Annotated in this window: 213 protein-coding genes, 13 tRNA genes, 3 rRNA genes and 1 pseudogene (1 of these 230 cut by a window edge); 78 read left to right on the top strand and 152 right to left on the bottom strand. The window is 64.6% G+C overall.

The window, feature by feature from the left end; all coding sequences use genetic code 11:
* Together QYR03_RS10595 and lepA are read right to left on the bottom strand one after the other, a co-directional pair.
* A protein-coding gene (locus QYR03_RS10595) for an ATP-binding protein (RefSeq protein WP_301712873.1) crosses the window boundary here: on the bottom strand, positions 1–194 show its 5' end (the start). 1012 nt of this gene lie to the left of the window's left edge; the window shows 194 of its 1206 coding nt (coding positions 1–194); the start codon lies at positions 192–194; its stop codon lies off the left edge, out of view.
* Between the two features lie 63 nt (positions 195–257).
* Entirely contained in the window at positions 258–2108 is a 1851-nt protein-coding gene (gene lepA, locus QYR03_RS10590; RefSeq protein WP_301712874.1) for a translation elongation factor 4, read from the bottom strand.
* 101 nt (positions 2109–2209) lie between these two features.
* On the opposite strand from lepA, the gene QYR03_RS10585 reads away from it, so the two are divergent.
* From QYR03_RS10585 to QYR03_RS10570, 4 genes are all read left to right on the top strand, one after another.
* The gene (locus QYR03_RS10585) at positions 2210–2902 is read left to right on the top strand and encodes a hypothetical protein (RefSeq protein ID WP_301712875.1); all 693 of its coding nucleotides are present in this window, start codon (positions 2210–2212) and stop codon (positions 2900–2902) included.
* Between the two features lie 9 nt (positions 2903–2911).
* Complete coding sequence (locus tag QYR03_RS10580; RefSeq protein WP_259851187.1) at positions 2912–3406, top strand: type II toxin-antitoxin system PemK/MazF family toxin; 495 nt, start codon at positions 2912–2914, stop codon at positions 3404–3406.
* 193 nt (positions 3407–3599) lie between these two features.
* Complete coding sequence (gene rpsT / locus QYR03_RS10575; RefSeq protein ID WP_259851188.1) at positions 3600–3863, top strand: 30S ribosomal protein S20; 264 nt, start codon at positions 3600–3602, stop codon at positions 3861–3863.
* A gap of 101 nt (positions 3864–3964) precedes the next feature.
* Positions 3965–4816, top strand: coding sequence for a PHB depolymerase family esterase (locus QYR03_RS10570; RefSeq protein WP_259851189.1), 852 nt, complete (start codon positions 3965–3967; stop codon positions 4814–4816).
* Here QYR03_RS10570 and QYR03_RS10565 read toward each other — a convergent pair.
* From QYR03_RS10565 to rplU, 17 genes are all read right to left on the bottom strand, one after another.
* Positions 4813–5460, bottom strand: a complete 648-nt coding sequence (locus QYR03_RS10565; RefSeq protein WP_259851190.1) for a LysE family translocator — start codon at positions 5458–5460, stop codon at positions 4813–4815. The genes QYR03_RS10570 and QYR03_RS10565 overlap by 4 nt on opposite strands.
* Positions 5457–5852, bottom strand: coding sequence for an ankyrin repeat domain-containing protein (locus QYR03_RS10560; RefSeq protein ID WP_259851191.1), 396 nt, complete (start codon positions 5850–5852; stop codon positions 5457–5459). Before QYR03_RS10560 ends, QYR03_RS10565 begins: the two co-directional genes overlap by 4 nt.
* A 2-nt stretch (positions 5853–5854) precedes the next feature.
* On the bottom strand, positions 5855–6790 hold the full coding sequence (holA, locus tag QYR03_RS10555; RefSeq protein WP_259851192.1) for a DNA polymerase III subunit delta: 936 nt from the start codon (positions 6788–6790) through the stop codon (positions 5855–5857).
* Position 6791: 1 nt separating this feature from the next.
* Entirely contained in the window at positions 6792–8354 is a 1563-nt protein-coding gene (locus QYR03_RS10550) for a ComEC/Rec2 family competence protein (protein ID WP_301712876.1), read from the bottom strand.
* On the bottom strand, positions 8354–8977 hold the full coding sequence (locus tag QYR03_RS10545; protein ID WP_301712877.1) for a helix-hairpin-helix domain-containing protein: 624 nt from the start codon (positions 8975–8977) through the stop codon (positions 8354–8356). Before QYR03_RS10545 ends, QYR03_RS10550 begins: the two co-directional genes overlap by 1 nt.
* A 95-nt stretch (positions 8978–9072) precedes the next feature.
* A complete protein-coding gene (locus tag QYR03_RS10540) occupies positions 9073–9867 on the bottom strand; it encodes a DegV family protein (RefSeq protein WP_301712878.1) in 795 nt (264 codons plus the stop codon).
* Complete coding sequence (locus QYR03_RS10535) at positions 9867–10508, bottom strand: histidine phosphatase family protein (RefSeq protein ID WP_259851197.1); 642 nt, start codon at positions 10506–10508, stop codon at positions 9867–9869. Before QYR03_RS10535 ends, QYR03_RS10540 begins: the two co-directional genes overlap by 1 nt.
* 6 nt (positions 10509–10514) lie before the next feature.
* Positions 10515–10982: a ribosome silencing factor gene (gene rsfS / locus QYR03_RS10530; RefSeq protein WP_259851199.1), complete on the bottom strand. Its 468-nt coding sequence runs from the start codon at positions 10980–10982 to the stop codon at positions 10515–10517.
* Positions 10983–11046: 64 nt separating this feature from the next.
* Positions 11047–11628, bottom strand: coding sequence for a nicotinate-nucleotide adenylyltransferase (gene nadD, locus QYR03_RS10525; protein ID WP_301979046.1), 582 nt, complete (start codon positions 11626–11628; stop codon positions 11047–11049).
* Between the two features lie 74 nt (positions 11629–11702).
* Positions 11703–12146 (bottom strand): hypothetical protein, encoded by a 444-nt coding sequence (locus QYR03_RS10520; protein ID WP_259851202.1) that lies wholly within the window; start codon positions 12144–12146, stop codon positions 11703–11705.
* Positions 12147–12244: 98 nt separating this feature from the next.
* Positions 12245–13165: a hypothetical protein gene (locus tag QYR03_RS10515; RefSeq protein WP_301712879.1), complete on the bottom strand. Its 921-nt coding sequence runs from the start codon at positions 13163–13165 to the stop codon at positions 12245–12247.
* A 56-nt stretch (positions 13166–13221) separates the two neighbouring features.
* The gene (locus QYR03_RS10510; protein ID WP_301712880.1) at positions 13222–14499 is read right to left on the bottom strand and encodes a glutamate-5-semialdehyde dehydrogenase; all 1278 of its coding nucleotides are present in this window, start codon (positions 14497–14499) and stop codon (positions 13222–13224) included.
* Between the two features lie 18 nt (positions 14500–14517).
* On the bottom strand, positions 14518–15432 hold the full coding sequence (locus QYR03_RS10505; protein WP_301712881.1) for a D-isomer specific 2-hydroxyacid dehydrogenase family protein: 915 nt from the start codon (positions 15430–15432) through the stop codon (positions 14518–14520).
* Between the two features lie 3 nt (positions 15433–15435).
* Entirely contained in the window at positions 15436–16554 is a 1119-nt protein-coding gene (gene proB / locus QYR03_RS10500) for a glutamate 5-kinase (RefSeq protein WP_259851216.1), read from the bottom strand.
* Between the two features lie 52 nt (positions 16555–16606).
* A complete protein-coding gene (obgE, locus tag QYR03_RS10495) occupies positions 16607–18130 on the bottom strand; it encodes a GTPase ObgE (protein ID WP_259851217.1) in 1524 nt (507 codons plus the stop codon).
* Positions 18131–18278: 148 nt separating this feature from the next.
* Positions 18279–18623 (bottom strand): 50S ribosomal protein L27, encoded by a 345-nt coding sequence (rpmA, locus tag QYR03_RS10490; RefSeq protein ID WP_259851219.1) that lies wholly within the window; start codon positions 18621–18623, stop codon positions 18279–18281.
* Between the two features lie 29 nt (positions 18624–18652).
* Positions 18653–18958 (bottom strand): 50S ribosomal protein L21, encoded by a 306-nt coding sequence (gene rplU / locus QYR03_RS10485; RefSeq protein ID WP_259851221.1) that lies wholly within the window; start codon positions 18956–18958, stop codon positions 18653–18655.
* A gap of 277 nt (positions 18959–19235) precedes the next feature.
* On the opposite strand from rplU, the gene QYR03_RS10480 reads away from it, so the two are divergent.
* Together QYR03_RS10480 and QYR03_RS10475 are read left to right on the top strand one after the other, a co-directional pair.
* Entirely contained in the window at positions 19236–19643 is a 408-nt protein-coding gene (locus QYR03_RS10480) for a hypothetical protein (RefSeq protein ID WP_259851223.1), read from the top strand.
* A 26-nt stretch (positions 19644–19669) separates the two neighbouring features.
* Complete coding sequence (locus QYR03_RS10475; protein WP_301978635.1) at positions 19670–20017, top strand: hypothetical protein; 348 nt, start codon at positions 19670–19672, stop codon at positions 20015–20017.
* A gap of 69 nt (positions 20018–20086) precedes the next feature.
* Here QYR03_RS10475 and QYR03_RS10470 read toward each other — a convergent pair whose 3' ends face one another.
* The 5 genes from QYR03_RS10470 to QYR03_RS10450 all read right to left on the bottom strand — a co-directional run bounded on the left by QYR03_RS10470 (position 20087) and on the right by QYR03_RS10450 (position 26522).
* Positions 20087–22834 carry a translation initiation factor IF-2 N-terminal domain-containing protein gene (locus tag QYR03_RS10470; protein ID WP_301712909.1) on the bottom strand — a complete coding sequence of 916 codons (2748 nt, stop codon included), beginning with the start codon at positions 22832–22834 and terminating at the stop codon, positions 20087–20089.
* A 386-nt stretch (positions 22835–23220) separates the two neighbouring features.
* The gene (locus QYR03_RS10465; RefSeq protein ID WP_259851225.1) at positions 23221–23757 is read right to left on the bottom strand and encodes a TetR/AcrR family transcriptional regulator; all 537 of its coding nucleotides are present in this window, start codon (positions 23755–23757) and stop codon (positions 23221–23223) included.
* 150 nt (positions 23758–23907) lie between these two features.
* Positions 23908–25605: an alkaline phosphatase gene (locus tag QYR03_RS10460; protein WP_301712883.1), complete on the bottom strand. Its 1698-nt coding sequence runs from the start codon at positions 25603–25605 to the stop codon at positions 23908–23910.
* A 168-nt stretch (positions 25606–25773) separates the two neighbouring features.
* Positions 25774–26184, bottom strand: a complete 411-nt coding sequence (gene ndk, locus QYR03_RS10455; RefSeq protein ID WP_087117669.1) for a nucleoside-diphosphate kinase — start codon at positions 26182–26184, stop codon at positions 25774–25776.
* Between the two features lie 20 nt (positions 26185–26204).
* The gene (locus QYR03_RS10450; protein WP_301712884.1) at positions 26205–26522 is read right to left on the bottom strand and encodes a hypothetical protein; all 318 of its coding nucleotides are present in this window, start codon (positions 26520–26522) and stop codon (positions 26205–26207) included.
* 183 nt (positions 26523–26705) lie between these two features.
* Here QYR03_RS10450 and QYR03_RS10445 point away from each other — a divergent pair, with 183 nt between their 5' ends.
* The 3 genes from QYR03_RS10445 to QYR03_RS10435 all read left to right on the top strand — a co-directional run bounded on the left by QYR03_RS10445 (position 26706) and on the right by QYR03_RS10435 (position 30942).
* Complete coding sequence (locus tag QYR03_RS10445; RefSeq protein WP_301712885.1) at positions 26706–28247, top strand: AMP-binding protein; 1542 nt, start codon at positions 26706–26708, stop codon at positions 28245–28247.
* Positions 28248–28422: 175 nt separating this feature from the next.
* Positions 28423–29616: an acyl-CoA dehydrogenase family protein gene (locus QYR03_RS10440; RefSeq protein ID WP_301712886.1), complete on the top strand. Its 1194-nt coding sequence runs from the start codon at positions 28423–28425 to the stop codon at positions 29614–29616.
* A gap of 117 nt (positions 29617–29733) precedes the next feature.
* Positions 29734–30942 (top strand): acyl-CoA dehydrogenase family protein, encoded by a 1209-nt coding sequence (locus tag QYR03_RS10435; protein WP_259851230.1) that lies wholly within the window; start codon positions 29734–29736, stop codon positions 30940–30942.
* 75 nt (positions 30943–31017) lie between these two features.
* On the opposite strand, the gene QYR03_RS10430 is transcribed toward QYR03_RS10435, so the two are convergent.
* From QYR03_RS10430 to QYR03_RS10400, 7 genes are all read right to left on the bottom strand, one after another.
* Positions 31018–32172, bottom strand: a complete 1155-nt coding sequence (locus QYR03_RS10430; RefSeq protein WP_301712887.1) for an HNH endonuclease signature motif containing protein — start codon at positions 32170–32172, stop codon at positions 31018–31020.
* A gap of 110 nt (positions 32173–32282) precedes the next feature.
* A complete protein-coding gene (locus QYR03_RS10425; protein WP_259851232.1) occupies positions 32283–34481 on the bottom strand; it encodes a 3-hydroxyacyl-CoA dehydrogenase/enoyl-CoA hydratase family protein in 2199 nt (732 codons plus the stop codon).
* Between the two features lie 5 nt (positions 34482–34486).
* A complete protein-coding gene (locus tag QYR03_RS10420; protein WP_259851233.1) occupies positions 34487–35638 on the bottom strand; it encodes an acetyl-CoA C-acyltransferase in 1152 nt (383 codons plus the stop codon).
* Positions 35639–35787: 149 nt separating this feature from the next.
* Positions 35788–36246, bottom strand: coding sequence for a DUF4233 domain-containing protein (locus QYR03_RS10415; RefSeq protein WP_259851234.1), 459 nt, complete (start codon positions 36244–36246; stop codon positions 35788–35790).
* Positions 36246–37715: a folylpolyglutamate synthase/dihydrofolate synthase family protein gene (locus tag QYR03_RS10410; RefSeq protein WP_301712910.1), complete on the bottom strand. Its 1470-nt coding sequence runs from the start codon at positions 37713–37715 to the stop codon at positions 36246–36248. Before QYR03_RS10410 ends, QYR03_RS10415 begins: the two co-directional genes overlap by 1 nt.
* Before the next feature lie 23 nt (positions 37716–37738).
* A complete protein-coding gene (locus QYR03_RS10405; RefSeq protein ID WP_301712888.1) occupies positions 37739–40477 on the bottom strand; it encodes a valine--tRNA ligase in 2739 nt (912 codons plus the stop codon).
* A 43-nt stretch (positions 40478–40520) separates the two neighbouring features.
* The gene (locus QYR03_RS10400) at positions 40521–41513 is read right to left on the bottom strand and encodes a malate dehydrogenase (RefSeq protein ID WP_301712889.1); all 993 of its coding nucleotides are present in this window, start codon (positions 41511–41513) and stop codon (positions 40521–40523) included.
* A 236-nt stretch (positions 41514–41749) separates the two neighbouring features.
* On the opposite strand from QYR03_RS10400, the gene QYR03_RS10395 reads away from it, so the two are divergent.
* A complete protein-coding gene (locus tag QYR03_RS10395; protein ID WP_259851237.1) occupies positions 41750–42565 on the top strand; it encodes a TetR/AcrR family transcriptional regulator in 816 nt (271 codons plus the stop codon).
* 34 nt (positions 42566–42599) lie between these two features.
* On the opposite strand, the gene clpX is transcribed toward QYR03_RS10395, so the two are convergent.
* A complete protein-coding gene (clpX, locus tag QYR03_RS10390; RefSeq protein ID WP_259851238.1) occupies positions 42600–43871 on the bottom strand; it encodes an ATP-dependent Clp protease ATP-binding subunit ClpX in 1272 nt (423 codons plus the stop codon).
* A gap of 204 nt (positions 43872–44075) precedes the next feature.
* Here clpX and QYR03_RS10385 point away from each other — a divergent pair, with 204 nt between their 5' ends.
* The 3 genes from QYR03_RS10385 to QYR03_RS10375 all read left to right on the top strand — a co-directional run bounded on the left by QYR03_RS10385 (position 44076) and on the right by QYR03_RS10375 (position 46003).
* Complete coding sequence (locus QYR03_RS10385; protein WP_301712890.1) at positions 44076–44849, top strand: alpha/beta fold hydrolase; 774 nt, start codon at positions 44076–44078, stop codon at positions 44847–44849.
* A 10-nt stretch (positions 44850–44859) separates the two neighbouring features.
* The gene (locus tag QYR03_RS10380) at positions 44860–45402 is read left to right on the top strand and encodes a hypothetical protein (RefSeq protein WP_259851240.1); all 543 of its coding nucleotides are present in this window, start codon (positions 44860–44862) and stop codon (positions 45400–45402) included.
* An 82-nt stretch (positions 45403–45484) separates the two neighbouring features.
* Positions 45485–46003, top strand: a complete 519-nt coding sequence (locus QYR03_RS10375; RefSeq protein ID WP_301712891.1) for a hypothetical protein — start codon at positions 45485–45487, stop codon at positions 46001–46003.
* 69 nt (positions 46004–46072) lie between these two features.
* Here QYR03_RS10375 and QYR03_RS10370 read toward each other — a convergent pair whose 3' ends face one another.
* The 4 genes from QYR03_RS10370 to QYR03_RS10355 form a co-directional block, all read right to left on the bottom strand.
* Positions 46073–46693: an ATP-dependent Clp protease proteolytic subunit gene (locus QYR03_RS10370; protein WP_259851242.1), complete on the bottom strand. Its 621-nt coding sequence runs from the start codon at positions 46691–46693 to the stop codon at positions 46073–46075.
* Between the two features lie 33 nt (positions 46694–46726).
* Positions 46727–47308, bottom strand: a complete 582-nt coding sequence (locus tag QYR03_RS10365) for an ATP-dependent Clp protease proteolytic subunit (protein WP_259851243.1) — start codon at positions 47306–47308, stop codon at positions 46727–46729.
* 319 nt (positions 47309–47627) lie between these two features.
* Entirely contained in the window at positions 47628–49040 is a 1413-nt protein-coding gene (gene tig / locus QYR03_RS10360; protein WP_259851244.1) for a trigger factor, read from the bottom strand.
* Between the two features lie 71 nt (positions 49041–49111).
* Positions 49112–49185, bottom strand: a tRNA-Pro gene (locus QYR03_RS10355).
* A gap of 218 nt (positions 49186–49403) precedes the next feature.
* On the opposite strand from QYR03_RS10355, the gene QYR03_RS10350 reads away from it, so the two are divergent.
* Positions 49404–49991 carry an META domain-containing protein gene (locus QYR03_RS10350; RefSeq protein WP_259851245.1) on the top strand — a complete coding sequence of 196 codons (588 nt, stop codon included), beginning with the start codon at positions 49404–49406 and terminating at the stop codon, positions 49989–49991.
* A gap of 115 nt (positions 49992–50106) precedes the next feature.
* On the opposite strand, the gene QYR03_RS10345 is transcribed toward QYR03_RS10350, so the two are convergent.
* A tRNA-Gly gene (locus tag QYR03_RS10345) sits at positions 50107–50181 on the bottom strand.
* A gap of 143 nt (positions 50182–50324) precedes the next feature.
* On the opposite strand from QYR03_RS10345, the gene QYR03_RS10340 reads away from it, so the two are divergent.
* A complete protein-coding gene (locus QYR03_RS10340; protein ID WP_259851246.1) occupies positions 50325–51161 on the top strand; it encodes a DUF1542 domain-containing protein in 837 nt (278 codons plus the stop codon).
* Here QYR03_RS10340 and QYR03_RS10335 read toward each other — a convergent pair.
* Positions 51158–52657, bottom strand: a complete 1500-nt coding sequence (locus QYR03_RS10335; protein ID WP_259851247.1) for a metallophosphoesterase — start codon at positions 52655–52657, stop codon at positions 51158–51160. The genes QYR03_RS10340 and QYR03_RS10335 overlap by 4 nt on opposite strands.
* Positions 52658–52867: 210 nt before the next feature.
* On the opposite strand from QYR03_RS10335, the gene QYR03_RS10330 reads away from it, so the two are divergent.
* The 5 genes from QYR03_RS10330 (at position 52868) to efeB (ending at position 58339) form a co-directional block, all read left to right on the top strand.
* On the top strand, positions 52868–53848 hold the full coding sequence (locus tag QYR03_RS10330; RefSeq protein ID WP_301712892.1) for a nitronate monooxygenase family protein: 981 nt from the start codon (positions 52868–52870) through the stop codon (positions 53846–53848).
* 11 nt (positions 53849–53859) lie between these two features.
* A complete protein-coding gene (locus QYR03_RS10325) occupies positions 53860–54642 on the top strand; it encodes an enoyl-CoA hydratase-related protein (protein WP_301712893.1) in 783 nt (260 codons plus the stop codon).
* A gap of 191 nt (positions 54643–54833) precedes the next feature.
* On the top strand, positions 54834–55814 hold the full coding sequence (locus tag QYR03_RS10320; RefSeq protein WP_301712894.1) for an FTR1 family protein: 981 nt from the start codon (positions 54834–54836) through the stop codon (positions 55812–55814).
* Entirely contained in the window at positions 55811–57073 is a 1263-nt protein-coding gene (gene efeO / locus QYR03_RS10315) for an iron uptake system protein EfeO (protein ID WP_301712895.1), read from the top strand. The genes QYR03_RS10320 and efeO overlap by 4 nt, the downstream gene beginning before the upstream one ends.
* Complete coding sequence (gene efeB, locus QYR03_RS10310; RefSeq protein ID WP_301712896.1) at positions 57074–58339, top strand: iron uptake transporter deferrochelatase/peroxidase subunit; 1266 nt, start codon at positions 57074–57076, stop codon at positions 58337–58339.
* A gap of 4 nt (positions 58340–58343) precedes the next feature.
* Here efeB and QYR03_RS11060 read toward each other — a convergent pair whose 3' ends face one another.
* The 3 genes from QYR03_RS11060 to QYR03_RS10290 are packed head-to-tail and all read right to left on the bottom strand — an operon-like array spanning position 58344 to position 62178.
* Entirely contained in the window at positions 58344–60170 is a 1827-nt protein-coding gene (locus QYR03_RS11060; protein WP_367620399.1) for a galactosyltransferase-related protein, read from the bottom strand.
* Positions 60167–61270, bottom strand: a complete 1104-nt coding sequence (locus tag QYR03_RS10295; protein WP_301712897.1) for a glycosyltransferase family 4 protein — start codon at positions 61268–61270, stop codon at positions 60167–60169. The genes QYR03_RS11060 and QYR03_RS10295 overlap by 4 nt, the downstream gene beginning before the upstream one ends.
* Complete coding sequence (locus tag QYR03_RS10290; protein WP_301978623.1) at positions 61267–62178, bottom strand: glycosyltransferase; 912 nt, start codon at positions 62176–62178, stop codon at positions 61267–61269. Before QYR03_RS10290 ends, QYR03_RS10295 begins: the two co-directional genes overlap by 4 nt.
* Before the next feature lie 205 nt (positions 62179–62383).
* On the opposite strand from QYR03_RS10290, the gene QYR03_RS10285 reads away from it, so the two are divergent.
* From QYR03_RS10285 to QYR03_RS10270, 4 genes are read left to right on the top strand one after another with little or no spacing between them, the layout of a single operon-like run.
* A complete protein-coding gene (locus QYR03_RS10285; protein WP_301712899.1) occupies positions 62384–63232 on the top strand; it encodes a WcbI family polysaccharide biosynthesis putative acetyltransferase in 849 nt (282 codons plus the stop codon).
* Complete coding sequence (locus QYR03_RS10280) at positions 63229–64179, top strand: glycosyltransferase family 1 protein (RefSeq protein ID WP_301712900.1); 951 nt, start codon at positions 63229–63231, stop codon at positions 64177–64179. Before QYR03_RS10285 ends, QYR03_RS10280 begins: the two co-directional genes overlap by 4 nt.
* Positions 64176–65360 carry a glycosyltransferase family 2 protein gene (locus QYR03_RS10275; RefSeq protein WP_301978620.1) on the top strand — a complete coding sequence of 395 codons (1185 nt, stop codon included), beginning with the start codon at positions 64176–64178 and terminating at the stop codon, positions 65358–65360. Before QYR03_RS10280 ends, QYR03_RS10275 begins: the two co-directional genes overlap by 4 nt.
* Positions 65361–65378: 18 nt before the next feature.
* Positions 65379–66398 (top strand): acyl-CoA thioester hydrolase/BAAT C-terminal domain-containing protein, encoded by a 1020-nt coding sequence (locus QYR03_RS10270; RefSeq protein ID WP_301712902.1) that lies wholly within the window; start codon positions 65379–65381, stop codon positions 66396–66398.
* Here QYR03_RS10270 and QYR03_RS10265 read toward each other — a convergent pair whose 3' ends face one another.
* Positions 66399–67010: a hypothetical protein gene (locus tag QYR03_RS10265; RefSeq protein WP_301712903.1), complete on the bottom strand. Its 612-nt coding sequence runs from the start codon at positions 67008–67010 to the stop codon at positions 66399–66401. It abuts the gene before it with no gap.
* Between the two features lie 146 nt (positions 67011–67156).
* Between QYR03_RS10265 and QYR03_RS10260 the strand changes: the two genes are divergently transcribed.
* Positions 67157–68385 (top strand): IS3 family transposase gene (locus tag QYR03_RS10260; RefSeq protein ID WP_301978463.1). Its coding sequence is split into 2 segments (ribosomal slippage): positions 67157–67430 and positions 67430–68385, totalling 1230 coding nucleotides; the frame shifts between segments, so codons are not numbered across the junction.
* A gap of 418 nt (positions 68386–68803) precedes the next feature.
* On the opposite strand, the gene QYR03_RS10255 is transcribed toward QYR03_RS10260, so the two are convergent.
* Together QYR03_RS10255 and QYR03_RS10250 are read right to left on the bottom strand one after the other, a co-directional pair.
* Positions 68804–69292 (bottom strand): ribose-5-phosphate isomerase, encoded by a 489-nt coding sequence (locus tag QYR03_RS10255; RefSeq protein ID WP_301713525.1) that lies wholly within the window; start codon positions 69290–69292, stop codon positions 68804–68806.
* Positions 69293–69337: 45 nt separating this feature from the next.
* A complete protein-coding gene (locus tag QYR03_RS10250) occupies positions 69338–69952 on the bottom strand; it encodes a DsbA family protein (RefSeq protein WP_301713524.1) in 615 nt (204 codons plus the stop codon).
* A 50-nt stretch (positions 69953–70002) separates the two neighbouring features.
* On the opposite strand from QYR03_RS10250, the gene pepN reads away from it, so the two are divergent.
* Positions 70003–72414 carry an aminopeptidase N gene (gene pepN, locus QYR03_RS10245; protein ID WP_301713523.1) on the top strand — a complete coding sequence of 804 codons (2412 nt, stop codon included), beginning with the start codon at positions 70003–70005 and terminating at the stop codon, positions 72412–72414.
* 9 nt (positions 72415–72423) lie between these two features.
* Here pepN and QYR03_RS10240 read toward each other — a convergent pair whose 3' ends face one another.
* Positions 72424–73620 carry a cystathionine gamma-synthase gene (locus QYR03_RS10240; protein ID WP_259851263.1) on the bottom strand — a complete coding sequence of 399 codons (1197 nt, stop codon included), beginning with the start codon at positions 73618–73620 and terminating at the stop codon, positions 72424–72426.
* 133 nt (positions 73621–73753) lie between these two features.
* Between QYR03_RS10240 and QYR03_RS10235 the strand changes: the two genes are divergently transcribed.
* The 3 genes from QYR03_RS10235 to QYR03_RS10225 all read left to right on the top strand — a co-directional run bounded on the left by QYR03_RS10235 (position 73754) and on the right by QYR03_RS10225 (position 76832).
* Positions 73754–74188, top strand: coding sequence for a globin (locus QYR03_RS10235; RefSeq protein WP_259851264.1), 435 nt, complete (start codon positions 73754–73756; stop codon positions 74186–74188).
* 95 nt (positions 74189–74283) lie between these two features.
* On the top strand, positions 74284–75489 hold the full coding sequence (locus QYR03_RS10230) for an alanine racemase (protein WP_259851265.1): 1206 nt from the start codon (positions 74284–74286) through the stop codon (positions 75487–75489).
* On the top strand, positions 75486–76832 hold the full coding sequence (locus tag QYR03_RS10225; protein ID WP_301713522.1) for a D-arabinono-1,4-lactone oxidase: 1347 nt from the start codon (positions 75486–75488) through the stop codon (positions 76830–76832). The genes QYR03_RS10230 and QYR03_RS10225 overlap by 4 nt, the downstream gene beginning before the upstream one ends.
* Here QYR03_RS10225 and QYR03_RS10220 read toward each other — a convergent pair.
* The 5 genes from QYR03_RS10220 to QYR03_RS10200 form a co-directional block, all read right to left on the bottom strand.
* Entirely contained in the window at positions 76829–77503 is a 675-nt protein-coding gene (locus tag QYR03_RS10220) for a hypothetical protein (protein ID WP_301713521.1), read from the bottom strand. The genes QYR03_RS10225 and QYR03_RS10220 overlap by 4 nt on opposite strands.
* On the bottom strand, positions 77503–77925 hold the full coding sequence (locus QYR03_RS10215; RefSeq protein WP_301713520.1) for a thioesterase family protein: 423 nt from the start codon (positions 77923–77925) through the stop codon (positions 77503–77505). Before QYR03_RS10215 ends, QYR03_RS10220 begins: the two co-directional genes overlap by 1 nt.
* Before the next feature lie 81 nt (positions 77926–78006).
* Positions 78007–79677, bottom strand: coding sequence for an energy-dependent translational throttle protein EttA (gene ettA, locus QYR03_RS10210; RefSeq protein WP_301713519.1), 1671 nt, complete (start codon positions 79675–79677; stop codon positions 78007–78009).
* A 122-nt stretch (positions 79678–79799) separates the two neighbouring features.
* Positions 79800–80408 (bottom strand): single-stranded DNA-binding protein, encoded by a 609-nt coding sequence (locus tag QYR03_RS10205; RefSeq protein WP_301713518.1) that lies wholly within the window; start codon positions 80406–80408, stop codon positions 79800–79802.
* Between the two features lie 154 nt (positions 80409–80562).
* Complete coding sequence (locus QYR03_RS10200) at positions 80563–82557, bottom strand: cytochrome c oxidase assembly protein (RefSeq protein WP_301713517.1); 1995 nt, start codon at positions 82555–82557, stop codon at positions 80563–80565.
* A 105-nt stretch (positions 82558–82662) separates the two neighbouring features.
* Between QYR03_RS10200 and QYR03_RS10195 the strand changes: the two genes are divergently transcribed.
* Positions 82663–82736 (top strand) — tRNA-Arg (locus tag QYR03_RS10195).
* Positions 82737–82835: 99 nt separating this feature from the next.
* On the opposite strand, the gene QYR03_RS10190 is transcribed toward QYR03_RS10195, so the two are convergent.
* The gene (locus QYR03_RS10190; protein ID WP_301713561.1) at positions 82836–84023 is read right to left on the bottom strand and encodes an IS481 family transposase; all 1188 of its coding nucleotides are present in this window, start codon (positions 84021–84023) and stop codon (positions 82836–82838) included.
* Positions 84024–84322: 299 nt separating this feature from the next.
* On the opposite strand from QYR03_RS10190, the gene QYR03_RS10185 reads away from it, so the two are divergent.
* From QYR03_RS10185 to QYR03_RS10150, 8 genes are all read left to right on the top strand, one after another.
* Entirely contained in the window at positions 84323–84958 is a 636-nt protein-coding gene (locus tag QYR03_RS10185; RefSeq protein WP_259851823.1) for an SMI1/KNR4 family protein, read from the top strand.
* Between the two features lie 33 nt (positions 84959–84991).
* Complete coding sequence (gene panD, locus QYR03_RS10180; protein ID WP_259851824.1) at positions 84992–85411, top strand: aspartate 1-decarboxylase; 420 nt, start codon at positions 84992–84994, stop codon at positions 85409–85411.
* Between the two features lie 157 nt (positions 85412–85568).
* The gene (locus QYR03_RS10175) at positions 85569–86165 is read left to right on the top strand and encodes a DUF2975 domain-containing protein (protein ID WP_301713554.1); all 597 of its coding nucleotides are present in this window, start codon (positions 85569–85571) and stop codon (positions 86163–86165) included.
* Positions 86166–86208: 43 nt separating this feature from the next.
* Entirely contained in the window at positions 86209–86394 is a 186-nt protein-coding gene (locus QYR03_RS10170) for a helix-turn-helix transcriptional regulator (RefSeq protein WP_301979043.1), read from the top strand.
* A gap of 23 nt (positions 86395–86417) precedes the next feature.
* Positions 86418–87218, top strand: coding sequence for a mycolate reductase (gene cmrA / locus QYR03_RS10165; protein ID WP_301713553.1), 801 nt, complete (start codon positions 86418–86420; stop codon positions 87216–87218).
* A gap of 10 nt (positions 87219–87228) precedes the next feature.
* The gene (orn, locus tag QYR03_RS10160; protein WP_301713552.1) at positions 87229–87861 is read left to right on the top strand and encodes an oligoribonuclease; all 633 of its coding nucleotides are present in this window, start codon (positions 87229–87231) and stop codon (positions 87859–87861) included.
* A 49-nt stretch (positions 87862–87910) separates the two neighbouring features.
* A tRNA-His gene (locus QYR03_RS10155) sits at positions 87911–87983 on the top strand.
* A gap of 148 nt (positions 87984–88131) precedes the next feature.
* On the top strand, positions 88132–89229 hold the full coding sequence (locus tag QYR03_RS10150) for an alkene reductase (protein ID WP_301713551.1): 1098 nt from the start codon (positions 88132–88134) through the stop codon (positions 89227–89229).
* Positions 89230–89401: 172 nt separating this feature from the next.
* Here QYR03_RS10150 and QYR03_RS10145 read toward each other — a convergent pair.
* The 3 genes and pseudogenes from QYR03_RS10145 to QYR03_RS10135 all read right to left on the bottom strand — a co-directional run.
* Positions 89402–89863: pseudogene (locus QYR03_RS10145) on the bottom strand (L,D-transpeptidase); the annotation flags it as partial.
* Positions 89864–90016: 153 nt separating this feature from the next.
* A complete protein-coding gene (locus QYR03_RS10140) occupies positions 90017–90328 on the bottom strand; it encodes a metal-sensitive transcriptional regulator (protein WP_259851829.1) in 312 nt (103 codons plus the stop codon).
* 47 nt (positions 90329–90375) lie between these two features.
* Complete coding sequence (locus tag QYR03_RS10135; RefSeq protein ID WP_311197634.1) at positions 90376–92415, bottom strand: heavy metal translocating P-type ATPase; 2040 nt, start codon at positions 92413–92415, stop codon at positions 90376–90378.
* On the opposite strand from QYR03_RS10135, the gene QYR03_RS11055 reads away from it, so the two are divergent.
* Positions 92359–92685, top strand: a complete 327-nt coding sequence (locus QYR03_RS11055) for a hypothetical protein (protein WP_311197636.1) — start codon at positions 92359–92361, stop codon at positions 92683–92685. The genes QYR03_RS10135 and QYR03_RS11055 overlap by 57 nt on opposite strands.
* 190 nt (positions 92686–92875) lie before the next feature.
* A complete protein-coding gene (locus tag QYR03_RS10130) occupies positions 92876–93472 on the top strand; it encodes a YdhK family protein (protein WP_259851830.1) in 597 nt (198 codons plus the stop codon).
* An 84-nt stretch (positions 93473–93556) separates the two neighbouring features.
* Here QYR03_RS10130 and QYR03_RS10125 read toward each other — a convergent pair whose 3' ends face one another.
* Positions 93557–94741, bottom strand: a complete 1185-nt coding sequence (locus QYR03_RS10125) for an Ig-like domain-containing protein (protein WP_259851831.1) — start codon at positions 94739–94741, stop codon at positions 93557–93559.
* Positions 94742–95017: 276 nt separating this feature from the next.
* On the opposite strand from QYR03_RS10125, the gene QYR03_RS10120 reads away from it, so the two are divergent.
* From QYR03_RS10120 to QYR03_RS10110, 3 genes are all read left to right on the top strand, one after another.
* Positions 95018–95090 (top strand) — tRNA-Lys (locus QYR03_RS10120).
* Positions 95091–95187: 97 nt separating this feature from the next.
* A complete protein-coding gene (locus QYR03_RS10115) occupies positions 95188–95760 on the top strand; it encodes a TIGR00730 family Rossman fold protein (protein ID WP_259851832.1) in 573 nt (190 codons plus the stop codon).
* 22 nt (positions 95761–95782) lie between these two features.
* On the top strand, positions 95783–96394 hold the full coding sequence (locus tag QYR03_RS10110; protein WP_259851833.1) for an isochorismatase family protein: 612 nt from the start codon (positions 95783–95785) through the stop codon (positions 96392–96394).
* A 54-nt stretch (positions 96395–96448) separates the two neighbouring features.
* Here QYR03_RS10110 and QYR03_RS10105 read toward each other — a convergent pair whose 3' ends face one another.
* A complete protein-coding gene (locus QYR03_RS10105; RefSeq protein ID WP_259851834.1) occupies positions 96449–96724 on the bottom strand; it encodes a DUF3618 domain-containing protein in 276 nt (91 codons plus the stop codon).
* A gap of 85 nt (positions 96725–96809) precedes the next feature.
* On the opposite strand from QYR03_RS10105, the gene bcp reads away from it, so the two are divergent.
* The 4 genes from bcp (at position 96810) to QYR03_RS10085 (ending at position 98384) form a co-directional block, all read left to right on the top strand.
* Positions 96810–97283, top strand: coding sequence for a thioredoxin-dependent thiol peroxidase (gene bcp / locus QYR03_RS10100; RefSeq protein WP_259851835.1), 474 nt, complete (start codon positions 96810–96812; stop codon positions 97281–97283).
* An 83-nt stretch (positions 97284–97366) separates the two neighbouring features.
* Positions 97367–97448: transfer RNA gene (locus QYR03_RS10095), tRNA-Leu, on the top strand.
* A 47-nt stretch (positions 97449–97495) separates the two neighbouring features.
* Positions 97496–97984, top strand: coding sequence for a hypothetical protein (locus QYR03_RS10090; protein ID WP_311197633.1), 489 nt, complete (start codon positions 97496–97498; stop codon positions 97982–97984).
* A 10-nt stretch (positions 97985–97994) separates the two neighbouring features.
* A complete protein-coding gene (locus tag QYR03_RS10085) occupies positions 97995–98384 on the top strand; it encodes a DUF3817 domain-containing protein (RefSeq protein ID WP_259851836.1) in 390 nt (129 codons plus the stop codon).
* Positions 98385–98539: 155 nt separating this feature from the next.
* On the opposite strand, the gene QYR03_RS10080 is transcribed toward QYR03_RS10085, so the two are convergent.
* The 10 genes from QYR03_RS10080 to clpS all read right to left on the bottom strand — a co-directional run bounded on the left by QYR03_RS10080 (position 98540) and on the right by clpS (position 105530).
* Entirely contained in the window at positions 98540–98902 is a 363-nt protein-coding gene (locus QYR03_RS10080) for a hypothetical protein (RefSeq protein WP_259851837.1), read from the bottom strand.
* Between the two features lie 100 nt (positions 98903–99002).
* Positions 99003–99617: an RdgB/HAM1 family non-canonical purine NTP pyrophosphatase gene (gene rdgB, locus QYR03_RS10075; protein ID WP_259851867.1), complete on the bottom strand. Its 615-nt coding sequence runs from the start codon at positions 99615–99617 to the stop codon at positions 99003–99005.
* Positions 99618–99631: 14 nt separating this feature from the next.
* Positions 99632–100378, bottom strand: a complete 747-nt coding sequence (gene rph / locus QYR03_RS10070; RefSeq protein WP_259851838.1) for a ribonuclease PH — start codon at positions 100376–100378, stop codon at positions 99632–99634.
* A 26-nt stretch (positions 100379–100404) separates the two neighbouring features.
* The gene (locus QYR03_RS10065; RefSeq protein ID WP_259851839.1) at positions 100405–101178 is read right to left on the bottom strand and encodes an MBL fold metallo-hydrolase; all 774 of its coding nucleotides are present in this window, start codon (positions 101176–101178) and stop codon (positions 100405–100407) included.
* An 84-nt stretch (positions 101179–101262) separates the two neighbouring features.
* Positions 101263–102078, bottom strand: coding sequence for a glutamate racemase (murI, locus tag QYR03_RS10060; RefSeq protein ID WP_259851840.1), 816 nt, complete (start codon positions 102076–102078; stop codon positions 101263–101265).
* A 39-nt stretch (positions 102079–102117) separates the two neighbouring features.
* Entirely contained in the window at positions 102118–102624 is a 507-nt protein-coding gene (locus QYR03_RS10055; protein WP_259851841.1) for a MarR family winged helix-turn-helix transcriptional regulator, read from the bottom strand.
* 171 nt (positions 102625–102795) lie between these two features.
* Positions 102796–103437 (bottom strand): rhomboid family intramembrane serine protease, encoded by a 642-nt coding sequence (locus QYR03_RS10050; protein ID WP_259851868.1) that lies wholly within the window; start codon positions 103435–103437, stop codon positions 102796–102798.
* 136 nt (positions 103438–103573) lie between these two features.
* Entirely contained in the window at positions 103574–104623 is a 1050-nt protein-coding gene (locus QYR03_RS10045) for a P1 family peptidase (protein ID WP_259851842.1), read from the bottom strand.
* Positions 104624–104625: 2 nt separating this feature from the next.
* Positions 104626–105165 (bottom strand): DUF2017 domain-containing protein, encoded by a 540-nt coding sequence (locus QYR03_RS10040; protein ID WP_259851843.1) that lies wholly within the window; start codon positions 105163–105165, stop codon positions 104626–104628.
* Positions 105166–105203: 38 nt separating this feature from the next.
* Positions 105204–105530 (bottom strand): ATP-dependent Clp protease adapter ClpS, encoded by a 327-nt coding sequence (clpS, locus tag QYR03_RS10035; RefSeq protein ID WP_259851844.1) that lies wholly within the window; start codon positions 105528–105530, stop codon positions 105204–105206.
* Positions 105531–105637: 107 nt separating this feature from the next.
* Here clpS and QYR03_RS10030 point away from each other — a divergent pair, with 107 nt between their 5' ends.
* Together QYR03_RS10030 and QYR03_RS10025 are read left to right on the top strand one after the other, a co-directional pair.
* Entirely contained in the window at positions 105638–106984 is a 1347-nt protein-coding gene (locus QYR03_RS10030; RefSeq protein ID WP_259851845.1) for a nicotinate phosphoribosyltransferase, read from the top strand.
* Positions 106981–108978 (top strand): ATP-dependent DNA helicase, encoded by a 1998-nt coding sequence (locus tag QYR03_RS10025; RefSeq protein WP_301713436.1) that lies wholly within the window; start codon positions 106981–106983, stop codon positions 108976–108978. Before QYR03_RS10030 ends, QYR03_RS10025 begins: the two co-directional genes overlap by 4 nt.
* Positions 108979–108999: 21 nt before the next feature.
* Here QYR03_RS10025 and QYR03_RS10020 read toward each other — a convergent pair whose 3' ends face one another.
* From QYR03_RS10020 to ykgO, 9 genes are all read right to left on the bottom strand, one after another.
* Positions 109000–109728: an aminoacyl-tRNA hydrolase gene (locus QYR03_RS10020; protein WP_301713435.1), complete on the bottom strand. Its 729-nt coding sequence runs from the start codon at positions 109726–109728 to the stop codon at positions 109000–109002.
* Entirely contained in the window at positions 109728–110978 is a 1251-nt protein-coding gene (serB, locus tag QYR03_RS10015) for a phosphoserine phosphatase SerB (RefSeq protein WP_301713434.1), read from the bottom strand. The genes QYR03_RS10020 and serB overlap by 1 nt, the downstream gene beginning before the upstream one ends.
* Before the next feature lie 104 nt (positions 110979–111082).
* Positions 111083–112882 (bottom strand): cytochrome c oxidase subunit I, encoded by a 1800-nt coding sequence (ctaD, locus tag QYR03_RS10010; RefSeq protein WP_301713433.1) that lies wholly within the window; start codon positions 112880–112882, stop codon positions 111083–111085.
* A 268-nt stretch (positions 112883–113150) separates the two neighbouring features.
* The gene (nrdF, locus tag QYR03_RS10005) at positions 113151–114155 is read right to left on the bottom strand and encodes a class 1b ribonucleoside-diphosphate reductase subunit beta (protein WP_301713432.1); all 1005 of its coding nucleotides are present in this window, start codon (positions 114153–114155) and stop codon (positions 113151–113153) included.
* 64 nt (positions 114156–114219) lie between these two features.
* Positions 114220–116382, bottom strand: a complete 2163-nt coding sequence (gene nrdE / locus QYR03_RS10000) for a class 1b ribonucleoside-diphosphate reductase subunit alpha (protein WP_301713431.1) — start codon at positions 116380–116382, stop codon at positions 114220–114222.
* 85 nt (positions 116383–116467) lie between these two features.
* Complete coding sequence (gene nrdI / locus QYR03_RS09995; protein ID WP_301713430.1) at positions 116468–116992, bottom strand: class Ib ribonucleoside-diphosphate reductase assembly flavoprotein NrdI; 525 nt, start codon at positions 116990–116992, stop codon at positions 116468–116470.
* A 118-nt stretch (positions 116993–117110) separates the two neighbouring features.
* A complete protein-coding gene (gene nrdH / locus QYR03_RS09990; protein ID WP_259851853.1) occupies positions 117111–117344 on the bottom strand; it encodes a glutaredoxin-like protein NrdH in 234 nt (77 codons plus the stop codon).
* 439 nt (positions 117345–117783) lie between these two features.
* Positions 117784–119850: a VWA domain-containing protein gene (locus QYR03_RS09985; protein ID WP_301713429.1), complete on the bottom strand. Its 2067-nt coding sequence runs from the start codon at positions 119848–119850 to the stop codon at positions 117784–117786.
* 122 nt (positions 119851–119972) lie between these two features.
* A complete protein-coding gene (gene ykgO, locus QYR03_RS09980) occupies positions 119973–120095 on the bottom strand; it encodes a type B 50S ribosomal protein L36 (protein WP_003852698.1) in 123 nt (40 codons plus the stop codon).
* A 205-nt stretch (positions 120096–120300) separates the two neighbouring features.
* Here ykgO and nadE point away from each other — a divergent pair, with 205 nt between their 5' ends.
* Positions 120301–121185 (top strand): ammonia-dependent NAD(+) synthetase, encoded by an 885-nt coding sequence (gene nadE, locus QYR03_RS09975; RefSeq protein WP_259851855.1) that lies wholly within the window; start codon positions 120301–120303, stop codon positions 121183–121185.
* A gap of 36 nt (positions 121186–121221) precedes the next feature.
* Here nadE and QYR03_RS09970 read toward each other — a convergent pair whose 3' ends face one another.
* From QYR03_RS09970 to pgm, 6 genes are all read right to left on the bottom strand, one after another.
* Positions 121222–121989 (bottom strand): fructosamine kinase family protein, encoded by a 768-nt coding sequence (locus QYR03_RS09970; RefSeq protein ID WP_301713422.1) that lies wholly within the window; start codon positions 121987–121989, stop codon positions 121222–121224.
* Positions 121982–122461: a methylated-DNA--[protein]-cysteine S-methyltransferase gene (locus QYR03_RS09965; protein WP_301713421.1), complete on the bottom strand. Its 480-nt coding sequence runs from the start codon at positions 122459–122461 to the stop codon at positions 121982–121984. The genes QYR03_RS09970 and QYR03_RS09965 overlap by 8 nt, the downstream gene beginning before the upstream one ends.
* Positions 122462–122563: 102 nt before the next feature.
* A tRNA-Ala gene (locus QYR03_RS09960) sits at positions 122564–122639 on the bottom strand.
* A 108-nt stretch (positions 122640–122747) separates the two neighbouring features.
* Complete coding sequence (locus QYR03_RS09955) at positions 122748–123515, bottom strand: thioredoxin domain-containing protein (protein ID WP_301713420.1); 768 nt, start codon at positions 123513–123515, stop codon at positions 122748–122750.
* Positions 123516–123563: 48 nt separating this feature from the next.
* Entirely contained in the window at positions 123564–124031 is a 468-nt protein-coding gene (locus tag QYR03_RS09950) for a MauE/DoxX family redox-associated membrane protein (RefSeq protein ID WP_301713437.1), read from the bottom strand.
* Positions 124032–124163: 132 nt separating this feature from the next.
* Positions 124164–125822, bottom strand: coding sequence for a phosphoglucomutase (alpha-D-glucose-1,6-bisphosphate-dependent) (gene pgm / locus QYR03_RS09945; protein WP_301713419.1), 1659 nt, complete (start codon positions 125820–125822; stop codon positions 124164–124166).
* Between the two features lie 154 nt (positions 125823–125976).
* Here pgm and QYR03_RS09940 point away from each other — a divergent pair, with 154 nt between their 5' ends.
* Complete coding sequence (locus QYR03_RS09940) at positions 125977–126333, top strand: CrcB family protein (RefSeq protein WP_259851860.1); 357 nt, start codon at positions 125977–125979, stop codon at positions 126331–126333.
* Positions 126330–126782: a CrcB family protein gene (locus QYR03_RS09935; protein WP_259851861.1), complete on the top strand. Its 453-nt coding sequence runs from the start codon at positions 126330–126332 to the stop codon at positions 126780–126782. Before QYR03_RS09940 ends, QYR03_RS09935 begins: the two co-directional genes overlap by 4 nt.
* 53 nt (positions 126783–126835) lie before the next feature.
* Here the strand turns inward: QYR03_RS09935 and QYR03_RS09930 are convergent, their stop codons facing one another.
* From QYR03_RS09930 to ramA, 7 genes are all read right to left on the bottom strand, one after another.
* On the bottom strand, positions 126836–129382 hold the full coding sequence (locus QYR03_RS09930) for an ABC transporter permease (protein ID WP_301713418.1): 2547 nt from the start codon (positions 129380–129382) through the stop codon (positions 126836–126838).
* Between the two features lie 11 nt (positions 129383–129393).
* Complete coding sequence (locus tag QYR03_RS09925; protein WP_301713417.1) at positions 129394–130158, bottom strand: ABC transporter ATP-binding protein; 765 nt, start codon at positions 130156–130158, stop codon at positions 129394–129396.
* Between the two features lie 132 nt (positions 130159–130290).
* Positions 130291–130408, bottom strand: a 5S ribosomal RNA gene (gene rrf / locus QYR03_RS09920).
* Between the two features lie 184 nt (positions 130409–130592).
* Positions 130593–133668, bottom strand: a 23S ribosomal RNA gene (locus tag QYR03_RS09915).
* Between the two features lie 408 nt (positions 133669–134076).
* Positions 134077–135592 (bottom strand): 16S ribosomal RNA (locus QYR03_RS09910).
* The 16S, 23S and 5S rRNA genes sit together here, the layout of an rRNA operon.
* Before the next feature lie 645 nt (positions 135593–136237).
* Positions 136238–137494: a UDP-N-acetylglucosamine 1-carboxyvinyltransferase gene (gene murA, locus QYR03_RS09905; RefSeq protein ID WP_301713209.1), complete on the bottom strand. Its 1257-nt coding sequence runs from the start codon at positions 137492–137494 to the stop codon at positions 136238–136240.
* Positions 137495–137525: 31 nt separating this feature from the next.
* The gene (ramA, locus tag QYR03_RS09900; protein ID WP_301713208.1) at positions 137526–138365 is read right to left on the bottom strand and encodes an acetate metabolism transcriptional regulator RamA; all 840 of its coding nucleotides are present in this window, start codon (positions 138363–138365) and stop codon (positions 137526–137528) included.
* Positions 138366–138741: 376 nt separating this feature from the next.
* Between ramA and cysK the strand changes: the two genes are divergently transcribed.
* The gene (cysK, locus tag QYR03_RS09895; RefSeq protein WP_301713207.1) at positions 138742–139686 is read left to right on the top strand and encodes a cysteine synthase A; all 945 of its coding nucleotides are present in this window, start codon (positions 138742–138744) and stop codon (positions 139684–139686) included.
* A 90-nt stretch (positions 139687–139776) separates the two neighbouring features.
* Entirely contained in the window at positions 139777–140367 is a 591-nt protein-coding gene (gene epsC / locus QYR03_RS09890) for a serine O-acetyltransferase EpsC (protein WP_301713206.1), read from the top strand.
* A gap of 8 nt (positions 140368–140375) precedes the next feature.
* On the opposite strand, the gene QYR03_RS09885 is transcribed toward epsC, so the two are convergent.
* From QYR03_RS09885 to zupT, 8 genes are all read right to left on the bottom strand, one after another.
* Positions 140376–140666 carry a GNAT family N-acetyltransferase gene (locus QYR03_RS09885; protein ID WP_301713205.1) on the bottom strand — a complete coding sequence of 97 codons (291 nt, stop codon included), beginning with the start codon at positions 140664–140666 and terminating at the stop codon, positions 140376–140378.
* Positions 140667–140766: 100 nt separating this feature from the next.
* Positions 140767–140842 (bottom strand) — tRNA-Phe (locus QYR03_RS09880).
* Between the two features lie 42 nt (positions 140843–140884).
* Positions 140885–140958, bottom strand: a tRNA-Asp gene (locus QYR03_RS09875).
* Positions 140959–141238: 280 nt separating this feature from the next.
* Positions 141239–142309 carry an HNH endonuclease signature motif containing protein gene (locus QYR03_RS09870; RefSeq protein ID WP_301713204.1) on the bottom strand — a complete coding sequence of 357 codons (1071 nt, stop codon included), beginning with the start codon at positions 142307–142309 and terminating at the stop codon, positions 141239–141241.
* A gap of 364 nt (positions 142310–142673) precedes the next feature.
* Positions 142674–142750: transfer RNA gene (locus QYR03_RS09865), tRNA-Asp, on the bottom strand.
* 1 nt (position 142751) lies between these two features.
* A tRNA-Glu gene (locus QYR03_RS09860) sits at positions 142752–142827 on the bottom strand.
* 104 nt (positions 142828–142931) lie between these two features.
* Entirely contained in the window at positions 142932–143348 is a 417-nt protein-coding gene (locus QYR03_RS09855; protein WP_301713203.1) for a YccF domain-containing protein, read from the bottom strand.
* A gap of 40 nt (positions 143349–143388) precedes the next feature.
* Complete coding sequence (gene zupT / locus QYR03_RS09850; protein ID WP_301713202.1) at positions 143389–144156, bottom strand: zinc transporter ZupT; 768 nt, start codon at positions 144154–144156, stop codon at positions 143389–143391.
* Positions 144157–144179: 23 nt separating this feature from the next.
* On the opposite strand from zupT, the gene QYR03_RS09845 reads away from it, so the two are divergent.
* Positions 144180–144761, top strand: coding sequence for a hypothetical protein (locus QYR03_RS09845; RefSeq protein WP_301713201.1), 582 nt, complete (start codon positions 144180–144182; stop codon positions 144759–144761).
* On the opposite strand, the gene QYR03_RS09840 is transcribed toward QYR03_RS09845, so the two are convergent.
* The gene (locus QYR03_RS09840) at positions 144762–146501 is read right to left on the bottom strand and encodes a long-chain-fatty-acid--CoA ligase (protein ID WP_301713200.1); all 1740 of its coding nucleotides are present in this window, start codon (positions 146499–146501) and stop codon (positions 144762–144764) included.
* Between the two features lie 82 nt (positions 146502–146583).
* A tRNA-Lys gene (locus QYR03_RS09835) sits at positions 146584–146656 on the bottom strand.
* Between the two features lie 102 nt (positions 146657–146758).
* Here QYR03_RS09835 and dusB point away from each other — a divergent pair.
* Both dusB and QYR03_RS09825 read left to right on the top strand, forming a co-directional pair.
* The gene (gene dusB, locus QYR03_RS09830) at positions 146759–147928 is read left to right on the top strand and encodes a tRNA dihydrouridine synthase DusB (RefSeq protein WP_301713199.1); all 1170 of its coding nucleotides are present in this window, start codon (positions 146759–146761) and stop codon (positions 147926–147928) included.
* 11 nt (positions 147929–147939) lie between these two features.
* Positions 147940–148683 (top strand): phosphate uptake regulator PhoU, encoded by a 744-nt coding sequence (locus QYR03_RS09825; RefSeq protein WP_259850418.1) that lies wholly within the window; start codon positions 147940–147942, stop codon positions 148681–148683.
* 85 nt (positions 148684–148768) lie between these two features.
* Here QYR03_RS09825 and pstB read toward each other — a convergent pair whose 3' ends face one another.
* The 5 genes from pstB to mshD all read right to left on the bottom strand — a co-directional run bounded on the left by pstB (position 148769) and on the right by mshD (position 154244).
* Positions 148769–149545, bottom strand: coding sequence for a phosphate ABC transporter ATP-binding protein PstB (gene pstB, locus QYR03_RS09820; protein WP_259850417.1), 777 nt, complete (start codon positions 149543–149545; stop codon positions 148769–148771).
* Between the two features lie 37 nt (positions 149546–149582).
* Entirely contained in the window at positions 149583–150422 is an 840-nt protein-coding gene (gene pstA / locus QYR03_RS09815; RefSeq protein WP_301713213.1) for a phosphate ABC transporter permease PstA, read from the bottom strand.
* A 189-nt stretch (positions 150423–150611) separates the two neighbouring features.
* A complete protein-coding gene (pstC, locus tag QYR03_RS09810; protein ID WP_301713198.1) occupies positions 150612–151688 on the bottom strand; it encodes a phosphate ABC transporter permease subunit PstC in 1077 nt (358 codons plus the stop codon).
* Positions 151689–151888: 200 nt separating this feature from the next.
* Positions 151889–153025 (bottom strand): phosphate ABC transporter substrate-binding protein PstS, encoded by a 1137-nt coding sequence (gene pstS / locus QYR03_RS09805; protein ID WP_301713212.1) that lies wholly within the window; start codon positions 153023–153025, stop codon positions 151889–151891.
* 241 nt (positions 153026–153266) lie between these two features.
* Positions 153267–154244, bottom strand: a complete 978-nt coding sequence (gene mshD, locus QYR03_RS09800; protein WP_301713197.1) for a mycothiol synthase — start codon at positions 154242–154244, stop codon at positions 153267–153269.
* 22 nt (positions 154245–154266) lie between these two features.
* Here mshD and QYR03_RS09795 point away from each other — a divergent pair, with 22 nt between their 5' ends.
* Both QYR03_RS09795 and QYR03_RS09790 read left to right on the top strand, forming a co-directional pair.
* On the top strand, positions 154267–155016 hold the full coding sequence (locus tag QYR03_RS09795) for a DUF2993 domain-containing protein (RefSeq protein ID WP_259850410.1): 750 nt from the start codon (positions 154267–154269) through the stop codon (positions 155014–155016).
* A 15-nt stretch (positions 155017–155031) separates the two neighbouring features.
* Positions 155032–155706 (top strand): FABP family protein, encoded by a 675-nt coding sequence (locus QYR03_RS09790; RefSeq protein WP_259850408.1) that lies wholly within the window; start codon positions 155032–155034, stop codon positions 155704–155706.
* Here QYR03_RS09790 and QYR03_RS09785 read toward each other — a convergent pair.
* Positions 155703–156614: an aminodeoxychorismate lyase gene (locus QYR03_RS09785; RefSeq protein WP_259850406.1), complete on the bottom strand. Its 912-nt coding sequence runs from the start codon at positions 156612–156614 to the stop codon at positions 155703–155705. The genes QYR03_RS09790 and QYR03_RS09785 overlap by 4 nt on opposite strands.
* Before the next feature lie 33 nt (positions 156615–156647).
* Here QYR03_RS09785 and QYR03_RS09780 point away from each other — a divergent pair, with 33 nt between their 5' ends.
* Complete coding sequence (locus QYR03_RS09780; RefSeq protein ID WP_301713196.1) at positions 156648–157787, top strand: folate-binding protein YgfZ; 1140 nt, start codon at positions 156648–156650, stop codon at positions 157785–157787.
* Between the two features lie 28 nt (positions 157788–157815).
* On the opposite strand, the gene QYR03_RS09775 is transcribed toward QYR03_RS09780, so the two are convergent.
* The 4 genes from QYR03_RS09775 to QYR03_RS09760 form a co-directional block, all read right to left on the bottom strand.
* Entirely contained in the window at positions 157816–158034 is a 219-nt protein-coding gene (locus tag QYR03_RS09775) for a DUF3073 domain-containing protein (protein ID WP_259850404.1), read from the bottom strand.
* A gap of 149 nt (positions 158035–158183) precedes the next feature.
* Complete coding sequence (gene purM / locus QYR03_RS09770) at positions 158184–159290, bottom strand: phosphoribosylformylglycinamidine cyclo-ligase (protein WP_301713195.1); 1107 nt, start codon at positions 159288–159290, stop codon at positions 158184–158186.
* 5 nt (positions 159291–159295) lie between these two features.
* The gene (gene purF / locus QYR03_RS09765) at positions 159296–160762 is read right to left on the bottom strand and encodes an amidophosphoribosyltransferase (RefSeq protein ID WP_301713211.1); all 1467 of its coding nucleotides are present in this window, start codon (positions 160760–160762) and stop codon (positions 159296–159298) included.
* An 84-nt stretch (positions 160763–160846) separates the two neighbouring features.
* Positions 160847–161230, bottom strand: coding sequence for a sterol carrier family protein (locus tag QYR03_RS09760; RefSeq protein WP_301713193.1), 384 nt, complete (start codon positions 161228–161230; stop codon positions 160847–160849).
* A 30-nt stretch (positions 161231–161260) separates the two neighbouring features.
* On the opposite strand from QYR03_RS09760, the gene QYR03_RS09755 reads away from it, so the two are divergent.
* Positions 161261–162268 carry an acyl-CoA thioesterase gene (locus QYR03_RS09755; protein WP_301713192.1) on the top strand — a complete coding sequence of 336 codons (1008 nt, stop codon included), beginning with the start codon at positions 161261–161263 and terminating at the stop codon, positions 162266–162268.
* 103 nt (positions 162269–162371) lie between these two features.
* On the opposite strand, the gene purL is transcribed toward QYR03_RS09755, so the two are convergent.
* Genes purL through purS form a run of 3 tightly spaced genes read right to left on the bottom strand, consistent with a single transcriptional unit; the run spans position 162372 to position 165636 of the window.
* Positions 162372–164711 carry a phosphoribosylformylglycinamidine synthase subunit PurL gene (gene purL / locus QYR03_RS09750; protein ID WP_301713191.1) on the bottom strand — a complete coding sequence of 780 codons (2340 nt, stop codon included), beginning with the start codon at positions 164709–164711 and terminating at the stop codon, positions 162372–162374.
* 5 nt (positions 164712–164716) lie between these two features.
* Positions 164717–165397 (bottom strand): phosphoribosylformylglycinamidine synthase subunit PurQ, encoded by a 681-nt coding sequence (purQ, locus tag QYR03_RS09745; protein ID WP_259850396.1) that lies wholly within the window; start codon positions 165395–165397, stop codon positions 164717–164719.
* Positions 165394–165636, bottom strand: a complete 243-nt coding sequence (purS, locus tag QYR03_RS09740) for a phosphoribosylformylglycinamidine synthase subunit PurS (RefSeq protein ID WP_259850395.1) — start codon at positions 165634–165636, stop codon at positions 165394–165396. Before purS ends, purQ begins: the two co-directional genes overlap by 4 nt.
* Positions 165637–165765: 129 nt before the next feature.
* Here purS and QYR03_RS09735 point away from each other — a divergent pair, with 129 nt between their 5' ends.
* The 3 genes from QYR03_RS09735 to QYR03_RS09725 all read left to right on the top strand — a co-directional run bounded on the left by QYR03_RS09735 (position 165766) and on the right by QYR03_RS09725 (position 168466).
* A complete protein-coding gene (locus QYR03_RS09735) occupies positions 165766–166836 on the top strand; it encodes a zinc ABC transporter substrate-binding protein (protein ID WP_301713190.1) in 1071 nt (356 codons plus the stop codon).
* Between the two features lie 98 nt (positions 166837–166934).
* A complete protein-coding gene (locus QYR03_RS09730) occupies positions 166935–167621 on the top strand; it encodes a metal ABC transporter ATP-binding protein (RefSeq protein WP_259850486.1) in 687 nt (228 codons plus the stop codon).
* Between the two features lie 5 nt (positions 167622–167626).
* Complete coding sequence (locus QYR03_RS09725; protein ID WP_301713210.1) at positions 167627–168466, top strand: metal ABC transporter permease; 840 nt, start codon at positions 167627–167629, stop codon at positions 168464–168466.
* On the opposite strand, the gene QYR03_RS09720 is transcribed toward QYR03_RS09725, so the two are convergent.
* The 6 genes from QYR03_RS09720 to purD form a co-directional block, all read right to left on the bottom strand.
* Positions 168467–169141: a DUF2334 domain-containing protein gene (locus QYR03_RS09720; RefSeq protein WP_301713189.1), complete on the bottom strand. Its 675-nt coding sequence runs from the start codon at positions 169139–169141 to the stop codon at positions 168467–168469.
* 83 nt (positions 169142–169224) lie between these two features.
* On the bottom strand, positions 169225–170673 hold the full coding sequence (locus tag QYR03_RS09715; protein ID WP_301713188.1) for a cation:dicarboxylase symporter family transporter: 1449 nt from the start codon (positions 170671–170673) through the stop codon (positions 169225–169227).
* Between the two features lie 86 nt (positions 170674–170759).
* Positions 170760–172889, bottom strand: a complete 2130-nt coding sequence (locus tag QYR03_RS09710; RefSeq protein WP_301713187.1) for a S9 family peptidase — start codon at positions 172887–172889, stop codon at positions 170760–170762.
* 26 nt (positions 172890–172915) lie between these two features.
* Positions 172916–173791 carry a phosphoribosylaminoimidazolesuccinocarboxamide synthase gene (locus QYR03_RS09705; RefSeq protein WP_259850388.1) on the bottom strand — a complete coding sequence of 292 codons (876 nt, stop codon included), beginning with the start codon at positions 173789–173791 and terminating at the stop codon, positions 172916–172918.
* 22 nt (positions 173792–173813) lie between these two features.
* Complete coding sequence (gene purB / locus QYR03_RS09700; RefSeq protein WP_301979038.1) at positions 173814–175187, bottom strand: adenylosuccinate lyase; 1374 nt, start codon at positions 175185–175187, stop codon at positions 173814–173816.
* A 96-nt stretch (positions 175188–175283) separates the two neighbouring features.
* Positions 175284–176552 (bottom strand): phosphoribosylamine--glycine ligase, encoded by a 1269-nt coding sequence (gene purD, locus QYR03_RS09695; protein WP_301713186.1) that lies wholly within the window; start codon positions 176550–176552, stop codon positions 175284–175286.
* A gap of 31 nt (positions 176553–176583) precedes the next feature.
* On the opposite strand from purD, the gene QYR03_RS09690 reads away from it, so the two are divergent.
* A complete protein-coding gene (locus tag QYR03_RS09690) occupies positions 176584–177006 on the top strand; it encodes an HIT family protein (protein ID WP_301713185.1) in 423 nt (140 codons plus the stop codon).
* A 158-nt stretch (positions 177007–177164) separates the two neighbouring features.
* Here QYR03_RS09690 and QYR03_RS09685 read toward each other — a convergent pair whose 3' ends face one another.
* The 3 genes from QYR03_RS09685 to QYR03_RS09675 all read right to left on the bottom strand — a co-directional run bounded on the left by QYR03_RS09685 (position 177165) and on the right by QYR03_RS09675 (position 179715).
* On the bottom strand, positions 177165–178652 hold the full coding sequence (locus QYR03_RS09685) for a cell wall metabolism sensor histidine kinase WalK (RefSeq protein ID WP_259850380.1): 1488 nt from the start codon (positions 178650–178652) through the stop codon (positions 177165–177167).
* On the bottom strand, positions 178652–179365 hold the full coding sequence (locus QYR03_RS09680) for a response regulator transcription factor (protein ID WP_259850379.1): 714 nt from the start codon (positions 179363–179365) through the stop codon (positions 178652–178654). Before QYR03_RS09680 ends, QYR03_RS09685 begins: the two co-directional genes overlap by 1 nt.
* Before the next feature lie 274 nt (positions 179366–179639).
* A tRNA-Thr gene (locus QYR03_RS09675) sits at positions 179640–179715 on the bottom strand.
* 121 nt (positions 179716–179836) lie between these two features.
* Here QYR03_RS09675 and QYR03_RS09670 point away from each other — a divergent pair.
* Genes QYR03_RS09670 through QYR03_RS09650 form a run of 5 tightly spaced genes read left to right on the top strand, consistent with a single transcriptional unit; the run spans position 179837 to position 184482 of the window.
* A complete protein-coding gene (locus tag QYR03_RS09670) occupies positions 179837–181450 on the top strand; it encodes a threonine/serine exporter ThrE family protein (protein ID WP_259850483.1) in 1614 nt (537 codons plus the stop codon).
* Positions 181451–181498: 48 nt separating this feature from the next.
* Positions 181499–181924 carry a histone gene (locus QYR03_RS09665; protein ID WP_301713183.1) on the top strand — a complete coding sequence of 142 codons (426 nt, stop codon included), beginning with the start codon at positions 181499–181501 and terminating at the stop codon, positions 181922–181924.
* Entirely contained in the window at positions 181914–183224 is a 1311-nt protein-coding gene (locus tag QYR03_RS09660) for a trehalose-6-phosphate synthase (RefSeq protein WP_259850372.1), read from the top strand. Before QYR03_RS09665 ends, QYR03_RS09660 begins: the two co-directional genes overlap by 11 nt.
* Positions 183221–183658 (top strand): hypothetical protein, encoded by a 438-nt coding sequence (locus QYR03_RS09655; RefSeq protein WP_259850371.1) that lies wholly within the window; start codon positions 183221–183223, stop codon positions 183656–183658. The genes QYR03_RS09660 and QYR03_RS09655 overlap by 4 nt, the downstream gene beginning before the upstream one ends.
* Positions 183655–184482, top strand: a complete 828-nt coding sequence (locus tag QYR03_RS09650) for a trehalose-phosphatase (RefSeq protein ID WP_259850369.1) — start codon at positions 183655–183657, stop codon at positions 184480–184482. The genes QYR03_RS09655 and QYR03_RS09650 overlap by 4 nt, the downstream gene beginning before the upstream one ends.
* Here the strand turns inward: QYR03_RS09650 and QYR03_RS09645 are convergent.
* Complete coding sequence (locus QYR03_RS09645; RefSeq protein WP_259850368.1) at positions 184442–185554, bottom strand: LacI family DNA-binding transcriptional regulator; 1113 nt, start codon at positions 185552–185554, stop codon at positions 184442–184444. The genes QYR03_RS09650 and QYR03_RS09645 overlap by 41 nt on opposite strands.
* 18 nt (positions 185555–185572) lie before the next feature.
* Between QYR03_RS09645 and QYR03_RS09640 the strand changes: the two genes are divergently transcribed.
* Entirely contained in the window at positions 185573–186466 is an 894-nt protein-coding gene (locus QYR03_RS09640) for a PHB depolymerase family esterase (RefSeq protein ID WP_301713182.1), read from the top strand.
* A gap of 257 nt (positions 186467–186723) precedes the next feature.
* Here QYR03_RS09640 and rlmB read toward each other — a convergent pair whose 3' ends face one another.
* The 8 genes from rlmB to QYR03_RS09600 form a co-directional block, all read right to left on the bottom strand.
* Positions 186724–187683 (bottom strand): 23S rRNA (guanosine(2251)-2'-O)-methyltransferase RlmB, encoded by a 960-nt coding sequence (rlmB, locus tag QYR03_RS09635; RefSeq protein WP_259850364.1) that lies wholly within the window; start codon positions 187681–187683, stop codon positions 186724–186726.
* Positions 187684–187686: 3 nt separating this feature from the next.
* The gene (cysS, locus tag QYR03_RS09630; protein ID WP_301713181.1) at positions 187687–189141 is read right to left on the bottom strand and encodes a cysteine--tRNA ligase; all 1455 of its coding nucleotides are present in this window, start codon (positions 189139–189141) and stop codon (positions 187687–187689) included.
* A gap of 9 nt (positions 189142–189150) precedes the next feature.
* On the bottom strand, positions 189151–189717 hold the full coding sequence (locus QYR03_RS09625) for a hypothetical protein (RefSeq protein WP_259850361.1): 567 nt from the start codon (positions 189715–189717) through the stop codon (positions 189151–189153).
* The gene (locus QYR03_RS09620) at positions 189718–190275 is read right to left on the bottom strand and encodes a hypothetical protein (protein WP_259850360.1); all 558 of its coding nucleotides are present in this window, start codon (positions 190273–190275) and stop codon (positions 189718–189720) included.
* A 48-nt stretch (positions 190276–190323) separates the two neighbouring features.
* A complete protein-coding gene (locus QYR03_RS09615; protein WP_301713180.1) occupies positions 190324–191595 on the bottom strand; it encodes a hypothetical protein in 1272 nt (423 codons plus the stop codon).
* A 65-nt stretch (positions 191596–191660) separates the two neighbouring features.
* Positions 191661–192143, bottom strand: coding sequence for a 2-C-methyl-D-erythritol 2,4-cyclodiphosphate synthase (gene ispF / locus QYR03_RS09610; protein WP_259850356.1), 483 nt, complete (start codon positions 192141–192143; stop codon positions 191661–191663).
* Positions 192144–192153: 10 nt separating this feature from the next.
* The gene (gene ispD, locus QYR03_RS09605; protein WP_259850354.1) at positions 192154–192912 is read right to left on the bottom strand and encodes a 2-C-methyl-D-erythritol 4-phosphate cytidylyltransferase; all 759 of its coding nucleotides are present in this window, start codon (positions 192910–192912) and stop codon (positions 192154–192156) included.
* Positions 192896–193489 carry a CarD family transcriptional regulator gene (locus tag QYR03_RS09600; RefSeq protein WP_259850352.1) on the bottom strand — a complete coding sequence of 198 codons (594 nt, stop codon included), beginning with the start codon at positions 193487–193489 and terminating at the stop codon, positions 192896–192898. Before QYR03_RS09600 ends, ispD begins: the two co-directional genes overlap by 17 nt.
* 195 nt (positions 193490–193684) lie before the next feature.
* On the opposite strand from QYR03_RS09600, the gene QYR03_RS09595 reads away from it, so the two are divergent.
* From QYR03_RS09595 to disA, 3 genes are read left to right on the top strand one after another with little or no spacing between them, the layout of a single operon-like run.
* Entirely contained in the window at positions 193685–194275 is a 591-nt protein-coding gene (locus QYR03_RS09595; protein WP_259850481.1) for a hypothetical protein, read from the top strand.
* A gap of 18 nt (positions 194276–194293) precedes the next feature.
* Positions 194294–195739: a DNA repair protein RadA gene (gene radA / locus QYR03_RS09590; protein ID WP_259850350.1), complete on the top strand. Its 1446-nt coding sequence runs from the start codon at positions 194294–194296 to the stop codon at positions 195737–195739.
* A gap of 12 nt (positions 195740–195751) precedes the next feature.
* Positions 195752–196792, top strand: a complete 1041-nt coding sequence (gene disA, locus QYR03_RS09585) for a DNA integrity scanning diadenylate cyclase DisA (protein ID WP_259850348.1) — start codon at positions 195752–195754, stop codon at positions 196790–196792.
* A 40-nt stretch (positions 196793–196832) separates the two neighbouring features.
* Here disA and QYR03_RS09580 read toward each other — a convergent pair whose 3' ends face one another.
* Both QYR03_RS09580 and QYR03_RS09575 read right to left on the bottom strand, forming a co-directional pair.
* Positions 196833–197651 (bottom strand): hypothetical protein, encoded by an 819-nt coding sequence (locus QYR03_RS09580; RefSeq protein WP_259850346.1) that lies wholly within the window; start codon positions 197649–197651, stop codon positions 196833–196835.
* Positions 197652–197711: 60 nt separating this feature from the next.
* A complete protein-coding gene (locus QYR03_RS09575; RefSeq protein WP_259850344.1) occupies positions 197712–198326 on the bottom strand; it encodes a carbonic anhydrase in 615 nt (204 codons plus the stop codon).
* A 22-nt stretch (positions 198327–198348) separates the two neighbouring features.
* On the opposite strand from QYR03_RS09575, the gene QYR03_RS09570 reads away from it, so the two are divergent.
* Positions 198349–199254: an A/G-specific adenine glycosylase gene (locus tag QYR03_RS09570; RefSeq protein ID WP_301713179.1), complete on the top strand. Its 906-nt coding sequence runs from the start codon at positions 198349–198351 to the stop codon at positions 199252–199254.
* A gap of 62 nt (positions 199255–199316) precedes the next feature.
* On the opposite strand, the gene QYR03_RS09565 is transcribed toward QYR03_RS09570, so the two are convergent.
* The gene (locus tag QYR03_RS09565) at positions 199317–199487 is read right to left on the bottom strand and encodes a DUF4236 domain-containing protein (protein WP_259850342.1); all 171 of its coding nucleotides are present in this window, start codon (positions 199485–199487) and stop codon (positions 199317–199319) included.
* Positions 199488–199591: 104 nt separating this feature from the next.
* Between QYR03_RS09565 and QYR03_RS09560 the strand changes: the two genes are divergently transcribed.
* Positions 199592–201028, top strand: a complete 1437-nt coding sequence (locus tag QYR03_RS09560; RefSeq protein WP_301713178.1) for a lipase family protein — start codon at positions 199592–199594, stop codon at positions 201026–201028.
* Positions 201029–201127: 99 nt separating this feature from the next.
* Here QYR03_RS09560 and QYR03_RS09555 read toward each other — a convergent pair whose 3' ends face one another.
* On the bottom strand, positions 201128–203977 hold the full coding sequence (locus QYR03_RS09555) for an ATP-dependent Clp protease ATP-binding subunit (protein ID WP_301713177.1): 2850 nt from the start codon (positions 203975–203977) through the stop codon (positions 201128–201130).
* A gap of 231 nt (positions 203978–204208) precedes the next feature.
* On the opposite strand from QYR03_RS09555, the gene argF reads away from it, so the two are divergent.
* On the top strand, positions 204209–205198 hold the full coding sequence (gene argF / locus QYR03_RS09550; protein WP_301713176.1) for an ornithine carbamoyltransferase: 990 nt from the start codon (positions 204209–204211) through the stop codon (positions 205196–205198).
* A gap of 232 nt (positions 205199–205430) precedes the next feature.
* Here argF and ptsP read toward each other — a convergent pair whose 3' ends face one another.
* From ptsP to hpt, 16 genes are all read right to left on the bottom strand, one after another.
* Positions 205431–207119: a phosphoenolpyruvate--protein phosphotransferase gene (ptsP, locus tag QYR03_RS09545; RefSeq protein WP_301713175.1), complete on the bottom strand. Its 1689-nt coding sequence runs from the start codon at positions 207117–207119 to the stop codon at positions 205431–205433.
* Positions 207120–207260: 141 nt separating this feature from the next.
* The gene (locus QYR03_RS09540) at positions 207261–207731 is read right to left on the bottom strand and encodes a TM2 domain-containing protein (RefSeq protein ID WP_301713174.1); all 471 of its coding nucleotides are present in this window, start codon (positions 207729–207731) and stop codon (positions 207261–207263) included.
* 140 nt (positions 207732–207871) lie between these two features.
* Positions 207872–208810 (bottom strand): hypothetical protein, encoded by a 939-nt coding sequence (locus QYR03_RS09535; protein WP_301713173.1) that lies wholly within the window; start codon positions 208808–208810, stop codon positions 207872–207874.
* Positions 208811–208911: 101 nt separating this feature from the next.
* Positions 208912–210465, bottom strand: coding sequence for a lysine--tRNA ligase (gene lysS / locus QYR03_RS09530; RefSeq protein ID WP_301713172.1), 1554 nt, complete (start codon positions 210463–210465; stop codon positions 208912–208914).
* Between the two features lie 68 nt (positions 210466–210533).
* Entirely contained in the window at positions 210534–210692 is a 159-nt protein-coding gene (locus QYR03_RS09525) for a hypothetical protein (protein ID WP_259850326.1), read from the bottom strand.
* On the bottom strand, positions 210685–211854 hold the full coding sequence (locus QYR03_RS09520) for a hypothetical protein (RefSeq protein WP_301713171.1): 1170 nt from the start codon (positions 211852–211854) through the stop codon (positions 210685–210687). The genes QYR03_RS09525 and QYR03_RS09520 overlap by 8 nt, the downstream gene beginning before the upstream one ends.
* A gap of 89 nt (positions 211855–211943) precedes the next feature.
* Positions 211944–212747 carry a pantoate--beta-alanine ligase gene (locus QYR03_RS09515; RefSeq protein WP_301713170.1) on the bottom strand — a complete coding sequence of 268 codons (804 nt, stop codon included), beginning with the start codon at positions 212745–212747 and terminating at the stop codon, positions 211944–211946.
* Positions 212748–212773: 26 nt separating this feature from the next.
* The gene (locus QYR03_RS09510) at positions 212774–213430 is read right to left on the bottom strand and encodes a hypothetical protein (protein WP_301713169.1); all 657 of its coding nucleotides are present in this window, start codon (positions 213428–213430) and stop codon (positions 212774–212776) included.
* The gene (locus tag QYR03_RS09505; RefSeq protein ID WP_301713168.1) at positions 213430–214731 is read right to left on the bottom strand and encodes a DUF6779 domain-containing protein; all 1302 of its coding nucleotides are present in this window, start codon (positions 214729–214731) and stop codon (positions 213430–213432) included. Before QYR03_RS09505 ends, QYR03_RS09510 begins: the two co-directional genes overlap by 1 nt.
* A gap of 10 nt (positions 214732–214741) precedes the next feature.
* Positions 214742–215209, bottom strand: a complete 468-nt coding sequence (locus tag QYR03_RS09500) for a DUF3180 domain-containing protein (RefSeq protein WP_259850317.1) — start codon at positions 215207–215209, stop codon at positions 214742–214744.
* On the bottom strand, positions 215206–215679 hold the full coding sequence (folK, locus tag QYR03_RS09495; protein ID WP_259850316.1) for a 2-amino-4-hydroxy-6-hydroxymethyldihydropteridine diphosphokinase: 474 nt from the start codon (positions 215677–215679) through the stop codon (positions 215206–215208). The genes QYR03_RS09500 and folK overlap by 4 nt, the downstream gene beginning before the upstream one ends.
* A 9-nt stretch (positions 215680–215688) precedes the next feature.
* Positions 215689–216084: a dihydroneopterin aldolase gene (gene folB / locus QYR03_RS09490; RefSeq protein ID WP_259850314.1), complete on the bottom strand. Its 396-nt coding sequence runs from the start codon at positions 216082–216084 to the stop codon at positions 215689–215691.
* Entirely contained in the window at positions 216085–216954 is an 870-nt protein-coding gene (folP, locus tag QYR03_RS09485; protein ID WP_259850312.1) for a dihydropteroate synthase, read from the bottom strand.
* Positions 216955–216956: 2 nt separating this feature from the next.
* Positions 216957–217529 carry a GTP cyclohydrolase I FolE gene (folE, locus tag QYR03_RS09480; protein ID WP_259850478.1) on the bottom strand — a complete coding sequence of 191 codons (573 nt, stop codon included), beginning with the start codon at positions 217527–217529 and terminating at the stop codon, positions 216957–216959.
* A 73-nt stretch (positions 217530–217602) separates the two neighbouring features.
* A complete protein-coding gene (ftsH, locus tag QYR03_RS09475; RefSeq protein ID WP_301713167.1) occupies positions 217603–220179 on the bottom strand; it encodes an ATP-dependent zinc metalloprotease FtsH in 2577 nt (858 codons plus the stop codon).
* A 102-nt stretch (positions 220180–220281) separates the two neighbouring features.
* Positions 220282–220938, bottom strand: coding sequence for a hypoxanthine phosphoribosyltransferase (gene hpt, locus QYR03_RS09470; protein ID WP_301713166.1), 657 nt, complete (start codon positions 220936–220938; stop codon positions 220282–220284).
* A 139-nt stretch (positions 220939–221077) separates the two neighbouring features.
* On the opposite strand from hpt, the gene QYR03_RS09465 reads away from it, so the two are divergent.
* A complete protein-coding gene (locus QYR03_RS09465; protein ID WP_301713165.1) occupies positions 221078–221902 on the top strand; it encodes a CAP domain-containing protein in 825 nt (274 codons plus the stop codon).
* Positions 221903–222062: 160 nt separating this feature from the next.
* Here the strand turns inward: QYR03_RS09465 and tilS are convergent, their stop codons facing one another.
* From tilS to QYR03_RS09450, 3 genes are all read right to left on the bottom strand, one after another.
* Positions 222063–223043 (bottom strand): tRNA lysidine(34) synthetase TilS, encoded by a 981-nt coding sequence (tilS, locus tag QYR03_RS09460; protein ID WP_301713164.1) that lies wholly within the window; start codon positions 223041–223043, stop codon positions 222063–222065.
* Positions 223044–223056: 13 nt separating this feature from the next.
* Positions 223057–224313 carry a D-alanyl-D-alanine carboxypeptidase/D-alanyl-D-alanine-endopeptidase gene (gene dacB, locus QYR03_RS09455; RefSeq protein ID WP_301713163.1) on the bottom strand — a complete coding sequence of 419 codons (1257 nt, stop codon included), beginning with the start codon at positions 224311–224313 and terminating at the stop codon, positions 223057–223059.
* A gap of 107 nt (positions 224314–224420) precedes the next feature.
* Positions 224421–225649, bottom strand: a protein-coding gene (locus QYR03_RS09450) for an IS3 family transposase (protein WP_301978463.1) whose coding sequence is annotated in 2 segments (ribosomal slippage) — positions 224421–225376 and positions 225376–225649 — 1230 coding nt in all. Because the reading frame shifts where the segments join, the coding sequence is not laid out codon by codon here.
* Positions 225650–225748 lie beyond the last annotated feature (99 nt).

Genomic DNA, 225748 nt, shown 5'->3' with positions numbered 1-225748 from the left:
TCGTTGGCGGCATCCTCGAAGTTGATGGTCAGGATCGACCGCGGGTCCGCTCCTGAGGCCACGAGTTCTTCCCGGTACAGCTCAAGTAGCGTGCTCTTGCCGCAGCGGCGCACACCGGTGATGATTCGCACCAAGTCTCGTTCGTGAACGCGGCGGAGAAAATCTAGGTAGTCGTCTCGCGGAAAAGCCCTCATGTTTTTCAGGTATACCTGAAAAACTCGCAGACCTGGAATAGTTTTTCAGGTATACCTGAAAAACTATTCCTCGTCGGTGGACAGGGCCTCGACGAATGCTTCCTGGGGCACCGTGACGGAACCAATCGACTTCATGCGCTTCTTACCGGCCTTCTGCTTTTCCAGCAGCTTACGCTTACGGGAAATATCGCCGCCGTAGCACTTGGACAAGACGTCCTTGCGCAGCGCGCGGATATTCTCGCGGGCGATGATCTTGGAGCCGATGGCCGCCTGCACAGGAACCTCGAACTGCTGGCGGGGAATCAATTCCTTCAGCTTCTTGGTCATCTTGTTGCCGTACCACTGGGCGGAATCGCGGTGGACGATGGCGGAGAAGGCATCGACCGGGTCGCCCTGCAGAAGGATATCCACCTTGACAAGGTCGGCGGGCTGCTCACCGGCTTCCTCGTAGTTAAGGGAGGCGTAGCCCTTCGTGCGGGATTTGAGCATGTCGAAGAAGTCGAAGATGATCTCGCCGAGCGGCATGATGTAGCGCAGCTCGACGCGCTCCTCAGAGAGGTACTCCATATTCTTCATCTGGCCGCGCTTGGACTGGCACAGCTCCATGGTGGCGCCCACGAATTCCTGCGGGACGATGAGCGTCATATTCACGACCGGCTCGTAGATTTCCTGCAGTTTCCCGCCCGGCCAGTCGGAAGGGTTGTGCACCAAGGACTCGGAGCCATCCTCCGCAATGACGCGGTACGTGACGGACGGCGCGGTGGAGATCAGGTCGAGATCGAACTCGCGCTCAAGGCGGTCGCGGGTGATCTCCATGTGCAGCAGGCCAAGGAAGCCGCAGCGGAAACCGAAGCCGAGGGCGACGGAAGTCTCCGGCTCCCAGGTGAGGGAGGCGTCGTTAAGCTGAAGCTTCTCCAAGCTCTCGCGCAACGTCGGGAAGTCCTCCTGGGACACCGGGAACAGGCCCGAATACACCATCGGCTTCACGTCCTCGAAGCCGGCGAGGGGTTCGGAGGCACCCTTGGAAGCCCAGGTGACGGTGTCGCCGACACGGGTCTCGCGGACATCCTTCACGCCGGTGATGAGGTAGCCGACCTCGCCGGGCCCGAGCCCCTTCGTCTTCTGCATCGTCGGGGAGACAATGCCGATCTCGAGGATGTCGTGGGTGACACCAGTGTTCATCATGGTCACCTTCTGGCCTGACTCGAGCTTGCCGTCGATCATGCGGATGTAGGTGACCACGCCGCGGAACGTGTCGTAGACGGAGTCGAAGACGAGCGCGCGGGCCGGCGCGTCGGCCCCCTCTTCGGCAAGAGACGTCGGCGGCGGAATCAGCTCGACGACCTTGTCCAGGAGCTCCGCCACGCCTTCGCCGGTTTTACCGGATACGCGCAGGACTTCCTCCGGCTCACAGCCGATGATGTGGGCGATCTCTCCCGCGTACTTCTCTGGGTCGGCGGCGGGCAGGTCAATCTTGTTCAGCACCGGGATGATCTCGAGGTCGTTCTCCATCGCCATGTACAGGTTGGCGAGGGTCTGGGCCTCGATGCCCTGGGCTGCGTCGACAAGCAGAATGGCGCCTTCGCACGCGTCGAGCGAACGCGACACCTCGTACGAGAAATCCACGTGGCCCGGGGTGTCGATCATCTGCAGAATCGTCTGCTGGCCGTCCTTCGTGGTCCACGGCAGGCGAACGTTCTGGGCCTTGATCGTGATGCCGCGCTCGCGCTCGATATCCATGTTGTCGAGGTACTGGTCGCGCATGTCGCGCGCCTCGACCACGTTGGACAACTGGAGGATCCGGTCCGCGAGGGTGGATTTGCCGTGGTCGATATGCGCGATGATGCAGAAATTCCGGATCTGCGCCGGATCCGTGAACGTCGTCAACGCGAAATTGGTGCTCGTCTTCGCCATCGCCATCCCTCCTGAAAAACTAAGGTCACCATACCGTGAGCGCACTGCCGGAGGGCAATCGCCGTCACGCGCTAAAGTATGCAGCAGAAAGGGAGGCTGCAATGAACGACAACAGTCCGTGGCTCGGTGCGCAACCGGTGCGCCGCGACTGGCAGGCGTCGACCGAACTGTTCCCGAAAGACTTCAGCCGCTTCGTGCTGCCCCAGAACCTCGACCAGCTCATGGACGGCACCAACGCGCACACCTTCCGCACCTACGACGAGTTCATCCGCTTCATCGAGCCCGTCGCACCCGCGCCGCCCGCCCGGAAGACCTCGGGCATGGCCACGTCGTGTTCAGTCTTGGCGGCGACCTGCGCCGTCATCTCCGTGATCGCTATCGCGGCCGGTGCGGTGATCCCCAACCTCGATGCCGTCCTGGCCGGCATCGGTGCCGCTTTCGCCGCCTTTGTTTTCGGTCTCGTCGCCATGGGCCAACAGATGATCTTTAGCTCCGCCCAGAAACGGCAACTTCCGCCGCAGCAACGGTTGATCCAGAAATTCGGCGGCGAACCGGCAGCGGCCCTTCCCGTGTTCATCGTGGACCGGCTGACCATGACAGCCGAGGAAAACGACGTTCTCGATCAATGCTTGGGCATGTACAACTACTGCCAGGCCAATCGGCTCCCCCTCAGCGCCGACCACTGGCGCGCGCTCACCCAGCAGGCCCTGGCCCAAACCCGCTTCGCGCGCCACAACGGCGAGCCAGAGGCGCTGGCCGATCTGCGCGCGAATATTGAGCGCCTGGAACTCTAGGACTACACAATGAAATTCTTACGGCGGTTTGCCGATAGGACGACGGCGCTCGACCAGGGGCTGGAGATCCTCAACGACCGCATGGGCAACTCCCCCACCAGCCAACGCCGCCGTGCCGCCCGGGCGCGCGTCGTGCCCACCGGGGAGATCTCACGCAACATCTTCTACGCCCCTGACATGGACGGGCAAGCCGAACCCGGCGAAGTGGTATGGTTCAACATTCCGACTGTTCCGCTGCGTGAAAGGGCTCTGCTCGTCGTGGGGCGCGACCACCACGATGTCCTGGGGCTGCTGATCTCCGCCAACGAAGACCACGCCGACGAGGCGAATTGGCTTCCCATCGGATGCGGCGAGTGGAACCCTTCCGGTGAGCCGTGCTGGGTGCGGCTGGACAAGACCCTCTACGTTCCCGAGACCGACCTGCGCCGGCGCGGAGCGCTGTTTCCCGCCCGCCTCTTCGAGCACATCGCCGAGCACCTGCGCAAGCGCTTCGACTGGGCCTAGGACGATTTTGGACGACGACGTTCCGGCTGCTAGGGTATGACAGGTTATTCGCACTGATTGTTCGGGTGCGCCGCGCGCCGCGGGCAGGACCTTGGGTCCGCGGCTCCCCTCCACAAGACGTGGCGCAGTAGTCCCAGAACCAGTCAGGTAGTCGAATGCACGAGATCATCCGACAAGATTCAAGAGGTACCTCATGGCTAACATCAAGCAGCAGCAGAAGCGCGTCCTGACCAACGAGAAGCGCCGCGTCCGCAACAAGAGCATCCGTTCCGCAGTCCGCACCGAGATCCGCAAGTTCAACGAGATCGTTGCCGGCGGCGACAAGACCGCGGCTGAGGAGCAGCTCCGCATCGCGTCCCGCAAGCTGGACAAGGCAGTGACCAAGGGCGTCTTCCACCGCAACAACGCGGCCAACAAGAAGTCCAACATGGCCCGCGCCCTGAACAAGCTCGGCTAATTATCTGCCGGCTTCCATCCCGTCCGCCTTCACGGCGGGCGGGATTTTTCCTTTGAGCCCCCAAAGTGACACCGCGGTCCCGGAGCCGTAATATCCCCCTCATGAAAAAATTTCGCCGAGTTTCGTGCGCAGCATTCACCGCCGCAATGATCGCGCTTTCGGTCCCGCCCGCTGAGGCCTCCGCGCAGCTTTCCTCCACCGGTTCCAGCCAGGCTGCCGGCGTGGCCAAGTCACTCTCCGAATCGGGGCTGGACTTCCGCGTCGTCACCGTCGACGGCATGGTCCGCCCGTACACGCTGGTGCTGCCGCGCAACTACAACCCGCTGCGGGCGTACCCGGTGATCATCGGTTTCGGCGGCTGGCAGCACAGCGCTGGCGGGACCCGGTCGTACCAGCAGCTGGAGCGCGCGGCAGGCGACCGTGCAATCGTCGTCTACCCGCAGGGCTTGGACAACGCGTGGGGCGGCGCCCCGTACGCCCGCACGTCTATGAGCGGCGATATCCGTTTCGTCCGCGCCGTGGTGAATAATGTCGCCTCGATGCACAAGGTGGACCGCAAACGCATTTACGCGGCTGGCCTGTCCAACGGCGGCGGCATGGCGGCGGCGCTGGCCTGCCACGCACCAGATCTCGTCGCCGGTGTGGCGAGCGTCGCCGGGGCGTACTACAACCCGACGGTGAGCAACTGCGCCCCGGGCAAAGTGCCCGCATTGATCATGCACGCGGATAACGACGACACCATGCATTTCGACGGCGGCTCCCGCCATGGCGCACCGTACCGCTCCGTGCCGAGTGTTTTCGCCGACTTCGGCCGCCGCAACGGCTGCGAAACGCAGAAAGACGGCACGCTCACTGGCTGCGACGCCCGCACCGAGCTGCACAAGATCCACGGCGGCGGCCACATCTGGTTCCCCGGCGCCACCGACCGTGTGGTGCGCTTCTTCCTGGGTTAGGAGCCCAAACCGACGATTCCGCGCACGACCAGGAAGGTACCGGCGGCGATGAAGAAACCGCCGGCACCCATGTCGATATAGGGCCCGGCGCTGAACAGGCGGCGGCGCACACGGTTGGTGGACACGACCAAGCTGAAGCTGATAAACAGCAGGAATGCCGTGAACCACAGCGCGAAAATCACGACGGCGGCGGTGCCAATGCTGGGACTCGGCGGCAGCAGCGGCGCGACCAGCGCCGCAAGGAACAGCACGATCTTCGGGTTCGACAGGTTCGTGGTCAACCCCTTGATGAAGCTGTCGCGCGTCGTGCCCAACCGGTCCTCCGCGTCATCGAGGTCCAGCGGCGGGTTTTCGCGGTCCCTCCACCCCTGGCGCGCGGTGGTGTAGCCCATGAACATGATCCAGGAGCCGCCGGCAACTTGGATCAGCTCCAGCAACCACGGGAACGCGGTCAGAACAGCCGCGGCACCGAGAACCGTCAGGGTGATCCAGAAGAACGCCCCGACGTAGATCCCCAGCGTCGCCGCGATGGCATGCCGGCGTGAACGTGTTGCCAGGCGCGTGAGCAGGACAATATCTGGCCCAGGGGTGGCTGCACCGGCCAGGTTGAGGAGAACGATCGCCGCGAGGTCCGCGGGATTCACTTGCTCATCTTCTCCACGAGGTCGTCGCGCTCGAACATCTTCGCCGTGGCGATCGCGTCGGGGGTTCCGGCGGTGGGGTCGGCACCGGCGTCAAGGAGGACGTCGATAAGCGCGTCCTCCTTCTTGAACACAACGCCCGCGAGCGGCGCCTGGCCGCGGTCGTTGAGCTTGTTCACGTCCGCGCCACGCTCGATGAGGCCTTTGACCAGCTCAACATGGCCGGAGTAGGACGCGAGCATGAGGAACGTGTTGCCGTCCTGGTTGGTCATGTCCACGGCGACGCCCTGGTCGACGTAATCCAACAAGGTCGTGTCGCCGGAGCGCGCCATGTTGAACAGGCGGGTGGCGAATTCTTGCACGTCTGCGGGAATCTCAGTCACGCTGACGCACATTATCACGCGAGTTGGGCAATGCGCCGGACAGCATCCTCAACTGCGAATTCGGGGTCGCCGCCCTGACCTTTGACCACGGCGTCGAGTTCGGCGACGATGATCACCGCCTCGCTGACGGCGTGGCCGGACCAGTTGCGGGCCACCTGCATTGTTTTCTTCGCGACGAACGGGTGCATCCCCACCGTCCGCGCAATCTGGTCGGGATTGCCGCGGGTCTGGTACAGCTTCGCGATGTCGCCGACTTTGTTGGCCAACGCCGCCGTGATGGCGACCGGACTGATCCCGAGTTGGAGGGCGCGGCGGGTACTGGCCAACGCGCGGTCGGTGCGACCCGCGACCGCCTGGTCCGCGATGTCGAAGCCGGAGACCTCCGCCACGCCTGTGTAGTAGGCGCGCACGGCCGAAACGGTGATTTCCCCTTCGGTGTCCTCGACGAGCTGCTCGATCGCGGATGCAAGTTCACGGAGGTCCGATCCGACCGATTCCAGCAGTGCCCCGATCACGTCCGGGGTGGGGCGCACCCCGCGGCGGCGGAATTCTGACGTGACCCAGCTTTGCCTTTCCCTCTGGTTGAGTGTTTTCGCTTCGTGCACTTCGGCAGCTTTGCTGAATTTCGGCACGTACGACTTGTTGCGGCCTTTGCCGCTGTGCACGATCACGAGGGTCATGCCCGGCGCGGGGTCGACGGCGGCCTGCAGGAGCAGCTCCGTCGGTTCTTTTCCGGCAAGTTCGGTGTTGGTGACCACCACAACGCGCTCTTCAGCGAACAGCGACGGGCTCGTTGCCTGCGCAAGCTCGGAGGCGGTCACTTCCCCGGCGCGCAGTTTGGTCACTTCCGCGGCGGGGCCAGCTTCGTCGATGATGCTCTGCATGGCGCGCTCGGCGAGAAACTCATCTTCGCCGACGACGAAGTGGACCGGACTCATCATGCCGGTCATTCTACGGATAGATCACGGGGATGCCGTCCTGCGTGACGGTAGGCCGGTCCCGATGCCCGTCGCGCACCACCACGACGGTGGTTCCGGGCGGGATGGGCTCGATCTCGGCTTCGGAATCGACGACGTGCGGATGCCGCTTATCGACGTCCACACGTTCCACCTCCCCCACCATCGCAATCCCCACGACGAGCGCTGCCGCGGCCACCGTGGCCCGCGGGCGCGACGCGATGAAGCCTGCGATGACCCAGCCGTAGAACACCGCCACCACTGCCGGACGTGCCTGGACCGTAGTGGCGGGAAGGTGGTCGGCCGAATCCGCGACGGTGCGGATCCACCCGGCGAGCGGCTGGATGATCCACAGCAACGGCGCGGCCAGAAGGTGGTGGAACTGCGCCAGAATCGCAGCGGCCATGCCCAGCACTGTGACGGCCCCGACGACGGGAGCCACGAGCACGTTGGCGATGACGGCGACCAGCGAGACCCTGCCCGCCATGCCCGCGATGATCGGCGCTGTGGCCACATCCGCGGCAACCGCCACCGCGACCGCTTTGCCCACGATGTCGGGCCAACCGAGCGGCGCCAACGCACGGTAGATCAGCGGTGAAATGGCCACGATGCCCGCAGTCGCCGCGGTGGAGAGGGCGAATGCGTAGTTGACCGCGAGGTCGGAGTCCACGAGGATCAGGCCAATCACCGCTAGGCACAGCACATGGATGGGTTCGGCGCGGGCCGAGCAGATGACCGCCGTGAAGCCGACGAGCCCTGAAACTGTCGCCCGCAGCACGCTGGGTTCCGGGCCGACGAGGCCCGCATAGACCAGCAGGGCGGTTCCCGCCGCGAGAAGCTGCCCACGCAGTCCGAGCCGGCATGCCCGCGCGATGAGCAGCGCCGCGGTGGCGACGTACATGCAGTTCGCGCCGCTCACCGCACTCAGGTGGCTCAGGCCGGTGTCGATGTAGGACTGCTGCTCCTCCGCCGACTGCATCGACACATCTCCCAGCACCATTCCCGGAATGAGACCTTGGGCATGCTCGCCCACCGACGCTTCCACCGCTCCGGCGAAACGTTCCCGCACAGCCGCCGCGAAAGCCGCGAAGCCTTCTGGGGGCGCCACCGTTTCCACATCCCCGTTGAAGGTCACGGTCCCGAGGCCGGGGCGTGTCGATTCGGAGGCGGTGCCGTCCACTGTCACGGTGGTGCCGGCGACAATGCCGTCTGGGATATCCTCCGCGAAGACGGGCACGGGGACCGGGTAGCCCTCCACGTTGACGTTGACGATCCAGTTACCGGCCGTGTCGAGCTGCTTCGGGGCACCGCTGACTGTGCCTGTGATGGCGCCGCCGAATTCAGCTGTTTCGGCGAGCGTGCGGCGGGCCCATGCCACGGCGGCGGAGCACGCGCCGATGCCGCCGGAGAGAATCGCCTGGCCGTATTCGCGCAGCAGGGCGCACGCGGCGGCGAACGCCGCTATGGTTCCCACCGCCCACAGCGGGCCGGCGAGAATGACGGCCAAGGCGGCAGCCCACACCGCCGCCGCGGCAGGCACCAGGCGGAGCTCCCCCATCAGAGACTGACCAGATCTTTGATGGCGTCGAATTTGGCGGGGCCGATGCCCTTGACGTCGAGAAGCTGCTCGATGCTGCTGAAGGTGCCGATGGATTCGCGGTGCGCCACGATCGCCGCCGCCGTCGCCTCCCCCACACCCGGAAGTTCAGTGAGTTCCTGCGCGGACGCCGAGTTGAGAGAGATTCCGCTGCTGCCGCCGTCGCTGCTCCCCGCGGGCGCCTCTCCTTGTTTCTGGACGACGATCTGCTGGCCGTCGGCAAGCACTTGAGCAAGGTTGAGGCTGATCAAGTCCGCCTCCGGGAGCGGCTGGGCGTGGTCGAGGGCATCGGCGATGCGCGCACCGTCGTCGAGGGTGACCAGTCCCGGCGCGGCCACGGCACCGACGACTGAGACGACGATTTCGGCGGTCGGGGCTTGGGCTTGGGTGTGCTCCCACTCGGGCTCCGGCGCGGTGTCCCCGCGTATGAGGAACCATCCGGCGACGAGCACGAGTACGGCGCCGACGGCCGCGGCGGCATGTTTCGGCGGGACAGAAATTCGGGGTTCGGGGTAGTCCACCGCCATCAGGTCTTCTTCCCCAGTCGGGCGGGTGAGTTCGGCGAGACGCTGCGATACGTTCATGGCGCTCACGCTACGGCGCGCGGAGCGAGCCCCAAAGAGCTTTGTCCTGGACCTGTGGATAACCGCGTTGACGCGTCACCGAACTGTGGACAGAGCTAGTCCTTCGCCGGCGTGGTGTAGAACACCGATAGCCCGATTGCGCCTTCACCGGTGTGGGCGGCCACTGCGTCGGTGAGCGGGGTGAGGTGGACGGACGAACCGCTGACGAGTGCTTCTTCCAGCAATTCTTTCAGCGTTGCCGCGTTGTCCGCGTCGCCGCTGTACTGCACGGCGGCGGCGACAGGCATGCCGTCGGCGCGGTCGACGACATGGGAGACGAGCTTCGAGAACGCCTTCGACTGCGTGCGGGTCTTGATCGCCAGTTCGAGCTTGCCGTCGTTGACCCGCAGGATGGGCTTCGTGGCCAGCAGCGCGGCGGACAGCATAGCGGTCGTCGCGGAGAGGCGGCCGGACTTGCGCATGTCGTCGAGCTGCCGCAGGTACAGCCAGGTCTCCGACATGGCGAGGGCGGCTTCCGCGGCTGCGGCGCACCCGTCGAGGTCGGCCCCGGCGCGCGCGAAGGACGCCGCGGCAATCGCCGCCGCCCCCACCGCCATGCCTGCGGAGTCGGTGTCAACGACGCGAACAGCATCGTCGAACACGGCCGACGCACTCACCGCCGCAGACCAGGTCGAGGAGAGGCGCTTCGACAGGTGGAGGGCCACGATCCCGTCGTCGCCACCGCGCTCCAACTGTCGGGCGTAGGCAGCAGCGAGCTCGAGCGCCGAGAGCCCGGAGGTGGATGCTTCCTCGTCCTCGAGCACATGCAGGTCGAGGACGGTGATATCCAGTTCTTCTGCCAGTTTCGCCGGAATACCCGACGATGAATCAGTGACGACGCGGACTGCCATCAGCGCGCGGCCCCCTGGTTCCACGCCTCGAGGTACCACTGCGGGTCGTCCCACGAGCCGTCACCGCCGAGACGCGGGCGCGCAGACAGCTGCGAGGTGTTCGTGTTCCCCAGCCCTTTGAGCAGGGGGTATTGCGAGTGCGCAAGCCCCAGCAGGTTCGACGTCAGCGCCGAGATGGTACCGCCGTGCGCGACGAGGAGGATAGTGGCACCGTCCCAGGCGTCGTCAAGCATGAGCTTATCGACGACCGGACGCGCTCTTTCCGCCACATCCAGCCGCGACTCCCCCTCCGGCGGCGCCCACGCCGGATTATGGCGCCAGGCCGCGCGGGCTCCGCTGAACGCGCCGTCTACCTCGTCGTGCGTCATTCCCTGCCACGTGCCCAAGTGGGTTTCACGCAGGCGCGGCTCAAGTTCCACCTCGAGATCCAGCTTCTTTCCGATAATCTCGGCTGTGGTGCGGGCGCGGCTCAGATCGGACGACACGATTTTGGTGATTCCCATGCCCGCGACCCATTCGGCGGCGGCGTGGGCTTGAGTCAGACCGACATCGGAAAGCGGCGTGTCCAACTGTCCCTGCATGCGGCGACCAGCGTTGTACGTGGTCTCGCCGTGCCGCATCATGATCAAACGTCGGCTCATGACTGCCTACAGGTCGTCGTTCGCGGGGCCCTCGCCGGCGAGCGGCAAGTCGTCGATGTCCTCGAGCCCGCGCACATTCGCGCCGTCGGCGAATTGGCCGGGGCGCGCCGGCGGCTCGATTCCCTCGACCTCGATGAGGGGGCAGTCCGCGTAGAGACGGTCCAGTCCGTAGAATTCGCGCTCGGCGTCGCGCTGCACGTGCACGACGAACATGCCGTAATCCAGCAACACCCAGCGGAATTCACGGTTGCCCTCGCGGCGTTTCGGCTCCGCGCCCGCCTTGGTCAACTCGTCCTCGACTTCCTCGACGATGGCAGCCACCTGGCGCTCGTTGTCGGCGGAAACGACGACAAAAATATCAGTGATGGCCATAACGTCTGTGACGTCGATAACGGCAATGTCGCGGCCGAGCTTCTCGTCGGCAGCTTTCGCGGCGACGACGGCCAATTCCCGGGCGGTGTCCGAAGCAGTCAAACGTGCAATCCTTACTCGAGCTGGGTCAGAGCGATCTCAACCTACGCATTGTTCCACGTCGGCGTCAGTCTGGCCAATTGGCGTACATCTCGTTCTTGGCGATGTACTGCACCACCCCGTCTGGCACCAAGTACCACACGGGGCGCCCCTGGGACGCGCGCTCGCGGCAGTCGGTCGAAGAGATCGCCATGGCCGGAATCTTGATCAGGTGGGTGCGTCCGCGCTGCACTTCCGGCAGCATGTCCTCCGCCAGCTCGTACCCCGGCCGCGTGACACCGACGAATTCGGCGAGGTCGAACATCTTCTCCCAGTCGTGCCACGACATGATGGAGGCCAACGCGTCGGCGCCGGTGATGAAGAACAAGTCGTCGTCCGGGTACAGCTCGGCAATGTCCGTGAGGGTGTCCACGGTGTAGGTCGGGCCGCCGCGGTCGATATCGACGCGGGAGACATGGAAGCGCGGGTTGGAGGCGGTGGCGATCACCGTCATCAGGTAACGGTCCTCGGCGTCCGACACACGCCGGTCCGCTTTCTGCCACGGCTCCCCCGTAGGCACGAACACGACCTCTTCGAGGCCGAAGACATCCGCGACTTCGCTCGCGGCGACAAGGTGGCCGTTATGGATCGGGTCGAAGGTGCCACCCATGATCCCGATACGGCGCGGGGACGCGCCCGCGGGCTTGCCCTCGGTAGGGAACGCAGCCGGTGTGTTCGCGCCCGTCATAGCGTGATGGGTGTGCCCGGCTGGTAGTACATGATCAACCGGCCCGAGGGGTAAAGCTTGTGGAACAGCGCCGCCAACCCCGCTATGACCCCGCCTGTGACCAGCAACGGCACGAGCCAATCGACGACAGTCGGTTTCGGCTTGTTCCCGTCTTCTTTCGGCTTGGCCGGTTCTTTCTCTTCCACTTTCCCGTTCGGGTCCGGGTACGGCAGGCCTCGGTCGGGCACGTTCGGATCCACGGGTAGCTCGCTGTCAACCTTGCGGTAGGTGCCGTCGACGAGAACGTAGACCGCATCACCGATAATCACTGCCGGCGGCGCGGACTTAGGAACCTCGACCGGGGTGTCCACTACCTCAATTTGGGCGTGGGCGGCAGGTGTGGCGCAGACGCTACTTGCCACTGCGACTGTTGCAGCCACAACCAATGAAGCGAAACGCATCCCGATCTTCTTTCTCCTAAAAATCACCCTTTTGCTGGGCTTTTGCGGTTTCCGCAGCGCGCGTTTTACGGAAACACACAGACCCCGTTAACCAGCTTCTACCGGTATCGTACCCCATCGACCCATTTACCGAAACGATCGGCGACGACGTTGTCCCACCGCGACGGCCAGACGAAATAGCGTCCGTGGTTACCGCCAGTCGCCTCGGACGCACGGAGGGTGGCCAGCGAGAAGTCGCACACGCCGTCGAGCGGCAGGCAGTAGTTGGCGCGGTTGCGGGTCGCGGCAGCAGTCTTAGAATTCAGCGGCGACCAGCCGACCAGACCGCCCGCACCGCCGCCGGCCACACCGACGGTGGCAGGATCGCCCGGCGCGGTCATCGGGTTGCCCAGGTAGACGGCACCGGCGAGCTGTCCGCGGCGCGCGAGTTCACGCTCAGCGTCCTGCAGGATCATCGCTCCCTGCGAGAATCCGACGACGACGTACTGGGGGCGGCATCCGGTGGCGCGCTGGTAGTCGTCGATCTGGCGGATCACTCCGACGCGGCCAGTGCCCACTGAACCGACGAAGTCGCGGGCCGCCTGTGCTCCCATCTGGAACAGCGGGAGCGCGTAAACGCCCACGAGGTTCAACGTCTGCGCGAGGGTGCGCGGCAGCGCCGGGACGGTGCCGTGATACTCGGGCATGAACGCCGGGTAGTACTCGGGGCCGAGCCCCAGGACCTCGACGTTATTCATCAGGGACTTGCCACTGTGGGTGGCGCGGTAGCGGCTTTCCGAGGTACGCAGGAAGGCGCGGATATGCTCGCCCTCCCAGCCGTTGGACACCCAGGGGCTACTCGCGTAGCTAGTGCGGCCGATGTTGGGCTGCCCGGAGCCGCGGGCGGCGACGACGGCGACAGCCGGGCACGCGCGGGCTTCAGCGCGCTTGGGTGCGGCGGGAACGACGGTGCAGGTGACAGCGAGGACGAAGGCGAGGACGACTGCGAGCGCGCGACGGCGCGAGACAAGGTGGGACACGGCGGGGATGTTCCTCTGTGTGAAGTTTTCAATGACGGGAACATCCTAAACCGAAACTAGTCGCGCGTCTGTCCAGTACCCTCCAAAATCCACTTCGTGCTAGTCAACTCCGGTAGCGCCATGGGGCCGCGGGCGTGGAACTTCTGGGTGGAAATGCCGATCTCGGCTCCCATTCCGTACTGCTCGCCGTCAGTGAAGGCGGTCGAAGCGTTGATCATGACGGCGGCGGCGTCGACCTCCGCGGCGAATTTCTGGCAGGTGTACGCGTTGAGCGACGCAATCGCCTCAGTGTGTCCCGACGTGTACTGCGCGATGTGGGCAATTGCCCCGTCCACCCCGTCGACGATCTGCACGGCGATGTCCATCGAGAGATATTCGTCGGTCCAATCTTCCTCCGTCGCGGCGACCACGTTCTCCGCGCCGAGAGCAGAGAGCTTATCGACGTCCCCGTGCACCGTCACCCCCGCCTCCTGCAGCTCAGTGATGACGCGGAGCTGGTCGCGGGGGTCGAGGGCGCCGTCGATAAGCACTGTTTCGGTCGCGTTGCACACGGAGCAACGGCGCGTCTTTCCGTTGATCGCCATGGCGATTGCTTGGTCGAGGTCCGCATCGGCGTCAATGTAGAAGTGGCAGTTGCCCGTGCCGGTCTCGATAGCGGGCACGGTCGCTCCTGTGACCACCGCCTCGATGAGGCGGGCCGAGCCGCGCGGAATGACAACGTCGACGAGTCCGCGCGCGGTGATGAGGTCCTGGACCGAATCGTGGGACTCGCACGGGAGGAGCTGCACGATCTCGCGCGGCAGGCCATACTTCTCCGCGACGTCCTGGAGGATTTCCACGAGCGCCTCATTCGAGTTCCGCGCCGACTTCGACCCGCGCAGAAGCGCCACGTTGCCCGACTTCAACGCAAGACCGAAGGCGTCGACCGTCACATTCGGACGGGCTTCGTAGACCATGCCCATGACGCCGAGGGGCACGCGGACCTGCTTCATTTGGATGCCGTTGTACATGACTCGGCCGCGCAGGACCTCCCCCACCGGATCCTGCAGCGAGGCGACCTGGCGCAGCCCGCCGGCGATCCCCTCGATCCGGTCGGCATCGAGTGCCAGCCTGTCGATGAGGGAGCCGCTCAACCCGACTGCTTTTCCTTCCTCGATATCGCGCTGGTTCGCGGCGAGAATCTCCTCGGTGCGCGCGACGAGTTCCTCCGCCGCCGCGTGCAACACCGCATCCTTTTCGGCGGTGGGCAACGTCGCCAACCTCGGGGCGACGGCTTTAGCCGCCTGTGCTTTGGCCATTACCTCTTCGCGTTCCAAGTCTCTCGTATCACTCATGATGGCCGATCCTACCGATTAATACCCCTGCTCCACGTCGACTTCGGTGAGCATTTGCTCGCCGCGATTGAACGCATCCCAGTTCTGCAGGGCGAGTCCTCCAATACGCTCCTTACCGAATCGCGGGGTGCTTCCGGTGTGCGGAGTGATCAGGCAGCGATCTGATTCCCACAACGGATGATCGGCGGGCAACGGTTCCGGGTCGGTGACATCCAGAGCTGCCCCCGCGATCGTGCCGTCGTTAAGCGCCGCTACGAGATCATCGGTGACCACCAGCGGACCTCGTCCAACATTGATTAGGACCGAATTCTTCTTCATCTTCGCTAGCACTGACGCATCGACCATGCCGCGCGTCTGCTGCGTCAACGGCGCAATGAGGACAACGACATCCGCACGGCCCCACACCCCGTCCGCGTCATTGATCGGAATGGTCTCATCCGCACCGTCGACGGGGTTGCCGGACCGGTTCACCGCGAGAATCTCTGGTTTGAACGGGGCCAAGAAATCTATCAGTTTCTTGCCGATACCTCCCGCACCGATAATGGCCACCGTCATGTCCTCCACGAGGTAGCGGGATTCTTCCTCGATGACTTTCTTCGCCGTACCATCCGGGGTGACCCGCTCGAACTGGTGCAGCGCCCCAAGGATGAGCGCGAGAGCGGATTCGGCCACTGCATCGTCGTACAGCCCCGCCGCATTCGCCCACCGCACACCTGAGCGCTTGAGAGTCCCCGCCCCGTCGAGAGCGTCGATGCCCGCCCACGCGAACTGGACGAGTTGGACACTGTCCGGCAGGGCTTCCGGGAATTCCTCCGCGCCACCGTGATAAATCAGCACGTCGGGGTTGTCTTCGATGTCCACATGATGGTGGCCGTGGCCTTCCAGCTCGTCGACGGTTAAGGACCACGGCGAGGGCAAGATCGCGAACTTCATGCCTTAAAGCCTAGATGCGTAATTGGACAGGTAGTCCGCGTGCACCACGGAGCGGCGCTGATGCTCGGGCAGCTCGTCGGTGCGCTTGCCCAGCATGCCGGTGAGCTCGGCGGCGTCATAGCCGACCACGCCGCGCCCGATAGCTTGGCCGTCGGGGCCGAGGATCTCCACGATGTCGCCGGCGTGGAAGTCGCCGTCCACGCCAGTGATTCCGACTGCGAGCAGGGAGGTTCCGCCCCGGGTGACAGCATCGACGGCGCCTTGGTCGAGTCTGAGCACGCCCTCGGCATCGGCGGCGTAGAGGACCCAGAATTTCCAGGCGGACAGCTGCGATTCGGGGCGGGTGTGGAAGACGGTGCCCACGCTGGCGTCGCCGAGCGCCTGCTCGATGTTCTCCGAAGAGGTGAGCAGCACGGGCACTCCCCCGCGCGTGGCCAGGCGTGCCGCGGAGACTTTCGAGGCCATGCCGCCGGTGCCGTAGACGCCGCCGTCGCCGGCGACAATTCCTTCGAGGTCCTTGCCGGAGCGCACCTCCCGCACGAAGGTGGCGCCCGGTTCTTTCGGGTTGCGGTCGTACAGGCCGTCCACGTCCGACAGGAGAATGAGGGCATCGGCGGCGGTGAGCGTTGCGACGATCGCCGACAACCGGTCGTTGTCACCGAACCGCATTTCCGACGTGGCCACTGTGTCGTTCTCATTCACGATCGGGACGGCCGCCATCTGGCGCAGCCGGTCGATGGTGCGCTGCGCATTCCGGGCGCGCTCGCGGACACCGGCGTCGGACTGGGTCAACAGGACCTGCCCGATGGTGCGGCCGTAGCGGGCGAAGGACTCGCCCCAGGCCTGGGCCAAGTGAATTTGCCCGACCGACGCGGACGCCTGCTTGGTGGCCAGGTCTTTGGGGCGCACCGTCAGGCCGAGAGGGAGCATGCCAGCCGCGACGGCGCCGGAGGACACGACGATAACGTCGCCCCCGCGGTCAGTGCGGGCCTCAATGGCGTCGACAATGCGGTCGATCTTCTCGCGGGAGACGGCGGAGGAACTGTCGACAAGGGAGCTTGTGCCCAGCTTGACCACAATCTTTTTCGCGCCGGCTATCTCGTTTCTCAGCTCTTCACTCATGCTTATCTATTGTAACGAGCCGATACGATAAATCTATGAAACGAGAGGGCGATTATCCCTGCCAGCGCTCGCGGTCGGCTTCCTGGCGGTCCAGGAGGTCATCGCCGAAGTCGTATTCGTCGATGAGCCCGCGACGCGCCTGGGAAGCGCGCTTGCGCTCCGCCGCCGACATGCGGTTCGTGCCGCCCAGACGGGCATCCTGGCCACGGCCCGCGGCTGTCGGATCGCCGCCGATGGACGGCTCCCAGTCGAAGGAGATCTCACCGATGGTGACCGTGTCGCCCTCCTGCGCTCCAATCTTGCGCAGCTGGTCCTCTACCCCGGCCTTGTTCAGGCGGTCGGACAGGTAGCCCACCGCTTCGTCGTTCTCGAAGTCGGTCTGGCGGATCCACCGTTCGGCCTTCTCACCGGTGACCAGCCAGCCTTCGGGGTACAGCGGATCTCTGACGACCATGATGTCGTCGTTGTGGTCGACTGCCTTCGGCCGGATGACCTGCCCTTTGGCCGCCTCGTGCTTGACCTTCGGCTGGGACTTGCGGGCGGTCTGCACGATCTCCCACAAAGCCCACTTCAGCTCGTCGAGGCCCTCTCGGGTTGCGGTGGAAATCATGTAGATCGGCCACCCGAAGGCCTCGGCGAGGTCGTCATGCAAGAACTCGGCGAGCTCCTTCGCCTCCGGGATATCGAGCTTGTTCAGCACGATGATGCGTGGACGCTGTCGCAGATCACCCAGACCGGAATCGCCGTCTTCGGCCTCGATCAGATCGGCATAGGAATCGAGCTCGGCTTCCAGCGCCTCAATATCGGACTGCGGGTCGCGGCCCGGCTCGAGCGAGGCGGTGTCCACGACGTGGGCGAGGACAGCCGTGCGCTCAATGTGGCGCAGAAAATCCAAGCCGAGACCCTTGCCCTGGCTCGCCCCAGGGATGAGGCCGGGAACGTCGGCGATCGTGAAAGTATCGTGGCCGACCGACACCACACCGAGATTCGGCTGCAGTGTCGTGAACGGGTAGTCCGCGATCTTCGGCTTCGCCGCCGACAGCACGGAGATCAGGGAGGACTTCCCCGCCGAGGGAAAGCCCACCAGGCCGACATCAGCCATGGATTTCAGCTCGAGAATCAGGTCGTGGGCCTCCCCGGGCTCGCCCTTGAGGGCGAAACCGGGGGCCTTCCGCTTCGCGGTCGCCAGCGCCGCGTTGCCGAGACCGCCGTAGCCGCCCTCCGCCGCGATGAACCGGGTCCCCGGCACCACCAGGTCGGCGAGCATGTTGCCGTCCTCGTCGCGGACCACCGTGCCCACCGGCACCGGCAGCACGAGATCCTCCCCGCGCGCACCGTTGCGGTGGTCGCCCTCGCCATTGCCACCGCGCTTCGCCTTGACGTGCGGACGGTACTGGAAATCGAGGAGGGTGTGCACCTGCGTCGACACCTCGAGAATGATGTCTCCGCCGTGCCCGCCATTGCCGCCGTCGGGGCCGCCCAAGGGCTTGAATTTCTCACGGTGCACAGACACACACCCGTGGCCGCCGTCGCCGGCTTGGAGATGGAGCACTGCACGGTCAACAAACTGCGCCACGCGGATGCCTGCCTTTCAGTGTCGGGGAGGTGGTGATCCCTGTGCCAGCGAGTCTACGAGCTGGGACAGGGAGCCGTCGATAAGCGAAAGCGCCGTAAGACCCGGCAAACGGGTCCACGGCGCCTTCAAAGAATGTCGCGTAAACGGCTTACGCGGTGGCGGACTTCTCCTCGACGACAGCGTCGTCGACCAGGCCAGCCTCGTTGGCGGCCTCGAGAACCTCAGAGGAAACGCCCTCTGCGTCAGCCGGGATGATGTTGACGATGCGGCGCTTCTTCTTGATGCCGAACTGGACAGAGCCCGCAGCCAGAGCGAACAGGGTGTCGTCGCCGCCGCGGCCGACGTTGTCGCCCGGGTGGAACTTCGTGCCGCGCTGACGGACGAGGATCTCGCCCGCCTTGACCTGCTGGCCGCCGAAGCGCTTCACGCCGAGGCGCTTGGACTCGGAGTCGCGGCCGTTCGAGGAGCTCGATGCACCTTTCTTGTGTGCCATTGTGGTTGCCTCCTAAGTGGCGTCTCGGTTTACTTGATGCCGGTGATCTTCAGCGTCGTGTTCGGCTGACGGTGGCCCTGGCGGACCTTGTAACCGGTCTTGTTCTTGTACTTCAGGATGTCGATCTTCTTGCCCTTGCCGTGCTCAACGATCTCAGCGGAAACGTTGACCTTGGCGAGGTCCTCGGACTTGGAGGTGACGTTTGCGCCGTCGACGAGGAGAACCGGGGTGAGCGCCACAGAATCGCCAGCTTCACCCTCGATCTTCTCGACCCGGACGAGGTCGCCTTCGGCAACCTTGTACTGCTTGCCGCCGGTCTTGACGATCGCGTACATAGCGGGTTACCCCTTTCTTCAACTCGGACGGCGCCGGCATGCATCGGCACCGAATACCATCTAATACTTCAAGCGTTCCGGGGGTTTACGTGGATATACGTCGCAACCTCGCTCGCATGCGTGTTCAGCGCAAGGGCGCGCCCCAAAACAGCGACTGTCAAAGACTACACCGCGCGCACGGTAAAGACCAAACTGCTCGAACGGGAACATTTTGCGGATCCGCCTCATTACACTGGCGGAAGACATAAGGTTTCACTCGGCGAAAGGAGGTCCAACGATGAACGAGTTCAACGAACCCACGGTTCTTCCACCGTTCGGCGAACTTTTCGCCGACTCCGCCCCCACCGACGATGCCCTGCAGCGTATGCTCGACATTGCGGTCGACCCGTCGATGCCGGATCTCAGCGATTCCCTCGTCCCGGATTCGCAGGATGTCGCGCTCGACGATTTCGACGAGCACGTTTCGCTTGACGACGGCGAGGTGCCCGACCACGGCGATTACGACAACTCCGACAACTCCAACAACAACGACCCGCTTCTCGACGAATCGGAAGACCCCTTCGCCAGCTCCCCCGTGCCCGACACCCCGGTTGACTACGGAGACGATTACTCCGACCAGTTCCCGCAGGACCCGGCCGGCGGTGCGGGGGAGGAGCTGCCCGACGACCCCTTGGCGGATTTCTAGGTGCTTAGTGCCTAGGACATAGGTGAGTGAGGATTGACGTGGACCGCGAACGCGAACTGGAGTTGGTGGCCAAAGCCCAGGCGGGCGACGAGAAGGGCCGGGCGGCGTCCACTGAGAGCGGCGACGGCGGCATCCTCGTCGACCTGGACGGCGACGGTTACGCGGACATGGCGGCCTACGACAACAACGCCGACGGCATCGTCGACCACCTCGAGGTCGACGCCGGCGGCGACGGGTACTACGACCAGGAGCAGGAGATCACAACCGAGAACATCGCACCGGACATGCCGACGACTGACCAGCTCGGCTACGGCGGCGCAAACGCCGGCTACGAGGACAGCTACGGCGACGACGCCCCGACCGACATCGCATAACCACCTACACGGGTGGCCCCGCTCCTGCCGGATCACCGGCGGGAGCGGGGCCGTTTCACGTTGCCGCCGTTAGCGCGACTTCCGCGTTGCGCGACGGCGTCCGCCGGGGCTCTTGCTTATCGACGCCGCCCCCTGCTTCCGCTCCTGCTGCCCCTTCCCGGGCTTGCCAGGCTTGCCGGAATTCCCGGAATTCTGGTCCTGCTTCGGCGCTGCGGAGGTAACGGACTTCCGCGTCGCGCGGCGGCGACGGCGCGTGCCACGCGAAGGCTGGGACGCACGCGAGGATTCTTTCGTTTCCGTCGGTGCGGCGGATTCCGCCTGGGCCAATGCCGCGGCGGCCTCGTTGATCACGTCCCCGGTGGAGACATCCTCGTAGTCCTTCGGGTCCGGACGGTAGTCCGATATGGAGTTGCCGCGGGTCTTGCGCTTGCGGCGCGGCGAACGCTCGAATTCCGCGACCGCCTCCTCATACGTGTCAGTCTGCTCAGACTCGGGTGCTTGACGGGACTCGTTCTGCTGCTCCTGCTGGCGCCCCCGGCCGCGGCCCGAACCGCGCCGGCCACGACGGCGGGAGCTGCGCCTGTTCTGTCCACCGGAACTGTCAGAACTGTGGTCAGAACTGTCATCGGAGGGGGAGTCGGACTCTTCGGACTCTTCGGGGGCGGCGATGACGGCGTCGACAAGCTCCTCTGCGCTCTTCCCGCGCTTGTCCTTCGACTTCGCCGCCGTGCTGTTGCCCTGGTCCTGGGGCGGCTTGCGGGAGCTGGAGTGGGTGTGGGAGTCGGGGTCCACGGGGTCCTCGGTGAGCAAGATGCCCCGGCCGCCGCAGTGTTCGCACGTGGTGGAGAAGGTTTCCACCAGCCCGGTGCCCAGGCGCTTTCGGGTGAGCTGGACCAAGCCGAGCGACGTGACCTCGGAAACCTGGTGGCGGGTGCGGTCGCGGCCGAGGGCCTCCTTGAGACGGCGCAGGACCAGATCCTGGTTCTCGGGGAGGATCATGTCGATGAAGTCGATGATGATCATCCCGCCGATGTCGCGCAGACGCAGCTGGCGGACGATCTCCTCGGCGGCCTCCAGGTTGTTGCTGGTCACCGTCTCCTCGAGGGAACCGCCGGAACCTGTGAACTTGCCGGTATTGACGTCGATGACCGTCATCGCCTCCGTACGGTCGATGACGAGCGTGCCGCCGGACGGCAGCCACACCGTGCGCGACAGGGCTTTCTGGATCTGCTCGTCGACGCGGTACACGTCGAACGCGTCGCGGCCGTCGTGGTCGCGGCGGTCGAATTTCTCCAGGCGGTCCATGAGGTCGGGTGCGACCGACTGGACGTAGTTGTGCACTACATTCCACGATTTCTTGCCGCCGACGACGAGTTTGTCGAAGTCCTCGTTGAAGAGGTCGCGCACGACTTTCACCAGCAGTCGCGGCTCCTCGTAGAGGGTGACGGGCTTGGCGCCCTTGGAGGACTTCTCCTTCTCCGCCTCTTCCTTAATGCTCTCCCACTGGGTGTGCAGGCGGTTGACGTCGGCGGCGATGGCCTCCTCCGGGGCGCCCTCGGCAGCGGTGCGGATGATCGTTCCGCCCTTGCCCGGAACGACGCGGACAAGGATGTCCTTTAGGCGCTTGCGCTCAGGCGCGGGAAGTTTACGGGAAATACCGGCGCTGCGGCCGCCCGGGACGTACACGAGGAATCGGCCCGCCAGGGAAATCTGGGTGGTCAGACGCGCTCCTTTGTGGCCCACCGGATCCTTGGTCACCTGGACGAGCACTTGGTCACCGGACTTCAGCGCCTGCTCGATGCGGCGGGAGCGGCCGCCCAGCCCGGCGGCCTTCCAGTCCACCTCGCCGGCGTAGAGCACACCGTTGCGGCCTTGCCCGATGTCGATGAAGGCGGCCTCCATGCTGGGCAGCACATTCTGCACACGGCCGAGGTAGATGTTGCCGATCATGGACGTGTTGTCGTCCGCGTCGACGAAGTGCTCGACCAGCAGGCCATCCTCGAGAACGCCGACCTGGGTGATGGTGCCGGGGCCGTCGTGACGCTTGCGTTCGCGCACGACCATGGTGCGCTCGACGGACTCGCGGCGGGCGAGGAATTCCGCCTGCGACACGACGCGGGAACGTTTGCGCTCCTCCTCACGGCGCTCGCTGCGGCGGCGACGTTGCGCCTCAAGGCGCGAGGAACCCTTGATCGCCTTCGGCTCCTGAATCGGCTCGTCGACGGTCTCCGCCTCAGCGGAGTCGCTGGATGTCTTCTGTTCGGGAGCCTCGCTTGACGACGCATCCCCCGCCCTCCGCGCCCTCCTCCGCGAGTTCCGGGGAGCCGCCTTGAACACCGGGGTGTAGAGGCCAGCGGCCTCCTCGACCTCTTCAGGCACCGGAGTGATCTCCGGCTCGATATCGGTAAGCAGGTCCGCTTCGACCTTCTCCTCGATCTGATGGATCTCGTTCTCGACGTCCTTGCGGACGCGGTGGCGGATCTTCTCCTCAGCCTCGTCCTGGGACGGGGCTTGGGTTTGGGTCTGTGTTTGGATTTGGTTTGAGGCCGTGCCGGGCTCGTCGGTATCGGACGGCTCAGCTCCGTCAACCGCCCCGTCCGGTTCCTCGCCCGCTCCTTCCGCGGCAGGTTGAGGTTCCGCCTCAAGCGCATCGAGAACCTGCTCGGTCTCCGCCTTGCTCAACGACGACTGCGCAACCTTGACCAGGCCGAGCTCGTTAAGCTTGAGCACCAGCTCTTTCGAGGTCATGCCGAGCGCCTTCGCCAGCGTGAACACACGGACTTTCTCCCCCAGCTGGGAACGGTCAAACTGCGCCATCCCAGTGTTCTTCACGGCTTCCGCCGTCTTTTTGCTTGTTGCCTTGCTGGTCTTCCTCGCGGTCTTCCTGGCGGTCTTGTTGGCGGTTTTCTTAGTTGTCTTCTTCGTCGTCTTCTTGGCGGTCGAACGTGCCCGGCGCTTGCGCGGGGTGGTTGTCTCGTCGCTGTCAGCCACGGAAATCTCCTATTGAATTGCCGCGCACGATGGCGCTCACCGGGCGCTGGTGGAACGTGGGTTCACCGCCGCCGCACAGTGGCGCGCCGCTTCGCAGAAAGCGCGGGAAATATGAAAGCTTCTAAGCCTCCGCACCCACCGTAGAGGGAGGGCCGAATGCTACGGCCCCATTGTTGCACAGCTCGTGCCCGAGGTGGGCGCGGCCCGTGGGCTTAGTTGCCGCGGAGGATCTCTTCGGCGAGAGCCACGATGGACTGGGAGGTGTCCTCGTCGAGCATGGCGCATACGGTGACACCGACGAGCGAACGCACCACCTGGCGGCCCGTCAAGGCGGTGTACTGGGCGGCATCGAGCACAGCCTGAACGGACGCGATCACGCCACGCCAGTGGGCGGTGAGCTCAGAGATGAGTTCGGGACTCTCGTGCTGGACGTCGACGGTCGCAGTGACGAGGCCGGCAACATGCGGGATCTCGCCGCCCGCGACGACGCGGACAACGAGTTCCGCCAGCGCAGTCGGGTCCGCGGGCACGTCGCCGGCAGCGAGTTCGCGGTCCACCAGCTCACGGCGGGCCTGCGCGATACTGTCGAAGCACGTGGCCAGCAACCGCTCGCGGTTGGAGTAGTAGTACCCGATCGACCCAACGGGGACGCCCGCGTGCGCGGCGACGTTCCTGTGGGTCACCCCGCGCAGTCCCTCGCTGTAGAGCAGCTCCGTGGCGGCCTCCAAGATCGCACGGCGCTTCGCCACAGCACGGGACTGTTCAGCGCGTTGAGGCACCGGTGCCACCCCTCTCGACCGCTCTAATTCGCAGAAACTTATGTGTCGAGACAGAATGTATACGCAAGGCTAGGGAAACTCGAACTGGTACAGCTGCTCAAACCCGGAGCGGGGGTAGACCTATTTCTGGAAACCCTTCCCAGCCACCCACGTGCGGGAAACCGCCAGACCCGCAGACGCGCCCGGATCCTCCACGTCAGAAACGCGGTAGAAGTCCATGACCACCTTGTCCTTGGACACACGCGCGATGCCATAGCCGTGGGAATCGAAGTCCACGTGGTTCACCCACGGGTTCGCCGAGTACATCACCCCCTCGACGAGGTGGGTGATGCGGTTGTCCTCCGGGGCGTATGTCTTCGTGTATTTGGTGACGATCTCATCCACGTTCGGTGCCGTGATCGACGCGCAGACCATCTCGCAGCCGATCTCCTGGCCCTTGTGCTGCACCGAGTGGGCCCACTCCGAGTGGATATCGCCGGTGAGAAAGAGGGTGTGGGGTGCGGTGTTGGAGAGGACGTCGAAAAGCCGTGCCCGCTCGGCGCGATAACCGTCCCACTGGTCAGTGTTGACTGCAATGCCCGCGGACTTCGTGAACTCGTTCAGCACATCGTTAGCCGTGCGGTTATCGGAGCTCGTCGGCGGCAAGTGGCCGATCTCCATCGGCGAGACCATTACGGAATTGCCGAGCACGTTCCACGCCGTGGTGGCAGTTTCCACCTCGCCCTTGACCCAGTTGAACTGCTCGGAGCCGAGCATCGTGCGGTCCGTCGCATCCTTGTCGCGGCTAAGTGCCTTGACCTGCTTGTCACGGTAGGAACGCAGGTCCATCATCGTGAGCTTGATCAAGTCGCCGAACTGGTAGCTGCGGTAGATGTGCCCGCCTTCCGAAGGACGCACCGCGCGCACCGGCAACCACTCGAAATACGCCTGCTGCGCCCAGGACTCGCGCTGCTTCCACTCGCCTTCCGCCCCTTCGGTGTGGTTCTCGGCGCCGCCGGCCCACGAGTCGTTGGCGGTCTCGTGGTCGTCCCACACGACCACCCACGGCGCGGCCGCGTGCGCCGCCTGCAGGTGCTTATCCGTGCGGTAACGGCCGTAACGGATGCGGTAATCCTGCAGGGACACGATCTCGTGCGCCGGGTGGTGCGGGCGGGACACACCGCTCTTACCGGCGTACTCCCCGGTCGGGTACTCGTAGATGTAGTCGCCGAGAAAGACCACGAGGTCGATCTCGCCGGCTGCGGCGCGCTCCGCCATGTCACGGTACGCGGTGAAATAGCCGCACTCGTAGTTGGCGCAGGAGGCGACGACGAGCTTGTATTCATCCACCTTCGCCGTGTACGCCGGAGCCGTGTGGGTGGCGCCCACCGGGGAGACCTGGCCGTTCCAGCGGAAACGGTAGAAATAGTCCGTCGCCGGCTTCAGGCCGCGCGGGTCGACTTTCACCGTGTGGTCGCTCGCCGCGCTGGCGCGGTGGGTGCCCTTGCGCACCACAGACGCAAAGTCGCGGTCGGTGGCGATCTCCCACTCGACAGTCGCGTCCGCACCGGCCCCGGAGCCGGGCATAGCTTCCGGGGACACCGTCACGCGGGTCCAGATAATCACGGAGTCCGGCGTCGGATCACCTGAGGCGACACCGTGCATGAAGGCTGCGTATTCAGGGGGCTTCGGAGCCTCCGGCAGGCGTGCCGACGACAACGCCCGCGACGAGGACAGCTGCGCATTCGCCTGGGCGTTACCGGCCACAGCGACACCAGCGGCGGCTGCGGCGGAGCCAGCGAGGAAGCGGCGACGGGGAAGGTTCTTATTTTCAGTCATGCGATAACTCTCGAATGCCCCACTGGGGTGCGCAACCGGAATGTCTCCCCGCCCACAAGTGTTCCGCACGAATTCACGGTGGGTTCACTTTGATGGGGTGGGGTGGAGGCGTCGGCAAGCATGCGAAAAGCCCGCGCAGGCGGCGCGGGCTTAAAGCGGTGAAACGGCTTAGAGGTTCGGGAACCAGATAGCGATCTCGCGCTCAGCGGACTCCGGGGAATCGGAGCCGTGGACGACATTCTCGCCGACAGTCAGAGCGAAGTCGCCGCGGATCGTGCCCGGGGTAGCCTTCTCAACCGGATGAGTGCCGCCGGCCAGCTGACGCCATGCGGCGATCGCGGACTCGCCCTCCACGATGCCCGCGACCAGCGGTGCAGAGGTGATGAAGTCGACCAGCTCACCGAAGAACGGCTTGTCCTTGTGCTCGGCGTAGTGCTTCTCGGCGGTCTCACGGTCTGCGGTGCGCAGATCCATCTCGACGAGCTTCAGGCCCTTGCGCTCGATGCGGGAGATGATCTCTCCCACGTGGCCGTTTGCGACACCGTCAGGCTTAATCAGAATCAGAGTGCGTTCAGTCATGGCCCCAACACTACCGCCTGCTAAACGACGCCGCGCACAACAGCCGACGCAGTCTCGTAGTCCGTGTTACGGAACCACAACTGCACTTGGCGGATCGCCGAATCCTCGCGCCCCTCCCCCTTCAGGCGCCGCACCGTCTCCCGCTGCTCATCATCGAGCTCAATCGGCGCATCCCCCGCCGCGCTGAGGGCGTTGTACTTCTCCCGCAGACCGAGAAAGAGGAACACCGCGGCCGCCGCAAGCAATGCGATAGCCACCCACTTGGGCACGTTCATGAACGCGAGGACGATCGCGATCAGCGAGAACATGGCGGCGAGAGCGAGTGAGAAAGCTTGCATGGCATTCAGCGTACCTGCAGCGTACATGAGGTGAATCTGCGGCGTACCTGGCTGCGCGCGTGAAAATTGATCTGCTTTTCCGTGCAAAATGATGAGATCCGAGCCGCAATAGCAGCATAGTTTTGCTCCGGTAACTTCCTGGGCGAAACGTGACAGCCTTCGATCCAGAAAGGACGGTGCAGCATGACTGCGACCCTGACTTCGACGCCTTCCACCATTTACTCCAGCCCGTATCCGGACCTGGAGCTCTTCCCCGGGGCCGTCTACGAGCAGATCTTCGAGGGCCTCACCGCTGAGGAAGCCGGACTCACCGCAGTCACCGAACTGACCACGGGCGCGACCATTACCTACGGCGAACTGCAGCGGCGCGCCGACGCGGTCGCCGGCTACCTGGCAGAGCGCGGGATCGGGCCCGGCAGCGTCGTCTCGCTGCAGATCCCCAACTCGATCAATTTCGCCGTCGCCCTGTTCGGCATTTTCCGCGCCGGCGCCACCGTCAACCCGATCGGTGTTCTCATGAACACCGACGACGTGGAGAAAATCTCCGGCATGGCCGGGGCGGACCTCTTCATCGGTCTCACGGACACCGGGAATGTGGACCATGTGGGGGAAAGTGAGCTGGAAGGGATCGTCGATAAGCGGTTGCCCGCTCCCGACGTCGATGTCGACGGAACCACGCTCGCCTCGGTCCCCTTTTCCTCGGGCACGACCGGCATGCCGAAAGGCGTGATGCTCACGCACAGCAACCTCACCTCGAACGTGCTGCAGGCGCGGTACATGCTTGAAAGGAACGGAATGGCGCAGAACTCCGCGACGCTGTCTCCCCTGCCGTTTTCCCACATCTACGGCATGACGGCACTGCTGCTCACCCCGCTGCTGCTCCGCTCCAACGTGCACACCATGCCGAAATTCGACCTCGAGACCTTCCTGCGGGCGCACGGCGAGCACCGCATCGAACTGACCTTCATCGCCCCGCCCATGGCCGTCGCGCTGGCAAAGCACCCGGCCGTCGACCCCGCCGCCTTCGCAGCGAACAAACTCATGTTCTCCGGTGCCGCGCCGCTCGACGAGGAGATCGCGCGTGCCGTCGAGCGGCGTCTCGGCACCGACTGCATCCAGGGCTACGGCATGACGGAAACATCCCCGGCGGTCAACATCGGAATCAAGGGCGACACCAACCCGGGCTCCATCGGTTTCCCCGTCCCCAACACGGAATGCCGCGTGGTGGATATCGAGACGCTCCAGGACGTCCCGCAAGGCGAGACCGGCGAACTCCTCGTCCGCGGACCGCAAGTCATGCAGGGCTACCTCAACAACCAGGAGGCCACCGACGAGACCTTCGTCGACGGCTGGCTGCGCACCGGCGACGTCGCGCGTGTCGACGAAGGCGGCCACTTCTACATCGTCGACCGCGCCAAAGAGGTGATCAAATACAAGGGCTACCAGGTCGCGCCCGCCGAACTCGAGGCCCTGCTGCTCACTCACGACGCAATTGCCGACGCCGGCGTGGTCGGCGTCGAACGCGACGGCCTCGAGATTCCGCGCGCTTTCGTCGTGCTCCAGCAAGGGGCGGAGCTCACCGCCGACGAGCTCATGGCCTGGGTCGCCGAACGCGTCACCCCCTATAAGAAGGTGCGCGCGGTGACATTCCTCAACGAGATCCCGAAGAACCCCACCGGCAAGATTCTGCGCAAGGACCTGCGCCTCATTCCGCTGGAGGCGTAGCCGGACTCCTCTTTTCCGCCGAGCACCCCATCCGTCGCGGGGCGTGCGACGAACGCCGCAAAAATCTGCGCGAATTCGTTTGTAAAGCACTGCGACATAAGTCACAATTAAGGGTGTTATGGTTTTGCTCCACATTTCCAAGGGGCGGACCCCGGACCCAAGAAAAGAGGGAATCATGGCTGACAACCCAGTCCACGAGCTGCTGGACCCGAAGACCGACTACTACCAGGTATTCGCCGACATCGAAGGCGAGGACCTGGAGTGGTGGAAGAAGGCCCGCGACTTCGGTGAATTCGCCCGCCCCCACATCAACGAGGGTTGGGAGAAGGCCGAGTACCAAATCCCCGTCGTCGCCGAGGCCGGCAAGCGCGGCCTGTTCCGCGACGCCATCGAAATCGAGGGCGAGCCGCACATGTCCGTGCGCGCTTCCCGCCTGATGGCATTCGAGTTCGCACGCACCGATGCCTCCCTGGGCACCGCGTTCGGCGTGCAGGCCGGCCTGGCGATGCAGTCCATCGCGATGTGCGGCTCCGAAGAGCAGAAGGCCAAGTACCTGAGGCCGATGTGCCACCTGGAGATCCGCGGCGCCTTCGCGCTGACCGAGCCGGACCACGGCTCCGACTCCATCGCCCTGGAGACCACCGCCGAGAAGGACGGCGACGAGTGGGTCATCAACGGCGAGAAGAAGTGGATCGGCCACGGCTCGGTCGGCCACATCACCATCGTGTGGGCGCGCGACACCGCAGACGGCCAGGTCAAGGGCTTCATCGTCGACCAGGACCAGGAGGGCTACGAGGCGGAGACGATCGTCGGCAAGGCATCACTGCGCGGCATCCCGCAGGCGCACATCAAGCTGAACAACGTCCGCGTCTCCGACGACCGCCGACTGCCCGGCGCGAATTCCTTCCGCGACTGCGCGAAGGTGCTTGCCGGCACCCGCGTCTCCGTCGCATGGGCTTCGCTGGGCCTTGCCACCGACTGCTATGAGAAGGCGCTCGACTACGCGCAGCGCCGCGTCCAGTTCGGCCGCCCGCTGGTCAAGAATCAGATCATCCAGCTGCGCCTCGCCGACATGCTGCAGGACCTCACCTCGATGTTCCTGTACTGCCGCCGCCTGCTGGAGCTCGAGGAGTCAGGCACGCTGACCGAGCAGCAGGCCGCGCTGGCAAAGGTCCACTGCACCCGCGCCGCACGCAAGATCTCCGCTGACGCCCGCGACATGTTCGGCGGCGTGGGCATCCTGCTCGAGAACGATGTCGCGCGCCACCACGCCGACATCGAGGCGCTGCACACCTACGAGGGCACCGACACCATGCAGTCCCTCATCGTGGGCAAGTCCATCACCGGCGTCGGCGCATTCGCCGGCTAGTCCCCTCCCCTCTGGCTATGAGCTGCACCGTTAGTGGGCCCGAGCCCGCGGTGCAGCTTTTGCCGACTTCACAACTGACGGTTTTCAAGGACGTTCAAGGACGCTTAAGGAAAAGACATGACTCAGACTGACGAGAACCTGACCGGGGTCGCCTCCCTCCTCGACCCGAAGACGGACTACTACCAGGTCTTCGCCGACGTGGACGGCGAAGATTTGGAATGGTGGAAGAAAGCCCGCGAGTTCATGGAATTCGCCCGCCCGTCGATCAACGAGGCGTGGGAAAAAGCCGAGTACAACATCCCGGGTGTCGAGGAAGCAGCGCGCCGCGGCCTGGTCACCGACGGCATCTCCATCGACGGTAAGCCCGGAATCTCGATCCGCGCCAACCGACTGATCCAGATGGAACTCGCCCGCACGGACGCCTCCACCGCGACCGCGCACATCGTGCAGTCCGGCCTGGCCATGCGCTCGATTTCTGAGTGCGGCTCCGAGGAGCAGAAGGCGAAGTACTTGGGCCCGATGTCGCGGATGGAGATTCGCGGTGCGTTCGCCCTGACCGAACCGGACCACGGTTCGGACTCGATCGGCCTGGAGACCTCCGCGCGCCGCGAAGGTGACGAGTGGGTCATCAACGGCGAGAAGAAGTGGATCGGCCACGGCTCGGTCGGCCACATCTCGATCATCTGGGCCCGCGACGAGGAAGACGGCGAGGTCAAGGGCTTCATCGTCGACCAGGACCAAGAGGGCTACGAGGCAGAGACGATCGTCGGCAAGGCGTCGCTGCGCGGCATTCCGCAGGCGCACATCAAGCTTAACGACGTCCGCGTCTCCGACGACCGCCGCCTGCCCAACTCCCACACGTTCCGCGACACCGCGAAGGTGCTCACCGGCACCCGCATCGCTGTTGCCTGGGTCGCGCTCGGCATGGCGATCGACTGCTACGAGAAGGCCCTCGACTACGCGCAGCGCCGCGTCCAGTTCGGCCGCCCGCTGGTGAAAAACCAGATCATCCAGCTGCGTCTCGCCGACATGCTGCAGGAAGTGACTTCCATGGCGCTGTATTGCCGCCGACTGCTGGAGCTCGAGGAGTCCGGCACGCTGACGGAGAAGCAGGCAGCGCTGGCCAAGGTCCACAACACCCGCGGCGCCCGCAAGATCGCTGCCGACGCGCGCGACATGTTCGGCGGCGTCGGGATCCTCCTCGAAAACGACGTGGCACGCCACCACGCCGACATCGAATCCCTGCACACATACGAGGGCACCGACACCATCCAGTCCCTCATCGTGGGCAAGTCCATCACCGGTGTTTCCGCCTACCGCTCCTAAAAGCGCTCCGGGCACGCCGGAAGGCCGCTTTAGCTCCGCTTTGCTGGGCTAAGGCGGCTTCCGCTTTTCCAGGGGCTATCTCGTTGGCGGGTCGGGGCCGAACAGCGTCCTCATCGCGCCGAACGGATGCCAGGTCTGCGGGACAGGGGTGCCGCGAGGCGAGATCCAGACGGGCGTCCCGCCGCGGAGCTCAATGCGCCCACGCTTCTGCCGCGACGGATCATCGTCGTTGATGCGGTTGTGGTAGCGACACAGGGGCGCGAGATTCTCCACATTGGTCTCACCTCCCCGCGACCAAGGGGTGACGTGGTGGATTTCGCAGGCATCCGCACCGTGCCGGCAGAACGGCTGGGAGCACGTCGGCATCGCCGCCCGCGCCAGATCGCGCTGCTTCTGGTTGGCAAAGCGGCTCAGGCGGTACAGATTCACCGCGCCCTCCGCCGGGTGGAACACCGCCGCTTCCAGCTCATTGCTGGCAGTAGCGATGAACCGGTTCAGGAACTCGGCGCCGGTCATGGTCGTGCCGTCGGTGAGTCCAAGGACGACCTCGTCGCCGTCGCCGCGGACAATATCCACGAAGTCCGGCAGACCAACAAGAACGAGTGGCCGCGGTTGCGAGTGTGGGACGCCCGCGGCGGAGGCACGGGCAGATGCGGGCTCGTCGTCGGTTTTGCCGTCGGGGGTGCCGTCGAGGTTGCCGCGCAACAGGTCCTCGAATCTGGACACCATCTGGGGCATGGCGGGCTTTGAGGAATCGATGCCGTCGCGGAGGAAATGCTCGGTATCTGCGAGCAGGCGCTCGTTGGCGGTCACCGTCATGGACCGCTTCCCCATCCGCGAGCGGCCGAATTTCACGGCGTTTTTGGGCGGAGCCGGTTCAGGATCCGGCCCCAGCTTCTTCGCGCGGCGTTTCAAAGCGTCGAAACTGCCGCGGAAATTCAGGAGGGAAAGGCGGGTGTGCCAGGAGGTGGAGGGGTCGCTGATAAGCAAAAGGCGTGATTCAATGAATGCGAGCTGGTCGATAGAAAGCTCACTGGTCCGTGCTTTATCGAGGGCCTTTCGCTGCCATTTCGTCCACTTCGTGCGGCCGAAATACGTGCGGTGCACTGCTTCCCACTCGCGGACGCGCCGCGGATCGAGCCCGGCGGCGAGCGCGGCCTCCCGATCGAAGTCGGCGAGCGAATCCACGACACTGTCGGCCAGTGCCTGGAGCAGTCCGGAGAAGTTCATGGTTCGCACGCTACTGCCCCGCAGCCCGAACCGAAAGCGTTGTTTGCGCACTATAATGCGCAAAACCGGCACCCCGCGCGATGCGGGATGCCGGTTCCGTGCCGCACTGACTAGTTATTCAGCGGCTTGCGCGTGGTCGCCATGGCGACGGCGCGATCGTGGTTCTCCTGGCGCTGCAGCACCTCGGTCGCGGCGTCGACCTGGCGCTGGGCCAGTTCGTCCTCGGTCGCGGTGCCCTCGCCGGTGAAGACCTTGGCCAGGGCTTCGCCGATGGCCTTGTCCGTCTCGGAACCGTCGGTGTAGGCGAGGGTGTCGCCGGTGAGCGGGAGCTCGGCGTCAGCGGGTGCGGAGTAACCCTCGGCAAGCTTCTTCACCAGCTCAAGGGCGCCCTCGACGACGTGGTCCGGGGACTGGATGACCTCGTCGTGCTCGCGCCAGAAGTCGACGTTGACCGCCGGGACAGGCTTGACGTTGAGCAGGACGCCGAACGCCGTCGCGTGCGGGTTCGGTGCGCCGATCTCGACCAGGCGCTCCAGGAGTCGAACCGGGCCGGACCAGGCCGGGAACAAACCGACGTTGCGCTCCGGGAAGCCCACGCGGGACTCGGCGTGGATCACGGACGCATCGGTGTGCAGCAGCAGCTCCATGCCGCCGCCGAGCGCCACACCGCGGACAGCACCGACGACCGGGTACGGGGCGACACGGGCGCCGTGCAGACCGTCGATGCCCTGCTTGATGGTGCGGGCGAGCTCCTCACGGTCGCCCTCCGGGCCGGACAGCTTTGCCAGGGTGCCCAGATCGGCGCCGGCGGAGAAGGCGCGCTCCTCGTCGTTAGCGATGACCAGGCCCTTGAGGTCCCATTCCGGCGCGTGGGTCCACAGCTCGGTGACGGCATTAGAGTTGGAGTTCATCGGGGTCTTGTAGACGAAGACACCGAAACCGGCGTAGTCGCCCTCGGTCAGCTTGTACACCGTGGCGTCGCCGTTGCCGGCGATCTCTTCTGCACCAGCGACCAAGTCAGCCACGCGGATGACGCCCTCGCGGTTCGGCAGGTCAGTCAGGTTTCCGTCAGTGCCAAGAACCTTGCCGTCGGCATAGAAGCCGCCGGCCTGCTGGGCAGACTTGAGGAGGGCCGGGGTGTCGTCGATAAGCGATGCGACGAAGTCGATACCCAGCGAATCCGCGAGCGCGAACGGGCCCTTCTTCCAGCCGTAACCGAGCTGCATCGCGATGTCGATCTGGTCGACCGTGTCGGCGATCTCCGGGGCGGTATCGCAGCAGTACTTGATGAAGGTCGCGAAAACCTCCTTCGCGTAATCGCCCTCCGGCGTGCCCGATTCGATGAGCTCCTTCGGGTCCTTGCCGACCTCGAACTTCTCCTTCGGACGGTAGTCCCCCGCCGCGAAGTCGTAGACCTCGTCGCGGCCTCGGTAGAAACCGGACTCGGCGGTGCGGCCGGTGAAGCCCTTGTCCAGGAGAGTCTTAAACTCGTCGCGCTCGACAATGTTGTAGTCGTGGTACGCGTCGGACTCCGGCAGGGCCTTCAGCAGCGAACCCCAAATGCCCGGGACGAGCTGGATGCCGACGTAATCGAACAGGCCGAAGATGCCGGTGCGCGGCACGCCGAACGGGCGGCCAAACGCGACGTCAGCCTGCTCTGGCTTGATGCCGGTGTCGAACGCGGTCTTCGCGCCGACAGCCATCCAGAAATTGCCGATGCGGTTGGCGATGAAGCCCGGGGTGTCGCGGCAATCCACGACGACCTTGCCCATCTGGCGCTCCAGGACGTGGTGCATCTGCTCCTTGACCTCGGCGGAGGTGTCCGGCCCCTCGACGTACTCCACCAGGCGCATCACGCGCGGCGGGTTGAAGAAGTGGGTGATGGAGAAGTCGCGCTTGAACTCGTCGGATGCCTCACCCAGGAGGACCTCCAGCGGGATGGTGGAGGTGTTGGAGGACACCGGAGTGCCCGGTGCGCGGTGCGCGTCGACCTTGGCGAAAGTGTCGCGCTTGACGTCGATGTCCTCGAAGACGGCCTCGACAATCCAGTCGACCTCGCCGAGACGGTCCAGGTGGTCCTCCGTGTTGCCCGGAGTGACTAGCTCCGCGTTCTCCGGGCGCTGGAAGCCGTGGCGCTTCAGCTGGGTGTCGATGCCCTTCTGGGCGCGGCCGTCGCGGTTGTCGCCCTCCTCGAGCGGCAGGTCCAGGAGGTGGACCTTGATGCCCGCGTTGGCCATGTGCGCGGCGATGCCGGCACCCATGGAGCCGGCGCCGAGGACTGCTGCTGTCGTGATGTCTTTAGCTGCCATGTGTTTTAAACCTCCAGAATGAGTGCGATGCCCTGGCCGCCGCCGATGCAGGCGGTGACGAGGCCGTATCCGCCACCGGCGTTCTTCAGCTGGTGGATGAGCTTGGTGGTCAGAATGACGCCGGTAGCGCCGATCGGGTGGCCGAGCGCGATAGCGCCGCCCTGGATATTGGTCTTGTCATTGTCGAAGCCGAGTTGGTCCGCGACAGCGATGCACTGGGCGGCGAACGCCTCGTTGGACTCGATGAGTTTGATGTCCTCGATCTTCAGGCCGGCCTTGTCCAGCGCCTTCGGCACAGCGGCGACGGGGCCCAGGCCCATGGTGGCCGGGTCACAGCCAGCGACACCCCAGGAGACGATCTTGGCCAGCGGTTCCAGGCCGAATTCCTTCAGGCCGGACTCGGTGGTCATGACGGTGGCGGCAGCGGCATCGTTGATGCCGGAGGAGTTTCCGGCGGTGACGGTGCCATCCTTCTTGAAGGTCGGGCGCAGGCCGCCGAGCTTCTCCAGGGTGGTCTGGCGCGGGTGCTCGTCGGTGGTGAAGTCGCCGACCGGGACGATCTGCTCGTCGAATTCGCCGTTCGCGATCGCGGCGGCCGCACGCTCCTGAGACTGCAGAGCGTACTCGTCCTGGCGCTCGCGGGAGATGTCGTACTTCGCGGCGATGTTCTCGGCGGTGACGCCCATGCCGCCGTTGCCCATCGGGTCGGTCAGCGCGCCGGTGAGCCAGTCGATGAGGCGGCCGTCGCCCATCTTGCGGCCCTGGCGCATGCCCTCGACGGAGTACGGTGCCTGGGACATGACCTCAACGCCGCCGGCGAGGGACAGCTTGGCATCGCCGGTGATCAGCTGCTGCGCCGCGGAAACAATGGCCTGGACGCCGGAGCCGCAGAGGCGGTTCACACCGTAAGCGTGGGAGCTCTTCGGCAACCCAGCCTCGAGGGCGACTGCGCGGGAGGTGTAGTTGTCGCGCGGGATCGTGGTGACCACGTTGGCCCACACGGAGGAGTCGAATTTCTCGGCGGGGACGCCGGAGGCTTCGATCACGGCCTTAGCAACGTGAGTGCCGAGGTCGATGGTGGCCATACGCGACAGCGAACCGCCGAACGTGCCGACGGGCGAGCGCTTGGCCTGGGTGATGTAAATAGGCTCAGACATGGATCTCCTTCAAAGATTGTGCTGGATTACACATCTCCACAATTATAGGAAAGATCACACTCGAGTTTCGAGCCCCGATCACTTTTTTCGTTCGGGGTAGCCCCGCTCACATGTTCGCGGAGCTTATCGACGGTCGCCCCTCGAGCCCGCTACCCCTCGTCGGCGGTGCCGAGGTGCTGCGTGGTGAGCAGGCCGCGGCGCTGGCGCTCCAAGATGTCGGCCCGCATTTTCACGATGAGGAACCAGACGATTCCGAACATGATTCCCACGGCGCCGACGGACCAGTGGATGAAGAAACCGATGACGATCAGGGGGACCTGCAGCGCCACGTCAATCCACAGCGCGCCGGGGCGGCGCTGCAGGAAAGCGGCGATGAAGTGCGCGAAACCCATGACGGTGATGAAGACCCAGTTGAAGGTGGTCCACATTTCGCCTTCGTTGATCTTGAGGATCACGGTCAGGCACAGCCAGATAGTGATCGCTTCCATCACCAGCGTTCCGGACAGCACGCCACTCAGCCCCTTGATTGGGTCTTTGACGGGCGCGGAGCCGGGGCCGAGCGGGCCGTATTCGACTTCCTGGTGCGAGCGCGGGGTGCGGCGGGACATTATTCGGGGTCCTTTCCAAACAAGGCGCGGGCCTCGCCGGCGGTGACGACGGAGCCGGTGATGAGCACACCGGATCCGGACTGCATTCCGACGGCCTCGAGGGCCTCTTCGGCGAGTTCGACAGCCAGCGAGTAGGCCGACGGGAGGTGCTCTTCGACGTGGACGCGCTCTTCGCCGAAGATGTCGCGGGCGGTCTCGGCGAGCTCGTACGCGTCGGCGGCGCGCGGCGAGGAGTTTTGCGTGACGACGACCTCGCTCAGTACCGGCTCCAGCGCCTCGAAGACGCCGGCGGCGTCCTTGTCGTCGAGAATGCCCACCACGCCGATGAGGCGGGCGAAGTTGAAGTCGCGCTCGATAGCGGCTGCGAGCGCACGCGCGCCGTGGGGGTTGTGGGTGGCGTCGACGAACGTGGTCGGCGTGGAGCGGACACGCTCGAGGCGGCCCGGGGAGACAGCGGCGGCGAACCCGGCGCGGACAGTGTCGGCGTCGAGAGGTTTCTCCGCCCCCGCCCCGAAGAATGCTTCCACAGCGGCAAGCGCGACGGAGGCGTTGCGGGCCTGGTGCGGACCGGAAAGCGGCAGGAAGATGTTGTCGTAGGTGCCGGAGAGCCCGCGCAGGGTCAGGGTCTGCCCGCCGACGGCGACGCCGGCTTCCTCGACACCGAATTCGCTGTCCAGGCGAGCGACTGCGGTGCCGACAGACACTGTGCGTTCGAGAATGACGCGCATCGCCTCAGGCTCTTGGTCGGCGACGACGGTGACCGACTCCGGGCGGCGGATGATGCCGGCCTTCTCCCCCGCGATCTCCGCGATGGTTTCGCCGAGGTAGTCGGTGTGATCGAGGCCGACGGGCATGACGACGTCGACGTCGGATTCGACGACATTCGTCGCGTCCCACGTGCCGCCCATGCCCACTTCCACGACCGCGATGTCGACGGGTGCGTCGGCGAAGGCGGCGAGAGCGATGGCCACGGTGACCTCGAAGTAGGACATCGGGTGGCTGCTTTTCGCGTCGACAAGCTCGATGAAGGGCTTGATCTCTTCGTAGACGCGCACGAAATCCGCGGGGTGGATCGGCTCGCCGTCGATGCCGACGCGCTCGGTGATCGACTGCAGGTGCGGGCTCGTCGCGCGCCCGACGCGCGCGCCGAAGGAGCGCAGCAGCGACTCGATCATGCGCACGGTGGAGGTCTTGCCGTTCGTGCCGGCGACGTGGATCACCTTGTAGGCGCGTTCCGGGTGGCCGAGGAAATCCATGAGCATCTCGATGCGTTCGAGGCTCGGGTCGATTGTCGTCTCGGGCCAGCGGGCGAGCAGTTCGGCCTCCACGCGGGCGAGGTCGGCGAGGTCGGACTCGCTCACGGGGCGCGGAACAGGGACCGCCGCTGCGCCGTCGCCGGACTCGTCGGATTCAGCGGACTCGGCGACGCTCTCGTCTCCCAGGTTGAGCACGAGCCCGTCCTCGTCCATCCGGATCTCGTATCCGTCCGCCACTACTTCGCCTCCGGCAGCGCCTCGAGGCGGGCGGTGACGCGCTCGACCTCTTCCTGCGCGATCTTCTGGCGCTCGCGGATCTTCTCCACGACCTCGGCCGGGGCCTTGGACAGGAAGGACTCATTGCCGAGCTTCTTGCCCGTGGTGTCCAGCTCCTTCTGCGCGGCGGCGAGCTCCTTTTCCAGGCGCTTGCGCTCGGCCGCGACGTCGACGGTGCCCGAGGTGTCCAGGGCCGCGTCGAGGGTGGTTTCGCTCAGGCGCACCTCAACGCTTGCCGAGGCCTCGAAATCCTCGCCCGGCACCTCCACCCTGGCGATGGAGCGGATCATCTCTTCCTGTCCCGCGAGGTCCGCGGCGGCGAAATCGAGGCGCGCCGGCACCTTCTGCGACGGCTTGACGCCCTGGTCGGAGCGGAAACGGCGCAGTTCGGTGATAAGCGCAATGGCATCCTCGATGCGTCGCTGGGCGGTTGCGTCGACCTCGGCGCCGCCGTTGGTGTCGTCGGCGGTCGGCCACGGGGCGAGGCAGAGGGATTCTTCCCCGGTGAGCGCTTTCCAGAGGACCTCGGTGACGAACGGCATCGTCGGGTGCAGGAGGCGCAAAACCACGTCGATGACTCGGCCGAGCACGATCTGGGTGGTGCGGCCGCGCGCCGTCTCGCCGTCGCGCGGGATCTGGGTCTTGGCGATCTCGAGGTACCAGTCGCACAGCTCATCCCACGCGAAGTGGTAGAGCTCCTCGTTGGCTTTAGAGAACTGGTAGTCATCGAGAAGCGTATCGACGTGTCCGCGCACTGTTTCGAGCCTGTCCAAAATCCAGCGGTCTGCGTCGGTGAGTTCCTCGCGCGCTGGCAGCTGACCGACGGCCGCGCCGTTCATCAGGGCGAATTTGGTGGCGTTGTAGAGCTTGGTGGCGAAATTGCGGGCGGCCGCCGCGTTGTCGTCGCCGATCGGCAGGTCGATGCCCGGGTTCGAGCCGCGGGCCAGGGCGAAGCGGAGGGCGTCCGCACCGTAGTCGCGCACCCAGTCCATCGGGTCGATGCCGTTGCCCAGCGACTTAGACATCTTCCGCCCCTTCTCGTCGCGGACGAGGCCGTGGAGGAAGATGTTATCGAACGGAATCTGGGGGCGCCCGTCGGTCCCGGCCCCGAGGATCTCCGGGGTCTGGGTGCCGGCGAAGGTGCCGAACATCATCATGCGGGCAACCCAGAAGAACAGAATGTCGTAGGCAGTGACCAGCACCGACGTCGGGTAGAACTTCTCCAGCTCCGGAGTGCTGTCCGGCCAGCCCATAGTGGAGAACGGCCACAGGGCAGACGAGAACCAGGTGTCCAGGACATCCGGGTCCTGCTCGTAGCCCTCCGGCGCTTCCTCGTCGGGGCCGAGGCAGATGATGTCGCGGTTACCGTCGGCATCCTCCGGGCCGTACCAGATCGGGATGCGGTGCCCCCACCACAGCTGGCGCGAGATCGTCCAGTCGTGCATGTTGTCCACCCAGTCGAAGTAGCGCTTCTCCAGGGATTCCGGGTGAATGACGGTGTCGCCCTCGCGGACAGCCTCACCTGACATGCGCGCGAGCTCGGAGACCTTCACAAACCACTGCAGCGACAGGCGCGGCTCGATCGGCTCGCCGGTGCGCTCGGAGTGGCCGACGGAGTGGACGTATGGCCGGACTTCCTTGACGATGCGGCCCTGCTCCGCCAACGCCTCGCGCACCTTCACGCGGGCTTCCTCGCGAGTCAAGCCGTCGAATTCGGTACCGGTATCGGCGATCCGGCCTGTTTTGTCCATGATGATCGGCATGTCCAGGTTGTGGCGCAGGCCCATCTCGTAGTCGTTCGGGTCATGGGCCGGGGTGATCTTCACCGCGCCGGTGCCCAGCTCCCGGTCAACGTAGTCGTCGGCGATGACCTTCAGCTTCAGGTCGTCACGGAACGGGTGGTCGAATTCGGCGCCGATCAGGTGCTGGTAGCGCTCGTCGTCGGGGTGGACGGCGATGGCCACATCGCCGAGCATCGTTTCCACGCGGGTGGTGGCGACGACCAGGTGGGGTTCATCGTCGTTGAGCGAGCCGTAGCGGATGGAGACGAACTCTCCCTCGACGTCCTTGTACACGACCTCGATATCGGACACGGCGGTCTCGAGCACCGGCGACCAGTTGACCAGGCGGTAATCCTGGTAGATCATGCCAGCGTCGAAAAGCTGCTTGAAAATGGTCACGACGGCGCGGTTCAGCCCCTCGTCGAGCGTGAAGCGCTCGCGGGACCAGTCAACGGAATCGCCGATCGCGCGCATCTGCGACGTGATCGTGCCGCCGTACTTCTCTTTCCACTCCCACACGCGGGAGATGAACTCCTCGCGGCCGTAGTCGTAGCGGTCCTTGCCCTCGGTCTCCTTCAGCATCGCCTCGACCTTCGTCTGGGTGGCGATGCCGGCGTGGTCCATGCCCGGCAACCAGAGCGCCTCGTAGCCCTGCATGCGCTTGCGGCGGACCAGCGAATCCATCAGCGTGTGGTCGAGCGCGTGCCCCATGTGCAGCTGGCCGGTCACGTTCGGCGGCGGCAACACGATCGAATAGGCGGGCTTGCCCGATGACGGGTCGGCCGTGAAATACCCCTTGGCCACCCAATCTTCGTAGATGCCCTGCTCGTGGTCCTGAGGCTCCCAGCTCTTCGGCAAGGCATCCGCCCGGCTAACACCGATGAGCTGCTCGTTGTACTTCCCGCTAGATTCAGTCACGGTAAGACAGTGTAGCTGCCGCTTCCCCGCGGGCTCCGAGGTGCTAGAAGAGTTTGTCGGCGATCTCCGCCTCGGAGCGCAGCGCCTCGATATTCGCGTCGATGCGGGCACGTTGGGCGTCGGAAAGCTCGAGGCCCTCGACGGTGCCCCAGCGGCCGTTGATGCCGATGACTGGGAAGCCGAACACGAGGCCCTCGTCGACTCCGTAGCTGCCCTGCGAAACGACCGCGGAGGTAACCCACTTGCCTTCCGTGCCGTTCACCCAGTCGCGCATGTGGTCCACCGCCGCCGACGCCGCCGACGCCGCCGACGAGCGGCCGCGCACCTTGATGATCTCGCCGCCGCGCTTAGCCACGCGCGGAATGAACTCGTTTTCGTACCACTCGCGCTCCACGCGGTCCGCGACAGCCTCGCCGCCGACGGTGGCATACGCGATGTCCGGGAACTGCGTATCGGAGTGGTTGCCCCACACGACAATGTTCTCGAAGGCGCTCGCGTGCTCCCCCAGCTTCTCCGACAGCATGGAGATCGCGCGGTTGTGGTCGAGCCGCATCAACGCGTTGAAGTGCTCTGGGGCTACATCCGGTGCCGCCTTGTTCGCGATGTAGGCGTTCGTGTTCGCCGGATTGCCCACGACGAGTACCCGCACATCCTCAGCCGCGTGGTCGTTGATCGCGCGGCCCTGCTCAACGAAGATCTTGCCGTTGGCGGCCAGCATGTCGGCGCGGGACTCGCCCTCTCCGCGCGGCTTCGCGCCCACGAGGAACGCCGCGTTCGCACCGTCGAAGGCCTTCGCCGGCTCGTCGGTGACCGTGATCGAGCGGACATTCACCAGCGCCGAATCGTTGAGCTCCATGGCCACGCCCTCGGCCGTACCCACGGCATCCGGGATGTCCAGCAGCGTCAGGTCCACCAGGGTGTCCGCGCCGAAGACCTCGCCGGAACCGATCCGCCACAGCAGCGAATAGGCGATATTTCCTGCGGCACCCGTGACGGCGACCTTGACGGACTTAGTGAGTTCGTGCGGATGGGTCATGAAATCTCCTTCGCTTCTGGGCCCTCCGGGGCGGTGACGGGACCCCCCGAATAGGCGTGCGCGGTCTGTGACACCGTCCATGCTACCCCCGTTGCACTAGGCAATTTCCACATCTTGCGCCCACTTTCTTCCGTTCATTCGGCGCGAGCTACCCCGTTTGGGCACGATGATAGGGAGAGGGCGGGGCGTCCGCGCCCCTCCCTGAACTCTTTTTGCGAGCTTTCAAAGGAGACGCTGTGACGGAGTCCCCGCAACCCGGCCCCCTGTCCGGCGGCGAGCCGGCCGACAAGGCCGATTCCGCCACCCTGGACCGCGCCGTGGACATTGCGCTGACCCATTTCGCGCGCGAGGGTTACGCCGCGACCAAGCTCGAGACGATTGCCCGCGAGGCGGGCATGTCCAAGCGCATGCTGCATTACCACTTCGGCGACAAACGCGGTCTGTACCACCGGGCGCTCACCCGCGCGGCGTGGAGTTTCTCTCCGCTCCAGGAATTCCTGGACCGGTCCTACGCCGTTCCCGTCGAGGGCATCCGCCGCTTTGTGGACGTGCTGTACAACCGCATGATCCAGCACCCGGATTCCATCCGCCTGTTACTTCGAGAGAACCTCGATCCGGTGCTCACACCGGAGGAGATCAACGCGGCGCGCAACGATTCGGAGGTGCTCCTGCAGATCGAGCGTCTCCTGCTCATGGGGCAGGACGCCGGCGCGTTCCGCCCGGGTGTTTCCGCGACCGATGTGGTCGTCCTCATCGCGTCGCTGACGTTCTTCCGCGTGGGCAACCACGCGGCAGTGGAAGAATTCGGCTCGATCAACCTGCTCAGCCCCGCGAACACTGAGGGCATGCGTCGCCTCACCATCGACGCGGTGCTGACGTTCCTGACGTCGAATATCCCGAACTCGGGCTACGAGTCCTACCTGTCTTACCCCACGCCTCAGATAACCGAACAGCAAGACGAGGAGGAGTCCAGCGAGGGCGACTACATCGCCGACACGCTTATCGACGACATCTACGACCCCAACTACACCGCCACACCTTCAGGGGAATAAGCGGGGACGGTCTGCGCCCCGGTTTTTCAGCCGGCTACGCGGACTTCTTGGTCTTGCGCAGGACGTACTCCGGTTCGCCCGCGCCGTTGATGACATCGGCGTCGACGACGACTTCCTCCACATCCTCGCGGTCGGGCAGGTCGTACATGATGGGGACGAGGGTGTCCTCCATGATCGCGCGCAGGCCACGGGCACCGGTGCCACGGTCGGCGGCCTTCTTGGCCACGGCGGAGAGGGCACCATCGGTGAAGCGCAGCTCCGCACCGTCCATGGAGAACAGACGCTGGTACTGCTTCACCAGCGAGTTCTTCGGCTCGGTGAGCACCCGCACGAGGGATTTTTCGTCGAGGTTCTCCACCGCGGCCACGATGGGAAGGCGGCCGATGAACTCGGGAATGAGGCCGAATTTGACCAAGTCCTCCGGCTGCACCTGGGCGAGCATATTCTGTTCCTCGCGTTCGGCGGCGCTGTCGATCTCCGCGCCGAAGCCGATGCCCTTCTTACCCACGCGCTCCGCGATGACCTTGTCCAGCCCTGCGAACGCACCCGCGACCACGAACAGGATGTTGGTGGTGTCCACCTGGATGAATTCCTGGTTCGGGTGCTTGCGGCCGCCCTGCGGCGGGACAGAGGCCACCGTGCCCTCGAGAATTTTCAGCAGCGCCTGCTGCACGCCTTCACCGGAGACATCGCGGGTGATCGACGGATTCTCCGACTTCCGGGAGATCTTGTCCACCTCGTCGACGTAAATGATGCCGTGCTGCGCCCGGTCCACATCGAAATCCGCGGCCTGGAGCAGCTTGAGCAGAATGTTCTCCACATCCTCGCCCACGTAGCCGGCTTCAGTCAGGCTCGTGGCATCCGCGATGGCGAACGGCACGTTGAGCATCCGAGCCAACGTCTGCGCCAAGTAGGTCTTGCCGGAGCCGGTGGGGCCGAGCAGCAGGATGTTGGACTTGGCGATCTCGACGTCCTCGTCTTTCTTCCGCAGCCCGTCCTTTTCGGTGCGCACGCGCTTGTAGTGGTTGTAGACCGCCACGGCCAAAGTGCGCTTAGCCTGATCCTGGCCGATCACGTACTGGTCGAGGAAAGCCGTGATCTCCGACGGGCGCGGCAGCTTGCCGTCGTCCCCGTTGTCCTGGGACTGGGAACCCGCCAGCTCTTCCTCGATGATCTCGTTGCACAGCTCGATACACTCGTCGCAGATGTACACACCGCCGCCGGCGATGAGCTTGCGCACTTGCTTCTGGCTCTTGCCGCAAAAAGAGCACTTCAACAGGTCCGAGCTGTCTTGTGTCACTGCCATGTGGTGTTCTACTTCTCGCTTTAACTCGTCTAATTCGTCCGTGTTAGACCCCAACGCTACCCCGTGGGGTGAACATTCCGGATACTGCCGGTACAGCGGCCACTGCCCTGATTATTCCCCCACTATCTCAGATGGCTGCGCCCGACCGCGGGAAGCATCGCCGGGTGCCTGCACACCGTCGAATTTTTGGGGACAATGAGAGGCATGACCACACTGCATTCCATCGTATCCGGCAACGAAACCAGTGAGAAAACTGTGGTGCTCCTCCCGTCGATAGGCACCACGCACGAGGCGTGGGAGCCGCAGCTTCCCGCACTGGAAGCTGATTACCGCGTCGTGCGCATCGACCACCGCGGCCACGGCGATTCCCCCACCCCTGCCGTGGATGCGGGGACAACGAGTGTCGACGACCTCGCCAAGGATGTCCTGGAGACCCTTTCCTCCCTGGGTATCGAGCGCTGCACCATCGTCGGGCTCTCGATGGGCGGGGCGATCGCCCAGTATCTGGCGGCCACCTCCGACCGAATCGAACGGGCCGTGTTCGCGTCCACCGCGACCTTCCTCGGCGGCGCCGGCAAATGGCATCAGCGCTCCGCCACAGCGCGCAACGAGGGTATGTCCCCCATCGTCGACCCCACCGTGGACAACTGGTTCACGGAGGGATTCAAGGAAAGCTCGCCAGAGGTCGTCGACAAGTTCAAGGCGATGGTCGGCTCCGTCGATCCCGAGGCCTACGCGCAGTGCGGCGATGCCCTGGCGAAATGGGGCTTCGACGACCGCCTGCAGGAGATCACCGTGCCAGTGCTCACGATCGCCGGCGCCGAAGACCCCTCAACGGGCCCGAAGCAGCTCCAGGAAATCGCCGCGGGCGTGACGGGCGAGGCACAGTGCGTCACCATCGAATCCGCTTCCCACCAAGTCGCCACAGAGCAAGCCGGCAAATTCAGCGAGGCGCTACTGGCGTTTTTGGAAAAGTAGTTTGCAGCCTATGACGTTCCGCCGCTTCGCCGCTGCCGGCTGTGCCCTCACTCTCTCGCTCACCGCGACCGGGTGCTCCGGAAGCCAAGAATTCGCCGAGCCGAAATTGACCGTCTCATCCTCGAGCGAGACGTCCAGCGAGCCCGCCGAACCCGAATACTCCCTCGTCTCTTCCACTCCGTTTTTGGATGAGCGGGGCGAGACTGCCGTCATCGAAATGGACAAGGCGGGCACGAACTATTTCTGCGTCCTGGGCGCGGCATCTGTCGCGTGTTCGGCGAACCCCGACAATTCGGTACCGAACCTCGAGGACATGCCTGGGCAACCGTGGGCTCCGTTCACCGGGCGCCCAGGGGCCGTCTTCGCCAGCGACGACGGCGTTTCGTGGGGCGTTTTAGAAGGCATTCCTTCCGGCGACGGGCAGCTCGCCCCAGGTGAGCGCCTCGAGCATCTCAACGGGTGGTGCCAAGCCCCCGATGAGGAAAGCCTCGAATGCGGCTATAACGACGCGTCGTTCACCGTGACGGGACCCGACCGCACTGTGGTCCATTAGCCAGCGCTGGTCCGTCGGGTGGTTCAGGTGAAACGTTAAGGTATCCGTGAACGAAATTCGACGCACAAAGGAAGCTCACACCATGACCATTCGCCGCCTCACCGCCGCATTCTTCGCACTCACCCTGCCGCTGGCTGCCGCCGCCTGCGGTACCGACGATGAAAACCTCGCGGAACCGGACCTGACCTCCGCGCCGGAGACCTCTTCCACCGCGGAAGGAAGCGAGAAGGAGACGTCCAGCGAGCGCCCATCAACCACCGTGTCCACGGTCTACGAGTCCGCCGACGATGACGCGGACGACGCTGAAGACGAGAAGAAGAAGGAAGAAGAGCAGGGCTCCGAGAAGGGCCCGTGCCACTGGACACCCATGGAGGAGGGCACGCCGGGCGAAGAAGTCTCGGTCTACTGCGACGGCCGCTTCGCAAAGGTGGGTTCGTACGCCACTGATGCCACCAGCTACATGCGGTGGGACGGCAAGGAGTGGGCCGGCATCGAGTCCGCCGGCACCAGCTACACCGGCTTCAAGTGCTACGACGAGGCGCAGATCGACGAACTCGGTGTCCCGGCCGAACTCAAAGAACAGATGATCCTCTGCGACTAGCCGGGGCCCGCAACACCGAAACCCGCCGCTCCACTCGTGGGAAGCGGCGGGCTTCTTGCGTCGATAAGCTTATGCGTTGAGCTTGCGGTAGTCGAAGACCTGGTCGATGATGCCGTACTCGACAGCCTCTTCGGCGGTGAGGATCTTGTCGCGGTCCGTGTCGATGCGGACCTGCTCCGACGTGCGGCCCGAATGGCGGGCAAGCGTGTCCTCCATGAGGCGACGCATACGCTCAATCTCCTGCGCCTGGATCTCCAAGTCGGACACCTGTCCGCGCGCACCCTCAGTGGCCGGCTGGTGGATGAGCACACGGGAATTCGGCAACGCGGCGCGCTTGCCCGGCGCACCGGCCGCGAGAATCACGGCGGCGGCGGACGCGGCCTGGCCCAGGCACACCGTCTGGACATCCGGGCGGACGTACTGCATCGTGTCGTAGATCGCCATCAGCGACGTGAACGAGCCGCCCGGGGAATTGATGTACATCGTGATGTCGCGGTCCGGGTCCTGCGACTCCAGAACGAGAAGCTGCGCCATGATGTCGTTCGCGGACGTGTCGTCGACCTGGGTGCCCAGGAAGATGATGCGCTCCTCGAACAGCTTCGAGTACGGGTTCGTCTCCTTCGTGCCGAACGAGGACTGCTCGATGAAGCTCGGCAGGACGTAACGGGAGTTGGGCATCTGGAAAGACATAGTGATTTTCTCCTCTGTGTGTAGCTCTGCCGGTTAGTTGCTGATCGTGCCCTGGGCGCTGGAGATCACGTGGTCCACGAGACCGTATTCCTTCGCCTCCTGGGCGTTGAACCAACGGTCGCGGTCCGAGTCCTTCGTGATCTGCTCGAAGGTCTGGCCGGTGTGCTCCGCGATGAGCTCCGCCATCTCGCGCTTCGTCTGGGCGAACTGCTCAGCCTGGATGGCGATGTCCGCGGCGGTGCCGCCGACACCTGCGGACGGCTGGTGCATCATGATGCGCGCGTGCGGCAGCGCGAAACGCTTACCCTTCGTGCCGCCGGACAGCAGGAACTGGCCCATCGACGCCGCCAGGCCCATGCCGTAGGTGGCGATGTCGCACGGGGAGTACTTCATCGTGTCGTAAATAGCCATACCGGCCGTCACCGAGCCGCCCGGCGAGTTGATGTACAGCGAGATGTCGCGGTTCGGGTCCTCCGCGGACAGCAGCAGGATCTGCGCGCACAGTTTGTTGGCGATCTCGTCGTTCACCTCCTGCCCTAGGAAGATGATGCGCTCGCGCAGGAGGCGCTCGTACACCGAGTCACCCAAGTTCATGCCGGTTGCCGGAGAAGTCATCGATGTGCTCCTTTAATCAATATCAATCGTTTCTCGCCTACGATAACGCCCCACCCTAGTTGCGGATTCCGCGGGCGGGGCTGTGTTCGCTGACAGCGTAGAGGTGCCGGCGCCGCGGGTCCGCGCCGGAATGCAAGGATGCCGGGATGCCGCGGAAGAGGCTGGGCCGGGATCGCCGCGCAGAACTCCCCCACAAAGTCCAAATACCTATTCCTCGATGCCTATTGTCAAGGTCGGCTCACTCGGCAGGAGCACGATCACCCAGTGAATAGGTATCGCGGAATAGGTATTTGGGGTGCGACGGGGTCAGCCCCGGGGCCTACTTGTCGGCTTCGTCGGCCTTCTGCTCCGTCTCAGCCTGTTCAGCGACTTCCTTGTCGGCGGCCTCCGCCTCAGCGATCTCTTCGTCGTCGATCTCGCCGAAGTAGTCGTCCGGGTCGATGGTGTTGCCCTCGTCGTCCTTGACGGAGGTGCGGGAGATCGCGGCGGCCAGAGCCTTGCCACGACGGACGTCAGCGAAAAGGTTGGCGACCTGGCCGGACTGCTGCAGCTGCATGATGAACTGGTTCGGGTCCATGCCGTAGGACTGCGCGGTGAACAGGATGTGGTCGGTCAGCTCCTGCTGGGAGACTTCCGGCTCTTCCTGGTCGGCGACTGCGTCGAGGAACAGCTGGGTGCGGACGGACTCTTCCGCCTGCTCGCGGGACTCCTTGTCGAACTCCTCGCGGGTCGTGCCCTGCGCCTCGAGCATCTGGGCGAAAGCGGCCTCGTCGTGAGCCATCTGGCCGAGGATCTGGTGCAGCTGGTTGTGGACCTGCTCGTCGACGACTGCGGCGGGCAGCTCGAACTCGGTCTGCTCGAGAGCGGCCTTCAGCACCTCGTCGCGGATGTCGGCGGCCTGCTGCGCCTTCTTGTTCTCCTCGAGCTGGGAGCGGGTGGACTCGCGCAGCTCCTCGACGGTGTCGAACTCGGATGCCATCTGGACGAACTCCTCGTCCAGCTCCGGCAGCTTGCGCTCCTTGGTCTGCACGACGGTGGCCTTGATGGTGGCCTCTTCACCCTTGTGCTCGCCAAACTGAATCTCGGAGGTGAACTCGGCTTCCTCGCCGGTCTTCAGGCCCTTGATGGCCTTGTCCAGACCCTCGATGAGGTCGTCGCGGCCGATCTCGTAGGAGATGCCCTCGGTGGAGGCTTCCTCGATCTTCTCGCCGTCGATGGATGCCTCGATGTCGATGACAGCGAAGTCGCCCTTCTTCATCTTGCGGCGGGTGTCCTTCAGCTCGCCGAAACGGGCGCGGAGGTTGTCTAGCTCCTCGTCGACAGCCTCGTCGTCGATCTTCAGGGCCGGGACCTCGACGGAGATCTTGGAGAAGTCCGGAACCGTGATCTCCGGGCGGACGTCCACCTCAGCGGTGAACTCGACAACGTCGTTGTCCTCGATCTTGGTGATGTCGATCTCCGGCTGGCCGATGACCTTCAGGTCGTTCTCCGTCACAGCGGCCTCGTAGCGGGTCGGAAGCATGTCGTTGACGACCTGCTCGAGGATGGGGCCGCGGCCGAAGCGGGCATCGATAAGCTGGCGGGGTGCCTTGCCGCGACGGAAACCCGGGATGTTGACCTGCTGGGCGATGGCCTTATACGCCTGGTCGATTTCCGGGCCGAGCTCGTCGAACGGAACGGTCACGGTCAGCTTCGCGCGAGTGTCGCTGAGCTTGTCCACGGAAGTCTTCACGGAAATTCTCTCCTGGCTAGATCTAGATTGCGGAATCGTTCAAAGTATTTCGGGGAGACTTCGTCTCCTTGTCGGGGCGACAGGATTTGAACCTGCGACCCCCTGCTCCCAAAGCAGGTGCGCTACCAAACTGCGCCACGCCCCGTTGGTCGGTGAAAACCGCCGGCTTGGCACCGGGCTGGCTCACGGGAGACGATTCTAGCGTGCTCCGGAAAACCCCCGAATCATAGGGGGCGGGAAGAGGGCCGTGAGCCTGGACTTCGACGCACGCGAACCTGGCGGGACGGTGGCCGGCACGTCATAACCTCATTGGTGTTGCTTCAAGTCCTTGATTCTGCGCGCAGCGCCCATACCGTTGAAAACATGACTTCCAAGACACGCGCAACCGTGAAGAACGTGAAGAAACTGACAGTCGCAACCGCCGCCGTCGCCCTCGCTGGTGGCGCACTCGGCACCGGCACCGCTGGCGCGCAGGAGCTCTCCTCAGCCTCCGGCATTCAAGGCCGCATCGCCCAGATGAGCTCCGCGATCCACGGCCCCGGGAAGGCTCAGGACTCCCAGCTGACCGTCGATCTGCCGCAGGGTGCCAATCACCTGGACCCAGTGAAGGCGACGGCCGCGCTCAACACCCCGCTGCAGGCGAAGAACAACAAGGACATCACCCTTGAGTTCAAGCCGGCCGGAAACGCCGACGGGACCCTGGCCTACAACGACGGCTGCAACGCCGGCAACGCCACGTACCACTTCGATTCCGCCGGCAACCTGCGCGTCGGGGACCTCGCCGAGACGCTGGCGCTTTGCGACGACGCCGCAACAGCCGACGCTGATGCACTGAAAACGATCCTTCAGGCCAACCCGGCGGTCTACCAGCTCGACGAAAACACTGTCGCTCTGGCCAGCCAGGGCAAGGCCATCGAATTCGTCAAGACGGAAGCCCCGAAAGAGAACTAAGCCGCGCCTCCGCGCCCCCGTACATCCCCGCCCCGGTTTCACCACCGGGGCATTTGCTGTGCACGTCCTTTGCATGAAAAAACCGGCTCCGCATGGACACGGAAACCGGCTCGAGTGGAGGGAATGACGGGAATCGAACCCGCGTCTTCAGCTTGGAAGGCTGAGGTATTAGCCACTATACGACATTCCCACGTGCGTAAACGTGTGTGAATACGCGCAGACAAGTGTATCCCACAGCACGGTCCACTCCAAAAAGACACCACGGAAGAATCTCGGAAGGAATGTTTGAGGCTCAGCTACCGTTGGGGAAAACAGTTACGGAAAGGATCGGACATGGGACTTCTCAGCTTGCTCGTCATCGCGGCGGTGGTCGGCGGTGCCGTGATCGCGGCGGTGGTCGGCGGTGCCGTGACGCTCATCGGCCGCACGCAAAACAACAGCCAGCGCGCGCAGGTCGAGGGAGCCAATTTCGAGGACGCGCTTGCCGACGCCCGACGGTGGGTCGACCGCCTCGGCCACCAAGTGCTCACCATTTCCGGCACCGACACCGCCTCCGAGCAAGCGATGGCCGACGCTTCCGAGCGCTACAACGCCGCCAATTCCGCCCTGACCCAGGCGCGGACGGTCCGCCAAGCGCAGCTGGCCCGCGAATCCGCCCTCGAGGGGATGTACTACGTCAACGCTGCCCGCGAGATCCTCGGTTTGGCGCCCGGCCCGCAACTGCCAGAGCTGGAAGCGCAGCGCCAGGCCGGCCGCGTGAGCGAACCCCGCAGCGCCGAATTCGACGGCGAGACTGTGCAGGCCTCCCCTTACGCCAGCTCGGCCACGCCGCACTACTACCCCGGCGGCGCTGTAGCCGGCCGCCCCGTCCCGGCCGGCTGGTACTCCACCGCTTGGTGGGCACCCGCCGCTATGACCGGCATGTGGGCGGCTAGCTCCATGATGTTCTACTCCACAATGTTCGCGGGCATGGCCACCGCAGCCAGCGCGGACAGCTTCGAGGCCGGCGGGTTCGACGGAACAGGTGCCGACGGAGCTGACGGTGCTGACTCTGGCGACATGGGCGACGCTGGCATGGACGCCGGAGAGATGGGAGGCACCGACGACGGCGGCGGCTTCTTCGATGGATTCGGAGACTTCGGCGGCGGCGGCTTCGACTTCGATTTTTAGTAGCCGATCACCAGCGCTCGGGAATCAAGCGGGCCGAGCATCGTCTCCGGGCTGAGCCCGAAAACAGTCCAGCGGGTACGCGCAGCCCAGCGCAGGGCTTCCTCCGAGGAATTCTGGCGGAAATTCACCGCCATGCCGTCTGCGAAGAAGCGGATCTGGGTCGCGCCGGTCGGCCAGTTCTTCGCGGCCGGGGTTTCGAGAAAGACAGTATTCTTCGCCGCGTCCGGGCGGTTCTTCCGACCGCGGTGAGTGTGACCGGTGAGGACGAGCTTGATGTTGTCCTGGGCGGCGATCATGCGCTGCAGCCTCATGATGTCGCGGTCGCGGAGGACGAAGGCGGGGCCGGCCGGATTCGACCACGCCGCCTGCCGCGTGGCGGGATGATGCAGCATGACGACGGTCGGTGTCACCCTGTCTTCGTCGAAAATGCCCTGAATCTGCTCGAATTGCTCCGGAGAGATCATCCCGCCGCTGGTGTCCAGCTTCGTCGAGTCAATCCCGACTACCCGGGCGATCAGACCGCCGTTCGCGCCGCGTACATCTTCAACCCAAGCGGTTTGGCGCGGCTCGAAGACGGCACCCCACCCGTCGGTGTGGGACTCGTCGTATGCGGGGGCATCGGCGTATTCGGGGCCGTCGGAAAGCTTGTGCGGGCGGTCGTGGTTACCGCGGGTGCAACGGACTTTCCCGTTGAAGCGGCCGAGCAGCTCCTTCGCGCGCTCAATCTCCCGCGGACGCGCCTCCGAGGTGACATCACCGTTGACGAACAGGTGGCTGGCCCCGACTTCATGGGCGGTGTCGATCACCGCGTCGAGGGAAACTTCCGGGTACGGGCGCTCCCCCGGCAGCGATCGAGCCGGGGGCGGGAAGTTGTTCTTCCAGATGCCGTCGCCGTTCTCCCCGATGTGTGTGTCGTTGGCAACGACGATGGTCCCCAGCAGCGGCCCGGTGAGCCGTGGAAGCGTGGTGAACAACCGCGTCTCTTCCTGTGCGCGGTTGTGGGTGGCAGCGGCTTCTGTGCCGTGGGATGTGGCCAGGTAGGCGTATGTCGTGTCCGGCTTGAGCCCCGTTGCGGTGAGCTGGTGGAAGTAACGGTCCGAGGGACTGGAGACAACGGTAGTGTCCGACGGATTGTCCACCGGCCATACGCGCAGCTCCCCCGCAGTAGGAAATCCTTGAGGTGCTTTGGCGGTGTCCGTTTGTGCATCCCACGTCAGCCAAGAGATCGTCACCGAGTCCTCAGTCACAGTGACCACCTGGACGTCGCCGACGAGAAAGCGCCCGCGCGAGTTGAAGCCGACATTGCCAGCGACGAGACCGGATTCCGAGGAGCCCACGGCACGACCGCCTGCTGGACCGAAGAGCTGGAGGGCAGACGAGCCCGACGAGCTGAGTCCTGGTCCCGTTTGCGCGAGCGCGTGAACGGGCGCGACCAGAGTGGCCCCCGCACCGAGGGCGAGAGCTTTGAGAACCGTGCGGCGGGACGTGGAAGACATACTGTGAAAAATATTCGAGGGAGCTGACAGGGAAGTTAATTCCACGTGGCCTTTCAGGGAATCCCCCGCCGGATTCATTCAGCGCACTGAACAACATCGCGTTACCTACGCAACATTTCCACCCAATGTGTAATGTGGCTCTCATTAGGCAGTCCGAACAATCACGTTGAAATCGACGTGGAGACAACGAGACCAAAAGGAGAGCCGACAATGGCAACGACGATTCAGACCCGTGTCAACGAGATGCTCGGTATCGAGCACCCGATCATCCAGGGCGGCATGCAGTGGGTCGGCACCGCCGATCTGGCATCCGCTGTCTCCAATGCGGGCGGCCTGGGTATCCTTACGGCGCTGACACAGCCGTCCCCGGAAGACCTGGGCAAGGAAATCGACCGGATGCGGGAGATGACGGACAAGCCGTTCGGCGTGAACCTGACCATCCTGCCGACGATCACGCCGCCGCCGTACGAGGAGTACCTGCGTGTGGCCGTCGAGAAGGGCGTCAAGATCGTCGAGACGGCGGGCGCGAACCCGGCACAGCTCGTGCCGATGCTGAAGGACGCGGGCGTGACCGTGATCCACAAGTGCACTTCCGTGCGCCACGCGCTGAGCGCGCAGCAGAAGGACGTGGACATCGTCAGCGTCGACGGCTTCGAATGCGCCGGCCACCCGGGCGAGGACGACATCCCGGGTCTCGTCCTCCTCCCGGCGGCGGCCGACAAGCTTGACATCCCGATCGTGGCGTCGGGCGGTTTCGCCGACGGCCGCGGCATGGCGGCGGCTCTCGCGCTCGGTGCCGAGGGCATCAACATGGGCACCCGCTTCCTGTGCACCGAGGAAGCGCCGGTCCACCACAATGTGAAGGAAGCGATCGTCTCCCGCTCCGAGCTGGACACCGAGCTCATCTTCCGCACCCTGGGCAACACCGCACGCGTGGCTTCGAACGAGGTCAGCCGCGAGGTGGTGGAGAAGCTCAACGCCGGCGCCGAGTTCCCCGAGGTGCGCGACCTGGTTTCCGGCCAGCGCGGGCGCACGGTCTACGAGAACGGCGACATCGACGCGGGCATCTGGTCCTGCGGCATCGTCCAGGGCATCATCAACGACATCCCGACCTGCGACGAGGTGGTCACCCGCATCGCGAATGAAGCGGCGGACATCATCACGGGCCGCCTCGCGGGCTTCGTCAAGTAAAGGCCGCTGCAATGTCGCGCGAGCTCAAGGGGAACATCACCTCGCTTATCGACGGCACCCTCGCCCTCGTCCGCATCTCCAACCCCGCCAAGCGCAACGCGCTGGAGCCGGACTCTTATTGGGCGATCGGCGATGCCGTTCAGGCGGCGAACGCCGATCCGGCGGTGCGCTGCATCATCGTCACCGGCGACGAGAAGTCTTTCTGCTCCGGCATGGACATCGAGGCGTTCACCGCCGAGAGCTCCACGGAAGCCGCCGCGCACTCACTGGGCGGCATCGAGCACATGATCGGCTCGATCACCCGCGCAGATGTGCCGGTGATCGCCGCCGCTGAGGGTGCCGTCGCCGGGGTTGGTGCATCGCTGGCCTGCGCGTGCGACCTCATCGTCGCGGCTGAATCGTCCTTCATCACCCTCCCCTTCGGGCGCATTGGACTCATGCCGGACGGCGGCGCGGTGGCCACCCTCGCCGCTTCAATCGGCCGCCACCGCACGATGCAGCTGGTCCTCTTGCAGGAGCGCATTCCGGCTGCCGACGCCGTGAATTTCGGCTTGTTCGCCGATGTCACCGACGACGGTGTCGCCCTCGACCACGCGAAGCAGTGGGCTGAGAGCTTCTCCACCTCACCGCGGGGCGCCATCGCCCAGACCAAGCGCGCTGTGAACCGGGTCGCGTTGCCCCAGTTGCCGGGCAGCCTGATCAACGAGGCGAGGTTCCAAACCGAACTGCTCCAAAGCCCCGGCCACGCCGAGGGCGTCGCCGCCTTCTTGGAGCGCCGCGCCCCGAAGTTCTGACCGGGGTTCTTTCCGGAGTTTCATCGGCACGCCCACCTCGCTTTTCCGCCCTTCCCGCACTGAAGCGGGGAGGGCGTTTTTCATCCGCAATGAGCGTTAGGTAAGGTTAACCTTGGCTAGTCAAGGTGACCCTAAGTTTCGCTGGTCACCGCATTCGGACAAGCCGTGTCACGCACAAGAAAGTTCCAGCCATGTTCATTGCAGCATTCCTGGTCGGCCTGCGCGAAGGCCTGGAAGCATCACTCATTGTCGGTATGCTGTTCGCTGCCATCGCACGTCGCGGAAACGACGGCGGGGCCGCAAAAGCGGGCCGCACCGTGTGGGTCGGTGTCGTCTCCGCCGCGGTGATCTGCACCGCGCTCGGCGCCCTGTTCACCTTCGGGCGTTACGGCCTGTCGTTCCGGGCGCAGGAAGCGATCGGCGGCATCATGTCGCTCATCGCCGTGGCCATGATCACCGGCATGATCGTCTCTTTGAGCAACGAGAACGGCAAGCTCCGCACCATGCTCGACGACAAGACCGGGGCAGCGCTCGCCAAAGGAACGCAAGCGCTGTTCTGGCTCGCGTTCGTGGCCGTCGCCAGGGAAGGAATCGAACTGACGCTGCTGCTTTGGGGGTGGACCACCACTCCGAGCGCGGTCGGGGGCGCTTTCCTCGGCATCGGCATCGCCGTCGTCATGGGCTGGCTGATCTACCGCGGCGCACTGAAGCTCGACCTGGGCACCTTCTTCACCTGGTCCAGTGCGCTGCTCATTGTCGTCGCGGCGGGCATTCTCGCCTACGCCGTCCACGACCTCCAAGAGGCGCAGTTCCTCCCCGGCCCGTTCTCCGGCGCCCCCATTGCCCCGACGCACCCGCGCACCGGCGAAGTGCTCACCGGATTCGATTCCTACCCGTTCTGGATGGCATCCTTCCCGTTCGGGTGGGCGTTCAATCTCGAGGACGTTGTCGATCCGGCCGGCATCACCGCCACGCTGCTCCAGGCGTTCACCGGATTCATGCCTCAAATGTCCTGGCTGCAGGTCATCGCCTGGTTCATCTACATCGCCGTCATCGTCCCCATCTTCATCAAGCACGTGAGGGCGGCGAAGCAGGGGCGCGTCGATAAGCGTGAAAGCGCAACGGACGCTGTCTCCGCACACGAAGAAAACGCACGAAAGGTCTCACTATGAAACGCTCCCCCGCCCTACTCGCCGCTGCCGCACTCACTCTGCCGCTCGCCGGGTGCGTGGAAAATAGCTCGGGCGACGCCCTCGACGTCCAGGCGAACGAGGATTCCTGCAAGGTGGCCACGGATTCCGTGGAGTCCGGAACCAACACATTCTCCATCACGAACGCCGGTGAACGCGTCACCGAATTCTATGTGCTCGCCGACGACGGGCTGCGCGTGATCGCCGAGCGCGAGAACATCGCACCAGGCTCCACCGCGGACCTCACCGTGCAGCTCGAGCCCGGCAGCTACTACACGGCCTGCAAGCCGGGTCTGCGCGGAGCGAACGTCGGCCAGAGCGAATTCACGGTGACGGGCGAGCCGATCCAGCACCCCGAGTCCGACGAGAAGCGCTTCAACGAGGCACGCGACAACTACGTCGCCTTTGTCCAGAATGAAGTCGAGGAGATGCTGCCCAAGGTCGAGGAATTCGCGGAAGCCTACGCAGCCGGCGACGACGAGAAAGCGAAAGAGCTCTATGCCACCACCCGCGTGCACTACGAGCGCATCGAGCCCGTCGCGGAGGCGCTCGGAGTGCTCGACCCGCGCATCGACTACCGCGAGGTGGACTACATCGCCGAGGCCGACGAGCTGGAAAAGGACGACCCGACGTTCACCGAGTGGCTCGGCTTCCACCGCATTGAGAAGGACCTGTGGCCGCCGGCTGAGGACGACAAGAACGCCGACGGCTCGCCCGCCCGCGAGGACTGGGAGCCGTCCGACCCCGCGAAGCGCCGCGAGATCGCGGACACGCTCATCGCCGACGTCGAGCAGCTGAACACCACCGTCAACGCCCCGAATTTCATCGAGGACCAGGACATCACCGTCGACTTCGTCTCCAACGGCGCGATGGAGCTGCTCGAGGAGGTGGCCACCACCAAGGTCACCGGCGAGGAGAACTGGTGGTCGCACAAGGACCTGTACGACTTCCAGGCCAACATCCAGGGCTCGCGCATCGCTTTCGACATGGTCAAGGGCATCGCCACCGAGCGCGGGGAGGAAGGCCAGAAGCTTGTCGACGAAATCGAGACCCGATTCAACGACATCCAGGAACTGCTCGACCAGTACGGCAGCCTCGAATCCGGTTTCGTCGACTACGACGAGGTCGATTCCGGCGAGCAGGCGGAGCTGACGCGTTCGCTCGACGCGCTGCGTGAACCGTTGTCCAACCTGACGGGCACCGTCCTCGGGCTCAACGTGGACGCGGAGGTGGAATCCTAAATGGGCAAGCTCAACCGGCGCAAATTCCTGGCCCTCGGCGGTGTCGGCGCCGCCGGTGCGGCTGCCGCCGCCTGCTCCAAGGACGGCTCTTCCGCCGGCGGCTCCGGCAGTTCTGGCGGCGACATCGACGGTGCCGCCCACGAGGAGATGATCATCGACTTCGCGGGCGACCACCAGGCCGGGATCATCAGTCCGATGCAGAACAACCTGCACTTCGCGGCCTTCGACATGGACGAAAAGGCGGACCGGGACGACCTGATCGACCTGCTCACCCGCTGGACCGAGGCGGCACGCCGACTCACTCTCGGCGGTGAAGTGAGCTCCAAGGGCGCGTTCGGCGGCGACGAGAACTTCCCGCAGGATGATTCCGGGGAGGCGTTCGACCTCGGCCCGTCCGCGCTGACCCTCACGTTCGGGTTCGGGCGCAGCCTGTTCCGCGACCAGTTCGGTCTGGCGGGCAAGCTGCCGGACGAGTTCACGGACATGCCCCCGATGACCAACGACTTCCTCAACCGCGAGCGGTCCGACGGCGACCTATGCATCCAGGCATGCGCCAACGACCCGCAGGTGGCCACCCACGCCATCCGCAACCTGACGCGGCTGGCGGTGCCGGATGCGGTGCTGCGCTGGTCCCAGATCGGCTTTGGCAAAGCAGCCGTGACCACCCGCGAAGCGACCACCCCGCGCAACCTCTTCGGCCAGAAGGACGGCACGGCGAATATCCGCGCTGAAGACACCGATGCACTCGACGAGCACGTGTGGATCCCGGCGGATTCCTCGCAGCCGTGGGCGGCGGGCGGGTCGTATATGACGGTCCGGCGCATCGCCATGAACATCGAGGTCTGGGACACCCTGCAGCTCCAAGAGCAGGAACGCGTCACCGGCCGCGACAAGGTCGAGGGTGCACCGCTGACCGGCACCGACGAATTCGACGAGCCAGATTTCACCGCCACGGATGAGCGCGGCCGGCCCGTCATCGACCACACCTCGCACCTCTTCAACGTCCACCCCGACCAGAACGGCGGCATCCGTATGCTGCGCCGCTCGTTCAATTTCGTCGACGGTTCCAATGACCAGGGGCGGCTGGACGCGGGTTTGTTCTTCATCGCCCACACGCGCACCGTCGACCGGTTCGCCACCGTGCATCAGTCGTTGTCGCGCGACGATATGTTCCTCGAATACCTGAAGACGACGAATACGGGCACGTATCTCATCCCGCCCGGCGTGGGCGAGACCGGCTTCGTCGGCGAGAAGATGTTCGCTTGAGGGCTTAGGGGGTGCGCTTAAAGGAGCCGTCGCTAAGCGCGATTGCTCCTGCCTCCTCGAAGGCGCGCAGCCACCCCTGCATGGGCCACGTGCCCCATTTGCCGTGGAAGACGGAGGCGTTGCGCAGGATGTCGTCGAGGTGCTCCCACGGCGGTGAAGAGACGGGGTGCCACTGGTGGTAGGCGTGCGCGCCACCGACCCACAACAGGTCGATGCCGTGTTCGCGCAGGTTCCAGGCGAAGTCCGTGTCTTCCCCGCCGTACCCCGTGAAGGCTTCGTCGAAACCGCCGAAGCTATCGACGATCGTCTGCCACGTCGCGGCCGTGCACGCGAACGATAAGGACCAGAAGAGGTTGTAATCCCCCGCGCGTTCGACCTCTCCCGCCGGGGGATTCGGGCGCGCTGGATGGGGGTCGGGACGCACCGTGCGCAGCTCCGACTCCCCCATGTACGTCACCGGCCCGGCGACCACCGCATTCGGGTGCTGCGCGAGCGCCTTCATGTACAGCGGGACAAGATCGCCGCCGGCGACGCAGTCGGCATCGAGGAAGACGATGACATCATTTCCGCGCGCGATCGCCTCGGCTGCCCCGCGGTTGCGTGCCCGGGCGAGGTTCGGGTGGCTGCTGCCGGCATTGGTGCTGGCACCGTCCTCCTCGCCGTCGACGGACACGACGTGGCTCTTCGGCACTGCTTTCACCAGGACGTCACGGTCGGCGAGCGCGACTGTGATGTGGTCAGTGCCCTCGGGCGCGAGATTGACCTGGTGGGTGAGGTGGCTGACGCGGTCAGCGTTGGCAAGCGTCACTATGGCTGCTTTTGCGTCCGAGGGGTCGTCTGCGACCGCGGCGACGACCTCGGCAGCCCGGCGCGCGGACCCTTCGGTCTCCCACCGCGACCAGTCCGTATCCAAGGCGCGGGCGGCGGCGAGCACCTCCGGCCATTCTTCCGGTGCCGGGAAGCGCTCGGGTACGACCGCCAAGCCTTCGCGTGCCAGCAGCTGGGCCGACGCCTTCTGCTCGATGAACGGCCGGGGCTGCGGCAGAATCACGGCCGGGGCGCCCAAGTGGGCGATATCCGCGATGGAGTTCTGGCCGCCCGCGGCGACCACGACGCCCGCGGAGGCGATCAGCTCCGTCGGGTCCTCCACGCGGTTCTCCCCGGTGAGGAACGTGAAGCGGTAATCGGGGCAGGCCTGCTCCACCGCCGCCCAGTCCCCCGGCTCCCACGTCGACCCTCCTTGGCCGGCCATGACAACGACGTGGTGCGGGTCGCGCTCTACATTGCTTTCCGCTCCGCTCACTGCGGCGGGCCGCTCGAGTCTGGTGATGCCGCCGACCAGGTGGAGGCGGTCCGAGTGCATGCGCATGTGTTCAGGCACCGGCACCCACGACGGCCACGCCGCGATGATGGCATCGGACTGGCGGTAGGCGAGCTGGTGGGGCATGTCATCGCGCAGCCCCGGCATCGCGAGCGTGATCACCGGAACACCCATGAGGCGCAGGAACATGCACATCTCCGCGGAGACGTCCACATAGAATGCTGCCGGGTCATTCTCCGCCACCCAGGACGCGACGGCGGCGAAACGCTCCCGCAACCCGCGGTTACCGTACGGGGCGTAGTGGAGTGTCCCGCCGGCGGTCATGGCGCGGCCGGAATGGCCGTGTCCAGCATCATCCGCGATGACGACGTCAGCGCCCGGCACAGTGGACAAGATGACCGCGTCCCATCCCATCTGACGCAGTTCGTGCTGGATTTTCCGGCAGCGCTGAATGTGCCCGCTGCCGTGATGGTGCGAGTAGATACCGATCACGTTCGTTCCCGTGCTCACCGCACGACCACCTCCCGGTAGAGATCAACGTAGCGCCTCGCAGTCTGAGTCAGGCTGTGGTTCTCCACCACCCACCTGCGAGCTGCGGCGCGGTCCGTGTGGAGCGCGCGGTGGATCGCGCCAGCGAGTGCCACGACGTCGTCGGGTTCGACGAGGACAGCCGGGGCATCCGCAAGCAGCTCACCCATGCCGCCGCGGTCAAAAGCCGCGACGGGCGTACCGCAGGACATCGCCTCGAAAGCGACCAGACCAAAGGGCTCTTCCCACCGGGGAGTGACCACGCAGACGGCGTGACGTCCGACGAGACGGCGGAGCTCCGCATGGGAGAGCTCGCCCACCCAGCGGATGAGTTGACCGTCCAACCGCGGGGCGATCTCCTCCTGGAAATACGCGTGGTCGCCTTTCCGGCCTGCAATGGTCAGCGGCAGGCCGAGCAGCCGGCAGGCATCCATGGCCAGGTGCAGCCCCTTCTCCGGGACAATCCGACCGAACCAGACGGCGCCGTCGCCACCCGGCCCCGCTGCCCAGCGCCTGACGTTGACGCCGTTGGGGATGACCTCGACCGGGGAGGGCATGTCCCAGCTGCGCGCGGTCGTGGTGCTCACCGCCACGAACCGCCCCGCCAGGTGACCAGCGGCGTCCACGACCTCCTGGATCTCCGGCAACTGCGGGGTGTGCAGCGTGGTCAGCATCGGCAACGGCTCGGGCGACGCCGCCGAGGGGAACATCGCCGGGCTGAGGCTGTTGTTGTGCACCACGTCGTACTGCTGCTCCACCAGGTGCTCACGCAGACGCAGAAACGCCTGTTCCTCGCGCTCTTTCTCCCCGGCCGGGTACCCGGTGTCGGTGGCGCGCTCGGGGCTGGACCCCCAGTCCACCCCGGGTAGCTCGAAGCCCTTCACGTTGCCGTCCGAACCTTTGGCCGCGAAGAAATCCACCTCGTGGCCCTCCTCGCGCAGGGCTTTGACCATTGTGTGGCAGAACGCCTCCAGGCCGCCGGCGTACGGCTCGCGGATGGGGTAGCGCGCGGGCGCGACAAAAGCGATCCGCAATTGAGGGGTGCTCTGCAGGTCGTCAGCGGCGGTCAGTGTGATCGTCATCGCGCGGCCCCCGCATCGAGAGCGGCCGCGTAGATTCCGGCGTGGATCTGCTTGATGTCCTGGAGTTGCGCCTCGCGGTCGCCGCGGTACGGCACCGGGCCGGCAGCGAGGAGCTCGGCCGTGGCCCGTCCCGCATCGGCGCCTTCGCCCGTGCGGTACACCGACACAGCCTCGGGCGTGTCCGCTTGGTCCGCGTAGCAGCCGCAATCAGGCACTGCGACGCTCACACCCAGGTCGCGGCACATTTCCAGCCAGCCAGAGTGCGTCCCCCGCACGTACGGCAGAATGCACACTCGGTGGGAGGCGACAGCGGAGTGCAGTTCATGGTCGTTCATGGGGGTGTGACGGACGGGGGTGATGCCGTCGATAAGCGAAAGCTCTTTGTGGAGCTGAAGGGTCGCATCGACATCGTGCATGTACACGGTGAGCGGAACACGCGCGGCGATTGCGCGGTAGAAGTCCGCGTCCGCGACGGCGTTGGCTCGCAGCGATTTAAGGAATATCGCGGCATCCGCTTCCGCTTCCACATCGGGCGGTTGCTTGACCACGGCCGGGTGCCCCACCACCGCCACATCCTCCCGCCCGTAGCGTTGCGCGATGGTGGCCGCCGCGGACTCGGTGAGCGTGACCACCTGCTTGGCCGCGCGGACGAGCACCCCCACATTCGAGCGGTGGCGTTCCTGGTCAGTCGGATCCGACAAGTGCGGGTTGTCCAGATCGTGCACTGTGACGACAAGCGGCACCGGCAGCGCATCCACCAGCTCTTGGAGCTGCTCCGGGGTGCGGTGCTCGTACCCGAAGTGGATGTGCACCAGGTCCACATCGCGCGGCGTGTCCCACCACTCGGCTTCTAGCGCAGGGTGCGGCCACCAGTTGCCGTCGATGTCGGGGTCGGGGTGAAAGCTCACTCCTTCAGGCTGAATCGCCTGCGGGTAGACATGTTCCGCAGGGATCGAGAGAACTTTCATTCCACCGCCCTTCACGTCCTGCTCGCAATAATTGGGACCGGCCCAGGTGGGTCGGCCCGTTTTACGTTCCTAATATAAACGCTCGCGCACCTATCGGCACAGTGCCCGAGATTCTCTGCTGTTTGCGCAGCTATATTGGGGGACCATGCCGTTTCTCACTGTCGTCGGTAATTGCCAGGCCGAGTCCCTGCGCCGTCTCATCTCATCCGCCGGGGACGTCGAGTCCACCCGCATCGCCCCTGTTCACGAGCTCGAACCGGAGGACATGGAATGGTTCGCCGACATGCTCGCACGCACCGACATCCTGGTCACCCAGCCGATCCGCGACGACTACCGCGGTCTGCCCGTGGGCACCTCGCAGACGCTGGCGCAGCTGCCCCGCAGCGCGCGCCACGTGATCGTGCCTGTCCTGCGTTACGACGGCCTCATGCCCTACCAGGCCATCATCCGCGACCCGGCGGACTCCTCTCAGGACCCGCCGGTGATCCCGTACCACGACCTACGCATCCTGGCCGCCGCCGCACGCGGGTTGGATGAGCCTGTCTCCCACCGCCCCGCCGCCGAAGCGTACCGTCGCGCGGCGGACATGTCCGTGGAGCAGCTCCGCTCCCGCGAGCAGCGCCACGGCTCAGTGCTGATCTCCGACTACCTGGAGACCGCCCCTGTCTGGCACACCGTGAACCACCCCGATAACGCGACACTCGCGGTCGTGGCTTCCCGCGCCCGTGAAGCTCTCGGCTTGGGCGGTGACATCGAGCTGCCGGACTACGAGATGCTCGGCGAGCTCGACGCACCTATCGACGCCCACGCAGCCTCCGCCCTCGGCACCTCCGTTCCTGACCGCGACACCTGGACCCGCCGCGGCGGCGGGGAGATCCCCTGGGACGAGATTGTCGCCGCCCAGCTGGAGCACTACCGCGCACGGCCCGAACTGGTCGCCCACGGTCTCGAGCGCCACGCCGAGCGCATCGCCGCACTGGAGCTTCTTTCATGAGCCAGCCCACCCACCTCGTTGTCGGGCCCGACGGGCACGGGGTAACGGAGTACGCACTCGCCCTCGCTGCGGTGGCGGATGCCCCCGTAATCCGGGACGAAGAGTTCAGCAGTGCGCCGCTTCCGGCCGGCTGCATCCACACCACGTTCACCGACCACCTCTTCGGCCCCAGCCCCGACGAGGCGGTGGGCTCCCTCCTCACCCGTGTGGGTGGGCGCGCTTTAAGCGTCAGCTTCCACGACATTCCCCAACCGGAGGAGGGCGAGGAGCGTTTCGCCCGGCGCGCACCTGCTTACCTGCGCCTGGCGCAGGCGTGCCTCGACTCCGGCGGTGTAGCCGTGACCAACTCGGACCACGAGGCCCACTTCTTCCGCTCCCGCGGTGTGGACGTCTCCGTAGTGCGCCTGCCCATTCCCCGCATCGACTCCTCGTTCGCGCCCGAGCCGGGCACCGTAGGTGTGCTCGGCTTCCTCTACCCCGGTAAGGGCTACGAGACCCTCATCGACGACCTCGCAGGCACCGATTACCGCCTGCGGTTCTTGGGCTCCGTGTCATCAGGCCACGAGAACTGGGCCGAAGGCCTTCTCCGGCGCGCCGCCGATGCGGGACTCGACGCGGAGATCACCGGCTGGCTGACCGACGATGAACTCGCCGCCGAAATGGGCTGCATCGCGGTGCCAGTGTGCGCCCACAAGCACTTCTCGGCCTCCGGCTCGTTGATGACGTGGCTGGGGGCCGGCCGGCACGTGCTGGCCACCGATTCGGACTACACCCGTGAAATCGACGCGTGGCTGCCAGGGCGCATCACCCTCGTCGACCCGGCCGCGACCGGTGGGTGGCGGGCAGCCGTCGACGCTTTCTCGGAACCCGGCCCCGCCGATCCTCCGTCGTGGACGTGGGACGACGTCGCCGCGCAGTGGCAGACGCTTTGGAAGAGCCGCGCATGATCAGCGTCGTCATCCCGCACTACAACGCCCCCGAGTCCCTCGACCGGGTCGTGGAGGCCGTCCGCGCGCAGGACGTGACCGAGGAGGTGGAAATCATCGTCGCCGACGACGGGTCCGACCACGTCCCCCACGTGCCCGGCGCGACGGTGGTCACCCAAGACGACCTTGGCTTCCGCGCCGCGGCCGCGCGCAACCTCGGCGCGTCCCACGCCCGCGGCGAGATTCTCGCCTTCCTCGACGGCGACACCGTCCCCGAACCCGGGTACCTCGCCGCCGCCGCGCGCCACGTTGCGGCCGACCCGCGCGCCGTGGTCGTGGGCACCCGGCTGACAGGACCGTCACGCACCGAGCCCCAATGGCTTATCGATGCCTGGTCCACCACCCACCACCTCTCCGCCCCCGACGACACCTCCTGGCGCTTCATCATCTCCTCCGTGCTCACCTGCTCGAGGGACTTCTTTGAGCGCATCGGCGGTTTCGACGGCACGTTTGTCGGCTACGGCGGCGAGGACTGGGAATTCGGGTTCCGCGCCTGGAATCACGGCGCGACGTTCATCCACGAGCCACACGCTATTGCCGTCCACGACGAGGACGACTTCGGGGAGCGCTTCCCCGATGCCGCGGACGAAGCCCGGGTAAAGAATGTCGAAACCACCGCCCTCGCCCACCGCATCACGCATCCCATCGCCCGCCCGTCCGGCGTCCGCTTTGGCACCACGGATCTCAGCGTGTACCTCGCCCACCACCCCGAATTCGACAGCCCCGGTGTCCTCGAGCTGGTGGTCAGCTCCTGGCTCGCCCTCGACGCCACCATTTATCTCAACTCCGCCCTGGACATCCCCGATCTCTTCCGGGCAGATCCCCGCGTGCGCCTCTATCCCGCCACCGGCTACAGCTCCATCTCAGACCACCGCATCTCGGTCGATGTCGACGGCGCCTTCGTCCTCGACAGCGCCGAGCGGTTCCACCGCTTGCTCCGCGAGACGAAAGACGGTTTATTCGTCCAGCTCTCCCCCTCACATTCCTCGACTTCCCCGACGCTGACTATCCGCTCGCACCGCTCCCGTGTTCTGCGGACGCGCCCGAGCGAGCTGAACACATCCGGTGACGCTCTCGCCGAGTTCGGCCTTTCGCTCGTTGACGGACCGCTCCGCCTCGAACGCCACTTCGCCGGCTGGTGAAAGTGCGATAGTGAAAGTATGAAAGCACTACGCGCCATCGGGAAAGTTATGCTCGGGCTACTAGCTGCCATTCTCGTACTGGTGCTCGTGGTTGTCGGGCTGCGCGCTTATAACGGGCAGAAATACCCGATCACGGACGCGTCGAAAAGCGGAATGAGCTCGGACAAAACCTCCTACCCCACCTCCGAACTCGTCACCGCCATCGAGGGAGAGTACCTGAACGGCTTCCACTTCCGCCCGGAGAAAAAGAAGCACCGCGGAGTTGTCGTGGTCTACGGCGGATCGGAAGGATCGCCGGACTACGAGCGCGCATCGTCGCTTGCCGACGACGGCTACGAAGTCCTGAGCCTGTTTTTCTTCGGCCAACCCAAACAGGCCCCGGCTCTCGCCAATGTTCCGCTGGACCAATTCGACGAAGTCATTGACTACATCAATGACAATGCCGACGGCGACGGCCCCGTCACAGTGATCGGCACCTCCAAAGGCGCGGAATTCGCGGAATTGCTCGCAGCACACGGCTACCCGGTGGACAACATCGTCGCCTTCGCCCCTGCGGATCATTCCTACAGCGGCCTGGACTTCTCCACCGGCACCGACCAGCCGTCCTTCACCGACCGTGGTGAAGAGGTTGGGTATGCGTCGTTCAGGGAGGCGTCGATAAGCGCTGGCGCGAAACTCGCATGGGATATGGCGACGGGCTACCCGGTCTCCTACCGCGCGACGTACGAATCAACCGCGGCGAATGCCGGCGATGATGCGCGCATCGATCTAAGCTACTTCGGTGGAAACGTGCTGCTCTTCGGCGGCGAGGACGACCAGATGTGGCAGTCCGCCGATGCCGCGCATGCGCTGGCGGAGCAGGGCGGGAATATTGAGGCGCACGTGTACCCGGACGCGGGGCACGCGTTCTTCCCTAATGCCGATGATGTCCCGAACGGATGGCAGATCATGTTCGGCGGAACCGCCGACGGCAACCGCGCCGCCCACGACGACGCGGAACAGATCCTGCGCGAGCGGCTCGCGCAGTGGCATTCCTGATCACGCGGCTTTGGGGTGGGCGCGGAGAAGGCGACGGATATCGCTGACAAGCTTGCCCGCCATCACATCGCGCCAACCTGCCCGAATGACGGTGAGCCCCAGACTTTGAAGCTGCTTCTGGCGCTCCAACTCGGCGAGCATCACATCGGTAGGCGCTCCATACGTCCCGTCGTACTTCAGGCGGCCGTCGAACTCCACGACGAGCCACCCGTTGATGAGCGCGTCCACCACTGCTGCGCGGTACTCGCCGAACGCTCCGGCGTATTCGAACCGAACCTGGAACTGAATGGAATGCACCTCTGGAATTTCCGCCTGTAGCACCGCGTCGCGGCCAATCGTCTCCAGGGGGCTTTGCGACGTCCCCGCACTCCACCCCACCAATTCCTCAAACCCCCGAATCCCGTTCGCCCTGGGCAACATGCTTTGGACCGCATCCAGCAACGCTTCCTGGGAAATGCGCTGGTGGAAACGCACATGCTCCAAGGGCACCAGCGCTTCGAGTCTGCCGTAGTAGCGGTAGATGTCGAACAGCACTTGAATCGGATGGACAGTTGCAACGCCATTGCGCTCCTGGACGAGGTCAGACCTCAACTGCCCACTGCGATAGATCACCCGCGGGTCCTTCGGTTGCTTCCCCGACTTGGCCCCCGACAAATACCTCAGATCCACCGCCTCCACCCACCCCAGGGTGGGAAGCCCCAGTGCCACTGAAGTGTCCTGGGTTTAGTTCCGATCATTTCTAGAGAAGGATTGGAATCATGCCAAGGAAGTACAGTGACGAGTTCAAGGCCAAGGCAGTGCGTTTGGCTGAGGACCTCGTTGAGCTCGAAGGGTGTTCGAAATGGGGTGCAGCCGTAGAGATCGGTGAAAAGCTCGGCATTCCAGCGCACACGCTCAACGATTGGCTGAAGCCGAATATGGTCTCATCCGATGTTGAGATTGGCGCCGGCGAGTCAACGGCTGACGAACTGAAGCGGCTGCGGAAAGAGATTAAGGAGCTACGCAGGGCTAATGAGATCTTGAAAACCGCGTCAGCTTTTTTCGCGGCGGAACTCGACCGTCCCACCAGAAGATGATCGAATACATCGATGCGTATCGCGATCGCTTCGGGGTCGAGGCTATCTGTCGCACATTGAAAGAGACAGAATGTGGGTTCATCACCTCTCGCGGTTACCGAGCAGCGAAAACACGAGCACCGTCGGCGAGAAGTTTGTCAGATGCGCTGCTTATTCCTGAATTGGTGAGGGTCTACGAGGACAACTTCAGCGTCTACGGGATCCGCAAGATGTGGAAGGCCATGCAGCGCGCCGGCTGGAACATCGGTCGTGATCAGACCGCGCGTTTGATGAAGCAAGCTGGCATTTACGGCCGCAGGCGTGGCCGCACACCGATGACAACGCTTCGGGCCAACGTGCCAGATTGCCGCCCTGACCTGGTCAACCGTGATTTCACTGCCCCCGCACCGCACCGGTTGTGGGTCGCTGACATTACCTATGTACGCACCTTGTCTGGTTTTGCCTACACCGCGTTTATCACCGATGTGTACTCCAGAAAGATCGTCGGTGTCGCGACCCGGGCGAGCATGCGTACCGATGAACTGCCGCTGGAGGCCTTTGAGCACGCCCTGTATCACGCTGGTGATCTTCGCTCAGAAGGGCTTGTCCACCACAGTGACCGCGGCTCGCAGTATGTGTCGATCCGTTACGGTGAAGCGCTCGCCCAGGCCGGTATCGATCCGTCTGTCGGCACCGTTGGCGACTCCTATGACAACGCGTTGGCTGAAACGGTCAACGGGCTCTACAAAACAGAGCTGATTTATCCCCACCGGCCGTGGGCATCGGTCGGTGAAGTCGAGATTGCCACCCTTCGCTGGGTGCACTGGTGGAACAACCAGCGACTTCATCAATCCCTAGGATATATCACTCCACAGGAGATGGAGGACGCTTACTATCAACGATCAGGCGCTCAAACGTTGGGCGTTAAATAAGCGGAACGAAAACCAGGACGCTTCACACCGCGGCGGCAGGCCCCGTGACTGCCGCTCGAGGAAAAGCAGCTGCGATCTCCCGGATCTCCTGCAGGCTCAGCCCCTGCTGTTTGCTGTGTTTCCCCCTCACGCGTGCCAATGATTCCTCTACGGGGGAGGTTGTGTGAGGAAACAGTGTCCACTTGAGTGAACATTTCCGTCTCCCCATTGGTGCAGTTAGTCCCGTTGCAGTGTGACGCCACATCAGTCACAGCCGACCTGGCCTTTTGTGGAGGCTATTTCGGACGGGACTAACCGCGCTGAGCACAACGGGACTAACTCAAACTCAGCGCCCACTGAAAACCCCTGAAAACCCCTGAAAACCCCTGAAAACCCCGAAACCCGCTCCGAAGAGCGGGTCAGGCTAAGAATCAGGGAACTACAGCGTCTTCGGTGCCGGGATCGCCTCGGTCTCGCCGGTCTCCTCGTAGCGGGCGAGGATGTCGATGCGGCGCTGGTGGCGCTCCTCCACCTGGTGGTCCGGAGTGATGCCGACGAAAGCGTCGACGATAGCCAGGGCCTCCTCGAGCGAGTGCATGCGACCACCGATGCCAATGAGCTGGGCGTTATTGTGCTCGCGCGCCAGCTGCGCGGTCTCCACCGACCACGCGAGAGCGCAGCGGGCACCCTTCACCTTGTTCGCGGCGATCTGCTCGCCGTTGCCGGAGCCGCCCAGGACGATGCCCAGCGAGGACGGGTCGGCGACGGTCTTCTCGGCGGCGGCGATGCAGAACGCCGGGTAATCGTCCGCGGCGTCGTACTCGTGCGCGCCGCAGTCGATCACCTCGTGGCCGGCGGCCTTCAGGTGCTCGGCGATCTCATTCTTCCGCTCGAATCCGGCGTGGTCAGCTCCAAGGTAAATACGCATGCCCCGATCCTACGAGAAGATCGGGGCTCGGGTAGCTGCAGGTGTTTAGACCTGCGGTGCCTCGGTGCGGGAGCGCTTGAGCTCGAAGAAGTACGGGAAGTCCGCCAGGCCCACAGCGTGGTCGAAGAGCTTGCCGGCCTCCTCGCCTTCCGGCACGCGGGTGATCACGGGGCCGAAGAAGGCGGTGTCGCCCAGCTTGATCACAGGTGTGCCCACTTCATCGCCGACGGCATCCATAGCGCCCTGGTGGTAGCCGCGCAGCTTCTCGTCGTACTCCTCGGTGTTGGCCACGTCGGCGAAGGAGGCGTCGAGCCCGACCTCGTCGAGAGCCTTCGCGATGATCTCGTCGTACGCGCCGTAGCCCTTCTTGCCGCCTTCGCCGCCGGGGTGCACGAGGGTGCCCATGGCGGTGTACAGCTCGTCGACCTTCTCCGGCGCCTCAGCTTTGACCTTCGCGAACACGCGCGCCGGCCCCCAGTTCGCCTCCATCGCCTTTGCGTAATCGGCCGGGATGTCCGCACCGTCGTTGAGCACGGACAACGACATGGGGATCCACTCGATGTTCACGTCGCGGACTTTCTCCACTTCCTTCATCCAACGGGACGTCTGCCAGCAGAACGGGCATGCCACGTCGAACCAGAAAGTCACTTGCTCAGTCATAATCCACTCCTCTAAAAATCGGTGATGCCCACAACGGTACGTTGGTTTGCATGAAGACGAATTTGCTGCGATCCGATGCCCAACGTCGCGCCGAGTTGATCAGCGGGGTGCACTACAGCATCGCGCTGGACATCACCGGCACGGACACCTTCACCGCCCGCACGACGGTGACATTTGAATCAAAAGAGGGAGAGACGTTTTTCGATCTCGTCGCGGACAACTTCGAGGCAACGCTCGACGGCACGCTTATCGACGGCCGCTCCCTCCCCCTCTCCCCCGGCCCCCACGAGCTGGTGGTCGACTCCACCCACTCGTATTCCCGCACAGGCGAGGGCCTGCACAAATTCACCGATCCAGCTGACGGCAAGGATTACCTGTACACGCAGTTCGAGCCGGCGATGGCGATGCGCACGTTCGCGTGCTTCGACCAGCCCGACCTCAAAGCGACGTACGAGATTTCGGTGACCGCGCCGGAGCGCTATGTCGTGGTGCTCAACGAGGCTGTGGAACGCACCGGCAACGGCGACGGCACTGCCACCACCAGCACGACGATCGATTATCCGCTGTCGACGTATCTCATTTGCGTGTGCGCCGGCGAATTTGAGCGCGTCACCGACACGTACACGTGCACTGACAACGGCGAGGAGCGGACGATCGAGCTGGGTCTGTACGCCCGCGCGAGCCTTATTCCGCACATGGACTCGGAGCGCCTGTTCGAGCAGACGAAGAACGGCTTCGACTTTTACCACGAGAAATTCGGCCGCACCTACCCGTTCGGCGACAAATACGACCAGATCTTCTGCCCCGAATACAACATGGGCGCGATGGAGCACGTCGGTGCGGTGACCTACCGCGACGAGTACGTGTTCACGTCCGAGCCGACCCCCTACCGCCTCGAACGCCGCAACGACACCATCCTCCACGAGATGGCCCACATGTGGTTCGGCGACTTGGTCACCATGAAGTGGTGGGACGATCTGTGGCTCAACGAGTCGTTCGCCACCTGGTCCGCGGCCACAGCCCAGGTCGGCATCGGTGAGTACCCGGAGGCGTGGACCACCTTCGCCTCGGTGGAGAAGGCGTGGGCATATAACCAGGACCAGCTCCCGTCGACGCACCCGATCGCCGCCGACGCACCGGACATCGAAACTGCCGAGCAGAACTTCGACGGCATCACCTACGCCAAGGGCGCCAGCGTGCTCAAGCAGCTCCAGGCGTACGTCGGCTACGAGGAATTCTTCGCCGGGGTGCGCACGCACTTTGACAACCACGCCTACTCCAATGCCGAGTTCGCCGATTTGCTCGCAGCACTCGAGGAGGCGTCGGGGCGCGATTTGTCGGATTGGGCGCAGCAGTGGCTGCGCACTACGGGTGTGTCCCGCCTGCGCCCGGATATCTCCGCGGATAGCTTCGCTGTTGTCCAGGAGTCGGGTGTCTTGCGCACGCACCGCGTCCGTATCGGGCTGTACTCGCTTATCGACGGCTCCGTCACCCGCGTCAAGCAGGTCGAACTGGATATCTCAGGGGAGCGCACCGAAATTCCGGAGCTGGCGGGCGTGGAGCACGACCTCGCCCTGGTCAACGACGACGACCTCACCTACTGCCTCATGGGCTTGTCGGAGGAGCACCAGCAGTTCGCGCTGGAGCACCTCGGCGACATCGAGGACTCCCTCGCCCGCACGCTCGTGTGGTCGTCGCTGTGGGAGTCGGTGCGCGACGGTTTCCTGCCCGCGCGCCAATTCGTGCGTCTAGTGGCCCGCTTCGCCGGCCAGGAGACCCACCCGAGTGTGCAGGAACGCCTCCTCGCTCAAGCCACGCAGGCAGTCAAGCAATATGTCGCCGACGACTGGCGTGCGGAAGGCATGCAGCTGCTCAACTCCGCATTCCGCGGGGCCGAACCGGCGGTCGTCTTCGACCGCGCCCTGGCCCGCCTCACGCCGGAGAAGGAGACGGTGGACCACTTCACCACGCTGCTCGAGTCCTCCGATAACCAGGAAACGCGCTGGTTGGCGTTGACCTCGCTCATCGCCGCCGGAGAGCTGCCGGTTTCGGCCGCCGATGACGAGAAGGATCCTTCCTCCGAGGGGGCGGTGTCGCGGTTGAGGGCGCGGGCGAGCGTCGATAAGCGGTGGGCGTGGGACAAGCTGGTCAGCGAGGATCTCACGAATCTCGAGTCCCGCTACCTGATGGACGGGCTGACCTTCACCCGTGAGGGGCTCGAAGGCCTGACCGACGAGTATTTCCGCGTCGCACCTCAGCTGTGGGACCGTCTGACCAACGAGATGGCGCAGCGGACGCTCGAGGGGATGTACCCGCTGTGGGATGTGTCCGAAACCGCGATCGCGAAGGCGGACGAATTCTGCGCTGGCGACATGCCGGCCGGGCTGCGCCGCATCATCTCCGAGGGGCAGGACCGCACGGCCCGCGCGCTGCGCAACCGCACGGTGGATGCGCAGAGCTAGAACCGGGGCTTAAAGCTTCGCGAGCGCCTGGTCGAGGTCGGCGATGAGGTCGGCTTCGTCCTCGATGCCGACGGAGATGCGCACGAGCGTCGGCGGCACCTCGAGAGCGGAACCGGCGACGGAGACGTGCGTCATGGTGGCCGGGTGCTCGAGGAGGCTCTCCACGCCGCCGAGGGACTCGGCCAGGCAGAACAGCTTGGTGGAGCGGCAGAACGTGATCGCCTGCTCTGCGGTGTTGAAGGCCACAGAGACCATGCCGCCGAAGCGGCGCATCTGGCGGGCGGCGGTCTCGTGGCCCGGGTGGTCTTTAAGGCCCGGGTAGTACACGCAGTCGACCTTGTCGGAGGCGGCCAGGTGCTTGGCCACGGCTTCTGCATTGTCGCAGTGCCTGTCCATGCGCACGCCCAGCGTCTTCAGGCCGCGTGCGGTGAGGTAGGTGTCGAAGGGCGACGGGATCGCGCCGACCCAGCCGAAGAAGAAGCGCAGCTGGTCCTCGAAATCGTTCAGCGCGTCGAAGCTGGCGGCGGTCACACCGGTCACGCCCTTGGATTCGGTGTCCGCCGGGCGGCGGGCGCACACGACACCGCCGACGACGTCCGAGTGGCCGCCGATGTACTTGGTGGTCGAGTGCAGGACCACGTCGGCGCCGAGCTCGAGCGGCTGCTGCAGGTACGGGGAGGCGAAAGTGTTGTCCACGACGAGGGTGGCGTCACCTTTGACTGCGGACAGGGCGCCGATGTCGGCGATGGACAGCAGCGGGTTCGTCGGGGTCTCCACCCAGACGACCTTGGTATTGGGCTGGATCGCGGCGGCGACCTCGTCGACGTCGGTGATGTCCACTGGGGTGTTCTCGATGCCCCAATGGCTGAAAATCTGCTGGATGAGGCGGTAGGTTCCGCCGTAGGCGTCGTTTCCGATGACGATGTGGTCGCCCGGCTTGAGCAGGATGCGCAGCACCGAGTCCACGGCGGCCATGCCGGAGGAGTAGGCGACACAGTAGTCGGCCTTCTCGAGCGCGGCGACGGCCTTCTCCAGCGCAGTGATCGTGGGGTTGCCCACGCGGGTGTATTCGTAACCGTTGCGGGTCACGGCCAGGTCGTCCTGCGCGAAGGTGGTCGACGCGTAGATCGGGGTGTTGATCGATCCGTAGAGGGAATCGGGCTCGTACCCAGCGTGAATGGAATCGGTGTTGAATCCGGCAGACATCACAATCCTTTCTGATCCTCATAGGCACAATAGACCAAGCGGTCCATTTCTTTCAGACGGTCACGGTTTTACATTCACGGTGGCGGACACTGGGGTCCGGCCGCGTGCGGCCGGGGGCGTACGATGGGGCCCGATGGATAACGACGCGCAGACCATGTACGAGGCACTCGGCGAGGACTTCTTCCGCCGGCTCGTGCACGGCTTCTACGAACAAGTGCGCGGGGACGACCTGATCGGCCCCATGTACCCCGAAGACGACCTCGCCGGCGCCGAGGACCGCCTCCGCTGGTTCCTCGTGCAGTACTGGGGCGGCCCGCAGACCTTCAGCGAACGGCGCGGTGCGCCGATGCTGCGGCGGCGCCACTTCCCCTACTCCATCGGCAGGGAGGAAGCGGAGCGCTGGTTGAAGCTAATGGAGACGTCCCTCGACCAGTTCACCAGCGAAGAACTCCTGCCCGCCCAGCGGGATGCACTGTGGAACCACATGCAGCGGGTCGCGTACATGATGATCAACAAGCCCGAGGAGCACCCCGGCATGGCCTCGCCAGGCCGCAACCTCATGCCGTAGACGCGGCCCCGCCAAAACGGGGCGGTCTGGGTCGCGCACCAAATCAAAGCGCGAAAACCGCCCCATGATTAGTTTTGCAAAACTACGATGGCGTCATGCCGTCCACTCTCACCACCCCTTCACAAACATTGCTCGCGGTCGTGCCGCCGCTCGTGGAGAGCGGGCAGATCGCGGCCCCGTACGCCGTCGTCGACATCGCCGCCTTCGACCACAATGCCGAGGAGATGGCCGGCCGCGCAGGCGGGCTGCCGATCCGCGTGGCATCGAAATCGTTGCGCAGCGTCACTGCACTGCGCAGGGCGCTCGACCATGACGGCTTCACCGGGATCCTCTCCTACAGCGTCCCGGAGGCCATCCGCCTGGCACCCGAAGGCTTCGACGACATTGTCGTCGCCTACCCCTGCGTGAATTCATCCGCGCTGCGGGAACTCGCGGCAGACAAGCAGCTGCGGGATGTCATCACCGTCATGGTCGACTGCGAAGAACACCTCGAGCTGATCGAAGCGGCGGCACAAGGTTCGGGACCCGTTAAGGTCGCCATCGACCTGGACTGCACGCTGCACCTGCCCGGCGCGGTCATCGGGCCGCGGCGCTCCCCGGTGCGGACACCGGAGCAGGTGGACGGGCTGGCACGACGGATCGTCGATAAGCGTTGCCTCCGCCTCGTCGGGGTCATGGCCTACGAGGGTCAGGTCGCGTCCGTCACTGATGCGGAGGCCGGCGTGGCCGGGTCTGTGAAGCGGTGGCTGCGGCGCACCTCGATGGAGCAGCTGGGGCCACGGCGCAAGGCGTGCATCGATGCGGCGCGGGCTCACGCGGACCTGGAATTCGTCAACGGCGGCGGCACCGGCTCGCTCGACGTCAGCGCCGCCGAAGGCACGTTGACGGAGCTCGCGGCCGGCTCCGGGTTCTACACCCCGGTCATCTTCGACCACTTCGCCACGGTGAACCACCGCGCCGCCGCGTTCTTCATCTGCCAAGTCTCGCGGATCCCGGCGCGGGGGTGGGCCACCGTCAACTCGGGCGGTTGGATCGCCTCTGGCCCGCCCGCCGCCGACCGCGTCCCTGTCGCCGTGCACCCCGGCGGACTGCGCTATTCCGCGACAGAAGGCGCGGGCGAGGTGCAGACCCCGCTGCACGGACCGGCAGCGGACAGTGTGGCCGTCGGGGACCTGGTGTGGTTCCGCCACGCGAAGGCCGGCGAGATGACGGAGCACGTCGACGGGATCGTCGCCGTCCACCCGGACGGCACGGCAGAAACTTGGGACACATACAGAGGAAATGGGTGGACACTGCGATGACCTTCACAATCAGCAAACCTGAAATGCGTACGGGCGTGAACTTCCGCAACTGGTCCGGGTCGGTGAACACGAACCCGACCGCGTTCTACTACCCCGCCACAGTCGAGGAAGTGCAGCACATCGTGCGCACCCTGCCCGCCGGGGAGACGGTGCGCACCGTCGGCGGCGGACACTCGTTCACGCCAGTGGCGGCGGGCACGCAATCGATGATCAGCCTGGACAAGCTGGCCGGCATCGTGCGCATCGACCCGGAGACGAAACGCGTCCGCTTCCTCGCCGGCACCCGCCTGCACCGCATCCCCGAGTACTTGCAGCCGTTCGGACTCGCACTGGCTAACCAAGGCGATATCGACGTCCAGTCCGTCGCCGGCGCCATCTCCACCTCCACACACGGCACGGGCATCGAATGGACTGGCTTCGCGGGCACGATCACGGGTCTTTCGCTTATCGACGCCGACGGCAACCGTCGCGAGTACTCCATCGACACCGAGCCCGACGCTCTGCGCCTGGTGACTGTCTCGCTGGGCGCCCTGGGTGTCATCGTGGAAGTGGAGATGCAGTGCGTCGACGCCTTCGACCTGCTCGCGGAGGAGGGAGCCGATAGCCTCGATGCAGTGTTGGATTCCTGGGAGGCCAACTCCCGCGCCGTCGACCACTACGAGGCGTTCTGGTTCCCTCACACGGACCGGGCGATGGTGAAGTCGAATACCCGTCTGGCACCCGGGGCTCCCGCCCCCGGCGGAGACCCGAAAGTGCGCGGCCGGATCACGCGGTTCATCGAAGACGACCTCATTGGCAACGGCGCATTCGCCGCCGCGCTCGCCGTGGCCCGGGCCGTTCCTAAAGCAACCCCGATGCTCAATAGCGTGGCGGCGGGCGCGATGGCCGCGAACCGCTACCGTTCCCGCGCCCACGACGTCTTCGCCACTCCGCGCCGGGTGCGCTTCCACGAGACCGAATTCGCCGTGCCGCTGGAAAACGGCCCGGAGGCAGTCCGCGAGATCCGCCGCGAGTTGGACCGCCGCAACTGGCTCATCCCTTTCCCGCTCGAGCTGCGCACCACCGCCGCCGACGACGTGGCTCTGTCCACCTCCACCGGCCGCGAATCGATGTACATCGCCTTCCACGTGCCGCGGGCGATGAACTCCCACGAGTATTTCCCCGCTGTCCAAGACATCCTCAAAGCCGCCGGCGGGCGACCCCACTGGGGAAAGATGCACACGCTCGGCCGGGAGGATTTCTCGGAGATGTACCCGCGTTTCGACGAATTCTGCGCGCTGCGCGAGCACATGGATCCCGCCCGTAAATTCGGGTCGGAGCACCTCACACGGCTGTTCGGCTAGCCGAACAGGTTGATGCCCCCGGAGGAGTGGTAGACGCTACCGAAGGGGGCGTCGATCCTGATCCACCGGCCGGCGGTGGAAACGCGCAGATGCCGCGGGATCTCCACCCGCGCGCTCGGCCCCGGAATGAGCCCGAGGGACGTGCAGGTGAAGATCATGCGCATCGGCACATCCACCGGTGTCCCCGACGTCTGCTCCGTGTCAGCGGTGAGCACGATCTGCTCGAGCAGGGACCGCGGCGGCCCCATCGGTCCCGAGAACTGCCGCGCCAGGCGCCGGCCCTGGTCAGCCAGATCGCGCACGACACTCACCGGTACGACATCACGTTCGGTGTAGCCCGACTTCGGCGGCAATGCGCCCAACCAGTTCGCGTCGCGCGGCGGGCCGGCATCGAATACGCCACTGTCCCCTCCCCCAGCGGCGAGGGCATCGCGCAGCGCCTGAAGGGACACCACTGCCCCGTCGCGGGAGGCCTCGCCCGCCACCCGGCGTGCCGCAGTGCATCCGAACGGGGTGGTGACAAAGACGTCGACGGCGGGGGTGCCGGGTGCGCCGGGCGCACCCAGCGTCGAAAAGCGTGCTGAACCACCCGCATCGAGGTGGAGCGCCCGCTCGACGAGCGCCTTGAGCCCGGCGGCCCCGGCCGTGACAGTGAGTGTCTCGGTAGCCACTACTCCCCCGCCGGAGCAGAGCCCGCGGTGAGAATGCCGCGCTCCTCGTGCGTGATCTCGCGCGGGGAGGCCGTGGACAGGTCGACGGCGACCAGCACCGTGTTGACCACGCCGCACACGCGGCCCTGGCGGTCCTTCAGATCCTGCCGTGTCTTGAAGGACGTGTTGCCGATCTCCGTGACAGTGGTCTCCACCTCGACCGACGTGGTGTCGGCCATGACCGGACGCAGGTAGTCGATCTCAACATGGCGGACGAACACACCGAATTCCTGCTCGCGGTCGCTGAAATTCTCGCGCATGAAGGCGATGCGCGCCTCCTGCGAGATATCCAGGAACTTGCAGTTGTTCAGGTGGTCGTAACGGTCGAAATCATTCCAGCGCAACGTGATGTGCTGGATATTGTTCGGGGCGTTCTCGGCCATGCGTCCGTCTGTCCTTTCTGTTGGGTGTCTCCCTCCCCACATGCAGCCAAAAGCGCACGCGGGAGGGCTGAGAGAGGTGGACTAGCGCGTCAGTTTGCGGTGCGTGACGCGGGACGGCTTGGCAGCTTCTTCGCCGAGCCTGTCCACCTTGTTGGCCTCGTAGTCGCCGAAGTTGCCTTCGAACCAGAACCACTTGCCTTCCTCAATATTGCCCTCCCAGGCGAGGATGTGGGTGCAGGTTCGGTCGAGGAACCAGCGATCGTGCGAAATGACCACAGCGCAGCCCGGGAATTTCTGCAGCGCGTTCTCCAGGGAGCCCAAGGTCTCCACGTCGAGATCGTTGGTCGGCTCGTCGAGGAGGATCAGGTTTCCGCCCTGCTTGAGCGTCAGCGCCAGGTTCAGGCGGTTGCGCTCACCGCCGGAGAGCACCTTGGACGGCTTCTGCTGGTCCGGGCCCTTGAAACCGAACGCGGACAGGTAAGCGCGGGACGGCATTTCGTTCTGGCCAACGTGAATGTAATCCAGGCCGTCGGAGACGACCTCCCACACCGTCTGCTCCGGGTCGATGTTCTCGCGGTTCTGGTCGACGTAGGAGATCTTCACGGTCTCGCCGACTTCGACAGAACCGGAATCCGGCTCCTCGAAGCCCACGATCGTCTTGAACAGCGTCGACTTACCCACACCGTTCGGGCCGATGACACCCACGATGCCGTTGCGCGGCAAGGTGAACGACAAGTCCTTGATCAGGGTGCGGCCGTCGAAGCCCTTGTTCAGGTCCTTGACCTCGACAACCTTGTTGCCCAGACGCGGCGGAGTCGGGATCTGGATTTCCTCGAAGTCGAGCTTGCGGTACTGCTCCGCCTCGGCCGCCATCTCCTCGTAGCGCTCCAGACGCGCCTTGTTCTTCGCCTGGCGCGCCTTCGGCGAGGAGCGGACCCACTCCAGCTCGCCCTTCAGGCGCTTCTGCAGCTTCTGGTCCTTCTTGCCGGCGACCTCGAGACGCTCAGCCTTCTTCTCCAGGTAGGTGGAGTAATTGCCCTCGTACGGGTAGAGCTTTCCGCGGTCGACCTCGCAGATCCACTCCGCGACATGGTCGAGGAAGTAACGGTCGTGAGTCACGGCGAGGACGGCACCCGGGTAATCCTGCAGGTGCTTCTCCAGCCACAGGACGGACTCGGCGTCGAGGTGGTTCGTCGGCTCGTCGAGAAGCAGCAGGTCGGGCTGTGTGAGGAGCAGCTTGGCCAGTGCGACGCGGCGGCGCTCACCACCGGAAAGGTTGGTCACCGGCGAATCGGACGGCGGGCAGCGCAGAGCCTCCATCGCCTGCTCGATCTTGGAGTCGACCTCCCACGCGTCAGCCGCGTCGAGCTCCTCCTGCAGCTTGCCCATTTCTTCCATGAGCTCGTCGGAGTAGTTCGTGGCCATCTCGGCGGCGATCTCCTCGAAACGCTGCTTCTTGTCGAAGATGTCGCCCAGGCCCTCCTCGACGTTCTGGCGGACCGTCTTCTCCTCGTTCAGCGGCGGCTCCTGCAGCAGGATGCCGACTGTTGCACCCGGGTCGAGGAAAGCCTCGCCGTTATTCGGCTGGTCGATGCCCGCCATGATCTTCAGCAGCGAGGACTTGCCTGCGCCGTTGGGGCCCACGACGCCGATCTTGGCGCCGGGATAAAAGGCCATCGTGACATTGTCCAAAATGACTTTGTCACCGACGGCCCTGCGAACATTCTTCATCGTGTAGATGAACTCGGCCACTGAAAGTCCCCTTTACAAGCGTGTAGGCGGATGAACGTAAATCACCACAAAGGGTACATCACCCGCCCCACGCGGGAACCGTACCGTGAGCCCGAAATCAGGCGCCGTCGAAGCTGCAGGAGCTAGCCGACGGGCACCGGTGCCCCCTGCTCCGCTTCAACCTTCTCGCGTTCGCGGTCGGCGAAGCTCAAATCCTCGGCCGTTCCGGAGCGCTCCACCACGCCGGATTCCCCGCCTGAGTTGGCAGGGCTTGTGGAGCTGCTGGAGGTGGTGGCGATTTCGCCGGTCTCTTCGACAATGTCGTCGCGGGTGGTTTCCTCGACCTCGTTCATCCCCTTGACGGTGTGCTTCTGCACGCTGGTCGAGCGGGAGGACGCCTGGAAGCGGGTCAGCTCCAGCGCGATCTGGTTCGCCTTGATGATGTGCTTGTAGCGGGTCTTGCCCTCGGCATCGGTCCACTTGTCGGAGACGAGGCGCCCGACGACCACGACGGGCATGCCCTTCACAAGGGAGACGTGGGTGTTGACGGCCAGCTGGCCCCAGCACTCCACATCGATGTAGAGCAGGTCCGTGTCCGCCCACTGGGCGTTGCCGTTCTCGTCCTCGTTATCGGTGCGCACACGGCGGCTGGTGGCCACGCGCATCCGGGTCAGGGTGCTGCCGGTGTCGAAATTCTTGATCACCGGGTCGTCGGTGAGGTTGCCGGAAAGAGTGATGGGAAGTTGGGACATGGTCAGTAGAACCTTTCATTGCGGTTGAGTTTCTTGTTCACCACCTGCCCCGATAAGGAGGTGGCGCTTCTAGCTTTTCCCACAATCCGGGTTGCGCGCGAGCGCCCCAACGCGAATCTGTGGATAAGTCCCAGTTATCCACAGCGGGACCGTTCTACTGGCGCGGATTTTGTCCGTTCTTGGTGCGCGCGGAGTACTGCGCGAGCATCTCGTTGTACGCCCGCCACTCCTCGTCGCCGGAATCTGCTTCCCGGCGGTCGATGGCTCTCGCGTCGGCGCGGTCGTCGCGAAGCCAGCCCAGCAGAAGAATGACGAAGACAAGCGCCATGGGGAAACCGCCGGCCGCCCAACCGATGCCGCCTCCCACCTTCTGGTCGCGCAGCAGATCCGGGTTCCACGGCAGCTCGAGGTTCGTGTAGAAGTTCTCCGCCAGGATGAAATTGAGCTGCATCAGGTACACGCCCATGAACAGGTGGATGGGCATGGAGAAGACGAACCACGCGAAGCGGATCACCGTAGAGCGGCGGTTCGGCACCTCGTCGGGCCCGATCAGGTCCCAGAAGTAGAAGTAGCCCGAGAGCAGGAAGACGGCGTTCATGATCAGGTGGCCGGCGTGCTCGGAGACCGCGAACTCGTAGAACGACGGGAAGACGTAAAGCACGTAGAAGACCACGAGGAACTGCACGGTGGACACCGGCGGGTAGGTGACCACCTTCAGGAAGGTGGATTCCTGGAACGCTTCCACCCATGCGCGCGGGTTGAACTCCCCTTCCGGGTACGCCTCCTTGACCAGGGTCAGCGGGGCACCGAGCACGAGGAAGACCGGGACCACCATCGACAGCACCATGTGCACCACCATGTGGATGGAGAAGCTCGCGGGCATGTACATGCCGATTCCGGATGACATCGTCAGCACCGTTGTCGCGCAGCCGGCCAACCACCACGCGGTGCGCGAATGGTCCCAGCCGTCGACGCGGCGGACCAGGTGCAGGTAGTACACAGCTAGCAGCACGGCGATAACGCTGAAGAACATCTCGAAGCGCCAGATGCCGAAGACATTGGTCACCGTCGGGGCGGCCTCGAGGTTGTAGCCCATCTGGATCTGCATCGCGGTCAGGTCGGGTTCCAGGGGAGCAGGCGGCGGGGTGCGCCCCATGGACACAGCCACGCCTGTCACCGCCGCCATCACGAGCGTTTCGACGACCGCGAGGCGCACGAACAGTCCCGGCTTGGCCTCCAGCTGCGGGATGGTGAGCTGGCGGTGCGCGAAGCCGAGCAGCCCAAGCACGGCGAGGCCGATCACCTTGAGCAGCACCGTCCACCCGTAAGCGGTGGAGGTGAGATCGGAGAACTGCACGCGGATCAGGGCGTTGACCACGCCGGAGATCATCATCGTGAAGAAGGCGAACAGCGCCACCATCGAGTACCGGCGCACAGCCTGCGGCATGTGCGGGCCCAAGCGCCGCCCGTGGGCGATGAGCGCCAGCAGGCCGCCGACCCACACCATCATGAACACCAGGTGCCACAGGTAGGAGTTCGTGCCGTAATCGTGGTTGCCGCCTGACGCCGAGTGGCCCGACAGCCCCAATGGCACGACCGTGATCACCGCACCGATGAACAGCGGCACCTGGGAAGCCCACGAACCGCAGGCCAACCCCGCCGCGGCGACAACCGCGGCGATCAGCCCCACGATCAGCCAGATCTTCGCCTCCGCCACACGGTCCAGCGCAGTGGCCCACATCTCCGACGAGAAGATGACCTCGACCAACGGCGTGCCGGAGACGTCCGACAGCACAAGCGGAATCATCAGCGCAGAAATGAGCGCCAACCCCGCGCTGGACCAGGATGCCGTCCGGGCGGCGAGGTGCCCGTCGACGGTGAGCGGGGCGTCGATAAGCTTCGTGCCCTTCGGCGGAATCATGAACGCCGAGAACATGAACGACCCAGTGGACAGCGCCGCCAGCAACCACGCGACGCCGCGCAACGCCGGCAACCCCGCGGTGGTCAGCGGACCCGGGTCCGGAATTCCCAGCGCGGCCAGCGAGCCCCCCACGAAACTGAACGACAACGCCCCGGCCACCACGGCACCGGCGACCAGCACCGCGAGATAGACCGGCCAGGCCGACTGCACTGCTTGCTTACGCGACATGGCAATCACCCTACTTTCGATGGACTGCAATATGGAAAGCCGCCCGCCGTGCGTTACGATGAGGTCCGCCCAAACGCGCACGCCGCACGTGCGACAGAAGGGCAAGCCCCCATAGCTCAGTGGATTAGAGCATCCGGTTTCTACCCGGCTGGTCGCGGGTTCGAATCCTGCTGGGGGCGCAGCTGTCCTCAGTCGCGACATCGTTGACAGATCAGTCGCGACATGGTGGACAAACCGGTGTCTTGGTTTTTATTTTTCCAAGGCGCCGGTTTTGGTTTTCAGGTCAGTGGGGGTTGGCCTTTTCGCCAGTAGGCTTTTTGGTAATTGCGGGATGTGTCGATGTAGTGCTCGGCGATGGGTTCGCCGGTTTCTTTTAGTGATGTTGTGATGTGGTTGTCGGTGATGACCATCAGGACTTCTTCGCCGTAGTAGGCGCGTCCGATTCCTAGGCTGTAGAGCCTGCCGGCGTAGCGGATGGTGACTTTGCCGCTGGGGGCGACGACATCGTTGCGGACGCGCCATTCTTCTTCGGGGGTGTGGTTGGGTTCGGCCTTGGGTCCTGTTGTGTATGCCTGTTGTGGGGTGCGCCGCCCAAGTGATCTGTGGGGGCGTTCGGTGTTGTAGTAGGCGGCGAATTCGTTGAGTTGTCGTTGAAGGTGGGGGATGGTTTCGGCGGGTGGTTGGGCGTTGATCCAGCGTTTGAGTGTTTGGTGGAAGCGTTCGATTTTGCCTTGAGTTTGTGGGTGTCCTGGCCGGCCGTTTTTCTGTTGGATGCAGTTGTCGGTGAGGACTTTCTCAAAAGCGTTGCGGCCGCCTTTTCGTCCGGCTAACCGGGCGGTGAACACCAGCCCGTTGTCAGTGAGCGTGGATGCCGGTGGGCCGTAGGTGTCGATGAGGCGTTGGAGTTCTGCTGCGACTGCTGGGCCTGTAAATGCTGGCCGGGCGGTGATTGATAGCAGGTAGCGGGAGTGGTCGTCGATGAAGTCGAGGACTTCTACGCGTCTGCCGTCGATGAGGAAGAGGTAGGTGATGTCGGCTTGCCAGCATTCGTTGGGCATGGCGGCTTCAAACCTGATGTAGGAGCTGCGTGGTTTCTTTTGTGGTTGCGGGTCGACGAGTCCGGCGTCAGTGATGATGCGGCGGATCGTTGATGTTGACGGGGTGCGAAGCCCCTGCCTGTCTAGGTGGAAGGCGATGGTGTCTGGGCCTGCGTCGAGTCCTGCTTTGGTGAGTTCTTTGCGCATGTCGATGATGTAGTTGCGCAAGCTGTCCGGCACGGCATTTGGGTGGGTGTGCGGTGCGCGGGATTTCGGGGCGATGGCCTCTGCGCCGCCGGCGTCGAACTCGGCAAGAATCTTGTAGACGCGCTGGCGGGAGATGCCGAAGCGTTTGGCGACTTTGATGACTGGTTCACCTTGATCACGGACGGCTTTGACGATGGCAAGGTTGCGGTTCGGGCTGTTCATTTGTCAACGATGTCCCGACTGATCCCCGCATCGGCACCAGACGCGCGGGGGTAGCGGAAGGTGCCAACGATGTCGCGACTGAGGTGTCAACCATCACCCCAGAATGTTTCCGCCCCCTAAGTGTCAACCATGTCGCGACTGACCTGTCAACCATCAGGAATGATGTCCCAGGCACGCCGTGTCAACTATGTCATGACTTCAGACACTGCTGGGGGCGCAGCTTCCATTGCGCACTGAAATATACATTCTACGTGCGACAACGCGCGACAAGTGCGCCGCGTGAAATTACGATGAGGGCCATGAAGAGCACGTTCACGATCACAGCGACTCTCAACGAACTCGAATTTCTCATGGGCACCGTTTACCCGCCGGCGTTCATGGCTTTAGGCGACGGGATGGCGCTCGCCGACATCCAGCGGACGGTGAACGCGTATTCGCCGCTGCTGGAAAAAGCCGGCGTCGATTTCCCCTCCGAGCTGGTCGAGCTGTACCACTGGCACAACGGCTCGAACCGCACGGACATCATCGGCCCAGTCCAGCTACTCAGCCTCGAGGAGGCATTAGAGACATGGCGCGCGCTTATCGACGCTAAAGACACCGAATTCCCCTCCGATGCCTGGTACTACCCGAGCTGGATTCCCTTCGCTAAATCCTGGTCCGACTGTTATCTGTGCATTGACGCCAAGGGAGTTGCCGGCGGCAACCGCGGCCAGATCGTGGAATTCGAACGTGACCACCCGATGCGGACTATTCAGGCGCTCTACATGCGGGATTGGTTCCAATGCGTGGTGGATGATTACTCGCTGGAGGAATACACCCGAACCCATGGAATCCCCGCCGGCGAGGAGGGCGAGGACGGTCTCTACGACTACGACCCAGAGGAGCCGCCGGAGGGGCCGAGCTGCTACATCAACCACTTCAAGGCGGGAGCATAGCCTCAAACTACAGGTGGAGTAACCTTTCTAACCGTGTTCCGCACCATGTTGAAGTCCAAGATTCACCGCGCCACGGTCACTCAAGCAGATCTGCACTACGTAGGGTCCTGCACGATCGACGCTGACCTGATGAAGGCAGCCGATCTGCTCGAAGGCGAGCAGATTGACATCGTCGACATTGACAACGGCAACCGCCTCACCACTTACGCCATCACAGGTGAGGCCGGCTCGGGCGTGATCGGCATCAACGGCGCCGCCGCGCGCATGATCAACCCCGGCGACCTAGTGATCATCATCGGTTACGCCCAGTATTCCGAGGAGGAACTGGAACACTACAGCCCGCGCATCGTTTTTGTCGACGAGAACAACGCACAGATCGAATACGGCCACGACCCGGCCCACGCCCCGGACGGTTCGGGCCTGAGAGATCCCCGGCACCCCGAGGACAACTAATTTCGCCGATTTTTCACCCCAGCTTTCACCAGCACAAACACTGCCGTCCATAGCTTCTGCGGGGCGGCATTTTTCGTGTGCAGCCTTGACGGCTTATCGAATAGCGATATTATCGAATTGCGACAACATCGAAAGTCGATAAGAAAGGATCGAAGCCATGGGCACGCAAGAAACGAACCCGACCAACTCCCCCACTCCGGCACCACAACCGCGCCCGCCGAAGAAGGACAAGAGCACGAATATTTCGTGGGCCGATGTGCTCACCGTCGCCATCGCATTGGCATGGATCCTCCCAGAGATCGTTGCGCTGGCATCGCACGGCATCATCTCCACCCGCCTCTCCCCCGCAGTCGCGGGCGGACTGCACTTCGCCGATCTCGATTCGGGTCCGCAGACCCTCTACACCGTCGCGCTCGCACTGAAGTTCATTGGCATACTCGCCGCAGTGTTCCTGGTCACCAACACGTTCAGCGACATGTCGAAAGGAGAGTTCTTCACAGAGAAGAATTCGCGTCGCCTCACAGCCGCATGGATCAGCATCTTCGTTTTCTTCATTGCACGCCTCGGCCTGGAGGGCATGGCCAATAACTGGGCAGCAACGCAGCTGGGAATCGACTGGTGGCAGGATCCGGGCACCACGACCCCGCTCTCCGACTTGGCCCCGGCACTGGTTCTCGCCTGCGTCCTCGCCGCACTGGCAACCGCCCTGCGCCGCGGTGCCAAGCTCGAAGAGGACGTGGACGGCCTTGTCTAAACCGAATCCCGAACCCACGGTGGTCTGCCACCTCGACGAACTAATGGCCGAACGCGGAATCACCGGCGCGGCTCTCGCCGAACAAGTGGGCATCACCCCCGTCAACCTCTCCGTTCTGAAAAATAACCGAGCGAAAGCCGTCCGCTTCACCACCCTCGCGGCGATCTGCCAGGCGCTCGACTGCCAGCCCGGCGACGTCTTCTCCGTCGGCATCCCCGAATCCGAGTAGCTGGCACCTGTAGGCTCGCAGGCATGAGTTTCCCCTCCCCCGCACGCGATTCCTACGCCTTGGTCACCGGCGCGAGCCAAGGCATCGGCGAGGCCATGGCACGTGATTTCGCCGCCGAAGGCCACAACCTCATCATCGTCGCACGCCGCGAAGACGTCCTGACACAGCTCGCCCACGAACTCTCCGCCGCACACAACGTCGACGTCATCGTCGCCGCACACGATCTATCAGTGAGCGATAACGTCGATAAGCTTCTTTCGCTTATCGACGAAAAACGCATCTCCATCTGCGTCAACTCCGCCGGCATCGCCTCCTTCGGCCCGTTCATGGACCAGGACTGGACCTACGAGACGAACCAGTTCAACCTGAACGCGACGGCGGTCTTCCGCATCACCAAAGCCGTCCTCGACCAAATGGTGCCCCGGGGCGAAGGCGCCCTCTGCAATGTCGGCTCCGCCGCCGGCAATGTGCCGATCCCGAACAACGCCACCTATGTGCTCACCAAAGCCGGCGTGAACGCGTTCACCGAAGCCCTCCACTACGAACTGAAGAAGACCGGGGTGCACTGCACCCTTCTGGCTCCCGGTCCAGTCCGCGATGCAGTGATCCCCGAAGAAGAAAAGTCCATCGTGGACAAAGTCGTGCCCGATTTCCTCTGGACCACCTACGAGTCCTGCTCCCGCGAGACCATCGACGCAATGAAGAAGAACCGCCGCCGCATCACGCCCGGCCCACTGTCGAAGGCCATGGACTTCGTCTCCTCGTATGCTCCACGCGGTGCGCTCGCACCGGTGATGGGCTGGTTCTACGCCAAGATGGGCTAGCGTGGGCCACATGAGTGAAGCACTGGCCGCAAAAGACGACCGCATTGTCTGGGTCGATTTGGAAATGACGGGACTGGACCCCGACCGCCACGTCATCGTGGAGGTCGCCGCCCTGGTCACCGACGCCGAGCTGAATATCCTCGACGACGGCATCGACCTCGTCGTCCACGCCACCGACGACCAGTTGGCGGAAATGGACGACTACGTCACCGAAATGCACGGCTCCTCCGGGCTGACCGAGCAGATCAAGGCCTCCAGCGTCTCCATCGAGGAGGCGGAGGAAGCGGTGCTGGGGCTCGTCGAAAAGCACTGCGGCAACCACCGCCCGCCCCTGGCCGGCAATTCGATCGCCACGGACCGCTCCTTCATCCGCGCCCAGATGCCACGCCTGGATGCGGCGCTGCACTACCGGATGATCGATGTGTCCACCATCAAGGAGCTCACCCGCCGCTGGTTCCCCAAGGCCTACTACAACCAGCCGGACAAGGGCATGGCGCACCGCGCCCTGGCCGATATTGTCGAGTCCATCCGCGAGCTCGACTACTATCGACGCTCCGTGTTCGTTCCCGCGCCGGGGCCGTCCTCGTCCGAAGCGAACGAGAGCACCAAAGCAGCCACCGACGCCTACCAGCAGTTTTTGTAAAAACGGGCGCGTGAACTAATGTAGAAACCCGCTGCAATTAGCAGCGATGGTGGCTGTAGTTCAGCTGGTAGAGCACCAGGTTGTGATCCTGGGTGTCGCGGGTTCGAGCCCCGTCAGCCACCCCGAAAGATGCCCCGTGATCTGCAGAAACAGGTTGCGGGGTATATTGCTTTTCGGCGTCCGGCCGCCACCCCCTCCCGTGATCCTGGCTGACAGCGCCAAGCAGAGCGAGTGCGGAATAATTGTCGGCGCCGCCGCATTGAAGGAAGCATGTCCTCACTTTTTGATTCCCTCGAACTAGGTCGCCTGACCCTCCCGAACCGCATCATCATGGCTCCCCTGACGCGCTCGCGCGCGGGCCGCGACGGTGTGCCGACCTCCTTGCACGAGACCTACTACACGCAGCGCTCCTCGATGGGCCTCATCGTCACCGAGGGAGTCTTCACGGCAATAAGCCGCCGTTCTTTCCCCGGCCAGACGGGAATCGACACCCCAGAGCGAATTGCCGGATGGCGTCGCGTCGCCGATTCCGTTCACGATGCCGGCGGACACGTTTTCATGCAGGTGATGAACGGTGGGCGCCTGTCCCACGCCAGCCTGCAGGAAGGCGCGGAGCCGGTCGCACCGTCCACAGTGGCTTCGGGCACTGCGGTCCGGGACTTCGAGTCGCGCAAGGACTGCCCGGTCCCCCGCGCCCTGGACACCTCTGAGATACCAGTCATCATCGATGAGTTCCGCAAAGCCGCCCGGAACGCCATCGACGCCGGGATGGATGGCGTGGAATTGCACGGCGCGAACGGCTACCTCCTGCACCAGTTCCTGTCGCCGAGCTCGAATCTGCGGGAGGATGCCTACGGCGGCTCCCCGGAGAACCGGTTCCGGCTCATCGAGGAGATTATGCGCGCGGTAGCAGATGAAATCGGGGCGGATCGCGTGGGCATCCGCCTGTCCCCGCAGAACAACATCCAAGGCATCGAGGAAACGGATTCGGCCGACGTGCTCGCCACCTACGGAGGACTTCTCGACGCCACTGCGGACCTCGGGCTCGCCTACGTTTCTTTCATCCACGCGGATCCCGCAGGCGGGCTGATGACCGAGCTGATAGCCCGTGCCCGCGCTAACGGCCGCACGCGCATCATCCTCAATTCTGGAGGTGCCGAGGGAACCCAGCGTGACCGTGCCGAGTGGTTGATACAGCAGGGAGATGCTGTTTCGGTGGGCCGGATGGCAATCTCCAACCCAGACTTGGTGCGCCGCTGGAAAGAGGATCTCCCGGTGAACGCCCCCGACGTGTCCACGTTCTACACAGGCGGGGAGCGGGGCTACACCGACTATCCCTTTTACCCCGACAGTGACAGGGAGCGTTAGCACCCCGTTCGCGCACCGCCGTGGGTCCGCTGTGGGCCGGCGACGCACGGCTCGGTGAACGGGACCGACCCCCGTCGGCCTCCCCGCCCCCAAAATCTGTAAAACACCCTGCGCAGTTCCTCCTCCTTGGAGGTACCGTGCAGGGTGTACTCGTTGCTGTGGCCACTCGGACTTACCCGTCGACGTTGCCGGCCTTGAGGGTCTCCCAGTCGAGGTTCCAGTAGCCGAGGCCGTCCAAGCCCGACAGGGTTTCGCCAGAGGTGTTGACCACCTCGACCGGGTCGCCCTGCTTGACGTAGTTCATGAACCACTGCGCGTCATCCGGCGTGGCGTTAATGCAGCCGTGGGACTGGTTGTAGCTGCCCAGGGCGCCGATCGCCCACGGCGCAGAGTGGACGTAAATGCCCGACCAAGACATCTGGGTCGCGTAGTTGACCTGGGTGCGGTAGCCTCCGGCATCCAGCGACAAGCCGAACGTGGTGGAGTCCATCGTCATGGACTCGTTCTTCTCGCCGACGACATACATGCCGTTCGGCGTGGCGAACTGGCCGTCACGGCCGAGGGAGACCGGGAAGGACTTCACCTCTTCGCCATTGTGGTAGACCGTCAGCGTCTTCGTGTTGTCGTCCACGAGCGTTAACCCGCTGCAATTCGCAGCGATGGTGGCTGTAGTTCAGCTGGTTGAAGTGTCCTGGGTTTAGTTCCGATCATTTCTAGAGAGGCCTACCGCCCTCTGCCCCCCATTTGAGCAATGGGCGCAGGAGGTTGGACGTCTGGCCCTGAGGATTTAGGAGCGGACGAGGCGGGCGATGGCGTCGGCGGCTTCGGCGAGTTTTTCTTCAGCTTCCGGCCCGTCGGCTTGAGCTGCACGGACTACGCAGTGGCGCATATGGTCATCGAGAAGGCTCAGCGCGACGTTGTTCAGAGCTGAGGTGATGGAACTGATTTGGGTGAGGATATCTATGCAGTATTTCTCTTCATCGATCATGCGATGAATCCCGCGGGCTTGGCCTTCAATGCGCTTCAATCGGGCCAAATATCGGTCTTTGTCACCGATATATCCGTGGTCAGCGGGTTCAGCATGTGGGGTGGCGGTCATGGGCCTACTTTCTTCGTGCGCCAACGTTGTCACAGCAGTGTCTCATGTTAGGCGTCCATGGTCTCGGGTTTCCGGTCCAGGGACCTAGCAACACTGGCAGCTGGGGTCAGATCCAAGCGGCGCAGCAGCTGGGCATTGAGGGCGACTACCACGGTTGAGGCCGACATCAGGATTGCACCCACGCTCATCGGCAGCATAAACCCGATCGGAGCCAGCACTCCAGCGGCCAGGGGGACGGCTGCGATATTGTAGCCAGCAGCCCACCACAGGTTCTGTTTCATTTTCCGGTAACTGGCCTCGGAGAGCTCAATTACGGATAAGACCGAGCGGGGATCCGAGGAAGCCAGGATAACCCCGGCCGAGCCGATGGCCACATCGGTGCCGGCACCAATGGCGATGCCCACATCGGCCTGAGCCAAAGCTGGCGCGTCATTGACCCCGTCACCGACCATGGCCACTCTGCGGCCCTCAGCTTGAAGTTCTGCGACCTTGGCGGCCTTATCTTCGGGCCGGACCCCAGCAAAGACTCGGTCAATACCCAGCTCTTTGGCCACGGTCTCAGCAACGGCTTGGGCATCGCCGGTGATCATCACGACCTGGACCCCATGGGCATGCAGGGCGTCAACGGTGTCACGGGATTCGGGTCGGATTTCATCGGCTAGACGCAACGCGCCAATAACTTGGCCATCTTCCAGCACGTGAAGAATGATCGCCCCCTCGTCGCGCCACCGCTCGGCAATCGCTAACTCATCTAGGGAATGGTGGTCTAGCAGGTAGGGGCCACCGACTTCAACCTCTGTGCCATTGACCGTTGCTTTGACGCCCACAGCTGGGGAAGAGGAAAAATCACTGGTGCCAGGTACGTCGAGATTGCGGGCCCGGGCCGCGCCGACAATGGCCTGCGCTAGGGGGTGCTCGCTGTCGGTTTCAGCAGCGGCGGCCAACGCTAACACCTCATCTTTGGTTCTATCACCCACAGGGTGGATCCCGGTGACGGTGGGCTCACCTTTGGTCAGGGTGCCGGTCTTATCGAACAGTACCGAATCCACGGAGCGCATCGATTCCAGTGCCAAGCGATCTTTGATCAACACCCCGCCACGAGCCGCGCGCTCGGTGGCAATCGATACCACCAACGGAATTGCGAGGCCCAAGGCGTGAGGGCAGGCAATGACCAGCACCGTAATGGTGCGTACTACGGCGGCGTCGGGCATACCCAGTATGGACCACACCAGCGCAGTAATTACCGCAGCCCCGAAGGCGAACCAGAACAACCAACCGGCGGCGGTGTCGGCAATGCGTTGGGCTTTGGAGGAGGAGGATTGGGCGTCGACGACCAGTTTCTGGATCCCCGCCAGCGCGGTGTCATCTCCAATGGCGGTGACTTTGACCCGCAGCCCGGAATCCGTGGCCACAGTGCCGGCCACGACGTGGTCGTCCGGGCCGCGTCGGACGGTTTTGGATTCTCCGGTGACCATGGATTCATCCATGGAGGCACTGCCGTCGACGATCTGGCCATCGGCCGGGACCGCAGATCCAGGCCTGACAATGACGACATCTCCAACGACCAGCTCCGCCGGAGCGACGGTGACAACGTCATCGCCGTCGACCTTCTCGGCTTCATCCGGCAGCAAGGCGGCCAGGGAGTCTAAGGCGGAAGTGGTTTGGGCCAAGGACCGCATTTCAATCCAGTGGCCTAACAACATAATGACCACCAGTAGCGCCAGTTCCCACCAGAAGTTCAGCTCGTAATCCAAGATGCCCAGGGTCGCACCCCAGGAGGCAATGAAGGCCACCGTGATTGCTAACCCGATAAGCAGCATCATGCCGGGTTGTCGTGACCGGATCTCGGAGACCGCCCCCGTCAGGAAAGGCTGGCCACCCCAGAAATAGATGATTGTGCCCAGGATCGGCGACACCCACCGCACCCAGGCCGTGTCAGGTAATTGATAGCTCAACAGATCGGCGAACATCGGGTTGAACGCGACCACTGGAATTGCCAGCACCAACATGATCCAAAATAACCGCCGGAATTGTCCGACATGATCCCCATGGTCCCCGTGGCCATGTCCGGCATGGCCGCCGTGCATCTCGTGGCCGGAATGGTGTTGGCCCTCCTGGCCGTGCCCGCCCGCGCCGTGTTCGTGATGCTCATGCCCGTCGTGCCCCATGGCGCCAGCTTGGCTGGCTTGATGATCCGCCTGGTGGACTTCGGTTTCAGTAGTGCGAGCCTGTTGATGCGCAATGTGGTGTTGGGGGTGATGGTGGTCGCGTTCAACCATGTCAGAAGCCTTTCCATGGAAGTGATTGTGAAATATTTCCGCGTCCGAAGAGCTGGGCGATATCCATCGAGCGTGTAGCGCCTCGCGAGAACTTGCGGGCTCATGCACTCGTCGGACTGGGGGGGCGGTTTCGCACTAGACACGCGACGCACGTTAACCCGCCGCCTCGACAGCCCATCTTAGTCCGCTTGCTATATACCCTATACCCCTATAGGGTTCAGTTTCAATGGATGGCATCCCCGTCCACCCCGGAATGACAGGAGCACTGATGAACAAACTGACCCAGATAACTCGACTTACTCTCGTAGCTGCAATAGGTACCTTGGCTCTGACTAGCTGTGCCGGAACCGGTGACGACGAGGTCGCCACCGACCCCGCAACCACCAAGGAGCAAGCGCAGACCGATGCCGCTAGCCCCCACACGCAAGCCCACGATCATGACGCAGATGGCGGCCTACCACCATCGGGAATCGAGGAAGCCACCGATCCCACATATGCCGTCGGCGACTCTGTGATCCTCGACGCCGACCATATGCCAGGTATGGATAATGCTGAAGCCACCATCTCTGGCGCATTTGATACGACCACTTATTCTGTGAGCTACACGCCCACTGATGGTGGCACCCGTGTGACGGACCACAAGTGGGTCGTCCACGAAGAACTCGAAGGCCACGGCGAAGCGCCGCTTGAAGCAGGCAGTCAAGTCATTTTGAACGCCGATCACATGCCTGGAATGAAGGGAGCAGAAGCCACCATAGATAGCTCCACCGACGAAACCGTCTACATGGTCGATTTCGAGATGGACGGCATGGAGATGACCAATCACAAATGGGTAGTGGAAAGCGAAATCCAACCCCGCAACTAAGGCACCGATATAAAAGCACCCTGCGCAGTTCCTCCTCCTTGGAGGTACCGTGCAGGGTGTACTCGTTGCTGTGGCCACTCGGACTTACCCGTCGACGTTGCCGGCCTTGAGGGTCTCCCAGTCGAGGTTCCAGTAGCCGAGGCCGTCCAAGCCCGACAGGGTTTCGCCAGAGGTGTTGACCACCTCGACCGGGTCGCCCTGCTTGACGTAGTTCATGAACCACTGCGCGTCATCCGGCGTGGCGTTAATGCAGCCGTGGGACTGGTTGTAGCTGCCCAGGGCGCCGATCGCCCACGGCGCAGAGTGGACGTAAATGCCCGACCAAGACATCTGGGTCGCGTAGTTGACCTGGGTGCGGTAGCCTCCGGCATCCAGCGACAAGCCGAACGTGGTGGAGTCCATCGTCATGGACTCGTTCTTGTCGCCGACGACATACATGCCGTTCGGCGTGGCGAACTGGCCGTCGCGGCCGAGGGAGACCGGGAAGGACTTGACTTCTTCGTCGTTGCGGTAGACGGTCAGCGTCTTCGTGTTGTCGTCCACCACAGTCTTGACGTAGTCGCCGATAGTGAAGGTGGAGGACGAGTCCTCCGCGCCATACACTCCGTCCCCGAGATCCTTGCCGTAAATATCCGCGGTGACCTTCACCTCGGTGCCCGGCTCCCAGAATTCCTTCGGGCGCCACACCAGGTGGTTCGGGTCGATCCAATAGAAGGCGCCCTCAGTCTCGTTGGACGTTTCGATGGTGATCGCGTCCTGCGCGGCCTGGCGGTCGGGCGGAGTGCCGTCGAAGTAGAAGTTCACCGCGTTGGCAACACCGACCTCGGAGCCGTCCAGCGGGCCGATGTAGGCGCTGATCTGGCTGTTCGGGGTGACAGTGGTGAATACGGACTTAGATGTCTCGCCGTGCACTGTGGCAGCCTCAACGGTGTACTCGCGGCCGTAGCCGAGCGGCTCGACCGTGGTCCACTCAGTCTTCTCCGCGTTGAACTCGGCCTTGACTTCCTTGCCTTCCTCGTTCGTCATGGTGACCGACTCGAGGCCGTCCGGGGAGCTCACCTTCACAGTCTCGCCCGGCTCAACGTCCTCCGCACCGTCCTCGACGGAGATCACGGCAGGATCATGCACCTCCGGCTCGGCAGTCTCCGACGACTCCGCAGCCGTGCCTTCGCGGTCGATGGTGCACGCCGCCAAGGCACCACCCGCCAGCATCACGACCGTTCCCGCCGCAATGATCCGGCGCACCCACGACACCGATTTATCAGTCATCCGCAACCACGCAACCCTTTTGAGAATCCGCTAAAGAAAGAACTGTACGTCCCCAACGCAATGTGTACTCACCATATAGGTCGCAGCCACCCATAATCCAGTTACACGCGCGAAGACTCGGCGACGAAACTCGCCCCCGGAACTACCCCTGCAACGCTGACGCCGCACGAGCTATTCCATTACGTTACAACCTACCCCGAACCATGCCTGTGACCAGCCGATTTCACCCATTAGAAACAAGCTGCTATATTTTCTTCTCGTTGCCATCACGGGCAAGCGCCATTAGCTCAATTGGCAGAGCAACTGACTCTTAATCAGTGGGTTCGGGGTTCGATTCCCTGATGGCGCACAAGACAACCAAACAATCGGGCCGAAGATAGTTCAAGGATTATCTTTGGCCCGGTTTTTTCTTGCTCGCACCACCTCAACGGCTACATTAGGTGGACGTGAATACCGAGATCGCTGCAGTCACCGTGTTCGCCGGCGCGCGCGAAGGAGTCGACGAGGCCATGACCACGGCCGCATATAATTTCGGTTCCTCCCTGGCGCGCCATGGTATCGCGCTTGTTTACGGTGGTGGCCGGCTGGGCATGATGGGCGCTGTCGCCCAGGGCGCCATCGATGGCGGAGGCGAGACGATCGGCATCATGCCGGAGCACCTCTCGCAGCACGAGATCGCGCACACAGGGCTCACCGAGCTAGTCATCGTGGACACTCTCGCCGAGCGCAAGCGCATCATGAGCCAAAAATGCGGAGCGTTCGTCGCGCTTCCCGGAGGTGCGGGCACGCTCGACGAACTTTTCGACGAATGGACCAACCAGCAACTCGGCCTCCACACCAAACCGATCGGGCTGCTGGGCGCGAATTTCTGGGAACCGCTGACGGCGATGATCGACCACATGGTCGCCGCCGGCTTCATCCGCCAGGCCGACAGGGACAGTCTCATCGTCGCCGACGACCCGGACGAGCTCATCGACGCTCTTACGAAGTGGACTCCGCAACCGCCCCGCTGGGGATAGAAAACGCTGTACGCTGGGACTTATGGATACTGCAACCCCAGCTGACACCGCTGACACCACCAACGAGAACAGAGCTCTCGTCGTCGTCGACGTGCAAAACGATTTCTGCCCCGGCGGCGCGCTCGGCACCGCACGCGGCGATGAAGTCGCCTCCAAGATCGAGGCGCTCATCGCCGAGGGCGACAACCGCGGCTACGACTACAGTCACATCGTGGCTACGCAGGACTGGCACATCGACCCGGGCGCGCATTTCTCCGACGACCCCGATTTCGTGGACTCATGGCCAGTCCACTGCGTCGCGGAGTCTGAAGGAGCGGCGCTACGCGGCCCGATCGCGGATTTCCCTTTCGACGAGTTCTTCCGCAAGGGCGAATACGAGGCGGCGTACAGCGGGTTCGAGGGGGCGTCGATAAGCGAAAAAGCTCTTCTCGCGGATTGGCTGCGTGCGCAAGACATCAGCGCCATCGATGTCGTCGGAATCGCAACCGACCACTGCGTGCGCGCGACTGTGCTCGACGCGCTGAAGGAAGGCTTGAGCGTGCGCGTGCTGCGCGGTATGTGCTCGCCTGTCGACGACGCGCGTGGCGATGCCGCCCTCGAAGAAATGCGCGGCGCCGGCGCCGAACTCGCATAGAAAAACGCGCCGCGGCCCCGGTGTACGGAACGCGGCGCGTTCGATCGCAGCCCCTTAGCGCTGCGACAGCAGCCGCTGCAGCTCCTTGAGATCCTTCTTCTTCTTGCGCTTGTTGGCGAAGCTGATCGCAATCAGCGCGGCGATAGCGACACCGACGCCCGCGAGCACCTTCTGCACGGAGTCATCCTGCAGCTTCGAGGTGACCTGCTTCTTCGCGTCATTCGCCAAATTCTCCGGGCGGGTGCGGTCCGCGAGCTCGTCGATGGTGGCGGCGAGGTTGCCGCGGGTACGCTCGATGTCGCGCTGGATGTCGTGAATGTCTCGTGCCACTTTTTACTCCCAGATTAAACGTGAATGTAGCCTATAAAGCTTTTGTCTCGTTCCCACAGTACTTGATGTCGCTACAGTGGCGTGCATGACTGAAGCAACACGTTTGACCGAAGGCGACAAAGCCCCCGCATTCTCCCTGCCCAACGACAAAGGTGACACGGTCTCCCTGAATGACTACGCCGGCAAGCGCGTCATCGTGTACTTCTACCCCAGGGCCAACACCCCGGGGTGCACCACCGAGGCATGCGATTTCACCGAGAATCTTTCCGAATTCGAAGACGCCTCCGTCGCCGTGGTGGGCATCAGCCCCGACTCGCCGGAAAAGCTGGCCAAGTTCCGCGCCGACCACGACCTGACCATCGAGCTGCTCAGCGACGAGTCCAAAGAGGTCATGACCTCCTACGGCGCCTTCGGCGAGAAGAAGAACTACGGCAAGATCGTCCAGGGCGTCATCCGCTCCACCTTCCTCGTCGGCGCGGACGGCACCATCGAATCCGCGCAATACAACGTCAAGGCCACCGGCCACGTCGGTCGCCTGCTGCGCGACCTGGATCTCTAGCCCCCTCCCAACCGGTGGCCAAGGCCCCGGCAAGGGCTGTTTCTCTGCCCGGTGCGCAGGCTGTACACTGTGAAACGCTTCGAGCGCCCGTGGCGGAATTGGCAGACGCGCTGGATTTAGGTTCCAGTGCCGTAAGGCGTGTGAGTTCAAGTCTCACCGGGCGCACCGATCAAACTTTTGGCGGACAGAAGCTGCTTGATAGAATGCCCAGCGTGAGCAACCAAGCGGCAGACCCCGGACACGGGGACGCGCCCGGCACGACCGGCGTGGACGACACAGCCCCCAAGCGGGAGCGTATCAAGGTCCGCGCGTGGCATGTCGTGCTGCTCGTTGCAGTGGTGATCACTACCCTGCTGCTCGCCCGCTGGCAATGGATGCGCTTCCAATCCGGCACCGGCTCTCTCCAGAACCTGGGCTACGCCATGCAGTGGCCATTCTTCGGCGCTTTCGCCGTGTTCATCTACCGCGCCGGCATGCGCATGGAGAACGAGAAGATCGACGCGGAGAACTCCGGCGACAAAATGCAGGCCCTCTACGAGTCCGACAAGGCTGCGTTCGGTGATCCAGGCGCTATCACGGAGATCGACGAGGACTTCCTGCCCAGCCGCCCCACCATGGACGTCGACGAGTTCAATGCCCGGTTCGCCCCGCGGCGTGCCGGCGGCAGCTCCGAATCAGGCACCACCGACCACGAAAGATAGGTAGGACACCATGACTGAACAGCCCGCAAACACCGCTTCCGCGGCTTCCGCCGCCGACGCCTCCCCGCGTGTCCACCCGGAACGTCAGCGCCGCGTACGCACTGCCCTGCGCCTGTTCTCCGTTGCCGCGTGGGTCACCGGCATCATGCTGCTCCTGCTGTGCACCCGCATGATCATGGAGTACGGCTTCGACATGAACGTCGGAGCACTGAGCTGGGTCGGCACCATCCACGGCTGGATGTACGCCCTGTTCCTCCTGGCTACCCTAAACCTGGGCATGAAGGCGCGGTGGTCCACGAGCCAGTGGATCATCACCGCCATCGCCGGTGTCGTGCCGTTCCTCTCCTTCTTCGTCGAGGCGTGGCGCCGCAAGGAAGTCACCGAGGAATTCGATCTCTAAGGGGGGTGCGGCGAACCAGCCCCCCTATGCCGAGTCCCCTATGCGATGTTGATAGTCGGTTGACTGCGACCTGGGTTTATCTACATCGCATAGGGGACATCGCATAGTGCGCTCAGCCGATAACACCGGCTACCGCTACGAGCGGCCCAGCTGAGCTACTTGGAGGAGCGGGTGAGGACGAGAATGTCCTTGGCGTCGCCGCCCTTCGGGGTCAGGGTGAGGGACTCGTCGGTCTGCTCCATGTCGTATTTGAGGTCGCGGCCGGTGTCGACATCGGCAAGCTTGATGCTGTCGCCGCTTTCCTCGCAACGTGCGGTCTTGGTCTCGTTGGTCGCCTCGTCGGTGACGGACCACTTGCAGTCGCCGCCGTCGATCTCCAGGGTCACCTTGCCGGCGGCCGCGCCCGTGCTGGCGTCCTGGCCGGTGCCTTCCCAGGTGCCGTCGAGGGAGTTGCCGCAGGCGGTGAGCAGTCCCGCAGACATGACGACGGCGCTGGCGAGGACGAGTTTCTTCTGCATTATGGGGCTCCTTGAATGATTTATTCGCTTTTATATTTCGCCCCACCGACCCTACCTGTCCGCCGGTCGGCACGGCTGAGTGGCGGAGGACAGGCGGAGCCTACCGGGGTGTAGTGGTGAGTTCCGCGATGCGCGGGGCGAGCGCGCGGAGAGCCTTGCCGCGGTGGGAACGGGAGTTCTTCTCCTCCGGAGTGAGCTCCGCGGCGGAGCGGCCCGGCGCATCGGCGGGCGCGAAGAGCGGGTCGTAGCCGAAACCACCCTCCCCGCGGGGCTCGCGTAGGAGCGCGCCTTCCCAGCGCCCCTCGGCGGTGAATTCCCGGCCGTCCGGGGTGACCAGTGCGCAGCAGGAGACGAAGGCGGCGCCGCGGTGCTCCTCGTCGATATCGTTGGTCTGCGCCAGCAGCAGGTCATTGTTGGCCTGGTCGTCGCCGTGGCGGCCGCTCCACCTCGCGGAGAGGATGCCGGGCATGCCGTTGAGGGCATCCACGGCCAGCCCCGAGTCGTCGGCCACGCACGGCAGCCCCGTCCGCTTCGCCCCCTCGCGGGCCTTGATCAGGGCGTTCTCTGCGAACGTCAGTCCGTTTTCCACTGGTTCCTCGTAGGCCGGCACATCCTTGAGGGAAACGAGCTCGACACCGTCGACACCGAGCTCGGTGAGAACCGTCTCGAGCTCTTTCAGCTTCTTCGCGTTGCCGGAGGCGACGAGAACCTTCACGGGTGTGCCAGGCACTACCATCCCAGCACCGCCTTCTGCGCGGCGATGAGCTCGGAGCAGCCCTTCTCTGCGGAATCCAGCATCGCGTCGAGCTGCTCGCGGCCGAAAAGGCCGTGCTCGCCGGTGCCCTGCACCTCAACGAAGTTGCCGGATTCGTTCATGACCACATTCAGGTCGACCTCGGCACGCGAGTCTTCCTCGTAGGGCAGGTCAAGGCAGACGCGGCCGTCGACAATGCCGACGGAGACTGCGGCGACAGGCGGCAGCAGCGGCTCGCCGGGGACCAGGCCGCGCTCCTTCAGGTGCGCGATCGCATCAGCGAGCGCGACGTAGGCGCCGGTGATCGACGCAGTGCGGGTGCCGCCGTCGGCCTGCAGCACATCGCAGTCGAGCTGAATGGTGTTCTCCCCCAGCTGCGAGAGATCCACCGCGGCGCGCAGTGAACGGCCCACCAGGCGGGAAATCTCGTGGGTGCGGCCCTTGACCTTGCCCTTCATCGACTCGCGCGGCATGCGCTCGTGCGTCGCGGACGGAAGCATCGCGTACTCGGCGGTGAGCCAGCCTTCGCCCGAATCCTTCTTGAAACGGGGCACACCCTCCTCCGCGCTGGCGGTGCACATGACGCGGGTGTTGCCGAATTCGACGAGCACGCTGCCCGCCGGGTTGGATGTGAATCCGCGGGTGATGCGCACGGGGCGCATTTCGTCGAGGGCGCGGCCGTCCGCGCGAGCAAAATCTTCAGGGGTATTCGCTTCAGTCATGGGACCGAGCCTACAGACCCCGGCCCCTAGACCTCGTAGACGTCCTTCGCGTTGCCGACGATGATCTCGCCGTCGAATTCCTCCGCGGCGGCGCGGCGGGTGGCTTCCTTGTCGGTCCACGGCTGAATATGAACCAGCACCAGCTTCTTCACCCCGGCCTCACGGGCGATGCGGCCCGCATCCCGGCCCGACATGTGCATTCCCTCCGGGGTGTCTTCACGGGCGTCCGGGCCCCACGCCGCCTCGCAGAGGAAGAGGTCGGCGTTACGCGCGGCGTCGATAAGCGTGGGCGTGTACGCGGAATCGCCGGAGAAAGCGATGACCTTGCCCGATGCTGTGTGCTCGATGCGCAGCGCTTTCGACTCGACCGCCGGGTGCACGACCGGGAAGGAGGTGACCGTCACCGGACCGATCTCCATCGGCTGGTCGTTCCACGCGCGGACGTCGAACGTGTCCGAAATATCGTCGATATCGTCCGGGCCGTCCGAGCCCAAGCGGCCGAGGTGCTCCGGCGCATAAGAGGGACCGGCCAGAATGTGGCGGCGGCGCGCCGGCTGCGTCGGGTGGAAACGGCGCCAGATGATCAACGACGCCGTGTCAGAACAGTGGTCGGCGTGCAGGTGACTGAACACCAGATGCGCATCTGACGGGTCCGCAACCTCCTGCAGAGCGGCCAAGGCGCCCGGGCCGAAGTCCATCAGAATGCCGGGCTGCCCTTCTTCGGCGTTGACCAGATAGGACGTGCCGGGATTGCCGGGGGCCGACAGGGACCCCGTGCAGCCGAGAACTGTCAGTTTCATGGCCTTACTGTGCCACGAACCATGGTGAAAATCTAAGCAAAAGTGAGGATTTCTATGGCGTGTCGTGCGGGTGCCGTGCGCCACTCAATCCGTCTCGTGCGCGACGGCGGACACCTGGGGCCCCAAGAAACGCGCGGCGAGACGCTCGAATGTCTCCGGGTCGCCGGTGGTCTCGAATGTGCGCGTCGGCGTATGGTCCGGGTCGGCGAACATGTCATTTTCCGTGAGCACGCGCAGCACATCCTTCGCGGTCTCCTCCGCGGACGACACGAGCGTGACGTCATCGCCTATCGCCAGCTGGATCACGCCGGACAACAGCGGGTAGTGGGTACAGCCGAGCACGAGCGTATCGACGCCCGCAGCCTGCAGCGGCTCCAGATAGCCCTGCGCCACCCCGAGGATCTGGCGCCCCGAGGTAATTCCCCTTTCGACGAACTCGACGAACGCCGGGCAGGCCGCCGCCGTGACCTCGATGCCCGGCGCGATGGAGAACAGGTCCTGGTACGCGTGCGAGCGGATTGTGGCCTGGGTGCCGATCACACCGACGCGGCCGTTGCGGGTCGTCGCGATCGCGCGGCGCACAGCCGGCTGGATCACCTCGATAACCGGGACATCATAGCGTTCGCGTGCGTCGTGCAGGAATGCGGCCGAGGCGGTGTTGCAGGCGATGACGATCATCTTGCAGCCGCGCTCAACCAGTTCATCCGCGATCGCTGTGGCATGCTCGCGGACTTGGGTGATCGGCTTCGGGCCGTACGGGCCGTTGGCGCTATCGCCGATATACAGAATGGACTCGTTGCCCAGCTGGTCCATCACCGCACGCGCCACCGTGAGGCCGCCGAAGCCCGAATCGAAGATGCCGATAGGCGCGTTGTTGTACTCGCTGCTGAACTCAACCACGGTGACGGATTCTACCGGGCGGGCCGGCCACGCCCCGGCTTAGGCGGCGCCCGTCGACGTCAGACCGGCGGTTTCGCGCGGCGCGGCAGGCTCACCCGACAGCGCAGAATTGATGCGCGCCAACGCGGCCGAAAAGACCTCCAGCTCACTGTCAGTGAGGTTGTCGAAGAAGATCCGCCGGAGCTCGGAGATGTAGCCCGGACGGCCCGCGGACACGGCGCGCTGCCCCGCCGGGGTGAGTGCCGCGAAAGTGGCACGGCCGTCGTTCGGGTCCGGGATACGGGCAACGAAGCCTTTCTTCTCCAGACGCGTGATCACCCGGGACAGGTGCGACAGCGACATCGACGTCGCCTCGGACAGGTCCGTCATCCGGCGGGAGGCATTCGGGTTCTCGCTGATCTTCAGCATCGCCTGAAACTCGAAGTACGTGACGTTGGCGTCCCGCTTCAGGCGGGCGTCGAGGTTGCTCGGCAGCTGCATGTGGCACGCCCACATGCGCGCCCAGGCGTCCGCTTCGTGGACGGAGAGGGAGTCCATGTTTTCCATGGAACTTATCTTAATCTAAGGTTTAAGAATTCACTAACACTACACGTGAAGGAATTTAGAAATACCTGGTCAGGGTCAACTACGCCCATTCGGTTTGCATGGCTGCAATTAAGGAACGGCTTAGGTTTCCCGTCAAGTGATAAAGCCGGCGCTATATGAACGCTCCCGGGGTCAATGCGGGAAGCCCCGCGTCCCGGGGCCGGCCTGCGGCGCTTGGGCGGCTTGAGTTTTCTGCGCGCGCTTCGCCTGCTTGCGCGCGCGGAGCGCCGGCGGATCGTCGGAAGTAATCACGGTGCCGGCCGCAACGCCGCCGATCGCGCCGAAGAGGTGCGCCTGCCAACTGATGCCTTCGTCCAGGGGAAGCACTCCCCAGACCAGACCGGAGTAGATCACGCCCAGCACCACACCGATCGCGATCTGCGCGGCGGAGCGGTTGAAGATGCCGCGGACGAGCAGGTACGCCAACCAGCCGTACACCAGCATCGACGCGCCCACGTGGTTCGTTCCCGGCCCACCGAGCAACCACGTGCCCAGCCCACCGATGCACACCACGAACGCGGTGACCTCCCAGAACACCCTGTGCCCGGAACAGCCGATCAGGAACGCGAAGACTGCGCCCGGCACGGTGTTGGAGATCAAGTGCTCGAAATTCTCGTGCAGGATCGGCGACGTAAAGATGTACGGCAGCGACGAAGGCTCCAACGGGTGGATGCCGTAGTAGACGAGGTTGCCGCCGAAAAGGATGAGACTGATCAGGTGCACGGCCCAGATAACCACCACATAGCCGATGGCGTAGGTAAGGCCGAGTTTCATCTGCAGCCGTCGTGAAGCCGGCGGACCGGACCTCGGCCTAAGCGCCGGGCCGGGCTGGCCGTAGGCACCCGCACCGGGGTTCGGGCTGGCGTACGGATTCGGGGAATAAGGATTGTGGCTCATGGTGCGCTTCAGCTTAATGCGCTGCTGCGGCGATGTCGCTCCACGCCGCCACCCCATGACCGGGGGAAGCCGCGGCAACGGCCTCCACGACTGCGGCTTCGACGCAGCGCGCGGCGGCGTCGCACAGCGCGTAGTAGAGATCCGGATCCCCATCGGCGGGACTGGCGGCACCGTACTCGTCCGCGGCCGCGGTGGAGACGGCGAAGAGGGTGTCGCCGTCCAACGGCGAATGCGCTGGGTGCACGGCGCGCGCGATACCGTCATGGCCGGTCATGGCGAGCCGCTCGAGCTGCGCTTGCGGCAGCGGGCAGTCGGTGGCGATCACGCCGATCGTCGTGTTGAGCTTCGGCTTCGGGCGTTCGAGGGAAGCGAATTCCTGCAGATCCACCGGCGGGCGCGACGGGTCGCCGAAGAAACGGCCCGTCCCGGGGTCGATGACGCTGCCGATGGGGTTCGCCACCACGAGCGCGGCGACGGTGTACTCCGCCCCCGTCCCATGCGTCGACTCGGAGCTGCCTTGCCCGGCCACCGCCATTTGCGCGGTGCCCACTCCCCCACGCAGCACGCCCGCTGTCGCGCCACAGCCGGCCCCGACGCTGCCTGTCTCTGCTTGGGAGCTGTCGCCATCCAGCGCGACCGCGACCGCGGCGGCACCGTCGCCGGCACTCGGCCGGTGATCCGGGTCGCCGATGATCAGGTCGAAAATGACCGCGGCGGGAACGATGGGCACGCGCGGACCAGGAACATCGTCGCCGAAGACTGCGAAACCCAGGCCCCGCGACTCGAGCTCGCGCATGGCTCCGTCCGCCGCAGCCAAGCCGAAAGCGGAGCCGCCGGATAGCACCACTGCGTTGACGCGTTGGACTGTGTTGTGCGGGTCCAGGAGATCGGTCTCCCTGGTTCCGGGACCGCCGCCGCGCACATCAACCGCGCCAACCATGCCGGCAGGATCAGTGGACACCAGCGCCGTGACACCCGTGTCACCCAGCGAGACGTGGCCCACACGCAGACCGGGAATGTCGAAGACCGCCGGTACCGGACGCGGCGCTGCACTGTCTGCCACAGCTACTCCCCCGTCATGGCCTGCAGCAGCGAATCCTGGCAAAATGCCAGCCACTCGACGAGGTTGTCACGGTCCTGCTCCGCAGCCTCGCTGTTTGTTTCAGCTGACGCAACGTAGAGGCGCATGTCGTTGAGGGCGGCGACGACGCGGGGAGCGTCCTCTTCATCGATGGTGACTGCGACACCGCCGGTCGGGCCGAGAGCCTCGTTAATGACCTGCAGGTTCGTCAACTTAGCCTTGATGATGTCGTTCTCGTGCAGGCTGCGCAGCAGCGAGTTGTCGCCGTCGAACTCCTCGTCGCCTTCGCGCTCAAAATCGGGCAGGAGGCGAGCCAAGGAGGGATCTTGCGGTGCGTCGGTGTGGCCCGACGGCATGTCCATCATCGCGGCGAGCTCGTCCTTCGGGGCTGACTGGGCGCGCTTGATCAGAGCCTCGGACACAGTGGCGGTGAGGTCACCGATGACTTCGCGCTCCATCGGGTCGAACACTGTGCTGAATCGCGGGACCCGCATGAGCCCCTTCTTCCGCCGCCACGGCTGCATCTACTCGCCTCTTCTTCGCTGTAGGAACTTAAGAACTTCTAGCCGGCCTGCTGCATCGTGGCCCACAGGCCAGCGGTGTGCAGCTTCTTCACGTCGCCTTCAACCTTGTCCTTCTCGCCGGAGGAGACGACGGCCTTGCCCTCGGTGTGGACCTGCATCATGAGCTCCTGCGCGCGTTTACGCCCGTAGCCCAGCACGGTCTGGAAGACGTAGGTGACGTAGCTCTGCAGGTTCACCGGGTCATCCCACACAATGCACATCCAGGGCAGGTTCTCGGCGACATCGACATTGACGTCGATTTCCTCGTCGAGCTCGGGCGTAGCCATCGGGGAGCCCATCCGAATCTCGTGTGTGACACCAGTCATAGGCCCAAGGGTACTAGACTTCCGCGCCCCGGCGAGCGGGCGCCTCCCGCACCACCGCGTCGTTCTTGTGCGGGAACCTGATCCCTGCACCGACTAATGTTGTCCCTATGACTACGCCCGAGTCGGACACCAAGTCCAATGACCTTCAGTCTTCCACCGCGTTCTTGACTGACATGTACGAGCTGACAATGCTCGACGCGTCGATGAAGGACGGCACGTATTCCCGCGACTGCGTCTTCGAGGTCTTCGGCCGAAAGCTGCCGAACGAACGCCGTTACGGTGTCGTCGCCGGGACCGGCCGGCTGATTGAGGCCGTGCGCAAATTCCGCTTCACGGAGGAGCAGATCGCCACGGCGGACTTCCTCAGCGAGGAGACGAAGGATTTCCTGCGCAATTACCGCTTCAGCGGGCAGATCGACGGCTACCGGGAAGGCGAGCTCTACTTCCCCTACTCCCCGATCTTGACGGTGCGCGGAACATTCGCGGAGTGCTGCATTCTCGAGACGGTGATCCTGTCCATCCTGAATTCGGACTCGGCGATCGCCACGGCGGCGTCCCGCATGGTGACTGCCGCTGACGGCCGCCCGATCATGGAGATGGGGTCGCGCCGCACCAACGAGCAGTCGGCTGTGACGTCTGCGCGCGCCGCGTACATCGCGGGCTTCGACTCCACCTCCAACATGGAGGCCAGCCTGCGCTACGGCATTCCGGCGGCGGGCACTGCGGCTCACGCGTGGACTCTGCTGCACACCAACCCGGACGGCACGCCGAACGAGAAGGCAGCGTTCAAGGCGCAGATCGACTCGCTGGGGGTGGGCACCACTTTGCTGGTGGACACCTACGACATCACCCAGGGCGTGGCCAACGCCGTTGAGGTCGCGGGTCCGGAGCTCGGCGGCGTGCGTCTGGATTCGGGCGATCTGGGCATCATGTCCCGGCGCGTGCGCGCCCAGCTGGACAGTTTGGGTGCCTACAACACGAAGATCATCGTCTCCAGCGACCTCGATGAATTCGCCATCGCAGGGCTGCGCGGCGACCCTGTCGACGGCTTCGGCGTGGGCACCTCTGTGGTCACCGGTTCGGGCGCCCCGACGGCGGGCTTGGTGTACAAGCTCGTCGAGGTCGACGGCGTTCCCGTGGCCAAGCGTTCCTCCGGCAAGCGGATGAAGGGTGGCGCGAAGAGCGCGGTGCGCACCTACCGCAGCACCGGTGTCGCGGTGGACGAGATTGTTTACCCGCGGGCCAACCCGCCGGAGAATCCGACGTCGCTGGATTACCGCGAGCTGGTCATTCCGCTCATTCGCGACGGCGAGATCGTCGACGGCCTCGACGACCTGGAAGCCTCCCGCGAGCACCTGGCCAAGCAACGCGAGACCTTGCCGTGGGAGGGACTGTCGCTGTCACGCGATGAACCGGCCGTGCGCACCCGCCTCATCGGTTTCCCCGAAGAGTGACGGGCGCGGAAGACACGGACCGCCCGCTGTCCCTGACCACGGGGGAGCTTCTCGACGCCGCCGTGGATGCCCTCGGCGGTGCCCGCCGCCCCGGACAGGTGGCGATGGCGGAGGCGGTCACGCATTCGTTGGAGTCAGAGCGGCACCTCGCCGTCCAAGCCGGAACGGGCACCGGAAAATCCCTGGCCTACCTGGTCCCGGCAATCCGCCACGCGCAGGCGACGGACACAACAGTGATTGTCTCCACCGCAACGCTGGCACTGCAGCGCCAGCTCGTCGAGCGTGATCTGCCCCGGCTCGTGGAGGCGCTCGAGCCGAAGCTGCCGCGCACCCCGACCTTCGCGATCCAGAAGGGCCGTTCGAACTACCTCTGCCTGAACAAGCTCACCGTCGACCAGGACGCCCCGGAGGCCCTCATGGACACCGAGGAGATCTCCTGGCTCGGCCGCCACATCAAGCGCGTCCACGAGTGGTCCGCCGAGACAGAGACGGGCGACCGCGACGAGTTGGAGCCCGGCGTGCCCGACGCCGCCTGGCGCCAAGTCTCCGTCACCGCGAACGAGTGTCTCGGCGCCACACGCTGCCCGCACGGCGAGGAATGTTTCGCCGAGGCCGCGCGCCGCCGCACGCAGGACGTCGATGTCGTGGTCACCAACCACGCCCTGCTCGCCATCGACGCCATGTCGGACGCAAATATCCTCCCCGAGCACGACGTGGTCATCATCGACGAGGCCCACGAGCTCGACGGCCGCGTCACATCCGTGGCCACCAACGAGCTCTCCGCGCGCGCCCTCACGCTCGCCGCGCGTCGCGCCGGGAAGCTCAAGGCGAAGACCGAGCAGCAGAAGCTGGAGGAGCTTATCGACGACTTCTCCGCCGTCCTCGACCTGGAGGAGCCTGGGCGCTGGGAGACGATCTCGGAGCCCGCCCGCGGTTCGTTCGCGGCGGTGCGCGATGCGTTGTGGCGGACCCGGGAGGCCATCGCACGCGCCCCCGAGGGCGAAGCGGCGAATGATCCGGAGACCTTCGCAGAACGGGAGAACCTGAAGAACCACCTGACGGAGCTGCACGATTCACTGGTGCGCATTCTCGAGGTCTTCGACGAGGAAGACCCGGCGAAGCACATCGACGTCGTCTGGTTGACCCGCTCGGAACGCTACGGCGACTCCGTCGCTGTCGCTCCCCTGTCCGTCTCCGCGCTGCTGCGCGAACGGCTCTTCACCGAGCAGACCGTCGTGCTGGCATCGGCCACCCTGGCGGTAGGCGGCAATTTCCGCGCCATGGCCGCCAACTGGGGCCTGCCCGACTCGTCGTGGGACTCCCTCGATGCCGGCACTACTTTCGACCCACGGAAAAGCGGCATCCTCTACACCGCCAAGCACCTGCCCCCGCCCGGCCGCGACGGCCTGCACGAGGCCACCATCAACGAGATGGCCGAACTCATCACCGCCGCCGGCGGGAGGACACTGGGGCTGTTCTCGTCGAAACGCGCCGCCGTTGAAGCCGCGGACGCGCTGCGTTCACGCCTCCCCTTCGACATTCTCGTGCAAGGCGACGACTCCATCGGGGCGCTGGTCAAGGAATTCACCAACAACGAGAATTCCTGCCTCTTCGGCACCCTGACCTTGTGGCAGGGCGTGGATGTGCCGGGCAGTTCGCTGTCGCAGGTGATCATCGACCGCATCCCGTTCCCCCGCCCCGACGATCCCCTACTGCAGGCGCGCAGCAAAGCCGCGGACGCCGCGGGGCGCTCAGGGTTCATGGAGGTGTCCGCGACGCACGCCGCACTCCTGCTCGCGCAGGGCACGGGCCGGCTGCTGCGCAGCACCACGGACCGCGGCGTCGTCTCCGTGCTGGACAGCCGATTGGTGACGAAGCGCTACGGGCAATTCCTCCGCGCCTCCCTCCCCGATTTCTGGGAGACCACCGACCCGGAGGTCGTCCGCGGGGCGCTGCGCCGGCTGACGTCGCCGCAGCAGAAACAGAAAAAGTAGCTAGACGTGTAGTTAGACGTACTATCCCGGCAGCGCCACCACCGTGGTGGAACCGGGCGCGACTTCGGTAAAGCCGCTATCCCGCACGGCGACGGCCGCGGGGTCGCGGCTCAGCCGCTCGAAGTCTCCCCGCGGGACTTCCCGCACCTGGAGCGGGAAGCCGTCGGCGGCCCACGCCTGCACCTGCTCGGGTCCCATCGCCGCCGCGAGCAGCATCGACGCGTGCCCCGCCTGCGCCGCGGCCTTGCCCGCCGTCATCCCCAACGAGGCGTCGACCGCGATGAGCGGAACACCTGGATCACGATCACCGGGCGCATCTGCGGGCAGCTCTGTGCCGCGGATCTGGAGTTTCGCAATCGGGTGGGGCACCTCGGAGACCGCCGAAGGAATGAACGCGCGTGCGGCCGCCGTCCCGGAAACCGCGGTGCATCCGGGCAGGGCCTGCACCTTCTCCCAGCCTGCACCCCGCGCCCGGCGGGCAATCTTACGGATCCGGTGGCCGTACCACTGCGCCAGCGCATCCTGCCACGCGCCGGGCTGCGCCGCGCGCGGATCGAGGCACACCGCGACGACGGCCTTGGCGGCCGCGGCGAGCACGTCGGACCGCTCAGGCAGCTCGGCCTTCGGGATATGGAGCGCGATCTGCATCGCTTGAACCGTCTGCGGGTCGTCTGGGTCCTCGGTTCCTCTCCCGTCGCCGGAGAGGGAATGGGTGAGGAACGAGTGGGCGTCGATAAGCTCGCTATCCATTAATCGAGCGCGACCTTGCCCTCGATGCCGGTTTCCTCGTTGAGCAGATCGATTTCATGCCGCGGCACGCCCATGATGTAGAGCACCGAATCAAGGAACGGGTACGTGACCGCGGTATCCGCGACCTCGCGCAGAGCCGGTTTCGCGTTGAAGGCGATGCCCAGGCCCGCCTCGGTGATCATGTCGATGTCGTTCGCGCCGTCCCCCACCGCGACCGTCTGCGACATGCGCAGACCGGAATCGACTGCGAATTCCGCGAGGAAATCCGCCTTCGCGCGCCTGTCGACGACCTTCCCAATCACGTTGCCCGTCAACTTCCCGTCGGCGATCTCAAGCGTGTTCGCCCGCACGTAGTCGAGCTCGAGGTCCTCCGCCATCGGCTCCAGCACCTGGATGAAGCCTCCTGAAACCACCGCGGTGCGGTAGCCCATCTGCTTGAGCGTGCGGATCGTCGTCCGCGCTCCCGGCGTCAGCTCGATGGCGCGGGCCACCTCGTCGATCACCGAGGCATCCAGACCCGCGAGCGCCTTCACACGCTCACGCAGGGACTCCTCGAAATCGAGCTCTCCGCGCATCGCCCGCTCCGTGACTGCCGCGACCTCCTCTTCACGCCCCGCATGCGCCGCGAGCATCTCGATGACCTCGCCCGTGATCAACGTCGAATCGCAGTCGAAGCACACCAGGCGCTTAGAACGACGGGCCAACCCGGCCCGCTCGATCGCGATGTCCACTCCCAGCCCAGACGACAGGACTGCCAGCGCCTTACGCACCGTGTGGCTCACCTCGTCGCCCTGCCCCGGAATCGTGATGGACAGCTCGAGGCCCGTCACCGGATAATCGGAAATACCGCGGATACGGTCGATATTCGCCCCGAAATCCGCCAACGTGCGGCCGATCTCTGAAACAGCCTCCGCCGTAACCGGGTCGCCCAGCACCACCAACGCGTGGGTGGAGCGCTTGCGTTGCGGTGCCAGCGACTTTTCATCCGTCTCAATCAGAACGGCGTGGCCAGACAGTTCCGGCGCCGCCTCCAGATCCCTGCGGAGCGCCTCGACGGCAGACGGCTTCACTCCCGCGAACGCCGCCAAAGCGAGCCGCCCGCGAAAATTAGCCTGCTCCGCATCGAGCAGTTGCACCCCGTGCTGGGACAGAACAGCGAAGAACGCCGCTGTCACACCCGGACGGTCCGCACCCGTCAATGTGATCACGGCGTAGTGGAGACCAGGTTGCAAACGCACGGCATAACTCATGGCTTAGAAACTACAGCAAGAAGCCCCACTCCACGATTCGCGGAGTGGGGCCTTCAATCAGGAGCGGCCGGGGTTGCGGCCGCCGGGCCCTGTACGGGCTAGTGCTAGTCGGTCACCTTGGTGGAACCGGTGCCAGCAGCCGCACGGGTTGCACGGCCGTCGGTCTCGCCCGGAGTGGTCAACTCGGAGCGAGTGTCGTGGTGGCCGGTGTGAGCCTCACGGCGCATGGTCTCAACCATGTGCGGGTAGTGCAGCTCGAAGGCCGGACGCTCCGAACGGATGCGCGGCAGGGACTCGAAGTTGTGTCCCGGAGGCGGGCAGGAGGTAGCCCACTCGAGGGAGTTACCGTAGCCCCACGGATCGTCGACGGTGACGACCTCGCCGTAGCGCCAGGACTTGTACACGTTCCAGATGAACGGCAGGAACGCGATGCCCAGAATCAGGGAGCCAACCGTGGAAATCTGGTTGAACAGCGTGAAGCCGTCGGTGTCCAGGTAGTCGGCGTAACGGCGCGGCATGCCCATGTTGCCCAGCCAGTGCTGGATCAGGAAGGTCATGTTGAAGCCGATGAAGGTCAGCCAGAAGTGCCACTTACCCAGAGTCTCGTCGAGCATGCGGCCCGTCATCTTCGGGAACCAGAAGTACACGCCGGCGCACGATGCGAACACCACGGTACCGAAGAGGGTGTAGTGGAAGTGCGCAACCAAGAAGTAGGTGTCAGCCAGCTGGAAGTCCAGCGGCGGGGAGGCCAGCATGATGCCGGTCAGACCACCAAACAGGAACGTAGCCAAAAAGCCCATCGCCCAGACCATCGGGGTCTCGAACGTCAGGTGGCCGTTCCACATCGTGCCGACCCAGTTGAAGAACTTCACACCGGTCGGAACAGCAATGAGGAAGGTCATGAACGAGAAGAACGGCAGCAGGATCGCACCGGTGACGAACATGTGGTGCGCCCACACAGCCATGGACAGGCCGCCGATCGCCAGCGTTGCGAAGATAAGGCCAATGTAGCCGAAAACCGGCTTACGGGAGAAGACCGGGACGACCTCGGAGATGATGCCGAAGAACGGCAGCGCGAGGACGTAGACCTCCGGGTGGCCGAAGAACCAGAACAGGTGCTGCCACAGGATGCCGCCACCGTTGGCCGGATCAAAGATATGTCCGCCGAGCTTACGGTCGTACAGGACACCGAGAGCAGCCGCGGTCAGCAGCGGGAAGATCATCAGCGCGATGATGGACGCGACGAAGATGGTCCACGTGAACACCGGCAGACGGAACATGGTCATGCCCGGCGCACGCAGGGTGAGCACGGTGGACACCATGTTGATGGCGGAAGCCAGGGTGCCGACACCGGTAGCGCCCACGCCCAGGATCCACAGGTCAGCGCCCACACCCGGGGTGTGGATTGCGTCCGCCAGCGGCAGGTACATGGTCCAGCCGAAGTCGGCTGCGCCGCCCGGGGTCAAAAAGCCCGACAGCATCGCGAGAATGCCCGCCTGGGTGACCCAGAAGCCGAAGGAGTTCAAGCGCGGGAAAGCCACATCCGGTGCGCCGATCTGCAGCGGCAGCACGAAGTTGGCGAAGCCCCAGACGATCGGAGTACCGAACGCCAGCAGCATCACCGTGCCGTGAAGGGTGAACAGCTGGTTGAACTGTTCGTTGGACAGGAACTGCAGACCCGGGGAGAAGAGCTCCGCGCGGATGAGCAGGGCCATAAGGCCACCAACAAAGAACCACACGAAGGACATGATGATGTAGAACACGCCCAGCTGTTTGTGGTCTGTGGTGGTCAACAGGTCGTAGAGGCGGGTGCCCTTACGTGCCTTTCCGGTCGGCTCCGGCCGGACCGGGGCGACAACGTCGGACCCAGCCGTGTTGTCAAGCCGTGGTGCCACAGCAGTCATTCGATTCCTCCTGATTGAGACTCAGCCGCACCACGTCCCCGGAACCGAACCTCGGCCCGGGCACACCCATGCAGGCGCATGGATAGGCGCAACTAGTACCGCTTCATCTTAACGGCCGCCCCAGCCAAAATCCAGACATCACAGGCCACACCCATAATGGGCGCGGCACCTGCCTGATTGGGCCACCCTGATTGACCCCGGATTGGGGAGAGCGGCCGCCCCAACTGAGGCGGCGGTTGAATTGAGAGAGAGTGAGCCGGATGCGGCTCTAGAAATCCCAGTCGTCGTCCTGGGTGTCCTCGGCCTTGCCGATGACGTAAGACGAACCGGAACCGGAGAAGAAGTCGTGGTTCTCATCCGCGTTCGGCGACAGGGACGCCAGGATCGCCGGAGAGACCCGGGTCTCGTCGACCGGGAACAGCCCCTCGTAGCCCAGGTTGTTCAGCGCCTTATTGGCGTTGTAGCGCAGGAAGCGCTTGACGTCCTCGGTCCAACCCAGCGGGTCGTAGATGTCCTCGGTGTACTGGCATTCGTTGTCGTAGAGGTCGTAGAGCAGGTCGAAGGTGTACTCCTTCAGCTCCTCCTTGCGCTCCTCGGTCTCTTCCGCCAACGCGCGCTGGTACTTGTAGCCGATGTAGTAGCCGTGCACCGCCTCGTCGCGGATGATGAGGCGGATGATGTCCGCGGTGTTGGTCAGCTTGGAGTGCACCGACCAGTTCAGCGGCAGGTAGAAACCGGAGTAGAAGAGGAAGGACTCCAGCATCACGGAGGCGATCTTGCGCTTCTGCGGGTCTCCGCCCTCGTAGTAGTTCAGGATGATCTTGGCCTTGCGCTGGAGGTTCTCGTTCTCCTCCGACCAGCGGAACGCGTCGTTGATCATGGGGGTCGATGCCAGGGTCATGAAGATGTTCGAGTAGCTCTTCGCGTGGACGGACTCCATGAACGCGAGGTTGGTGTAGACCGCTTCCTCGTGCGGGGTCTTCGAGTCCGGCAGCATCGAGACAGCGCCGACGGTGCCCTGGATAGTGTCCAGCAGAGTCAGACCCGTGAAGACGCGCATCGTCGCCTGCTTCTCGTCCTCGGTGAGCGTCTTCCAGCTCGGGATGTCGTTGGACACCGGGATCTTCTCCGGCAACCAGAAGTTGCCCGTGAGGCGGTCCCAGACTTCCAGGTCCTTGTCGTCGGGAATCGAATTCCAGTTGATCGCCTTCACCGGCTTGTCGTGGGAGGCCAGGTACGAGTCGTATTCATGCGCGTCAGTCACGCAGATCATCCTATCTGTTTGCTGGGAAAACGTGGGGTGAGGCGGTAGAGCCGCCCCGTCGGGAAGCGAAGGCCTACAGCATGCAGGACACGCAGCCCTCAATCTCGGTGCCTTCGAGCGCCATCTGGCGCAGACGGATGTAGTACAGCGTCTTGATGCCCTTGCGCCACGCGTAGATCTGCGCGCGGTTCAGGTCGCGGGTAGTCACCGTGTCTTTGAAGAACAACGTCAGAGACAGGCCCTGGTCGACATACTTGGTGGCCACCGCGTAGGTGTCGATGATCTTCTCGTAGCCGATCTCGTAGGCGTCCTTGAAGTAGTCGATGTTCTCGTTGTCCATGTGCGGCGCCGGGTAGTAGACGCGGCCGATCTTGCCTTCCTTGCGGATCTCGATCTTGGAGGCGATCGGGTGGATCGACGAGGTCGAGTTGTTGATGTAAGAGATCGAGCCGGTCGGCGGCACCGCTTGCAGATAACGGTTGTAGATGCCGTCGCGGGCCACGTCCGCCTTAAGCTGGGCCCACTGCTCGGCACTCGGCGGCTGGGCGGAAGACTTCTCGAAGATTGCCTTGACCTTCTCCGTCTTCGGCTGGAACTCCTCCGGGTTGTAGCGGTCGAAGAACTCTCCCGTGGCGTACTCAGAGCGTTCGAAGCCTTCGAAGGCCTCGCCCTTTTCCACCGCGATTGTGTGGGAGGCCTTGAGGCATTCGTAGAGGACAGCGGCGAAGTACGCGTTAGTGAAGTCCAGACCTTCCTCGGAGCCGTACTCGACGCGTTCGCGGCCCAAGTAGCCGTGCAGGTTCATCTGGCCGAGACCGATGGCGTGGGAGGCATCATTGCCTTCGCGCACGGACGGCACCGAATCGATGGAGGTCTTGTCCGCCACGGCGGTCAGGCCGCGGATGGCCGTCTCCACAGTCTTGGAGAAGTCGTCCGAATCCATCGACATCGCGATATTCAGCGAACCGAGGTTGCAGGAGATGTCGTTGCCCAGCTCCTTGTAGGTCAAGTCGTCGTTGAGCACGGACGGAGTGTTGACCTGCAGGATCTCGGAGCACAGGTTGGACATGTTCACGCGGCCGATCTTCACCGGGTTCGCCTTGTTCGCCGTGTCCTCGAACATGATGTACGGGTAGCCGGACTCGAACTGGATCTCCGCGATCGTCTGGAAGAACTGGCGGGCGTTGATCTTGGACTTGCGGATACGCGGGTCCTCGACCATCTCCTCGTACTTCTCGGTCACCGAGATATCGGCGAACGGGACACCGTAGACGCGCTCGACGTCGTACGGGGAGAACAGGTACATGTCGTCGTTGCGCTTGGCCAGTTCGAAGGTGATGTCCGGAATGACCACGCCGAGGGAGAGGGTCTTGATGCGGATCTTCTCGTCTGCGTTCTCGCGCTTGGTGTCCAGGAAGCTCAGGATGTCCGGGTGGTGCGCGTTCAGGTACACCGCGCCCGCCCCCTGGCGCGCGCCGAGCTGGTTGGCGTAGGAGAAGGAGTCCTCCAGCAGCTTCATCACCGGGATGACGCCGGACGACTGGTTCTCGATGTGCTTGATCGGCGCACCCGACTCGCGGATATTGGACAGCAGCAGTGCCACTCCCCCGCCTCGCTTGGACAGCTGCAGCGACGAGTTGATCGCACGTCCGATGGACTCCATGTTGTCCTCGATGCGCAGGAGGAAGCAGGACACGAGCTCGCCGCGCTGCGCCTTGCCGGCGTTGAGGAAGGTCGGGGTGGCGGGCTGGAAACGGCCGGTCATGATTTCGTCGACAAGCGCGGAAGCGAGCTCCTCGTTGCCGTCGGCGAGGAACAGCGCCGTCATCGACACGCGGTCCTCGAAACGCTCCAGGTAACGGCGCCCGTCGAACGTCTTCAGCGTGTACGACGTGTAGTACTTGTACGCGCCCAGGAACGACTTGAAGCGGAATTTGTAAGAGTACGCCCGCTTGAACGTGGACTTCACAAAGTCCCACTCGTACTTCTCGATCGTCTCCGGCTCGTAGTACTTGTTCTCCATCAGATAGTTCATCTTCTCTTCCAAGTCGTGGAAGTAGACGGTGTTCTGGTTGACGTGCTGCAGGAAGAACTGGTTCGCCGCCTCACGGTCTTTGTCGAACTGGATCTTGCCGTTCTCGTCGTACAGGTTCAGCAGCGCGTTCAGCGCGTGGTAATCGAGCTGTTCGGACTGGTTAACCGGCTCAGCAACGGTCTTACCCACGGTGTCGGTCACGGTTCTTCGGGCCTTTCTCAAGCAGTGATCAAGTTGAATTGTGAAGTTGAAAAGCTAAAAGGTGCAGTTACACAGCTATGCAGCTCTATACGGCTTGGTAGCGCTCCCGCAGCCGCGCGAGGCGCCGCGCACTATCCATCTTCTGCGCACGATGCTCCTCAAGCACCTCGCGCTCGTGCGCGGTGAGCGGTTCGAGGCCGAGCTTATCGACGTTCGCCACCAAGTTCTCGCGCACCGTCTCCACATCCAGCTCCGAGCCCATAAGCTCGAAACGATACATGTGCGGCACACCCGTCTTGGCTGCGATGACATCCCCCGCTTTGCAGAAGTCCGGGCCGAAATTCGAGTTGCCCGACGAGATCACGCCGCGCAGCAGCTTCCGGTTCGACTCGTCATTCAAGAATCGGATCACCTGCACCGGGACTGGCCGGGAGTTCTCGTGGTTGAGCGACGCCCCTCCCCCGTAGGTCGGGCACACGAGCACGAACGGCTTCTCCACCTTCAGCGGCGCCTCCGTGCGCCGCAGCGGAATCCGTGCGCTCGGAAGCCCGAGCTTCTCCACAAAGCGGTGGGTATTGCCCGTCGCGGAAGAGAAATAGACGACCAACATGAAGGACTGCCGACCTTAAATATGAGCGGGATGTGAGGATGGGATGACTGAACGGGAACTATCGGCGCAAAACGTCGAGCCGCCAACAACGTGACGGCTCTAGTTTCTTGCGGGGCGGCTAGGCGACGCCCTCTGCGAGGGTGCGGATACGGTCCGGGCGGAAGCCCGACCAGTGCTCCCCGTCGGCCTCCACGACCGGCGCCTGCAGGTAGCCCAAAGCCATGACGTAGTCACGTGCGGAATCATCCATGGAGATATCCACGGTGGTGTACTCCAGGCCAGCGCGGTCCAGCGCCTTCTTCGTCGCGTTGCACTGCATGCAAGCCGGCTTGGTGTAAAGGGTGATCGACATAATTCTCAGGCTCTTTTCTTCTCAGAGGATGTTCGGGGGCTAGTGAGACTTACCTGGCGGCCCCAGGGGTGCCGCTAGCGCTCGAATCAACATAAGAGTGGTGCGGCATCGAGCGATGCGCCGCGCCCGCTCCCCGTCGGGGGGCGAACACCAAGAAACACTATACGTTGTGCCTCATTCTAGCAACTGGTACTACATGTAGTAGTTACACGTGTGGTATTCGCAGGATAGCCAAGGGAAATAACCTACATGTAGTTCTGTCACATACGTTCACACGCGGAAAACGGCTTACACGGGTGGAATTTCACACGAAATATTTTCACGCCCTCCCGAAATCACGGTGATCACAGCGCGGAAAGGCCCTTCCTGATCCCTGATTCACACCGAACCGGGGATCCTGGGAGGGCCTCAGCGCCCCATATTGGCGGGGCCACCACTACTACCTGCGGCGCAACACCACGATCGCCGCCACCAACGCCGCCAGCACCGCCAGAATGCCCGCACTGATCAACGCAATCAGAATGCCGCGGGCACCGGAGCCCTTCCCACCATCATCTTCCTGAGCCTGCGTCTGCTCCGACCCATCGGACTCCCCGCCGTCCTTCTTTCCGCCTGTATCCGGCGGAGTATCACTCGGCTCCGGACCATTTTCCTCCGACGGACGCCAATCCGGACCATCAGTCTCCGCCCCAACCGCGTCGAACGCGATCTCAAACGGCTGCTCGACACCCATGACCTTGTCCGCGTCGCCCTGCGGCATGCCGAGACCCACGTAGTAGTAGCCCGCGTTCGCCTGCTGCGCACCCGTACTGCCAGCTTCCCTGTTACGGAAGCTGATCACGTTTCCAGCCAGGGTGGCTTCAGGGCGGTTCGATTCATACTTGATGTTTTGGCGGAACGGCGAATACAACATCGGGGACAGATTTCCAAGACCGCCATCCTGCGGCTCGAGGGACCGGTAACTGAACACTGGCCGCTGCCCGTACTCCACCGGGATCTTGTAGAAGCGGTACTCACCCGGAACAATCGCGTCCTTATACGCACCCGGCTTCACTTCCACCGCCTCAGAGAAACTCGAGCCGCCCTTGATGTCTTGGGGCCCATCGAAGCTGAGCTGGGGACCGTCATCATTGGTGTCCACCGCATCGGGGTACTCGGCGACCTCGGAATCATCGGGAATCGGCTCGAAGTTGATTTCAACCTCAACGTCGACTTTTTCCTCACCACGGCCAGATGCAGCGCTGGCGTTCTCATACGCGATTTGGTCAGGAATAGTCCATTGTTGCCCGCACCCTCGTTCTTCCTCGACCGGCTGAATCCGCCGGATCAGAGGTTCCGGCATCCAGGCAGCGCTGCCGCTCGTCTTGCCGTCGATTTCTGTGTAAGCACCGCCGTAGCTGCCTTCGCACTTTTCGACTCCGTTTATGGGGTCAGCACGTCGTACGGTGAACCTGGCATCAGTAGCTCGCCCCGAAGTCGACCGCTTTGGAAGGACAGTCGTTGAAATGACCGCATTGTGGCCCTCCGGAATCGCGACCTTGTAGTAGCCTGTCTCGACTTTATCGCCGGGATTCTTCTGGAGTTTCGCGTTCACGGTGGTGTGATAGCGGCCTTCGCCCAGCCACTTGGCGTCTTCCGGGGTATCGGAATACTCAAACTCAGTACCAGCCGTCTGGTAGGTCTCGGCGTCACGCTGGGCCAGGAACTTCAACGACTCCGCCAACGAACCAGCATCATCAGCTTCCATGAACTCACCGCCACCAGCCTCGGCGACACACTCCAGCTCCTTACGGGCCTCCTCATCAGTCTTGAACCCGACCGTGTGAATCGTCAGATCAAAACCATCACCCGCCAACTCCTTAGCCACCTCACACACCGGCGGCGGCGCACACGTATCAATACCATCAGAAACCAAAATGATCGTCCGCTCACCCGAATCACCAAGCTCCTTAGCGGCAGCCTTCAACGAATTACCCACCGGGGTATACCCCTTCGGCGACATCTCATCGATCTTCGAATTCAACGTGTCCTTATCCAACTTGCCCACCGGAACCAACGTCTCAATATCCTGACACCCCCTCTCACGATTATCCGGCGCATTCGACTCACGCATCCCATACGCCAACAAACCCAAATTCGCCTGCTCCGGCAACGAATTCACCAAATCATGCGACGCCTTCTTCGCCGCATCCATACGACTGCCACCACCAACGTCAGCCTCACTCATCGAAAACGACGCATCCAACACCAACGCCGTTTTACTATCAACCGTCGCCTCACCCGACCCCACCGACGAAGTCGACGACGCTGCGCTCGCCGAAGACGACTCACCACCACCGCCCTGCGCCACGGCATCTCCAGGAGCAACAAACCCCCACACACCAAGCAGCGCAGCAACAAACAACACCGAAACAAAACTCAAAGGAAACGTGCGCGTCGTACTCATGATCCTGAAAAAGTCGGAGACAACAAACAGCAAGTACACGAGAAAATAATTTCCCCGCATGAACCTACGGTTAACACTGCGCACAGATCGTGTCACAAATCACAACAATGACTCGGAAAAAGAAAACGCCCCCTGCCGTGAGCACGGAGCTCATTGCGGCGGGGGCGTTAAGAAATCAGCGACTAGCCCTGACGAGCCTTGAAGCGCGGATCCTTCTTGTTGATCACGTACACTTTGCCGCGACGACGGACAACCTGAGCGCCCGGCTTGTTCTTCAGCGACCGAAGGGACTTACGGACCTTCATCGGGCGCTCCTTTCTACTCGTTTGTTTTCCCGAGTGCCCGCCGCGGAAACACGGTGATCCGTGCAGGTGGCGGCGTTCAATCGTTTCTTTGGTCGGCGCGCCACAGGATGGCGCTGCCGTGCAACGGGAGTCAATGCTACCTGACCGGCCCCGAAGCACCAAAACGGCCGGAGCCGGGGAATGCTTCCGCGCTACGATAGCGGACATGTCTCACGAGTCCGGCACCACTTCCGACAACTTGCCCGAACACCCCTCCCATGACGCTATCGGCGCAACGCAGCAGGAAATCATCGCGGCGCTCGACGTGAAACCGTTCATCGCGCCCGCCGGCGAGATCGCCCGGCGCGTGGACTTCCTCGTCGACTACCTGGAAAAGACCGGCGCGAAGGGCTTCGTCCTCGGCATCTCGGGCGGCCAGGACTCGACACTAGCGGGCAAATTGGCGCAGATGGCTGTGGAGAAGACCCGCGAGCAGGGCCGGGAGGCCACGTTCGTCGCAGTGCGTCTCCCCCACGGTGTGCAGGCGGATGAGGATGACGCGCAGCTCGCCCTCGACTTCATCCAGCCCGACAAACGCGTCACGGTGAATATCGAGCCGGCGACGACCGCGCTCGCCAGCCAGGTGGCCGACAGCCTCGACCGCGGCAAGCTCGGCGACTTCAACAAGGGCAACGTCAAAGCCCGCATGCGTATGACCGCCCAGTACGCGATCGCGGGCGAGCTTGGACTCCTCGTTATCGGCACTGACCACGCGGCGGAGAACCTCACCGGGTTCTTCACTAAGTTCGGCGACGGCGCGGCCGATCTCATCCCCCTCGCGGGATTGAACAAACGCCAGGGCGCGCAGCTCCTCGCCCACCTCGAGGCGGATAAGCGCCTCTACGAGAAGGTCCCCACCGCCGACCTCGAAGAAGACCGGCCCGCGCTTCCCGACGAAGAGGCGCTAGGCGTCACCTACGCCCAGATCGACGACTACCTCGAGGGCGCGCTTATCGACGCCACCGCCGCCGCCCGCCTCGAGCATCTCTGGGCCGTCGGCCAGCACAAGCGCCATCTGCCGCCCGGCCCGGCCGAAACGTGGTGGCTCTAGGGGCCTCCGCACCCCCGCCAGCCAAAGCCGCGTGGCCTAACCGATGGTGCGCAACGTCTCCTCCGCAGCGCGGACCAGGGCGGATCCGTAACTCGGGTCGTGCGTGTAGGCATGGACTGCGAGCGGGTGGAGCTGGTGGATGGGAATGCGGGTGTCCCAGCCCCTGCCGAGGGTGGCTCCGGTGGCGAGGTAGCCGTCGATAAGCGCGCTTAGGTGCGGTGCGCCGAAGAGCTCGAGCATCGCGATGTCGGTGAGCGGGTGGCCGCCGTGCGCCGCCGGGTCGATGAACCGCGGGCCGGTGGTGGAGAACAGCAGGTTGCCGGCCCAGAGGTCGCCGTGAATGCGCGCGAGAGGCGCGTCTTCGTCCTCGGCGACGAGCGCTTCGCACGCCCGCTTGACCGTGTCCAACCCTTCCGCACCGAGATTCCCGCTGCGGTGGGCCTTCTCCGCGAACGGCATGACCCGCTGCGCGGTGTAGAACTCCGCCCACCGCGCCGTCGGCGTGCATTCCTGCTCGGCACGGCCGATGAAATTCGGGCCCTCCCAGCCGTCCGCCGGCGCCCCGAACGCGTCCGCGCCCATCGCGTGAATCGCGGCGAGCTCGCGGCCTGCTTCCGCTGCGGCAGCGGCGGTGGGCCGGGCGCTGGCGACGCGCTCGATCGTGACCGTGTTCGCCTCCTCGTCGAGGTCGAGGACCTCCACAACCGCGCGGGAGCCTTCCCGCAGCCAGCGCAGATAGGCTGCTTCGGCCGCCGCGGCCCCCGGAGCGCTTCCGTGCTTCACGAACACGTCTGCATTAGACATCGGCACCCTCCAATTCGAGCAGGAACCGTTTCGTCTCGGAGCCGCCCCGGTAGCCGCCTAAGCCCCCATCCGCACGCAGCACCCGGTGGCACGGCACGAGCAGCGGCAGCGGATTATTCGCGCACGCTCCCCCGACCGCGCGCACAGCCTTCGGGTTCCCTACCTTCGCCGCCAGCTCTTTGTACGTGGTGGTGTGCCCGTACGGGACGCGGGCCAATTCGCGGAGCACGTCAGAGCGGAAACCGGTGGCGAAGCGGTAGTCGAGCGGCACCGTGAACTCACGCCGCTGCCCCGCGAAGTACTCGGCCAGCTGGTGCGCCGCCAGCGGGACTACGGCCTCTGCCCCGATGCGCTCACGCTCAGCATCGATGCCGTCGGACTCGAACAGCACCTTCGCCACCCCCGCCGAAGACACCACCAACCCGATTCGCCCGAGCGGAGAATCAATTTCGTGGAACTGCAGTTCGTCCATGGCCCCCACGGTACTGGGCCGAGCCGGTTCCCGTCGCGGCGAAGACAGCAGAACCGGATGACAGGAATGCGAAAACCCAGCCTTCCGGCTGGGTTTCCATCTTGGTGGAGCTAACGGGATTCGAACCCGTGACCCCCACACTGCCAGTGTGGTGCGCTACCAACTGCGCCATAGCCCCGTAGCTTCCGGCGGACGCTGACTCTTTCGGGCTGTGCGGTCCGCCGAGCGACTTTGCTAAATATACACCGGCGGGCAGGCGAGACCAAAATCGCCCGCTGCCAGGGTTTTAGCTAGCGAGAAGGTCGTCGATCCACTTTTCGAGGGGGTTGGATTCGACATCCTTGCCGTCGACAAGCACGTGCGGGGAGGAAAGCTCACCGGTCTTGTCGACGAGGTCCTTCTCATTAGCTTCGCCGAGCTCCTTCGCCTTGTCCTCGTACTCGCCGTCACGGATCGCCTGGACGGCGTCCTTGGAGGCACCGAAGTCCTTCGCCGTGTCAGCCAGGGAGTTGTTGTCGGAGCTCGAATACAGGCTCTGCTGCTCTTCGAGGAGGACCTTGCGCATGTTCCAGTACGCCGCGACATCGCCCTTGTCGGCCAGCGCGAGGGTCGCCGCCAAGGCCTGCGTGGAGTAGCCCTTGTTGTACTTCTGGCCAGTCCCGTCGAGGAAGACCATCGGGTGGATGTGCACCTTCAGCTCACCGGACTTGATCTTCTCGAGCATCTCGGCGTCCGACTTCGTGGCCAGGTCCGCGCAGTAGTGGCAGGCGAAGTCCTCGTAAAGGCTCGCTTCCTTGGCCCCGTCGGCGTTCTCGCCCGCGAGGGTGATGGTGTTATCGGAGAACTCCATGGTGACTCCGTCGACATTCTCCATATTCTCCGCGAGGCGGTCGGCGCGCGCACCGCGACCGTTGTAGACGATCAAACCGATCACCAGGGCGCCGATGAGAATCAGTGCGCCGAGGGCCCACCAGAAGCCCTTGCCGCCGGAGGAATTGGGGTTAGCGACCTTCGTCGAGCCCTTCGTGGTCGTGGGCTTGGAAGAGGAACTCACAGTGAATCACCTTATGTTCTCGGGGGCGAGCTGTTTCACCCGGAAAGTCTACGGGTACAGCGCGAATTTCTTAAACGGACGGTAGATCATGAACAACGTCACGGCGATCAGGCCTACATCGCGGGCGATCGCCCACAGCAGGTCGCCGCCGGCACTGTCCGGATCGGGTCCGAAACAGCCGCAGTCGATCTGCAGGCCGCGGCTGTACGAGGACGAAAGCCCGATGACGAACAGCACGAGCACGCCGAACGACACCCAGCCCGCAGGACGGATCTTGATGCCCAGCAGCAGGATGAGCCCGCCGGCGAGCTCAGCGGGACCGATGATGCTGGCGAGCAGGCTCGACCAGTACGGAGTGAAGATCTCGTAGGCTTCGATGCTCTGCGTCACGGTCATGTGGTTGCCGAGCTTCGTCGCGCCCGCGAAAATCCACACGGCCGCCAGCCCGAAGCGCGCCAGCGCGGAGAACACGTCGAGTACGCGCCCGCTTGTCGACGTCTCCCCCGCCCCGTCCAGAGCTTCTTCCTCCGTCAGCGCTGCCTCGTCAACCTTGGTGTCATGCTTTGTTGTCACCTCAATGACTGTAGCCCACCCGGTTGGCCGTGAGTAAGACAAAAGCTGTGAGGTCTCGGTCACCCCGCCCGGAGGCTAGTTGCCGAGCACTCCGCTAACGACGTCCTGGGCTTCCTTCTGCACCTGCTCGAGGTGCTCCCTGCCCTTGAAGGATTCGGCGTAGATCTTGTACTTGTCCTCCGTGCCGGATGGGCGGGCAGCGAACCAGGCATTATCGGTGGTGACCTTTAGCCCACCGATGGCGGCGCCGTTGCCGGGGGCCTCGGTGAGCTTGGCTGTGATCTCGTCGCCGGCCAGCGTGGTCGCGGTGACCTGGTCCGGGGAAAGCTTCTTCAAGATGGCCTTCTGCTCACGGTTCGCCTCAGCGTCGGTACGGGCGTAGACGGGAGCGCCGAATTCCTGCTCCAGCTCGGCGTAGCGCTGCGAGGGCGTCTTCCCTGTCACGGCGGTGATTTCCGCGGCGAGCAGATCCATGATCAGGCCGTCCTTGTCGGTCGACCACACGGTACCGTCTTTGCGCAGGAAGGAGGCGCCGGCGGACTCTTCGCCGCCGAAGCCGATGGAGCCGTCGATCAAACCGGGCACAAACCACTTGAAGCCGACTGGCACTTCCACCAGCGTCCGGCCGAGGGAGGCCACGACGCGGTCGATCATCGACGAAGACACCAGGGTCTTGCCCACTTCAGTGCCGCTGCCCCAGCCGTCGCGGTGGCTGAACAGGTACTCGATGGCCACAGCGAGGTAGTGGTTCGGGTTCATCAGACCGGCGTCCGGGGTGACGATGCCGTGGCGGTCCGCGTCCGCGTCGTTGCCGGTGGCGATGTCGTACTTGTCGCGGCCTGCCACCAGGCTCGCCATGGAATTCGGCGAGGAGCAGTCCATGCGGATCTTGCCGTCGGTGTCCAGCGTCATGAACCGCCACGTCGCGTCCACCTCAGGGTTCACCACCGTCAGGTCGAGCTTGTGGGCGTCGGCGATCGCACCCCAGTAGTCGACGCTAGCCCCGCCCATCGGGTCGGCACCGATGCGCAGGCCGGCAGAGCGGACCGCGTCGAGATCCAGAACATTCGGCAGATCCGCGATGTAGTTGTCCATGAACGGGTGCTTGCCAGCCCGGTCGTCAAGCACGCCGCTGACCGGGGTGCGGTTGATGCCTTCGAGGCCGCCAGCCAGGTAGGCGTTCGCGCGTTTGGCAATCCAGTCCGTCGCGTCGGTGTCGGCCGGACCGCCCGACGGTGGGTTGTATTTGAAGCCGCCGTCGCGCGGCGGATTGTGCGACGGTGTGATCACAATGCCGTCGGCGCGCTTCGGGTCCGTGCCGGTCACGCCACCGGACAACTTCGCGTTGTGCGCCAGGATGGCGTGGGAGACGGCGGGGGTCGGCGTGTAGCGCCCGGCGGCGTCGACAAGCACTGCGATATCGTTGGCGATGAGGACCTCGAGAGCGGAGACCATCGCCGGCTCCGAAAGCGCGTGCGTGTCGCGGCCGATGTAGACCGGCCCGCCGATCGAAATCTCGCGGCGGTAGTCCACAATCGCCTGCGTCGTCGCCCAGATATGCTGCTGGTTGAACGCGTTGTCCAGGCTGGACCCGCGGTGCCCCGACGTGCCGAAGGACACCTGCTGGTCCGGATCGGCGGCGTCGATATCGCGCGTGTAGTAGGCGGTGACCACCTCCGCGATATCGATCAAGTCCTGGGGAAGTGCTGGTTGGCCAGCCCTCGTGTGCGCCATGGGGGTACTCCTTAATCCTCTGTGGTTAATCCTCTGCGGTCCGTCGCAGTCAGTCGGTCGGGGTGTCTCCGCTTCCCATCTTCCCCCGTCTTCCGGGCTCCCGCCACGGCAACCGCATTCGCGGGGTGCGCGGAGGGTGAGCTACCGTGACCATGTGGTTGGTTCAGCACTCAAGGACGGTCTCGCGATCGGGTTCGGCGCTTCATTCGGCGCGCTCGCCCGTTTCGCGTTCACGCCGCTGATGGCACCGGAACCGCCGTCGGAGATCATCGTCGTCTTCGTGATCAACTTCATCGGCTGCTTCCTCATGGGCCGCTTCGACCCGGGCCCGTTCTGGGGCCGCGGCATGATCGGCGGCTTCACCACTTTCTCCGCCGTGTCGTTCCTGGCGATGCAGTCCAGCGCCTACGTGGCGCTCATCTACATGGCCGGCACCATGCTCGTCGCGGTCGCGGCGTGGGAGCTCGGGGACGCTTTTCGACGCCGCCGCTCACCCGAGGTAGCCCCATGACCCACCCGACTCCCCGCACTCCCCAATTCCAAGGCCCGGACGGTGTCGTCGGATCCCACCTGCTGGAGGCGTTGAGCACCGGCGACGGGGCGCTCACTATTTTCATGCTGTTCGTGCTCGTCGGCTTCGGTGCCTTCCTCGGCGGCCTCACCCGCTGGGCGCTCAGCGAGGCCCTGCCCGGAACAGTGGGCACATTCGCCGCGAATGTCGTCGGCTCCGCTGTCCTGGGTTTCTCTGCCGCCATGCCGGTGATGTGGCCGGCGTTCCTCGGCGCCGGCTTCGGTGGGGCCGTGTCCACCCTGTCCACGATGGCCAAGGAAATGGGCGGGATGATCAGCAAGAAGCAGTGGTGGCCGCTCACGCGCTACGTACTGATCACCTGCGCCGTCGGCATCGCCGCCGCCTGGTTCGGTCTCAAGTACGGCCTGCGGGTGATTCCGGCGTTCTGATTCGGCTGATCCGGCGGATCGCGCTGGTCCGGCTGATCCGGCTGGTCCAGGTCCTATTCCGCGATGGCGTCCAGCGGCGGAGTCTTCGCCGCGCGCCGGGCAGGCAGGAGCGCCGCTACAATACCGACGACGACGGAGGCGGCGAGCATGCCGGCGATCATCGACCACGGGTAGGCCATACTCTCCAGCCCCTTGTCTGCCAAGACAGTCAGGAAGGACCAGCCCAGCAGCAGGCCAGCCCCGACACCCAAAAGCGCGCCGAAGACCGCGATCTGCACCGACTCCAGAATGATCATGGTGCGCACCTGGCCGCGCTGGGTGCCCACCGCGCGCAGCATGCCGATCTCCTGGCGGCGCTCAATCACCGACAACGTCAGCGTGTTGATGATGCCCAGCACCGCGATCACCACCGCCAAGGACAGCAACGCGTAGAGGATGTAGAGCATCTGGTTGATCATCTGCTGGGCTTCCCCGCCGAGATCCTCCGGGGAGCGGACCTGCACCACAATGTCGTCGTGCACCGCATCCTCGAGGCGGGAGCGCAGCTCGTCCTCCGTGACTGTCCCGTCACCGTTCACGCCGACCATGAGCACCTTGAAGCTCTCCGGCGACTTGATCTGCTCCAGCGACTTCCGCGACACGACCCACGACGAGAAAATATTCGAGTCCTCGAATAATCCCTTCACCGTCGCCTGGGTCTCCGGGGCGCCTGCCCACCCCGGCATCGCGAGGGTCACGGAGTCGCCGACGGAGACATTCTTCTCGGCGGCGAGGGAGGCGGGGAGGAGAACGCCGCCGTCGATAAGCGAAGACGTGCCTTCCGTCATGCTGAGCTTGACCAGCTTGCCGGGGTCCCCCTCGACGACATCTGTAGCACCGACCGGGCCGAACTGGTTGCCGAACTCCCCGTTCACCGTCACCCGCGACTGCGTGTAGGTGACAGTTTCACCCACGCCCTCGACGCCTGGAATCCTGTCCGGCAAGTCGTTCGGGATCGGGAACGCGCCCAACTGCGGGCCGTAGAGGACCATCTCCGCGTCGACCTCGTTTTCCAACACGTCGTCGACTGAGCGTTCCATCGTCGCTCCGAGCATGCCGATCGCCGTGACCAGCGCGACACCGAGCATCAACGCGAATGCCGTCGCTGAGGCGCGTCGCGGATTGCGCTTCGAGTTCGTCGCGGCCAGAGAACCGACCGCCCCGAACGGAGCCCCCGCAATGCGCCCGAGCACCGGGACGACCGGCAGCGAGAGCGCCGGACCAGCGAGGAACAGCCCCACGATCACGAGCACCGCGGCCGCGCCGACCAGCGCGGCTCGACGGCCCGTCGAGCCGTCCTCCCACATCACGCCCCACGCAAGCAGACCGCCGCCGGCCGCGAGCAGCATCACCCCCACGACGGTGCGCGCCACGAGCGGTTGCGGCGCGGCCGACTCGCCCGAGCGCATCGCTTCCACCGGTTGGACCCGGCCGGCACGCCTCGCCGGCGCCCATGCGGACAGAACCGTCACAACGGCGCCGACAACAACCGGCACTACAACAGCCCCCGCGGACAGACCCCAACCGGCACCCGGCAAGCCCATCCCGCGGGAATCCATCACCGCCCGGATAACGGCGACGAGACCAGCGCCAGCGACAACGCCCAACGCCGACCCCAGCACCCCGACAATCAACGCTTCCGCCACGACCGAACGAGTGATCTGGCCCTTCGACGCCCCCAGCGCACGCAGCAGCGCGAACTCCTTCGTGCGCTGCGCAACGATCATGGAGAACGTATTCGCGATCAGGAACGTTCCCACCAACAGGCCGACAAGACCGAAGGCGGTGAGGAAATACCCGATGAAGCTGAGAGCATCGCGGACTTGCTTGGACAGCTCGTCGGCAAGCACGGAGCCTTCCTTGACGGTGAGGTCGCTGTGCTGCGCGGACACGTGCTCGGCGAGCTGCTGCCCCGTCGTTGGGTCCGCTGCAGTGAGCGTGAGACCAGGCACGTACTTGCCGTCGGTGTAGTACTCCACAAACGCGCTTTCCGGCACTTTGAGCATGAGCGACATGCCCTGGTCGAGCTCATCCGTGTACAGGCCAGTGACCCTCATCGTGTTGCGGCCCTCCGCGTCCGCGACGATCACTTCGTCGCCGACAGCGATGCCGTAGTGCTCCGCCCCCGCGGCGTTCAGCAGCGCCTCCCCCACTTTCGACGGGGCCGCGCCGTCCGTGATCTGGAACGGCTGGCCCACAATCTGGTCGTCGGGGTAGTAGAGCCCCACGCGGGACTCGCCGCCGCCCGTCTGGATCGCGTTAGCGCCGGCATCCGCCACGACCACCAACTCGGAACCGTCGATATTGACGCGGTCCACCTGCGGATCAGCCGCGAACTCGTTACGTACCTCGACCGGCAGCACCTGTTTGCCCTCAGCGGGCTTGACCGCCACATCGACGGCGTCGTACTCGCTTGCTACCGCTGAATCGAAAGTTCGCTCGAGCATGTTCGTGAACATCAACGAGCCCGAAATGAACGCGGTGCCGAGCACCACAGCCAGCACCGTGAGAGCGAGGCGAAGCCTGTGCGCGCGAAGATTGCGCACAGACACCTTGGTCATTGCGCCCGCCATCAGCCCTCGATGCCGTTCATCGTTGCGAGGATCTCCTCCATCGTAGGGTTCCGCAGCTCATTGACGATATTGCCGTCCGCGAGGAAGACAACACGGTCGGCGTAGGACGCCGCGCGAGCATCGTGCGTGACAATCACGACGGTCTGCCCGTCGCGATCCACAGCCGTGCGCAGAATGTCCAGCACTTCGCGCGAGGAATTAGAATCAAGGTTGCCCGTCGGCTCGTCGCCAAAAATGATCTCCGGGCGCGACACCAAGGCACGCGCGCACGCCACACGCTGCTGCTGGCCACCGGAGAGCTCGCTGGGACGGTGCCCGAGACGGTGCGACAATCCGAGGCGCTGCGTGATCTCCTCGAACCACTCGCGGTCGACCCGGCCACCTGCGATATCCGTCGGCAAGGTGATGTTCTCCTCCGCCGTGAGCGTGGGCACGAGGTTGAAAGACTGGAAAATGAAGCCGAGCCGATCGCGGCGCAGCGCCGTCAACTGCTTCTCGTTCAGGGCCGCCAGATCCGTCTCACCGATCTCCACCGAGCCGGAATCGAAGGAGTCCAAGCCAGCCATCGTGTGCATCAACGTCGATTTGCCCGAACCGCTCGGCCCCATAATCGCGGTGAACTCCTTGCGCGCAAATTCCACGCTCACACCATCCAGAGCCGTGACCTTTGTGTCGCCGGAGCCGTAGGTTTTCACCAAAGTCACTGCGCGAGCCGCGGGAGCATTCCGCTTATCGACGCTCCCCTCAACCGAATGCCTACCCACGAAACCCGCTCCCTATCTCCGGCCTCTAACCAACTTCGCCCATTCTACGAAACGTATTTTTGGCATGCGAAAACCCCCGGGGGGTTGGTTCGTTTGTTGAACTGGTCCTCGGGGGTTTGTTGTGTAGTTTTTGGTCGGCGGTAACTTACTCTCCCACACCCTCCCGGGTGCAGTACCATCAGCGCGGGTGGGCTTAGCTTCCGGGTTCGGAATGGGACCGGGCGTTTCCCCACCGCTATCAACCACCGACACACCTGTAGGGGTTTGTCATGGTCGCAACATGGTGGTGTTGCGGGTATTGAGTTATCTGTTGTTGGCCACACACACGCAGGTGGTGTGTGGTGCGTCAGATACTGCATAGTGGACGCGGCATTTGTTGTTGTTGTTTGTTGTTGTGTTCCCGACGATTATTTGTCGTGGTGGGTTCAACTAGTGGTGTTTGTTGGTTGGTGTATTAGTACCAGTCACCTTCGCACATTGCGGTGCGTCCAGATCTGGCCTATCAACCCCATCGTCTATAGGGAACCTATGAAACCTCATCTTGAAACAGGCTTCCCGCTTAGATGCTTTCAGCGGTTATCCCTTCCGTACGTAGCCAACCAGCGGTGCTCCTGGCGGAACAACTGGCACACCAGAGGTACGTCCGTCCCGGTCCTCTCGTACTGGGGACAGCCTTTCTCAAGTTTCTGCGCGCGCGGCGGATAGAGACCGAACTGTCTCACGACGTTCTGAACCCAGCTCGCGTGCCGCTTTAATGGGCGAACAGCCCAACCCTTGGGACCTACTCCAGCCCCAGGATGCGACGAGCCGACATCGAGGTGCCAAACCATCCCGTCGATATGGACTCTTGGGGAAGATCAGCCTGTTATCCCCGGGGTACCTTTTATCCGTTGAGCGACACCACATCCACAAGTAGGTGCCGGATCACTAGTCCCGACTTTCGTCCCTGCTCGACTAGTAAGTCTCGCAGTCAAGCTCCCTTGTGCACTTACACTCTAAACACCTGATTGCCAACCAGGCTGAGGGAACCTTTGGGCGCCTCCGTTACTCTTTGGGAGGCAACCGCCCCAGTTAAACTACCCACCAGGCACTGTCCCCAACCCAGATCATGGGCCAAGGTTAAGACATCCACTACGGTCAGAGTGGTATTTCACGTGCCGACTCCACACCCACTAGCGTGAGCGCTTCACAGTCTCCCACCTATGCTACACAAACCGCAGTAAACACCAATACCAAGCTATAGTGAAGGTCCCGGGGTCTTTTCGTCCTGCCGCGCGAAACGAGCATCTTTACTCGTAGTGCAATTTCACCGGGCCTGTGGTTGAGACAGCAGGGAAGTCGTTACGCCATTCGTGCAGGTCGGAACTTACCCGACAAGGAATTTCGCTACCTTAGGATGGTTATAGTTACCACCGCCGTTTACTGGGGCTTAAATTCTCCGCTTCGAACACAAAGTCCTAACAGGTCCTCTTAACCTTCCAGCACCGGGCAGGCGTCAGTCCGTATACATCAACTTAACCGTCTTCGCACGGACCTGTGTTTTTGATAAACAGTCGCTTCCCTCTCTTTTCTGCGACCCCAACCAGCTCACCAACGCATGGGTGGATCACCGGTTGTGGCCCCCCTTCTCCCGAAGTTACGGGGGCAATTTGCCGAGTTCCTTAACCACAGTTCACCCGACCGCCTGAGTATGTTCTACTTGACTACCTGTGTCGGTTTCGGGTACGGGCCGTACACATACATCGCTAGAGGCTTTTCTCGACAGCATAGGATCACTACCATCACCCCATTCGGGTTACGCATCACGCCTCGCACACTTGGCACCCGCATTTAACTAGGTGCCGTGCCGCACGCTTGCACCACAATCCACTAAGTGGCGTAGCTACCAATCTGTGTCACCCCATCACTTGACTACTACAGATCAGGCCCCACGCATCACACCCACCTGATGATCAAAGATCACCTTGGCAGATGGTCAGGGTGGTTAGTATCACCGGTTCATCATTGGGCGCATGTATACGGGTACGGGAATATCAACCCGTTGACCATCGACTACGCCTGTCGGCCTCGCCTTAGGACCCGACTCACCCTGGGAAGACGAACTTGACCCAGGAACCCTTAGTCATTCGGCGGATACGATTCTCACGTATCATTCGTTACTCATGCCTGCATTCTCACTCGCATGCAGTCCACACGCCCTTACGATCGTGCTTCACCCCACATACGACGCTCCCCTACCCAGTACAAAAATACTGCCGCGGCTTCGGCGGTGTACTTGAGCCCCACTGAATTGTCGGCGCGCAACCACTCGACCAGTGAGCTATTACGCACTCTTTCAAGGGTGGCTGCTTCTAAGCCAACCTCCTGGCTGTCTTCGCGATTACACATCCTTTTCCACTTAGTACACCCTTAGGGGCCTTAACCGGCGATCTGGGCTGTTTCCCTCTCGACTATGAAGCTTATCCCCCACAGTCTCACTGCCGCGCACACATGTAACCGGCATTCGGAGTTTGGCTGACATTGCTAAGATGATAGTCCCGCTCAACCAACCAGTAGCTCTACCTCCGGCACACCTACGCGACGCTGCACCTAAATGCATTTCGGGGAGAACCAGCTATCACGGAGTTTGATTGGCCTTTCACCCCTACCCACAGCTCATCCCCGCAGTTTTCAACCTACGTGGGTTCGCGCCTCCACAACCTCTTACAGCTGCTTCACACTGGCCATGGGTAGATCACCCCGCTTCGGGTCCAGGACATGCCACTAAAAACACACAATTAGCATTCGCTTTCGCTACGACTACCCCACACGGGTTAACCTCGCGACATGCCGCTGACTCGCAGGCTCATTCTTCAAAAGGCACGCCATCACACACTTTGAGGTGCTCTGACGGATTGTAGGCACACAGTTTCAGGAACTATTTCACTCCCCTCCCGGGGTACTTTTCACCATTCCCTCACGGTACTAAATCCACTATCGGTCACACTGAGTATTTAGGCTTACCGGGTGGTCCCGGCTGATTCACAGCAGATTCCACGAGCCCGCTGCTACTCGGGGCAAACATAGCCACCACAGGCACATGCACATTCACGTACAGGACTCTCACCTACTCCGGTGGGCCATCCCAGACCACTTCCGCTTACACACACACCACGCAGACGTATCTGGCAGAACACGACCAGCTACACCCCACAACACCGCACACGCAACCCCTGCCAGGTATCACACGCACACGGTTTAGCCTCATCCACGTTCGCTCGCCGCTACTAGCAGAATCATTATTATTTTCCTCTCCTGCCGGTACTGAGATGTTTCACTTCCCGGCGTCACCCCCTGCCAGCTATGCATTCACTAACAGGTAACCGCACATAACCACGGCCAGGTTTCCCCATTCGGACACCCTCGGATCAACGCTTTGTTGACAACTCCCCGAGGCTTAACGCAGTCTCACACGTCCTTCATCGGCTCAGCATGCCAAGGCATCCACCATGCGCCCTTGAACAACAAACACACACACGAATAACCCAACACACAAACAATCAAAAAACACACACAAACAAAAAAACAAGATGCTCGCGTCCACTATACAGTTCTCACACACCACACCCACCACCACCAACCAGCCACAACGACCAGCCAGCAACCAGTGAGCCAACCAGGAACAACCACCCACACCACACACAAACGCATACAGTGCGGGCACCATGTGCTGCCCCAGACACCCAACAGTGCACCAACAATCACCATTTTTTGCTCAGCCACAACAGGTTCATGCAACCAACACACCCCACACACGCATCCACGCGCGCGGTGTGCATCCACCTGGATTTATCAAAAAAACGTCAGCAGCACCACACACGGGCACTCAACCAACAAAAAATGGGCCTACAACTGTAAACCACACAAAAAGCTCCTTAGAAAGGAGGTGATCCAGCCGCACCTTCCGGTACGGCTACCTTGTTACGACTTCGTCCCAATCGCCAATCCCACCTTCGACAGCTCCCTAACACGTTTGGGCCACTGGCTTCGGGTGTTACCAACTTTCATGACGTGACGGGCGGTGTGTACAAGGCCCGGGAACGTATTCACCGCAGCGTTGCTGATCTGCGATTACTAGCGACTCCGACTTCATGGGGTCGAGTTGCAGACCCCAATCCGAACTAAGACCGGCTTTCAGCGATTAGCTCCACCTCACAGTGTCGCTGCGCGTTGTACCGACCATTGTAGCATGTGTGAAGCCCTGGACATAAGGGGCATGATGATTTGACGTCATCCCCACCTTCCTCCGAGTTAACCCCGGCAGTCTCTCATGAGTCCCCAACCAAATGCTGGCAACATAAGACAAGGGTTGCGCTCGTTGCGGGACTTAACCCAACATCTCACGACACGAGCTGACGACAACCATGCACCACCTGTACACCAGCCACAAGGGAAACTACATCTCTGCAGCGATCCGGTGTATGTCAAGCCCAGGTAAGGTTCTTCGCGTTGCATCGAATTAATCCACATGCTCCGCCGCTTGTGCGGGCCCCCGTCAATTCCTTTGAGTTTTAGCCTTGCGGCCGTACTCCCCAGGCGGGGCGCTTAATGCGTTAGCTACGGCACGAACCCCGTGGAAGGGACTCACACCTAGCGCCCACCGTTTACGGCATGGACTACCAGGGTATCTAATCCTGTTCGCTACCCATGCTTTCGCTCCTCAGCGTCAGTTACTGCCCAGAGACCTGCCTTCGCCATCGGTGTTCCTCCTGATATCTGCGCATTCCACCGCTACACCAGGAATTCCAGTCTCCCCTACAGCACTCAAGTTATGCCCGTATCGCCTGCAACCCCGCAGTTAAGCTGCGGTATTCCACAAACGACGCGACAAACCACCTACGAGCTCTTTACGCCCAGTAATTCCGGACAACGCTCGCACCCTACGTATTACCGCGGCTGCTGGCACGTAGTTAGCCGGTGCTTCTTATCCAGGTACCGTCACTTTCGCTTCGTCCCTGACGAAAGGAGTTTACAACCCGAAGGCCGTCATCCCCCACGCGGCGTCGCTGCATCAGGCTTGCGCCCATTGTGCAATATTCCCCACTGCTGCCTCCCGTAGGAGTCTGGGCCGTATCTCAGTCCCAATGTGGCCGTACACCCTCTCAGGCCGGCTACCCGTCGACGCCTTGGTAGGCCATTACCCCACCAACAAGCTGATAGGCCGCGAGCTCATCCCGCACCGAAAAACTTTCCACCACCGACACTAAACGATGGTCCTATCCGGTATTAGACCCAGTTTCCCAGGCTTATCCCGAAGTGCAGGGCAGATCACCCACGTGTTACTCACCCGTTCGCCACTCGAGTACCCCTGCAAGCAGGAGCCTTTCCGTTCGACTTGCATGTGTTAAGCACGCCGCCAGCGTTCATCCTGAGCCAGGATCAAACTCTCCACAAAAAACACCCACCACAAAGGCGAGCATCAATCAGTAAAAGATTACTGAGCCGTGAAAAGCCCAAAACCCAACCAAAACAAACCACACCACACAAAACATGTGGCCTGGCAATCCAAAAATTACAAAAACAAACCCAAAAATAGGTTCATCACACGTTGCTGCCCCTCCGACGAGGAGAAAAGACAACAACAAAAATCCAATCAGTCATGCAACCAACCAGACGAACAACACCCCATCAATGGTTCAAGCATCATCCGACCAGCACACACCACAAAAAGGCATGAAACAGTCACACAAACCAACCAAACAAAAAACATTGGCACACTATCGAGTTCTCACACAACACACGCACACCCAAACACACCCCACAACAGGGCCTGCTCAAAGCGGCTTAACCGACCCTACACACACCCACACAACAAACAAAACCGCCTGCCATGCAAAGCAAATGAAAGAATCCACCAGCGCTCGTTTTCCTACCGCCATCTCACCAGAACCACTGTCCGGCGGGGCGTTGTCGGTCACGCTGACTCACATAAAGCTACACACACCCAACCAACAACACAAATCACCAGCGCAGAGGGTATTTTGGGGGCTTTTAAGGGCTTCGTCGATAAGCGAATGCCCGTACACGCGTCTGACCTGCGTTAAGACACGCGCTCCACATTCGCCCCGAGCGCGTTCAAGTGCTCCACAAAGTGGGGATAACCTCGGTCGATGTGCTCCACGTCGTGCACGACTGTCTCACCGTCGGCGACGAGCCCCGCCAACACGAGGCCGGCACCCGCACGAATGTCGGACGACCAGACATCCGTCGACGAGAGCTTTTCCACGCCGCGCAGCACAACATGGTGCCCGTCCACCGTCGCGTCCGCCCCCAGGCGGAGCATCTCGTCGACGAACCTGAACCGCGATTCGAAGACGTTCTCCGTGATCACCGACGTGCCCTCCGCAATCGCGGCGAGCCCGATCGCCATCGGCTGCAAGTCCGTCGGGAAGCCGGGGAACGGCAAGGTCTGGTAGTCCACCGCTTGTGGGCGGCGGCCGTCCATGCGCACCCGGAAGCCCTGCTCATAGGTCTCAACCGTCGCGCCGGCGTTCTTCAGCTTCGCCAGTGCGAGATGCAGGTGGCGCGGCGCGATGCCGCCCACCGTCACGTCGCCGCCCGTCATCGCCGCGGCATACGCCCACGTACCCGCAACAATTCGATCGCCGACCACTGTGTGTTCCGTGGGCTTGAGCTTATCGACGCCATCAATCGTCACCGTCGACGTTCCCGCCCCCTGAATCTGCGCCCCCATGGAGTTGAGCATGTTGCACAAGTCCACGATCTCCGGCTCGCGGGCGGCGTTGTCGAGAATCGTGCGGCCGTCGGCAAGCACCGCAGCGGTGAGAATATTCTCCGTCGCGCCGACCGACGGGAAGTCCAGGCTGATCTTCGCGCCGCTCAGCTGAGCCGCGCGGGCCACGACCGCACCGTGCTCGATATGGGTGCTCGCCCCCAACTTCTCCAGCCCCGATTGGTGCATATCCAGCGGCCGCGATCCAATTGCGTCGCCGCCAGGCAACGCGACAACCGCCTCACCGCAACGCGCCGTCAACGGTCCCAGGACCGCCACCGACGCGCGGAACTGCCGCACCGCGTCGAAATCCGCGCGCGGCGACACATTGGCCGGCGTATGAATCCGCACAACAGTGCCGTCGATCTCCACTTCGCACCCCAGGCCCTCCAGGACCTTCTGCATCAACGGGACATCGAGGATCTCCGGGCAGTTGTTCAGCGTCGTCGTGCCCTCCGCGAGCAGCGCCGCCGCCATCAGCTTGAGCACACTGTTCTTCGCGCCCGCCACCCGGACCGAACCCTGCAAACGTGCTCCACCTTGAACCAGAAAACGCTCTTTCACGCCCCCCAGGGTAATGAAAAATGTCCCGCGATTACGGCAGGGCGCCGATGCGGCGGGCCGCGTTCACCGCTTCATAGCGCGTGTGCGCCCCCAGCTTGCGCATCACGCTGCGCAAGTACGACTTCACCGTCTCGGCGCCGATCCCCATTTCCTCGGCCGCCTCGACGTTCGTGTGGCCGAGCGCGACACACGACAGCACATCGATCTCGCGCGCCGACAGTTTCGTCGACTGCTTCACGCGCACCGGCGTCACCATCTGATCGCACAGCTGCTCCAGCTCCTTGCGCAGCTCCTCTTCCTCGACCCGGTTCGCCAGCATGCGGAGCTTCGAGTGGGTCGCGCGGATCTGCTCCCACTCCGCGCCGTTCATCACACGGCCGGCCTTCGCGGTGCCCTTACCGCCTTCGACGCGCCGCAACGCGGAATTCACGGCCAGGTCCTGCTCCAGAGTGCGCGACGTCATCGTAACCTCCTCGATCACTTTGTCGCCCAAACGCACCGGCGAATGCACACCGACGTACAGCACACCGCGGATCTCCCGCTGCACAATCACTGGGACCGCCACCACCGAGTGCAGCCCCTCGTCCTGAATCACGGCATCATGCTCGTGAGAGATCACGTTCGCCCGCGTGTAATCGGACACGCCGACAGCGCGGCGCGTGCCCACCACACGCCCTCCGACACCGTGGTTCGGCTCAATCACAAGGTTCTGCAGCGCCGGCGTGCGCAGGCCGATCCACTGGGTGATCTGGAGGCGGTTGTCGGCCAGCAAAGTGCCGTACATCGCCACAGGGATTCCCGTCGCGGTCTTCAGCGACGTGAGCGAAGCGCGGATAGCGTCGTCATCGTCCTTGACCCGTTGCGAATCCATTCCAACTCCTTCACGGAAAGCCCCCCATTAGAGTGTCCCCACCGGTGGGCGTAAATCGGCGTCTGCGGTACAGGTAGGACCATACTAACCCGACTACGGGGGTAGCAAAATCATTGGCCGGGCCACAGATGCCCACACGTATGAGTCCGAATCAACATCTTGCGCCCGGCGCCAGCTACCCCCGACTCACAGGATCACGAGCATCCGCACGTCACCACGCCAAACCATGCGGTTCATCTGAATTGGACTGATCGGTCTAGTTTTTTAGTGGATCTCGTGTACCATGTGACATGTCCGCGGAAAACGACCACTTTCCGCTGCGAACAGCCCCGTGGCCACGTCCGGCCTCAACGGGGCACAACGAAAAGGAGTGAAAATGAGCAACGTTTACAGCAACATCCTCGACACCATCGGCGGCACCCCGCTCGTCGAACTGAAGGGCATCACCGAAGGCACCGACGCAGCCAACGCGCGCGTGTTGGGCAAGCTCGAGTTCTACAACCCGGCCAACTCCGTCAAGGACCGCATCGGCCGCGCAATTATCGACGCAGCCGAGGCCTCCGGCGAGCTCAAGCCCGGCGGCACCATCGTTGAGGCCACCTCCGGCAACACCGGCATCGCCCTTGCGCTCGTCGGCGCAGCCCGAGGCTACAAGGTCATCCTGACCATGCCCGAGACCATGTCGGTGGAGCGCCGCGTCATCCTCCGCGCATACGGCGCACAGATCGAGCTCACCCCGGGCGCAGCCGGCATGAAGGGCGCAGTGGAAAAGGCCGACGAGATCGTCGAGCAGACCGACAACGCCATCCTCGCCCGCCAGTTCGAGAACGAGGCCAACCCGAAGGTCCATTACGAGACCACCGGCCCCGAGCTGTGGAACGACACCGACGGCAAGATCGACATCCTCATCGCAGGTGTCGGCACCGGTGGCACCATCTCCGGCGCAGGCAAGTACCTGAAGGAGCAGAACCCGGACATCAAGCTCATCGCTGTCGAGCCGGCCGCTTCCCCGCTGCTGTCTGAGGGCCAGGCTGGCCCGCACAAGATCCAGGGCCTGGGCGCCAACTTCGTTCCGGGCACCCTGAACCGCGAGATCATCGACGAGGTCATCACCGTCTCCAACGAGGACGCTGTGGCCACCTCCCGCGAGCTCGCCCGCAAGGACGCTGTCCTCGGCGGCATCTCCTCCGGCGCCAACGTCAAGGCTGCCCTCGAGGTCGCTTCCCGCCCGGAGAACGCGGGCAAGACGATCGCCACCGTGATCTGCGACTTCGGCGAGCGCTACATCTCCACCATCCTCTACGAGGACATCCGCGACTAAGCATTTTCCGCTTATCGACGCCGCCCCCTCCCTGAATCAAAACCTTCAGGCCGAGGGGGCGTTGCTGTTCGCGCTGTTAGACTACGCTCCATGCTGAAGGTGATCAGGACCATCCGTGAGGATCTAGCGAACGCCCGCGAGCACGACCCCGCGGCTCGGGGCGACGTCGAGAATGCTCTCGTGTACTCCGGCCTGCACGCCATCTGGATGCACCGCGTAAGCCACGCCCTGTGGATCCGCGACATCAAGGGACCTGCGCGCATACTCGCGCAGGTCACCCGTTTCCTCACCGGTGTGGAAATCCACCCCGGTGCCACCATTGGCCGCCATTTTTTCATCGACCACGGCATGGGCATCGTCATCGGCGAAACCGCCGAGATCGGCGACGGTGTCATGCTCTACCACGGTGTCACCTTGGGTGGCCAGGTGCTCACCCAGACGAAGCGCCACCCCACCATCGAGGACAACGTCACTATCGGTGCCGGCGCAAAAGTGCTGGGCCCCATCACCATCGGCGAGGGATCCGCTGTCGGTGCCAACGCCGTCGTGACGAAGGATGTCCCCGCGAATTGCATCGCTATCGGCATCCCGGCCAAGTGCCGTCCCCGCGCAAAGGACGAGCGAAAGCACCTCGTTGACCCCGACTCCTACGTTGCCGAGGACAACAACTACGTCATTTAGTTCGGCGCTTACGCGACCAGATCCTTGTAGTCAGCGTTCTTCTCCACGAAGTGCTCCACAGCGGAGCATGTCGGGATGATCTTCTTGCCAGCGGTGCGGGTGTCGTCGAGAGCTGCTTTCACGAGCTTCCCGGACAGGCCCTGGCCCCGAAATTTCGGGTCGATGACCGTGTGGTTGAAATCGCGCGTGGTTTCGTCGGCGTCGCGGTAATCCGCGAAGCCGGCCCGCTCACCGTCGACGTTGATGACATACTGCTTATCCGCTTCACGGTGCTCGACGTCAAAATTCTGCTCAGCCATATCCAACTCCTTCGTAGTTCCGGGAACTCACCCGGCATGAAATTCGGAGCCTCCCATCATAGGAAAAAAGTCCTCCTGCGATTGCGGGAGGACTTCGTAGTGGTGGCCAGAGCCAGGATCGAACTGGCGACCCCACACTTTTCAGGCGTGTGCTCTACCAACTGAGCTATCTGGCCGGAACCGTACGCCGCGTGAACGAACACGCAACAACAGTTCAGCGACCCTGACGGGACTTGAACCCGCGACCTCCGCCGTGACAGGGCGGCGCGCTAACCAACTGCGCCACAGGGCCTTATTCTCTTATTTCGCACTTCCGCGGCTCTTCAATTTCCGCGTCTTGCACGAATTGATACTCTACACAGGGCTCGCGAAGCATTACAAACCTGCATTACATAGCCTATTTCAAGCACCCCGAAAAGAGTCTTGAACCTCTCGAGTACGGCCGCGATCTCATGCGCTAGTTTTCAGGAGCGCGGAAGTGGCCGGTGGGCGTGCGTGATCGCAATGTCGGTGTGGTGTTGGCGCCCGGAAGTGGCCGTTGAGCATGCTTCGCCCCGGTGTGTGCCCTTCGGCTATGTCCCGAACAGGAGGTGCATTGCACCAAACTGGTGTGTGGTGTTCGGTACCGGTGTTCCGCGCGGTGAGACCCACACTGGGGTCCCGCCGCGCATCCGTATTCGACCCCTGTGGTTCCGGTTAGGGTCATCGTCGTTGGTGCGGTTGTGATACCTGCACAACACCGACAAGTTATTCATATTCGTCGGCCCACCGCGGGCCCACGGGGTGATGTGGTGGACCTCGCAATTATCGGCAGCGTGCCGGCAATCCGGCACCGGGCACGTCGTCAACGTCGCACGCGCCAGATCCCGCTGCTTGGTGTTGGCGAAGCGTTTGGTGCTGTACAAGTTCACCGCACCGGCCTGCGGGTGGAACAACGCCACCTCCAGATCCTTCGAGTGGTGGTGCATCAAATACTCCGCACCCATCATCGTCGTGCCATCCGATAGGCCCAGGATGGTCTCATCGCCTTGACCGGCGAGGATCTTCACATAGTCCGGAAGCGGGATCTGCACCAACGGACGCGGCACCGCGGCAGCGACAGCCCCCTCATTGTGGAGCAGGTCGTGGAACGCCTCATACATCTGCGGCCCCTCAGGACGATCCGCATCCAGGTTTTTCCGCAGGGCGTGCTCAAGGGCGGCGATATCGCGGTCGTCACCGGTGGCGCTAAACGTCCGCTTGCCTTTGCGCGATCGGCCGAAACGCACCGACGACTCCGGAGCGGGCTTATCAGGCTCAGGAACAATCTCTTCGGCGCGGCGCTTCAACGTCTCATAATTACCCCGCACGGACATCAGGGAAAGGCGGAGTTTCCATTTTTCGCCGTCAGACCCGGCGGCTTTAACCTGCTGCTCGATGAACAGAATCTGATCCAACGACTTGCCCGTCTGACGCGCAATACGCACCGCCTGCGCCTGCTGCCGCTTAAACCGCGTCGCACCGAAATACACCTCGTGAGCCTTCTCCCACTCCACATACGTGGCAGGCTTGACGCCGGCAGCACAAGCAGCCTGACGGTCGAAACCAGCCAGGATCTCCATCGGACTGCCAAGAGAACCAAGAAGCGCGTCAAAATCGCTCATGACACACACGCTAAACGCAGTCAAGAACAAACGACATAGACGGCGAAAAACCCTGTGGATAACTCGAGTTATCCACAATTCAGCACAGAGCTAACACGCAAAAAGACGGCGCGAACTGCGGTTCCATAACCCCGAAAATTTTTTGGCAACAACCAGCCGATCAACGACGGTGTTCGAACACCTGCAAAGACCTGCCGAACTCGGATAACCCGGCGAATACGGTGAGGCGCCGTTGCGGGCTCTCGACCGAGATATTCCGGAGGTTATTCTCGTTGGCGCCCACGTCGGCTGCAGCGGTGGGGGGCGATTAGGGGGAGTGTGATCGTCGATAAGCAAAATGCCCCGAGGAAAACCTCGGGGCACATGGCGACCCTGACGGGACTTGAACCCGCGACCTCCGCCGTGACAGGGCGGCGCGCTAACCAACTGCGCCACAGGGCCGTGGTACCCCCAACGGGATTCGAACCCGTGTTGCCGCCGTGAAAGGGCGGAGTCCTAGGCCTCTAGACGATGGGGGCACACGCTGTTAGACAGCTCGACTATCGTAAGCCTGCGTCCGACTTACCTCCAAATGAGCTGGTTACCCGGCCGAAACTGAGCCCCTAGGACCCCCGCGGGGTGCTTAGCGGGCGACGGGAATCATCCGGGCGCGGTCGTCGCGCGAGCTGACCACGGTCTTACCGAACGGGAAGCACGTGACCGGAATCAGCTTGAGGTTGGCCCAGGCCAGCGGCAGACCGATAATGGTCACGGCCTGCGCTGCCGCGGTGACGACGTGCCCGATAGCGAGCCAGAGGCCAGCAACAATGAACCAGATGACGTTGCCGATCAGACCCAGTCCCCCGCTGTTTCCGGTGTCGACGACTTCACGGCCGAACGGCCAGAGGACAAAGCCTGCGATGCGGAACGACGCCAGGCCGAACGGGATGGTCACGATGAGCAGGCAGGCGATGATGCCCGCCAAGACGTAGCCCAGAAACAGCCAGACGCCGGCGGTGAGAAACCAGATGATGTTGAGAATCAGTCGAATAAGTCCCATACCGAAAGCATAGATGGGCCCTTACAGGGCGGAAAGCAGCTTAGGCGAGCAATATAAGGCTTACGGCCATAACGGCCATTCCGGCAACGACGCCGTAGATCGCGCTGTGGTGGCGGCCCGTCGCAATCGCGGTGGGTAGGAGATTGTCCAGGCTGACGAAAACCATGATTCCTGCGATCGCGGCGAAGGTGACGCCGATCGCGGCAGGCCCGAGGAAGGGCTGCAAGAAGAGGTACCCGATGATCGCGCCGAGGGGTTCGGCAAGGCCGGACAGCGCGGCCCACCCGGCGGCGCGCCACTTCTTGCCGGTGGCTTCGCGCAGGGGCACCGCGACGGCGACGCCTTCGGGGATGTTGTGGATCGCGATCGCGACGGCGATCGGTGCGGCGAGCACCGGGTCCTGCAGCGCGACGAAGAAGGTGGCGAATCCTTCGGGGAAATTGTGGATTGCGATCGCCAGCGCCGTCATGACGCCGACTTTGCGCATGCGCGCACTAGCGGCGGCGGGGCTGGGCTCCTCGTGGGGGTTGATCTCATCAGGCACGAAACGGTCGATCACCGCAATGAGCAGCACGCCGCCGAAAAACGCGGCTGGTCCCCACACACCGGCTGACGCGACACCGGCTTCCTCGAGCCCGCTGACACCTTCAGGGAGCAGCTCGACGAGCGAGATGTAGAGCATCACGCCCGCAGAGAAGCCGAGGGACGCCGCCAGGAAACGTTCGCTTGGGGCCCGTTGGAGGGCGACGAAGAGGCCGCCAAGGGCCGTCGATAAGCCTGCGAACAAGCAAATTGCGAACGCCGTCATGTGCGCAGCCTACAGTGGGACACATGGTTACCGCGAAAATTTACGATGCTGAACTGGACCCCACCAAAGACGATATCGCCGCGCGTTTCTCGTCGATCGCGCAACTTGAAGGCTCCTACCGCGCCGTCGACCGCGACGACAAGGTCGGTATCGAGGTGCTCGTCGGCCGCGACGAAGAGGGCAACCTCACGCAGTGCGGCGTCAGCTACCGCGAGGAAAAAGACGCGCTTGACGACGCTTTATGCCCCCTTTCCCACTCCATCCTCGGCCCCCGTTCCGTCGCGCAGTTGACCGCGGACCCTGTGGCCGTCCGGGAGTTCGTCCAGCTGATTCTGCGCGGCGAAAATGGCGCGGATTTCTCCACAGGTGAGCCGATTTTCGGCGTGCACGGCACCGGCGGCGGGCAGGTGCACGTCGACGACGTGGTGGTCGAGGAGCACGACAAGCTCAACTCTGTGGGCACCCTCACCGTCGACGGCGAAGAAAAGCGCTACCAGCTGCGGTTGCAGCGCATTATTTCCGCTCTGCCGGCGGCCGAGGACGGCGATCTCGCGCTCGTCCGCGACGACGGCGCGATCCTGATGAACCTCGGCCTGTGGGACTAACTACTCGCTGTCGCGCTCGAGACGCGCGATGAGTTCGTCGCGCACCTCGCGGCGACGAACCTTGCCCATCTGGTCTTTCGGCAGGTCCTCGAAGTGGTAGAAGCTGCGCGGCACCTTGTAGCGGGTGAGATTCTCGCGGGCGAATTCTTTGAGGCTCTCCGGGTTCATCTCCGCGCCGCGGTCCAAGACGACGCATGCGACGACGTCCTCTGAGCCGTCACTGCGTGGCCGCCCCACGACCGCGACGTCGACGACATCTCGGTGGCCCCGCAGGGTCTCCTCCACCTCCGCTGGGTACACGTTGAAGCCGCCGGTGATGATGAGCTCCTTGATGCGCGAGACGAGCTTGATGAAGCCGTCTTCTTCCATCACGCCCATGTCACCGGTGCGGAACCAGCCGTCGTGGAAGACCTTCTCGGTCGCTTCGGGGTTATTGAGGTAGCCGCCGAAGACCTGTGGCCCCTTGACGAGGATTTCGCCGGGCTCGCCGTACGGCATCTCTTCGTCGAGGTCGTCCGGGTTGGCAATGCGCACATCTGTGTCGGGGAACGGGATCCCGATGTAGCCGGGGCGGCGGTCGGCGCTTTCCGGGTTGCCGATCACGATCGGGGACGTCTCGGTCAAGCCGTAGCCCTCCACGAGGCGGCCGCCGGTGACCTCCTCCCACTCCTCGATGACGCTGCCCGGCAGCGACGAAGCACCGGAGAACCCGATCTGGACCTGAGAGAGGTCGACATTCTTCTCGCGCGCGGTCTGGATGATGCGCTCGAAGACGGTGGGCACGCCGGGAACGAAAGTCGGCGGGGTCTTCTTCACCGCGCGCATAATCAGATCCATTGATGGGGCGGGCAAAAGGACGAGCTCGCTGCCGATAAAGAAGGTCAGCGTCAGAGAGAACGTCAGGCCGTAGGCGTGGAAGAACGGCAAGGTGCCGAGCATGCGCTGCCCGGGTTCCTGCAGTTCTTTCACCCACGCGCGGCCCTGCACCGGATTGGCCATCAGGTTGCGGTGCGTCAGCGCCGCCCCCTTCGGCGCGCCGGTAGTGCCGGAGGTGTACAGGACCAGGGCGGGGTCGTCCAGCTCGATATTGTCCGGGGTGCGCACGCGCGGCGGAATCACCTTCCGGGTGCTCAGGATCTTCTCCCAAGGCAGCGTCCCCTCCGCAGGTGCGGTGAGCTCCTCCCTCGCCTTTTTCAGCTTGCCGACGGGCACCTTCAGCGCCGCCCTCTGCAGCAGCGGCATCGCCTTCGTCATGTCGACGCTGACGACAATCGCCAGCTCCGTGCTGTCGTCGTCCTTGATTTTCGTGGCAGTCTCCGCCACCTTGTCCCACACGATGGCGATGCGCGCGCCGTGGTCGGCGAACTGCGGGCGCAGCTCATGCGCGGTGTAGAGCGGGTTATGCTCCACGACGATCGCACCGAGCTTCTGCACCGCGAAAAACGCCACCACGTGCTGTGGGCAGTTCGGCAGCATGATGGCAACGCGGTCGCCCTGCTGGATACCTAGGCGCTTCAGACCGTCGGCGGCGCGGCGGACTTCCACGTCGAGCTCGCCGTAGGTCATGGTGCGCCCGAAGAAATTCGTGGCGGTTTTGGAGAAGTTGGCGGAAAGATTGTCGTCGTAAAGCTCGACGAGCGTTTTCTCCGGGTACTCCAGCGTATGGTCCGTCCATTCCGGGTAGTACTTCAGCCAGGGCTTGCCGCCACGGTTGTCAGCGGGCTCATTCACGTCGGACATGCCGTCTACCCTACGCCCGGAGGGCGGGCCAGGGTGCGGAAAAGTCCCCGCAATCGAAATCGACCGCGGGGACCGGATGCAGTGGGCCCTGTGGGGATCGAACCCACGACCTGCGGATTAAAAGTCCGTAGCTCTACCAACTGAGCTAAAGGCCCGTGCGCATACATGGTAGCGGGGAAGGGGAGGTAGGGAGAAATCGGGGCGTCGATAAGCGAATGCGCACGTCAGTTTGTGCGACCGCGACGTGGGAAGGAACAATGGGCCACGTGACTTCTACTCTTCCGCAGCTGCGCATAGGCGGCATGAACCTTGCCTCGCCGGTCATCCTCGCGCCGATGGCCGGCGTGACAAACATGCCGTTCCGCGTCCTGTGCCGCGAGATCGAGGAAGAACTGACGGGCACCTCGTCTGGGCTGTACGTCTGTGAGATGATCACGGCCCGCGCGCTCGTCGAGGGCAACGAGAAAACCCTCCACATGACCACGTTCGCGCCGCAGGAATCGCCGCGGTCGATGCAGCTCTACACCGTCGATCCCGAGTACACGTACCGGGCGGTGCGCACCATCGTCGACCACGACATGGCAGACCACTTAGACATGAACTTCGGCTGCCCCGTGCCGAAAGTGACGCGCCGCGGCGGCGGCTCCGCACTCCCCTACAAGCGCAAGCTGTACGGCCAGATCGTCGACGCGGCCGTGCGCGCCACGGAAGGGACCGGCATCCCGGTGACCGTGAAATTCCGCATCGGCATCGACGACGAGCACCACACGCATCTCGACGCCGGGCGCATCGCCGCGGATGCCGGAGCCGCCGCCATCACCCTTCACGGGCGCACCGCCGCGCAGCGCTACTCCGGTGACGCGGACTGGGGCGAGATCGCACGGCTCGTCGAGCACATGGACGGCACCGGAGTCCCTGTCCTCGGAAACGGAGATATATTCGCGCCCGCCGACGCACAGGCCATGATGGACCAAACGGGCTGCGCCGGCGTCGTCGTCGGCCGTGGCTGCCTCGGGCGCCCGTGGCTGTTCGCCCAGCTCGGGGCACAGCTCCGCGGCGAAGAAGTGCCGGAGGAACCCACTCTCGGCGAGGTCGCCCGCATCATCGCCCGCCACGCCGAACTCCTGGCGCAGCACGAAGGCGAGGACAGGGGATGCCGGGACATGCGCAAACACGTAGGCTGGTACCTCAAAGGATTTCCAGTCGGCGGTGAATTCCGCGGTCAGCTAGCGCGCGTGTCCACGCTCGCCGAGTTGAACGACCAACTTTCCACCATCGCCGACTCCACCCAGCGCGCTGAAGCGGCGGATTCCGCTCGCGGGCGCCAGGGTTCCGCAGCCAAGGTGGCACTCCCCGACGGCTGGTTGGACGACCCGGAAGACGATACTGTGCCGGTCGGAGCCGAAATCGACTCCAGCGGCGGATAGCGAGGACCACCATGCGCACCATCTACCGAGAGCATCTCAACGCTTTCTCGCAGGACCTGCAAAGCATGAGCGACACGGTGCGCAGCGTCATGCGTTACGCGTCCAAATCGCTTATCGACGGCACCCTCGAAGACGCCGAAACCGCCCTCACCGAAGCCGACACGATCAAAGAAATCCGTGTCCGCTGCGAAGAGCGCAGCATGGCCCTCCTGGCTCTTGAAAGCCCCGTCGCCTCCGACCTCCGCCAGGTCTTCACTTCGATCTACATCGTGGAGGACTTCAACCGCATGGGCACCCTGGGGCGTCACATCGCCAGCACCGCGCGGCTGCGCCACCCCGAGTTCGTCTACGACGACACCATGCGCCCCACCGTCGTCGAACTCGCCCGCCTTGTGGACACCATGGGCGACCTCATCCACGACCAGTTGATCAGCCCCGACGTCGAGGGCGCATTGGCCATGAGTCAATTCGACGACGAGCTCGACGCCTTGAACCAGCACCTGCTCAACAGCGTCACCGCCCGCGACTGGGAAGGAACCAGCCGCACCGCCGTCGACCTCGCCCTACTGGGGCGCTACTACGAACGCTACGCCGACCACTGCGTGAACGTCGCCGCCCGCATCGTCTACCTCGTCACCGGCCTGACCCCTGAACGCTACGAGCGCAAGAAAGACGCCGACGGCAAGGAGCTCGAGTTAGACGAGCGCTTCCTCGAACTCGAGCAGTACTTCGGGCATCGGCAGGCCAAGAAGTAGCGCGGGAGAGCGTCGACAAGCAATAGCGAAGCCCCCGCCAAGAAATTCTCGGCGGAGGCTCGAAATGCGTCGCTAGTGCGGCGGTTTAGCCGAAGCGGCCGGCGATGTAATCCTCAGTCTCCTTGCGCTGAGGATTCTCGAAGATCGTGTTGGTGTCGTTGAACTCGACGAGGTGGCCCGGCTTACCGGTCGCCTCGAGGGAGAAGAACGCGGTCTTGTCGGACACACGCGCAGCCTGCTGCATGTTGTGCGTCACGATGACGATGGTGTACTCGTCCTTCAGCTCGTGGATCAGGTCCTCCACAGCGAGGGTCGAGATCGGGTCAAGTGCGGAGCACGGCTCATCCATGAGCAGGACTTCCGGCTGGACTGCGATCGCGCGGGCGATGCACAGACGCTGCTGCTGACCACCGGAGAGGCCTCCGCCCGGCTTGTCCAGGCGGTCCTTGACCTCGTCCCACAGGTTCGCGCCGCGCAGGGAGCGCTCAGCGACCTCCTTGAGCTTCTTCTTGTTCTTCTCGCCGGACAGCTTCAGGCCCGCGACGACGTTGTCCTCGATGGACATGGTCGGGAACGGGTTCGCCTTCTGGAACACCATGCCGATGGTGTTGCGGACAGCCACCGGGTCGACGTTCTTGGCGTAGATGTCGTGGCCGTCGAGAAGCACTTCGCCGTCGACGTACGCGTTCGGGATGACCTCGTGCATGCGGTTCAGGGTGCGCAGCACCGTGGACTTACCGCAACCGGACGGGCCGATGAACGCGGTCACGGCCTGGGCCGGGATATCCATGTTGACGCTCTGCACGGCGTGGAAGTCGCCGTAGTAAATGTCGAGGTCGTTCAGCTGGAGCTTGATAGACATTGATTTCTCCTAGATGGGAATGAAAGGGCGGGGCGACTTACTTCTTGACCGAGAACTTCGCGGCGATCGTGCGTGCGAGCAAGTTCAGGACAACGACGAGGATGACCAGCGTGAGGGCGGCACCCCACAGACGGTCCATGACCGGCTCCGCGGAACCGGACTTCCACATGTCGAGCATGAACAGCGGCAGCGAAGACTGCGGCTGGCCGAACAGGTGGGTCCAGTTCAGCTGCGGCGTGGAGCCGACGAGGATCAGCACCGGAGCGGACTCACCCATGACACGGGCGATGGCCAGCATGATGCCGGTGACGATGCCGGACAGAGCCGTCGGCAGCACGATGCGCGCGATGGTCTTCCACTTCGGGACGCCGAGCGCGTAGGACGCCTCGCGCAGATCCATCGGGACGACGCGGAGCATCTCCTCAGTGTTGCGCACCACCACAGGGACCATCAGCAGGATCAGCGAGAGCGACACGGCGAAGCCGGAACGCTGCTGGCCCAGGATGGTGATCCACAGGGCGTAGATGAACAGAGCGGAAACGATCGACGGGACACCGGACAGGATGTCCACCATGAAGGTGGTCAGCTTGCCCAGCTTGCTGCCGTTGGAGTACTCCACCAGGTAGATCGCAGTGAAGATGCCGATCGGGATGGAGAACAGCGAGGCGACCAGCGTCTGCATGAGGGTACCCGCGATGGCGTGCAGCGCGCCGCCGCCCTCGCGGCGGGTGCGGACGCCGACCATGTCTTGGGTCCACCAGTCCGGGTTCAAGATGGCCTCGTAGCCGCGGGACACCAAGGTGAACAGCAGCCAGAGCAGCGGGATGAGGGCGAGGATCATCGCCGCCCACATCAGGCCGCCCATGAAGGAGTTCATGGTCTTGCGGGAAGACGAGATGTGGGTAAACGGGCTACCCTCCGTCGGGGTCGCCTTGTCACGGGCAGCGGTCGCGGTGGCTGCGGTGGTGCCAGCCGCGGTGTCAGCCGGGGCGGTCTCTGTCACATTGGTGATCTTCTTGGACTCGCCAGAATTCTTACCGGGGTATGCAGTGCTCATGTCATACACCTACTTCTTGTTGACGATCGCACGGGCGACCGAGTTGACGATGAAGGTCAGCAGGAACAGCACCAGACCCGCGGAGATGTACGCACCAGCGGAGGTCGGGTTGTTGAACTCTGCAGAGGCACTCGCGATGGCGGTTGCGAAAGTCGAGCCGCCGTCGAAAAGCGAACCGCGGAATTCCGGACCGGTCGGGATGACCATGTAGAGCGCCATGGTCTCGCCCAGCGCGCGACCGAGGCCGAGCATGGAGCCGGCAATGTAGCCGGACATACCGAACGGAAGAACAGTCATGCGGATGACTTCCCAGCGCGTCGCGCCGAGGGCCAGCGCGGACTCGATCTGCCCCGGAGGGGTCTGCACGAAGATCTCGCGGGCAGTCGCCGCGATGATAGGCAGAATCATGATCGCCAGGACGATGCCACCGGTGAGCATGTTTCGACCAGTGTCAAACGCCGGAGAGTTTTGGTACTGCTTGAACAGCACGAAGTCGCCTGCCCAGGAGTGCAGCCACTCGTAGAAGCCGGACAGCTTCGGGCCGAGCACCTGCGCGCCCCACAGACCGTAGACGATCGACGGGACAGCGGCCAGCATGTCGACGAATGTCGCCAGCGGGCGCACCAGCTGCTTCGGCGCGTAGTTGGACAGGAAGATCGCGATGCCGAGAGCGATCGGCATGGCGAGGATCAAAGCGATGATCGAGACGGTGATCGTAGTGAAGAAGAGGTTCGGAATGCCGAACTTCATCTCCTCCAGGTTCGCGGTCTGCCAATCGCCGCCGTAGGTGAAGAAGTTCTCCTGGTTCAGGCGCAGCGGATCGAAGGCCTGGAGCAAAAGGAACAGACCAATCGCGATGATGATCACGGTGATCAGGGCAGCGGAGACGGTGGACAGGGCCTCGAAGACACGGTCGCCCGGGCGCTTCACACCAGCACCACCGCCTGCGGTGCGCAGAGCGGCAGAGTCATCCCGATCCGCTTCTACAGGCGTCGCCTGCGACGAGCCACCGATGGGGTCGGCGCTGGTCACGGAGCCGGCACGACGGTCGTCGCGACCATTATCCGGCAGTTCGTTGTCAGCCATAGTGACGATTCCTTTGAATAGTGAAAGTCAGTGCGCGAAGGAGCGTGGACGCTCCCCCGCCTTTTGTCGGGGCATACGGCCGACACCGTTGGAGGTTCCCTGACCGCGCCCACCACGTGAACATGCCCCCAGCTCACAGAGGTAGCGGGGGCATGTTGTCGACCCAGACTGTGAGACTGGGTACGCGTGACGCTTAGGTCTTAGGAGATAGCGCCGACGGAAGCCTTCAGCTTGTCAGCGAACTCGCCCTTGACCGGGATGAAGCCGGCGTCAGCGAGGTCCTCGTCCTGGGATTCGAGGACGACGGTGAGGAAGTCCTTGACCATGTTCTTGGTCTCCTCGTCGTAGCCTTTGGAGCAGACGATCTCGTAGGTGGTCAGGACCAGCGGGTAAGCACCCTCGTCGTTGGAAGCGAACAGAGCATCGGAGTCGACGACCATGTCGTTGCCCTCGGACTTGAACTGGACGTTGTCCAGCGCCTTGTTGACGGTCTCGTCGGTCAGCTCGACAGCGCCGCCGCCGAAGTCAATGTTGGCGACACCGAGGTCGTGATCGCGTGCGAATCCAGCCTCGACGTAGGTAATGGCGCCATTAATGCCCTCTACCGCCTGTGCAACACCGTTAGAGCCGTCCTCGCCAGTACCGACGCCCCCCGGGAAGCTCTTGCCCTCGCCGGTCCACTTGCCGTCGGAAGCGGCAGCCAGGAACTTCTGGAAGTTTTCCGTGGTGCCAGACTCGCCGGAGCGGTAGATCACGGAGATGTTCTGGTCCGGGAGCTTCGCGTCCTTGTTGTTCTCGGCAATCTTCGGGTCGTTCCAGTTCTTGATGGTGCCGTTGAAGATCTCGACAACGTTGTCGATGGTGAGGTTGAGCTCGTCGACGCCCTCGAGGTTGTAGGCGATAGCGACCGGGCCGATGACCATCGGCAGGTGCCATGCGTCGTTGCCGCCGCAGCGCTTCTTGGCGTCCTCGACCTCGCCCTTGTCCTCCTTCAACGGGGAATCGGAGCCAGCGAAGACAACCTGGTTGCCGATGAAGTTCTTGATACCGTTGCCGGAACCGGTCGGATTGTACGCAAGGTTCGCACCGGAGACAGCCTCTGCGTAGCGGACTCCGAAGTAGTCCATTGCGTTCTGCTGGGAGGTAGCACCCTCGGCAACGAGCTGGCCGGTCTGGCCGGACAGACCCTCGATCTTGCCGCCGTCCTGGGACTCGGAAGCGTTGGTGTCGTTGCCCTGGTCGTTAGCGTTGTCGTTGGAGTCACCGCATGCAACGAGGGTGACGGAGGTCAGTGCAGCAATGCCTGCGACAGCTGCAGTGCGCTTGATGTTACGGATCACGGGGATACCTTTCCGGTGCGAATTCAGATTCTTCTGAGCATCGGTCTCAGGCCCACCAGGAGCGCCGGATGGCGCAAGAGTGTCCGTGCCTGAGTGCTCACAACTGGCAAGCTACGGGCCCCGCGTTAACCCTGCGACCCCTAAATGGTGAACAATGAGTTAACTTTAGGAACTCCTGTGAATTACTGATGCGTCCTGTGCCACAACTGAGCTTTCAATGAGACCCAGGCCCACAATTTCAGGCCTCATGTGCCTCGGACGCCTTGTATACGACGTGCCGTTCGGCAACAGTGAAGCCGAGCTCCCCATAACGGCGCACCGCCGGACCATTATCTGCCTCGACGTAGAGGATGACCCGGCGCGAGCCGCCGGCGGCGAGGTGCTCCAGACCGGCGCGCATGAGCGGATCCCCCAATCCGCGGCCGCGGTATTGCGAGGACAGACCCACGACGTAGACCTCCCCCAGCTTGGCCGAGTGGCGTTTCGTCCAATGGAAGCCGGCAAGCTCAGCCTCTCTAGCCCCAGTCGCAGACTCAGCCCCAGACCCAGCGCTGTGCGTATCCCACAGCATCCTCACGCCTTCAGGATCGAACCAGGGCGTGTCCATGGCGTCGTGTAGCCCGGCGAGGTCCCAGCCGCCTTGCTCTGGGTGCCAGGAAAAGGCATCGTTGTTGACATCCAGCCAGGTGTGTTCGACCGCATCGCGCCCCCACCGGTTCACGGATTCGGGGTAGCTCAGTTCCTCGAAACCGCCGGGAAGGGCGGAGCCTGTCCCGCCGGAGCCGCCAGCGGCTTCAAGTGCATCGCCGTCGAGTGACATGACGAGCAGCTCGCGGGTTGGACGCAACGACAGCTTCGACGCGAGGGCCCGGGCGGCGGGGAGGTCGCCGTGGGCCCACAGTCCGGCGTCGGGGCGCTCGGCGAGAACAGCCCCAGCGAGGGCCGCGCCGTGCCCGTTGCGGCGGGCGGAGGGGTCGACGGCCAGCTCGGCGGAACCGTCGGGGGCGCAGGCGGCGAGGGAGGTGAGGGCGCCGTCGTCAAGCGATGCCCAGTAGGTGTGCCCGGAGGTGCGGCCGAGCTCTTTGGTGAAGCCTTCGGAAAAAGCCTCGACGCCGTCAGCGGCGCGCACACGGCTGAGGAGCTCGTTGGCAGCGTTGACCAGCTCAGAGTCGTTGGAGAGGTCGATGCGCTGCACGGCAGAAGAACGCTGTGTCATGCCCCCAGGCTACGGTAAAGGCATGAAGGCGAAGGGTTTGGTCACCGCGGGTGTCGTCGCGGGTGCGGTGGCGCTCGCATTCGGGGTAGACGCGGGGTACGCGGCGCACGTGGAGCGCGAACTGGCCGCCCACGCCCGCGATGCCGACGGCCTCCCAGGGGATCCCGACACGTATGTGGGCGGCTTCCCGTTCGCCCAGGTCGCAGTCACGGGCAAGGTGCCGCGCGTGAGTTTCCAGGCCCTCGACGTCGATGTTGAGGGGGTGGGCACCGCGAATTCGCGCACCGATATCTACGACGTCACCATCGACCCCGCCCGCGCATTCGCCGCGGATTTCGCGGGAGCCAAGGCCAAGCGCATCGAGCACACTCTCTCGCTCGACGGCGTCGCTTTCGGGCAGCTGCTCGGCATGACCGACTTGGATATCGCCAACCCGTACGACATTTCGCCTGCCGGCGGCACTGCGAGCGAAGCACAGCTCACCGGCACAGTCCCGGGCACCGACGAAAAGACGTCCGCGGTGGTCACCCTCCGTATCGACGGCACGCAGTTCCACATGGAGCCGAAACAGCTTATCGACGTCCCGCCGAACCTCGCCGCCGCCGTCACCGACGCCTACACGCTCGAATTGGACACCCGCGAGCTCCCCATCGGCGCCCAGGCCGACTTGGTCGAGGTGGCGGGCGGGTCGATCCGTTTCTCCGCACAGCAGTACGCGGTGACGCTCACTCCGGAGCTGCTCTCCCCCATCGCCCCGTCCGCCGGCGGGTGACTACGCTTGGCTTCCATGAGCGACAACGAGAACTCGAAGCTGAACGCCAACGATGCCGTGAACCTTGCCGCGGAGCAGTCAAAGGGCACCGCGCACCGCAATATTCCGGCATTGGGCCTGGATGAGATTCCCCTGCCCGACGACACAGCTAACCTGCGCCAGGGGCCGAACCTGCACGACGGGTTGCTCGGCCTTCTGCCGCTGGTCGGCGTGTGGCAGGGCACGGGCCAGGCAGTGGAACTGCCGGATAACCCCGAGGATGAGCCGAAGGAGTACAGCTTTGGCCAGCAGCTGGTTATCTCGCACGACGGCGAGAACTACCTGCGTTTCGATTCGCGCATCTGGCGCCTCGATTCCGACGGCAACGCCACCGGAGCCGACCAGCGCGAAACCGGTTTCTGGCGGATCTCCCTGAAGGACGAGATCGAGGTGACGCTGACGAACTCCCGCGGCCTCGTGGAGATCCTTTACGGCTCCCCTGTCAACGAGCGCGCATGGCAGCTGACCTCCGCGTCGACCATCGCGACGGAGCAGGGACCGGCCAAGCACGGCCCCGGCAAGCGCATGTACGGCCTAATGCCGAACAACAATTTGGGCTGGGTCGACGAGCGCGTCGCCGGCGGTACCGCCGAGGATGAGCTGGTGTTCATCCCCTATATGTCGGCGGAGCTTCAGCGGATCGCGGGCTAGGGCCGAGGAGCGGGGCGGAGAGCGGCGTCGATGAGTGCGCGCACCTTCGCCTCGTCTTTCTTGCTGGGCGCGGGAAGTTTGGTGCCGTCGATCGCGGTGACGCGCACCCCGCCGCGCACGGAACTGACCAGCCAGACTTGGTCTGAGCTGAGCAGGTAGTCGACGTCGATGTCTTTTTCCTTGCAGCGCCACCCCTCTTTCTCGGCGCGTTTGAAGATCGCCGCCTGGGTGGTACCGGGAAGCACATCGCCCCCGGTGGTGGGGGTGCGCAGTTTGTCGCCGCGCACCGCGATGACCGACGACGTCGCGCCTTCCAGCACACGCCCGGTCGCGGGGTCGATGTAGACGACGTCGTCGAAACCGCGGCTTTTCGCCCAGCGCACAGCCGACATTGCGGCGGCGTAGTTGAGCGTTTTCGCGCCGACGGTGAGCCACGGTGTCTCCTCGGTGGCGGCGAGAGTGTAGCCGCGGGGCGCAGTCATGATCTTGGCGCCACGCTCACGGAGTTCAATCTGCTCACGCGGAATCGGGCGCACCGTCACCCACGCGCTGGGCACACCGGTGGATTCGCGGCCGCGGGTGTAGGTCCACTGGCATTTGGCCTCCACGTCTCCGGGCTCGAGACCGGATTCGCGCACGAAGTCGGCGACTGCCTGATACGTGGCCGCGCGCCACGCCTCAGCCGGCGGTGCCGGGAGGTCGAGCAGCCGCGCGGAATTGGTGAAGCGCTTCAGGTGCGCCTCCAGATTGGTCGGTTCGCCGCCGGCGACCAGGATTGTCTCGAAGCAGCCGTCTCCGCGCGTGACCGCCGCGTCGTCCCAGTACACGTGCGGCAACTTGGCGTTCTGCCGCCGCATTGAGCCGCCGAACGGCTCGACGAGATAAATGACAGCGTGATTGGGGCCCATAGGGTCCCATTATGCCCGCGTAGAATCGGGACCGTGAATAACTACCGTTCGCCCCTATTGAGTTTCACTGGAGCGGCCGAGCTGCCCGACGCGACGAGCACGCTTATCGACGCCGCCGGAGTCCCCTCCCACTACGGCGACCCCCTGCGCGAGCAGCGCTCCGTCGAACGCGGTGGAGTAGCCGTCGACCGCAGCCACAGGCGGGTGATCCGTGTGGCGGGGCCCGACGCGCCCGAATTCCTGAACAATCTGCTTTCGCAGAAGCTCGATGACGCCCCCGACGGTTTCAGCGCCGCGGTGTGCGATCTGGACATGCAGGGCCGCATTCTCCACCACGCCGACATCACCCGCACAGAGGACGCGTTCTACCTGGATACCCCGTCCTATTCCGGTGAATCCCTGCTCGACTACCTGACGAAGATGATCTTCTGGTCCGACGTGACCGTCGAGGAGGTCGACTTGGGCATCATCACTCTGCTGGGCGCCCCGTCGTCTTTCGCTGTGCCTTCGTCGATCGGCGCCGCCTACTCCCGTGAAGTGGATTGGGCGGGTCCGCGGCGGATCGATATCGCTGTTCCCCGCGAGCGGCTCGCCGATGCCTACCGCGCGCTCACCGCCCCGGACGCGGGCCTCGAGAGAGCGGGTCTCATGGCCTTTTCCGCCGAGCGCGTGAAAGCTCTCGAACCTGAACTCCGCGCAGATTTGGACGCCAAGTCCATCCCCCACGAGGCCCCCACGCTCATCGCGCGCGGCGGGCACGCGGGCGCCGTCCACTTGAACAAGGGCTGCTACCGCGGTCAGGAGACTGTCGCACGCGTGGAGAATCTCGGCCGCTCACCGCGCCTGCTGGTGCTCGTGCACCTGGACGGTTCCGCACCTGCCGAGCCGAAAGCGGGCGCACCCGTGACTGTCGGCGGACGCACCGTTGGCAGGCTCGGCACCGTGGCGCACGACTGCGACTACGGCCCCGTCGCCCTGGCACTGGTGAAGCGCTCCGCGCTGAATGCCCCGGAGCCAACTGCCGCGCCAATCACACTGGAGATCGAAGCAGGCGACGAAGAAAACGGCACGATGACCGTCACCGCGGCCGTAGACATCGATTCCTTGCCCGCGGATGAAGGGGAAAGGGCAGGCAGGCGCGCCGTCGATAAGCTGCGCGGCCGCGCCCGCTAGCTGCGGGGAGGCCGCTACACGCAGCTAATTAGCGCTGGTCGGCCTCATCTTCGTCTGCGTCCCAGTCGGCGTACTCGGCGTACTGGGGGTCGACGTCGTAGTCATCGTCGTCGGAGTCGTCCCACTGGTTCGAAGGGGCCTTGCCCGCGAGCTCCCGCTGGAGCGAATCAAGATCCATGTCGGGCGTGTTGTACTTCAACTGGCGTGCGACCTTGGTCTGCTTTGCTTTGGCGCGTCCGCGACCCATGGCGTGACCCCCTTGAGGTGTCTAAAGGGCGGCCCGAAAAGTCGGCGGCCCTTTTGAAAACGTCTGAAAATTTGTCCTGCATGCCATAATAGCGTGCGAGTCAAATTATGTCGCTTACCCCGATCACCTGCGCGAACGCGCGGGATGGGTTAGTGCACGTGCGTGCCGACGAGCGCCGCACGGCGTCCGCCGTCCTCCTCCGTCGCGTTGCGCACTACACCGAGCTCCCAGCAGTCCACGTGGCGCGCGGTGAGCATCGCCAGCGCACGGTCCCGGTCCTCGGGAGCGACGACCGCGACCATGCCGACACCCATGTTGAAGGTCTTCTCCATCTCCTCCTCGGGCACGCGGCCCACGGTGCGGATGGTGCGGAAGATCTGCGGGGGCTCCCACGACGCACGGTGCATCTCGGCGGCCTTGCCCTCCGGAATGACGCGCTCCATGTTGCCCGCCAAGCCTCCGCCGGTGACGTGGCAGAACGTGCGCACCTCGCACTCGTGGGCTAGGGCGAGGCAGTCGAGGGAGTAGATGCGGGTGGGCTCGAGAAGCTCCTCGCCGAGCGTGCGGCCGAGTTCCTCGATGTGGCCGTCGAGCGGCAGGCCCGCCTTCTCCAGGAGCACGTGGCGGGCCAGGGAGTAACCGTTGGAGTGCAGGCCGGACGACGCCATGCCGATGATCACGTCGCCGTCGCGCACACGGTCCGGGCCGAGCAGCTCGTCCGCCTCGACGACACCGACGGCGGTGGCGGACACGTCGTACTCGTCCTCCCCCATCACACCCGGGTGCTCCGCAGTCTCGCCGCCGAGCAGGGCGCAGCCGGCCTGGACGCATCCTTCAGCAATGCCCGAGACGATCGTCGCGACCTTCTCCGGCACGACCTTCCCGATCGCGATGTAGTCCTGCAGGAAGAGCGGCTCCGCGCCGCACACCACGAGGTCGTCGACGCACATGGCCACCAAGTCGATGCCGATGGTGTCGTGCTTGTCCATCGCCTGGGCGACTGCGAGTTTGGTGCCCACGCCGTCCGAGCCGGCGGCCAGCAGCGGCTCCTTGTACTTGCCCAGGGCGAACAGGCCCGCGAAACCGCCGAGGCTGCCGCGCACCTCCGGGCGGGTCGCGCGCTTGGCGTGGGGCGCGAAGAGCTCGACAGCCTTGTCGCCCGCCTCAATGTCCACGCCGGCCGCGGCGTAGGAGACGGAAGCGTCGGCACTCTGGGTGCCCGGGTTTCCCGGCTGCTGGTTCTCGGGGGTGGTCATGGTGCTTACATCCCTTCCTGAATGCGCCGCACGGCGTCAGCGTTGGCGTTGTGCTCGGGCAGGCCGAGCGGGTAGTGACCGTCGAAGCAGGCGGCGCACAAATTCTTTTCGGGCTTGCCTGTCGATGCAATCATGTCCTCGATACTCACGAACGCGAGTGAATCCGCGCCGATGACACGGCAGATATTCTCCGCCACGGCCGCGTCGTCGCCACCGGCGTTGTTGGCGATGAGCTCGCCCGGGCTTGCGAAGTCGATGCCGTAGAAGCACGGCCACTTCACCGGCGGCGAGGCGATGCGCACATGCACCTCGGCGGCGCCCGCCTCACGCAGCATGCGGATCAGTTTGCGCTGCGTGTTACCGCGCACGATGGAGTCGTCGACGACGACGAGCGACTTGCCCTCGATGATCTCGCGCACCGGGTTGAGCTTCAAACGCAGACCCAGCTGGCGCAAGGTGTCGGACGGCTGGATGAAGGTGCGGCCGACGTATGCGTTCTTCATCAGCCCCTGCGCGAACGGGATGCCGGACTCCTCGGCGTAGCCGATCGCCGCAGGGGTGCCGGATTCGGGCACGGGCATGACGATGTCGCCGTCCACCGGCGACACATGCGACAACCTCCGGCCGATCTCCAGGCGGGCGGCGTTGACCGTGGTGCCCTCCACCACGGAATCGGGGCGCGCGATGTAGACGTACTCGAAGACGCACGTCTTCGGGGTGGCGTCGGCGAAACGCTCGGCATGAATGCCGGAAGAATCGATGGCGACCAGCTCACCCGGCTCGATATCGCGCACGAAGGAAGCGCCCGTGATGTCAAGAGCGGCTGTTTCACTGGCCACGACCCAGCCCTGCTCGAGCCGGCCGAGCGACAGCGGACGCACGCCGTGCGGGTCACGTGCCGCATACAGCGTCTCGCCGTCGGTGAAGACGAGGCAGAAAGCACCTTTCAAGGTGGGCAGCAAGTCGCGGGCGGAGTCGAGGAGGGAACGGTCGTCGCGGACGCCGTCGGCGAGCAGGGCGGAGACCACCGCTGTATCCGACGACGAGCCCTGCCCCTCAACGCCCTCCTTCGGCACCAGCTTGCGGCGGATCGCCTCGTCCTGCAGCGTCTTGTAGTTCACCAGGTTGCCGTTGTGCGCCAACGACACATCCGTCCCGTTCGGGGAGGTGCGGAACATCGGCTGGACATTCTCCCAGTTCTGGGCGCCCGCCGTGGAATACCGCGTGTGGCCGATCGCCACATCACCCTGCAAGGCGTCCAAGATCGCTTCGTCGAAGACCTGCGAGACCAGCCCGCTGTCCTTGAACACCACGATCCGACCGTCATCCCCCACCGCGATACCGGCCCCCTCCTGTCCGCGGTGCTGCAGGGCGAAAAGGCCGAAATACGTCAGCTTGGAGACATCCTCACCCGGCGCCCATACACCGAAGACACCGCACTCCTCGCGCGGCTCGGTCTCCTCGGCCTCCATGTCCCGGACGGGACGCGGTGCGTGAGCATCGACAGCATCGACATTTAGGCTTTGCACGTGCACAACCCTAGTGGATTCACCCACCTAGAGGGCAATCACAGGCAAGCCGGCCGCGACCTCCCCCGCACGCGAACCCGACGCCTCCACCCGGCCGTCGGCCACGGCATCGCCGTAATCCAGGCTGCCCGTGGCCAACTGCAGCCACACTTCCGGCCGCATCTCCACCACGTTCGGCGGGGTACCGCGCGTGTGGCGGGGCCCCTCCACACACTGGACAGCCACGAATGGGGGCACCCGCAGCTCCACAGTGTGGCCGGGGAGCTCGGCGGCAAGGGCGCGCACAGTACGTCGGCAAGCGTCTGCGATCAGTCCGCGCGCCGGAACAGGCGCGCCTTCCGGGTCCTCGATCCACCCCCTGATCGCCTCCACCGCCGCGCGGGTGGCCTGAGGGTCGTTCTTAGGAGTCATGATCGCAGTCTACGTATTAAACTCACAGGAATGACCGAGACAGTGGAAACTGCGAACAAGCCCTCATCCATCACCCTCCGCTTCATGGCGGCCCCCACCGACGTCATTCACGCAGGTGCGCAAGGCGTCTCGGGCGGCCGAGTACTCGAGTGGATCGACAAAGCCGCGTACGCCTGCGCCGTCCAGTGGTCCTCGACCTACTGCGTCACCGCTTACGTGGGCCACATCCACTTCACCCGCCCCATCCCCTCGGGCCACATCGTCGAGGTGCGTTCCCGCCTCGCCATGACCGGGCGGAGCTCCATGCACATCGTCAACGAAGTGCTCTCCGCCGACCCGCGCGAAGGCGTGTTCACCCGCGCATGCGACTGCCTGGTCATCTTCGTGGCCAAGGACCCCGAGACAGGCAAGGGCATGGAAGTGCCCAAATACGTGCCGCAGACCGACGAGGAAAAGCGCGTCGAGCAAGCCGCCAAGTCCCGCCTGGACCTGCGCAAGAACATCGAAGAGCAGATGGCCCTGCAGACCTACGATGGCGAATCCCACGCCCCGCGCGTCATCCACCGCTTCATGGCCAAGCCCACCGACATCAACTGGGGCGGCAAGGTCCACGGCGGCACCGCCATGGAATGGATCGATTCTGCCGGCACCTCCTGCACCATGGAGTGGTCCGGCGAGCAGACCGTGGCTGTCTACGCCGGCGGCATCCGCTTCTACCGTCCGATCTCCATCGGCGACCTCATCGAGGTCGACGCACGCCTGACCCGCACCGGAGAGCGCTCCATGAGCGTGGACACCCACGTCCGATCCGGTGACCCCCGCGGCGGCCGCGAGAACCTCCAGACCGCGATCCACGCCACCTTCACCTACGTCGCCACCGACGTTGACGGTGACCCGCTGAAGGCGCGCCAGTTCGTCCCCAAAACCGACGAGGACAAGGCACTATGGCAGCACGCCGAGGTGCTCAAGGAGCTGCGCGAAGAGTACCGCCCGATGCCGCTGGTCTCGCCGAACCCGTCGACCCAGCGCACCGACTAGCCGCTCGAGGCACAGCACAGCGCGAAAAGCCCCCGCTGGATCTGGTTTGTTTTCCGGATCGCGGGGGCTTTTGCGCGCTCTGCCCCCTGCCCTGCGCGGCTGCTTAGACTGCGGCGTTCGGCGCGTCAGCGTGGGCGAACAGACCCGGCAGGGTGCCGGCCCACGCGGTGCGCAGAGCCTCCATGCCGACAGAATGGCCGGCGGCGGGCGTGCCCTCAGCGAAGGTGACCTCGCCGCTCAGGTTCGTCGACCCGATGACGGCGGCCGGGATGCCCAGCTCCACCGCTTCGGCGACGGCGCGGTCGACGCGGTCCGGGCTGCACGCCACGAGCACTCGGGAAGCCGACTCGGAGAACAGCGCCGTGAACGCGTCCTCGTGCACTGCGGACAGGTCGAGTTCCGCACCCTTGTCGGTGTCCTTGAGCATCTCGAACACTGCCTGGCCCAGACCGCCCTCGGACAGGTCGTGGGCTGCGGTGAGGCCGGCCGAGGCACCGGAGGAGTCCGCCGGGCCGCAGAAGTAGTCGGCCAGCTTCGCCTCGTTCGCTAGGTCGACCTGCGGCGGCAGGCCAGCCAGGCCGGCGCCGGAGACTTCCTGCCACACGGAGCCGCCGAATTCGTCCTTGGTTTCGCCGAGCAGGACGAGAATGTCGGAGTCCTGGTTGTTCACCACGCGGTGGCTGACTGAGTCCGCGACATCGCCGATGACGCCGAGCACGCCCACCACCGGGGTCGGCAGGATCGGGGTCTCGCCCGTCTGGTTGTAGAAGGACACGTTGCCGCCGGAAACCGGGATTCCCAGCTCGACAGCACCGTCAGCCAGGCCGTGCACGGCTTCGCGGAACTGCCACATCACGTCGGGGTTCTCCGGGGAACCGAAGTTGAGGCAGTTGGTCACTGCGACGGGGCGGGCCCCGGTGACTGCAACGTTGCGGTAGGACTCCGCCAAGGCGAGCCGGGCACCCATGTTCGGGTCCAGGTAGGCGTAACGGCCGGACGCGTCAGCGGAGACGGCGACGCCGCGGCCGGAGGTTTCGTCGATACGCAGCACGCCCGAATCCGCGTGGCGCGCCTGGACGGTGTTGCCGCGCACGTAGCGGTCGTACTGCTCGGTGATCCAGTCGCGCGAACACAGCGCAGGGGCCGCGACGAGCTTCAACCACGCATCAGCGACATCTGCGGGCTTATCGACGTCCACCTGCTCCTGTACCCCGTCCTGCCACTCCGGGCGGGCCCAGGGGCGCTGGTCGACCGGTGCTTCGTCCGCAATCGTCGACGGCGGTGCGTCGAGGACGATCTCGCCGTTGTGCTCGATGACCAGGCGGTCGGCTTCGCCGGTGACTTCGCCGATCTCCGCGCAGTTGACGTCCCACTTGGCGCAGATGGCTTTGAATTTCTCCACATTTTCCGGCGCCACGACGGCGCACATGCGCTCCTGGGACTCGGAGGCGAGGATCTCCGCGGCGGACATATTCTCCGCGCGCAGCGGGACTGCGTCGAGGTTGACGCGCATGCCGCCGTCACCGGCCGCGGCGAGCTCGGAAGTCGCGCAGGCGAGACCCGCGCCGCCGAGGTCCTGGATGCCGACGACGACGTTCGCGCCGTAGAGCTCCAGGCAGCACTCGATGAGGACCTTCTCCGCGAACGGGTCGCCGACCTGCACAGCTGGCAGCTTGCGCTCCGCGCCTTCCTCGAAGCTCTCGGAGGCCAGCACCGACACACCGCCGATGCCGTCGAGGCCCGTGCGGGAGCCGAAGAGCATCACCTTGTTGCCCTGACCGGACGCGAAGGCCAGCTTCAGGTCTTCGACCTTCAGGGTGCCCACACACAGCGCGTTGACCAGCGGGTTGCCGGCATAGGTAGCGTCGAAGGAGGTCTCGCCGCCGATAGTCGGCAGACCAAGGGAATTGCCGTAGCCGCCGATGCCGGCGACGACACCGGGCAGGACACGCTTGGTGTCGTCCGCGTCTGCCGGGCCGAAACGCAGCTGATCCATCACGGCGATCGGGCGCGCGCCCATGGCCATGATGTCGCGGACGATGCCGCCGACACCCGTGGCCGCGCCCTGGTAGGGCTCGACATAGGACGGGTGGTTGTGGGACTCGACGCGGAAGGTCACTGCGTTGCCGTCCCCGATATCCACCACGCCGGCGTTCTCGCCGATACCGGCGAGCAGCTTCGCGCCCATCTCCTCAGTCATGGTCTCGCCGAAGTAGCGCAGGTGAACCTTCGACGACTTGTAGGAGCAGTGCTCGGACCACATGACCGAGTAGACGGTCAGCTCGGCGTCCGTGGGGCGGCGGCCGAGGATCTCCCGGATGCGGGCGTACTCGTCGTCCTTCAGGCCGAGCGCGGCGTACGGCTGCTCCTGCTCCGGCGTCGCCTTCGCGGCCTCAACAGTGTCGTTGCGCACGAGCGGGTTCTTTCCTTCTTGAGCGTTCACGCGGATCAGGCTCCGATCTTCGAGATTTCGGCGATGGCGGACTGGATCAGACCCAGCCCGTCGGTGGACGGCCCGGTCAGCAGGTCGATGGCATGCTCCGGGTGCGGCATGAGCCCGACAACACGGCGGTTCTCACTGGTCACACCAGCGATTCCGTTAATCGAGCCGTTGAAGTTGTCGGTGTAGCGGAAGACCACCCGGCCCTCCGCCTCCAGCGCCTCGATAGTCTCCGGGGCCGCCTGAAAGCGCCCCTCGCCGTGCTTCGCCGGGATGAGAATCTTCTGGCCCGCCTCGAACTCGCTGGTCCACGCTGTCTCGGCGTTGGCCACCTCGAGGTAGGTGTCGGTGCAGTGGAAGTGCAGGCCCTTGTTGCGGGTCAGGGCTCCCGGCAGCAAGCCGGACTCGGTGAGGATCTGGAACCCGTTGCAGATGCCCAGTACCGGCATGCCTTTTCCTGCGGCCTCGACGACAGCCTTCATCATCGGGGCCATCGCGGCGATCGCGCCGGAGCGCAGGTAGTCACCGTAGGAGAAGCCACCGGGGACGATGACGGCGTCGACGCCGGTCAAATCTTCGTCGGCATGCCAGAGCGCCTTCGGCTCCGCCCCGGCGAGGCGGACGGCGCGCAACGCATCAACATCGTCAAGCGTGCCTGGGAAGGTGATTACGCCGATGGTCGCGCTCACTGGGCGTCCTCCCGCACGATGGAGAAGTCCTCGATCACGGTGTTGGCGAGCAGCGTCTCAGCGACGCGCTGCAGCTCCTCGTCCGTGACAGAGTCAGCCACCTCGAGCTCGAAGCGCTTACCTTGGCGAACATCCGTCACCCCGTTCACCCCGATGCGCCCCAGCGCACGGTGCACGGCCTGTCCTTGCGGATCCAGAATTTCGGCCTTGGGCATGACATTGACAACGACTCGTGCCATGAGATTCCTTCACAGTCTGGGAGGTCTGAAGACGCCGTCAGTATATCGGACGACCCGGCCACCACCCCTCCCCGACGACCACACGAAAACGAGTTGAAAACAGTTTTCATTACTGGTTAGATATTCCCCATGCAGAAACGCAATCTTCACCGATCCCTCCCCGCCGTAGCCGCCGCACTCCTCGCCGGCGCAGGCCTCACCGCCTGCTCCTCCGACAGCGCGGACACCTCCGCGTCCGGCGCCGACAGCACCAACAGCGCGGCAGCGGATTCCTCCGGCATCCTCGCCACCACCCCGGTGTGGGCAGACGTCGCCTCCGCCGTCACCGGCAACGAAGTCGAAGCCGTGATCAACAGCGCCGACATCGACCCGCACCACTTCGAGCCCTCCGCCAAGGACCTCGCCCGCGTCCGCGAAGCCGGCACCCTCGTCGCCAACGGCGGGCCCTACGACGCGAGTCTCTACACCGTCGCCGAGCAGGACCGCATCGTCCACGCCATCCCCCTCGTAAGCAAGGAAGAGGCCGAGGCCCACAAGCACGAGCACGACCACGGCGAGTCCGAGGGCAGCGACACCCACGACCACGCCGAGGAGCAGAGCCACGAGGGCCACGATCACGGCCATGACGGCCACGACCATGCCATCCCGGGAGACCCGAGCGAGCTCGAGCACGCGTGGTTCTCGCCGGACCGGGTCAAGAAAGTCGCGGCTGAGGTGAAGGAGAAGGCCGGCGGGTCGACGGAGGACGTCGACAAGCGCATGGACACGGTCGAGGAGAAGCTCGCCGCGCTGCCGCACACGCACATCGCGATGACCGAGCCGATCGCCGCCCCGTTGGTGTGGGACACCGAGATCCACGACATCACCCCGGAGGGCTACATGAAGGCCACCATCAACGAGGCCGAGCCGTCCGTGCGGGACGTCGCCGCGTTCCTCGACGAGATCAAGGCCGGGCACGTCGAGGTGCTCATCGTGAACCCGCAGAGCACCAACAGCGCCACGGAGCAGCTGGCTAACGCAGCGCGGGAGAACAACGTGCCGATCGTCGAGATCCGCGAGACCCCGCCGGAGGGCACGAATTTCCTCGACTACTTCGATCAAGTTGTCGATGAGCTCGCCAACACGGTCAACGCGCTTCCGCACGACGAGGAGGGCGAGGGCGACCACAGCGGGCACGACCACGACGAGCACGCCGCTTAACGACGCCTGCCCTTGCGCAGGCCCCCACGATTGAAATCGATTTTCAGCAGTGGTTTGATCAGACAGTGACTTCTTCCGCCTCCCCTGCCGCGAACCCCGTGGTGCTCGAATTCACCGGTGCCGCCGTGGACCCGCTATGGTCCGGCCTCGATCTCGAGGTGCGGCGCGGTGAATTTATCGCTGTTCTCGGCCCCAACGGCGTGGGCAAATCGACGCTGCTGCGCACAATCCTGGGCACGCGCAAGCTCACCGCCGGCACCGTGCGGACGGCCGGACGCGTGGGGTTCATCCCGCAGCAGCACATGTTCCCCGCCGACCTGCCCGTCCGCGGCCGCGACCTCGTCTCGCTGGCGTGCGCGCACGGCATTACTCACCGGCGGCCGCCGGCAGGCAAGGTCGACGAACTCCTGGAACGCGTGGGTGCCTCCCATTTCGCGGATCAGCGCGTGGGCCTTTTGTCGGGCGGCCAGCAGCAGCTCATCCGCCAAGCCCAGGCACTGGCCAGCGAGCCGGAGCTCATGCTTGCCGACGAACCCCTCCTCTCCCTCGACCTCGCTCGCGAAAGGGAGACCGTGTCCCGGCTCGATTCCCTCGGTGCCGCGGTGCTGTGCGTGACGCACTCGATCAACCCGTTCCTGGCGGTCGTCGACAGGGTGCTCTACCTCGGTCCGGAAGGCCACGTCGTGGGCACTGTCGATGAGGTCATGCGCTCCGACGTGCTGAGCGAGCTCTACGGAACGCACGTGGATGTCGTCGAGGCCAACGGAAGGATGGTGGTCCTGTGAACGCCCTGGACACGACCCTGGACACGACGCAGTACCTGCTCGGCCTCGACTTCGTTCAGGTCACCCTCATCGCCTGCGCACTGCTCGGCTTGCTCTCGGGTGTGATGGCCCCGCTGATCGTGGTCCGGCAAATGTCGTTCTCCGTCCACGCAACCTCGGAGCTGGCCCTGATGGGTGCTTCGGCGGCGCTGCTCTTCGGGGCGAATGTCGGGTTCGGCGCTGTGGCTGGAGCGGTCGTCGCCGCGGTGGTGCTGGCGGCGCTCGGCTTCCGTGGTCAGCAGGACTCCGCAGTCGGCGTCGTGATGAGCTTCGGCATGGGCCTATCCGTGCTGTTCATCCACCTCTACCCCGGCAACTCCAACCAGGCGCTGGCGCTGTTGACAGGCCAGATCGTCGGCATCTCGGGGCAGAATCTGTGGCTGCTCGTCGGCACCACAGTGCTCGTTGTGGCGGCGGTGGCGGTCCTGTGGCGTCCCCTGCTGTTCGCCTCCGCCGACCCCGTCATGGCCGCGGCGGCCGGGGTCAATGTGCGGGCCATGTCGGTGCTGTTCGCCATCCTGGTGGGCATCGCCTCTGCCCAGTCCGTGCAGATCGTGGGTGCGCTGCTCGTGATGTCCCTGCTCATCACCCCCGGCGCCGCCGCCACCCAAATCACCGGCAGTCCGGTGCGCGCCATCGTCTGGTCGGTCGTGATCGCCGAGGTCTCCGCCGTCGGCGGGATGGTGCTCTCCCTGGCACCGGGCCTGCCGGTGAGCGTGTTCGTGGCCTTCATCTCTTTCGGCATTTACCTGCTGTGCCGGCTGATCGGCGGGTTGCAGAGGCGCCGCATCGGGGGAAAGCGCTAGCTACAGGTCCCGGTAATTCACCGGCTCTAGGCCCTCCCCCGCGGCCGCGACTGCGGCGGCGACGAAGTCGTCGCGGACCTTCTTCTTCGACAGGTTCCTGCCCGAAACGGAGAGGCGCACTGTGTTGCCGCGTTTGGCGCTGCGTACCGCGGCATCGATGATGTTGCGGCGCCACCAGCCGGCGGCGCCGAAGCCCTCGCCGACCGACAGGTTGCGGGAGTAGACCACGTCCCCGGTGCGGAGGAAGTGGATGCCCTGGGTGGACGCGGCGAGGCGGAAATCGAATTTCTGCAGAGCCTCGAGAGTGCCATCCGACATGCGCCAGCGCGGCGGGGCGAAGGTGTCCAGCTCGAAGCCGAGCTTCTCCATCTGCCGCGTCGCCCCCTTAAGGCGCAGTTTGGCCTCGTGGACTTCGAGGTTGGCGAATTCGGCGCGGCGGCCCTGGACTGGCTGGTCGAAACCGTTGAGAATGAGGCCGCGCCCGGCATCCATCTGTTCCTTGAGCCAACCCCTGGTTTTGTCGTCCTTGGCCAGGTGCCACTTCTTATCGATGTGCGGCGCCACCAGCAACGACACCGGGATCCCCTCCCGCTCGAGGTCGCCGACAAGCTTCTGCACGTCTTTCCTGGTTTCGTCGAAGATCGAGGAAACGGAGACGAGCAGGTGGCGGGACATGGGCTTCATTCTACGTCCACAGCACCGCCCCCGCTCGGCGAGCGAGCGGGGGCGTCAGGCAGCGTCGGGCGCAGAGGCCGCGGTTACTGGGGCGGCTTGTTGTACTGCGTCAGGTCCACCTGCGGGGTGGGCTGCAGGTGCGCGGTAGCCGGGTTCTCCACGGTCGGGTTCGACAGGTCGACGTGGCTGTCGTCGTCAACTGCGACGTAGGGGATCTCGCCGGAGAGCACCTTCTTGACACGGTCATGGTCGACGGTCTTCGTCCAGGTGCCCACGACGAGGGTGGCAATGGAGTTGCCGGCGAAGTTGGTCAGGGCGCGGGCCTCGGACATGAAGCGGTCGATGCCGACGATGATGCCCACACCGGAAAGCAGGTCGGGCCGGAAGGCCTGCAGGCCGGCGGCCAGGGTGGCCAGACCGGCTCCGGTGACGCCCGCCGCACCCTTGGAGGCGATGATCATGAAGACCAGCAGGGAGATCTGCTCGGTCATGTTCATCGGCATGTTCATGGCATCGGCGATGAAGATGGACGCCATGGTCAAGTAGATAGCCGTGCCGTCGAGGTTGAAGGAGTAGCCGGTGGGCACGACGATGCCCACGGTGGACTTGTCCACACCGAGGTGGTCCATCTTGCGCATGAGGTTCGGCAGGGCCGACTCGGACGACGAAGTCGCCAGGATGAGCAGGAACTCACGCCCGAGGTACTTGAACAGTGCGAACGGTGAAACGCGGGTGACCACCCACAGCACCGTGCCCAGCACGCCGAAGACGAAGATGAAGCAGGTGATGTAGAAGGCGAGCATGAGCACGAACATCTGCACGACCGCCTGGAAGCCGGTCTTGCCCACGACGGCGGCCATGGCACCGAAGGCACCGATCGGCGCGAGCCACAGGATCCAGCCGAGGATCTTGAAGATCAGCTTCTGCAGGTGGGCGACGAAGCCGAGGATCGGCTCGCCCTGCTTGCCCAGCGACTGCACCGCGAAGCCCACGAGCAGGCCGATGAACAGGACCTGGAGGATGGATCCGGAGACGAACGCGCTGAAGAAGGTGTCCGGGACAATACTCTGGACGAACTCGGTCAGGCCGCCGGATTCGCTCGCTTTTTCGGCGTATTTCGCGCCAGCGGACGGATCCGCGTGGAGGCCGAGGCCTTCGCCCGGCTTGATCAGGTTGCCCACGCCCAGGCCGACAGCCAAAGCGATGGTGGACATGACGACGAAGTACATCAGGGCCAGGCCACCGGTCTTGCCCACTGTCGCGGCGGAGCGGACAGAACCGATGCCGAGGACGATGGTGCAGAAGATGATCGGGCCGACAATCATACTGATCAGCGAGACGAATGTGTCGCCGATCGGCTTGAGCTTCACTGCGAAGTCAGGGGCAATGAGACCGAGGGCGATGCCTCCGATCACGGCGATGATGACGCCAATGTAGAGCCAGTGGGTGTTGTCTTTGCGCTTCTTAGGCTCAGCAATTTGGGGGCCGGGTGAAGCGCCTGCGGCCGGGGAGCCGGGGTGCACGGATGACATCGTGCCTCCTCTCAAAAGTGGAAGTATTAAGAACGTTATTACTCCCCTTCAAGGAGATTCCCACCATCGGGATGGCCTACTGTGATTTATTTCACGGCACCTGCTGTGGTCAGGGTCCACGCGTACTCGAACGCGGTCTGTTTCCACTTGGCGTAACGCCCGGAGACACCGCCGTGACCAGCAGCCATCTCAGTTTTGAGCAGGAACTGCCCACCGGTGGCCGTGGCCCGCAGTTTCGCGATCCACTTCGCGGGCTCGACGTAGAGCACACGGGTGTCGTTGAGGCTGGTCACCGCGAGAATATCAGGGTAATCCTTCGCTTCCACGTTCTCGTACGGCGCGTAGGCCGCCATGTAGTCGTAGACCTCCGGGTCGTGGTACGGGTCGCCCCATTCCTCCCACTCGCCGACGGTCAGCGGCAGCTCCGGCTTCAAAATCGAGGTCAGCGGATCGACGAACGGCACGATGGCCTGAATGCCGGCGAATTTCTCCGGCGCGAGGTTCGCGACAGCGCCCGTGAGCAGACCGCCGGCGGAGCCGCCTTCGGCGACGAGGAGGGACGGGGTGGTGAGGCCTTCGTCGATAAGCGCGTCGGCGCAGGCCACGAAGTCTCTGAACGAGTTCTTCTTCTTCAGCATCTTGCCGTTGTCGTACCACAGGCGGCCCATCTCCCCGCCGCCGCGCACGTGCGCGCACACCCACACCATGCCACGGTCGAGCAGGCTCAGCCGCGCGACGGAGAACCCGGGATCCGTCGAGGCCTCATAGGACCCGTAACCGTACAGCAAGCAGGGAGCAGGCTTATCGACGTCCGCATCCGCCCTCCGCACCACCGACATCGGCACCTTCGTGCCGTCCTCGGCCGTGGCCCACATGCGCTCGGCGACGTAGTCGGCCGGGTTGTATCCGCCGCGGACCTCCTGCTCCTTCAGCAGGGTGAGCTCGCCGGTGGCGACCCGGTAGTCGAGCACCTGGGCGGGCTGGGTGAATGAGGTGTAGCTGATGCGCACCACCGGCGCGTCCCATTCCGGGTTGCCGACCAGACCTGCGGTGTAGAGCTCCTCGTCGAATTCGAGTTCCCGGAACTCACCGATGCCGCCGGCGAGGTCCGCCACCGCGAGACGCCCGATCCCGCCCCGGCGGTAGGCGACGAAGAGGAAGTCGCGGTAGGAGTCGGTGCCCTCGATGCGCACCTCCTCGTCGTGCGGCAGGAGCTCGGCCAGCTCACGCAGCGGCGGCAAATCCTGGCCCTCCGCCGGCACCGGGCACACTGCCACCGACGAGTTGGGGCCGTGCGCGTTGTGCGTGACCACCCAATTCGCCTGGCCGTCGACCACGGCGTAATCAACGGTGTACTCCACTCCCGCCTCACGCGGCCAGAGCACCTCGAAGTCCCCCTCAGGGGTGTCCACCGGCAGCACCCGGCACTCCGTGGTCAAAGAGGACCCCGAGACGATCATCAGGTAGCTCTCGGAGCGGTCCGCCCCCACGCCGATGCCGAATTTCTCGTCCGGCTCCTCGTAGACGAGCACATCGTCGCTGGCCGGGGAACCCAGGGTGTGGCGCCACACCTGGTAGGGGCGCCATGCCTCATCGACACGGACGTAGAACAGGTGGTCCTCACCGGCCCAGGTGGCGCCGTAGAAAACGCCGGGGATGGCATCTTCAAGCAGCTGCCCCGTCTCGAGATCCTTGACCTTGAGGTCGAAGCGCTCGTCGCCCGTGGTGTCCGTCGAGAACGCCAGGTAGCGGCCCGATATGCTGACACTCGAGGCGCCAACCGAAAAGAACTCGTGGCCGCCGGCGAGAGCGTTGAAATCGAGCAGGACCTGCTCCCCCGGAAGCCCCGAACCGTCATCCGGAAGTGTCGGTGGCGCCCACGGGTCACTGCCGTCCGCGACAGGCACGCGGCAGCTGATGCCGTAATTCTTGCCCTCCTCCGTGCGGCCGTAGTACCACCAGCCGCCCTGGCGCTGCGGGACGGACATGTCCGTCTCCTTCACGCGGGACTTGATCTCGTTGTAGATCGTCTCCGTCAAGCCATCGAGATGCGCCGTCTGCTTCTTCGTGTAGGCGTTCTCCGCCTCCAAATAAGCGAGCGTTTCCGGCGACTCCTTGTCACGCAACCACTCGTAATCGTCGGTGAACTCGCGACCGTGGAAGGTGCGGGTCACCGGGTGCTTCGCTGCTACAGGTGCTGTGGGCGTTTCACTCATGCCCACCGATCGTAGCGCCCCGTCCTTTAAGCGAACTTGCGGCCCGACAGGCGCTCGTACGCCTCGATGTAGCGGTCGCGGGTGGCCTCCACGACAGAGCCCGGCAGCTCCGGCGGCGGGGTTCCCTCGTTCGGGTCCCAACCCGACTTCGGGCCCGTCAGCCAGTTGCGCACGTACTGCTTGTCGAAGCTCGGCTGGCTCTCGCCCTCCTCGTACGAGTCCGCGGGCCAGTAGCGGGAGGAATCGGGGGTGAGGACTTCGTCGGCGAGCACGAGCGTGCCGTCGGCATCGAGTCCGAACTCGAGCTTCGTGTCCGCCAGAATGATCCCGCGCGTCTCCGCGTACTCCGCGGCACGCGAGTAGATGTCCAGCGTCGTCGCGCGCAGCTTCTCAGCCAGCTCCTCACCGACATGCTTGACGACGTACTCGAAGCGCACATTCTCGTCGTGCTCCCCCTGCTCCGCCTTCGTGGCAGGAGTGAAGATTGGCTCCGGCAGCTTCGAGGCTTCCTTCAGGCCCTCCGGCAGGGCGACGCCGCAGACAGCGCCGCTTGCGTCGTATTCCTTCTTGCCCGACCCAGTCAGGTAGCCGCGGGCGACGCACTCGAAGGGGATCATCTCCAGCTTCTTCACCACGAAAGCGCTGCCGAGGACTTCTTCCGGGATGCGCTCGTCGTCGAGCGGGCCCGCGAGGTGGTTGGGCACCCCGTCGAGCAGATCGAAGAAGAACTCGCTGGTGTAGGTGAGGATCTTGCCCTTGTCCGGGATTTCCGGCTCAAGTGCGTAGTCGAACGCGGAAATACGGTCGGTGGCGACCATCAGCAAGGTGTCGTCGTCGACCTCGTAGATCTCGCGGACCTTGCCGGCGGAGAGATGATTGTAGTCAGAAAGCTCTGGACGCATGCGTGCGATGTTACGCCCCCGGCTACAGGATCTCTCCCGGAGTGTATCCAGCGGCCTCCGGGTACTTGTTCGCCCAGGTCTGGATGCGGGCGAGAACATTGTCCACCTGCGATTCCGCCGCGCCGATGAACGCGTGGCGGTCCTTAAGCGCTTCCTCCAGCTGCTGCTGGTCGAGCGGCAGACGGTCGTCGCCCGCGAGGCGCTCGACTAGGTTCTGCTCCGCACCGTTTTCGCGCATGTCCAGCGCCATCGCCACGGCGTGCTCCTTGATCACCTCGTGCGCGGTTTCGCGGCCCACGCCTGCGCGCACCGACGCCATCAGGATGCGCGTGGTAGCCAAAAACGGCAGGTAGCGGTCAAGTTCGCGCGTGATCATCGCCGGGAAGGCACCGAATTCCGCCAAGACGGTGAGGAAGGTCTCCATCATGCCGTCGATAGCGAAGAACGCGTCCGGCAGCGCCACGCGGCGCACGACCGAGCAGAACACGTCGCCCTCGTTCCACTGCTGGCCAGCGAGGTCGCCCACCATGGTGAGGTAGCCGCGCAGAATCACCTGGAAGCCGCCGACGCGCTCGCAGGAGCGGGCGTTCATCTTGTGCGGCATCGCCGACGAACCGACCTGCCCCTCTTTGAAGCCCTCGGTTACGGTCTCGTTGCCGGCCATGAGGCGGATGGTGGTGGCCAAGCTCGATGGGCCCGCACCCAGCTGCACCAGCGCGGAGACCGCGTCGAAATCAAGGGAACGCGGGTAGATCTGCCCCACCGAGTCGAAGATGCGCTCGAAGCCCAAGTGCTTCGCGATGGCCTGCTCCAACTGGTTCAGCTTCGCCTCGTCCCCGCCGACCAGGTCGAGCATGTCCTGCGCGGTGCCCATCGGGCCCTTGATGCCGCGCAGCGGGTAGCGGCCCAACAGGTCTTCGACACGGTCCAGAGCCACCAGCATTTCATCGGCTGCCGACGCGAACCTCTTCCCCAACGTCGTCGCCTGCGCCGCCACGTTGTGGGAACGGCCCGCCATCACCATGGAGCGGTACTCGCCCGCCCGGTTGCCGATCGCGTTGAGCACCGCCACCGCACGACCCCGCACCAGCTCGAGCGAACGGTAAATCTGCAGCTGCTCGACATTCTCCGTCAGGTCGCGGCTGGTCATTCCCTTGTGGATGTGCTCGTGGCCCGCCAGCGCGTTGAACTCCTCGATGCGCGCCTTCACGTCGTGGCGGGTGACCCGCTCGCGCTCGGCGATGGAGTCTAGGTCGACCTGATCCACCACCTTCTCGTAGGCCGCGATCGCGTCTGCCGGGATGTCGATGCCCAGGTCGCGCTGCGCGCGCATCACCGCGATCCACAGCTGGCGTTCCAGGATGATCTTGTGCTCCGCGCTCCACAGCGTCGCCATTTCGGCCGACGCGTAGCGGTTGGACAGGACATTCGCATTACGGGGTTTCGAGTCAGTCACGCGCCCCATTATCGCACGCGCCCCGCACCGGGGCAGCTAGACCGTGATCGTGCCCTCGATCGCGGGCCGGGCGATGTCGCGGCGGTAGAACGAGCCGGCCAGATCGATCTTCCCGATGGTGGCGTACGCCTCTTCCACCGCCTCTTCCAACGTGGCCCCGGTGCCGAGGATGTTCAGCACACGGCCGCCGGCGGACACATAGGCGTCGCCGTCGCGGGAGGTGCCGGCGTGGAGGACGTGGGAGGCGTCGTCGATAAGCGTGCCTGCGGCGGTAATCACGTCGCCCTTGCGCGGGTTGGCCGGGTACCCCTCGGCGGCGAGCACGACGGTCACCGCGAACCCGTCCCGCCAATCCAGCGGCCCGATGGTGTGCAGCGTGCCGGTCGCGGTGGCATGGAGGACCTCCGCGAAAGGGGTCTCCAACAGGGCGAGCACGGCCTGCGTCTCTGGGTCGCCGAAACGGGCGTTGAACTCGACGACGGCCGGGCCTTCGGCACCCCACGCCAAACCGGCGTAGAGGAGGCCCGAATACGGCGTGCCGCGGCGGACCATCTCGGCGGCGACGGGCGCAACCACTTCGTCGACAATGCGCTGCACGCCGTCCGCCGGCAACCACGGCAACGGCGTGTAGGCGCCCATGCCGCCGGTGTTCGGTCCCTCGTCGTTGTCGTAGGCGCGCTTGTGATCCTGCGCGGGCAGCAGCGGCACGACGGTCTCGCCGTCCACGAGGCAGAACAGGGAGACCTCGGGGCCTTCGAGGAAAGACTCGAACAGCACCGGGTTGCCGGCGGCCAGCACCGCCTCGGCGTGAGCCTGGGCCGCGGCGCGGTCCGGGGTGACCACGACGCCCTTGCCGCCGGCCAGGCCATCGTCCTTGACCACGTAATTGGGTCCGAACGCGTCGAGCGCGGCCGGGACATCCGCGACATCCGTCACCTGGCGCGCATCGGCGGTGCGCACACCGGCGGAGGCCATGACATCCTTCGCGAACGCCTTCGAGCCCTCCAGCGCCGCGGCGGCCTTAGACGGCCCGAAGACCGCGAAGCCGGCCTCCCGGAGAGCGTCGGTCACTCCCGCGACGAGGGGCTGTTCCGGGCCCACGACCACCAGGTCCGCCCCGATGGACTGCGCCAGCTCCACAGTCGCGCCGGCATTAGTCACGTCGAGGCTGTGCAGCTCCGCCAGGCGCGCCATACCGGCGTTGCCCGGCGCGGCGTGAAGCTCGTGCGGGTCAGTTTCAGTTCCTGCCAGTGCATGGAGAAGGGCGTGTTCACGGCCGCCCGAACCGATCACAAGGATGCGCATGCGGCCCATAGTATCGCTACCCTTGGCGGGCATGAGCACAGTCTTCACCAAGATCATCAACGGGGAGATCCCCGGCCGTTTCGTGTACCGCGACGAGACCGTCGCCGCGTTTTTGACCATCGAGCCGATCGCGTACGGCCACACGCTCGTGGTGCCGGTCGCCGAGGTGGACAAGTGGACCGACCTGGACCCTGCGGTCTGGCTGCACGCCAACGAGATCGCCCAGGAGATCGGCAACGCCGTGATCAAGGCGTTCGATTCCGAGCGCGCTGGCTACCTCATCGCCGGTTTCGAGGTTCCGCACGCGCACATCCACGTGTTCCCCGCCAACGACATGTCGGGCTACAGCCTGCAGAACATCATGCGCGCCGACGACACCGACGCCGCGGAAATGGACGCCGCCGCCGCGAAACTGCGTGCGGAGTTGGGCACCGGCGAGGACGGCCGCCGCTAGGCACCAGACACGGGCCGGGGCTCCGTGGATCTAGATTCACTTTTTGTTAGAGCAACTAAAACTGGCCTGGGCTTTCAAGCTGCGGGACTCGGGCGAATGGAATCTAGATCCACCGGCCCCAAAAATGGCCCCCCAAACGAGCCCAACCTAGGCCGCTCTTAAGCCTTATCCGGCTGACCCGCAGAACCACCCGCACCGTCTGCACCGCCGACTCCACCGACACGCATCCGGGGCAGGCTCACCGTGAACTTGGAGCCCTTGCCCGGCGCGGACATCACGGTGACTGCGCCGCCGTGCTGCTCGACGATGGACTTCGTGATCGCGAGCCCCAGCCCCGAGCCGCCGGCGCTCTTGGAGCGGTTGCGGGAAGAGTCGGCGCGGTAGAAACGCTCGAAAATGTGGTCCGCGTCCTCCGGGGCCATGCCGCAGCCGTTATCGATGACGTCGATGTACACGTTGTCCAGGTACCCGCGCAGCTTGATGGTCACCTCGGCATCGTCGCCGGCGTGCTTGAACGCGTTGCTGACCAGGTTCAGCAGCACCTGGTGGAGACGGTCGGGGTCGCCGGAGACGAGTGGAATGTCCTCGGCGTCGTTCTCGACGGCCAGCACACGCCCGGGGAAAGCGGCGCGCGCGGAGCTGCTCACCGACAGCACCAGTTCGAGCACATCCACCTCGCGCAGGTTCAAGCGCGTTCCCTCCGCGCGGGTGAGCGCCAGGAGATCCTCGACCAGCAGCTTCATGCGGGCGGACTCCTCGTCGATCTTGCTGAGCACCATGTCCGCATCGTCGGTCGCGCCCGCACGATACAGCTCGGTGTAGCCGCGCACGCTCGTCAGCGGGGTGCGCAGCTCGTGCGACGCGTCGCCGACGAAACGCCGCATCTGCTCTTCTTTCGCCCGCGACTCGTCGAGAGTCTCCTGCAGCTGGCTGACCATCGTGTTCATCGCGTAGGACAAGCGCCCGAACTCGGTGTCGCGTGGCCACGCGGGCGCACGGCAGTCAATGTTGCCGTCGGCGATCGCCAGCGCGGTATTCTCCAGATCCTTCAGCGGCAGCAGCGCGCGCCGCACGAAGAACGTTCCGGCCGCGCCCATCATGCCCAGCACAAGCACGCTTATCGACGCCAACACCGCCGCCAACGCATCCAGCATCTCGTTTTCTTGGTCGAGCGACTTAGCCACCACCGTCGACGTGCCGTCCGGCGCCTGCACAGCGATCACGCGGAAACGCAGGTCCTCCTTCTGGTCGAAAAGGCAGTCAGCGCCGACAGTGCGGGGACGCCGGTCGAACACCAACTCCGACAACCTCGGGTAGCAGCCGCCGATATTGTCGATGCGCGGCGGTTGCCCCGGCACCGCCGTCATGAGGATGTACTGGCTGGGCAGATACGTGTCCGGGGAGGAACTGCGGATGTCGGGGCTGAGAGCCCACGTCGTCAAGCCTCTGCGCAGGTCCTTATCCACCTGCTCGTACATCTGGTCCCGCGTCAGCCCCCACACAGCGAAGGACATTCCCATCAAGCCCAAGCCGGAAATGACCATGAGGATAACGAGCAGCCGGGTGCGCAGCCGGAACCTGGGCACCCGAGTCGGGGCCAAGCGGGAAACCTTCGCCGGGGCGACCTCTGGTCTCGGCGAAGCCATTACTGGCGCGGTGTGCGCAGCACGTAACCCACGCCGCGGACCGTGTGGATCAACGGCGTGTCACCGGTGTCCACCTTGCGACGCAAGTACGAGATGTAGGACTCCACCACGTTGCCGTCGCCGCCGAAATCGTAGTGCCACACGTTGTCCAAGATCTTCGCCTTCGACAGCACCACCTCGGCGTTCAGCATCAGGTAGCGGAGAAGGTTGAACTCCGTCGGGGACAGCTCGACGATCTGGCCGGCCTTGGTGACCTCGTGCGTGTCGTCGTTGAGCGTCAAATCTGCGTAGCGGATCGTGGAATCCTCCGACTCCCCGTCGGTCACGTTGCCGCGGCGCAGGATCACGCGCAGACGGGTGATGACTTCTTCGAGGGAGAACGGCTTCGTCACATAGTCGTCCGCGCCGATGGTCAGGCCGTGGATGCGGTCCTCCACGCCATCCTTCGCCGTCAGGAACAGGACCGGCGCGTCCAGGCCCTCGCTGCGCAGCTTCGCCAGAAGCTCGAAACCGTCCATCCCCGGCATCATCACGTCGAGGATGTACGCCTCGGGCTTCAGCTCGCGCGCCATCTTCAGCGCTTCCTGCCCCGACTCTGCCGACTCGACCTCGAAACCCTGGAATTTCAGGGACACGGTGAGCAGCTCGACAATATTCGGCTCATCGTCGACGACGAGAACCCTGACATTTTGGGGAGTGGGCGTATCAGCCATGACAGTCACTTTCTTCCTTGCACAACTTGGACATGGTGACGTCTACGGCAACCGAGGCCCCGTCGGCCTTCGAGCGGACGTCACGCAGGAACAGACCTATTTAACAAGCGGGGGCTGAACGTTTCCTGTACGTCCACTGTACCCCTGTATTGGCTTGCGGGGGAGTTCGTCGGGACCCCTCCACCGCCGCCCGGAAAACGCGGCCGCTGCGGTCCACGGTTCCGCCTGAAAAACGTCAACCCCAGCCAACGTGCACGTTGAACTGGGGTGTCCGTGGAGCTGGAGACGAGACTTGAACTCGCAACCTACGGTTTACAAGACCGTTGCGCTACCGATTGCGCCACTCCAGCACTGCGCGAGATTCTACAAGCAGAACAGCCCGGTCCACAAAAGGGGTCTCTCCTCGCGTGGAGCAGCGGGGACAGATAGTGTGACGGTGTGGCAACGGTGTTCAAGAATATGCGTGAGACGATGCGCACCAATACCCCGGTGGCGACCATCGACCAAGCGCGCACGTCCCCGCCGCCGTCGGTTCTGGCTCCTGTCGACCTGACAGACCCCGCCCAGGTCGCGGCCGTGATGACGATCGGCGCGCGCGTCGGCGAAATCCTTATCTCCAACGGCACGACCAGTTCGGACGCGAAGGCCCAGATTCACGCCGTGACGTCTTCGTACGGTCTGCACTACTGCCATGTGGACATCACGATGAACACCATCACGATCAATTCCGTGATCGGCACCGTGCGCAAACAGCCGGTGAACGTCTTCCGCGTGGTCACGGACATGTCGGAGAATTTCTCCAAACTCCAGGAGGTCGACCGCCTGATCCGCTCGATCCGTGCGGGCGCCACCCCGCCGGAGACCGCGGAGAAGATTCTCGACGAACTCGACGCCGCGCCGCCCCCGTACTCCAAGTGGGTGTCCATCGCGGGTTGGGCGCTCATGGGTGCCGCGATTGCGATCCTGCTCGGCGGCGACCTGCTTATGTCCGCACTGGGGGCCGTCACCGCTTCCCTCATCACAGTGATCAACGCGTGGATGGGCAAAAAGCAGCTGCCGTACTTCTACCACTGCGTCGTGGGCGGCTTCGTGGCCACCGTGCCGGCGGCGGTCTTCTATACACTGGCGACGCGCGCCGGCACCACGATCGTGCCCAGCCAAGTCATCGCGACGGGCATCGTCGTCCTGCTGGCTGGCCTGACACTGGTCCAGTCGCTGCAGGACGGGGTCACAGGTTCGCCTGTCACCGCCAGCGGCCGCTTCTTCCAGGCCATCTTGTTCACCGGCGCGATCATCGCCGGTGTGGCTGGCGGCATCCAGGTGGCGGACATGTTCGGCGCAGGTCTGCCACCGATCGAGACGCAGCCGCCTACCCCGACGTACCAGTCCGCGATTGTGCGCAGTTTGGGCGGGGTCTTCGCCGCCGCCGGCTTCGCCCTCGCCGTGTACGCGGAGGTACCGGCGATCATCGCCACCGCAGCCACCGCTTTCTTCGGCGGTTTCACCTACTACGCCTTCCTCATCCCGTTCGGTTCTGGGCGCCTTTTCGCCACTGCGGTGTGCGCGGTCATGGTCGGTCTCGCCGGTGGTCTGATCGCCCGCCGCTACCTGATCGCCCCGTTGATCACGGAGGTCGCCGGCGTCACGCCGTTCCTGCCGGGTTCCGGTGTCTACCGCGGCATGTACGCCCTGCTCAACGACCAGACTGTGCTCGGGTTGAACAACATCTTCCTGGCTGTGAGCACCTGCATGGCCCTCTCCGGCGGCGTGGTTCTCGGCGAGTGGATCGCCCGCCGCATCCGCCGCCCGCAGACCTTCAACCCCTACCGCGCCTTCCGCGCCGCGGGCCGCATCACGTTCCAGCAGATCCGCCGCGCCGAGCAGGCCGCCGCGAAGCTGCGCGCGGAGCAGGTCGCCCGGAACCAAGCCAAGAAAGAGATGGCCAAGCAGCAGCCGGCGAAGAAACAGGCAGCCAACAAGAAGCACCCGAACCTCAAGAACCCGCTGGCGCGGAAGCACCCCAAGCAGCCGGGCAAGCAGAGTCCAGGGACGCTGCCCAGCGCAGGCGGCGATGGCGTAGAATAGACGGGTCATTACTGTTCACCGCCAGGCAAGACCCTCAGGAGGTTTTTCGTGCCCCCAAAGATCACCGACAGCCGCCCCAACCCGGATGCAGCCGTCCACACGGTCGAGGAGCAGACGGCCTCCGGCGCGCGCCGGATCGTGTCCACGTACGCGGAAGATCTTGTCGACGGTGTGACGCTCATGTGCATGCTCGGCATCGAGCCCCTGGGCTTGGTGTACAAGCAGTTCGCAGAGGACTTCGAGGCCGAGATCGCCGAGGCTGAGGAGGAAGGCTCCTCCGCGAAGAAAGCCACTAAGAAGGCTGCGAAGAAGAAGTCCACGAAGAAGGCAGCCAAGAAAAAGGCGACGAAGAAGACCGCCAAGAAGGCTTCGAAGAAGAAGTCCACTAAAAAGACCACGAAGAAGACGGCGAAAAAAGCCGCTAAGAAGACCACGAAGAAGGCAGCCAAGAAGTCGTCCAGCGATGAGGGATAGCCAGTTCGTCGTCGTCGCCAACCGCTTGCCGGTCGACCATGTCGGCGGGAAGTGGGTGGCGTCGCCGGGCGGACTCGTGGCGGCTTTGTCGCCCGTACTCAAGGCGAATCAGGGCTGCTGGGTTGGCTGGCCCGGGGAGCCGGGAGCGAGCTTCGAGCCGTTCGACAACGACGGCGTCACTCTCCGCCCCGTGCAGCTTGACGACGATGACTACCACCTCTTCTACGAGGGCTTCTCCAATTCCACGCTCTGGCCGCTGTACCACGACCTGATCGTCACCCCGATCTACCACCGCTCCTGGTGGCAGCAGTACCGCTCGGTCAACGAGAAATTCGCGCGCGCGGCGGCCGATGTCGCGGCGGAAGGCGCCACCGTCTGGGTGCAGGATTACCAGCTCCAGCTCGTCCCGGGCATACTGCGCGAGCTCCGCCCGGACGTGACCATCGGGTTCTTCTTGCACATCCCCTTCCCTGCTCCGGACTTGTTCCGGCAGTTGCCGTGGCGCGACGAGGTCCTCCGCGGCCTGGAAGGCGCCGACCTGATCGGTTTCCAGCGCACGCGCGACGAAGCCAACTTCCGGGAACTCGCCACCGCGGCGCCGCGTACAGGCACGTTCCCCATCTCAATCGACACGTCGGGCTTCGCGCGTGCCGGCGACAACGCAATCGCCGAGGTCCGCGGCTCCGTCGCCAACCCCCGCACCTTGATGCTGGGCGTGGACCGGCTCGATTACACCAAGGGCATCCTGCAGCGCCTCACCGCGGTCGAAGAGCTTCTCGACGAAGGCCGCCTCGAGTCCGTCGCCATGATCCAGGTAGCCACACCATCGCGTGAGCGCATCGCCAGCTACAAGAAAACCCGCGCGGGCGTAGAAGAGGCGGTCGGGCGCATCAACGGCCGGTACGGGAAGCTCGGCAACCCGGTCGTGCACTATGAGCACCACTCGGTGCCCAAGTCCCAGCTGCGGGACTACTACTCCGCCGCCGACATCATGCTGGTCACCCCGTTCAAGGACGGAATGAATCTCGTGGCCAAGGAGTACGTCGCCTGTCACCCGGACGGCAGCGGCGCACTCGTGCTGTCCGAGTTCGCCGGCGCGGCAGTGGAGCTGGACCGGGCGCACCTGTGCAACCCGTTCGACATTGAGTCGGTGAAAGGGGCGATTATGGGGGCCGTCGACAAGCAAAATAGCCCTGAGGCGCGAGATGCCATGCTGGCCATGAATGCGCAGGTCCTCGAGCACGATGTCGCGCACTGGGCCGATTCATTCCTCGGCGCGCTGCGGGAGGTGGAGCGATGAAACGCGTCCTCCCGGTAGCCGCCTGCCTGTTGCTCGCCGGCTGCTCCCCCGCCCCCGACCACGTCCTGGGTGGACGCACGTGGGAAGTCACGGCCGTCTACACCGACCCCGACACCCCCGGTGCTGTGCCCGCCGACGCAGCGGGCCGCGCACTCGTCGTCTTCGGTGCAGAGTCGCTCACCGCGCGCACCGCCTGCGCGCCCCTGCAGGCCGGAGCGGACATCAGCGACGGCGAGGTGCGTCTCAAGGGGGTGCGCGTCGGGGACGTGCGCGAGGACTGCATCGGCGGTTCCCGCCGCGTCCACGACCAGCTCACCGGGCTGCTCACCGAGGGCGCGGAATTCGACATCGCGCATCTCACCGACGACGTGATCACCCTCAAGCTGCGTTCCGACGCCCTCGACCGCCCCACCATCAAGTTGGTCGCCCAATGACGCTGCCCGACCCGCGCACCGCCCTCGACCGCCTCGCCGGCGCTGAAACGTTGCTGGTCTGCATGGATTTCGACGGCACCATCTGTCCCCTGGGCACCGACGCGTACGCCGTCACCCCCGACCCGCGCGCGCTTGCCGCGCTGGAGACCCTCGCCGGGCTGCCGGGCACGGGCGTCGCCATTCTCTCGGGCCGCCACCTCGACGGACTGCGCCGGGTCTGCCCGCTCGGCCCGCCCGTCACCCTCGTCGGTTCGCACGGCGCCGAACCGGCCTCAGGCGGGCCCACACTCAGCGACGACGACCGCGCGTACCTCGCGCGGATCCAGGACGAACTCGCCCCGCTTATCGACGCCCACCCCTCCGCCTTCATCGAAATCAAGCCCTACCAGCGCGTCCTGCACGTGGCGAAACTCGCCGCCGCCGACCCCGACACCGCCGCCTCGCTCCTCGCGCGGGCCAGGGAGATCCCCACGGACGGCCGACCCGTCACGCCCGGACACAACGTTCTGGAGTTCTCCGCCGTCGACATCACGAAGGGCACCTGGCTCGCCGCCGAGAAGACCCGGTACGCAGCGACCTTGTTCGCCGGCGACGACGTAACCGACGAGACCGCGCTCGAAGTCCTCGACACGGGTGCGGGCGCGGGCGCGAGTGCGGGACCAGATGTCGGCGTCAAGGTCCGGCCCGCCAAGGCTTCCGGCGCCGCTGCTCCTGCCGCATGCTCAACCACTGCCACTGCCGCGAGCCACCAGCTCGGCTCCGTCGCCGAGGTCGCGGATTTCCTCACCGAGCTCGCGGCGGCGCGACAGTCTGCCCGCGGCTGAATTCCGTCGGCAGAAGAATGCGCGGCGGCGTTGCTTCTGCTTCCCCCGCGGCTTCGGTCAGCTCGGTCAGCTCGGTCAGCTCGGTCAGCTCGGTGAGCACCTTCCCCACGGTCTCCCCTTTGAGCTTGTTGGGCTGCACGACTGTCGTGAGTCCCCGGGCGAGCGCTTGTTCAACGCCGTCGAAACCCGTGACGGACACATCGCCGGGCACGTGGAGGCCCGCCCGGGCGCAGTAGTCCAGCACCCCCAACGCCATTGAGTCGGTGGTGCAGAGGACGGCGGTGAGGTGGGGGGAGGCATCGAAAAGCGCGCGTGCGGCATCGACTGCTGAGGCGTGGTCGTTGAAGTGCCGCGTCACGATGGGCACCTCTGAGATGCCCGCCTCCGCGAACACCTCCAGCGCCCCCTGGATGCGGCCGCGCTGGACGTGCATGTCGGCAGACGCGACCTCCGCCGGGGTGACGGCACCCTCGCGGGACTCGTCGCTGAACAGCCGCTTGCCGACGATCCCGATCCGCTCATGCCCCGCCTCCACCAGCGCCCGCGCCGCCGGCTTGACCGCCTCCGCGTCGTCGATACCCACATACGCGCCGCCGCCGGACGGGTACGGCTGATCGCACACCACCACCGGCACCCCGCGGGCGCGCACTGCCGCGAGATGGGGCTCGGACTGGGGGACGGAGTAGACGACGAAGGCGTCGACAAGCGCGCCCGCAATGAGCGGGCTGATTCCCGTGCCCTGGTTCGGGCCGAGCGGAATGAGCGTCAGGGCCGTGCCCGCCCCCGCAGAGCTCTCCGACAGCCCAGCCAGGAAATCAATCGACGCCTGGTCCTCAAACGCGTAGCCCAAATGCTCCGTCAAGATCACCCCGACGGCCCCCGCCTGGCGCGTCCGCAGGCTCCGCGCCGTCGGGTCCGGCCCCGTGTAGCCCCGCGCCCGCGCCACCGCCAGGATCCGCTCCCGCAGCTCCGGCGACAACTGATCCGGGTGGTTGTACGCATTCGACACCGTCGTGCGGGACACCCCCACCTCCGCCGCGATCGATGCCAGCGTGCCCCGTCTTTGCGCCATGCAGCTACTCTATACAGCGTGATTGTGAACCGTCGCACCCTCGAGCACGGCGGCGTACAGCGCCGCTTCACCGAAGTGCTCCCCGACAACCCCCGACCCGGCGCCCCCGTGGTCCTTTTCCTGCACGGTTCGCTCCAGTCAGGCAGCGTCGCCCGCCGGTTCACGGGCAACACATTCGACGCGCTCGCGGACCGCGGGTGCACGGTAATCTACCCGGATGGGGTCGACAGGCATTTCAACGACCACCGCGTCGGCTTCCAGGAAAAAGCACGCCAACTGCGTATCGACGACTCCTCCTTCCTCTCCGCCCTCCTCCCCCACTCCGACGGACCCGTGATCGGGTGCGGGTTCTCCAACGGCGGCGCCATGATCCAGCGCTTCGCACTCGAGCGCCCCGGAGTGCTGTCCGGCATCGCCTGCTTCGGTGCCGCCTGGCCCACCGACGACAACCTGCTGCCCGAAATGGCCGCCCTAACCCCAGGTTGGGTCCCCACACCGGTGCTGTGCGTGCAAGGCACCGCCGACCCGCTCGTGCCCTACGAAGGCGGCCAGTCCGGCATCGGCGACGCCAACCGCGGCACTGCCCGGTCCGCGATCGACTCCGCCCGCTTTTTCGCCGAGCTCAACGGCTTGAACCCCGGCCACTGCACCTCGGCTTCACGTGACGGCGTGCGCATCGACCGCTTCGGCCCCGGCGTGCCCGGCTCCCCCGCCCGCGCCGATTCCGCCCGCGTCAATTCCGCCCGCGTCGAATCTGCCGGCTCCCCTCAGCAGGCCGCGCCTGTCGAGTTGTGGTCCATCGAAGGCATGGGCCACCTCGTGCCCAGCCCAAAGCAGCTGGACGAGAAAATCGGGCCGGGGACGGACAAGGTGGTGGGAGCGGAGCTCGTCACCCGCTTCTTCGGGCTGTAGGAGTTGGTCCTACATGCTTCCTCGGCATGATTCGATTGCCGAGAAACAATCGGCATGAATCGGTCTGCATGAACTAGTCTGCATGAACCGACAACAGTCCTAGGCGGGGCTGTGCAGTGACCACCCGCTACTCGATTCATGCAAAACAGTTCATGCCGACGAGATCATCGCAAGCAGTTCATGACAAACGACCTCACTCTTTCCCGGCCCTCTCCCCGCCTGGGGAGGCCGCGCCTGCCGGACTCAGAAGGCGATGTCTAGTCGCTGCCCGGGGTCCCGTTGGAAACCCGCCGCTGGCGCGCGAACTCGCTGAGCACGACACCCGCCGCGACGGACGCGTTGAGGGACTCCACCCAATCTTCGGTGGGAATGGACATGATGACGTCGCAATTCTCGCGCACCAGACGGGAGATACCCTTGCCCTCGGAACCGACGACGATGACCACCGGATCCGTCGCCGCGTGGAAAGTGTCCAGAGTGTGCTCGCCGCCTGCGTCGAGGCCCACGACCATGTAGCCGTTGTCCTTGAACTGCTTGATCGTGCGCGTGATATTCGTCGCGCGGGCGACAGGCAGGCGCGCAGCCGTACCGGCGGAGGTGCGCCATGCGACACCCGTGACCTGCGCCGAACGACGCTCCGGAATGATCACGCCGTGGCCGCCGAACGCCGCCGTCGAACGGATCACCGCACCAAGGTTGCGCGGGTCCGTGATGTTGTCCAGCACGACGAACATTCCGGTCTGGTTGCGTTCCTTCACCGAGGCGATCAGGTCGAAGACATCGGCGTACTTGTACGGCTGGATCTTCAGGCCGATGCCCTGGTGCAGGCCATTGCCCGTCATCGCGTCCAGATCCCGGCGCGGCACCTCGTGGACGGGGATCTGGCGGGTGTTGGCGATGAGGACAGCCTCGCTCAGACGGTCGTCGTGGCCGGTACCCTGCGCAACAATGAGGGCCTCTGCCGGCACCTTCGCCTGCAGGCACTCGATCACCGGGTTGCGGCCCACCACCAGATCGGACTGCTCGCGCTCGTGGCGGCCCGAATCCCGGCGCTGCCGCTCCAGCTTCTTCTTGTGCGCGGAGTGGTAGATGCGGTCCTCGGCCTTCGGGGTCGGGCCCTTGCCGGCCAGTCCGCGACGGCGCTGGCCACCGGAACCCTTGGTGGCGCCCTTCTTGTTGCTCTTCTGCTTGTCTGGGCGTTCGTACGGCTTAGCCATGCTCTAGTTTCCCTTCAGCTCCCACGTCGCACCATCAGCGGTGTCCGTCACTTCAATGCCCGCGGCAGTGAGGCGGTCGCGCACCTCGTCGGCGGTGGCCCAGTCTTTCTCGGCGCGGGCCTGCGCGCGGCGCTCCAGCTCCGCAGTGACCAGCACATCGAGGGCAGCCGCGGCACCCGCCGAATCACCGGCGGCGGCGCCACCAGCCGCGCCCGCACCACCAGCGCCCGCGGCGCCTGCAGTGCCTGCCCTGTCAGCCCACTCCACCGGGTCGACACCGAGCACAGCCGTCATCGCGCGCACCGAGCCGGCGAGTTCACGAGCGGTTCCGGCATCTCCGTCGGCGAGCGCCTTGTTGGCCGCGCGCACGGTGTTGTGAATCTCGGCCAGGGCTTTAGGCACAGCGAAATCCTCGTTCATCGCGGCGGCGAAACCGTCGGTCCAGGTCCCGCGTTCGACGAGCCCGGAGCGGGAGGTGCGGGAGATGAGGTCCTCGATTCGTCGATAAGCGACTGCCGCTTCCTGCAGCGCCGCCGGCGAGTACTCGAGCACGCTGCGGTAGTGCGCTGAACCGAGGTAATAGCGCAACTCCACCGGGCGCACGTCCTCGAGCATGTTGTCGATGGACAGCACGTTGCCCAGCGACTTCGACATCTTCTCGCCAGCCATGGTCACCCAGTGGTTGTGCATCCAGTAGTGCGCGAAACCGTCGCCCGCGGCGTGCGACTGCGCCTGCTCGTTCTCGTGGTGCGGGAACTGCAGGTCGAGCCCGCCGCCGTGGATGTCGAACTCCGCGCCGAGATACCACGTGGACATCGCCGAGCACTCCAGGTGCCAGCCCGGGCGGCCGTCGCCCCACGGAGTCGGCCAACTCGGCTCCCCCGGCTTCGCCGCCTTCCACAGGGCGAAGTCGTGTGCACCGCGCTTCCCGCGTACATCGGACTCGCCCTGCTCCATCTCCTCGACGCGGTTGCCCGACAGCGAGCCGTAATCCGACCCGTCCGCCGCGACCCACGCCGCGACATCGAAGTACACCGACCCGTCCGCCGCGTAGGCGAAACCGTTGTCAATGAGACGCTGCATGTACTCGACCATCTGCGTCACGAACCCCGTCGCACGCGGCTCCACGCTTGGCGGCAGCACATTCAGCGTGTTGTAGGCGCGCGTGAACTCGCGCTCGTGCGTGGACACCCACTCCCACCACGGGCGGCCGTTGTCGGCGGCTTTGGTGAGAATCTTGTCGTCGATATCCGTCACGTTGCGGACGAACGCCACGTCGTTGCCGTTCGCGGCGAACCAGCGGCGCACAATGTCGAACGCCACCCCCGAGCGCAGATGCCCGATGTGCGGCGAAGATTGCGGCGTCGCCCCGCACACGTACATCGAGACATGCCCGGCGCGGACAGGTTCGAAGTCACGGAGTGTGCGGGTCGCGGTATCGAAAATGCGTTGAGTCACAACCGCAGTCTACAGTTCCGAAGATTCGACCTTCAGCTCCGCATACCGCGCTTCAGGAAGGGTGAAAGCATATTGCTTGCCGACGGCACCCCACACCTGATCCTCCCCGCACCGCACATCCTGGGCGTCACCGTCGAGCATGGTAAAGCCCCAGACGAGGCGCCCCTGGGTATTCGGGGCGAGTGTGTACGGACCGACCTTCTGGTTTAGCGTCCACGTCACCTGGTGCACGTACTTCCAGCCGTAGGCGCGGGAGACATTCTTCACCAGGTCGCCCTTCGGAGTGAAGGTGCCCGACACCTCGAGCGTTTCCACCCGCTTTTCCTTCACGTTCTGGGATACCGGGACGGCTTCCTCCGTGAAGTTCGCGACACTGGCTGCGTCGGTCTGCTTGAACCAGCGCCTCTTCGCGGTCACGTACGTGTCCGTCTGCCCCGGGGTTGCGCAGTGGGATCCCGGAGCCAGGTCGTCGTTCCAGCGCTGCGGAAGCTCGAATTCCGGTGCCGCCGCCTGCGCCGGCGCCGCGAGACCGGCAACGACAGCAGCCGACAACAGCGCCGCGGTGAATTTCCTCATTTAGGCGCCCCAGTCCATGTTGTCGCGGGTGCTGACGCGGACGTGGCGCTCCTTCGGCATCGTCGCGGTGAACGTGTTGCCGGCGGCCTGCCAGGTGTTGTCGCTGCCGCACACTGTCTCCTGGCCCTTGAAGTCAGAGACGATCCAGCCAGCCTGCATCACGGCGGTCTTGCCCGGGGCGACGTTGTAAGGGCCGACCTGCTCGCCGACCTCGTAGGATTGCTCGGTGGTGTAGCTGGTGGAGAAGGTGAACTGAATCAGCTTGGCAACATCGAAGCTTAGACCTGCGCTGACGTTCCACGTCTTGGTCTTCGTTTCCTTGATGGTGCGGATCAGCGGCAGCGGTTCGTCGTTGTAGTTGGACACCGTCCAGGTGCCGGCGGAGCCATCGAAGTAGCTGCGGACGATCTCGACCGTCTGGCCGCGGTCGCCCGGGTTGGCACAGCGCTCGCCGATAGTCGTCGGGTTGGTCGCGTCGAAGTTGCGCTGCGGGAGTGCGTTGGCAGCAGGGGCGAAAGCGAGGGTCACAGCGGTGGCTGCGGCGATGATGCGTTTCATGGTCGAATCCTTTTCTGGTTCTGGGCTTGAGCCTGGTTCTAGTTCTTATTAGAGGTAGGACTGGGTGGGGACAGGGAGATTCCGGTACTCGTCCGGGGTGACGTCGAGTGTCCGTGTGGTGCCGTCCGGGGCCTTCACCGTGGCCTCCGCCCAGAAACCGGTCGGGGCGCTGGACTGCGGGTGGGCCGTGATCCGGGAGTAGTTGCCGTCTCGGCCGGCGGAGATCTCCCGGTAGTTGATCCGGGTCATCGTGGTCCCGTATTCGACGCGCACGCGCTCGCCGGGCTTCAAGTCGATCGGTTTCAGCTCGGTGCCCACCGGCATGTACGCCCGCTTGACGGCTCCGACAGACGTGAGCCAGCCGGCCGGGAGGCGGCCGTTGTCGCCCATCCAGTTGACGTACTGGTTGTTCTCGGCGCCGACGACGTAATCGGTCACGGGCCGGAAGGTGTAGTCGCCCTTCGACCAGTTCAGGAAGTCCTGGGAATAGCCGGGCTTGCGGAACGTCGGCGTGACCGCCTCAATGTCGTACGGGTAGTACGACATGTCGCCCTTGCGCGCTGGCTGCCCCTCCGTCGGCCAGTCGGCGTCGCGACGGAAGCTGGCGTCGGGCTTGACGGCCATGTCGCGTTCACTGGCGATCTTCTCCAGGCTCGGCCCCGACGTCGCCGTGTACGTCTGGCCCGCCGGCTTCGAGTTGGCGCCCTCGGCGCGCGCCGGAATTTCCATCGCCAAGTTGGACATGGATCCGTCCGCCTTGATGATGTAGGCGAACGCGTAGCGCTCCGCCGGACCGGTGCCGCGGATGACGTTCGCACCCGGAGCGTTTTGGAGCACACCATCGTCACAAGTGATGAACATGGAGATGAAGTCCTTCTCAAGCACTCCGTAATCCACGCGGAAGGACTCCCCCGGGCCGAGCTTGATGGGGCCGAAGGTCTCGCCCTCGATCCAGCCGTTGGACTCCTTCAGGCCGATGTCCGTCTTCGCCGTGGTGTCCCAGCCGTTCGGGAGGGCCGCCTTCGAATTGGCTTCGATCTTGTGGTTGGTTCCCGTCTCCACTGTCGCGGTGTAGGGAACGGTCTGGTCGGTGCGGTTGGTGAACTGGACGGTGCCGTCCGCGAGGTAGCGGCGCGCCGTCTCCGCGTACCGCCACTCCGGAGTCACACCGTCCCCGCACTTCGTGCCGAAGTTCTCAATCGGGTAGCCCTGCGGCATTGCCGGCACAGCGGCGCCGGCAGTGGCTGCGGCGGGCGCGTGCACGACAGCCAGTGCCACGACAACAGCCAGGGCCCGAGTCCGAGTCTTTATTTTTCGCATGACCTCAACGTAACCGTGCCATGCGCTGAATGGAACCTGAAAATGCAGGTAAGGGACTTAAGTTCTTAGGGTTGGCACTTTCGTTCCACGAGCGCGGCGGCCGTCGCCGCCCGTCCCTCACCGGAGCCGGTGAAGCCCATGTGGTCCGTTGTCGTCGCGCTCACCGACACCGGCGCTCCGAGCGCCTCCGACAGAACCCGCTGCGCCTCCCCGCGAACCGACCCCAGCTTCGGGGTCTGGGCGATCAACTGCGCCGAAACATTCACCACGCGGAATCCCTCCGCGTCGAGTTGCTCCTGCAACTCGGTGAGCAGTTGCGCCCCCGTCACACCCGCGTACTCTGGGCGGCCGACGCCGACGAAGCTCCCCAGATCCCCCAGACCCGCCGCCGAGAGCACCGCGTCCACGATCGCGTGGGAGACCACATCCCCGTCCGAGTGCCCTTCGCACCCGGGAACGTCCTCGAACAGAAGGCCCGCGAGCCAGCACGGCTTGCCCTCCTGAATCTGGTGGGCATCAAACGCAGTTCCGACGCGCAAATCAGTCATGCCCCCGAGACTAGCTGCCCGGGGGCATCGAAGCCGGGACATCGAAGACAGTCGGTTCCGCCTCGTCGGTGATCCTTTCCGCGAGCACCAGGTCGATCGGGGTGGTGATCTTGAACGCCATCGGGTCGCCCTGCACCGCCGTCACAGGGGCACCGAACCATTCCATCAAGCTGGCGTCATCGGTGGCGGTGAAGCCGGAAGCGGCGGCACCACCCTGCGCAAAGTATTTCTCGTTCGCGGCGCGCAGGGTCGCCAAGTCGAAGCCCTGAGGTGTCTGCACGGCACGCAAAGTGGCGCGATCGGGGGTGTCCACGACAGCCGCGCCGTCCGCGGTGACGCGCTTGATCGTGTCAGCGACAGGCACAACAGGCACGACAGCCGAGGCCCCGTCGAGCACGGCGCGCGCCACGCGGGCGATCATGCCTGGAGGGGTGAGGGCGCGGGCGGCGTCGTGGATGAGGACGGTGGCGTCGTTAAGCGAAAGTGCCTTCAGGCCCTCCCACACGGACTCCGCGCGCTCGCCCGCACCGTGAATGAACTGGATGTCGTGGCCGCGCAGCAACCGCCGCGCAAGAGGCTCCATGTCAGGGCTGACGATCACGCCGATCCTGTCGACGATCTCGGACGTCTCCATCGCCGTGACCGACCGCTCCAACAGTGACCGGCCGCGCAGCTGCACGTACGCCTTCGGAATCTCGGCGCCGAGCCGCGTCCCACGCCCGGCGGCGGCAACAAGCGCGACGACGGGGGAGCTAGTCCTCGCTGTCATCGTCGTCGAAGCTGAGGTCGTCGAGATCGACATCGTCCTCAGGATCGAAATCTTCGCGCGGCTTTTCGACGAGCCCCTGCTCCACATGCCGCGCGATCACCGCCTGGATCTCCTTCTCCATGCCGTCGGCCTTCTTCTCGTCCACCGGCTCCGCGAGCGCGAGCTCGCCGACGAGGATCTGGCGGGCCTTGCCCAGCATGCGCTTCTCACCCGCAGACAGCCCGCGGCCCTGGTCGCGGCGCCACAGATCGCGCACAACCTCAGCGACCTTGTTGATGTCGCCGGACGCCAAACGCTCCTGGTTGGCCTTGTAGCGGCGGGACCAGTTGCCGGCCTCCTCGACGTCCGTTTCGCGCAGGACCGAGAAGACCTTGCGCAGGCCCTCCTCCCCCACGACATCGCGGACGCCGACCAACTCGGCGTTCTTCACGGGCACGCGCACCGAAAGATCGGACTGCAGGATATTCAGGACCAGGAAGTCGAGCTCCTCCCCGCCCATCTCACGCTTTTCAATGTCGGCGATACGGGCCGCACCGTGGTGCGGGTAGACGACCACTTCTCCGACTGTGAAATCCATGAAATCTCCTCTTTCGGGGGTTCGAATCAACATGACGATCCTAGCACCTGCCCCGTTGCCCCTGCCGGGCCTGCCCGGATACCCCCGGATGACCCCTGTTTGGGCGTGCGGTATGTCTCCGGTCGGCACACAAACTGTGTATTGGGGCTGCCGAAAGGCTAAGGTGATTCGGTGATACGCCTTAAAGAAATCTCTATGGAGGACATCGACGTGAAGTCCCTGAAGTCGGTCGCACGCCGCGGTGGCGCTGTTTCGGTCGCCGCCGCATCCGCTTTGCTGCTCGCCGCATGCTCGGCAGGCCAGATCACCCAGACCTCTTCCCAGGTCGCGGCTGTCAACGGCGCCAGCGCCCAGACTGAAGACGGTTCCGTGGCCGTCCGCGACGTCACCGTCCTCCTCGACGAGAACGGCGAGGCAGCCCTAAAGTTCACCGCCACGAACCAGGACTACGATATGCGCGACCACCAGCTGCAGTCCGTCGAGGTCGACGGCCAGAACGTGCAGCTCGGCTCCGTCGCCCCGATGCCGTACAACACGTCCATCGTCGGCGACTCCGCGGACGGCCTGGACAACCTGCCCCAGACGGACCTGGACAAGATCCAGTACGTCAAGACCGAGCTGAACAACCGCGAGTACGCGTACGGCGGCAACCTGCCCGTCACCTTCACGTTCGATTCGGGCAAGGTCGAGGCACTCGCCACCATCTCCGCTCCGACCGTCGAGTCCGGCAAGACCCACCGTCAGCCCGAGGCCGAGCAGGCCCACGAAGGGCACACCTCCCACTAAGCTCCCGGCCGGCCCGCGATGAAGAAGCGCACCGTCCACACGTGTTCCGAGTGCGGCTACTCGTCGCCGAAATGGCTCGGCCGCTGCCCCGAATGCGGCGCGTGGGGCACTCTCCAGGAGCAGGCTAGCGCGCCGCGTTCTGCCGCCGCCTCCTCCGTAGGCCCCGCGGGCCCAGCTCCCCGCGGGTTGACGCCCACGAGCGCCGCGCAGCCAATCACGAAGATCGCCGCGAGCGCCGCTTATCGACGCCCTTCCGGCATTTCCGAGCTCGACCGCGTCCTCGGCGGAGGCGTTGTTCCCGGGTCAGTGGTTCTCCTCTCCGGCGAACCTGGCGTGGGCAAGTCCACGCTGCTTCTCGAGGTCGCCAGCCGCTGGGCCTCCGCCGACTCCGTCTCCGGACCAGAGTCCGGCTCCGATTCCAAGTCCGAGTCCGGTTCCGGCCGCACCGCCCTCTACGTCACCGCGGAGGAATCCGCTGCCCAAGTCCGCGGCCGCGCGGAGCGCACGGGCGGGCTCAACGACAGGCTCTTCCTCGCCTCGGAATCCAATTTGGATGTGGTCTTCGGCCACGTCGACGCGGTGAAGCCGAGCTTGCTGATCGTCGACTCGGTGCAGACGATGCAGGCACCCGGCGTCGAGGGCGTGGCTGGCGGCGTCGCGCAATCGCGCGCGGTGACTGCGGCGCTGACCACCCTGGCGAAGACGACCAACCTTCCGATCCTCCTCGTCGGGCACGTGACCAAGGACGGCAACGTCGCGGGCCCGCGGGTGCTGGAGCACCTGGTCGATGTCGTCCTCACCTTCGAAGGCGACCGGCAAACGAGCCTGCGCATGCTTCGCGGCATGAAGAACCGCTTCGGTGCCACCGACGAGGTCGGTTGCTTCGAGCAGACGGCCGACGGAATCCGGGAGGTCCCCGACCCCTCCGGCTTGTTCCTCTCCCACCGCGGGCAGACGCCGGACGGCTCGGCTGTCACTGTCGCGATGGACGGTGTGCGCCCCATTCTCGCGGAGGTCCAGGCGCTCACGGTCGACCCGGTGAACAAGTCGCCGCGCCGCGTCGTGACGGGCCTCGACTTTAACCGGGTGCCTATGGTCCTCGCGGTCCTCCAGGCGCGCTGCGGGGAGCGCACGAACGACAAGGACGCCTACGTCGCCACAGTCGGCGGCATGCGCATCACAGAAACCGCCACGGATCTCGCAGTGGCCCTTGCGACCTGGTCGAGCCTGCACAACCAGCCGCTGCCGTCCAAAACCGTCGTCATCGGCGAAGTCGGCCTCGCTGGCGAGTTGCGCCGGGTCCCCAACCTGGAGCGCCGTCTCACTGAAGCGGCCCGCCTGGGTTACGAACACGCGATCGTCCCCGCGGGCCGAGCCAACAGCTCCCCCAACGTCCCAGCCATGCGGGTCGAGGAGGTGGGGACGCTGGGGGAGGCGATCGCGTGCGTCGACAAGCGAAAGTAGACTGCGTTTCTTATGACCTTCATGCGTGACACGCTCCAGCGTCTCGCGCCCGGCACTGAGCTGCGTGACGGGCTCGAGCGCATCAAACGCGGCCGCACAGGCGCACTCATCGTGATCGGCAACGGCCCCGAGGTCGCCGAAATCTGCGACGGCGGCATCGAATTCGACGTGCCGTTCACCCCGACGCTGCTGCGCGAGCTGGCGAAGATGGACGGTGCCGTCATTCTTTCTGGCGACGCCACCCGCATCACCCGCGCCAACGTCCAGCTCGTGCCGTCGCCGACGTTCCCGACCTCCGAGACGGGCACCCGCCACCGCGCCGCCGAGCGCACGGCCCTGCACACGGGAGTGCCGGTTGTGTCGGTGTCGGCGTCGATGGGCATCCTCACGGTCTACGCCGACGGCAAACGCCACGCGATCGAGGAGCCCGGCGTGATGATGACGCGCGCCCGCCAGGCGATCGCGACGGTGGAGCAGTACCGTTTGCGCGTCGATAAGGCGAACCAGCGCCTCAGCGTCGCGGAGATGAACCGCTACGCCACGGTCGAGGACGTCCTGCACCTCCTTCAGCGCCAGCTGCTCCTGCAGCGCGCCGCCCGCGACGTTGACGACCAGATCCTCGAGCTCGGCTCCGACGCGCGGCAGCTGCGTCTCCAGCTCATCGAGCTGCGCGGCAACATCTACCACGACATCGCCATGCTGGTGTGCGACTACCTCGTCGCGGAGGGCACGCCGAGCAATTCGCTTATCGACGACACCATCGACTCCCTCGACCTCCTCCCCGACTCCGAGCTGTTGAGCACCTCCGCGCTAGCCAGCATTCTGGGTCTGCCCGCGACCGAGGAGAGCCTCATGGAGGCGGTCACCCCGCGCGGGTACCGGGCGCTGTCCCGCATTCCGCGGGTGCAGAAATCCCTCATCGACCGCATCGTCGCCCAGTTCGGCGACCTTGACGCGATTCGGGTCGCCGACGCCGAGCAGATCGCCGAGGCCGAGCACGTGTCGCCGCTGTGGGCGCGCCACATTGTGGAAGGGCTGCGCCGGATCGTCTAGGTGCGGTCCGAGCCTGCGGGGGTGGGCGGCGCAGCTTCAGCTAGCCGGTGATATTGAAGGTCACCGGATCGGAGCTGTTCTCGCCCAGGAAGCCGACGGCGGCGTAGGCGCCGGGGGCGGCGGGCTGGCGGGCATCGCAACGATCGGGTGCGGAGTCCAGGCCAGACCACGCCGCCGTGAACTTGCGGGTCTCGCCGGCCGGGAACGTCTCCTTGCCGGTGATCATGGGCTTGTTGCAGTCGGTGTCGCTCCAGATCTGCTGGTAGCCCTCGCGCGCAATGGAGAAGGCGGCGAAGCGCAGCTGATTATCGTCGGTGTTGATGACGCAGTCCCCGCCGGTGGGGTTGTGGATGAGGACGCTGAACTTGCGCTCGTCCGCCGGCTCACCGGGCGCGAACGCCGTCTTGTTCAACTCGGTGGTCAGCTGCAGGTCCTGCAGCTCGCACGTCTTCTTCGCGGCCAGAGCCGCGGCATCCTTCTCGCCAGTGGGTTCGGCCCCCTCGGACGAGCCGGGCTTCTCCTCGGTCGCTGCTGCGTCGCTCGACTTCGCTTCGGTGCCCGTCGAATCAGTCCCGCTCGTGGTGGTGTCCGTGCCAGACTCACCCGACTCACCTGACTCCCCCGGGTTCGGCTCAGTCGGCGTGGTCACCAAAGTCGACGGCGGAGGCGGAGGAGTCTCGGAAGCCTCGTCGCCGCCGCCCGAACGGGCCACAGCAGTCAGTGCCCACACCACCAGGGCCACAACGGCGAGAATCACCGCGGCGGCGGCCACGCGGCGCCGCATGTAGATCTCCTGCGGCAGCGGCCGGGCATCTCCGTGCTCGAGGCGGTCCTCTTCGGAACGGCTCGGACGGCTCAAGCGGCTCGGACGGTTTGGGCGGTCAGGTCGGCGGGGCGGTTGGTGTGTCACACCGTGATCCTAACCCGCGAAATGCTCCTGAACGCTTGTGACGCGGCCATCTTCAAGCCTGTATCTTGCGGCGACGACACCGACGCTGCCTTCATCCACCTTCGACTGCAAAGCCGGAATGCGGGCCATGATGTGCTCCGCGGTGACCTCCGCGTGGACTTCCTCGATGCCGGCACGGTCGTCGCGCCCGGCGCGCTGGGCAGCCAGGACACTCGGCGCGATCTTCTCCACGAACACGCGCGTCAGATCAGCCGGCAAATCCCCTTCCTCGAACGACGATGCAGCCGCACCGATCGCGCCGCAGCTCTCGTGGCTCAGCACCACGATCAGGGACACACCCAACGACTTCACCGCGTATTCCAGGGAGCCGGTCACTGCCGCGTCGACGCAGCCGCCGGCGGTGCGGATGACGAAGAGGTCGCCGAGGCCGACGTCGAAAAGCATCTCCACCGGCACCCGCGAATCCGAGCACGCCAGCACTGCGGCGAAGGGGGCTTGGCCGGAGCGGAGCTCGGCGCGTCGATAAGCATTGGTGTTCGGGTGCTCCGGGCGCTCGCTGGCGAACCTCGCGTTACCCGCTTCAAGATGCGCCCACGCATCCCGCGGAATCTTCCTGAAAGGCATAGCCACTATTCTTGCACGTATTGTGATTGATCCCGCGAACATCATCGACTGGTACCGCGACAACGCCCGCGACCTCCCCTGGCGGCGCCCCGGCACCACCCCCTGGGGCGTGCTGCTGTCCGAAGTGATGAGCCACCAAACCCCCGTCGCCCGCGTCGCCCCCATCTGGGAAGAATGGATCGCCCGCTGGCCCACGCCCGCCGACCTCGCCGCCGCGCCCACAGACGATGTCCTGCGCGCGTGGGGTACCCTCGGCTACCCGCGCCGCGCGCTCCGCCTCAAAGAATGCGCTCAATCGCTTGTCGACGACCACCACGGCCGCGTCCCCTCCTCCGTCGACTCGTTGCTCGCCCTGCCCGGCATCGGCGACTACACGGCCCGCGCCGTCGCCGCCTTTGCCTACGGGCAGGCTGTGCCCGTCGTGGACACCAACGTGCGCCGCGTCTACGCGCGTGCCGTCGCCGGACGGCCGCTCGCGCGCCCACAGAAGGCTGAGCTGGAATGGGTTGCGGCGCTGCTGCCCACCGCCGCCGACTCAGCCGATGCCGCTGGCCATGCCCACCCTGCAGATTCCAGCGCCGCCGTGTTCTCAGCGGGCCTCATGGAACTCGGCGCCACGGTGTGCACCGCCGCCAACCCGGCCTGCGGGACCTGCCCCCTGCTCGACTCCTGCGCCTGGGTCGCCGCCGGCTCACCTGCGCCCACCGAGGAAGAGCTCGCCCGCCGCAAGGTCCAGAAATTCGCCGGCACCGACCGGCAGGTGCGCGGCAAAATCTTGAAAGTGCTGCGCGAAGCCAGCGGCCCCGTGCCGCAAGCAGCAATCGACATCGTTTGGCCCGACGACGCCCAGCGATCCCGGGCGCTGTACTCGCTTCTCGACGACGGGCTAGCCGTGCAAGACAGCGACGGGCAGTTCCGCCTTCCCTAGCTGCACCCCGGCACGGCCGCCCAGAACCGCTTGTGCCGTGCTTGTTCCCCGCTTGTTCCGTGCTACTTCCAGCGCCCGCGATAGGTCATGCCACCGGGCAGCTTCACCCACACGCCGCCGCGCGAGTTGAATGTCACTGGCCCCATCTTCGTGGACATCGACGCACCCGATTTGGACATGTTGATCCACGAGTTCTTGCCGACCTTCTTCTTATCCCTGTAGAGCAAACCCATAGCGCCACATCTTACGACGGCCACCCAACCCCCGCGCCCGCTACCGCCCTCGTTTTTCGACAGAAACCACGCGACATCCCCAAAACTGGCTTAATATTCGACGCATGATTCGTGTCGTTTCCCACACCTTGCTTTCTTCCCGCCGTCTGTGCCTGAACCGGGGCTCATCGGGTGAAAAGAGCACCATTGCCCGCACCGCCGCCGCATTCATCACCGCTGCGGGACTGAGCGCTGCTGCGGTGGATGGCACCACGGCCGGCCTGGGCACCCCTGCGGCTCAAGCGCAGACCGCCCAGGAAATCCGTGAAGGCATCGAGCATGCGACCACGACCCCGGGCGGTGCCCCGGTACACGGCTACGACCCGTTCTACGACGAGCCGGTCCCGGCCGACCAGCTCGACCGGCCGGGCAAGATCCTCCGCACACAACCCGCGCCGCACCTGCTGAATATCCTGGGCCCGAACTTCTACGGCCACGCAAAGCGGATCCTCTACACCTCGACGACAGTGCACGGTGAGGTCGTCCCTGTCAGCGGTGCGATCATCGAGCCGGCGAACCCGTGGCGCGGCAAGGGCCCGCGGCCGACTGTCGTCTTCGGTCCTGGCACCCGCGGGTCCGGCGATGCGTGTGCCCCATCGCGGGGCACCTGGATGTTGGGGCAGGCCAACCTCTCCACGGGTTCCCTGGGCACGAACTATGAGCTGCCGAGCTATCAGGCGGCGGCACTCATGGGCATGCGCGTCGTGGTCACGGACTACATCGGGCTCGGTACGCCCGGCGGGCACATGTACGTGCTCCACGAGGAAGAAGGCCACGCCATGCTCGACGCCGCCCGGGCCACCACCTCCGTCGAGATCCCGGTCGGCTTCTGGGGTTATTCCCAAGGCGGCGGTGCTGCGGCGGCCGCGGCTGAGCTGGCATCCACGTACGCACCTGAGCTGAATGTGAAGGCGACGTTCTCAGGCGCACCCCCGGCGGACCTGCCGGCGTCGATGCGCGGCGTCGATGGTTCGACGATCACGTCGGTTCTCGGCTTCGCCATCAACGCTTGGCAGGAGCGCTACCCGGAGCTCGGCCCTGTGCTGGAACCGATCTTCACCGACCGCGGCCGCGAGTTCCTCGCCGCCACCGCCGACGCGTGCATCGCGGACAGTGCCCTCAAGTGGGACTTTAGCGATACACGCCAGTTCACCACCAGCGGGAAGCCACTGAGTGAGGCTGTCGTGGAGCCGCCCGCCATGCGCAAGCTTCAGGATGCCCAGAAGCTCGGCCGCCGCCTGCCCACCGGCCCGATCATGGTCTCTACCGCCGGCCACGACGACGTGGTCCCGAGCGACCAAGTGGCGCAGATGGCCCGTGATCACTGCGCTCTCGGCGCCAACCTCACCTACTACGACAGTGCTCTTCCACCGCTGACCCCCGGTCTCAAGACCGCAGGCAACCACGTCGTCGGCATCTTCACCCACGTGGGTCCTTCGATGCAGTGGATGTTCGACCGCTTCAACGACGTGCCGAACCACTCCAACTGTGGCACCTTCTAATAGTCAGGGGCCTTCCAGCGGACGTGAAAACGCTCCCCGCACACCCAGCAATTTCTCTGGGTGTGCGGGGAGCGCTGCTATGCAAAGGCTCCGAAGCCCCTAGGCTTTCTCACCGTCGTCGCCGTCGGAAAGATCGTCAGGCTTGGGGCCATCGGCCTCCTCGTTGCCGTCACCTTCGCTTTCGCGCGGGGGCTCGAGCGTATCGGTGCCCGTGGCCTCGTCACCGCCGCCAAAGCTGGTGGTCTCGGTCTCGTCGGAACCATCCGAATCGTCGGAATCAGTCGGGTCCGGCGGGATGGTCGCACGAATCTGCACGTCCTCCTGGCCATCCTGCGGGGCGATGTCACGGACATCGTCCTCGTCGAGGTCGCCGAAAGTGTCCTCCGGCAGCGGCTTGGGCTTCGGGGTGAAGGTGAACTCAGCCGGTTCGTAGTCGCGCGGGCTGTCGGTCTTGCCGTCCCAGTTCTTCACGTCCACCTCGATGATCTCGCCGGCGCCGATCTCGCCGAAGAGGATCTTCTCGGACAGGACATCCTCGATCTCGCGCTGCAGGGTGCGGCGGAGCGGGCGGGCGCCGAGAACCGGGTCGAAGCCGCGGGCGGCGAGGAGGTTCTTGGCGGCGTCGGAAAGCTCGATGCCCATGTCCTGCGCGGCGAGATTCTTCTCCAGCCGGGTGACCAGCAGCTCGACCATTTCGACGATCTGCTCCTGAGTGAGCTGGTGGAAGACGACGATCTCGTCGATGCGGTTGAGGAACTCGGGGCGGAAGTGCTTCTTCAGCTCATCGTGGACCTTATTCTTCATGCGCTCGTACTGGGCATCGGCATCCGTGGCGCTGTCGCCAGTGAAGCCGATCCCGACAGCCTTGGAGATGTCGGAGGTACCCAGGTTGGAGGTGAAGATCAGGACGGTGTTCTTGAAGTCGACGTTGCGGCCCTGGCCGTCGGTGAGACGACCTTCCTCGAGCACCTGCAGGAGGGTGTTGTAGATCTCCTTGTGGGCTTTCTCGATCTCGTCGAAAAGCACGACGGAGAACGGCTTGCGGCGCACCTTTTCCGTGAGCTGGCCACCCTCTTCGTAGCCGACGTATCCCGGAGGGGCACCGAACAGGCGGGACGCGGTGAACCGGTCGTGGAACTCGCCCATGTCGACCTGGATCAGGGCGTCTTCTTCGCCGAAGAGGAACTCGGCGAGTGCCTTCGACAGCTCGGTCTTACCCACACCGGACGGGCCGGCGAAGATGAACGAGCCGGACGGGCGGCGCGGATCCTTCAGGCCGGCACGGGTGCGGCGGATAGCGCGCGAGACGGCCTTGACGGCATCGTCCTGGCCGATGATGCGCTTGTGCAGCTCCTCCTCCATGTTGAGCAGGCGCGACGACTCGGACTCGGTGAGCTTGAACACCGGGATGCCGGTCCAGTTCGCCAGCACGTCCGCGATCTGCTCCTCGCCCACCTCGGCGATATCCTCGAGCTCGCCGGAACGCCACTGCTTCTCCTTCTCGGCGCGCTCCTCGCCCAGCTTGCGCTCGGTATCACGCAGGCCAGCGGCCTTCTCGAAGTCCTGGGCGTCGATCGCCGCTTCCTTTTCCTTGCGCACGTCGGCGATGCGGTCGTCGACCTCGCGCAGCCCCTTCGGGGCGGTCATGCGCTTAATACGCATGCGGGCGCCGGCCTCGTCGAGAAGATCGACGGCCTTGTCCGGCAAGAAGCGGTCGTTGATGTAGCGGTCCGACAGGTTCGCCGCGGCGGCCAGCGCGTCGTCGGTGTAGGACACGCGGTGGTGCGCCTCGTAACGGTCGCGCAGGCCTTTAAGGATCTGGATGGTGTCGTCGATGCTCGGCTCGTCCACCTGCACCGGCTGGAAGCGGCGCTCCAACGCGGCATCCTTCTCGATGTGCTTGCGGTACTCGTCGAGCGTCGTCGCACCGATCGTCTGGAGCTCGCCGCGGGCAAGCTTCGGCTTCAGCAGCGAGGCCGCGTCGATGGCGCCCTCAGCGGCACCTGCACCGACGAGCGTGTGGATCTCGTCGATGAACAAGATGATGTCGCCGCGCTGGTTGATCTCCTTGAGCACCTTCTTCAGGCGCTCCTCGAAGTCACCGCGGTAACGGGAACCGGCCACCAGGGAACCCAGGTCGAGCGAGTAGACCTGCTTGTCCTTCAGCGTCTCCGGGACCTTGCCGTTCGCGATGTCCAGAGCCAGGCCCTCGACGACGGCGGTCTTGCCCACACCCGGCTCACCGATGAGCACCGGGTTGTTCTTCGTGCGGCGCGACAGCACCTGCATGATGCGCTCGATCTCCTTGTCGCGTCCCACGACCGGGTCGAGCTTGCCTTCCTTCGCGGCGGCGGTCAGGTTGCGGCCGAACTGGTCGAGCACCAGCGAATTAGAGCGCTCGCCCCCGCCGCCGCGCGGGCCGCCCAGGCCACCCTGGCTAGAGCCGGCGCCGGCAAGGCTCGGGCCGCTGCCCTGTCCTTCGGCGACCTCGGGATTCTGGCCTTCGCCGCCCTCGTAACCCGAGAGCAGCTGAATGACCTGCTGGCGCACACGCGGCAGATCCGCACCGAGCTTGATCAGCACCTGCGCCGCGACACCCTCACCCTCACGGATCAGGCCGAGCAGCAGGAACTCAGTGCCGATGTACTTGTGGCCCATCTGCAGGCCCTCGCGCAGCGCGAGCTCCAGTACCTTCTTCGCGCGCGGCGTAAACGGCACGTGGCCGGTGTGCGGCTGCGTGCCGCGCCCGATGATGTCGATGACCTCGCGGCGCACATCCTCGAGGTTGATCCCCATCGACTCGAGAGCCTTGGCGGCGACACCCTCGCCTTCCTGGATCAGACCGAGCAAAATGTGCTCGGTGCCGATGTAGTTGTGGTTCAGGTCGCGCGCTTCCTGCTGGGCCAGCACGATCACGCGACGTGCACGGTCAGTAAACCGCTCGAACATGTGGCAACCCCTTTTTGGCTGTTGGTGAGAGCTAACTTCTGAGTTAATTGGCGTTAAGTTCCACCCACCATAACGCGCACGTACACGGGACAATCCCTCCTCGAAAGAGCAAAGCGCCGAAAAGCCGCAAAACACCAGCTCCTAGGGGTGTTCGCTGGTAGCGAACAAGAGTGGGACGTCGATAAGCGAAATGCGCAAATAGGATGGACGGAAACCGAAAGGAGCACCCCAATGCCTGTCAGTCTGTCCGGCCGCAATTTTCTGAAGCTGCTCGATTTCACGCCCGAGGAAATCCGGTACTTGATCGACCTGTCGCGTCAATTCAAGAACCTCAAGCTCACCGGCACCCCACACCGGCACCTGGAGGGCAAGAACATCGTGCTGCTCTTCGAAAAAACGTCGACGCGCACCCGCTGCTCGTTCGAAGTCGCCGGCCACGACCTGGGCATGGGTGTCACTTACCTCGATCCCGGCTCGTCGCAGATGGGCAAGAAGGAATCCATCGCCGACACCGCCCGCGTGCTGGGCCGCATGTTCGACGGCATCGAGTACCGCGGTTTCGGCCAGGAGATCGTCGAGGAGCTCGCCGCCAACGCTGGCGTCCCCGTGTGGAACGGCCTGACCACCGAATTCCACCCCACCCAGATGATCGCCGACATGCTCACCATCGAGGAGAATTTCCCGCAAGGGCTCCGCGGCCTCAAGCTCGTCTACACGGGCGACGCGCGCAACAACGTCGCCAATTCACTTATGGTTGTGTGCGCGAAGCTCGGCATTCATTTCGTCGCTTGCGGCCCCAAGGAACAAATGCCGGAGCAAGAGCTTATCGACGCCTGCACCTCCCTCCCCACCGCCGCCCCCATCACCCTCACCGAAGATGTCGACGAAGCCGTCACCGGCGCCCACGTCGTCTACACCGACATTTGGGTTTCCATGGGCGAGCCCGACGACATTTGGGAAGAGCGCATCCGCCTCCTCGAGCCCTACCGCGTCACCTCTGCCGTTATGGCGAAGGCCGCCCCCGACGCCATCTTCATGCACTGCCTGCCCTCCTACCACGACACCAAGACGGAGATCGGCGCCGATATCGCCGAGAAATTCGGCATCACCGAGATGGAAGTCACCAATGAGGTCTTCGAGTCCGCCCAGTCCAAGGTCTTCGATGAGGCCGAGAACCGCATGCATTCCATCAAGGCGATCATGTACGCGACCCTCAAGTAGCCCCCGCTTGAACCAGCACCGCGCAAAAGCACCGAGCACAACAGTCCCAGGAAGAAGCACCCCGCGCACCACAGTTCGCCCCTGGTATCCGGCCGGATTTTCTTGCCTCATGTTTTCGGGCGTGGTTGATCGGCGGTCCTGCGTGGTGTTTCGCGGGATCGCCGTATCAGCAGTTGAGTAGTTGGGTTCGTGCCAGGGAGGGTCAGCAGTCCCCGGCGCGTGTTCCTACCCGCTAAAGCAGGTCGCGCAGCACCGGGTCGGCGAGCCTGAGGGCGGCTTCGCGTGCCTCCTTGGCGCTCCAGGCGTCGACGGCGTAGTTGGCCATCTGTTTGCAAGTCTCGAAGTCGTGGAGGCGGAGGGCGGCGCGCACGGCAGCCACCTTGGACGGCGCCATGGACAGGGACGACACTCCGAGGCCGACGAGGACGAGGGCCATGAGCGGGTCGCCGCCTGCCTCACCGCAGACACCGATGTGCTTGCCGGTGGCATCGCCGCCGCGGCAGGTCTCGCGGATCATGGACAGCACCGCGGGCTGCCACGGGGACAGCAGCGGGGCGAGGTCGCCCTCAAGGCGGTCGGCGGCCATCGTGTACTGAGACAGGTCGTTGGTGCCGATGGACGCGAAGTCGGCGATCGCCAGCACGTTCGCGGAGCGGATGGCGGCGGCGGGGGTTTCCACCATGATGCCAGCCTTGGGCAGCCCGACGGCCCGGCATTTATCGACGAACCACCGCGCCTCCTCCGTCGTCGCCACCATGGGGGCCATGACCCACAGGTCGGATTCCGGCACGGCCTCACGTGCGGCGGCGAGAGCGGCTAGCTGGTTGTCCATGAGTTCCTCGCGTACCTGGGTCAGGCGGACACCGCGCTGACCGAGTGCGGGGTTCTCCTCGGGGCCGAGGTCGGCGAAGGCGAGGGGCTTGTCGGCACCCGCGTCGAGGGTGCGGACGACAACGCGGCGGTCACCGAAGGATCTCAGCACAGAGGTGTAGGTCTCGGTCTGCTCCTCCACCGATGGGGCCTGCTCGCGGTCGAGGAAGAGGAATTCGGTGCGGAAGAGGCCGGAGCCTTCCAGGTCCATGGCGGCGGCGGATTCAGCGTCGGCGGCGGTGCCGATGTTGGCCAGCAGCTTCACCTTGCGTCCGTCCTTCGTGGCACCTTCACCGGACGATCCGGCGAGGGCGCGGGCGCGGCGACGGGAGCGTTCCTCGAGCTCCTCGACGTCCGAGGCGGACGGCGCGATGATGACTTCGCCGACGCCGCCGTCGAGGGCGACGGGGGTGGCGTCGATAAGCGATTCGGTGATTCCTTTGACCTTGACGGCGGCTGGAATGCCGAGCTGCGCGGCGAGGATCGCGGTGTGCGACGTTGCGCCGCCGGCTTCGGTTACGATGCCGAGGACCTTGTTGCGGTCAAGCGTCGCCGTCTCAGCGGGTGCGAGGTCATGCGCGATCAGCACCGACGGTTCCGTGAAGTCCGGCACGCCCGGCTCCGGAAGTCCGCGCAGACGTGCGGTCGCGCGGTCGCGGATGTCGTAGAGATCGGTGACGCGCTCGGCCATGTAGCCGCCGATTTTGCGCAGTTTCTTCGCGTAGACCTCGACCGCGGCGTGGACGGCGGCCGTGACGCCGGTGCCCTTCGCGAGCTCCTTGTCGATGTCTTTGATCAGGCCGCGGTCCTTCGCCAGCATGGCGGTGGCTTCGAGGATCTGCTTCGAGGCGTCGTCCGCGTGGGCGGCGCGCTCCGTCAGCCCGGCCGCGACACCGTCGAGCGCGTCGCGCACGCGCTGACCGTCGACCTCGACATCCGCCGACGCCGGCTCATGGCGATCGATGCCCACCGCCGGCGTCACCAGCACAGCCGGCCCCGACGCCGCCCCCGAAGAAACACCGATCCCGTGAAGAACTTTCCTGTCAGACATGCTCGATCCTTTCTGTACCCATGGTCAGGTGCAGCCTCTCCTCCTCCACTTTGCCAATCAAACCGGGCACAAGCAGACATACAAAAAGACCCGGGCGTCGGTCAACAACGAACACCCAGGTCAAATTACGGCTACAGCCGGCTACCGCAGCGGCACGCCGTTCGCGTCTCGGTCGTATCCACCGCCGCCGGTGAGAACCATGACGAACTCGACCATCTTCCAGATCCACAGTGCACCGAGAATCACGGCGCCGATGATGAAGATGAAGGTGAAAACACCGATGAAGAACAGGACCAGCTTGGTGATACCGAGGTTGGTCTGCCCCATATAAAAGTTGCCGATTCCCAGTTCACCCAAGAAGAAGAACAACAACGCGGCGACGATCTTGTTTTTCGGCGTCGCCATCGGCTGCTGGTACTGGTTGTACGGCTGCACCTGGCCCTGCTGGGGCTGACCATACTGCGGCTGGGAGTACTGAGTCTGCTGCGGCTGCTGCGGCTGAGCGAATGCCGCGTAGTAGTCGTTGTTGGAGCCTGCACCGGAGTTATTCACGGGCAGACCGTCTTTGTCGTATTGCTGGCCGTGGGAGTTGCCCTGCCAAGAGGTGCTCATGGGGTGGGTCCTTTCAAAGATCAACAGTCTAGGAAGACTTTATCGCGCCGTTGCGTTTCGTGCGAGATTCGTAATCAGCTTCATCCCGGCGCACGCTCACCGTCGAGCGCCGGCTAGGCCCAATCCGGCACCGGCACGGTTTAACAGGGGTCGAGAGCGCCCCGCACTTCATCAACGTCCGAGTCAGAGGCACCGGGGAAAGATCCATTCTTCAGCGGGCGGACACTGCCTCCGTAGGTAGACTTCGCTCTGCAGGCTGCCGCCATGTCGGAACCGAAGTCCAAATAGACTGGGTAGATGTCGTTTCCGTGGACGCTCTTGCGCAGCGAGTCACACTGGCCCGGGACGGTGAATTCCTTACCAGAGGGGTTAGCGTGCAAAACAGCCTCAGCTAACTCATAGAACGTATCTAAGCCATCGCCAGAGTCGACCACCGAATCGAGGAGCAGAATGTAGCGTCCGTCGCACGCTGGAAACGAGGCCTTCTGCCCAGCTTCGCCGAGCCCCACCTCGACGATGTACCCGTCGCTGTTTCTCCTCGGGTAGCCAGATTGACCGCCACCACCCGATGAACCGGAGCCACCCGAGTTCCCGTTCCCGCCGAAAAGCTCCTCCGAGGCGCAATCATAAAGATGCGCCCTGACGCGGGGACCGACACCGAGACGATCAAGCGTGGACTTGTTGTAGCACGCTGGCTGGATTCCGTCTTCAAGTCGCCCGTCAGCCTTGAAGGTAGTCCACTTCCCGTCTTCCCACATGACTGGGAAAACGAAGTCGCTGTCGCTTTGACCGACGAAGGCGAAGTCGCCCTCGCACTCCATGACGACCCATTGTTCACCTTCGTGCCCCACCGAACGCTCCACCGCCTCGGGCGAGCAATCGGGCTTAGATCCGTTAGACACCGGCTCCGGTGATGCGGAGGGCTCGTCTTCAGCCTCTGCTTCAGCGCTGCTGGAGTCGGAGCTGATTTTGGTCAATTCTGGTTCTTCGATCGACCCACCGGAGCAGCCGACTGCGACGGAGGAAACGAGAACAATGCCGCAGACTGCGGACAAAATAGGGCGGGAAAATGAGCGCATGAATTCACTTTATCCCGTCAGTCATGCCGCCACGTGTCTAAGCGCGACAACGTGAAACGAGGCCAGTCGAGCCGGCAACCGGGGGCGCGCCTAACGGTGTCCTACGCCTCGGGGCGAACCATCGGGAAGAGGACGGTCTCGCGGATGCCCAGGCCGGTCAGCGCCATGAGCAGGCGGTCGATGCCCATGCCGGTGCCGGCGGTGGGCGGCATGCCCTGCTCCATGGCGGCGAGGAAGTCCTCGTCGAGCACCATGGCTTCGTCATCGCCGTCGGCGGCCAGACGGGCCTGGTCCTCGAAGCGCTCGCGCTGAATCACAGGGTCCACCAGCTCGGAATAGCCGGTAGCCAGCTCGAAGCCGCGGACGTAGAGGTCCCACTTCTCGGTCACACGCGGCTTGGAGCGGTGGTCGCGGGTCAGGGGGGAGGTCTCGACTGGGAAGTTGATCACGAAGGTCGGCTCGTAAAGCTGGTCGGAGCAGAGCTCTTCCCAGATTTCCTCGACGAGCTTGCCGTGGCCCCAGCCGGCGTTTTCCGGCACCTTGAGACCGATGGTGGCGGCGACGGCTTTGAGCTCGTCGACGGTGGAGTCGATGGTGACCTCGGGCTGGCCCGGGAATTTGCGCTCGAGGGCCTCATTCAACGACGGGTACATTTCGAGGACTTTCCACTCGCCGCCGAGGTCGTAGGAGGTGCCGTCGGCAAGCGTGACGGTGGTGGAACCGAAGACCTCCTGGGCGCAGAACTGGACAGCACCCTTGATGGTCTCAGCGCCTTCTTTGTAGGTGCCCCACGCCTGGTAGGTCTCCATCATGGTGAATTCGGGGCTGTGGGAGCTGTCGACGCCCTCGTTGCGGAAGTTGCGGTTGATCTCGAAGACGCGCTCGAGGCCGCCGACGACGCAACGCTTGAGGTACAGCTCAGGCGCGATACGCAAGAACAGGTCGATGTCGAGGGCATTGGAGCGGGTCTGGAACGGACGCGCCGCGGCACCGCCGTGGAGGGTCTGAAGCATCGGGGTCTCCACCTCGACGAAGTCCAGGCCCGTGAGATACTTGCGCAGCGCGGCGATGACCTTGATGCGGGTCTGCGCGTTCGTCCGGGCGTCCTCGCGCATGATCAGGTCGGTGTAGCGGTAGCGAACGCGCTGCTCTTCGTTCATGTCGGCGAACGCGACGGGCAGCGGGCGCAGCGCCTTGGACGCCATGTGCCAGGACTTCGCCATGACGGACAGCTCGCCGCGCTTGGAGGCGATGACGCGTCCGCGCACGGAGACGATGTCGCCCAGGTCGGTGTCAGCCTTCCAGTCGGCCAGGGACTCTTCGCCGACCTCAGCCAGGGACAGCATGACCTGCAATTGGGTGCCGTCGCCCTCCTGCAGGGTGGCGAAGCAGAGCTTGCCGGTGTTGCGCTGGAACATGATGCGGCCAGCGACGGCGACTTCGTCCTGCGTTTCCTGGCCGGCTTCGAGCACGGTCACGCCGTCGGCGTCCTCGGCCGGGTTCTCGTCGGTGGCGACGACGTACTTCGCGCGTAAATCGCGCAGCGACGTCGTCCGGTCCACCTCGACCGGGTACGCGTCCTTGCCCTGCTCGAGGAGTTTTTCGCGCTTGGCTCGGCGGATCTGCTGCTGCTCTGAAAGGTCCTGGGTAGTCACGTTGCTCTACCGTAGTCGCTTCGGATCACCAATAGTCGGGAAGGGTCCACACAGGCGGGTCATCGAGCTCACCGTTTCCGTGGGTTACGCTTTTTGCTTATCGACGACACAGTCTCCAGCACCGGCTCCTGAGCCTCCTTCAGGTTCTGTGAGCACCCGGAGAGCGTCAGCCCCGCCGCCGCGCAGGCGAGCAGCGCCAGCTGTCGGGCAGGGCGTGCCTTAGCCACGCGATTTCTCGCACAGGTTCAGGTACATGCGCTTGCTCTCGGCTTCGCCGCCGTTGACCACGAGCAGGTACTGCGCATCCGCGCCCTCTGGGGCGATGCGGTACGCCGGCGGGGTCACGCCCTCCATCTTGTAGGAGCGAGCCGAACACACGTTGTTGCCGATGACCTCGGCGTCCCCTTCCGGAAGCTGCGCGTCGCGGTTGCTTTCGGAGCCGTAGTCCATGATGCTCACGCCGAGCTTGCTGTCGGAGCAGCGGATGCGCGCCTCTTCACCGTTGGTGGCCGGCATGGACTCGCACTTCATGCCCAACCATCCCTTTTGGCCGGATTCTTCGGAGATGATCTGGGGGAAGGTGTCGGCCATCTGCTGCTCTTCGGCGTTCCACTCCTCCCCCTGGTTGCTCCACAGCCACCAGCCGCCGGCGGCGATGCCGAGCAGCACTACCACGATCGCGCCGACGAGCCACGGCGACGCACCTTTCTTGGCTGGTGCTGCGGTGCTGCCGTCGCCCGTCTGCCCGTTCTGCCCGTTCTGGTCGAGCTGGCTCGTCTGGCTGGCTTGGCCGGTCTGCGCTGTCGGCGCCGTGGGCGCGGCCTGCCCCTGCTGGCCCGCCTGCGTCCCTGGAACACCCGGTGCGCCCGGCGCACCCGGTGTCTGGTAGCGCGGCTGGCCGGGGAGCTGCCCAGGGAAGCTGTACTGGCCCGGGAACTGCCCCGTCGGGGCCGGCCCCTGGTAGACGGGGATGCTCGTGGTGTCTGTGAAGCCCGGGTTCCATTCGGGGGCTCCCTGCGGGGAGGCGGCGGTCTGGCCCGAGCGCACGGCCTCGGCGTTTGGGTTGGTGTCCGGGAAGTACTGCTTCGGCTTCTTGCGCTTCGGCTTAGAGGCCGAGTTAGTGCCCGCCGCACCCGAGTCAGGATCGGCGGCCGCCATCTGGCGAAGGGCGGGCACGTCGATGGTGGGGGCGGTGGGGTCGTCGAGACGCGTGTCGTAGATCTTCCGGCGACCGGAGTCGCCGAGAATGCGGCGGGCGACCTGGAGTTCGTCGCGGGCGGCATCGCTCAACGACGGCGCTTTGAGGCGCTGATCGATCTCCTTGCCCAGCGTGTCTGCGTCTTTGCTGCGGTCGAGTCCGAGCGAGTCGTAGAAATTGTGGTGTGCCAAAGCGGTGGTCCTTATCGGTCCTCAATCAATGGCCGGGGCGCGGCCGGCGCGGGAAAAACTGCCGCATTAAACATAGCGCGGCGCCAGTTTTAAAGCTCAGGCTGCTCACCCATGTTCTTGAAACCGACGCCGACGGGCACGCCGACGTTGTCGATCAGGCGCACATCTCCGAAGGTCGCGGCGGCGAGGAGGCGAGCGTCACCGACGGCGGGCGCCTCGCCGAAGGACAGGGAGCGCAGGGCCAGGTAGTCGGGCGCGATGCCGGCGGCTTCGAGGACACCGCGGGCGGTCGACAGCACAGTGTCGGGACCGTGCTCGGCGGCGTGCGCGCCGGCGGTGAGAGCGGCGGAGAGGGCGAGGGCGGCGTCGTGAAGCTCCTCTGGCACGTTCTCGTTGCGCAACGACATCGCGACACCGTTGCCCGCACGGACGGTGGGCAGGCTGTGCAGCTGGACCTCCATCCGCAAACCGCTGACCACCTGCTGGAGCGCGACGAGCTCCTCGAAGTCCTTCTCCCCCACCACGACGTCGGTGGCGTGCGTCGCGTTCACCGCGGCGACAGTGCGGGTGACGGCCTCCGCGATCGCGTGCGGGTCTTCGAGGTGGTCGAGCTGCGGCCTCACGCGCACGGGGGTGTCCAGGTCGCCGTGGAAGACGACGTCGACGTGCTCCCGCGCGAAATCTTCCGGTACCTCATTCCCGCTGTAGGTCACCATGACCACCCCACCGAGCAGCGACTTCGCGGCGCGGATCAACGCGATGTGCCCCGCGTGCAGGCCCGTGCCTAGCGGCACGAGGACGACTCGTTTACCGGTCTTGCGGAACGCGCGGCCGTACATGGCCAGCTGCGCGGGATCCGTCACCACGACAGCTTTCCCAGGTTCGAAACTCATGGGCTCCAGCGTACGGTGCGGGGGCGCTACGCTTTGTTGCGCCTCCCAGCACGCCGTTCCAACCCCTCATATAGCTCACGTGCTCCTGGGTCCGCGATCGCCAAGCGCATTGCCTCAATCGCTTCCGCGCTTTGCGGGTAGGGGTATGGCCGCTCGCCCCCGCTCAGGAATTCATCGGCCTTCACCTCGATGCCGGGGATCTCGCCACGAAGAAGGGTGTAGGCGTCGAGCCGCACCTCGAATTCCAGCGCCCGGAGACGCTGCGCAGCCATGAGCACCGGGCGTTGAGCGTCGTCCACGGGGATGGGGGTGCCGCCGATCTCGCTGATGAGCAGACTCACAGTCGCCTCCCCCAGCTCGTCCGCCGCTGCTGTCACCCAGATGTCGTCGAAGATGTGGTGCGCGGCCATGACCACCGCACCGCGAACCTCCAGCGGGTCGAGGAGCTGCACGCCCTCGTCGAGAAGCGTGTGCAGCACCATCTGGCCGTGCCGGAGGTGCGGTTCCACAGCCGCGATGAGGGCGGGGGTGTGGGAGGGATCGGTGGCGTCGATAAGCAGCAGATCATTGTTCGCCGCTTCCGCGACGGGCGTATCGACGGTGACTGCGTGCCCCACGCGCGCGAGTTCGTCAGAGAGCGTGCTGCCGTAGGCGGCCCACACCCGCAGGCGCGGTGGATGCACTACTGGCCCTTCTTGCTGCGTGCAAGCAGCTCAGCGACACTCAACGAACCTTCGCGGTTCTCGTCCGCGCGGCGGCGTCCGCGGGATTCCTGCTCCTGCGCCTCAGCTTCCGCGCGGCGTGCTTCCTCTGCGCGGCGTGCCTCTTCTTCGCGTGCGCGCTGCTCCGCTTCACGACGCTTCCGCTCCTGCTCCTCACGCTGGCGGCGCTCGCGGTCGGCGCGCTCACGCTCAACACGCTCGCGCTCGAGCTCCTCCTGGCGCTCGCGGATGAGGTCCGTCAGCGGGTTGCGGCCCTCCGGTGCGCGGTGCGTGCCCACTCGGCCCGCGACTGCCTCGGAGGACGGTGCACCCTGCACCCGCGAGGTGCCCTGCGCCGCGGGCCGCGCCTGCGGTTTCGGCGACTGCTGCGGCGTCTCTTGCTGGGCCTGCTTAGTCAACGCGTTGATCGCCTGCTTCTCGTCGGCGTCGCGCACCGGTTCCAAACGGGAGGTCTGCTCGTTCGCGCTCGGGGCGTTCCAGCGGGTGGACTGGGCGCGCTGCGGCTCACCCGGCTGCTGGTGTTGGGCGGCCTGCTGCGGACGGGCCGGCTCCTGGCGCTGCTGGTGGAACGGGTTCTCCTGCGCAACCGGCTCCGGGCGCGGGTGCGCGTGGGACACCGGACGGGCCTGCGGCTGTGGCGTGGGCTGAGGTTTCGGCTGCGGCTGCTGAGGCTGCTGCGGTTGCGCCTGCCGCTCGTGCTGGCCGTGGTGCGCCGGCTGAGCGGGCTGGACAGGCTGCGCCGGGGCAGGCTGCGCCGGAGCGGTCTGGGCCTGGGCTGCCGGGGCGACGCGGCTGGCGCGGGCCTCGATCTCCTTGACACGGCGGGCCTCGGCTTGGAGGGCAGCAGGCTCGTAGCCGAACTCGCGGCCGGAAAGATCCTCGAGCTGGGCACGCAGGGTGGCCAGCTCGGCGCGGATCTCGCGGAGGACTTCCAAGTCGGCTGCGGGCGGGAGACCCTCGCCGGCGCGGGCGGCCTCGAGTGCGTAACGGTCGGCGTCGCTGCGGGCGCGGAGAGTTTCGATCTCAGCGCGGTACTCGCGCTCGCGGGCATCGAGCTCAGCGCGTGCACGGTCGCGGTCGTTGCGGGTGCGGGAAACCAGTAGGAAGCCGCAGATCGCGGCCCACAGGGCGGCCAGGAGGGCGACTTGCAGCCACACCGCGGAATCGCTGAACAGCATGATCACCGTGGCAATGAGTGCCAAAGCGATCAGGACGATCATCCACACATTGCCGCCGTCGCGCGACCGATTTTCCGCAGTCATGCCCAACACTCTAACCCGCAGCTTCACCTTCGGCAGGCGGCGACACCTCGCAGGAGCGTTCAAGAATCACACCAGAAACGCCCAAAGCGACGCCGCCGAGGGCGCCGGCGACCACGCCCGGCAGGTCCGCGTCGGCCGCGGCCAGGGTGCCCAGGTGGGGCAGAACCCACACGGCCAGCCCGATGAAAATGCCGCCGAGTATCGCCCCCGACCAGGCACTGGCCTTGCCGATGACCATGAAGTTCGCCATCATCATCGGGTTGATCTGGGAGCGGTCGAGCCCCACGCGGCCTTCCTTGCGGCGGCGGCGCACCATGACGGTGAGGAACACGCACAGGGCGGCGACAGCCCACACAGGCACCGACCACACAGGGGAGATCGTTTGCCACGCGCCGTAAAAGCGCCGCACCAGAATGAGAGCGGCCGCGGCGAAGAAGCCGGCGGCGCCTACCAGGGCGGTCACGTTGGTGCGGTTCATAGGGGGTTCACCTCGTCGTCGAGTTCAGCAACAAGCTTATCGACGCCCTGCTCCCCCAACCGCGCATTCCCATCCACCTCGAGCCACGGCACCAGTACGAAGGCGCGCTCGTGGGCGCGGGGGTGCGGGACGGTCAAGTCGGGGGTGTCGAGGGTGATGCTGGCGCCGGTGGTGCCGTCGAAAAGCGCGACGATGTCCACGTCCAGGGTGCGCGGCCCCCAGCGGACCTCGCGCACGCGGTGCGCCTGCCGCTCGAGACGTTGGCAGCGCGCGAGCAGTTCATGGGGGCTCTCGTCGACGTCGACGATGAGGATCTGGTTGTAGAAGTCGGCCTGCTCCACCCCGCCCCACGGTGCAGTGCGGTACACGCGCGAGGCGGCGGCGAGCTCACCAGCGAAATCGTCTTCCACCGACTTCAGGTGCGCGAGGGAGTCCTCCATATTCGACCCGGTCGACAGCACGGCACGCATGGGACGCTCCTAGCTCTGTCCGCCCGCACGGGCGGCAACGGATTTGCGGGAACGGCGGGCCGTGACGGCGACGTCATCGAGCACGAGGCCCACCGGCGCATGCGGTTTGTGCACCGTGACCTCCACGGCGTGGAGCTGCTCGAAGCGGGCCATGGCGTCCTCGGCGATCTGCGCAGCGAGTGTCTCCACCAAGTCGCGGCGGGCACCTTTCACCGTGTCCGCCGCGAGGTGGGCGAGCTCGGCGTAATTGACCGTCTTGTTCAGGTCGTCGTCGCGCGCGGCGTCGGCGAAGTCGAGCCAGGCCGTAATGTCCACGATGAACGGCTGGCCGTATTCCGCCTCGTGCGGCAGCACGCCGTGGCCGGCGTGGAGGCGAATACCGGTGAGCTGGATGCGGTCGGCCATTCAGGCACCCCCGTAGTCGGCGCCGAGGCGCCATGTCGCGGCGACGTCGACAGCATCGCGGGAGACATCGACCTCGTGGACGCGCACGCCCCACGCACCGAGGTGCGCGCTGACCGCGGTGACAGCGGCCGTGGCGGGGTCGGCCAGCGACGGGTTGGCCTCCAGCCCGCGGTTGGAGCGGATCTCCGTGAGGAAGCGCTTGCGCGACGCGCCGACGAGAACCGGCAGGTCACCTGCGATGAATTCGGGCAGGGCCTGCAAAAGGGCCCAGTTGTCGGCGGCGGTCTTGGCGAAGCCGAGGCCCGGGTCCAGCACAATCTGGGAGTGCTCCACACCGGCGGCCATTGCGTTGTCGGTCAGCCGGGCGAGGGTCTCGCGCACATCGCGCACGACATCGCCGCCGTGGTCCGCGGAGCCGGACGCGTCGCCGAACTCGGCGTTGTGCACTGTGCGCCAGTGCATCAAGCACACCGGAAGGCCGGTGTCCGCCATGACGGCGTACATGTCCGGGTCGGCGAGGCCGCCGGAGACATCGTTGATCATGTCCACCCCTGCCTCGGCGGCCACGCGCGCGGTCGCGGCGCGCATCGTGTCCACCGAGGTGCGGATTCCCTCCGCATGCAGCGCCTCGATCACCGGGCGCACGCGCTCGGCTTCCAGTTCCGCCGGCACGCGCGTCGCACCAGGGCGCGTGGATTCCGCGCCGACGTCGATCATGTCCGCGCCCTGCGCCACCAAATCCTTCGCGTGGGCGATTGCCGCGTCGCGGTCGAGCCATTTCCCGCCGTCGGAGAAACTGTCCTCCGTGACGTTGAGAATGCCCATGACCATCGTCCGGCCCCGCGCGGTCAAATCTGCGACAGTGACCATTTCTACCCCCTGATCAGGCTCAAGACCTCCGCGCGGGAGGCAGCGTTGCGTTTGAATCCGCCGCGCACAGCCGACGTAGTGGTCGTCGCGCCCGGCTTGCGGATGCCGCGCATGGCCATGCACAGGTGCTCGCATTCGATCACGACGATCACCGATTGCGCGTGGAGCTTATCGACGAGCGCATCCGCGATCTGGCTCGTCAACCTCTCCTGCACCTGCGGCCGCTTGGCGTACATGTCCGCCAGGCGCGCCAGCTTGGACAGGCCGGTGACGTGTCCGTCCTCGCCCGGGATGTACCCGATGTGCGCCACACCGTAAAACGGCACCAGGTGGTGCTCGCAGGTGGAGTAGATGGGCACGTCACGCACGAGCACGAGTTCCTCGTGGTTTTCGGCGAATGTCTTTTCCAGCACTGCCGTCGGGTCCGTGTGCAACCCCGCGAAGACTTCCTCGTATGCCCGGGCCACACGCGCCGGCGTCTCGAGCAGGCCTTCGCGGTCCGGGTCCTCCCCCACCGCCAGCAGCAGTTCGCGCACGGCGGCTTCCGCGCGTTCACGATCAAATGCGGGGCGCACCTTCCCGGCAGAGGCGAGGTCTGCAGTCTTATCTGTCGTACCCGACGTACCTGTCCTACCCGTCGTATCCGTGTCACTCATCGTCGGGCCTCCTGTGGCGCGCATCGTTCTGCCCTTGGGTGCGTGGCAGCTGCTCGGTCGGTTCGTACCCTTCGCGCGGGCTCGGCTCAGCCACGCCCGCGGCGTCCGCATTCGGAGCCTCCTCGCCGGAGGCATCGCCGCGTCCCGCGCTGCCTTGGCCGGCGCGCTCGTCTGCGCGGTCGTCCCAGACGTGATCCGGCTGCTCGTTCTCCGGCAGGCGGAAGCCGATGATCTCCGTAGGTTGGGCAGCCTGGCCCGGGTGACTCGGCTGCTGCCCCGGGTTCACCGGGTACTGCGCCTGGCCCGGGTGTTGCCAGGGGTTCTGTGCCGGGTTCGGCACCGGCTGTCCGTACTCCGGCTGTGCTTGCGGTTGAGACTGGGGCTGGGCCTGGGGTTGTTGACCGCGGCCGTCGCCGGTGAAGGACCAGTCGGCGGGCGGCTGGGGGCCGTCGTAACGCGGCTGGGTGGGCTGGCCGGGTTGGCCCGTCTGACCAGGCTGGCCAGGCTGGTTCGGCTGCCAGCGGGTTGAACCGTCGCCCTGCGGCATCCACCGGTTGTTCAGCTCGGCGTTGCGCTGCGCCTGGCGGCGGGCGCGGGCCTGCTGGGATGCCTCGAGCAGGGAGAATTTCTTCGGCGGTTCTTCGCCGCGCTCCTCGGCCAGCTCGACCGGGGTCTTCACGGGTTCGCGGTCGGGCTGGCGGGGGAAGCGGGCATCGACAAGCTCGAGGCCCGAGCCCTTCGGCTCGATGCCGTCGAAGATGGCTTCGAGGTCGCCGCGGCGCAGGGTCTCCTTCTCCAGCAGTTTGGAGGCCAAGGTGTCCAGGTAGTCGCGGTTCTCGGCGAGGATGGAGTAGGCGCGCTCGTGGGCTGCGTCGATAAGCTCGTGCACCTCCCGGTCGATCGTCTCGGCGACGGCGGGCGAATAGTCGAGGCTACCGCCGCCCATAGCGCGGGCGAAGGGATCGCCGTCCTCGTCGCCGTACTTGACGGCGCCGAGAGCGGAGCTCATGCCGTACTCCATGACCATGCCGCGCGCGATCTTGGTCGCTTGCTCGATATCGGCGGACGCGCCCGTGGTCGGCTCACCGAAGACGAGCTCCTCGGCCGCACGACCGCCCATCGCGAACACGAGGCGGGCGAAGAGCTCGTCGCGGTTGTACATGCCCTTGTCGTCCTCCGCGGCGGTCATGGCGTGGCCGCCGGTGCGCCCGCGGGCGAGGATAGTGACCTTATACACGCGTTCGATGTCCTTGAGCGCCCACGCGGCGAGCGTGTGGCCGCCCTCGTGGTAGGCGGTGACCTTCTTCTCCTTCTCGGAGATGATCTTCGACGAGCGGCGCGGGCCACCGATGACGCGGTCCGACGCTTCCTCGAGCGCGTCGGCCGTGATCACGTTGCCGCCGATGCGGGCGGTGAGCAGCGCGGCCTCGTTGAGGACGTTCGCCAAATCCGCGCCCGACATGCCGGCGGTGCGCTTGGCCAGGGACTTCAAATCCACATCCGGGCCCAGCGGCTTGCCCTTGGCGTGGACGTTCAGGATCTTCTCGCGGCCGGCCAGATCCGGGTTGGTCACCGGGATCTGGCGGTCGAAGCGGCCCGGGCGCAGCAGCGCCGGGTCGAGGATGTCCGGGCGGTTCGTCGCCGCGATGAGGATGACGCCCTCGCGGTCGCCGAAGCCGTCCATTTCCACGAGCAGCTGGTTGAGGGTCTGCTCGCGCTCGTCGTGGCCGCCGCCGGTGCCGGAGCCGCGCTGGCGGCCTACCGCGTCGATCTCGTCGACGAAGATGATGCAGGGGCTGTTCTCGCGGGCCTGCTTGAACAGGTCGCGGACGCGGGACGCACCGACACCGACGAACATCTCCACGAAGTCCGAACCCGAGATGGAGTAGAACGGCACACCCGCTTCGCCGGCCACGGCGCGGGCGAGCAACGTCTTACCGGTGCCGGGAGGGCCGTAGAGCAGAACGCCGCGCGGAATCTTCGCGCCCAGCTGCTCGTAGATCCCCGGGTCCTGCAGGAAGTCCTTGATCTCCTGCAGCTCGTCGACCGCTTCATCGGCACCGGCGACGTCGGCGAAGGTGTTCGTCGGCATGTCCTTGGTCAGCTTCTTGGCGCGCGATCCGCCGATGCCGAACATGCCGCCGCCGGCCTGCATGCGGTACATGAGGAAGCTGATCAGGCCGAAGATCAGCAGCATCGGCAGCATGAAGCCGAGCATGGACAGCAGGAAGGACTCCTGCGTGACGTTGGTGGTGTAGGAATCCGGCTCCGCGCCCTTGACCGCGTTGAAGATGTCCGGGGTGGTGCGGGCCGGGTACTGCGCCTGGATCTCCTCAATCCCTTCGCGCTCCTCGACGGTGATGGGTTCGCGGAGCGTCAGGCGGACCCGCTGCTCGCGGTCGTCGATCTGCGCTTCCTCGACGTTCTTGTCGGCGAGCTGTTGCAAGGCGACAGAGGTGTCGACTTCGGAATAATTGCGCGAATCGTCGCCGATCAGCGTGAGCAGGTACAGCAGAATCAGCAGGACGGCACCGATGATGCCGTAGCGCGCCACAGTCTTGTTTTTCATCTAGTCCTGTTATGGGGTGATTAGCCGGAAGTTGTAGTTCTTACAGCCTACTCACCGTGGCAAGTCACGCCCTAGCGGCGGTGCGCACGCCCGCCGCGCTGTTTAGATCTCGACGGCTTCCGGCCCCTCTTCGCGCGAGGGCACCGGCTCTTCCCCGACGTCCGAGTACACGCGCGGGTGCAGCGTGCCCACATACGGCAGGTCGCGGTAGCGCTCGGCGTAGTCGAGGCCGTAGCCGATGACGAATTCGTTGGGGATGTCGAAGCCGACATCGAGCAGGTCGATCTTCGCGGTCTGCACCTCAGGTTTGCGCAGCAGGGTGATCACGTTGAGGCTCTTGGGCTGGCGGCCGGACAGGTTCTTCAGCAGCCACGACAAGGTGAGGCCGGAGTCGATGATGTCCTCCACCACGAGCACGTCGCGGCCGGAGATCTCCTTATCCAGGTCCTTCATGATGCGCACGACGCCGGAGCTCGTGGTTGAGTTGCCGTAGCTGGACACCGCCATGAACTCGACCTCGGACGGGATGGACAGGGACCGCGCGAAGTCGGTGAGGAAATACACCGCACCTTTGAGCACGCACACGAGGATGAGGTCGTCTTCCGCGTCGCGGTAGAGCTCGGAGACTTTGTCGGCCATCTCCTGGATACGGTCGTTCAGCTCGTCCTCCGGGATGAGGATCGCTTCCACGTCGTCGCCGTAGCGGTTCGCGGGGACCTCGAAATCTTTGCTTTCGCTCAGCCTCGTTCCTTCAGCCATACCGCCATCTTGCCATGAAACCGCTTATCGAAGACTCCCCCCGCCCCCGCATTCCACCCCTTGGAAAAACCTGTAACAAAACTGGCAACTGATACGGTTTAATTAGCAGAATTCCTTCCCTACCCGAGAAAAGAGTCTCATGCGTAAGCGCCTCCTCGCGGCCACGGTCGCGACTACTCTTGCACTGTCCTTCGCCCCCGCCCTTTCCCCAGCCGTTGCCGGCGCGGCCCCTGCGCCGCTCACCGGTGTCGAGCTGAACACCACTGCAGCGAATTCCGTCGCCGTGGACACCACCTTCGACTTCGACGCGGCCCGCAGCACCGGCTTGCCCGCGCTGAAGCAGCTGCGCGGCGAGATGTGGGACATCAACCCGTACTTCAACGATTCGGACGCGGCCGGCACCACCCGCCTGCGGGAAGCCGCCGCGGCGCGCGGGCTGACCACCAAGGAGGCCTACGTCAACGCCGTCTCCATCGACGACGGCCTGACCCGCATCGCCGTCCAGCGCGCAGCTGAACAAGGCGCGCACTGGGGCCACACACGCCCCGATGGATCGGAGCTGTGGAGCGCCAAGGTTAACGGCCAGCAGACCTGGGCGGAATCCCTGGCCGCGGGGACATCCCTGAAGCGCTCCATTCTGGACAGCTGGGGCCACGGTGAACTCAACGCATTGAACAACAGCCGCGGGGCGTACACGTCCGGCACCGGCCACCTGCACATGATGATCAACCCGAAAAACCGGTACTACGGCTTCGGCGCGGTCTACATCCCGCGCACGGAGAACGGCACCTACACTGCGGCGACAACTTCAGAAACCCCTGGAAACAGCACGCCGATGGAGGCGGGCATGCAGCGTGCGTGGCTTTACCGCCCCGCCGCGCCGGGCGAAAAACCGACCGGCATCAAGCAGGGCACCCCGGGACCGGTCAAGCAGGCCCCGGGCGATGCGGCAGGTCCCGCTTAGTCGAGCGAGGACCTCAACTCCATATCGGGATCGTGATCGGCATCATTGGCCTGATCGCTGCCGTCGCAGCCATCGCGCAGCAACTCGGCCTGATCTAGAACCCGGGCGAAGTTACAGGGAGCGCGGCATGTCCGCGCTCCCTTTTTCTATGCCAGTTTTTCTATATCAGTGTGAGATGTCCGCCGACGCGGGCGATGCCGCGGCCGCCGTTGATGGCCACCGGGCCCTGCCCGTGCCAGTGCGTGCACAGCCGCTCAATGTCGGCGAGCTGGGCGCCGCTAACCACGAGCGGCTCACCGGCCACGCGCTGCCCTTCCGCGCGCAGCCACGCGAGGATGCGCCGCTGCCGAACCGGCGCGGGTTCGGCAGCGAGTACGCCACAGTCGGCGGTGGGGCCACAGTCCACGAGCGAGGCGAGCAACTCCTGGTCCGCCGCGATCCGCTCCGCCGCACGCGACAGCGCCGGCGCCGCGTCCCCGCCGATGAGACCGCTCAGGGCGGGGATGATGTCCTTACGCACCCCGACGCGGCGGTAAGCGCGGTCGTCGTTCATCGGGTCGAGCCAGGGGTCCAAGCCGAGCTCGTCGCAGGCGCCGACGGTATCCGCCCGGCGGAGCCCCAGGAAGGGGCGGACCAGGCGAAGAGAACGGCCAGGAGAGTCTGGGCCAGCCTCCACGACGGAGACCTCCGCCATGCCGGAGGGGTTGCCGCGCAGGGCACCGAGCAAAAGTGTTTCGGCCTGGTCGTCGAGGGTGTGGGCGACCCAGATATCGCGCGGCGCCCTTGAAGAGTCGGAGGAAGCGGCATCGGCGAGCGCGGCGTAGCGTGCAGTGCGCGCGGCGGCTTCGAGGCTTTGACCCGGCGCGGCGTCAACGGACACGCGGACAATATCGGCCGGAACACCCAGCTCAGCAGCCTGTGCGGCGGCGCGGGCGGCCACATCAGAAGAGCCCGCCTGCAGGCCGTGGTCGACCACGAGGGCGCGAACGTCTACGTCCTCGGCGGCGGCTGCAGCAACGAGAGATAACGAGTCGGGGCCGCCGGAAAGGCCGATGAGGGCGGGGCGAGTGAAGGAGCGGACGGCGCGTCGGCAAGCGAGAAAATGCGGCGACTGGCGCGGCCAGAACGGTGCCGGCGACATGGAGCCCCCTTGCCTAGTATTGCCGCAGCGTGGAGGCGAATTCGTCCATGAGCGCGCGTGCGGTGAGAATGTCGCTGCCGTTGCTGATCATGGCGAAGGTGTACACGTTGCCCACCTCGGACGTCACCGTGCCCACCAGTGCGGAAGTGCCGGTGAGCGTTCCAGTCTTGGCGCGGACCCAGCCCTTGCCCGGCAGGTCGCCGAAGCGGTCCACGAGCGTGCCGTCACCGCCGGCGATCGCCAGCGTCGGCAGCAATTCGCGCAGCTCGTCGGTGGAGGTGGCGCGGAGCATGATGTCGTCGAGAAGCCGCGGCGGGATAAGGTCAAAGCGCGACAGGCCACTGCTGTCCGCCAAGGTCACGCCCTCGATGTTGAACCCGTGCTCGGTGAGCGCATCCAGGGTCGCTTGGGGCGCGGTGCCGCCGCGTTTGCGCGCGACCTCCCTGCCGACAGCTTCCGCCATCACGTTGTCGGATTCTTTGACCATCTCCCGCAGGCGCTCCGTCAGCGGCGGCGACTCAACGCTCGCCACGACCTCACCGTCCGCCGGAGCGGGCCCGAAACCGACGGTCTGCGCGCCGACTCTGTCCGCGAGCGCCTGCGCCACGTCCAGCGCCGGCGTGTGGGAGCGCGGCACATCCCCTTTGGACTCCCCGCCCAGGCGCGCACCGTGAATCATCGCGGGTTCCATCGGGGCGACGAAGCCGCCGTCGATGTCCTGCGGGTCCCAACCCGGCATCTGGGTCTCCTCCGGCCACACCGAGGTGTCGATGTACACGGCGGAGGCGTTGCCGATCTTCCCGGCCAGCTCATCAATCTTCGCGGGAGTGAGCCACACGTCCCCCGCGGCCTTGATGGTCACCGCGTCGCCCGCGCGCACCACGTCAGTCTTCAGCGTCGCGTCTGGCTCGAGCGTGTACAACGCCGCCGCCGCGGTGAGCACCTTCGTGGAGCTCGCCGGCTGCAGCGGATCATTCGCCCCCTGCTCAAAAAGCGTCTCCCCCGTCGTGCCGTCGCTCACGCGCACATGCAGCGTCCCCAACGCCGGGTTCGCCGCCTGCGCGCCCAGCGCCTCCTTGAGCTTCTGCTTATCGACGTCCTCCCCCGACGCCGCCTCCACCGCCAGCGGCTCCGGCTCCGCCATCGAATACGGCGGCGCATGGTTCAGGTCACGCAACTCCTGCTGCACCACAACACCGGTGCCCGCCGCACCACCGACGGCCAGCACCGCGACAGCGCCCACGGCCCACGGCCACATTCGTTTACTCATCGGGATTAAGGGTAGCGCGGACAGCCGATGTGACTAGCACGGTCCACCACTCTTTCTTTCGGCCCCAAGGTAAGCAGCGCTCTGAAGCGTCCTGGTTTTCGTTCCGCTTATTTAACGCCCAACGTTTGAGCGCCTGATCGTTGATAGTAAGCGTCCTCCATCTCCTGTGGAGTGATATATCCTAGGGATTGATGAAGTCGCTGGTTGTTCCACCAGTGCACCCAGCGAAGGGTGGCAATCTCGACTTCACCGACCGATGCCCACGGCCGGTGGGGATAAATCAGCTCTGTTTTGTAGAGCCCGTTGACCGTTTCAGCCAACGCGTTGTCATAGGAGTCGCCAACGGTGCCGACAGACGGATCGATACCGGCCTGGGCGAGCGCTTCACCGTAACGGATCGACACATACTGCGAGCCGCGGTCACTGTGGTGGACAAGCCCTTCTGAGCGAAGATCACCAGCGTGATACAGGGCGTGCTCAAAGGCCTCCAGCGGCAGTTCATCGGTACGCATGCTCGCCCGGGTCGCGACACCGACGATCTTTCTGGAGTACACATCGGTGATAAACGCGGTGTAGGCAAAACCAGACAAGGTGCGTACATAGGTAATGTCAGCGACCCACAACCGGTGCGGTGCGGGGGCAGTGAAATCACGGTTGACCAGGTCAGGGCGGCAATCTGGCACGTTGGCCCGAAGCGTTGTCATCGGTGTGCGGCCACGCCTGCGGCCGTAAATGCCAGCTTGCTTCATCAAACGCGCGGTCTGATCACGACCGATGTTCCAGCCGGCGCGCTGCATGGCCTTCCACATCTTGCGGATCCCGTAGACGCTGAAGTTGTCCTCGTAGACCCTCACCAATTCAGGAATAAGCAGCGCATCTGACAAACTTCTCGCCGACGGTGCTCGTGTTTTCGCTGCTCGGTAACCGCGAGAGGTGATGAACCCACATTCTGTCTCTTTCAATGTGCGACAGATAGCCTCGACCCCGAAGCGATCGCGATACGCATCGATGTATTCGATCATCTTCTGGTGGGACGGTCGAGTTCCGCCGCGAAAAAAGCTGACGCGGTTTTCAAGATCTCATTAGCCCTGCGTAGCTCCTTAATCTCTTTCCGCAGCCGCTTCAGTTCGTCAGCCGTTGACTCGCCGGCGCCAATCTCAACATCGGATGAGACCATATTCGGCTTCAGCCAATCGTTGAGCGTGTGCGCTGGAATGCCGAGCTTTTCACCGATCTCTACGGCTGCACCCCATTTCGAACACCCTTCGAGCTCAACGAGGTCCTCAGCCAAACGCACTGCCTTGGCCTTGAACTCGTCACTGTACTTCCTTGGCATGATTCCAATCCTTCTCTAGAAATGATCGGAACTAAACCCAGGACACTTCACTCTCGGTCCCCCTTACGGATTCTGCCGAAGAATCTATAGTGGTTCTCA

Origin of the sequence: Corynebacterium sp. P4-C1 (assembly GCF_030503595.1) — a bacterium.
GTDB lineage: Bacteria > Actinomycetota > Actinomycetes > Mycobacteriales > Mycobacteriaceae > Corynebacterium.
This window is presented reverse-complemented; position numbering and strand designations above follow the sequence as displayed.

What these genes read in the sequence shown, in the direction of transcription:
- QYR03_RS09515 (WP_301713170.1), bottom strand. Translation starts at nt 212,747, where the DNA reads ATGAGTTTCGAACCTGGGAAAGCTGTCGTGGTGACGGATCCCGCGCAG.
- QYR03_RS10470 (WP_301712909.1), bottom strand. Translation starts at nt 22,834, where the DNA reads ATGGCGCAGTTTGACCGTTCCCAGCTGGGGGAGAAAGTCCGTGTGTTC.
- pepN (WP_301713523.1), top strand. Translation starts at nt 70,003, where the DNA reads ATGAAGACGAATTTGCTGCGATCCGATGCCCAACGTCGCGCCGAGTTG.
- purM (WP_301713195.1), bottom strand. Translation starts at nt 159,290, where the DNA reads ATGACCACCCCCGAGAACCAGCAGCCGGGAAACCCGGGCACCCAGAGT.
- QYR03_RS09615 (WP_301713180.1), bottom strand. Translation starts at nt 191,595, where the DNA reads ATGCGAAAAATAAAGACTCGGACTCGGGCCCTGGCTGTTGTCGTGGCA.
- QYR03_RS09670 (WP_259850483.1), top strand. Translation starts at nt 179,837, where the DNA reads ATGCGCACCAATACCCCGGTGGCGACCATCGACCAAGCGCGCACGTCC.
- QYR03_RS10410 (WP_301712910.1), bottom strand. Translation starts at nt 37,715, where the DNA reads ATGGACGAGGACGGGCTCGTGCTCAACCTGGGAGACGAGAGCGTCGCC.
- nrdH (WP_259851853.1), bottom strand. Translation starts at nt 117,344, where the DNA reads ATGTCGATCACCCTTTACACCAAGCCGGCTTGCATGCAGTGCAACGCG.
- QYR03_RS10430 (WP_301712887.1), bottom strand. Translation starts at nt 32,172, where the DNA reads ATGAACTTCTCCGGACTGCTCCAGGCACTGGCCGACAGTGTCGTGGAT.
- QYR03_RS09855 (WP_301713203.1), bottom strand. Translation starts at nt 143,348, where the DNA reads ATGGGACTTATTCGACTGATTCTCAACATCATCTGGTTTCTCACCGCC.
- QYR03_RS10140 (WP_259851829.1), bottom strand. Translation starts at nt 90,328, where the DNA reads ATGACCGCCACCCCACATGCTGAACCCGCTGACCACGGATATATCGGT.
- QYR03_RS09760 (WP_301713193.1), bottom strand. Translation starts at nt 161,230, where the DNA reads ATGACTCCTAAGAACGACCCTCAGGCCACCCGCGCGGCGGTGGAGGCG.
- QYR03_RS09600 (WP_259850352.1), bottom strand. Translation starts at nt 193,489, where the DNA reads ATGGATTTCACAGTCGGAGAAGTGGTCGTCTACCCGCACCACGGTGCG.
- nadE (WP_259851855.1), top strand. Translation starts at nt 120,301, where the DNA reads ATGTCTCACGAGTCCGGCACCACTTCCGACAACTTGCCCGAACACCCC.
- ndk (WP_087117669.1), bottom strand. Translation starts at nt 26,184, where the DNA reads ATGACTGAACGCACTCTGATTCTGATTAAGCCTGACGGTGTCGCAAAC.
- QYR03_RS10450 (WP_301712884.1), bottom strand. Translation starts at nt 26,522, where the DNA reads ATGCAAGCTTTCTCACTCGCTCTCGCCGCCATGTTCTCGCTGATCGCG.
- QYR03_RS10085 (WP_259851836.1), top strand. Translation starts at nt 97,995, where the DNA reads ATGACTGAACAGCCCGCAAACACCGCTTCCGCGGCTTCCGCCGCCGAC.
- clpS (WP_259851844.1), bottom strand. Translation starts at nt 105,530, where the DNA reads ATGACTGGTGTCACACACGAGATTCGGATGGGCTCCCCGATGGCTACG.
- QYR03_RS10285 (WP_301712899.1), top strand. Translation starts at nt 62,384, where the DNA reads ATGCCGTTTCTCACTGTCGTCGGTAATTGCCAGGCCGAGTCCCTGCGC.
- QYR03_RS10255 (WP_301713525.1), bottom strand. Translation starts at nt 69,292, where the DNA reads ATGCGTATTTACCTTGGAGCTGACCACGCCGGATTCGAGCGGAAGAAT.
- cysK (WP_301713207.1), top strand. Translation starts at nt 138,742, where the DNA reads ATGAGCAACGTTTACAGCAACATCCTCGACACCATCGGCGGCACCCCG.
- QYR03_RS10080 (WP_259851837.1), bottom strand. Translation starts at nt 98,902, where the DNA reads ATGCAGAAGAAACTCGTCCTCGCCAGCGCCGTCGTCATGTCTGCGGGA.
- dacB (WP_301713163.1), bottom strand. Translation starts at nt 224,313, where the DNA reads ATGAGTAAACGAATGTGGCCGTGGGCCGTGGGCGCTGTCGCGGTGCTG.
- QYR03_RS10065 (WP_259851839.1), bottom strand. Translation starts at nt 101,178, where the DNA reads ATGAAACTGACAGTTCTCGGCTGCACGGGGTCCCTGTCGGCCCCCGGC.
- QYR03_RS09870 (WP_301713204.1), bottom strand. Translation starts at nt 142,309, where the DNA reads ATGAGCGATTTTGACGCGCTTCTTGGTTCTCTTGGCAGTCCGATGGAG.
- QYR03_RS10540 (WP_301712878.1), bottom strand. Translation starts at nt 9,867, where the DNA reads ATGGCAGTCCGCGTCGTCACTGATTCATCGTCGGGTATTCCGGCGAAA.
- ramA (WP_301713208.1), bottom strand. Translation starts at nt 138,365, where the DNA reads ATGGATTCGCAACGGGTCAAGGACGATGACGACGCTATCCGCGCTTCG.
- QYR03_RS10440 (WP_301712886.1), top strand. Translation starts at nt 28,423, where the DNA reads ATGGCTGACAACCCAGTCCACGAGCTGCTGGACCCGAAGACCGACTAC.
- rlmB (WP_259850364.1), bottom strand. Translation starts at nt 187,683, where the DNA reads ATGGCTAAGCCGTACGAACGCCCAGACAAGCAGAAGAGCAACAAGAAG.
- QYR03_RS09650 (WP_259850369.1), top strand. Translation starts at nt 183,655, where the DNA reads ATGACGCTGCCCGACCCGCGCACCGCCCTCGACCGCCTCGCCGGCGCT.
- QYR03_RS10320 (WP_301712894.1), top strand. Translation starts at nt 54,834, where the DNA reads ATGTTCATTGCAGCATTCCTGGTCGGCCTGCGCGAAGGCCTGGAAGCA.
- QYR03_RS09715 (WP_301713188.1), bottom strand. Translation starts at nt 170,673, where the DNA reads ATGTCATCCGTGCACCCCGGCTCCCCGGCCGCAGGCGCTTCACCCGGC.
- QYR03_RS09685 (WP_259850380.1), bottom strand. Translation starts at nt 178,652, where the DNA reads ATGGCTTCGCCGAGACCAGAGGTCGCCCCGGCGAAGGTTTCCCGCTTG.
- QYR03_RS10505 (WP_301712881.1), bottom strand. Translation starts at nt 15,432, where the DNA reads ATGAAGTTCGCGATCTTGCCCTCGCCGTGGTCCTTAACCGTCGACGAG.
- pstA (WP_301713213.1), bottom strand. Translation starts at nt 150,422, where the DNA reads ATGAACTCCTTCATGGGCGGCCTGATGTGGGCGGCGATGATCCTCGCC.
- QYR03_RS09935 (WP_259851861.1), top strand. Translation starts at nt 126,330, where the DNA reads ATGACCCACCCGACTCCCCGCACTCCCCAATTCCAAGGCCCGGACGGT.
- QYR03_RS09785 (WP_259850406.1), bottom strand. Translation starts at nt 156,614, where the DNA reads ATGGGCCCCAATCACGCTGTCATTTATCTCGTCGAGCCGTTCGGCGGC.
- pstB (WP_259850417.1), bottom strand. Translation starts at nt 149,545, where the DNA reads ATGTCTATCAAGCTCCAGCTGAACGACCTCGACATTTACTACGGCGAC.
- dusB (WP_301713199.1), top strand. Translation starts at nt 146,759, where the DNA reads ATGGGCCACGTGACTTCTACTCTTCCGCAGCTGCGCATAGGCGGCATG.
- QYR03_RS09645 (WP_259850368.1), bottom strand. Translation starts at nt 185,554, where the DNA reads ATGGCGCAAAGACGGGGCACGCTGGCATCGATCGCGGCGGAGGTGGGG.
- serB (WP_301713434.1), bottom strand. Translation starts at nt 110,978, where the DNA reads ATGAGTTATGCCGTGCGTTTGCAACCTGGTCTCCACTACGCCGTGATC.
- QYR03_RS09560 (WP_301713178.1), top strand. Translation starts at nt 199,592, where the DNA reads ATGATTCGTGTCGTTTCCCACACCTTGCTTTCTTCCCGCCGTCTGTGC.
- QYR03_RS09965 (WP_301713421.1), bottom strand. Translation starts at nt 122,461, where the DNA reads ATGGACGAACTGCAGTTCCACGAAATTGATTCTCCGCTCGGGCGAATC.
- QYR03_RS10130 (WP_259851830.1), top strand. Translation starts at nt 92,876, where the DNA reads ATGAACAAACTGACCCAGATAACTCGACTTACTCTCGTAGCTGCAATA.
- purD (WP_301713186.1), bottom strand. Translation starts at nt 176,552, where the DNA reads ATGCGCATCCTTGTGATCGGTTCGGGCGGCCGTGAACACGCCCTTCTC.
- QYR03_RS09540 (WP_301713174.1), bottom strand. Translation starts at nt 207,731, where the DNA reads ATGAGCACCTCTTGGCAGGGCAACTCCCACGGCCAGCAATACGACAAA.
- QYR03_RS10240 (WP_259851263.1), bottom strand. Translation starts at nt 73,620, where the DNA reads ATGTCTGCCGGATTCAACACCGATTCCATTCACGCTGGGTACGAGCCC.
- QYR03_RS10560 (WP_259851191.1), bottom strand. Translation starts at nt 5,852, where the DNA reads ATGTGCGTCAGCGTGACTGAGATTCCCGCAGACGTGCAAGAATTCGCC.
- QYR03_RS09555 (WP_301713177.1), bottom strand. Translation starts at nt 203,977, where the DNA reads ATGTTCGAGCGGTTTACTGACCGTGCACGTCGCGTGATCGTGCTGGCC.
- QYR03_RS10050 (WP_259851868.1), bottom strand. Translation starts at nt 103,437, where the DNA reads ATGAAACTCGGCCTTACCTACGCCATCGGCTATGTGGTGGTTATCTGG.
- QYR03_RS10400 (WP_301712889.1), bottom strand. Translation starts at nt 41,513, where the DNA reads ATGACCCATCCGCACGAACTCACTAAGTCCGTCAAGGTCGCCGTCACG.
- ispD (WP_259850354.1), bottom strand. Translation starts at nt 192,912, where the DNA reads ATGACAGCGAGGACTAGCTCCCCCGTCGTCGCGCTTGTTGCCGCCGCC.
- purB (WP_301979038.1), bottom strand. Translation starts at nt 175,187, where the DNA reads ATGGCGACGCTGTGGAGCGCGGAGCACAAGATCATCCTGGAACGCCAG.
- disA (WP_259850348.1), top strand. Translation starts at nt 195,752, where the DNA reads ATGACCTTCATGCGTGACACGCTCCAGCGTCTCGCGCCCGGCACTGAG.
- ftsH (WP_301713167.1), bottom strand. Translation starts at nt 220,179, where the DNA reads ATGAAAAACAAGACTGTGGCGCGCTACGGCATCATCGGTGCCGTCCTG.
- tilS (WP_301713164.1), bottom strand. Translation starts at nt 223,043, where the DNA reads ATGTCGCCGGCACCGTTCTGGCCGCGCCAGTCGCCGCATTTTCTCGCT.
- efeB (WP_301712896.1), top strand. Translation starts at nt 57,074, where the DNA reads ATGGGCAAGCTCAACCGGCGCAAATTCCTGGCCCTCGGCGGTGTCGGC.
- radA (WP_259850350.1), top strand. Translation starts at nt 194,294, where the DNA reads ATGAAGAAGCGCACCGTCCACACGTGTTCCGAGTGCGGCTACTCGTCG.
- QYR03_RS09825 (WP_259850418.1), top strand. Translation starts at nt 147,940, where the DNA reads ATGCGCACCATCTACCGAGAGCATCTCAACGCTTTCTCGCAGGACCTG.
- QYR03_RS10445 (WP_301712885.1), top strand. Translation starts at nt 26,706, where the DNA reads ATGACTGCGACCCTGACTTCGACGCCTTCCACCATTTACTCCAGCCCG.
- QYR03_RS09595 (WP_259850481.1), top strand. Translation starts at nt 193,685, where the DNA reads ATGGAGGACATCGACGTGAAGTCCCTGAAGTCGGTCGCACGCCGCGGT.
- QYR03_RS09885 (WP_301713205.1), bottom strand. Translation starts at nt 140,666, where the DNA reads ATGGCTGAGCAGAATTTTGACGTCGAGCACCGTGAAGCGGATAAGCAG.
- QYR03_RS09625 (WP_259850361.1), bottom strand. Translation starts at nt 189,717, where the DNA reads ATGAGGAAATTCACCGCGGCGCTGTTGTCGGCTGCTGTCGTTGCCGGT.
- QYR03_RS10205 (WP_301713518.1), bottom strand. Translation starts at nt 80,408, where the DNA reads ATGTCCCAACTTCCCATCACTCTTTCCGGCAACCTCACCGACGACCCG.
- QYR03_RS10520 (WP_259851202.1), bottom strand. Translation starts at nt 12,146, where the DNA reads ATGCGTTTCGCTTCATTGGTTGTGGCTGCAACAGTCGCAGTGGCAAGT.
- QYR03_RS10275 (WP_301978620.1), top strand. Translation starts at nt 64,176, where the DNA reads ATGATCAGCGTCGTCATCCCGCACTACAACGCCCCCGAGTCCCTCGAC.
- QYR03_RS10175 (WP_301713554.1), top strand. Translation starts at nt 85,569, where the DNA reads ATGGGCACGCAAGAAACGAACCCGACCAACTCCCCCACTCCGGCACCA.
- epsC (WP_301713206.1), top strand. Translation starts at nt 139,777, where the DNA reads ATGCTGAAGGTGATCAGGACCATCCGTGAGGATCTAGCGAACGCCCGC.
- QYR03_RS10020 (WP_301713435.1), bottom strand. Translation starts at nt 109,728, where the DNA reads ATGGATAGCGAGCTTATCGACGCCCACTCGTTCCTCACCCATTCCCTC.
- QYR03_RS10435 (WP_259851230.1), top strand. Translation starts at nt 29,734, where the DNA reads ATGACTCAGACTGACGAGAACCTGACCGGGGTCGCCTCCCTCCTCGAC.
- QYR03_RS09755 (WP_301713192.1), top strand. Translation starts at nt 161,261, where the DNA reads ATGACCGAGACAGTGGAAACTGCGAACAAGCCCTCATCCATCACCCTC.
- purS (WP_259850395.1), bottom strand. Translation starts at nt 165,636, where the DNA reads ATGGCACGAGTCGTTGTCAATGTCATGCCCAAGGCCGAAATTCTGGAT.
- QYR03_RS10370 (WP_259851242.1), bottom strand. Translation starts at nt 46,693, where the DNA reads ATGTCTTTCCAGATGCCCAACTCCCGTTACGTCCTGCCGAGCTTCATC.
- QYR03_RS09620 (WP_259850360.1), bottom strand. Translation starts at nt 190,275, where the DNA reads ATGAAACGCATCATCGCCGCAGCCACCGCTGTGACCCTCGCTTTCGCC.
- QYR03_RS10150 (WP_301713551.1), top strand. Translation starts at nt 88,132, where the DNA reads ATGTCCTCACTTTTTGATTCCCTCGAACTAGGTCGCCTGACCCTCCCG.
- hpt (WP_301713166.1), bottom strand. Translation starts at nt 220,938, where the DNA reads ATGGCTGAAGGAACGAGGCTGAGCGAAAGCAAAGATTTCGAGGTCCCC.
- QYR03_RS10110 (WP_259851833.1), top strand. Translation starts at nt 95,783, where the DNA reads ATGGATACTGCAACCCCAGCTGACACCGCTGACACCACCAACGAGAAC.
- QYR03_RS10335 (WP_259851247.1), bottom strand. Translation starts at nt 52,657, where the DNA reads ATGTCTTCCACGTCCCGCCGCACGGTTCTCAAAGCTCTCGCCCTCGGT.
- QYR03_RS10330 (WP_301712892.1), top strand. Translation starts at nt 52,868, where the DNA reads ATGGCAACGACGATTCAGACCCGTGTCAACGAGATGCTCGGTATCGAG.
- QYR03_RS10280 (WP_301712900.1), top strand. Translation starts at nt 63,229, where the DNA reads ATGAGCCAGCCCACCCACCTCGTTGTCGGGCCCGACGGGCACGGGGTA.
- folK (WP_259850316.1), bottom strand. Translation starts at nt 215,679, where the DNA reads ATGCGTGCCGTGCTGTCGACCGGGTCGAATATGGAGGACTCCCTCGCG.
- holA (WP_259851192.1), bottom strand. Translation starts at nt 6,790, where the DNA reads ATGACCGGCATGATGAGTCCGGTCCACTTCGTCGTCGGCGAAGATGAG.
- nadD (WP_301979046.1), bottom strand. Translation starts at nt 11,628, where the DNA reads ATGGGTGGCACCTTCGACCCGATCCATAACGGCCACCTTGTCGCCGCG.
- QYR03_RS09775 (WP_259850404.1), bottom strand. Translation starts at nt 158,034, where the DNA reads ATGGGTCGCGGACGCGCCAAAGCAAAGCAGACCAAGGTCGCACGCCAG.
- QYR03_RS10230 (WP_259851265.1), top strand. Translation starts at nt 74,284, where the DNA reads ATGCCGTCCACTCTCACCACCCCTTCACAAACATTGCTCGCGGTCGTG.
- QYR03_RS10415 (WP_259851234.1), bottom strand. Translation starts at nt 36,246, where the DNA reads ATGTCCCGCCGCACCCCGCGCTCGCACCAGGAAGTCGAATACGGCCCG.
- QYR03_RS10460 (WP_301712883.1), bottom strand. Translation starts at nt 25,605, where the DNA reads ATGACTGAAAATAAGAACCTTCCCCGTCGCCGCTTCCTCGCTGGCTCC.
- QYR03_RS10125 (WP_259851831.1), bottom strand. Translation starts at nt 94,741, where the DNA reads ATGACTGATAAATCGGTGTCGTGGGTGCGCCGGATCATTGCGGCGGGA.
- QYR03_RS09930 (WP_301713418.1), bottom strand. Translation starts at nt 129,382, where the DNA reads ATGACCAAGGTGTCTGTGCGCAATCTTCGCGCGCACAGGCTTCGCCTC.
- QYR03_RS09465 (WP_301713165.1), top strand. Translation starts at nt 221,078, where the DNA reads ATGCGTAAGCGCCTCCTCGCGGCCACGGTCGCGACTACTCTTGCACTG.
- QYR03_RS10350 (WP_259851245.1), top strand. Translation starts at nt 49,404, where the DNA reads ATGACTTCCAAGACACGCGCAACCGTGAAGAACGTGAAGAAACTGACA.
- QYR03_RS10340 (WP_259851246.1), top strand. Translation starts at nt 50,325, where the DNA reads ATGGGACTTCTCAGCTTGCTCGTCATCGCGGCGGTGGTCGGCGGTGCC.
- QYR03_RS10375 (WP_301712891.1), top strand. Translation starts at nt 45,485, where the DNA reads ATGACCATTCGCCGCCTCACCGCCGCATTCTTCGCACTCACCCTGCCG.
- QYR03_RS09500 (WP_259850317.1), bottom strand. Translation starts at nt 215,209, where the DNA reads ATGAACCGCACCAACGTGACCGCCCTGGTAGGCGCCGCCGGCTTCTTC.
- QYR03_RS09505 (WP_301713168.1), bottom strand. Translation starts at nt 214,731, where the DNA reads ATGACTGCGGAAAATCGGTCGCGCGACGGCGGCAATGTGTGGATGATC.
- pgm (WP_301713419.1), bottom strand. Translation starts at nt 125,822, where the DNA reads ATGGCGCACACGAGGGCTGGCCAACCAGCACTTCCCCAGGACTTGATC.
- QYR03_RS10190 (WP_301713561.1), bottom strand. Translation starts at nt 84,023, where the DNA reads ATGAACAGCCCGAACCGCAACCTTGCCATCGTCAAAGCCGTCCGTGAT.
- QYR03_RS10185 (WP_259851823.1), top strand. Translation starts at nt 84,323, where the DNA reads ATGAAGAGCACGTTCACGATCACAGCGACTCTCAACGAACTCGAATTT.
- QYR03_RS10270 (WP_301712902.1), top strand. Translation starts at nt 65,379, where the DNA reads ATGAAAGCACTACGCGCCATCGGGAAAGTTATGCTCGGGCTACTAGCT.
- QYR03_RS10295 (WP_301712897.1), bottom strand. Translation starts at nt 61,270, where the DNA reads ATGACGATCACACTGACCGCCGCTGACGACCTGCAGAGCACCCCTCAA.
- QYR03_RS10550 (WP_301712876.1), bottom strand. Translation starts at nt 8,354, where the DNA reads ATGGGGGAGCTCCGCCTGGTGCCTGCCGCGGCGGCGGTGTGGGCTGCC.
- QYR03_RS09790 (WP_259850408.1), top strand. Translation starts at nt 155,032, where the DNA reads ATGAGCGACAACGAGAACTCGAAGCTGAACGCCAACGATGCCGTGAAC.
- cmrA (WP_301713553.1), top strand. Translation starts at nt 86,418, where the DNA reads ATGAGTTTCCCCTCCCCCGCACGCGATTCCTACGCCTTGGTCACCGGC.
- nrdF (WP_301713432.1), bottom strand. Translation starts at nt 114,155, where the DNA reads ATGATCTGCGTGACTGACGCGCATGAATACGACTCGTACCTGGCCTCC.
- nrdI (WP_301713430.1), bottom strand. Translation starts at nt 116,992, where the DNA reads ATGTTGGTCGTCTATTTCTCTTCCGCGACGGGCAATACCCACCGCTTT.
- purF (WP_301713211.1), bottom strand. Translation starts at nt 160,762, where the DNA reads ATGGAGGCCGAGGAGACCGAGCCGCGCGAGGAGTGCGGTGTCTTCGGT.
- argF (WP_301713176.1), top strand. Translation starts at nt 204,209, where the DNA reads ATGCCTGTCAGTCTGTCCGGCCGCAATTTTCTGAAGCTGCTCGATTTC.
- lepA (WP_301712874.1), bottom strand. Translation starts at nt 2,108, where the DNA reads ATGGCGAAGACGAGCACCAATTTCGCGTTGACGACGTTCACGGATCCG.
- QYR03_RS10385 (WP_301712890.1), top strand. Translation starts at nt 44,076, where the DNA reads ATGACCACACTGCATTCCATCGTATCCGGCAACGAAACCAGTGAGAAA.
- QYR03_RS10545 (WP_301712877.1), bottom strand. Translation starts at nt 8,977, where the DNA reads ATGAACGTATCGCAGCGTCTCGCCGAACTCACCCGCCCGACTGGGGAA.
- mshD (WP_301713197.1), bottom strand. Translation starts at nt 154,244, where the DNA reads ATGACACAGCGTTCTTCTGCCGTGCAGCGCATCGACCTCTCCAACGAC.
- QYR03_RS09985 (WP_301713429.1), bottom strand. Translation starts at nt 119,850, where the DNA reads ATGCGGGGAAATTATTTTCTCGTGTACTTGCTGTTTGTTGTCTCCGAC.
- QYR03_RS10570 (WP_259851189.1), top strand. Translation starts at nt 3,965, where the DNA reads ATGAAAAAATTTCGCCGAGTTTCGTGCGCAGCATTCACCGCCGCAATG.
- QYR03_RS10480 (WP_259851223.1), top strand. Translation starts at nt 19,236, where the DNA reads ATGAACGAGTTCAACGAACCCACGGTTCTTCCACCGTTCGGCGAACTT.
- QYR03_RS10510 (WP_301712880.1), bottom strand. Translation starts at nt 14,499, where the DNA reads ATGAGTGATACGAGAGACTTGGAACGCGAAGAGGTAATGGCCAAAGCA.
- QYR03_RS09735 (WP_301713190.1), top strand. Translation starts at nt 165,766, where the DNA reads ATGCAGAAACGCAATCTTCACCGATCCCTCCCCGCCGTAGCCGCCGCA.
- folP (WP_259850312.1), bottom strand. Translation starts at nt 216,954, where the DNA reads ATGGTCACTGTCGCAGATTTGACCGCGCGGGGCCGGACGATGGTCATG.
- QYR03_RS09705 (WP_259850388.1), bottom strand. Translation starts at nt 173,791, where the DNA reads ATGCGTCCAGAGCTTTCTGACTACAATCATCTCTCCGCCGGCAAGGTC.
- QYR03_RS09535 (WP_301713173.1), bottom strand. Translation starts at nt 208,810, where the DNA reads ATGCGCTCATTTTCCCGCCCTATTTTGTCCGCAGTCTGCGGCATTGTT.
- rph (WP_259851838.1), bottom strand. Translation starts at nt 100,378, where the DNA reads ATGACTGAAGCGAATACCCCTGAAGATTTTGCTCGCGCGGACGGCCGC.
- QYR03_RS10170 (WP_301979043.1), top strand. Translation starts at nt 86,209, where the DNA reads ATGGCCGAACGCGGAATCACCGGCGCGGCTCTCGCCGAACAAGTGGGC.
- QYR03_RS10380 (WP_259851240.1), top strand. Translation starts at nt 44,860, where the DNA reads ATGACGTTCCGCCGCTTCGCCGCTGCCGGCTGTGCCCTCACTCTCTCG.
- orn (WP_301713552.1), top strand. Translation starts at nt 87,229, where the DNA reads ATGAGTGAAGCACTGGCCGCAAAAGACGACCGCATTGTCTGGGTCGAT.
- QYR03_RS09845 (WP_301713201.1), top strand. Translation starts at nt 144,180, where the DNA reads ATGGTTACCGCGAAAATTTACGATGCTGAACTGGACCCCACCAAAGAC.
- ctaD (WP_301713433.1), bottom strand. Translation starts at nt 112,882, where the DNA reads ATGACTGCTGTGGCACCACGGCTTGACAACACGGCTGGGTCCGACGTT.
- bcp (WP_259851835.1), top strand. Translation starts at nt 96,810, where the DNA reads ATGACTGAAGCAACACGTTTGACCGAAGGCGACAAAGCCCCCGCATTC.
- ispF (WP_259850356.1), bottom strand. Translation starts at nt 192,143, where the DNA reads ATGACTGATTTGCGCGTCGGAACTGCGTTTGATGCCCACCAGATTCAG.
- QYR03_RS10250 (WP_301713524.1), bottom strand. Translation starts at nt 69,952, where the DNA reads ATGACTGAGCAAGTGACTTTCTGGTTCGACGTGGCATGCCCGTTCTGC.
- ykgO (WP_003852698.1), bottom strand. Translation starts at nt 120,095, where the DNA reads ATGAAGGTCCGTAAGTCCCTTCGGTCGCTGAAGAACAAGCCGGGCGCT.
- QYR03_RS10040 (WP_259851843.1), bottom strand. Translation starts at nt 105,165, where the DNA reads ATGCAGCCGTGGCGGCGGAAGAAGGGGCTCATGCGGGTCCCGCGATTC.
- ptsP (WP_301713175.1), bottom strand. Translation starts at nt 207,119, where the DNA reads ATGTCTGACAGGAAAGTTCTTCACGGGATCGGTGTTTCTTCGGGGGCG.
- QYR03_RS09575 (WP_259850344.1), bottom strand. Translation starts at nt 198,326, where the DNA reads ATGCCTTTCAGGAAGATTCCGCGGGATGCGTGGGCGCATCTTGAAGCG.
- QYR03_RS09565 (WP_259850342.1), bottom strand. Translation starts at nt 199,487, where the DNA reads ATGGGTTTGCTCTACAGGGATAAGAAGAAGGTCGGCAAGAACTCGTGG.
- QYR03_RS10055 (WP_259851841.1), bottom strand. Translation starts at nt 102,624, where the DNA reads ATGGAAAACATGGACTCCCTCTCCGTCCACGAAGCGGACGCCTGGGCG.
- QYR03_RS09680 (WP_259850379.1), bottom strand. Translation starts at nt 179,365, where the DNA reads ATGGCTGATACGCCCACTCCCCAAAATGTCAGGGTTCTCGTCGTCGAC.
- QYR03_RS10325 (WP_301712893.1), top strand. Translation starts at nt 53,860, where the DNA reads ATGTCGCGCGAGCTCAAGGGGAACATCACCTCGCTTATCGACGGCACC.
- QYR03_RS10200 (WP_301713517.1), bottom strand. Translation starts at nt 82,557, where the DNA reads ATGTCGCGTAAGCAAGCAGTGCAGTCGGCCTGGCCGGTCTATCTCGCG.
- efeO (WP_301712895.1), top strand. Translation starts at nt 55,811, where the DNA reads ATGAAACGCTCCCCCGCCCTACTCGCCGCTGCCGCACTCACTCTGCCG.
- QYR03_RS10215 (WP_301713520.1), bottom strand. Translation starts at nt 77,925, where the DNA reads ATGGCCGAGAACGCCCCGAACAATATCCAGCACATCACGTTGCGCTGG.
- folB (WP_259850314.1), bottom strand. Translation starts at nt 216,084, where the DNA reads ATGGCCGACCGCATCCAGCTCACCGGTATTCGCCTCCACGCCGGCCAC.
- QYR03_RS09970 (WP_301713422.1), bottom strand. Translation starts at nt 121,989, where the DNA reads ATGTCTAATGCAGACGTGTTCGTGAAGCACGGAAGCGCTCCGGGGGCC.
- zupT (WP_301713202.1), bottom strand. Translation starts at nt 144,156, where the DNA reads ATGACGGCGTTCGCAATTTGCTTGTTCGCAGGCTTATCGACGGCCCTT.
- QYR03_RS10580 (WP_259851187.1), top strand. Translation starts at nt 2,912, where the DNA reads ATGAAATTCTTACGGCGGTTTGCCGATAGGACGACGGCGCTCGACCAG.
- pstC (WP_301713198.1), bottom strand. Translation starts at nt 151,688, where the DNA reads ATGGCTGACAACGAACTGCCGGATAATGGTCGCGACGACCGTCGTGCC.
- rpmA (WP_259851219.1), bottom strand. Translation starts at nt 18,623, where the DNA reads ATGGCACACAAGAAAGGTGCATCGAGCTCCTCGAACGGCCGCGACTCC.
- QYR03_RS10030 (WP_259851845.1), top strand. Translation starts at nt 105,638, where the DNA reads ATGACTACGCCCGAGTCGGACACCAAGTCCAATGACCTTCAGTCTTCC.
- QYR03_RS09795 (WP_259850410.1), top strand. Translation starts at nt 154,267, where the DNA reads ATGAAGGCGAAGGGTTTGGTCACCGCGGGTGTCGTCGCGGGTGCGGTG.
- QYR03_RS10365 (WP_259851243.1), bottom strand. Translation starts at nt 47,308, where the DNA reads ATGACTTCTCCGGCAACCGGCATGAACTTGGGTGACTCGGTGTACGAG.
- QYR03_RS10420 (WP_259851233.1), bottom strand. Translation starts at nt 35,638, where the DNA reads ATGTCTGAGCCTATTTACATCACCCAGGCCAAGCGCTCGCCCGTCGGC.
- QYR03_RS10585 (WP_301712875.1), top strand. Translation starts at nt 2,210, where the DNA reads ATGAACGACAACAGTCCGTGGCTCGGTGCGCAACCGGTGCGCCGCGAC.
- QYR03_RS09840 (WP_301713200.1), bottom strand. Translation starts at nt 146,501, where the DNA reads ATGTCCGACGTGAATGAGCCCGCTGACAACCGTGGCGGCAAGCCCTGG.
- proB (WP_259851216.1), bottom strand. Translation starts at nt 16,554, where the DNA reads ATGAGTGAAGAGCTGAGAAACGAGATAGCCGGCGCGAAAAAGATTGTG.
- QYR03_RS10535 (WP_259851197.1), bottom strand. Translation starts at nt 10,508, where the DNA reads ATGAGCCGACGTTTGATCATGATGCGGCACGGCGAGACCACGTACAAC.
- QYR03_RS09720 (WP_301713189.1), bottom strand. Translation starts at nt 169,141, where the DNA reads ATGTCCCGCCACCTGCTCGTCTCCGTTTCCTCGATCTTCGACGAAACC.
- QYR03_RS09690 (WP_301713185.1), top strand. Translation starts at nt 176,584, where the DNA reads ATGAGCACAGTCTTCACCAAGATCATCAACGGGGAGATCCCCGGCCGT.
- rpsT (WP_259851188.1), top strand. Translation starts at nt 3,600, where the DNA reads ATGGCTAACATCAAGCAGCAGCAGAAGCGCGTCCTGACCAACGAGAAG.
- QYR03_RS10135 (WP_311197634.1), bottom strand. Translation starts at nt 92,415, where the DNA reads ATGCACGGCGGCCATGCCGGACATGGCCACGGGGACCATGGGGATCAT.
- QYR03_RS09710 (WP_301713187.1), bottom strand. Translation starts at nt 172,889, where the DNA reads ATGAGTGAAACGCCCACAGCACCTGTAGCAGCGAAGCACCCGGTGACC.
- clpX (WP_259851238.1), bottom strand. Translation starts at nt 43,871, where the DNA reads ATGGCAGTGACACAAGACAGCTCGGACCTGTTGAAGTGCTCTTTTTGC.
- QYR03_RS10225 (WP_301713522.1), top strand. Translation starts at nt 75,486, where the DNA reads ATGACCTTCACAATCAGCAAACCTGAAATGCGTACGGGCGTGAACTTC.
- QYR03_RS09660 (WP_259850372.1), top strand. Translation starts at nt 181,914, where the DNA reads ATGAGGGATAGCCAGTTCGTCGTCGTCGCCAACCGCTTGCCGGTCGAC.
- rplU (WP_259851221.1), bottom strand. Translation starts at nt 18,958, where the DNA reads ATGTACGCGATCGTCAAGACCGGCGGCAAGCAGTACAAGGTTGCCGAA.
- QYR03_RS10235 (WP_259851264.1), top strand. Translation starts at nt 73,754, where the DNA reads ATGGATAACGACGCGCAGACCATGTACGAGGCACTCGGCGAGGACTTC.
- QYR03_RS09655 (WP_259850371.1), top strand. Translation starts at nt 183,221, where the DNA reads ATGAAACGCGTCCTCCCGGTAGCCGCCTGCCTGTTGCTCGCCGGCTGC.
- QYR03_RS10425 (WP_259851232.1), bottom strand. Translation starts at nt 34,481, where the DNA reads ATGGCAGCTAAAGACATCACGACAGCAGCAGTCCTCGGCGCCGGCTCC.